The sequence below is a fragment of the Agromyces flavus genome (assembly GCF_900104685.1).
GTDB lineage: Bacteria > Actinomycetota > Actinomycetes > Actinomycetales > Microbacteriaceae > Agromyces > Agromyces flavus.
In genome coordinates this window covers 3,516,568-3,692,308 of record NZ_LT629755.1, presented here as the reverse complement: position 1 = coordinate 3,692,308, position 175,741 = coordinate 3,516,568, and the positions used below count along the sequence as shown (strand labels likewise).

The following is a 175,741-nucleotide window of genomic DNA, read 5'->3' as shown; positions in this document are numbered from 1 at the left end:
CGCAGGCGGCAGGCGGGCTGTCGTGCTTCTTCGTGCCGCGCGTGCTGCCCGACGGCTCGCGCAACGTGTTCCGGATCCAACGGCTCAAGGACAAGCTCGGCAACCGGTCCAATGCGTCGAGCGAGGTCGAGTTCGACGGCACCGACGGATGGCTCGTCGGCGACGAGGGGCGCGGCGTTGCCACGATCGTCCAGATGGTGACGCGCACGCGGCTCGACTGCGTGCTCGGCACGGCGGCCGGCATGCGCCAGGCCGTGGCCGAGGCGGCATGGCACGTGCGGCACCGCCGCGCGTTCGGGTCGCTGCTCGTCGACCAGCCCGCGATGACGGCGGTCGTGGCCGACCTCGCGCTCGAGTCGGAGGCGGCGACGATCACCGCGATGCGCCTCGCGCGGGCCTACGACGACGACGCGTCCGACGTCGAGCGCGCGTCCGGCGCCTGGCGACCGCGGTCGCGAAGTACTGGTGTGCAAGCGCGGCCCGAGCACGCGTACGAGGCGCTCGAGTGCCTCGGCGGCAACGGCTACACCGAGGGCTTCCCGCTCGCGCGCCGCTATCGCGAGCAACCGCTGCTGGCGATCTGGAGGGGTCGGCAACGTGATCGCCCTCGACGTGCTGCGCGTGCTCGAGCGAGAGCCCGATGCCTTCGAGCGTTCTTCTCGGGCCGGCGAGGCCGAGGCGAGCACCGGCGCTCGACCTCGAGCTCGCCGAAGCGCGGTCGGTCGTGGCCGAGATCGGGCGAGCGGATGCCGCGACCGCGGCCCTGCGCGCCCGCGAGCTCGCCGAGCGACTCGCGCTCGTGCTGCAGGCGTCGCTGCTCGTGCAGCATGCTCCGCCCGCGGTGGCCGACGCCTTCGTGCGCTCGCGGATCGAAGGTCGCGCGGGTCGCTCTACGGCTCCTTCCGTCGGCGTCGACCTCGCGGCGATCCTCGCCCGCGCCTGACGCGCCGCGCCGGGGTGGGCCGACGACGCGGCGACCGCCCGCGGACGGCAGAATGGCGGGTGAGGGATCGCGCGAACTGGCTCGTGGTGGCGCAGTTCGTGCTGCTCGCGTGCTGGTGGTCCTCCCGTTCGCCGTGCCCGGGCGCCGCTCTGGCCGGACAGCAGTCGACCGTGCTGGCCGTGTTGCCATCATCACCGGGCTCGTGCTCGCGGGCGCGGGGCCGTTGCGCTCGGCGCGACCTCGTGGTGCAGGTGGCGCCGCGCGAGGGGCCGCGCTGCGCACCACAGGCGCGTACCGGTTGACGCGCAACCCGATCTACGTCGGCCTGCTGATCGCCGCGTCGGGCTGGGTCGTCTGGTTCGCGCGCGTCGACCTCATCGTCGTCTGGGTGCTGCTGGCCGTCGTGCTCGTCGCCAAGGCGCGTGTCGAAGAGCGTCGCCTGGTCACGCGGTTCGGCGACGATTACCGCGAGTACGCCGCGCACACGCCGCTCATGCTCTGGCGTCGCGGCATCCGCTAGCCATCGCGGCCTCGGCTCGAAACGCAACCCTCCCGCCCGCGACACCGCAGCCGTAGCGTCGAATCGGAAGGAGGGCATCATGAGCAGCTTCACTGATCCGGTCGATGAGCCGATGCGGCAGGAGCGCGGATTCCCCATCGACACCGACGACGTCTCCGCCAACGAGGAGCCCCGCTCGACCAGGAGGCGAACGAGGACGCCATCGACTCGGCCGAGGCCGACCGACGCGCCGCGGAAGAGGGCACGATCGGCGACGACCGAGTCTGACCCTGAGCCTTCCCGGCTACGGCGCCGACGCCTGCAATGGTCCTGCGGCCACAGCTGCGTGATCGCGCGAAGCGGGATCGGCGCCCAGTCGGACGGTTGCGCGTCTCGTAGATCGCCTCGTACACCGCCTTGTCGAGCTCGAACGCGGCGAGCAGGTCACGGTACTTGCTGAGATCGGTGCCGGATGCCGCGATATAACCGTCGATGAACGCCTGGCGGGCCGAGGCGGCCCACGTCCGAGCCTCGGCGCGCGCTCGGGGTGCACGATCTCGGTCGCGCCCGCGACGTAGTCGAACGAGCGCAGCATGCCCGCCACGTCGCGCACCGGCAGGTCGGGACGGCGAACGCTCGGCCATGGGCCGCATCGGCTCGCCCTCGAAGTCGAGCAGGAGCCATCCGCGCTCGGGGGAGAGGATCACCTGGCCGAGGTGCAGGTCGCCGTGGATGCGCTGCAGCTGCGGCCACGCTCCCTGCGTCGCGCGTGCGTAGTACTCCGCGATCGCGGCGCGGTGCGGCTCGAGCGCCGGTACCTCGGCGACGCCGATGGTCAGGCGCCGCTGCCACGCCTCGTCGATCGCCGCGATGAGCTCCGCCGACGCGCGCTCGCGCGGGAACGCGCCACCGAGCGAGCGGTGCACCTCAGCGACGGCGACCCGAGGGCGCGTGCGTCGTCGCGAAGTCGCGGCCGCCGGCGGCGGCGAGGAGTGCCACCCGCCAGGCGTCCTCGACGCCCGCAGGAACTCCTGCGCGAACGCCAGGTGGCCGCGCGCGCGTCCGTCGGGGCGGCCGACGTCGTCCCACTCGCCGACCACGTCGCCCACGCTCGGCGGCACATGCGGCGAACCGGATGCCGCGAGCGCCGTCTGCAGCGTCACGTCGGGGTTGTCGCCGTGGTGGAGCTGGCGGAACACCTTGCAGATGAGGGGCGCCGCGCCATCCGGCCGGTAGATGATCGACGTGTTGGACTGCTCGCCGCCGAGCACGCTCGCGGGCACGTGCGGACCCGGCCGCGCGGCATCCGGAGCACCCGAGTAGTGGCCGACGGCCGTGGCGCCGTGCGCGACCGCGCGCCGCTCGTGCACGATGAGGTCGAGCAGCACGTCGGTGAAGGCCGCGTCGTGCGGGCCGTCGTAGAGGTGCGTGCCGTCTCGAGGGCCGCGATGAGGTGAGCGGATGCCTCCGCGCGGCCGCCGCGCGTTCCACGACGGGAACCTGGTAGAGCACGGGCGGTTCCGTCGCGTCATCCATGAGCAGCATCGACCACACGCGGACCCGGACTCGGCTGACGGCAGCTCCCACTCGCCGATGCGGCGCAGCCGCGGGGCGTGGCCCTTGCCGCCGTACCAGCGTTGCGCCGGCATCCACTCGGCGATCGCGGCCACGGCGCTGTCCATGGTCTGAACAGTAGGGCCGCGCATCAGCGAAGTCGAGGAACGACGCGGGTCATGACGCCTCGTGGCGTGGCGCGCGGCCCGGCGGCGAGCGCGCGGCTCGTCGAGCCCATGACGACGCGCGTGCGCTTGCGCTCGACCACGATGAAGAGGGTGCCGATCAGCCACAGCGGGACCTGGGTGAGGAACGCGATGCGGAACGCGTCGAGCGTGTACGTCGCGGCGTGCCGGCGCCCTGCGCGTCCATCGCGATGCCGATGAGGAGGATGGCGAGGAGCGCCGCGAGGAATCCGCCGACGTTCGTGATGCCCGTCGCCGTGCTCAGCCGGTGGCTCGGGTTGAAGGTGCGTGCGTGATCGAACCCGATCATCGACCCGGGGCCGCCGGTGCTCATCGCGAAGGCGAGCACGACAGCAGCCAGAGCGGGGCCGGGCCCGGCCAGGCGATGACGACGAGCCATGCCGCGACCTGGATCCGATCACGGGCAGCACGAGCAGTCGCGAGCGCGATACGGGTGCCGGGTCGAGAGCGCCCCGATGACCGGTCCGACCAGGATGCCGAACACCACGTAGACGTGAACAGCAACGACGCCATCGCGGTCGTCAGCCCCTCGCCCACGGTCAGGAAGGGAAGCCCCACAGCAGTACGAACGCCGTGCCGAGAACGGGGTCGTGAAATGCGACCAGAACGCGAGGCGCGTGCCCGGGTGGGCCCACGACTCGCGGAACCCCTGGCGCAGGTCGCCGACGAGCGCACGGCATGGATGGCGCCGGTCGTCGTGTCGACGGAGACGTCCGCGGTTCGGCCGGCGGTCGGTTGCCGGATGACCGCGAACGTGAGGATCGTGAACAGCGCCCGAGCCCCGCCAGTGAGCCGAATGCGACCGACCAGCTCGTCGCGTGCAGCAGCGCCGCGAGTGGGAGCACCGCGAGGATCTGCCCCGACTGGCCGATGAGTCCGTCAACTGCACCAGCAGGGGCGCCTGTCGTCGGGGAACCAGACCGCCACCACGCGCAGCACGCTCGGGAACACGGCGCGTCGCCCGCGCCGAGTAGCATGCGGCGGCGATCGCCCATGCGACATCGGGGGCGAACGCCAGCGTGAACTGGCCGATCGCCATGAGCGCCATGCCGATGGGATGATCGGGCGGGCGCCGAACCGGTCGAGCAGCAGGCCGACCGGGATCTGCATTCCGCCGTACACGGCGAGGCTGGATGGAGCGACATCGACAGCGCGAGGCATCCGCTCGAACGCACCGCCGCGTCGACCCGCCGGCGAGCGCGACGCGTTCGTGACGACGATTCGCCGCGAGCCCGACGCCCACCCAGCCACAGTCGCCACGCGGCGTGCTGGAGGGGCGGATGGTCAGTCACTCGAGGCTCCGTCGGCCGTGCGCGGCTGACCCGTTGACGGGATGCGGGCGAGATCCGGGGCGTTCATGGCGTTGACGACGATCGCCCCGTCCGCCGACCTGCGAGGGGGACGGCGATCGGGGCGATCGGAGTGCGCGAACCGCCCGATCAGGCCAGCGGCGCGTCGGTCGCTGCCGGCTCGCTCGCGACGACCTCGCGCGGGGAACGGCCCTCGACGGCCGCGGGGTCGCCCTCGGCGCCGAACTCGGCGTCGAGGTCGTAGGCGGCCTGCTCGAACTGCGAGTTGTACAGCGGTAGTAGCGCCCTTGGCACTGATCAGCTCTGCGAATCGACGAGATCAGTGCCGAACAACTCGCAGTTCGAGCAGGCGCCTACGACCTCGACGCCGAGTTCGGCGCCGAGGGCGACCCCGCGGCCGTCGAGGGCCGTTCCCCGCGCGAGGTCGTCGCGAGCGAGCCGGCAGCGACCGACGCGCCGCTGGCCTGATCGGGCGGTTCGCGCACTCCGATCGCCCCGATCGCCGTCCCCCTCGCAGGTCGGCGGACGGGGCGATCGTCGTCAACGCCATGAACGCCCCGTGTCTCGCCCCGCCTCCCGTCAACGGGTCAGCCGCGCACGAGCCAGACGGTAGCCTCGAAGTGACGTGACCATCCCTGCCCCATCTCCAGCACGCCCGCGTGGCGACTGTGGCTGTGTGGGGCGTCGGGTCGCGGCGTACATCGTCTCGATCACGAACCGCTCGTCGCTCTCGGCCGTCGGCGTCGACGCGGCGGTGCGGTTCGACGCGGATGCCTCGACGCTGTCGATGTTCGCTGTCATCCAGCTCGCCGTGTACGGCGGAATGCAGATCCCGGTCGGCCTGCTGCTCGACCGGTTCGGCGCCCGCCCGATCATCACCATCGGCATGGCGCTCATGGCGATCGGCCAGTTCACGCTGGCGTTCGCCCCCGATGTCGCATGGGCGATCGCCGCCCGCATGCTACTCGGCGCGGGCGACGCCGCCGTGTTCCCGAGCGTGCTGCGCGTGGTGGCGGTCTGGTTCCCCGAACGACAGGCGCCCCTGCTGGTGCAGTTGACGGGACTCATCGGCCAGTCGGGGCAGATCCTCGCGGTGCTCCCACTCGCGGCGCTGCTGCACGCGACGAGCTGGTCGGTCGCATTCGGCTCACTGGCGGGGCTCGGGGCGCTGTTCACGATCCTCACGTTCGCGGTCATCCGCAACCGACCGCCGGGCCGAACCGCGGACGTCTCCGTCGACACGACGACCGGCGCCATCCATGCCGTGCGCTCGTCGGCCGACCTGCGCCAGGGGTTCCGCGAGTCGTGGGCCCACCCGGGCACGCGCCTCGCGTTCTGGTCGCATTTCACGACCCCGTTCTCGGGCACGGCGTTCGTACTGCTGTGGGGCTTCCCCTTCCTGACCGTGGGCGAGGGGCTGACGACCGCGATGGCGTCGTTGCTGTTCACGGTCTACGTGGTGTTCGGCATCCTGGTCGGACCGGTCATCGGGGCGCTCTCGACCCGGCACCCGTATCGCCGCTCGCGACTGCTCGTGCTGCCCGTGATCGGGATCCAGGTCGCGGCATGGCTCGTCGTCATCGCCTGGCCGGGCCCGGCCCCGCTCTGGCTGCTGTTCGTGCTCGCCTTCGCGATGAGCACCGGCGGCCCCGGGTCGATGATCGGGTTCGATCACGCACGCACCTTCAACCCGAGCCACCGGCTGAGCACGGCGACGGCATCACGAACGTCGGCGGATTCCTCGCGGCGCTCCTCGCCATCCTCCTCATCGGCATCGCGATGGACGCGCAGGGCGCCGGCACGCCCGCGACGTACACGCTCGACGCGTTCCGCATCGCGTTCCTCACCCAGGTCCGCTGTGGCTGATCGGCACCCTCTTCATCGTGGTCGAGCGCAAGCGCACGCGCGTCGTCATGGGGCTCGACGAGCCGCGCGCTCGCCGCCGGGCCGCGCGCCCACGCCACGAGGCGTCATGACCCGCGTCGTTCCTCGACTTCGCTGATGCGCGGCCCTACTGTTCAGACCATGGACAGCGCCGTGGCCGCGATCGCCGAGTGGATGCCGGCGCAACGCTGGTACGGCGGCAAGGGCCACGCCCCGCGGCTGCGCCGCATCGGCGAGTGGGAGCTGCCGTCAGCCGAGTCCGGGTCCGCGTGTGGTCGATGCTGCTCATGGATGACGCGACGGAACCGCCCGTGCTCTACCAGGTTCCCGTCGTGGAACGCGCGGCGGCCGCGCCGGAGGCATCCGCTCACCTCATCGCGGCCCTCGACGACGGCACGCACCTCTACGACGGCCCGCACGACGCGGCCTTCACCGACGTGCTGCTCGACCTCATCGTGCACGAGCGGCGCGCGGTCGCGCACGGCGCCACGGCCGTCGGCCACTACTCGGGTGCTCCGGATGCCGCGCGGCCGGGTCCGCACGTGCCCGCGAGCGTGCTCGGCGGCGAGCAGTCCAACACGTCGATCATCTACCGGCCGGATGGCGCGGCGCCCCTCATCTGCAAGGTGTTCCGCCAGCTCCACCACGGCGACAACCCCGACGTGACGCTGCAGACGGCGCTCGCGGCATCCGGTTCGCCGCATGTGCCGCCGAGCGTGGGCGACGTGGTCGGCGAGTGGGACGACGTCGGCCGCCCCGACGGACGCGCGCGCGGCCACCTGGCGTTCGCGCAGGAGTTCCTGCCGGGCGTCGAGGACGCCTGGCGGGTGGCACTCCTCGCCGCCGCCGGCGGCCGCGACTTCGCCGACGACGCACGCGCCCTCGGGGTCGCCGTCGCTGAGGTGCACCGCTCGCTCGGTGGCGCGTTCCCGCGCGAGCGCGCGTCGGCGGAGCTCATCGCGGCGATCGACGAGGCGTGGCAGCGGCGCCTGACCATCGGCGTCGCCGAGGTACCGGCGCTCGAGCCGCACCGCGCCGCGATCGCGGAGTACTACGCACGCGCGACGCAGGGAGCGTGGCCGCAGCTGCAGCGCATCCACGGCGACCTGCACCTCGGCCAGGTGATCCTCTCCCCGAGCGCGGATGGCTCCTGCTCGACTTCGAGGGCGAGCCGATGCGGCCCATGGCCGAGCGTCGCCGTCCCGACCTGCCGGTGCGCGACGTGGCGGGCATGCTGCGCTCGTTCGACTACGTCGCGGGCGCGACCGAGATCGTGCACCCGAGCGCGCCGCCGAGGCTCGGACGTGGGCCGCCTCGGCCCGCCAGGCGTTCATCGACGGTTATATCGCGGCATCCGGCACCGATCTCAGCAAGTACCGTGACCTGCTCGCCGCGTTCGAGCTCGACAAGGCGGTGTACGAGGCGATCTACGAGACGCGCAACCGTCCCGACTGGGCGCCGATCCCGCTTCGCGCGATCACGCAGCTGTTGGCCGCAGGACCATTGCAGGCGTCGGCGCCGTAGCCGGAAGGCTCAGGGTCAGACTCGGTCGTCGCCGATCGTGCCTCTTCCGCGGCGCGTCGGTCGGCCTCGGCCGAGTCGATGGCGTCCTCGTTCGCCTCCTGGTCGAGCGGGCGTCCTCGTTGGCGGAGACGTCGTCGGTGTCGATGGGGAATCCGCGCTCCTGCCGCATCGGCTCATCGACCGGATCAGTGAAGCTGCTCATGATGCCTCCTTCCGATTCGACGCTACGGCTGCGGTGTCGCGGCGGGAGGGGTTGCGTTTCGAGCCGAGGCCGCGATGGCTAGCGGATGCCGCGACGCCAGAGCATGAGCGGCGTGTGCGCGGCGTACTCGCGGTAATCGTCGCCGAACCGCGTGACCAGGCGACGCTCTTCGACACGCGCCTTGGCGACGAGCACGACGGCCAGCAGCACCCAGACGACGATGAGGTCGACGCGCGCGAACCAGACGACCCAGCCCGACGCGGCGATCAGCAGGCCGACGTAGATCGGGTTGCGCGTCAACCGGTACGCGCCTGTGGTGCGCAGCGCGGCCCCTCGCGCGGCGCCACCTGCACCACGAGGTCGCGCCCGAGCGCAACGGCCCCCGCGCCCGCGAGCACGAGCCCGGTGATGATGAGCAACACGGCCAGCACGGTCGACTGCTGTCCGGCCCAGAGCGGCGCCACGGGCACGGCGAACGGGAGGACCACCAGCACCGCGAGCAGCACGAACTGCGCCACCACGAGCCAGTTCGCGCGATCCCTCACCGCCCATTCTGCCGTCCGCGGGCGGTCGCCGCGTCGTCGGCCCACCCCGGCGCGGCGCGTCAGGCGCGGGCGAGGATCGCCGCGAGGTCGACGCCCGACGGAAGGAGCCGTAGAGCGACCCCGCGCGACCTTCGATCCGCGAGCGCACGAAGGCGTCGCCACCGCGGGCGGAGCATGCTGCACGAGCAGCGACGCCTGCAGCACGAGCGCGAGTCGCTCGGCGAGCTCGCGGGCGCGCAGGGCCGCGGTCGCGGCATCCGCTCGCCCGATCTCGGCCACGACCGACCGCGCTTCGGCGAGCTCGAGGTCGAGCGCCGGGTGCTCGCCCTCGGCCTCGCCGGCCACGAGAAGAACGCCTCGAAGGCATCGGGCTCTCGCTCGAGCACGCGCAGCACGTCGAGGGCGATCACGTTGCCCGACCCCTCCCAGATCGCCAGCAGCGGTTGCTCGCGATAGCGGCGCGCGAGCGGGAAGCCCTCGGTGTAGCCGTTGCCGCCGAGGCACTCGAGCGCCTCGTACGCGTGCTCGGGCCCGCGCTTGCACACCCAGTACTTCGCGACCGCGGTCGCCAGGCGCCGGAACGCGCGCTCGACGTCGGACGCGTCGTCGTCGTAGGCCCGCGCGAGGCGCATCGCGGTGATCGTCGCCGCCTCCGACTCGAGCGCGAGGTCGGCCACGACCGCCGTCATCGCGGGCTGGTCGACGAGCAGCGACCCGAACGCGCGGCGGTGCCGCACGTGCCATGCCGCCTCGGCCACGGCCTGGCGCATGCCGGCCGCCGTGCCGAGCACGCAGTCGAGCCGCGTGCGCGTCACCATCTGGACGATCGTGGCAACGCCGCGCCCCTCGTCGCCGACGAGCCATCCGTCGGTGCCGTCGAACTCGACCTCGCTCGACGCATTGGACCGGTTGCCGAGCTTGTCCTTGAGCCGTTGGATCCGGAACACGTTGCGCGAGCCGTCGGGCAGCACGCGCGGCACGAAGAAGCACGACAGCCCGCCTGCCGCCTGCGCGAGCACGAGGAATGCGTCGCTCATGGCGCGCTGCAGAACCACTTGTGGCCGGTCAGGCGGTACCGCCGTCCCCACGACTCGTCGTCGCCGGTCGGCTCGGCGCGGGTCGTGTTGGCCCGCACGTCGGATCCGCCTGCTTCTCGGTCATCGCCATGCCGACGAGCGCCGACGGCTTGGCCGGGCCGCCGATGAGCCGCGGGTCGTACTCGCGGCTCAGCAGTCGCGGCATCCAGACGTCGACGAGGCCGGGCGCGGCCTGCTGCACCACGGGCACCGCGGCGTGCGTCATCGACACCGGGCAGGCGTGCCCCGGCTCGACCTGTGCGAAGAGCAGGAACGCGGCGGCCCGATCGACGTTCGCGCCGGGGCCAGGCTCGGCCCACGCGCCGGTGTGCGCGCCGCGCCCGACGGCCGAGCGGATGACGCGGTGGTAGGCGTCGTCGTAGTCGACCTCGTCCACGCGGTGGCCCCACCGGTCGTGCGTCCGCAGTTCGGGCGTGCGCGTGTTCGCGCGCTCGGCGTCGCGCTGGAAGCCCGCCGAGCCGGCGAGCTCGCCGATCTCGTGCAGCCCCTGCGCCGAGGCATCCGCGCCCGGCCCCATCGGGCGACCGCCTCGACCAGCGCGACGTTCTCGGCGTACTCGTCGACGCCGACCCGCGCGGCGCCTGGTTTCTCGACCTCGTGCGTGATCATCGTCGACCTCCGCGTCCATTCCACACCCGCGCGGCTGCGGATGCACGGCCGCCCCAGGCTGGGACTCGCTAGTCGTCGTCGGCGATGCGCTGGAAGAGCACGTGGTCCTGCCACTGCCCGCGATCTGCAGATAGCGGGGCGCGTAGCCGATGCGCTCGAACCCGTTCTTGGCGAGCACCCGCTGCGAGGCGGCGTTGTGCGGCAGCGTCGCCGCCTGCACGCGGTGCAGGCCGAGCTCGCCGAACGCGAGCGCGAGCGTCGCCCGCGCGGCCGAGGTCGCGTAGCCGCGCCCGTTCGCCGACGACGCCACCCAGTAGCCGAGGTTCGCCGAGAGGAAGGGTCCGCGGATGATGCCGCTGAGCACCATCGAGCCGATGATCGCGCCGTCGTCGTCGAGGATGACGAGCGGGAACGACTGACCTGCCTCGTGCAGCCGCAAGGACGCGGCGATGATGTCGGCCTGGCCTGCGACCGTCGTGAAGCCGTCGGGGCGCACCGGCTCCCACGGCGCGAGGAACTCCTGCTCGCGCGTGCGCACGGCCGAGAGCTCTTCGGCGTCTTCGGGCTGCATCAGCCTGACGCGCGGGCGTTCGGGATTCACCGTCCGAGAGTATCGGCGCGGCGGCGGACCACGCGAGGCTCGGGAACGCGACCGCGTCACCCCTCGAGCAGCTCGCGCAGGTCGTCGGCGTCGAGCTGCGCACTGCCGAGGCCGTCGTCGAGCACGGATGCCGCGAGTGCGCCTTCCGCGCCTTGAGCGCCATGACCTTCTCCTCGATGGTGCCCGCCGCGACGAGTCGGTACACCATGACGTGCTGCTTCTGCCGATGCGATGCGCACGGTCGACCGCCTGCGCCTCGCTCGCCGGTTCCACCAGGGTCGAGCAGGAACACGTAGTCGGCCTCGGTGAGTTTCAGTCCGAACCCGCCGGCCTTGAGGCTGATGCAGAACACGGATGCCGCGCCCGATCGGAAGCGCGCGATCTCGTCGTCGCGGCGGCGAGCCGTCGTCGAGCCGTCGAGGTACGCGTACGGCACGCCCGCGGCATCCAGCCTGCCGCGACCCGGCCGAGGAACGACGTGAACTGGCTGAACACGAGTGCGCGGTGCCCCTCGGCGAGCACGTCGTCGAGCTGCTCGAACAGCGCGTCGAGCTTGGCCGACGGGATGCCGGCGTGCCGCTCGGCGTCGATGAGGGTCGCGTCGAGCGCGAGCATGCGCAGCAGCGTGATCGAGCGGTACACGATGAACCGTTGCCGTCGAGGTCGTCGACGAGACCCAGGAGCTTCTGCCGCTCGCGCTGCAGCACCACGTCGTAGAGGCGTCGGTGCTCGGGTGCGAGCTCGACCTCGAGCACCTGCTCCTGCTTGGGCGGCAGCTCGGGCGCGACGGCTTCCTTCGTTCGTCGCAGTACCAGCGGGCGGATGCGACGACGCAGCCGATCGAGTCGCTCGGCGTTGCGGTCGTCCTCGACGGGTCGTCGATACCGCTCGTCGAACCCACGACGCGACGGGAAGAGTCCGGGCGCGACGATGCGCAGGATCGCCCACAGATCGCCGAGGTGGTTCTCGAGCGGCGTGCCCGTGACCGCGAGCCGGAAGGGAGCCCGAATGGCGCGTGCCGCGTCGTGCACCTTCGTCGCCGCGTTCTTCACGAACTGCGCCTCGTCGAGGATGAGCCCGCCCCAGTCGAGCTCGGCGAAGGCGTCGGCCTCGAGGCGGAGCACAGCGTAGGTCGTGACCACGACGTCGGCTCGGGCCGCCACGTCGGCGAGGCGTCGGCGCTGCGTCGCCTGGGTGCCGCTGACCGATGCGACGCGGAGCCCGGGCGTGAATCGCGCGGCCTCGTGGATCCAGTTCGACGCGACCGAGGTCGGCGCGACGACGAGGAAGGGCGCGCCGTCGACCCCGTCAGCCGAGGTCCGCGCGGCGGTGGCGTGCTGGATGAGCGCGAGGCACTGCACGGTCTTGCCGAGCCCCATGTCGTCGGCGAGGACGCCGCCGAGGCGGTTCGCCCAGAGGTAGGCGAGCCAGCGGAACCCCGCGAGCTGGTACGGCCGCAGTGGCAGCGCGAGCTCCTCGGGAGGCGCGAGTTCCTCGACCCGTCCGCCCTCGAGTGCCGCGACCGTCGCCCGCCACGTGACCGCAGGCTCGGCGACATCCGCGAGGTCTTCGAAATCGGCCCACAGGCTGGTGCGGCTGCGGTAGATCGGCAGGCGCCCGGTCTCCCACTCCGCGAGGTCGCCCGCCTCCTCGATGAGTTCGCGCAGCTCGGCGAAGATCGGCTGCGTGAGCGAGAGGTAGGACTTGTCGACGAGGAGCATGCGCTTCTGCCCCTTCGCGAGCGCTCGGAACAGCCGCATGAAGGGCACCGGCCGTCCGTTCACGGTGATCACCACGCCGAGGTCGAACCAATCGGGCTGGTCGGTCTCGACCGTGGTGACCCGCACCTCAGGACGCTCGGTGGCCTCGCGGTAGTCGGGGCGCTCGCCGCGCACGTCGATGCGGAATGAGGCGCCGGCGGCGCGCGCCGCGAGCGCCTCGAGTCGCGGCATCCGCTCGGCCGTGAACTGCGCGGCATCGACACCGCGGAGCACGATCGCGTCGAGCGGCACCCAGCCGAGCTCGTCGCCGACCCGCGCGAGCAGGTCGTCGTCGAGCTGGGGGTCGTCGACGGCGGCGGATGGGTCGACCTCGGTCGTGCGCCCGTCAGCGTGCTCCCACCGCCACGCGAGCCGCAGCACGTCGCCGGACTCGAACCGCGCGTCGAGCACGAGGGTCGCGGGTGGGCGGGGCGGCGGCGCGAAGCTGCCGTCGCGGCTCGTCACCGCGATCGAACCGGCGAGCGCGTGGAAGTGCGACGTCGCGAAGTCGGCCACCTCGGCGGCGGGCACCCGGATCGGCTCGGGCGCGGACAGCACGGCCGCCTCGGCCGGCCCGAGCAGCCCACCCGCGTAGGGCGCCAGTTCGATGAGCCCGGCGTCGAAGTCGAAGCGGTACACGCCGTGCCCGGCGACCGGCCGAGCGTGCTCGAGCGCGTGGTCGTCGGCGTCGAGCGTCAGGATCGGCGTGAGCGTGAGCGCCCCGTCGGCTCCGGCCGCGGCGTCGAGCCCGATGACGGCACCGCCGCGAAGCGCGACCTCTGGCGTGGCATCCGACCCGACGAGTGCGATGCCGAGTCGGCCCGCCTCGTCGAGGAGGGCCCAGAGCAGCGGGCTCTCGAAGTCGTCGACCGTGATCCACTCGGAGCCGTACACCTGCAGGGATGGGCCCGACCCCTTGAGCATCGCGAACTGGGCGAACCAGCGGGACTGCGCCGGGTCGACGCCGGCCGCGGACGCCTGGAAGCCGATGTTCTGCCAGGTCAGTCCGCCCTTGATCCAGGCGCCCCGCGAGCCCTGCGTGACCGGACGCACCGCGAGCCGGTCGACGGCGACCGCGCGCCGAGCGGGCTCGTCGCGCGGGCCGCGCCACTCGCCGTTGCGCCGCTGCACCCGGCGCCGCAGTTCGAACTGCAGACCGAGTCGACGCGTCGTCGTGCGCTCGTCGGCGGGCGCGCCATCCGCTCGCCTCACCGGCGACGCGTCTGCCGGCGAGCCCATTGCGGCAAGCGCGCTGCGCCAGTCGCGCGCCGCCCCGGCGGGCGGCAGCGGATCGGCGGGCATGCGGACCATGCTCGCATGCGCCGCCGACAGGCCGAGCCGAACCCTCAGCCGGCGGGCTTCAGCGGGCAGAACACGACGGTCTTCACCTGCTCGTCGGGCATGCCCGGCGGGCTCCAGTACTCCTCCCACATGGTCGACTCGTCGATCTCGCGCCCGTGCAGCGCCATCGCGGCGGCGATCGCGTCGTAGGCCTCGGAAATCGTCGCGTAGGGGCCGAGGTGGACGGTGCTGGCGACCTCGCCCTCGGGCAGTTCGTCGGGCACGACCTCGCCCTCGGGCTCGATCGGCGACGTGATGATGAATCCGGCGACGCTCAACGAGCCCGACGCCGGGTCCATCTCGGTGTAGCGGCCGATCGCGGGGCCGTCGCCCAGGAGGCCGCGCGGCCCGAGGACCGACGCGACGCGCTCGAACGCGGAACGCATGAACTCCGGGATCTCGTCGAACGTCGTCCGCGTCCGCACGACTGCCGCGTCCTTCCGCGGCACCAGGGTCACCTGCACGTCGTAGGCCATCGCGATCCCCTCATCTCGTGCCGGTCAGCTGCGCGCGATTCGCGAGGTACTTGCGCCGGCCAATCAGCCGCCAGACCCCGCGTACGGGCGGCGGCAGGTGGAAGCGGAGCCACTCGTCCCCGCCATCGGGCTGCGCCGCGAGGATCGCGCCCAGCTGCTGCCACGTCTTGCCCTTCGGCGTGGCCTTCCGGCCGTGCACGGATGCCGCGTCGACCTCCTTCTGGGTGAGGACCGTCTCCATCACGGGCACGATGTTGGCCTCCTCGTCGGGCAGGTGCACGGCGAGCGCCGCGTTGATGCCGTCGAGCGCAGCCAGCACCCTCGCGGCATCCGCCTGCCGACCGCTCGCCCGCCACGCAGGCAGCGCGGCGTCGAGCTCGCGCAGGTGCACGAGCATCACGGCGTGCTGCTCCTTCATGCGCTCGACATGGCCGGCGCACGCGGGCGCGCGGTCGTCGAGCGTGTCCCAGAGGTTTTCGTCCTCGAACTCGTGGTGCGCGTGCAGGCTCGTGGAGATCATCGCGAGGTGGTCGCCGACCACGTCGGCGTGCGCGTCATCCGCCTCGGCCACGCCGCGCACGAGCGTCGGCCCCTCGCCGAACGACGCGCGGTACATGCGGTGGATCTCGACCATGCCGCGCGCGTCGCAGGTCTTCGGGGCGCCGGCGGCGGGGCCGGTGCCGCTCGAGCCCCGGCCACCCGATCCGGGCGGGTCTCCGCTGGGCGGCAAGGCGGTGGCGGCCATGGGTGCTCCGATCGTCGGCGACGGATGGTGCTGCGCGCGACGTTACGACCGCGTCGGCGTGCTGGCAAGGCTCGCCGCACCCCGCGTGCGGGGGCGCCCTTCCTGCGAGGGCCGAAGGCCCGCGCCTCAGGCGCCGATCTCGACCTCCCACGTCGTGCCCGACACGACGAGGTCGGCGCGGGCGACCGTGGGCGCGATGACGAGCGCGTTCGTGCCGTCGACCTCGTGCGCCCACGCGAGCGCCGCCTCGGGCGTGCGCCCGAACGCGGTGTGGCGCTCGACGAGCCGGCGCACGCGTTCCTCCTCGGACGCCTCGATGAACCACGCCTCGTCGACCAGGTCGCCGACCCGCTCCCACGGCCCATCGTCGACGAGCAGGTAGTTGCCCTCGACGACCACGATGCGCGCCGACGGCTCGATCGCGATCTCGGCGGCGACCGGCTCGTCGACCGACCGCTCGAAGCCGGGCGCGTAGACGGTGTGCTCGGTCTCGGCGAGGACGCGTTCGAGCAGTCCGGCGAAGCCCCAACCGTCGAACGTCTCGATCGCGCCCTTGCGATCGCGAAGCCCCAGACGGTCGAGGGTCGCGTTGGCCAGGTGGAAGCCGTCCATGGGCAGGTGCACGGCGAGCCCCGCGCCATCCGTTCGGTTCACGGCCTCGACGAGCGCCGTCGCGAGCGTCGACTTGCCCGCGCCTGGGCAGCCCGTGATGCCCAGCAGCACGCGATGACCGGATGCCGCGGCGAGCTCGTCGCGCGCGAGGTCGACGAGTGCCGTCAATGCCGCGGCCGTGCGCGGTGCCGCGGGGTCGGGCCGGTCCATGACCTCAGGATGGCGCATCGAGCAGGAATCGAGAAGCGCGCGCCGCATCATCCGCGTACCGTGACGAACAGAGCCGATCAGGGGCTCACCGACCTGGAGGAGGAGATCATGGCCGAGAAGACCGAGGGCCTGTCGGAGTTCGAGCGCGAGGCCGTCAAGGACCGCGCGAAGGAGTTGCGCGCCGAAGCGAAGGCGGGCAAGAACCGCGCCGCGGGCGAGAAGGCGATCCGTGCCGCGATCGACGAGATGACTGGGAACGACCGCGAGATCGCCGAGGGGTTCTACAAGGTCGTCGGCAGCGTCGCGCCGCAGCTCATGCCGAAGACCTACTACGGCATGCCGGCGTTCGCGAACGACGACGGCAAGGTCGTCGCCTTCATGCAGCCCGCCGTCAAGTTCAAGGCCCGGTATGCGACGCTCGGCTTCGACGACAAGGCGAACCTCGACGACGGCGACATGTGGCCCACGTCGTTCGCGGTCGTCAAGTGGACGCCGGCGGTCGAGCAGCGATACTCCGAGCTGGTGGCGTCAGCGGTCAGCTGAGGCCGACGAGCCGGGCATCGGGTCGGTCGGCGGTCAGGCCGGCCGGCCCGTGATCGTGCCGGCGTGCTCGGCGACCCAGTCGACGAGCGGCAGCATGCGCTCCATGAGCTCGCGCCCGAGGTCGGTGAGGGCGTACTCGACGCGCGGCGGAACCTCGGGGTAGGACGTGCGCACGACGAGCCCGTCGGCTTCGAGCGTGCGCAGCGTCGAGGCGAGCATCTTCTCGCTGATGCCCTCGACCTCGCGGCGGAGCTCGCCCCACCGCAGCGTGCCGTCGGTCAGGGCGAGCAGTACGAGGACGCCCCACTTGCTCATGATGTGGTCGAGCACGACCCGGGTCGGGCATCCCTCGAGGAAGACCTCGCCGGACCGCTCGCGGATCTGCGCGAGACTTACCGTCATGTGGGTACCTTACCGAAAAGTGGGTACCAGCGCGCGGGAAGGTAGACCGCGGTCGGCGGGTTGGCTTCGGTGAACCGACCGAAGGGATACCCCATGACCATCCTCGTCACCGCCGCCTCCGGCCACCTCGGCCGACGCGTCCTCGACGCGCTGCTCGACCGCGGCGCCGCACCCGCCGAGATCGTCGCCGGCGCCCGCGACACGTCGAAGCTGGCGGATGTCGCGAGCCGCGGCATCCGCGTCGTCGAGCTCGACTACGCCCGCCCCGAGACCATCGCGCCCGCCCTCGGCGGCGTCGACTCGGTGCTGCTCATCTCCGGCACCGAGTTCGGCAGCCGTGTCGCCCAGCACCGCAACGTGATCGAGGCCGCGAAGGCGGCGGGCGTGGCGAAGCTCGCCTACACGAGCGGGCCCAAGGCCATGACGAGCGAACTCGTCCTCATGCCCGAGCACCGCGGCACCGAGGAGGTCATCGCCGAGGTCGGCGTCCCGGCGGTGATCCTTCGAAACAACTGGTACACCGAGAACTACGCGCAGGATGTCGCGACCGCTGCCGCCACGGGCACGATCGCCGCCGCGACGGGCGCCGGTCGGGTCGCCTCGGCACCGCGCCGCGACTTCGCCGAGGCCGCCGCCGTCGTGCTGCTCGAGGACGGCCACGTCGGCAACGTGTACGAACTCGGCGGCGACGCGCCGTGGACGTTCGCCGAGCTCGCCGCGGCAGCCGCCGAGGTACTCGGTCGCGACGTCGCCTTCGTCGCGCAGACCCCGGCCGAGCGCATCGCGTCGCTCACCGCCGTCGGCCTCGACGAGGGCACGGCCGGATTCGTCGCCGCCATCGACGAGGGCATCGCGCGCGGCGACCTCGCCGAGTCGGATGGCACGCTCTCGCGCCTCATCGGCCGTCCGACGACCCCACTCGTCGAGGCGCTGCGCGAGCTCGTGGAGACCGAGCGCGCCGCCGCCTGACGCCGCGTCCGACGCGGTCGAGGCCCGGACGACGTGCGACGTCGTCCGGGCCTCTTCCCTGCGCGGCTCAGGTCAAGGGCGTCGGGCCGCCCTTCACGGCGCCGTGGTTCACCGGCGCGACCTGGACGGCACGTTCGATCTCCTGCGAGAACGTATTGCCCGCGGCATCCGTCGCGGTCACGCGCAGGTCGAGCCACGCGCCCGCGTCGGGCACCGGCAGCGACGCCTCGTAGCCGCTCACCCAGGCTCGACCCTCGGCGAAGATCCCGCCGGGCGCCTCGCCCGGGCCGGAGTCGTCGGCCGACAGCAGCTCGAGCGGCACGGGCTTCCAGTCCGTGCCCGAGACGCGCACCTCGAGCGTGGCCTCTGTCATGGCGCCCGAGCCGACCGCGCCGGCGACGTGCCCGAGCTCGAGCGAGAGCGGCACCGCCTCACCCTTCTTGCGTCCCACGCCGGCCATGCCCGCGGCATCCGTCTCGATGTCGTACACCGTCTGAATCATGGGCTGGAACTGGAACGACCAGTCGTCGCGCGACCCGCTCGTCGTGAAGGTCCACTCCGACAGGGTCTTCGTCGACGACGCGAGCGCCGAGCCATCGTGCGTCGCCGTGTTGACGACCCGCACCTCGGCATCGCCGTCGGGCAGGTCCCAGACGTTGACGCCCTGGAACGGCCCCGACTTCAGCAGCTCGCCGTCGAGGTAGAAGTCGGTGTTCTGCGAGACACCCGGGTGGCCGGCGAACACGTCGAACGCTCCGGTGTGCCGGGCATCGCCGCCATCGGCCCACGACGGCAGGTTGACCTGCATCCAGTCGGCCGAACGGTACGGCGCGAAGTAGCCCTCGCCGACGTAGGGACGCACGATCGGACCGAAGTAGCTCGTCTCGACGTGCTCGCCGGGCTCGTACGACCGGGGCACGTCACGGACCTGCCAGCCCACATCGAGCACCGTCGCGTCCTGGTACCAGTCGACGTCGGTATTGACCCACTCCGTCCGCTCGATGCCGCGCACCGCGTTCATCGGGAAGCCGAAGCCGTACGCGCCGTTCGGCGCGAGGTCCCAGCGGAACTCGGCGAGCCGGTCGCCGGCCTCGCCGCGGTACCAGGTGTCGATGCGGGCGAGGTCGGATGGCGCGTAGTGCAGGTCCGCCGGGATGGCGTCGGCGTCGTAGCGCGCGATGTCCCAGATCTCGTGGGCGTCGGCGACGCCCGTACCGGAGATCGTCATGCCGCCCTTCGCGGAACCGAGGGCGTCGAAGACCCGGCGTCCCTGCACGCCGCTCATCGTGGCGACCGGGATGGCGACGTCGGAGCCGTCGTCGGCGCCGACCCACTCACTGAGCTCGCCGTCGGCGTCGTTGGCCACGAGCAGCATGGTGGCGCCGGCGGCGAGCGCGTTGACCGCGCGCTCGGACGGCGAGACGGCGTCGGAGCGCGTGACCACGGCGACCTTGCCGGCCGCGTCGATCGCGGCGAACTCGGCGGCGCTGCCAGTGCCGGCGGCGACCGCCCGCACCTTGAGGTCGCCGTCGAACCGCATCGACCCGGCCTGCGGGATGACGTCGAGCTGCTCCTTCCCGGCCTTCAGATCCAGGCGCGGCTCCTGCAGGCGCCAGCGCGTCACGAAGTCGAACGCCTCGACGTGGGGAGCGGTCATGGGCTCCGCCCAGAGCTCGTCGGTCCACACCGGGGCGAGCACTCCGGTTTCGAAGCCGTCGGCGGTGACGTCCATCCGGCGGACGGTCGCCTCGAGGCCGTCCTCGCCGACGTCGACGGTAACCGGCTCGGCCTCGCGTGCGTCGAAGGCGACCGACGCGTCGCCATCGAGCACGAGGTCGGGGTCGCCCACGAGCACGTCGGCCACGGTGTCGGCCTCGCGGTCGAGCTCGAGCACGGTCATGACCGAGTAGCGCCCGGCGGGCAGCCGCAGGGTGGTCTCCCCCGCGACGCCGATGAGGTCGTACGCCTGGGTGTCGTGGTTGTAGAGCACGCCGTACGTCTCGACGGGCTCGCCGTCGAAGTCGGTGGCGGTGATCGTGAGGTCGTACCGCTCGCCCTCGGCGATGACGCCGAGCGCGGTGCGGGCGACCGGCTCACCGTCGATCGAGGCCACCAGCGCGCCTGAGAGCTGACGCCCGGCGGGAACCTTCGCGGGATCGGCGGTGAGCGTCACCGCGCGGGTCTCGCCCGCGGGGATGGTGAGCGTGTCGTCGCCGAGCGCGAACGCCTCGCCGGCCGCATCGTCCGACAGCGGATCCTCGACGCCGGGCGTGGTGTCGGCCAGCGCCGCCTCGAACTCGATCGTGACCTCGCTGTCGGTGCGGTTGGCGTACTCGATCGTGCGCTCGACGGGCGTCGGCTCCTCGCCCCAGGCGAGCATGCCGAAGTCACCCGAGCTGGATGCCACGACCGCCGCGTCGACGGCGTCCGCGACATCCAGCACCCCGGCGCCGACCTGGTACGGCGTGAGCCCCACGTCGGTGGCCGAGCTGAGCAGCGCGGCCCGCAGCTGCGCCGCGGTGTACTCCGGGTGCTGCTGCTTGACGATCGCCGCAGCGCCCGCGACGTGCGGCGTCGCCATCGAGGTGCCGCTCATCGCGAGGTATGCACCGTCGCCCGCGCGGTCGGCCGAGCGAGCGGCGGTGACGTCGTTGCCCGGCCCGGCGAGATCGGGCTTCAGGGTGCCCGTCCGCACGAGCGGACCCTGGCTCGAGAACCACGACAGCGAGCCGTCGGGGTCGTCGACCGATCCGACGGTGAGCGCGTGCTCGGCGGAGCCTGGCGACCCGATCGTCTCCGGCGCGCCCGAGTTGCCGGCCGCGACGACGAAGAGCGTGCCGGTCTGCTCGGCCAAGTCGTCGAGCGCCTGCGCCATGAGGTCCTCGCCGTCGGAGGCCTGCATCGAGCCGAGGCTCATCGACACGATCGGCGCGCGGTTCGCCGCCCACTCCATCGCGTCGATGATCCACGAGTCCTGCCCGTATCCCGACTGGTCGAGCACCTTGCCCACGAGCAGGTTCGCACCGTCGGCCACGCCGCGGTGCGCGCCGCCGCTCGCCGCGCCGGTGCCGGCGATCGTCGAGGCGACGTGCGTGCCGTGCCCGTTCGGGTCCCAGGCGACCTCCTCGTCGGGCACGAAGCTCGCCGACTCCGGCAGCACCCGTCCCGCGAGGTCGGGGTGCGTGTCGTCGTAGCCGGTGTCGAGCACCGCGACGGTCACGCCGGCGCCCGTGAACCCGTCGGCCCAGGCCTCGGGCGCGCCGATCCACGGCACGCTCGAGTCGAGCGTCGCCTGCACCTTTCCGTCGAGGTGGATGGCCGCGATGCCCCCGCCGAGCTTCACGGCGGCCGGGTCGGGGCCGGGGCCGAACGTGCGCGGGCCGGCGGCATCGTCGGGCGCTGCGCCGGTGAGCGCGGACCAGGTCGCCGCGGCATCCGAGTGCGACGCGGACGCGGCGGCCGCGCCGATGCTCTCGAGCGGCGTGCCGACGGCGACGCCGGGAAGCTCGGGCAGGGCCGGCGCGGGCGCGGGTTCGGCTCGACGCGACGTCGGCGCCGCCTCCAGCTCGAGGATCACGGGTGTCGCGTCGACCGAGGCGTCGTCGTAGCCGTACTCGATGAGCCGCGTGATGTTGAACAGGTCGGGGTCGACGACGCCCGCGGCCAGGTACGCCTCCGCTGCGGCGGGGATGATGCTGACCTCGTCGCCGGCGGTGACGGTGCGGAAGCCCGCGCCGGGCGCCGCCGGTTCGACCGCGACGGCGTGCATGCCGTCCGCCAGGTCGGTCACGGTGACGCGATCGCCGGTGATGAGGGTCACGCGATGCTGGCCGGTCGGCGCGGCGGGGGCGGCGACGGATGGCGCTGCAGGGGCGCCGCCGTCGCCGCCGGCCGGGTCGGCGGCTGCGGGGAGGGCGGCGCCGACGCCGGCGATGCCGATCGCCAGGCCGCCGAGGGCGGCGACGATCGGACGTCTGCGTCGTGGATCGGGAGTGGTGGTGCGTCGTGGCATGGATGCGCCTCTCGCGGTGGAACGGGGGTCGAAAGCAAGGTCGCACAGCAACGCCGCTACAGTGTTGGCGGAGTTACGCCATGGCCGTCATCCGCCAACGAAGGGGACCCGGTGCTCGACGCGATCGGACTGGACCAGCAGCACACCGCGGTCTACCGCCTCCTGCTCGGGATGCCGTCGGCCGACGCCGAGCTGGTCGCGCGGCACGCCTCGCTCGGGGTCCGCGATGCCCGCGGCATCCTCGACGACCTCGAAGCCCTCGGGCTCATCGCCCGCCAGGCCTCGGCACCCGATCGCGTCGTGGCATCGCCGCCGTCGGTCGCCCTGCGGCCGATGTTGCTCGAGCGCGAGCGGCGGCTGACCGAGGCGCACGAGGCACTCGTCCACCTCAGCGACCTGTACCGCGAGGGCGCGGCGCAGCGCACGGCCGCTGACGTCGTCGACGTCGTGCTCGGTCCCGAGGCGGTCGTGCAGCGGATCGGGCAGCTGCAGGCGTCGGCCGAGCGCCAGGTGAGCGCGTTCGTGCTCGAGGATGTCGCGCTGCTGAGCGGCGCCGACAACACCGAGGAGGATCTCGCGCTCGCACGCGGCGTCCGCTACCGCGTGGTCGTCGAGACCGCGGTCCTCCAGCGTCCCGGGTTCGTCGACGTGGTGCGCGACCTCGAGCCGCTCGGCGAGGAGGTGCGCGTGCGGCCGACACTGCCCACGCGGCTGTTCATCGCCGACGAGTCGCTCGCGCTGCTGCCGATGTACTCGCACGGTGAGCGCCGGGTGTCGGGCGCACTGCTCGTGCACCCGAGCGGGCTGCTCGACCTCGTCCTGGCGATGTTCGAAGAGGCGTGGCGCGACGCGCCCCGACTGCTCGCCGCCTACGGCGAGGTGCGCGAGCCCGAGGAGGGCGCGATCGATCGCAAACTGCTGTCGCTGCTGCTCCTCGGGCTGACGGATGCCGCGGCCGGCGCGCAACTCGGCCTGTCGGTTCGCACGGTCCAGCGTCGGGTCTCCGAGCTCATGGAGCGTGCGGGCGTCACCACCCGGATCCAGCTCGGCGCCGAGGCGGTGCGCCGAGCCTGGGTCTGAGGATCCCTCGCAGTTCCTTCGAGGATCTCTCGGCTCTGCGCAGCTTCGTCGAACGAGTTGCGCCGAATCCGGAGAAACGTGACCGTGACGAGATTCTCGGGGGATTCCCATGGCCCTCGAAGGGGTGTAGCTTTTTCCGCACTGTGCCCGGCAACCCCGGGCCTCAGCCCTGTTAGGAGAACCAGTGAACCGACGCACGCGCGGGATGCTCGCAATGGCTGCAGCGAGCGCGACGATGATCGCGGGGGCCGCATTCGGCCAGGCCGCCATCGCCGCACCCGTGAACGACCCGAACACCGGCTCGGCCTCAGCCGCCGCAGCCCGCCCCGACAACCGCCCCGGCCCCCTGACCGAGCGGCAGAACGAGCGCCGCAAGGCGGCGCAGGAACTCATCCTGTCCGGCCAGGCGTCTCCGAGCGAAGACGGCGTCGTCCAGCTCGCCGAGGACAAGTACTACGAGGCTGCGGTCTCGGGCACGGGGCGCCTCTTCACGATCCTGTCCGAGTTCGGCGACCAGGGCAGCGGAAAGCTCGGCACCGTGCCCGGGCCGCTGCACAACGAGATCCCTGAGCCCGACCGCGCGGTCAACAACAGCACGCACTGGATCCCCGAGTTCGAGACCCCGTACTACGAGGACCTGTTCTTCGGCGACGGCGACTCGTTCGCCGACTTCTACACGAAGCAGTCGTCGGGCAACTACACCGTCGACGGTGAGGTCAGCGACTGGGTGCAGGTGCCCGGCAACGCCTCGACCTATGGCGACAACAGCGTCGAGGACTACGGCGGGGCCTGGCAGTTCATCGAGGACTCCGGCAACGCGTGGTACGACGCGCAGAAGACCGCCGGCAAGACCGACGCCGAGATCAAGGCCGAGCTCGCGACCTTCGACGTGTGGGACCGCTACGACTTCGACGAGGACGGCGACTTCGACGAGCCCGACGGCTACCTCGACCACTTCCAGGCCGTGCACGCCGGTGAGGGCGAGGACGCCGGCGGCGGCGCGCAGGGCGAGGACGCCATCTGGTCGCACCGCTGGTACGTGAACTCGACCGACTACGGCACCACCGGTCCGACGGTCGACGGCACCCAGGTGAAGTTCGGCGGCGCCCAGATCGGCAACACGGGCTACTGGATCGGCGACTACACCGTCGAGGCCGAGAACGGCGGACTCGGCGTGTTCGCGCACGAGTACGCGCACGACCTCGGACTCCCCGACTTCTACGACACCGCGGGCGGCGAGAACTCCACGGGGTTCTGGACGCTCATGTCCAGCGGTTCATGGCTCAGCAGCGGCACGTCCGAGGACATCGGAACGAAGCCCAACTACATGGGCCCCTGGGAGAAGCTCCAGCTCGGCTGGCTCGACTACGCCGTCGTCTCGCCCGGCGAGAGCGGCGACTTCACGCTGAGCCCCGCCGCCCGGCAGGTCGCCGACCAGGAGCAGGCGCTCGTCGTCGACGTGCCGGACCAGCAGATCGAGACCACCTACACGACGCCCGCATCGGGTTCGAACGCCTGGTGGACCGGCAGCGCCGACGACCTCAACACGACGCTCACGCGCACCCTCGACCTGACTGGCATCCGCTCGGCCACCGTCACGGCGAAGGCCTGGTATGACATCGAGGCCGGCTACGACTACCTCTACGCCGAGTACCGTCCGGTCGGCACGACCGACTGGAAGCAGATCGGTACGCCGATCGACGGCTCGACGAGCGGCAAGTGGTCGACCGTCCGGTTCAGCGTGCCTGGCGGTGCGCCGACCGAGTTCCGGTTCCGCTACCAGACCGACGGCGGCGTGCACTACGCCGGCGCGTTCCTCGACGACATCTCGATCAAGAACGGCGGCACCACGCTGTTCAGCGACGACGTCGAGAGCGGTGAGAAGGGCTGGACCGCTGCGGGCGGCTTCAAGATCAGCACCGGCACCGAGACGAGCGAGGGCGACCGCTACTACCTCGTCGAGAACCGCACCTACGTCGACTACGACGCGACCCTCGAGTCGGGTCCGTACCAGTTCGACAAGGCGTACACGGCGCCCGACCACGTCGAGCACTTCAAGTTCCAGGACGGCATGCTCGTCTGGGCGATCGACGAGGCCTACAGCGACAACAACACGATCGAGCACGAGGGCCATGGCCTCGCGCTTCCCGTGGACGCTGACCCGGTGAAGTTCACCTACTCCGATGGCACTGCGCCGAGCAACCGTCGCCAGCCGTTCGACGCGACGTTCGGTCTGCAGCCGATCGACGAGACCCTTCTGCACAAGGAGGTCCTGAGCGGTTCGGGCAAGAGCCAGACCGTGAAGACGCTCGAGGCGGTCGGCTCCGACGGCAACGAGCTGCAGACCGCGACCTTCTCGGACAAGGTCAAGGACGCGTACTTCAGCTCGACCAACCCGCTCGGCGGCGTCATGGTCGCCGGCCACGGCGTGACGGTGACCGTGAACTCGCAGACGACCGGCGGCAGCATGACCGTCAGCGTCAACAACCCGCAGTGATCCGCAGCCTCGGCTGACGCATCGCGACACGCGGCGGGCCCGTCCCCTCGGGGGCGGGCCCGCTTCGCGTGTTCGGCGCGTGTCAGTGCGCGTGCCGGTGGAAGCGCATCTGGTTCACCGCCAGGGCGTTGACGAGGCGGGACCACACCGGGTGCGGGCGCGGTTCGACGACTTCGCGAACGGGGCGCGCTGCTGGACGCTGCTCGTCGGCGATCCGTCGGTACTCGTTGACGCGCTCCGCGTGACGCACGTCGTCGGCGTGGGTCGACTGAGCGAGATGGTGGAATGCGAGATCCATGGGTTCGTCCCTCCGAGTGTGGTTCGTTTCGGCGGGATAGGGCCTGCCTGGGTGCGTCCACCATCGCGCGACGGTCGTGACGCGACATCCGGAGCGCCCCCGGTTGCACGGCAGGCCTGTACTGAACGGGTCTCCGGGCCGCCTCGGGGGACGGCGGATGGTGGGTGCCGCCGCTTCGCGAGAGGATCGCGTCATGACCGCGAAGCGCGGCGACCGCGAGCGCGTCGCCGAGGCGATCGAGCGGATGCCGCTCGTCGACCACCACGTGCACGGCATGCTCGCCGATCCGCTCGTCGAGGCCGAGCTGCTCGACGCGATGTTGCAGGCCGACCAGGCCGACCGCACGGCCGTGTTCGACAGCCAGTTCGGCTTCGCGGTGCGCCGCTGGTGTGCACCGGCGCTCGGGCTCGAGCCGTTCGCGGACGCCGCCGAATACCTGGTCACTCGCAGCGAGCTCGGGTTTGACGAAGCGACGAGCCGAATCCTCCGGGCGTCGGGCATCACGACGTACCTCATCGACGACGGCCATGCGCCCGAGCGCCTGCTGCCCGACGAGCGAATGATGCGCCTCGCCGGCGCGCGGTCGTATCCGATCGTGCGGCTCGAGACCCTGGCCGAGACTGCAATGGCCGGTGCGTCATCCGGCGACGAGTTCCTCGAGCGCCTGGAGGCGGCGCTCGCGACGCGGGCGGCGCGGGCGGTCGGGTACAAGACGATCGCGGCGTACCGCGTCGGCCTCGCGCTGGATCCGGCTCGGCCGACCGCGGCCGAGGTCGCCGCGGCCGCCGACGCGTGGTTCGCCGCAGGCGCCGCATCCGCGCAGCGTCCGCGCCTCGCGGATGCCACGATCATCCGCCACCTCGCCTGGTGGGCGCTCGAGCAGGGCTCGGTCCTCCAGGTGCACGTCGGCTTCGGCGACGGCGACCTGCGCTTCGACCGGGCCGACCCGTTCCTCCTCCAGCCCTTCCTCGCCGCGACGCAGCACACGGGCGGACGCGTCGTGCTCCTGCACTGCTACCCGTTCGTCCGCGAGGCGGGCATGCTCGCGCACCTGTACCCGCACGTGCACCTCGACGCCGGCCTCGCCCTGGGGCAGGTCGGCGCGAACGCCGACGTCGTCCTCCGCGAGTCACTCGACCTCGCGCCGTTCTCGAAGGTCCTGTTCTCAACCGATGCCTGGGGCGCGCCCGAGCGCGTCCTCGTCGGCGCCGCCGCCTGGCGGGATGCCGCGACCGGCGTGCTCGCGGACTACGTCGACCGCCACGACTGGCTGGCCGACGACGCCATCCGCGTCGCCGAGCTCATGGCCTGGCGCAACGCCGAGGCGCTCTACGGCCGGCGGTTCGTCATGCCCTGAGCGCGACTCAGTTGCCTCCGCCGCCGTCGAAACCTCCGCCGCCGTCGAAGCTCCCGCCGTCGTAGGCGGTGCCGCCGAAGCCCCCTCCGTCGTAACCCATGACTCCGCCGGTACCGGCGCCGAAGTCGCCGGTGTGGCCGAGTCCGCCGTGCACCGCACCGGCTCCGTTGGCGTCGAAGTACGCGCCGCCCCATCCCCTGTGGTCGGCGACCATGGGCACGCCGAAGCGGCTCTCAGGCGTCACCACCGGCCTGGGGCCGAGCCGGATCGGTTGCGACAGCTGCGCGCTCACGAGCGCGATGCAGGAGACGAGTCGGCCCGACGAGAACGGCGCGCTCGATCGGTACCAGTCGGGCGGCGTGCGGAAGCGCTCCGCCGCTTCGGCTGCGCGTTCGATCGCACCGGACTCACCGAAGAGGACGGCCCAAGGCAGCACGCTTCCGTGGAGCGTCGCCGCCGTCCTCGTATTCGGGAGAGCCAGTTGTTCGCGCACGCGCATCGCGCGCTCGCGCAGTTCGAGTCCCGCCGCGTTCAGCGGCACCCACGAGCTGAGCACCACGCGCAGCCCGATCGCCAGCGCGCCCACGACGACGGCGATCCACGCGATCGAATCGTCCTCGGGGCCCGGCAGCGAGAGCAATCCGAGCCCGACGCCGATGACGCCGCCGATCGTGGCCGCCCGGAACCGGGAGACGGGACGGCGTTCGCGATACCAGCCGGCCGCGTCGAGGAGCCGATCGCGGGTGAGCCAGGCGAGCGGGCGGTTGCGGATGAGGACCTGGTCGACCTCGATACTCGCCCCGCGTGACACCAGATCGGAGCCGCCGGCCTGCGTCGGAGCGAAGACCGACGCGACGACCTGGGTCGAGGGATCTCCGGCATCGGCCGAAGCGCCCACCATCAACGAGTCCGCATCGAAGACGAGATGGATGTCGCGCGCTCGACCCTCGTCGCCGTCGCGAAGTCCGCGCCGGTCGTCGATCGCGATGACGCCGGCCTCCGCGAGCTCCAGCACCGTCGCGACGAGCCACCGTCGAGTCGCCTCCCCGGAGACGAAGCCGACCGCCAGCATCCCCGCGGTCCGCGGATCCGTGATCGCGGCGGTCTGGTCGGGCCCGGGCTTGCGCAGCCACGCGACCACGAGCGATCCGACCGAGACGGCCGCGACGAGCGAGGCCGCGAGCGCGATGAGCGGCAGCAGCGCCGATCCGAGGCTCGTCTCCATGAGCGGAGGCTACTCCCCGCCGAGCGCCCCCGGATACAGCCGATCGAGCAGCCCGAGCGCCATCCGCTCGAGCAGTTCTTCGAGCTCGCGCTGCACGGCGTCCTCCCCGTCGGCGCGGCGGGACCAGATCGCGGCGAGGCGCTCCTGGTTCTCGACGACCGACTCCACGACGAGTTCGCGCCAGAAGGGCGCGTACTCGCCCTGCGTCCACCGGCCGCGGCCCCGTCCCCAGTGCGCGATGGCGAGGTAGCGCAACAGCGCCGAGGTCACGAGCCCGTCGAGGAACGCCTCCTCCCAGCGCAGGGTCGAGTCGTTGCGGCCGCGCACGAGGTTGACGCCGCGGGCGACGCCCGCGCCGCCGAGCGCGCCGATGATGGCGCCCGCGACCATGCCCGCACCGAACGTCAATCCGCCCGCGGCGAGGTCGGCGCCGAGCCCGGTGAGCGCGCCGGACACCACGCCCGAGACGGCCGCGGTGCGGCCCTCGTCGAGCGGTGCGTCGACGTGCACGTCGTCGGCGACGCGCTCGAGCACCTCCTCGGCGGCGCGGCCCTCGAGTTCGTGGATGGCGATGAGCCGGTCCAGGCTGCGTCGCAGGTCGTCCTGCAGCCGTGCCGCCATCTGCCCCGTGGCATCCGCTCGCGCCTGTGTTCGCGTCGGACGAGGCAGCCCGAGCGAGCCGCCGATCCGCGCGGGCAGCGGTTCGGGCGGCAGCACCTCGCGGTCGCACGCGGCGTGCGCGATCGGCTCGGCGAGCGCGTCCATGGCGAGGTCGAACTGGTCCATGCGGCGCTCGCGCCACTCGTCGGTGAGGCGCGCGAACGCGGCTCGGTCGTCGTCGGCGACGAGGGGGCGGATGGCGCGGAAGAGCGTGAACTCCTGCACCCAGCAGCGCGCGAACGCGTCGAGGGTGAGCACGCCGCGCACGTGCGGCGCGTCCGCGAGCGCGGCGCGCCAGCGTGCCTCGTCGGCCTCCTCGGCGGCGCGATCGCGCGGCGGCCCGGTCTGGTTGAGCAGCACCAGCACGGGCTTGCCGATCCACTCGAGCACCTCGAGCTCGGGTGCGAGGTAGCCGGCGTCGGCGGGTGCCTCGGCCGCGTTCACGAGGTAGAGCACGACGTCGGCCTGCTCGGCGACGTTGCGCACCGCGAGCTGGCTGAGCCAGAGCGCGCGGTCCTGGTAGCGGTCCCACACCTGCGAGAGGAACCAGCCGATCGGGTTGCGGTCCTGCCGCAGCCGCCGCGCGAGGCGCACGCTGTCGCCGAATCCTGGCGTGTCCCACAGGGTGAGGAGATCGCCGTTCGCGGTCTGCACGAGCGGATAGGGCGTCGCCTCGGCGGTGACGTGCGGCGCGTCGCGCACCTCGCCGACGTCGCGCCCGAGCAGCGTGCGCGCGAGCGTGGTCTTTCCCGCGTTCGTGTGCGAGATGAGCGAGAGCGACACCGCGCCCGCGTCGAGGCCCGGGACGTGCGCGGGTCGAGTCGCGGCCGTGCCGAGACCCTCGCCCGCGGTCATCCGCGCCTCCCGCCGGCTCGGTCGGCATCAGCGGATGTCGCGTCCGCGAGTTGCTCCGCGGCATCCGCTGCCTCGGGCGCACCGAGGTCGGCGAACACGACCGCGCCGCCGTGCGCGGCAACAAGCTCGCGCCAGGCCGCGCGCCGGTCCTCGAGCCGCCGGTCGTCGCCCGACCACCGGGCGAGGAACGCGGACTCGTCCACGAGGGCCACCGGCGCGCCGCCGCCCTTGCGCAGCGCATCGAGGAACGCGCCGTGCGCGTCCTCCTCGGGTGTCGCCGCGAGGCTGAACAGCGCCAGTGCGACCTCGGCGGTCGCCGCGGCATCCGTCACCATGGCGAGCGCCTCGTCGTCGCCCCACGCGACGGGCGCATCGACGGTCGGCGCCGCGTTGCCGAACGCCCGCGCCAGTACGGCGTCGAGCCCGGCGCGTGCGTCGTCGGCCGGCGTGTAGCTATACGGGATGACGCGCACGCGGGTCGGCTCGCCGACCCATCCGCCCACCAGGCGACGGAAATACGGGTCGTCGAGCGGCAGGCGGACGCGACGGGCGCGCCGCCGCTCGGCCAGTCCCGCGACGATTGCGAGCACGAGCCGCGGAATGACGACGACCACCGCGACCGTGCCGGCCATGAGATGCAGCCAGTTCGCGGCGTTCTCGCTCTCGGGCGCGCGGATCGCCTCGATCGCGGCGACGTCCGGCACCGGGATGCCCGTCAGCCACGATCCCGGCGCGAGTGCGACCGCGAGCAGCGCGTGCACCTGCTCGGCGCCGAGGAACGTGCTCTCCCACGAGGCGCGGTACTCGAACGCGAGCCCGCGCGTGTACAGGCCGGCGATCACGCCGAGCGCCGTGGCGGCCGCCGCGAGGTGCAGCACGCGCGCGGCGCGCGCGCCGTACAGCGGTGCGGCGACGCGTGCCCACTGGGCGGGCAGCGCGGCGAGCACCGTCCGACGCGCGGCGGTCGCGCCATCCGTCTGCCCCTCGCCCACCCGGCCGCGCACTGCCGCGAGCCGGATGAGCAGGCCGCGCACCGGGCCGACGCGGCTCCCGCGCAGCACCAGCGGCTGAACCAGCAGCCACACGTAGACGACGAGGTTCCACGCGACGAGCGCGAACACCGGCGGTGCGAGCAGGTTGATGCTCGACCCGCCGCCGATGCGGTCGACGAGCACGCCCAGCACGAACGCGCCGACCACCACCATCACGCCGACCCAGGGTCGCCACCGGATGGCGCGCACCGCCCGCCGCACCGACGGCTGGCGCGTGCCGATCCGCTCGAGCACCAGCTGAGCCCGCCGCGCGAGGAACTCCTCGCGGCTCGCGCGCTCCCCCACCACCGTCGCGGCGGCGCGGCTCGCCCACTGGCGATCGGCGTCGGTCCAGAGGAGTCGGTCGCGGTCCCCGGTCTCGACGGCGCGCGCCGCGGTCACCTCGAGGGCGGCCGACTCGTCCATGCCCGCCATGCTATTGCGGCGCGTCGCCGCGCCGGCGGGGATTGCGGTGCGCGCCGCGGCGTGCCCGCGGCTGCACGGTTTCGCGCCACCCAGATGACGCGATCTGCTCGATCACGCCCGCCGGCCGACCGTTCGCGTCACCTCGGCGCCGCTTCGGGGTCGTGCCCGCGCGTCCACGGTTCGCGCCGCCCCCGAGATGACGCGAACTGCTCGATCACGCCCGCCCGCCCGACGGTTTGCGTCACCTCGGCGGAAGCTTGCTGGCTGCGGCCGTCGAGTTCGCAGGATGAGACGCCTCGGACATGGCATCCGGCACCCGTGAGTCGCGTCATCCTGCATATTCGAACGGGCGCCAGGTCGTACGCGTCCTCGGCAATCACGAACGCAGGAGAATCCGGGTCAGGGTCCCCCGAGCGAGGTCATGACCAGATTCTCATGCGTTCGCGTTGCGGTGAGCGAGCGGATGGTGCGCCGCGCCGCCTATTCTCGCGGCGTTCGATATCCGCCGCCGGTGTCCAGGTCGTCGCCCGCCTCGAGGTCGGGGCCGTCGCTCTCGGTGATGTTCGCGCCCTCGAAGAACGGATCGACGCCGAGCTCGCGGTCGTGCTCGGCCTTCAGGCGGGCCTGCTCGTTCGCGCTGTCGGCGAAGTCGCGATCGTCCCGCTGACCGTCGGCGCCGCGTCCCGTGGAACCGCTCATGTCGTCTCTCCTCGTCCTCGCCTTGCCGCTCACGCTACGTCGGTCCGCCCACCCGCGCACGGGGGTTGCCGATCGGTGACTCCGGAGCATCGAGATGCCGCAAATCGCTGGAAACTCGCCCAGGTGGAGCAGTTCGCGGCATCTCGATGGGCGCGGGATGGCGCGGCGTGACGACCGGGCCGCGACGGATGCCTCTTGGCTCGCCCCGCGCCATCCGTCAACCCCCGCGCGGCCAGCGCGACGCCTCGGTAACCTGCCACGACCGGGCCGGAACCCCGGCTCGACCCATCGATCCGAGAACACGAATCAAGGAGAGAAGGACGATACCCATGGCTGTGGCACGCGACCTGATGACCCCCGACCCCACGTGCGTGAAGGAGGGCCAGACGCTGGTCGAGGCGGCGCGCATGATGCGCGATCTCGACGTGGGTGCCCTCCCGATCTGCGGCGACGACGACCGCCTCAAGGGCATGCTGACCGACCGCGACATCGTCGTGAAGTGCCTCGCCGAGGGCGGCGACCCCAACACGGCGACGGCGGGCAGCCTCGCGCAGGGCAAGCCCGTCACCATCGGCGCCGACGACTCGCTCGACGAGGCGCTCCGCGTGATGCAGGAGCACCAGGTGCGCCGCCTCCCGGTGATCGACGGGCACGACCTCGTCGGCATCATCAGCCAGGCGGATGTCGCGCGCGAGATGTCCGCGTCGGAGACCGGGCGCACGGTCGCCGAGATCTCCGAGGAGTAGGCGCGGGCGGCGTCATCCGTTCTGACTCACCGAACGCGAGCGAAGGAGCGACCATGAGCGATCCGAACCAGTCCGACGACATCCTGTCGTCCGCGGACGCCGGCAGCGGCGGCGCCGACGAGCGCACCGAGCAGGCCGGCAAGACCGGCCCCGACGCCCCGGGCGCGCCGTCGAGCGACGAGCCCATGACCGACTCGACCGACGGCGGCCTCGAGGGAGGCGACCCGGGCGTCGAGGAGTAGTCCTCCTCGACGGCTCGCCGAGAGCTGCGGGGCGGATGGCGCAGCCCACGTTTCATGCGCTGTCCGTCCCGCTCTTGCGTGCGGGCGCGTCCGGGCTTCGCCCGCCATCCGCCGCGCGGAAACGCGCGCGGTCAACCGCATTTCGCACAAGTCCCGTTTCTGCGCTGGAGGTCACCCTCAAACCGACCTCCAGCGCAGAAACCGCACTCCGGCGGGGCGACTCCGAGCGGCGGGGGCGGCGGGTGGATGTCGCGACCCGCCAGTATGGAGCGATGAGTGATCGCATCGAGCCCCGTGCCTGGCTGCCCGACGGCTTCGCGCACCCCGAGCGCGTCGAGCTGACGAGCGGGTACCACCTGCGCCCCATCCGCGAGAGCGACGTCGACATCGACTACCCCGCCGTGATGGGCTCGCGTGATCGACTGTGGAATCTGTACGGCGACGCGTGGGGCTGGCCGCCCGCGACGATGTCGTACGACGCCGACCGTGAGGACCTCGCCCGCCACGAGCGCGAGATCGCGGCGCACGAGACGTTCAACTACGCCGTTCTCAATGCCGACGAGACCCGTCTCGTGGGCTGCGTCTACATCGACCCGCACGACGAGCACGACGCCGAGGCATCCTGGTGGGTCGTCGACGACCTCGTGGGCTCGACCCTCGAATTCGAGCTCGACTCGTTCGTGCCCCCGTGGCTGCGCACGACGTGGGGCTTTGCGAGCGTGCACTACACGCTCGACCCCGCGGTGTAGGCCGGCCTTCGGCCCGGCCGAGTTGCCAGTTTCGCCGGGTGCTCCGGCGCGCGACCCCGCACAAGTGGCAACTCGGCCGCGGGGAAGGCCCCGAGAAGCCGCTCGAGATGACGCGAATCGCTGCAGTTCGTCCGCGCAGCGACGATTCGCGTCACCTCGATGGCCAGCGGATGTCACAGATCGGCCCCGCGCGGTGTCTCCATGTGTGAGGACATGTGAGGAGCACACCATGCGCACCGCACCACCCGACGCACGAACCCCAGGCACGCCGGCGGCCGCGCCGCCGCCGCCGGCACCCGGGCCAGGCGGCCCGCGTCGCCGCTCCGCCACGGACCGGCTCGCCGCCCGCGTCGACACGGCAACCATCTTCGGCCGGCGACTTCGCGACATCCGGGCCGAGCTGCACCGCCGCACCGCACCGACGCACTGGACGAACCTCTTCGGCGTCGTGACCCTCGCATGCCTGGTCGTGCTCACCGTCACGGGCCTCTGGCTGATGTTCCTTTACACGCCCTCGAGCGACGCGACGACCTACGAGGGCGCATACGCCCCGCTTCTCGGCGCCGAGGTCTCGAAGGCCTTCGCCTCGACGATGCGCATCACCTTCGAGCTGCCGGGCGGCCTGCTCGTGCGGCAGGCGCATCACTGGGCGGCGCTGCTGCTGCCGGCCTCGATCATCATGCAACTGCTGACCACGTTCTTCACGGGCGGGTTCCGGCGGCCGCGGCGCGGCATGTGGGTGCTGCTGTTCGGCATCTTCGTCGCTGCGCTGGCGGGCGGATGGAGCGGCTACGCGCTGCCCGACGACATGCTGTCGGGCACGGGGCTGCGCATCACCGAAGGCATCGCGCTCGGCATCCCGGTGGTCGGCACGTGGATCGCGTCGCTGCTGTTCGGCGGGTCGTTCCCCGGCGAGATCATCGAGCATCTGTATCCGCTGCACGTCGCGATCGTGCCGGCCGTGCTCGTCGTGCTGCTCGTGCTGCGCGCAGCGGCCGCCTGGCGGGCCGGCCCGGCGCGGTTCCCGGGCGCAGGCGTCGGCGTGCCGCTCGTGCCGACGGCCGCGACCCGCGCCGGCGGCCTGTTCGCCCTCGTGACCGGCGTGCTGCTCCTCGTCTCCGCGACCGTCACCATCAACCCCATCCAGCTCTACGGCCCAGCCGACTCGGGCAACGCCGGCGCGGGCAGCCAGCCCGACTGGTACACGGGGTTCCTCGACGGGGCGCTGCGCCTCGTGCCATCCGGTTGGGAGTTCGTCGCGTTCGACCGCACCTGGACGCTCGCCGTGCTCGTGCCCCTCGCCGTCGTCACCGCGTTCCTGGTCGCCGTCGCCGCGTACCCGTTCTTCGAGGAGTGGGCGACGGGCGACCGCAGCGACCACCACCTGCTCGAGCGCCCGCGCCTCGCGCCGACGCGCACCGGCATCGGCGTCGCGGGCATCGTCTTCTACGGCGTGCTGTGGGCGGCGGGCAGCGCCGACCTCATCGCGACGCAGTTCAGCGTGACCTTCGAGGGCGTGATCGCGGTGCTGCAGGCGCTGCTGGTCGTCGGCCCGGCGATCGCGTTCGTGGTGACGCGCCGCGTGTGCCTCGGCCTGCAACGACGCGACCGCGACATCCTGCACCACGGATACGAGACCGGCCGCATCGTGCGCCTGCCCGGCGGCGAGTACATCGAGGTGCACCGGCCCATCGGCGAGGTCGAGCGGGTGCGGATGGCCCGGCCCGAGCCTCGCGTCGTGATCGTGCGGCGTCCCGACGAGCGCGGCCGGCTCACGCTCGCCCGGCGGGCGCAGGCGCGGCTCTCGCGCTGGTACCTCGCCGACAGCATCGACTCGGAGACCGGGGCGCGGATGGTGCCGATCTCGGCCGGTTCCGCCGAGGCGAATGACGGGCACTCGAGCGGGCATCTCGTCACGGGCCGGCGCTGAACCGCGGGACCGTCCTCACCTCACTCCGCCGATGCCGTCTCCAGCACCCCGTCGACGCGCCGCGGAATCCCCCGGTACTCGTCGCGCAGCTCCGTGGGCAGGAGCGCCGTCGGCGCGTTCTGCCATGCGAGCGGACGGAGGAAGCGGCGGATCGCCGTGATGCCGACCGAGGTGTGGAACGAGTTCGTCGCCGGCCAGGGACCACCGTGGTGTTGCGCCCACGACACCCTCACGCCGGTCGGATACCCGTTGAAGACGATGCGGCCGGCTGCGGCGGCGAGCTGCGGAAGGATGCCCGCGACCGCCGACTGATCGGCGTCCTCGAGGTGCAGTGTCGCAGTGAGGGAATCCGGAACCGTTCGCAGCGCGGCCAGCAGCTGGTCGGTGTCGTCGTACTCGACGACCAGCACGAGCGGTCCGAACGCCTCGACGGTGTGCTCGGGAGAGAGATCAGCCGCATGCACCCGCAGCACTCGCGCGTCCACGGCGAACCCCTCGGCGGTCTCGGCGCCGTCGCCACCCGTGCCGAGCAGGGACTCGACCGAACCGGCCTGCTCGAGTTCGCGCTCAGCGGCCCGGAACGATCGGACCACGCGATCGTTGAGCAGCACGCCCGGCGTGGCCGCGCCGACCGCTGAGACGAGCTGCGTCGCGAATCGAGCGGCGCGCTCGCCCGCGGGCACGAAGGCAACACCGGGCTTGGTGCACAGCTGCCCGGCCGAACCGGTGATGGATCCCGCCAGGCCGGTGGCGATCGCCTCGCTGCGAACGCGAAGCGCCTCCTCGGTGATGATGAGCGGGTTGACGCTCTGCAACTCGCCGTAGAACGGGATCGGTCGCGGGCGACGCTCGATGATGGCGCGAAGATGCTCGGCAGCGCCCAACGAGCCCGTGAAGCCGACGGCGGCGACGCCCTCGTGCGCGACGAGTCGTGACCCCGCCGCCTGCCCGAACACGATGCCGATGGTCCCGGCCGGTCCGCCGGCGCGGGCGACCCCGTCGCGCATGGCCTCGAAGCACGCCCTCGACGTCAGGGGGTGCGCACTGTGCGCCTTGGCGATGACAGGATTCCCCGCCGCGAGCGCGGACGCGGTGTCACCACCCGGTACCGAGAAGGCGAACGGGAAGTTGCTCGAGCCGAAGACCGCGACCGGACCGATCGGCACCAGCATCCGGCGCACGTCGGGCTGCGGCCCCATCGGCGTCTCGCCGGCGTGGTCGATCGCGGCCTCGAGGTACCCGCCCTCGCGCACGGCCTGGCCGAAGAGCCGGAACTGGAACACGGTGCGGGTGAGTTCGCCGTTCAGCCGCACCGGGGTCAGCCCCGTCTCGGCTTCGGCGGTGGCGACGAGCTCGGCGCGTCGTTCCTCGAGCGCATCGGCCAGCGCGTCGAGCAGGTCGGCACGCCACGCCCGGTCGTGCTGCCCGAGCTGCTCGGCGGCGCCGAGCGCCTGCTCGACGATCGCGTCGACCGCCTCGTCACTCGTGGCTTCGATGCCGGTGTCGGAGCGGACGCCGGTCCGCGGGTCGGTGGTGGAGAGTGTGCTCGACATGGGTCCTCGCAGTTCTGGTGGAGTCGGTGGCGGCGGTGAGGCCGCGCGGTGGGAGGGGCGCGCCGGTGGAGCTCCGGTGGCGGCGTCGCGCGATCAGGCGCTCTCGCGCACCATCAACGTGAACCCGAGGTCGATCGAGACGGACTCTGCGTGCGGATCCGCGATGCGCTCGAGGATGAGCTCGCCGGCTCGCCGGCCGATGCTCTCGTTGGGGGTCTGGATGGTCGTGAGCGGCGGCGGCAGGTGCCTGCTCATCTCGAAGTCGCCGAAGCCGGTGACGGCGATCTCCGTCGGGACGTGGATCCCTCGGCGGTGAGCGGCCAGCAGCGCCCCGGTTGCGAAGATGTCGCTCGCGCACACCAGGACGTCGGTCTCCGGGTGCCGCTCCCGGGCCTGCTCGAGCAGCCAGCCGCCGGCGTCGACGCTGATCCCGCGGGCTCCCGTGTCGAGGATCCGGACGGGTTCGTCGGGAAGCAGCCGCGAGATCGTGTCGCGGAAGCCGTCGCGACGAGCATGGGCGCGCGAGTCCGCACCCGTCAGCCATCCGGCGAAGGTGGGATGCCGGTACCCGGCATCGACGACGTACTGCGTCATGGCGGAGAAGGCGTCCCGGTTGGAGAAGCCGACGAGCGAATCGATGGGGTCGTCGGTCCAGTCCCACGTCTCCACGATCGGGATCTGCGAACGCTGCAGCAGCTCGCGGGTGCCGTCGGTGTGCGAGGCGCCGACCAGCACGATGCCGTCGGGTCGGCGGCCGAGGAACGCGCGGAGCACCTCCTCTTCGCGGGCTTCGTCGTACCCGGTGGTGCCGAGGAACAGCTGGATGCCGGCCGCGGAGAGCACCGCCTCGAGCCCGTGCACGGTGTCGGCGAAGACCGAGTACGACATCGCCGGCATGACGGCGGCGACGGTGCCGCTGCGGTTCGAGGCCAGGTTGCTCGCCGCACGGTTCGGCACGTAGTTGGTGGCCCGGACCGCTCGCATGACCGCCTCGTACGCGGCCACGGAAACCTGATCGGGACTGCGGATCGCTCGGGACACGGTCGACGGCGACACCCCGGCGAGTGCGGCGACCTCGTCGAGTGTCACGGTACCGGTGGCGCGGCGCGTGACCTTCTGAGGCTGCTGCACCTCGACGTCGATCACACCAGGTTCCTCACCGCGAGGTTCCTCATGAGCGCGGTGACTCCGAACGTCCACGGGTCGCACTCCTCGCTGTGACGGACGACGTTGACCAGGGCGCCGAGCCGCGCCGAACGGATCACGACGACGTCATCAACCTTATGCGTGAACCCCATGCCGGGCTCGTCGCGATCGTCGATCGGGGCGAACAGGGTGCCGAGCATGAGCACGGCCCCATCCGGGTACTGGTGGTGGCGTCCGATGAGCTGCCGAGCGAGGTCGAGGGGGTCGCGGCTGATCTGGCGCATGTCCGATTCGGCATGCATCGCGAACCCATCGGCCCCGTGGACGTCGACGCTGACGGCCATCGTCCGCACGTCGTCGATGCCGAACCCCTCGTCGAACAGGCGGATGAACGGGCCGGTCGCGCACGACGCGTTGTTGTCCTTGGCCTTGGGCAGCAGCAGTGCGCTGCGCCCCTCGATATCGCGGAGGTTGACATCGTTCGCGAGCGTGGCACCGACGACGGTTCCCGCGGAGGACAGCACGAGGGCGACCTCCGGTTCGGGGTTGTTCCACGTGGACGTCGAGAGCACGCCGATCTGCTCCCCCGTTCCGAGCGCCGAGAGCGGCATCGCCTTGGTGAAGATCTCCGCGTCCGGCCCGATCCCGACCTCGAGGTACTGCGACCACAGGCCTTCGTCGATGAAGAACTGCTTGAGCTCGGCGGCCCGTTCCGAGCCCGGGATGACACCGCGCAGGTCGCCGCCGATCTTCGCGGCGATCAGGTCGCGAAGGTCGGATGCCGCGTTGAGGTCGCCGCGTGCACGCTCCTCGATGACCCGCTCGATCATCGACACGGCGAAGGTGACGCCAGCGGCCTTGACCGCCTGCAGGTCGTGGGGCGCGAGCAGCCACGGCCGACGCACGTCGCGCTCGTCGAAGGCCGTGTTCGCGTACACGTCCTCGAGCGTGCCGACGACCTCGCCGGCGACGGCACGAGCCGCGGCAGCGGGGTCGGCCTCCTCCAGGAGCTCGCTCACGGTGGCGTAGCCCCCGGTGAGCGATCGCAGGACGTCGCCGTCCACGAGGACCGGGGTCGGGCCGCCGGCCCTCGGCTGCCACACGCGACCGATCAGCAACGCGTCGGACGCGTCGACGGGAAGGCTGTCCCGAAGCGGGGGGAACCAGGACATCGTGGAGTTCATCGAAGACCCTCTCGTTGCTCAGCGGCCGGTGAATCGGCCGGTCCGCTTCTCGGCGAACGCGGCGCGACCCTCGGCCGCATCGTCGGTCGCGAAGCAGATGGTCTGCAGGTCGCGTTCGTAGCGCATGGCGTCGTCGAACGGCATGGTGAATGCGGCACGCAGGTTGGCCTTGGCGGTCTGCGCCGCGATCGGCGGGCGGGACGCGATGACCGCGGCGAGCTGCCGGGCGCGATCGAGCAGGTCCGCCCGTGGATGCACCTCGGAGACGAGACCCCACGCCTTGGCCGTCGCTGCGTCGATCGGGTCGCCGGTCAGCAGCATCATCGCGGCGTTGCTCGGTCCGGCGGAGTGCGCGAGGAAGGCACTCATCCCGCCGCCCCCGATCCACCCGAGCTTGATCTCGGATGCCGCCAGCTGCGCCGTGTCCGAGGCGAGACGGATATCGCAGATCATGGCCGTCTCGACGCCGCCGCCGAACGCGTAGCCGTTGATCGCCGCGATGATCGGCTTGCGCAGTTCGCGGAGCGCGTCACAGTAGTCGACGCGGTTGCGGAACTCCCACGGCGTCGCATAGTCGTCGAGCGTGCGGATGTCGGATCCGGCGCAGAAGGCCCGCTCGCCCGCGCCGGTGATCACGACGGCGCGGACGGCGTCGTCGTCGTTGCAGGCGTGGGCGAGCCTCGTGAGCTCCTTCGACATGGCGGGCGTGACCGCGTTGAGCTTCTCCGGACGGTTGAGCGTGATCACGGCGACGTGGCCGTCGACCTCGACCGCCACCTCGTCGAGCTGACCGGTGATCATGAGGGGATCTCCTCTCGTGCCGCGGCGTCGGCGGCCGCGTTCTGCAGGCGTGTGAGCGTGGCGATGACGTCCGCGGCCGCTCGATGTTCGCGAAGCCCGTCGCGGATGACGCGCGACATCGCCGACTGCGCGGAGGTGAACCCTGCGAAGCGAGGTCGCGTCCACGCCGCCTCGATCGTCGATCGGGTGCGACGGTAGAAGTCGCCCACGGGCGCGTTGACGGTGTCGCTCTCCCAGGCGGCGCGCATCGCGGGCTGTCCCGCATGCCGCGGGATGAAGGTCGCCTGCACCTCATCGGAGAGCAGCCAGGCCAGGTGGCCGCGCAGGGCGTCGGTGACGTCGGCGCGCCGGGTCACCGCGATCCCGGTACCGCCGAGCGTCGAACCGAGGATCCCGGTCGGGCCGACGGGACTCGCTCCGAAGCTCACCGGCCGCTGGAGTCTCCGGTCGGCATACCCCACGTAGCCGTAGACCAGGGGGATGTAGGCGATGTCATCACCGGAGGTCATGCGCTCGAGGAGCGCGATCGGATTCTGCCCGTCGGTCGCGTTCGGTGCGCGGCCCGCGAGTTCGGAGAGCAGGTCGAGCGCCCGCTCCGCGGTCACGTGGTCGACCAGTTCCGCCGCGACGCCGTCGGAGAGGGGAGCCCCGAGGCTCCGGCACACCGAGGCGAAGGTCAGGTAGGCATGGGGGCCAGACAACGAAAGGGCGACCGGCACTCGACGCGAGAGCTCCACGACGTCGTCCCAGGTGCGGGGATCGACGTCCACGAGGTCGGCGCGGCGCGCGCTGACCTGCGTCGCGGCATCCAACGGCAGAGCCCACGTGCTCCCGCCGAGCCGGTAGGCGTCCAGCGATGGTCCGACCGCCCGCACCGCGAGATCGGCGAGGTACGCATCGCCCATGACGGACTCCATGGGCTGGAGGCATCCGCTCGCGAGCGCATCGCCGAGATGCGGATGGTCCAGCACGATGAGGTCGTAGCGCTCGGCGAGCTGCTCCAGAGGAGCCGACTCGAAGCCCTCGAGCGAGTGCACCTCCCATCGGAGGTCGGCCCCGCCCTCCGCCGCGAACGGGATGGCGGCCTCGAGCGCCGCCCGTCCGCGGGGGTGGTCCCAGGTGAGACCCACGTACTGCGCCACGCCGCTCACGCCCGCTCGCTCGCGACGACACCGTCGGCCAGCAGGCGGTCGATGTCGTCGCCCGTCATGCCGAGGTCGGTGAGGATCTCCCGGGTGTGCTCGCCGGCGAGCGGCGCGCCTCGGTCGATGCGCGCCGGCGTCCGTGAGAACCGGTAGGGGAATCCGGGCGTCTTCACGCGACCCTCCGTGGGGTGGTCGTATTCGACGAACGTGCCGTTGTGGGCGATCTGCGCATCCTCGACGACGTCGGCGTAGGAGTTGACGGGTGCCACCCAGACGCCGGCCGCGGAGAGGAGGTCGAACCACTCCTGCGTCGTGCGGGTCCGCAGCCGGTTCGCGACCTTCTCGTAGATCTCGTCACGGCGCGTCCATCCGTCGACCTCGCCGTCGTAGTCGGCGAACGACGGCTCGTCGATCAACTCCCCGAGCGTCGGCAGGTGCGGCATGGCGAGGGCGAGGTATCCATCGGCTGTTGCGAACGCGCCGTACGGCGATCGGATGTAGACGTGCGCGTGCGGCTGCGAGCTCCGCTCCTGCGGCACGCCGCCCATCGTGAACACCGAGATCTCCTGCATCTGGAGGGTCGTGATGACGTCGAGCATGTTGACGCTGACCTGCTGGCCCTCGCCGGTGCGCTCGCGGTGCAGGAGCGCCGCCAGCACCGCCTCGAACGCCGTCGATGCGGTGACCGCGTCGACGAGGTACTGGCCCGCGGGCTGGGGCGGCGAACCGGCGGCACCGGCCGAGAGCATGGCGCCGCTCAGCGCCTGCAGCAGCAGGTCCTGGCCGGGCCGGTCGCGGTACGGGCCGTCCTCGCCGTAGCCCGAGATCGACACGTACACGAGCGACGGGTTGATCTCCTGAAGCGTCGCGTAGTCGACCCCGAGGCGGGCCGCGACGCCGGGACGGTAGTTCTGCAGGAAGACATCTGACTCGGCGACGAGGCGATACAGCAGGTCGCGGCCCTCGGGCGCCTTGAGGTCGACGGCGAGGGATCGCTTGTTCCGGTTCAGGGAGAGGAACGAGACGTTGATCCGGTTGCCCTTCGCCCCGCCGGCGGCGGCATGGCGCTGCCATTCGCCCGTGGTCGGCTCGACCTTGATGACGTCGGCACCGAGATCGCCGAGGCGCTGGCCGGCGAACGGCCCGGCCATCGCGATGGAGCAGTCCAGGACGCGATAGCCGCTGAGGATGCCGGGGGCGTCGGGTCGGGTGTCAGTCATCTCAAGCCTTCTCGTGCGGGGTCGCGGTGTGGGTGGTCAGGAGCCGGTGGGCTGGTCGCCGAGGGCGCGGATGGCGGTGAGCGAGTCGCGCACTTCGTCGTCGCCGTCGAGGATCCGGATCGTCAGGTCGTACTCGCGCCGCTCGCCGTGGGCCAGCCAGGTGAGCGTGCCGTCGTCCCGCGCCGCCGCTTCTCCCGTGACGTGATTGCTCGACGGCTCCAGCCCGATGCCGTACTGGCCCGATCGGAGGTTCTGCCATTCGAAGAAGAACGGCTGGGTCGCGGCATCCCACGTCACCTCGACCCCACGGGCGCCGTCGGCGGCGTGCAAGGCGACGCGATGGCGCCCGTCGGGCCCGGCGACGAGCGCGTGCTCCCACACCTGCTCGACGAACCCGTCGATCGGGGCGGAAAGCACGTCGTAGGCGACGCCCTGCTGCGAGGTGGAATCCGACGCCCATTCGTGACGGGTGATCGCCGCGACGAACTGCGTCCCCTCGTCGACGTATGGATGGCCGATGTTGAGGTGGTACAGGAACATGTGCGGCGTCGGCTCGAATCCGAGGTTGTCGACCACGTCGTGGACGCGGACGGACGTGCCGAACAGGTCCAGCTCGATCGTTCGGGTGAGGCGGAGGTGCTCGCCGAACGAGGTCGCCTGGATGACTTCGCCGACGACCCGCAGGCTGCCCCCCTCCTCCTGCCAGTCCTCCTCCACGCGGAGCAGGCGAGCCGGGATCGCGGTCAGCCGGCCGTGCAGCCCATGGCGCACGGTCTGCTTGGGCGGGTACGCGTAGTGGGTGGCGTCGTACTCGCCGCCGAACAGCGCGTGGTCGAGGCCGCCCGTGACCAGCAGGCCGTCGAGCGCCCGCAGCCAGGACAGCCCGTCCTCGGCGTCGGCTTCATGAAGCCCCGGATGGCGGAACCCGTTGCCGCTGCGCCAGCCGAACGGCGTGCCGCGGAATCGGGCCGACCCGAGGTCGAACGCGCGGTCGATGAGGACCTCGAGTTCGAGCCCGACGGCGTTGCGCATCAGGAGTGCGCGGACCCCCTCTTCGCGGCCGTTCTTGAGGACGACCTCCTGGATGCCGGCGAATGCCGCGAGATCGCCGGTACGACGGCGCAGTTCGGCGGTGGGCGGCGTGTTCTTCGTGGCCATCTGGTTCACTCCATGATCCATCCGCCGTCGACGTTGATCGTCTGCCCGGTGAGGAACGCGGAGTCCGGACCGACGAGGAACGAGACGACGGCGGCGAGCTCGGCGTCGGTGCCCCGACGCTTGATCGACTGGCGGTCGATCACGAATCGGTTGTACTCCGCGGGGTTCTCGTGGATCTCTTCGGCCTTCGTCGGGAACGCGCCGGGCGAGACGCCGTTGACGCGGATGCCCGAAGGCCCGAGTTCGCGCGCGAGCGCTCGCGTCAGTCCGACCGACGCGCCCTTGGTCGAGACGTAGCTCGCCAGGTTGGCCCAGCCACCGTGGAAGGTGATGGAGCCGATGTTGACGATCGCGCCGGCCCCGCGGTCCACCATGCGGCGGGCCGCGCCCTGGGCGGTGAGGAAGTAGGCGGTCTGGTTGACCCGCACGACGTCCTCGTACTCGTCCTGCGTGATGTCGAGGAACGGGGTCGCCGGGTAGATGGCCGCGTTGTTCACGACGGCCGCGAGCGGCGCCAGCTCGGATTCGACCTCGGTCAGCGCCGAATCGATCGACGTGCCATCCCTGAGGTCGACCGGCAGGACGCGATGCGGAATGGACTGCGCCTGCAGCAGGCTCGCGGTCTCACGGAGGAAATCGCTCTCACGACCGAGCACGCCGATGGCGAACCCGTCGGCCCCCAGGCGCAGGGCGATCGCTCGACCGAGCGCACCCCCCGCCCCCGTGACGAGGGCGGCGCCGCGGGGTGCCGACGGGTTCGTCGTCATCGTCAGACACCCACCTTCGTCAGGACCTCGTCGACGAACCGCTTGGCCCGAGGCACGTCGCTCTCGTCGAGGTGCTCGATGATGAGCGGCACGTTGGGGCTCTTCTCGGCGAGTCGCTGGACGTAGAACTCGTAGTCGAGCTCGCCGAGTCCCGCGGCGGGCAGCTCGATCTCGCCGACGCCGCGGAAGGTGTGCGACTCGAGGGCGTTCTCATCGCCGATGTCGGCGTGCTTCTCGGTCTTGTCGTCGCCCGAGCGCTTGACGTCCTTGGCGTGGGCGATGCGCACCCGGTGCCCGAGCTCGTCGAAGACGTCGCCGAGCACTTCGCGCTGGTTGTCGATGTTGTGCGTCTCGAAGTAGTTCGTCGGGTCCATGAGCAGTTCGATGCCCGGGCGGTCGATCTCGTCGAAGACGCGCTGCGTCTCCTCGAGGGAGCCGATGACGTTGTTGACGTAGGTCTCGAGGAGGAACGTCGCGCCGTGGTCGTGGGCGGTCTGGGCGAGGTCCTGCAGCACCTCGAGGGCGGTGTCGAACCCCTCGGCCGTCTTGTTCTTGTCGTCGTGCACCCAGTCGCTCTCGCTGTTGAAGGTGCCCGACTCCGAGATGACGTAGGGCGTGCCGAACTTGCGGGCGTTGCGGATGATCTCCTTGAGGTAGTCGACGCGCCGCTTCCGCTCGTCCAGGTCGGGGTGGACGATGTTGGTGTAGCCCGAGATGGCGCAGATCGGCAGGTCGTTCGCGCGGAAGGTGTCGCGCACGCGCTTGGCCTTCTCGTCGGTGATCTGCCCGGCGCTCAGGTCGATGTCGGTGAAGTGCAGGTCGAGCTGCACGGTGTTGAACCCGAGCTGGCGGATCTTGCGCGCCGTGGTCTCGAGGTCGTACGGGAAGTATCCCGAGAAGATGCCGACTTGAATCATGATGGGTGCTCCTTTGCAGTGGGTGTCGGTTCGTGGTCGGTCAGGCCGGGATCTCGTCGATCCGCACGGGGCGGTTCTCGAGAATCGACCGGTATCCGGCTTCGATCAGGGCGATCGTGCGGACGTTGTCGGCGACGGTGAGTTTGGGTTCGGTGCCCGTCGCGAGCGCGTACTGCAGCTGCTCCATCACGCCGATGAAGGCGTGGGGGAACCAGTGCGTGTCCCATTCCGGGCTCACCCAGCGGCCGCCCGTCGTCAGGGTCGATGAGTAGGTGAGGGTCGACGGTTCGCCGGTCGGCCAGCCGATCGTGCCCTTCGCGACGCCCTTCGTCCCCTCGACGCGCCAGGTGATCGACGCGTCGGAGTCGTAGCCCTCCTCGCGGGGACCCGACCACACGTCCTCGATCGACACGGCGAGCACTCCCGAGGGGAATCGCAGGGTGGAGACGACGATGCCGTCCTCGTGCTCGAACTGCGTGCGCGGATCCGTTCGCGTTGCCGTGAAGATCTCCTCCGGGTCGCCGAAGAGGAACCGCAGCACATCGAGGTGGTGCACGCTCATGTTGGCGAGGGTCAGTCGGTCGTACTCCTCGAGGAAGCCCTGCCAGTGCGGGATCGCGTGCATGGTGATGGACGCGAACACGACCTCGCCGAGCTCGCCGCCGTCCAGGATCTGCTTGAGCACGCGAATGGACTGGTCGAAGCGCATGTTCTGGTTGACCGAGAGCACCTTGCCGGCGGCCGCGGCCTCGTCGCGAAGCGCCACTGCCTCGTCGAGCGTCAGCGCGAGCGGCTTCTGGGCGAGGATGCCCTTGACGTGCTTCTGGGCGAGGGCAGCACGGATGAGGGCGGGCTGCTGGTCGGGCGGGAAGGCGATGTCGACGATGTCGACGTTCGGATCCGCGATGAGCCCGAGCGGCGTCGAATGCACCGTGGGGATGCCGTAGCGCTCGGCGAGCGCGCCCGCCTTGGACTCGGTGCGCGAAGCGATCGCGACCACCTCGAAGCCGGCTTGACGGTAGGCCTCGAGGTGCACGTCGGCCATGATCATGCCCGCGCCGATGGCGCCGATCCGCAGCCCTGTTTCGCGCACTTCGACGTCGGGGGCGAACGTCTGCGCTTCCAGTGAAGCCATGGTGATGGGGTTTCCTCTCCTCGCGTCATTGCGATTCGCCGGTCGTCCCGGCGGGGGTCGTCCCGGCAGCGCGACGCGTTCGGCGACGCCTCGTTCGGGATTCTGATAGCGCTACTGGCAGCGCTGTCAAAGTTACGGTAATGTCCCCCGCAGCATTCGTCAACACAGCGTGCGGCGAGTGTCCCGGAGCCGCCGACATCGGCGGTGACACGGCCCGAGGGGCCGCCCCCATGCATGTTCAAAGGAGAAGCAATGCAGTCCTCACGCACCCAGAAGCGCGCCATCGTCACCGCCGCGGCGGCCACCGCCGTCGCCCTCACCACCGTCCTCGCCGGCTGCACTTCGGCCCCGGCCGAGGGCGCCGCCCCCGCCGCCGAGGGCTCCGAGAAGTTCGTCATCGGTTTCCAGCAGCCGCTCGGCGGCCAGGCATGGCGCGAGATGGGACTCGCGTCGCTGCAGGCCCTCGCCGCGCGTCCCGAGTACGAGGACCGCGTCGAAGTCAAGATCGTGCGAACGAACGACAATGACGCGGCACAGCAGAACGCGGCAATCCAGAACCTCATCGCCGAAGGCGTCGATGCGATCCTGTTCGACCCGGCTTCGGCGACCGGCGCCGACGCGGCCATCGCGCAGGCCGAGACGGCCGGCATCCCGGTGTTCGCCAACGGCGGCCCGTACGACAACGACTACGTCTACACGGTGTCGACCGACTGGGCGAGCGCCGGGACCGTGGGCGCCGAGTGGCTCGTCGACCAGCTCGGTGACAACACGGATGTCGCGGTGCTCGAGGGCCTCGCGGGCGTCCCGCTCAACGACGGATCGATGCCCGGTGTGGAGGACGTGCTCACCGAGGGCGGGGCGACGATCGTCGCTCGAGGCACGAACGGATGGAACGAGGCCGACGCGCAGAAGGCGATGGCGCAGATCCTCCAGTCGAACCCCGACGTCGGCGGCGTCTACTCCTTCCTCACCGGCGGCCAGGGAGTGCCGACGGCCTTCGCCGATGCGGGGATCGACTTCGTGCCCGTCGTGGGCGGCTCGGGTTACAACGGCGAGGCGTGCACGCTCGTCGAGCACGCCGACGAGGGCCTGGTCGGCAACATGGTGTTCGGCCAGCCGGCGATCTACGCGAAGGGCCTCGAGCAGGCCGTCGCGCTGCTCGACGGCGAGGAGATCGAGAAGGAGCAGTTCTTCCCGCCGCTCGAGATCACGAACGAGAACGCCGAGGACTTCTGCCTTCCCGACCAGCCCGACAACTTCCAGCTCGGCTACGACTTCCCGGGCCTGGATCTGACCGTCGACGAAGTGCTCGCGTTCTACCAGAAGTAGTCGCGGCCCGACGATCGAGGAGACGTTGTGGACAACCTGACCCTCCGGAGCACCGCGCCCGACGCGGTGCTCCGGACGGAGCCACTGCTCGTGGCATCCGATCTCACCAAGCGATACGGCGCCGTCCGCGCCCTCGACGGAGCGAGCTTCAGCTGCATGCCGGGCGAGGTGCTCGCCCTCGTCGGCGAGAACGGCGCGGGCAAGAGCACCGTGTCCCGCATCCTCGCCGGAGCGACCGAGGCGACGTCGGGCGGGATCACGCTCGACGGCGAGCCGTTCGACGTGACATCTATCGCCGAGGCCCGCGAACGCGGCGTCGCGTGCGCGTTCCAGGAACTCGCGCTAGTGCCCGACTGGACCGTCGCCGAGAACCTGATGCTGCCCGAACGACGCGGGCGCGGCATGTTCTCACAGCGGAAGGCGCGCGAGCAGGCCGAGGAACTCCTCGCCCGTCTCGACGTCACCCACCTGGATCCGTCGTCCGTCGTCGGCGACCTGCGCCTGGCCGACCGTCAGGTGATCGAGATCGTCCGCGCGATCGCGGCCGATCCCAAGCTGCTGATCCTCGACGAGGCGTCGTCGGCTCTGAGCCCCACCGGCGTGAGCTGGCTGTTCGCCCGGATCCGCGAACTCACAGTGCAAGGGGTGGGCGTCATCTACGTGTCCCACCGCCTCGGCGAGATCTCCGAGATCGCCGATCGCGGAACCGTCCTCCGCGACGGCGCCTCGGTGGGCGAGTTCACCAGAGGGTCGTGGTCGGAGGACGACCTCGTCTCGCAGATGGCGGGGCGTACCGCGCGCCGCCACTTCCCCGACCGGCCCGACGCGCCCGCGGCCGATGCACCGCTCGCCCTCGAGGTGCGCGGCCTCCGCTCCGAGGCCCTGACCGGCGTCGACCTCACCGCGCACCGCGGCGAGATCGTCGGGATCGGCGGTCTCCAGGGCCAAGGGCAGACCGAGCTGCTGCGCTGCCTGTTCGGTGCTACACCGGCACTGGCCGAGGAGTGGACCATCGGCGGCCGACCGGCCCGGCACCTCACGCCCACGCGCGCCGTGCGTCGCGGCGTCGGCTTCGTGCCCGAGGACCGGAAGACCGAGGGGCTCGCGCTGACGCTGAGCGTCGGCGAGAACCTGCTCGCCCCGTGGCTGCGACCGATCGCACCCGGCGGACCCGTGCAGCTCCGCCGCGAGCGGAGCTGGGTCGACCGCGTACTCGGCAGCCTGAGCGTGCGCACCCGGGGGCCGAACGAGGCGGTCGGCGCATTGTCGGGCGGCAACCAGCAGAAGGTGGTCTTCGGTCGCTGGATCGACCGGAACCGCTCGGTGCTGCTGCTGCACGATCCCACCCGCGGCATCGACGTGCGAGCGAAGCAGGAGCTGTACGCGGCGATGCTCGAGCTCGCGAAGTCGGGGGTCGCGATCATCTGGTTCTCGACCGAAGTGGAGGAGCTCGTGCACCTGTGCCACCGCGTCGCCGTGCTGTATCGCGGGCGCGTCGCCCGCGTGCTCGAAGGCGACCAGATCACGCCGGATGCGATCGTCGGAGCGGCGGTGGGCACCGCATGAGCCCCACGACCACGACCATCGCCACCGCGGCGCCGGCACCCGGCCGGGTCGGCACCGGAGTACGCCGGCTCCGTTACGACGGCGCTCTCGCGCCGGTGCTCGCCTTCGTTGTGTTCTTCGGCGTCTACGTCGTCATCAACCCGGGCCTGCTCACGCGCTTCCAGCTGCAGTCCGCGGCCAACCTCATCGCCCCGCTCGCGCTCATCGCTCTCGGCCAGCTGCTCATCGTGCTGATCGGCGGCATCGACATCTCGATCGGCGCCATCACGAGCCTGTGCAACGTCGTCTTCGCAACGCAGATCGCCGGCCTGTCGGCGCCCGGCGCGCTGGCGCTGTGCATCCTGACCGGCATCCTCTGCGGAGCGATCAACGGGGTGCTCGTCGCCTACGCGAACCTGCCGGCGATCGCCGTCACCCTCGCGACGGCGTTCATCTACGCGGCCCTCGCGAGGCAGATCCTCGATCGTCCGGGCGGCGCGCTGAGCGCCGACATCTACCTCGCCACGAGCGGCGAGCTCATGCCGTTCGTTCCGATCGCCCTCGTCTGGCTCGCACTCGTGGCCGTCGGCCTCTGGTTCTTCCTGCAGCGCACGGCGTTCGGGCGCCAGGTGTACGGCGTCGGATCGGGCCGGGCGGCCGTGCAGTCGGCCGGGCTCAAGCCGCGGCTGACGATCCTCGTCACGTTCATGGTGTCGGGCGCCGTCGTGTCGCTCGGCGCAGTGCTGCTCTCGGGCTCGACGATGACGGGCGATCCCCGCAGCGGCGACCCGTACCTGCTCAATTCCATCGCGGTCGTCGCGCTCTCGGGCGCCGCCTTCGCCGGCGGACGCGGCAGCATCCTGGGGACGATCATCGCCGCCGCGGTGCTCGGCATGGTGGGCAACCTGCTGTTCTTCGCAGGGATCAACTCGTACTGGCAGTACGTCATCAGCGCGCTGATCATCCTCGCGGTCGTCGTGATCCCCCGCATCATCCAGTTCTTCATCCGGCAATCCGCACTGCGAAGGGGCCACCATGAGTGACACGCAGACCGTCGTCAATGAGCAGACGGATGTCTCCGACGCCCCGGGCACGAGGCAGGGCGCGTACTCGCGCGTCCTGTCGCGGATGCCGCGGGCCGGATGGGGCATCCTGATCTTCCTCGCCCTCTTCGTGATCGGCGGGCTCCTCCGGCCGTCGCTCTTCAGCATGCCGGGGCTGATCAGCACGGCGACCTTCGCGGCGATCCTCGCCGTGGCGTCGTACGGGCAGACCATCGCCGTCATCCAGGGCGGGATCGACCTCTCGGTGCCGAACACGATCGCCTTCGCGGCCCTCGGGTTCCTCACTTGGAACTCGTCCTTCGGCCCCGTCGTCGCGCTCGCCCTCGCGCTGGCGAGCGGGCTCGTCATCGGGATCCTGAACGGCGTGATCGTCGCGAAGGTCGGCCTGACCCCGATCGTGACGACGATCGCCATGAACGGCCTGCTCTTCGGCCTGCTGCTGCTGAACTTCCCCCTGTCGGAGCTCACGGTCGTGCCCGACCTGGTGAAGTCGATCACCTCGAACCAGATCGAGTTCCTCGGGCTGTCGATCGCCGCGGTGCTGCCGCTGGCGCTCGTGCTGATGCTCGTGCTGCAGGCGATCCTGAGCTACACCGGGTGGGGTCGATCGCTCTTCCTCGTCGGTTCGCGCGAGGACGCCGCCAGGCTCGCGGGCCAGCCCGTCGCCCGCATCCGCATCTCGGGGTACGCCGTCTCCGGCCTGCTCGCCGCGTTCGCCGGCATCGTCATCGTCGGCTACTACTCGCAGGCCGAGACCACGATGGGCAACCCGTACCTCCTCGGCTCGGTCGCCGCCGTGATCGTCGGCGGCGCCTCGATGTTCGGCGGTCGCGGTTCGATGGTCGGCACCTTCGTCGGCGCGCTGGTGCTGGGACAGGTCGCGACCCTCGTGGCGGTGTTCAACCTCGGCGCGACGATGCAGAACCTCATCTACGGGGTCATCATCCTCGCGGTGCTCGCCGCGTATGGGAGGGACCGGACCTGACGGACCGTACGCTGGCCCCATGGCGATGGGGCGGGTGAAGCGTGCCTGGCTTCGGGTCCTGCAGCGCACCCTCAACCCGCTGACGCTCCGGATGGCGCGCCGCGGCGCCGGCCCGTTCGCGCTCGTGCGGCACACAGGCCGCAAGTCGGGCCGCACGTTCGAGACGCCGCTGATCCTGGCGCGCGTGCCGGGCGGGTTCGTCGCCGAGCTCACATACGGGCCCGAGGTGAACTGGTACCGCAACCTCGTCGCCGCCGGCGGCGGCACGGTCGTCTGGAAGGGCCGGCCGTTCGAGATCGGCGCGATCGAGCCGATGCCGACGGATGCCGGTCGGCGGGCGTTCGGCCCGCCGGCGTCGTGGTTGCTCACGCTGTTGCGCCGCCACGAGTTCCGGTTGCTGCGGGAGGCGGGTGCGTGACGGATCGAGTCACTCCGCACCAGCTCGCCGTCGTTCCGCGCCCGAGGCCGCGAGCGTTCGCTGCGTGCTCGAGTTCGGAGGATGGGACGCATCAGGGGTGACGTACGAGCGGCCTGACTCGCGTCATCCTTCATACTCGCGTGGCGCGCGGCGCGCGGGCGGGGGCGACGGTGCAACGCTGCGAAACGCAGGAGACTCCGGAACAAGGGCGCCTCAGGCTTGGCATGTCCGGGATTCTCATGCATCCGTGCCGGTCGGCGGCGGCGACGGCGCGCTGAGCGGATGACGCGCCTAGAACAGTCGCCGCTGGGCGACGACCTCGGCGCCCTCGAGCTCGAGCAACTGCCGCTTACGGTCGAGTCCGCCGGCATAACCGGTGAGGGACCCGTCGGCACCGACGACGCGATGGCACGGCACGAGGATGCTGATCGGGTTGCGCCCGACCGCGCCGCCGACGCGCCGGGCGAGGTTCCGGTCGCCGAGCCGCTCGGCCAGTTGGCCGTACGTGACGGTCTCGCCGAAGGGGATGTCGCGCAGCATCGCCCACACCGCGTGTTGGAACTCGTCGCCCACCGGCGCGAGCGGCAGGTCGAAGCGGATGCGGCGTCCCGCGAAGTACTCGTCGAGCTCGACACCGAGCCGGCTGAAGAGGGCGTCACCTCGGGCGTCGACGTCGATCCCGAGCGAGCCCGCGGCGGGCGGATGCCAGTGGCTCGGAAAGTAGATGCCGGTGAGCCCGCCGTCGTCGGCGACGACCAGCAGGTCGCCCATCGACGTGCCGAGCCTGGCGTGGCGGCGGAGCATGCCTTGATTCTCGCGCGTCGACGTGCCCGGTGGGCCGGTACCGATGGCGGGAATCGGACCTGACAATCGGACCAGGCGGTGGAACGGCGGGCGGATCGCAGAATCCCGGGCCATCAGCCGGCCCGGCATCCGACCCACGCCCGCCTAAGTGCCGTTTCTGCGCCCGAGGTCGGGAATGGAAGGTCACTCCTCCGCAGAAACGGCACTTCAGCGAATGCCGGTGCCACGAGCCACTCCCGCGAATGCCGCTGCCGGGGCAGTGGTCGGGTCAGTGGGCGGCGAGCGCCGACGCCGAGTGGTGGCTGCGGTGCAGCACGAGTCCGGCGATGCGGTGACGGAGCGTGGGGTGCTCGGTACCCTCGGCCGCCATCCGGCGCTGCTCGTTCACTCGACCGGCGAGGTGCTCGTCGTGGGCTCGGAGCGTCTGGGCGATGTAGCCGGCTGCGAGGTTCATGATCGATCCCTTCAGATCTTCGGGCCCGTTCGGGCGCCTGCAGTCAGATTCCTCGCTGAGGGGGCCCCGCTGTATCGGGCGAGTGCCGTATCTTCTGGGGCTGCTCCTACCTCAGTCGGACGGCGCGCCACCTCAGGTCCCGGCCCGGTACCTCAGACGACCTTCCGCAGCGGCGTCGGCGCTCGGCGCGCAGGACGCATCGCGACACCAGGTCGGACCGTCGGCGCGAAGGAGTGGGATGGGATGGCGTTCGCGATCGTCGTGGAACACTGAGCGACGAGCCGGGTCACTGCTCGAACACGAGCGAGTCGACGATCGGCTGCACCAGCGAGCGGAACTCCTCAGCGTTGTGCTGCTCGCGCGTGTTCGTGATCTCGAGGGCGATGTTGCCGCCGTCGCCCCACTCGAGCAGGACGAGCCGGATGTCCATCTCGTCGAGGATCACGTGGTGGAGGCTCGACACGCCGTCGCCCATGATCAGCGGGATGCCGTCGTTCCCGTCGAAGGTGCACGTGTCGTCGCCTTCCTCGAGTTCCAGGTCGACCTGGAGGCCCTCGAGTCCGCCGACGGTCACCTCGACGGGCTCCGCCACGATCAGGCCCGGCAGTGACTGGTACCAGGCGACGAGCTCGGCAGGCGTCGTCCCGACACCCTCCTGCCAGGCCTCTCGGCAGTCGATCGCCGGGGCGTGGACGTTGCTGAAGATGCCCAGGAAGCTGCCGCCGCGAGGCGTGAGCTGGCCGTCCGCATCCTCCTGCCGGAACAGGGCGAAATTGCCGATGAGGTCTTCGAAGTTCGTCCAGCCCTCGGGAACGGTGTAGGTGATCCGCGGCGTGAAGGTTGTCGTGCGATATTCGCCGGCGTCCACGGGCCCGAGGCAGCTCCCGCCGTACGGATTCGGACAGCCCGTCTGGCTGGGCGAGGGCGACGGCGGCGCAGACGACTCCGCCGCAGGCTGCCGCTCTTCGGCGGTCGGCGAGCCGGGAGAGGAGCACCCGGTGAGCAGCACGGTGAGGGCCATGAGCGCGACCGAGGCGGATGCCGCGCGGCCGGCGAAGCGGGTGGACATGTCATCGTCCTTCCTGACCAGTCGGGTTCGGTATCGACGTTCCTCGCAGTGGTATCCGTTTGGTCTCGGCGTCGTCGGTGCTCAGCTCGCAGGGGCGGATGACCGTCGTGCGAGCATCCCCGTGCGGTCCGATGGAGACCGACGGCCGTGACGGTCTTCGTCGGTACCGCCTGGCCGAGCGTCTCCTCCGCGTTCGACCCCGACGGAGCACACTTCCGACGCCCTGAGCCACGTGACATCCGGCCCTCGCCGCACTGGTCGCAGGTCGCTACCCTGTCGGTGGAACCAGACCGGGGAGGGTGGCGAGTTCCATGGATGCCACGACGCAGTGGAATATCACCGTCGACATCGACGAGGAAGAGAACAACACGGTCGCGAACGTGAGCGTGCGGACGCCGGGAGGCGTGGAGGTGACCGGCGTCGGCCGGTCCAATCGCAACCCGAACGACCCGAGCGTGCCCGAGATCGGCGACGAGCTCGCCGTCGGCCGGGCGCTGGGCAACCTGTCGGAGCGCCTGCTGCACCGCGCCGAGCGGGACATCACGAGCGTGACGGGGCAGCCGTCGCACGTGCACCGGTAAGGCGGAGTCAGCCCGCCGGCGCTACGCCGACGCGCGCCGAACGAGCTCCGTCGGCAGCGTCATCCGTGCTGCGGGGCGCCCATCGACGAGGTCGAGCAGCATGCGCACCATCTCATGCGCGATGCGCTCGAGCGGCTGCCGCATCGTCGTGAGCTGCGGCTCGACGCGCGTCGCGATGGGCGCGTCGTCGAAGCCCGCGACCGCGACATCCTCGGGCACCCGACGGCCGGCGGCGCGCAGCACGTCGACCGCTCCGGCCGCCATCATGTCATTCGCCACGAAGACGGCGTCGAGGTCGGGCTGCCGTTCGAGCAGTTCCTCCATCGCCCGCACCCCCGAGGCACGGGAGTAGTCGCCGGCGACCACCAGCCGCTCGTCGAACGCGTCGCCGAGCTCGGCGCGGTACCCCTCGAGCCGGCCGAGGCCGCCCGAGGTGTCCTGCGGACCGGTGATCGTCGCGATGCGCGAGCGTCCGGCGACGTCGCGAAGGTAGGCGACCATATCGCGCGCACCGTCGAGGTCGTCGGCCGCGACGTAGCCGATGCGCCGCTCGTACCCGAGGGGGATGCCGCACGAGACGACGGGCACCTCGGCGTCGACGAGCGTCTTCAGGAAGCCCTCGCGACCTCGATGCGAGGAGACGAGCAGGGCTCCGTCGACGTGCCCGGCCATGATGAAGTCGGTCGCGCGACGCTGCTCGTCGTCGGAGCCTGCCATGAGCAACACCAGGGGAATGTCGCGTTCCGCCAGCGCGTCGGCGGCGCCGCGCATGAGCGTCGAGAAGTTCGGGTCCTCGAAGAGCCGGTCCTGCGACTCGGTGAGCAGGAAGGCGATCGAGTTCGCCCGCGCGGTCGCGAGGTTCCGGGCGTGGGGATTGATGCGATAGCCGGTCTTCTTGATCGCGCGCTCCACGGCCACCCGGGCCTCGTCGCTCACCCAGTGTCCCCCGTTGAGCACGCGCGACACCGTGCCCCGGGACACGCCCGACTCGCGGGCGACATCCTCGATGGTGGGCCGCTTGCGGTGGACATGCTCGTTCACGTGGCCAGTGTAGGTGCGGGCGGTGCGGCCGTGTCGTGCGCCGCGACCGGTGTCGCGCGGCGCCGGCCGCGCCGCATGACCCGTGGCATCCGCTTCGCTCACGCCTTCACGGCACCGGCCGCGAGGTCGACCCGCCAGTACCGCTGGAGCACGAGGAACAGGGCGATGAGTGGCACGACCGACAGCAGCGCCCCCGTGATCACGAGCGTGTACATCGCCGGGAGCGATGCACCCTGGTTGAGCAGGCCGTGCAGGCCCACGGTGATCGGGAAGAGCTCGTCGTTGCCGAGCATGATGTACGGCAGCATGAAGTTGTTCCAGACCGCGACGAACTGGAACAGGAAGATCGTGACGAGGCCGGGTCCCATCATCGGCAGGGCGATGCGGTGGAAGATGTACAGCTCCCGGGCACCCTCGGTGCGGGCCGACTCGACGACATCGGTCGGAACGGCCGCCGCCGCATAGATGCGCGCGAGGTAGATGCCGTACGGGCTGATCAGCTGCGGCAGGAGCACCGACCAGTACGTGTTCGTGAGCCCGACCTGCGCGAGCAGGAGGTACTGCGGGATGGCGAGGATGACCGCCGGTACGAGCACACCCATGAGCAGGACCTTGAACACGACGCCCTTGCCCGCGAACGAGTACTTGGCGAGAGCGTAGCCCGAGATCGCGGACACGTAGGTCGACACGACGGCGCCGACACCCGCGTACAGCGCGGTGTTCAGCATCCACCGCCAGTAGAGGCCGTCCCGGTAGGCCGTGAGCTCGACGATGTTGTCCCACAGGTGCGTCGATGGCGCGAATGTGAACGTCGAGAACAGCTCGGCGGCGTCCTTCGTCGACGCGACGAGCACCCATGCGACGGGCAGGAGGCAGTAGAGCGCCCCGAGCAGGAGGACGGCCGTCGAGCCGAGGGCGAGCGGCATCCGCTGCTCCCCGCTCGAGGCGGGGGCGCGGCGCAGGTCGCGGTCGCGACGGGCACGGTCGCGGCGGCCGCCGCGACCGGAGGGTGCGACTTCGGGCAGCACGGCCGCGCGGGTCTCGGTTCCGACGGGCTGGGTGGCGGTCATGGGTCAGTCCTCCTGACCGAAGGCGCGCCGCTGCACGACGCGGAGGAACAGGAACGAGAGCGCGAACGTCGCGGCCGCGATGATGACGGAGGTCGCGGCGGCGCTGTAGATGTCGTCGCGCGTGAACGCGTCGCGGTAGACGAGCATGAGCGGCGACCACGTCGTCGAAAGGCTGTTCGTGAGCGGCCGCAGGGTGGTGGGCTCGGCGAACACCTGCAGCGTCGCGATCATCGAGAACAGCGCGGTCATGATGAGCGCCGGCATGATGATCGGCACCTTGATGCGCCAGGCGATCTGCGCCTCGGACGCACCGTCGATGCGGGCGGCCTCGTAGATCTCCTGCGGCACGGCCTTCAATGACGTGTAGATCACGATCATGTTGAAGCCGACGCCGCCCCAGAGGCCGATGTTGGCGATCGCGAAGATCACGAGACCCGGCGACAGCAGGGATGGCACGTCCCATCCGAGCTGCTCGAACACCCAGTAGAACGGGCTCACGGCGGGCAGGTAGAGGAAGCCCCACAGCAGCGACGAGATGACCGCCGGCACCGCGTACGGCAGGAAGATCGAGACGCGTGAGAATCCCTTGGCGCCGGTGCGCCGCGCGTCGAGCAGCAGCGCGAAGAGGAGCGCGAGGCCGAGCATGGTCGGGACGAGGATGAGCCCGTACACGAGCACGCGCCCGACACTCGCGAGGAACTCAGGGCTGGTCAGCGACGCGACGTAGTTCTCGAGCCCGGCGAACTGTCGGCTGCGCGCGCCCGAGCCGAGACCCAGCCCGTTCACGACCTCCTTCTGGAAGGAGAGGATCACCGTGTAGACGATCGGCGCGGCCATGAACAGCGTGAACAGCACGATGGCCGGAGCGAGCATCCCCCACGGCGTGAGGGTGCGGCGGCGCCCCCGGCGAGCGGATGTCGCGGGGCGCGTGGAGGCGGTGGCGGCGGTGGTCATGCATGACTCCTTCAGGCGTGCCGGTGCGGGTCGAGGAGCCGGTGCTGCGGCGCCTCGAAACCGAGGAGGGTTTCGAGACGCCGCTTCGCGGCTCCTCGACCCGCGTGGGCGACCTATTCGGCGACCGTGAAGCCGCTCGACTCCAGGTCGTCGACCGTGATCTGCTGCATCGCCCCGACGGCTTCGAGGAACGCGGCCTTCGACTTCGCCTCGGCGGCCTTGGCGAACTCGTCGTTGTACGCGCTGAACGCGACGTTCACGTTCGGGCCGTACTGGAACGGCGCGACCGCGGCGGCGGCCTCGGCGGCGACCTCGTAGAAGTCGGGCTGGTTGCTGAAGAACTCGGGCGCCTCGGTGAGGGCGGATGCCGCGGCATCCGTCGCCGCCGGGTAGATACCCGATGTGTCGACGAGCGCCTGCACCGCCTCGGGGTCGGTGTTCAGCCAGGTCGCGAACTCGGTCGCAGCCTCGACGTGCTTCGACTGCGTGGTGACCGCCGTCGACGAGCCGCCCCAGTTGCCGTTCGAATCCTCGCCGTCCCACGTGGGCAGCGGCGCGGCCTTCCAGAGGCCGGCGGTGTCGGCGGCGTTGCCGCTCAGCACGCCCGGGCCCCAGACAGCGCCGAGCCATCCGGCCTGCGTGCCGTCATTGAGGCCGGCGTTCCACTCGGGGGTGTACATGGGCTTGTTGTCGATGACGCCCTCCTCGACGAGGCCGCCCCAGTACTCGGCGACCCGCTGCGTGGGCTCCTCGTCGATGCCGACGCCCCAGGCTTCGCCGTCGATCGACCACCACTCGGCCTCCGCCTGCTGCGACAGGCCGGCGAACCATCCGGCGTCATTGGCCGAGAACGTGCCGAGGAACTTCGACGGGTCGGCGGCGTGGAGGGCGCGAGCGGTCTCGGCGTACTCCTGCCAGGTGGTGGGCACGGTGAGGCCGAGGTCCGAGAAGATGTCCTCGCGGTAGTAGAACATCATGGGGCCGGTGTCTTGCGGGATCGCGTAGACGGCGTCGCCGCCGAGCGTGACCGACTGCCAGACGCCCTCCGGGAACTGGCCGGCGAGGTCGCCGTCGATCGTGCCGCCGAGGTCGGCGAGCGCGTCCGACGCGACGAGCGTCGGGATCTTCTGGTACTCGGCCTGGATCAGGTCGGGCGCACCGCTGCCGGCCTTGATGGCCGTGAGCAGCTTGGTGATCGCGGGGTCGCCGCCGTCCTGCTTGTTGACGGTGACCTGGATCTCGGGGTGCTCCTCGTTCCAGATGTCGACCACCTTGTCGAGATTGGGCGCCCAGGCCCAGTAGGTGAGCTCGATCGGGTCGTCGGCGCTGCCCTGGGTCTCGCCGCTGCCGGCTGCGCAGCCGGTCAGGATGAGCGCCGCCGCGGCCACCGAGGCGAGCGCCCCGGTGCGGAATGCTGCACGCATTCGTCCTCCTTGTCGAAAGCTGTGGAAGCTGTGATCGCGGGATGCTCTGGGCTCGCCGCTCGACCGGGTGGACGACGGTGTGCCTGTGAGCGCTCCTAGTAATGCACACGGCCGGTCCGACTGTCAACTCGGGAATTGGGCCTCATCTCGCGATGTTGCGGGACGCGCATGGTGTGCTAGAACTGTGAGCGCACACAGTCATCAAGGGAGATCGCTCCATGCCCTCGCACCCCGCGCCGACCAATCACGAGGTCGCCTCCGCACCCTCGGCCGATCCCGCCGCGGCGCCCGCCGCTGAGCCGCGAAGCGGCTGGATTCCCGGCACCTCGGCCATCCGCTTCGGCGGCGACTACAACCCCGAGCAGTGGGACCGCGAGACGTGGCTCGAGGACATCGAGCTCATGCGGCAGGCGGGGGTGAACCTCGTGAGCGTGGGCATCTTCTCGTGGGCGCTGCTCGAGCCACGAGAGGGCGAGTACGACTTCTCGTTCCTCGACGAGGTGCTCGACCTGCTCGCCGGCGCCGGCATCGACGTCGACCTCGGCACGCCGACGACCGTGCCGCCCGCCTGGTTCTGGAACGCGTATCCGCACGCCCGGCCGGTCACACGCGACGGCGTGCCGCTCGGGTTCGGCTCGCGCGGCATCGTCTCGCCGAGCTCGCCCGAGTACCGACGTGCGGCGTCGGCGATCGCCGAGAAGCTCGCGGAGCGCTACGCGCACCACCCGGCGGTCGTCATGTGGCACGTCCACAACGAGTACGGCGCACCGGTCAGCGACAGCTACGACGAGGCATCCGTCCTGAATTTCCGCGGATGGCTCGAGCGCAGGTACGGCTCGATCGACGCGCTCAACCGGGCCTGGGGCACCTCGTTCTGGGGCCAGCTGTACGGCTCGTTCGACGAAGTGGACGCCCCGCGCACCTCGGCGAGCGTGTCGAACCCGGCGCACCGCCTCGACTTCGCCCGCTTCTCGTCCGACGCGTTGCTGGAGTGCTTCATCCTCGAGCGCGACGCGATCCGACGCCATGCCTCGCAGCCGATCACGACGAACTTCATGGCCACGAGCTGCCCGTCGGTCGACTACTGGAAGTGGGCGCCCGAGGTCGACATCGTCTCGAACGACCATTACCTCACCGCATCACGGCTCGACGCGCATGTGATGCTCGCGATGGACGCCGACTTCACGCGCTCCCTCGCGGGCGGCAAGCCCTGGGTGCTCATGGAGCACTCCACGTCGGCCGTGAACTGGCAGCCCCGGAACGTCGCGAAGCGCCCGGGCGAGCTCGCGCGCAACTCGCTCTCCCACCTCGCGCGCGGGGCCGATGGCATCCTCTTCTTCCAGTTCCGCGCGAGCCGCTTCGGCGCCGAGAAGTTCCACTCGGCGATGCTCCCCCACGCCGGGCGCACGTCGCGCGTGTGGCGCGAGGTCGTCGGCCTCGGCGAGCTGTTGGGCACCGCGTCCGAGCTGCGCGGCAGCCGGGTCGAGGCATCCGTCGCCATCGTCTGGAGCACCGAATCGTTCTGGGCGCAGGATCTCGAGTGGCGTCCGTCGGTCGACCTCTCGCACCGCGAGCGCGTCGAGGCGTTCTATGCCGAGCTCTGGAAGCTCGGCGTGACGGTCGACTTCGTGCACCCGTCGCACGACCTCTCGAAGTACCGGGCGGTATTCGCCCCGTCGCTGTACCTGCTCGACGACGCGTCGGCCGCCAACTTGCGCGCGTACGTCGAGGGCGGCGGCACGCTCGCGGTGTCGTACTTCTCGGGCATCGTCGACGAGCACGACACGGTTCCGCGCGGGCCGTTCCCCGGGATGCTGCGGGATGTGCTGGGCCTTGCGATCGAGGAGTTCCAGCCGCTCCGCGAGGGCGGCCATGTCGCGGTGACCGGCAGCACGACCGGCACCGTGTGGACCGACGAGATCACGCTCGAGGGCGCCGACGCGGTCGAGCACTACATCGACGGCCCCGCCGCGGGGATGCCCGCCATCACGCGCAACGCGATCGGCGACGGTGCTGCCTGGTACGTCTCGACCCGGCTCGACGGGGCCGACCTCGGTGCGTTCATCGACGACGTGCTCAGCGACGCCGGACTCGATGTCGTTCCGCCTCCGTCCGGCCTCGAGAAGGTCGTGCGCGTCGCCGACGACGGCACGCGCTACGTCGTGGCGATCAACCACGCGGCTGCCGATGTCGCGATCGACGCGCGCGGCACGGATGTCGCGACGGGCGAGACGACGGATGGCGCGGCGCGCGTCCCGGCGGGCGCGAGCCGCATCATCCGCCTCGCCTGAGCCGTCACGCCAAGACCGCACCACCCACCAGCACCAGCCACCAGCACCACCCACCCGCAGCGACGCGGATCCGCACCCCTGGGGCGGCGGCCGCCCGGCTGCCGAATCGAGAGGACCGGATCATGGCGATCCGACGCAGGACAGGAAGGGCGGGCTCCGTCGCACTCGCGGCGGCGCTCGCGACAGCGGTCGCGGTGCCCACGGGCGCCGGGGCGGCGATGGCCGTCGAGCCCGGCGACGGCCCGGTCGAGGCCGGCATCTTCGTCAACAAGGTCGAGGGGCTCTCGCCCGACTTCATCAGCGGCGTGGATGTCTCGACCGTGCTGTCGCTCGAGGAGAGCGGCGTGGTGTTCCGCGACGCGTCGGGCGCGCCATCCGACCTGTTCGCCGTGCTCGCCGACCACGGCGTGAACTCGGTGCGCGTCCGCGTCTGGAACGACCCGTTCGACGAGACGGGTCGCGGGTACGGCGGCGGCAACGTCGGCGTCGACCGGGCCGTCGAGATCGGCGAGCGGGCCACGGCCGCGGGCCTGGGCGTGCTCGTGGACTTCCACTACAGCGACTTCTGGGCCGACCCCGCCCGGCAGCTCGCGCCGAAGGCCTGGGCAGGCCTCTCCGCCGCCGACACCGCGACCGCGTTGCACGACTACACCGTCGATGCGCTGCAGCGGTTCGAGGACGCGGGCGTCGACGTCGACACGGTGCAGGTCGGCAACGAGACGAACAACGGCATCGCGGGCTATGCGCGACCCGGCCGCGAGATCGACGCGCCCTTCGCTGCGCTCCTGCAGGCCGGCACGTCGGCCGTGCGCGAGGTGCTGCCCGACGCGAAGGTGGCCGTGCACTTCACGAACCCCGAGACATCCGGTCGCTACGCCACCTATGCCGCGGGGCTCGCCCAGTTCGGCGTCGACTACGACGTGTTCGCGAGCTCGTACTACCCGTACTGGCACGGCATGACCGGGAACCTCACCGCGGTGCTGTCGCAGATCGCGACCACGTACGGCAAGGAGGTCATGGTCGCCGAGACGTCGTGGGCGCACACGCTCGACGACGGCGACGGCTACTCGAACGTGATCGGCTCGGGCACGATCGGCGACGCCTATCCCGCGAGCGTGCAGGGACAGGCGACCGAGCTGCGAGACGTGATCGCGGCGGTCACGGCGGTCGGCGATGCCGGCATCGGCGTCTACTACTGGGAGCCCGCGTGGCTGCCCGTCGGCCCGCCCTCGGAGTTGGAGCAGAACCGCGGGCTGTGGGAGCAGTTCGGGTCGGGATGGGCCACCTCGGCCGCGTCGGACTACGACCCGGTGCACGTCGGCGAGTGGTACGGCGGCTCGGCCTGGGACAACCAGTCGCTCTTCGCGTGGGATGGCACGCCCCTCGAGTCGCTGCGGACCTTCGAGTACGTGCACACCGGCGCGGTCGCGCCGCTCGAAGTGGTCTCGGTCGAGCAGCCATCGCTGTCGGTGACGGATGGCGCGCCCGTGACGCTTCCCGCGACCATCGACGTGACCTGGAACGACGGCACCGTCGAGCCGCAATCGGTGACCTGGTCGGGTGCGGTGGACTGGATCCGCGGCCCGGGGTCGTACTCGATCCCCGGCCGCACGTCTGAGGGGCTCGAGGTCGTCGCGACGGTGACCGTGCTCGCCGAGAACCTGGCGCGCAACGGATCGTTCGAGTCGGCCGACCTGAGCGCGTGGGCACTCACCGGACCGGCCGCTCGGACGCAGACCGGTGACGCGGCGGACGGCTCGTACGCCGTCACCTTCTGGAGCGGCACCGCGTACACGGCCTCGGCGACGCAGACGCTCACGGGCGTGCCCGCCGGAACGTACCAGCTGCAGGCGACGACGCAGGGCACGGGCTCGCCCGCCGGCGACTCTCGGATGCTCACCGCGACCACGTCGGCAGGGTCGGCGAGCGCGCCGCTGTCGTTCACGGCGTGGAACGAGTTCCACACGGCGACCGTGCCCGTGACGGTGGGAGCCGACGGGGTCGTCGAGATCTCAGCCGAGTTCGCCCTGTCGGCCGGCGCGTGGGGCGTCTTCGACGACGTGCGTCTCGTGGCCGTGACGGGTGCCGAGCCGGTCGACACGTCGCGCCTCGCGAACGCGCTCGACGTCGCGGCATCCGTCGACCGCTCGCTCTACACCGACGCTTCGGTGGCGGCGCTCGACGAGGCGGTCGCCGTGGGCGAGGTCGTGCTCGCGGGCTCGCGGGCGACCGCAGCCGACGTGAAGGAGGCGACCAAGCTCGTCGAGAAGGCGGTGGGCAAGCTCAAGCGGCTGAAGTAGCCCGCCCGCCGTTGCACGTTTGCAGGAGAATCCGGGTCATGCGTCCGCTGGAGCGGTCATGACCCGGATTCTCCTGCGTGACGGACGGGGCGGCGTGGGTGGTGGCGCGGTGGGCGGCGCTTCGGGCGATCCCGCCGCCGAGCGCGTTCGGGTCCTGAGGTCAGCCGGCCGGTCCCTCGCGGTCCGGTCGATCGGATGTCGCGGTGCCGCGGCCTTCGCCCGCGCCGGTGCGCGTGTGATCCGGCGACCGCAACCACGCGTCGAAGTCGATCGTGCCCCGATCCGCGTCGGCGTCGCCGCGGAGCTGGCCCGACCGCATGGCCCGCCCGAACTTGCCCGGCAGCGGGAACTCGATCACGCTTCGGCGGACACCATCGAACGCGACCATGCGGCGCACCAGGTCGGCCAGCCGCTCCTCGCGCGGGCCGGTGAGGTCGCCCGCGCGTCCGGCCGGGCCCGCCTCGGCGAGCTCGACGAGCCGCGCACCCACCTCGCGCGCCGCCACGGGCCGCACCAGTCCCTTCGGGACGAGGGTGAACCGCCCGGCCGAGGTGTTGTGGACAACCTGCTCCGCGAACTCGTGCAGCTGCGTCGCTCGCAACAGCGTGAACGGCACGGTGCCCTGCTCGACGAGCCGCTCCTGCGCGAGCTTGCCCGCGTAGTACGCCGCGTCGACGCCGTCGATGCCGACGATCGAAAGCGTGACATGGTGCCGGGCACCGGCGTCGCGCTCGGCCGCCAGCAGGTGCGTCGTCACCGCCGTGAAGAACTCGCGCGAGCGCCGCGTCGACGTGGACACCACGTTCGCCACGTCGATCACCGCGTCGACGCCGTCGAGCGCGCCCGCGAGTCCGGTCCCTTTCTCGAGGTCGTATCCGGCGCGGCGCGTGAGGCTCAGGATGTCGTGCCCGCGCGCCGTCGCGGACTCGATGACGTGGCGTCCGACGTTGCCGGTTGCTCCTGCGACGGCGATCCTCATCGGGTCTCCCCCTTCGTGGTGGTGCGGTCGGATGTCGCGGAGCCGACGCCGCCCGCGCGCGACGTGGTGCCCGTGGCATCCGTCGGGTCCGCGACATCCGCTCTGCTCGGAATCAGCAGCACGACGCCGAGCGCCAGGCTGATCGAAAGCGACACGACGGTGCCGACGGCGGCGTCGGCCTGCAGGTGGTCGAGGTGCGTGACGTGATACCAGAGGTGCAGCACGCCGAACATCGTCCACGCGAGGCCGAGGATGCGGAACACGACCGGGCTGCGCCACACAAGCCCCGCAACGCTCGCGACGCCGAGCGCGAGGTAGAACGCCCCGACGTCGCGGACGAGGTGCTCGTTGAACGGCCCGTCGGTCGCGACCCACCGCCCGAGCACGCCCGGGAACGAGTCGAAGAACGAGCGCGGCGCGAAGAACGCCCACCCGCCCACGAAGAACGCGATGGCCGCCGACAGGGCGAGCGCGGCGGTGTGGAGTCTGCGCATGGATCTCTTCATACTCCTGTGGCGGAACGGGCGTCGCGCGGCGCGGGCGGTCGGAGCCGCACGCCGCCGGGGGCCTTGCAGTTATGTACAGAAATATGTACGTATTTGCTAGAATCGCCGAATGGATGCCGACACGTCCCATCCCCTCGGCACCGCGCCGGTGGTGCCGGTTGCCGAGGCGCGCGCGGGTCTCTCGCGCATCCTCCGCGGCTTCCGGGCGCGAGGAAAGGATGCCGAGACCGTCATCATCGGATCGCATCGCCGGCCCGAGGCTGTGCTCGTCCCCTTCGAGCAGTTCGCGTCGCTCTCTTCCAGCGGCCCCAGCTCGCGTTCGCCGGCGCTCGAGCTCCTCCGGCGGCGCAAGCCGCTCATCGAGAGGTTGGCACGCGCGAACCGCATTCGGTCGGTCCGCGTGTTCGGCTCCGTGGCGCGGGGAGACGAGACGGCCGAGAGCGACGTCGACCTGCTCGTCGACCCTGAAGCGGATGCCTCGTTGTTCGACCTGGCCCAGTTCGAGCTCGACTTGGAGTCGCTGCTCGACCGCCCCGTCGATGTGGTCTCGCGCCGATCTCTCGATCCCGAACGCGACCGAGCCGTGCTCGACGAAGCCGTCGAACTGTGAAGCCCTCCGACCGCGTCGACCGATGGCTCGATGACCTCACGGCGACGCTCGACACCGCCGCGGCCGTCGCTGCTCGCGGACGCGATGCGTTCGACGACGATCCGGCGATCCCCCTCGCGTTCGAGGCGCTGTCGAACCGCGTCGGCGACCTGGCCAAGCGCCTCGTTGCCGCCGACCCCACGCGCTTCGCCGACCCGATCTGGTCGCAGGCCGCGCGCAATCGGGACTTCGTCGTCCACCACTACGACCGCGTCGACGCCGACGCACTCTGGGTGACCGTCACCCGCAGCTTCCCCGAGCTCCGAGCGGTGCTCGACCGCATTCGCGGCTGATCAACCTGTCACGGGGACGGCGTATGCGGACGGCGTGCCTACCTCGTTCGTGCGTGCCGCGAGTCAGTTCAACGCGAGCGCGGGGGCGGCGTATTGCCACCAGACGTAGATGTCGTCGACGGACATTTCCACATTCTCATCCCAGGCCACGACGAGAACGTCGCTCGCGTAATTGGTCCAGGCGGCGACGGTCGCGCCGTCCTCGCTGTAATAGCAGCCGAGGACACCACCGATGTCGCCATTGCCGTCGGTCCAGAGATTCCAACCCTGGTCAACGCACGAACTTTCGGAGAGGCCTACGGTCGCGGTCGCACCTGCAGAGAGCACGCTGTTGTGCGAGTCGTATGCGTAGAGCTGAATGACGTCGACGCCAGGGTCGGCGGGACCGTCGCACTCTATGGCCGCGAGCAACCCGTCGGAAAGCTCCGGCGCAGGCGGGGTGAGATCGGTGCAGGTTTCACCGACAGTCGCCGGCACAGTGGCGGCGAGTACTTGAGCCGCAGTGGGCTCAGGCGCGACAGGCTCAGGATCCTCCGGCACGGCCGGCGTTTCCGGGACGGCCGTCTCGATGGGTACTGGATCACCGTCCGCCTGAGAGCCGCCGACGACCGCTCGGAGAGGCACGAACAGGAGCATCGCGCTCAGTACGATGACGCCAACAGTGACCAGCGCGACGCCTGCATTCCGCCGCCCGGCGCGGGACATCCGCTCGAGCGCTTCATCGAGCTTGCCGTTGATCTCGGGCGACAATGTTGCGCGGAACGCGAGAACGGACTCGGGATCGACCTGTTGGGCGAATCGCACCAGATTCAGGAAGCGGTTCGTCGCATGCGGCTCGGGCCTCAGCATCTCCGCGACACGCAGGACCCAGGACTTGGACACTCGGTCGGCCTGAAGGATGAGACCGGCGGCGGCGAGCTGGGGACTCAACTCGCGCCCGACCAGCACACGGTGGACAGCTGAGATGCTCGCCCCGAAATCACCGCTGCACGCATACGCGATCTGGTCTCCGGTGTATACGGTCGTGCGCAACCACGGTGCCACGAACGGCGCAAGGAGCCTGCGAATCCCGGCACTGTCGAGAGTCAGTTCGACCACCGCTGAGCGATCGTGCTTCGCCTTGAATGCTCCGAAGTACGTGCCGAGAAGGAAGAGCAATTGCGACCGACTGGCCGGAGTGGTCATATCGGCGATTGCCCCGCCCTCGATCAACAGTGCGCGAATTCCGAAATAGCTCTTGAGTTGGATTCGCGGCGAGAGGTTCGGGATGACGAAGATGTCGACTCGACGGTCGTACTGGAGCGCCGCGCGTACTTCGTCAACCGCGTTCTGAACTTCTGGGAACGTTTCCGCGCTGACGAGGATCGCGTCGCCGAGCAGGTGCACGCGCCCGAACTGCCATGCCACCCAGATGAAGAAGCCTCCAACCACCAGAGCGATTCCGCCGGCGAAAAGGAGGGACAGGTCGCTGACCGCGAGCCACGCAACGAACACCACCAGCGCACTCGCCACACTCACTACGGCCATCGCCAGTCGTGAGGGTTCGGCCGGATATCGCAGGCGTGCCATCTCGAGGGGCGCCCTCGAGGGATGCCTGTTCACCGTTTCGATTGTCTGGACCATGGTGGCCCCCTTTGCGTCGGCCGCGACGCCATCTCGGCGTGCAACCCGAGCGAATGGAACGCCTCAATGTCGCCAGCCATCGTCGCGGGCCGCATCAGGGCCGACACTGATTCGGCGAGAGAAGCCGACTGCCCGCCGCTAGGTGTATTGGGTCACCTGGTTAGTGACAAACGGATAGGGAGAAGGCCTCCATTCAAAGGAGTGTCGAACGTCACCGAAGAGGAACACTCGGCCGGACATCACGGCCGCGTCACCATATGCTCATCCCGTGAGCACCGCGGACGAATCCGATCAGGCATGGTCCCCGCATTTCTCGCTGCTCCTCGACACGCCGGACACGCGACGGTACCTCGAGCTCATGCACTTCGCCGGCGGTGACCTGTCTCCCGCTGCCAGTGCGCTCGAGTTGGCCGAGCGTTGCCGCGACGCGGACGAGATCGACATGGCGGGCTTCCTGGTCGACGCGGCCGTCGTGGCCTACTGCCGTGCCTTCGTGCCATCCAAAGTGCGTTCGACGCTCGATCGCCACATCGAGATCCCGAGCGCATTCGTCGACATTCACGAACGGATCAGGGCCTACCGGAATACGACCGTCGCGCATTCGCAGAGTGAATTGTCGACGACTTGGCCGTTGGTCGTGACGACCTCGGAAGAACCCGGCCGTCGCTGCATCTGGACTCCGACGATCAGCCAATGGCTGCCACCCGACGTGACGGATGAGTTCGTGCGGCTCGTCCACGCGGTACTGGAGAAGGTCGAGGTCCTCGCCGAAGCCCTACGCATTCGGTTGGAGGACGAGATCCAAGACGTCGAGCTCGCCGCGCCGAAGCCGCTCGACTTCGAACTGGAGCGGAACTTCTCCGCCCGAACGACCCGGCGAGGATTCCCGACCCGTCAGAGGGTATTCGTGACGAGGCACATCACGGCGGCCTCGGACGATCGCGACCTGCCGGAGTCGATTGCGGCCATCGACTGACCGCGTTCTTCACCGCCGATCGACGACCAGAGGAGCTACGTCTTCGAGTACCGCCGACAGGCAGCCACGACGGTCGGCGACAAGGAGCTCGACGAGCTGACCGACGAGCCGGGGCTGGCGCTCGTGCTGGGCACGGATGTCACGCCCTCGACGGAGATCCCGAAGCGGCCGCCGATCCTGCTGCTGCCGGTCGACGGCGACGGTGAGGGCCCGGTGCTGGATGTCGCCGGCGAGGACTTCGAGGACAACGACGTGACCGATCCGATGCGCATGTGGGACTTCCGCGTCTCGCTCGACTCGATCGACGCGGCCGACCCGAACCGCGCGCGTGTGACAGTGCACTTCGTGAGTGCGCACCGCCCGCAGTTGCAGTTGCGTCCCGCCCCCGGCGGCACGAACTTCAAGAGCCCCGACATCACGCTGCGCAACCCTTCGGCGAGGAGTTCGTCGTCAAGGGCTCGCCCCACTCCATCCGGCTCACCATCCACAACAAGGGAACGCTCGCCGCGACCGACGTGGCCACCCACGTGCAATGGCTGCCGTTCACGACCGCGCCGGGCGCGTGGAACCCGCTGCCCGACCCGCCGAGGATCCCCGTCATCGCGGCGAAGAGCCAGGTGACGATCGACGTGCCGTGGACGCCCCCGGCCTCGCTGCAGCTGAACGACGTCGAGGTCGAGCACTTCTGCGTGAACGCCCGCGTCGATCGCTTCCGCAATCCGCTGAATCCGGGCGAAGACGAGCTCGTCGTGGTCGACAACTGGGCCCAGTCGAACTTCACCACCGAGTCGGTCGCGAACGGCTCCCCGTCCGACCGCATCCGCACGGTGATGGGCTTCGACAACACGCTCGAGCGCGACACGACGCACTTCTTCGGCGTCCGCCAGACCCGCAACCTGTTCCGCATCTACGTCGGCCACGCCTGGCTCGCCCTCCCGCCGGGCGGCTCGGCCGCCATCCCGCTCGCCTACGAGTCGGTCGCAGGCGACCCCGAACTCGGGTCGCTCATCGAACGGCCCGAGGTCCCGCTCATCGAGATCCCGGCCCAGGTGGCGCTCACCTCGTGGCTGGAGCCGCCCGCCGAGAGCGAGTGCCCCACCCCGCACGAGCGCTTCGGCGCAGGGTTGTCGTTCACGGCCGGGCGTCGGGTGTGGTTCGAGGATGTCGCGTGGGAGGGCGAGATCGTGACGGCCCGGGTGTACACGTCGATCGACGGGGCGGTCGACGCGCTGAGCAGCGGAGTCGGCGCGCTCGCCGTCTGGGCGCCGGATTGGCCGGATCGGCCGGCGCTGCGGTTCCCGGCTTCGATCGACGGGGCGGGTGAGCTGCGCGCGATGCTGGATGGCGCGTTCTTCGGCCTGATCGGCGAGGCGAACGTCGTCGGGCGGCTGCTCGTGCACACGGGGATCCGGAACGCGCGGGCGGTCTCCGGGGAGTTCGCATTCAACTAGTCCGGAGCAGCGGCACGTCGCCCGGCGACATCGCGTCCGCTGCATAGGTGATGACCGCCGCAGTGCTTAAGCTCGTCGAGCTGCGGTACTGCGGCACAACCCGAGCGGATGCCCAGGGCGCGTTGCCCCTGACACGGGGACATCCTCACGGAACTCACGGGGTCGGGCTCGGGCACGAACACATCCTTCCAGCCTGCCCACCAGGGCAGGCGATCTCGGATGTCAAGACCCATGCAGCAGCCCCGAACACCTCACGCGGGGTGAATCTTGCAGGCTTTGTTCGGCAGACTCTCTTTCGTTTAGGTCCTAAGCGTCGGAGTTTCGTTCACGCCAGCACCGATCCACCATTACGCACTGACAATCTGGAGCAGCGCGTCATAGCTGTCAACGACGTCATACCTGACGTCGTCGTTCCCGGCCTTGTTGTTGAGCGAGGCGAAGAACTTGCGGGCGCACGCGATCTTGGCTTCCTCAACGCCCTTGAGCTGCAGCGTCGACATGGAGCCCTTGGTCTCGGCGACAAAATAGACGTGCTTGACTTTGTCGTCGCGGAACGCAATAGCCCAATCCGGGTTGTAGTCGCCAACCGGGGTGGGGATGAAGAACCCGCGCGGCAGCTTCGAATAGACGACAACCTCTTCACTCACGTCGAGCTTCTCGACGAACGACCGCTCGACATTCGAGTCAGTGACGACGTAGTCATAGACACTCTTGGTGAGCTTGTCGCCGGCCTTCGATAGGTCTTGGGCGGTCTGGTTTTCGGTGAAGATCGACGAGTCGTGGCGACCTTCAAGCGGATCGTATGTGAGGTGCTCGATGATCACGGACGCCTTCTGCTCGTTGATGAGCCGGGCGGCCTCTGTGATGAACTGCTCGGGGTTCTGCTTGAACTTCGCGAATGTGTCCGGATTGATGCCGGTGAGAATCGCCGCACAGGTCCGGCGGGTGAGCTGCGTCTTCTCGGCGATCTCCCCGAGCAGGTCGTACTTGACGGTCGAGCCCGCAGACACTGCGGAGTGCTCCACTTTCGTCTCCGCGAGCTTGAAACCGGCCCGGGCCTCGAGCTGTTCGACTTCGAGGCCGACGACCTGCGTGCCGCTCTCCACGAGGTACTGCATAACGGTGACTTTGAGCGACGTGTCCAGCACACGGATGCAGTTGGCGATCAGCTCGGCGGAGTCGAACGCGACCTGATAGACGGCTCTGTGATTGATCCGACCCCACAGCTCCTGGAACTCACGCTTCATGAAGTTGACCTCGTTGAACGGGATCTTCTTCGGCTTGCGCCCGTCGGTCGGGGCCGGCACGTCGAGGGCAAGCGAGTCGATGAGTTCTGCGACCTGGTAGTGGTACTGCTCGAGCCCGGCAGGCATAGGTGGGATATCGATTTCGGCGCGACCGTGCCACTTCTCGGTGAGGTGCTGCTCGTAGTCGATGAATCCATTGACAGTGAGCCAGTGCTGCAACTGCTTGGCCTGGTCGACTGTGATAGCGACCTTCTCGCCCGTCTCGGGGTGCTCGACCGCGCGCCCAACGAAGAACTCCGTCGTCGCCTTCCGAGGCCGCGCCGACAGCGACTCTACGATCTCCTTCTGGAGCGCGGTGACGAACTCCGTGTAGGACTCATCGGTGACGACGGTCAGCTCGTTGATATCGTGCACGGTGACGGGGTTGTCCATCCGCTCGCCGTGTTGGTCCACCGACAGTCGCAGGCCGCGGCCAATCTCCTGGCGCCGCGTGGTCGTGTTGTCGCTCTTCTTGAGCATCCCCATCACGAACACGTTTGGATTGTCCCAGCCCTCACGCAGCGCGGAATGGGACCAGATGAACCGCACTGGCTCGTCCAACGAAAGCAGCCGCTCCTTGTCCTTCAGGATCAGGTCGTACGCGTCGACGTCGTCAGACTGGCCGGCGGTCTCCCCGGTTTTCTTCACTGAGCCATCGACCGAGCGGCCGGTCCTCTTGTCGATCGAGAAGTAGCCCGCGTGGGTCCGTCGCACCTCGATCGCCTCGACGTACTCACGGTACCGCTCGGCGGCCTCGTCGGAGTCCAGCTGAGCGAGGTGCTCGGCCAGTAGGGCCTCGTACTCTTCCTCGAACATGCGCGCGTACTCGCCGAGCGTATCCTCACGGTCGTAATCTCGGTACCTGGCAACCTCGTCAATGAAGAACAATGAGAGGGTCTTGATCCCCTGCGCGAACAGCTCCCGCTCCTTGGTGAGGTGCGCGCGGATGACCTCACGAATCTGGATGCGCCGCTTCGCGCCGTCCGTCACGTCCTGGGTGACCTCACCGGCGCTTATGACGTCGCCGTTGCTCAGCTCGATGATGTCGCGGTTTGCGTCGACGTCCCGGATAAACAGCCCCTTGTACGCCTCGATACCACCTGAGATGTCGTGCAGATTCATGCCCTGCGACAGCCGCTTCACCTGCCGCTTGATCCCCTGAGCGGTCTGCACCTCGATTTCGACGCGCGCCTTCGGGAAATCCGGGCCCTTGCCGATTTCGAGCCCATCCACAAAGAGGTACGCGGTGCTCCCGGCCAGATGCTTGACGGCGATGCCGCGCACGGCAATCTTCTTGACCAGCTTCTGGTTGTACGCATCGACCGCGTCGAGGCGATGTACCCTGGTTCGCTCGATCTTGTGCGTCGCAGAGTAGCGCAACGCGACCAACGAATTGAAATCTCCAAGCGCCTGCAGCGACTTCGAAGGCTTCTTTGCGTCGCCCTCGATCTTCTGCGGCTCGTCGATGATCAAGATGGGCCGATTGGCGGCGATGATGTCAATCGGTCGGCGTGAGCCAAAGTCGTCCAGGCCCTCCATCACGGTCTTGCCAGTCGGGAGTGTGCGTTCCATGCCGTAGATCCGCCGAGCATCGCTACCCCTGGCGTTAAACGCCTGGGTGTTGATGATCATCACTTGCACACCCGCGTCGGACGAGAACCGCTCCAGCTCATGCAGCCGTGACGAGTTGTATACGAACGTGCGAGGCTTGGTGCCGTAGAGCCGCTGGAAGTGCTCGGCCGTAATGTCAAGCGACTTCTTCACGCCCTCGCGGATCGCGATCGACGGAACGACCACGATGTACTTGGACCACCCGTACCGCTTGTGCAGCTCCATAATGGTCTTCGTGTACACGTAGGTCTTGCCAGTGCCCGTCTCCATCTCGATATCGAGATTCAGCGGTGCCGCCGAGACCTTAGATGGATCCTTCAAATCGGTTGACAGCGCCAGACCCCGGGCCCGCTGTATGCCGTGCACATTCGCCAAGAGCTGCGGCGGCGTTAGCGCGATTTCAGTATTGCGGAATCCCGCATCCTCCACCAGCGTAGGCGCAGCGTCCTTACCGGGGTCAATTCGGTACCTCACCCCGTCGGCGTACGGTTGCCCGGCGAACACGTCGACCACTGCATTCACGGCGTCGGTCTGGTACTGCTGAACCTTGAACTGGATCTTCATTGAGTCAGATTGCCCTTACCTCAGTCTCGGGAGATATCTCACGGAATACTTGCGCAGCGTTGATCCGCGCAGCGTCACCCGAGAAACCGGAATCCTTGAATACCGCGCGGAGTGGGTGCCGCTCAGCGATCAGTTTGACAACGTCCTCCGTCACGTCGCCCGTAAAGCAGGCAATAAGCGCGTCATCAGCTACGGCCAACACCGTGCGGCCGGCGACCTTCTGGACGACGATCGGCTCTGTGAGGTCTAGCCCCCAATCGAGGAGAACCTGGAAGACTAGGTCTTCATCCGTGCGATCGGCCTTGATGCTGTCTTCGACAAGACTCAGCGTTTGCTGGTCTGTCCCATCGGGGGTGCGCAGCACATCGGCCATGTTTGTGGTGTCGACTACTAGAGAGCGAAAACCCGTGTCAAGCTGCGCACCAAAGAGATCTGACTTGATCTTCTCACCAACCACGCGTATGCGCGCGCGCGCCAAGTCTCCAATCGTGCGATATCCAGCCTGATGGGCGGCGGAATCCTGCGCGACTTCTTCAGGCAACTGCACCATGACGAAGCGACGCCGCCCCCCGTCGTTAGCGTTCAACTGCATTACCGCGTGCGCCGTCGAGGCTGTCCCAGCGAAGAAGTCCATGACAATGTCATCGTCGCTTGTGGTTGCCTCGAGGATCCGCTGAATCATGCGAATGGACTTCTGACCCTTGAAATCCTCGCCAACACCGATTAGCTTTGAGACCTTTTCGCCGGAGAACGAGACAATTGCGATGCTATTCAGGTCGTCATACTCGTTGCTGTTCCACGTGTCTTCGATCGGATAGCGGTCTGGCCGGTTGCCGTGGTTGATGAATTTCAGGAGGTCCGCCTGTGCCGCCCCAGACAACCCAAGCTGATCAAGCTTTTCCGTCAGATTCTTGTCGGGCTTAAGTAGAGGCTTGAAATTCGCGTTCTCTATGTACTTCTTCCTGAATTCCATGGAATCCGCGTTCCGCGAATAGAAAAGGATTGTGTCATGATTCCGAATGAAATTGTTGGCGAGCGTCTTGTATCCGGAAAGCCAGCCGATTCGCCAGATAATCTCACGCTGGAAGTTCTTCTCTCCGAAGACCTCGTCCATAAGTCGCTTCAAGTTGTGGGCTTCATTGAAGTCGATGTTTACGAAGATCGCACCATCCTCACTTAGGAGACTCCGGGCCAACTTCAGACGTGAATACATCATGCTCAGCCAGTCGGAATGGAATCGGCCGTTCGACTCTGAATTGGATACGAAGCGAGAGCCATCGATGCCTGTTTGACCGGAGCGCTGAAGGTACTCAGAAGTGGTCTCGGCGAAGTCGTCCTCATAGATAAAGTCACTACCGGTGTTATACGGCGGGTCGATGTAGATGAGCTTGACTTTGCCAAGATACGACTCCTGGAGCAGCTTAAGGGCGTCAAGGTTGTCGCCCTCAATAAAGAGATTCTTCGTCGTGTCGAAGTCGACGGAATCCTCACGCACAGGGCGTAGCGTCTTGGCGATCGGTGTGTTGGCTGCGAAGGCTGCGGCACGTTTGCCCGGCCAGTCCAACTGATAGCGCTCCTGGGCGCCCTCCACTACAACGACCCTATCGGCGAGCTCCTGCCGAAGGGCGTCAAAGTCGATGGCGCGCACGGGGTTGCCCACGCCGTCGAGAGTCTCGGTGACGACTGTGGGGAACAGTTCGGCGATCGCGTCGATGTTGCGCTTCGTCAGGTCCGGCGAGTGCATCTTGAGTTTGTCCACGGTCATTCCTTGTTGCTCGGGGCGGAGTCAGTCAGCGCGGTGAGCGCTTCGGTGTGTTCCTTGATCTGCCTGAGGAGTCTGATCTTCCGGTTGAGCTGCGGTTCGGTGCGCAGCTTCCTCTCCAGCGCGGCGATCTCGCGCTGGACCTTTCGGGCCTTGCCCAGCCTGTCAGTCGCCTCCGACACGGTCTCCCCGGCGCGCGTCTCGACCGGCAGCAACGCCGCGAGAATCGCCTCGTAGAGGCCAGCGAGATCGAGCGTAGTAGGCAGCGGGCGGCGCAATGCGTCGGTGGGCTGCCAGTCGGTGGTGAAATATGCACCGATGGTCGGGATCTTGCTGACGACCGACTTCTGTGCCGCGACAGTTCGCACGCGGCCACGACTCTCGATCTCGAAAATGATCGGGAAGTGCACTGCCCTGTCCATGGCGGCGAGGACGTCATTGGAAACGTTCTGACCTTTAGCTTCGACGGTGAAGACCTGAATCTCGGGGACCGCCGGCGTGCCACGCAGGCGGAGAGTTTCGTCAGCGAGCTTGTACGCCCAGGTGATGCGCTGGACCTCTTCGACGAACTTCTCGCGAAGCGCGGCGCGCATGGTTCCGTACTCATAGAACTTCGTCTTCGACACGGTGCGGCCGAGCGCGGCGTTCGCGGGCCAGCGGAACAGGACGGGTTCAGTCATCGACGGGCTCCTCGACAATGGCGAGGAAGGCGATCAGCTCGAAGTCGTCGAGCCCGGCGATGGTCTGCACGAGCGCGGTCGTATGGCCGTGGCTAAAGAGGCTCTCGACGTCGCGTTCCTCGATAACGTCGATCATGGAGCGGATCGCCTCGGTGAGCAGGTGGCTGTATTGGCCCATGTCGGCGCCGTCGCGGGTGGCGGCGTTGAAGATCCGGCACACCTCCCAGGCGGGTTCGTCGCGGTTGCGGCATCCAGCCCGGATCAGGTCGAGCAGGTGCTTGACCTCGGTGTGGTCGGCGATCACCTCGCCCCGGTCGTCGAGGTAGACAAGGTAGTGCGGATGCAGTCGGTTGCCGCGGTTGAGGTGATCGTCGGCATTGATGTTGCGCAGCACGAACAGCGCACCGGGCTTCAATCCCTTGTCGGGCTGCGCGGGCACGACAGCGTGCAGGCCCTTCGGCGCGCCGGCAAGGTTGCCGTACTCCTTGATGTAGCCGAGCAGGTCCATGCGGAAGTCGTTCAGGCCCAGGTCGGTGATCGACACCCCGGTGCGGACGTCTTCGAGTTCGATGACCTCATCCTGGAGCTTGCGGAGCTGCTCCTTACGGAATGCGGCGTCGCTGGCCTCCTGGGTGAGCACGTTGTCGTCGGCGGTCGCAGCGAGGTCGGCGATGACCATGCGGTTCTCGACCCGCTCCTTGAGGTTGATGTACTCGTCGAGGGAGATGTCGGGCCAGAAGTTCACCAGCTGGATGCGCCCGTTGGTCGAGCCGATGCGGTCGATGCGGCCGAAGCGCTGGATGATCCGCACAGGGTTCCAGTGGATGTCGTAGTTGACCAGGAAGTCGCAGTCCTGGAGGTTCTGACCCTCGCTGATGCAGTCGGTGCCGATCAGCACGTCGATCTCGCCAGTCTCGCGCGGCATCACGAGGTGGCGCTGCTTCGACCGCGGCGAGAATAGCGTGAGGGTTTGCTGGAAGCCGTAGCCCTTGCCGACGGTAGTGGACGGGTTGCCCTGCCCGGTGACGAGGGCGCTGTCGTAGCCGTGCTGTTTGAGTGCTGGGGCGAGGTTCTTATAGAGGTACTCGGCGGTGTCGGCGAACGCGGAAAAGATCAGCACCTTGCGGTTGTCGGGGTTCAACGGCTGCTGGAACTTGCCCGCGATCACGGCGCGCAGTTCGCCGAGCTTCGAGTCGTGCTCGGGGGTGATGCTGCTAATCGAGGCGAGGAGCTGCTGGATGACCTTGCCGTCATTGACGAGGTCGCGATTCCAGGACTCGACATCCATGTCGGACAAGTCGATCCGGACCTTCTTGCCAACCGTGCCGCTGGTCGGGAACTCGAAGTCGTCGTCCTCGGCGTCGACATCCGCGAACGACGCAACGACGTCCGCGATGCTCGCGGCATGGTTGTCGATGGCCTCGATTGCCTCGGCGACCGTGAACTCCAGTCGGTTCAGGGTGAGCCGGAACGCCTCGACACTGCTCTCAAGACGCTTGAGCAGGTTCACCGTCATGAGCTTCCGGATGCCCTGTTCACGGCTGGCGGCTCCCAGGTTCGCCGTCTGCCCGCCCATGACGTTCTGGCCCGCGCCGGCGCCATAGAGCTGCTCGTACTTTTCCCGTCGACTTGGGAACACGTACGCCAGTGGCGCATAGACGGCGAGGGTGAGGAGTTGAAGCTGCTCGAAGATCTCGTTGAACGTCGGAACGCCGGCCAAATCGGTCAGCGGTGGACGGAGCGACGCGGGCTTCAGCCGCTCAGGGAACGCTCCAACTTCCGTGGTGTCGTAGAAGGCCTGGATGTGCTTGCGCGAGCGGGCAATGGTGACTGCGTCGAGCACCTCAAAGAAGTCGAAGTCAAGCCGGTTAAGGATCGCGTCGGTCGTGCGAGCTTCCGGGGCCAGGTCGGACCACTCATTGAAGACCCGCTGCGCCTGGCGGAACACTTCCTCGATGGAAGTCTGAATGTTCAGCTTCGCGGCGAGCTGCTTAGAGTCACCCTCGTAGGCAAGCGCAAGCTGGTTGCGCAGGTCGTTGAAGCGGTTGTTCACTGGCGTCGCCGACAGCATCAGCACCTTGGTCTTCACGCCTTCTCGGATAACCTTGCGCATCAGCCTCTGGTAACGAGTCTCTCGCTCCTGGACGTAGTCGGCGTTGCGGAAGCTGTGCGACTCGTCGATCACGACTAGGTCGTAATTGCCCCAGTTGATCAAGTCGAGCCGCTTGCCGAGCGATTCGCCGCGATCGCGCGACAGGTCGGTGTGGGCGAGCACGTCGTAGTTGAATCGATCCTTCGCGAAGATGTTCGTCGTGTAGTTCGAGTTGTAATTCGTCCAGTTGTCGGCGAGTTTCTTCGGGGCAAGCACGAGCACGGTCTTGTTCCGCAGTTCGTAGTACTTGATCACCGCCAAGGCGGTGAATGTCTTCCCGAGGCCCACGCTGTCGGCGAGGATGCAACCGTTGTAGGTCTCCAGCTTGTTGATCACGCCAGTCGCGGCGTCCTTCTGGAAGTTGTACAGCGCCTTCCAGACCTCGGTGTCCTGGTACCCGGTCAGGTCGTTCGGCAGCACATCGTCGCTGATGTCGTCGAGGAACTCGCTGAAGAGGTTGTAGAGGATGAGGAAGTACACCCGCTGCGGCGAGTTCTCCGCGTAGACGCTCGCGATATGGTCGCGAACCGCCTCGGTCACGTCCTCGACATGGTTGGGATTGTGCCAGATCTGATCGAAGAGCTGGATGTACTGCTGTGTGAACGGGACATCGTCGATCTTATGCACCATGTTCGACAGCGCCGGGCCACGCTCATAGCCGAGATCCGCGGTGGTGAAGCCCTGCAAGGGCGCATAGGCCAAGGTGTCGTCGACCACGGCGAACGATTGCATCGGCGCGCCCGTGTGGTTCGAGCGAAACGTCACCTTCTGGCGCACCCACTCGGCGCACTCACGCGCGATGGCGCGTTGGGTGAGCTTGTTCCGGAGCCGGATCTCGAACTCGGAGCCATACAGGGTCGCATCCCGGCGAGGGTCATTCGGGATGAAGAACTGGCGGCGTTCCGCGGCCGGCTTGTCGGTCGCCGTCGCCGCGGTGAATGACGGGGCGGTGAACACGAACTCGAGCTCATCGATCTGCGACAGCTCCACCTTGAGCGCCTCGTACGCGAAGATCGAGAACGTTGAGGCTGCAATCCGCAGCTTCGAACCTGGCTTGATCTCGCTTTTAATGTCGTCGCCGAGCAGCTCGTTGAGGTTGTCGATAATGCGCATCAGCGAGTAACTCCGCTGTGCCGCATTGCCATTTCGGAACTCCAGATCGATCGCGAGGTGAGGGCCCGGACGTATGCAGCCTAATAGGCAGGCGTAGAGCGCCGGGGAGCCGGCCGTCCCCCATTTAGGGGGCCTTGCCTGCGCTGGCGCAAGGGGTGCCGGCGGTCGGCGGCGTCAGCGCCCAATCCGCCGCAACCGTGCTGATGCTTGGATTCGTGCTCGTGCTCGCCGGCTGTCCCGATCGTACGCAGGATGATCCATCTGCCATCGTCCGTGCGACGGAGTGCAAGTAGATTCAGAGCGTGACTAAGCAGCTCGAAGTAGTGGCGGCGGCGATTCGTGATGGGGACCTGACGTTCGCATGCCGACGCGCTCCTGGCAAGGCTGCGGAAGGTCGGTGGGAGTTTCCAGGCGGCAAAGTCGAAGCCGGAGAGGATCCGCGGGCAGCGCTCAAGCGAGAGCTGCGGGAAGAGCTCGGCATCGACGTTGAAGTTGGCGAGCTCATCGACAGGACAGAGACACGGGTGGGCGACCTGACGATTGATCTCGCCACGTACGATGCGCGGCTGCTCGGCCCTCAGCCCTTCCAGAGCACTGACCACGATTTGCTCGAGTGGCTCCAGCCCCACCAACTGGGACAAGTGGACTGGGCGGACCCCGACGTACCGGCCGCCGCCGTCCTGGCTGCTCGGCACACCAATCAGGCGAGCTGAGGGCCACGATCCGAGGACGGCACGCTCTGACGCAGGCCATGTCGCGTGGCATCGAGCCCGCTAGGTTGTGAATGTGACCAGCTCTCCGCCATTTCGCTTTACACCCGGCGACTTTGTCACTCGGCGCGACCTCGCGATCGAGTACGGCGGAAGTACGCAAGGTGGCATCGTCGCGAGTCGACAGTCGAATATGGTCTTCCTGTTTACTGACCCGGCCCACGGATCTCAGTTCGGCTATGTGTACGACGGCTTCGCCGATGATGGGTCCGCGTATTACTACACCGGTGCGGGACAGAGCGGTGACCAGGTCCTGACTCATTCGAATGCTCCGATCGCGAAGGCCTCTCAACGCGGCAGTGCAATTCAGCTCTTCGCCGCCGACGGCTTCATTGCGGGCACCGGAACCAAGCGGCAGCGCTACATCGGTGAGTTCGTGCTTGATCCAAGCGAACCAGTCCAACGCATGCCAGCCCACAGCGCGGACGGTAAGGAAGCACGCACCGTTCTCGTCTTTCGGTTGCTGCCGGTGACTGAGCTGCCCCCTCAGCTCGTCGATGTGGCCGGTCGCTCCCAACTCCCGAGCGAACCGTTTGCCATCGAAGTTCCTACGGAGATCAACTCGGCAGAGTTCTTCGAAACTGCAGGCACCCCCGGTCAGATTGCCGTGAGGCGCGAGTCCGATCTCGTGACATCCTTTCTTTCAAGCCAACCCGATCGGGAGTTCAGTCGGTGGGCAATCAACTTGCCGGCGGAGCGTACACGGCTGCTCACCGATGTCTACGACGAGCGTGATCGCATCTTGTACGAGGCAAAGGCCATCGCGGGGCGGTCAGACTTACGCATGGCGGTCGGCCAGCTGTACGACTATCGGCGTCACATCGAGGTAGCAGACCTCCGTTGCTCGGTCCTCCTGCCAGCACGACCGAGCGCCGACCTTCGCGACCTCCTCCTCGACGCCGGCCTAGGTTTGGTCTTCAAGGAGCACAGTGCGTTCACCTTCGAGTTCGCGGGCACTCCACGGGCCCCTTGCCACGGCAGCCGGCTAACGCCGGGTCGTGCTACACCGATTCGGCCGTCGCCTGATCTGCCGAGGGTGCGGTGATGTGCCTCAATCTGCGTTAACAGGCGTCCGTCACTCTTGGTCGGATCATCCTGATGTAGGGCGCGCTCGACTTCGTGGGACGAAGGGTCGACGGATGCACCGGCTTCAGGGTGGAGATATATCAGGTGTTCGCGGACATCGTGGCTCAAAGCCTTCGCAAGACTCTCGCCTGACCCTGGCGCGACCTCGACCAACTCGACGCGCAGCGCCGCAGCGTGACGGCGATGCCGATTACGGGCACGACGTCGATCGAAATGCCTCATCGTGGCCAAGGCGACCGAAAGCTGAGAAACTTACTGCTCGAATGTGATCGAGTAACCGGAAAGCCCGTCGATGTCTACCTCAAACTGGACGGCATCGAGCGTCGACATGCTCCACCCGCTCTTCAGCTCGACGGACTGACCTGGTGCAAGATCCTCGAACTGTACGACACTGTCGATCTCTTCGTCGGATACGCTCAGAACGTCGTACTCGCCTTCATCGACATTCGTCGCGCGCGTGAACACGAAATTGTCGTCTCGCGTCAGTTCTGGCGAGACATTCTTGATTGTGACTGGAAAGTAGACGTTCATCATCTTCGCCTCCTGCTGGTTGGCGAAATTATCGAAAACCATGGCGTCGCCGCTGAGCGTGAACTCCACAGGATGCAGGACCGTAATCTCCAGCCGCATTTCGCCGTCGCGTGTGCTGGCGGAATAGATCGCTGTCTGGCCGAAGGCGCAAGTCGCATCCCAAGCTGCCGTTGCACACGTCGCGCCGGATGAAGGTGTAGAGGCCGGGGCAGGGGTCCCGGCGTCATCGACCTCGCGTTGATTACTGATACCCCCACAACCGCCGAGCGTCACCGCGACCATCACCGCAACGCTGGCCGAGCAGACCCACTTGATCATCCGAGCACCCCTCTGAGTCCAGCCCACAGACGCACGTTCCGTCCTGCGGACGGATGGCTGGACGGGCGCCGGGAACGGACAGTCTGACAGTAATGCGTCCCTCCCCCTGCTGTCCGCCGCTGTGCACCGCGGCTGTGGCCAGCCACGATCGCGGGCCGAGGAAAGTAGCACACGGTGGAACTGCCGAACACGCCGCAGGGCCTGACCCCGCGTTCGGGGACTCCCCTTCATCAACCCGCCACTGGCAGGATCGAGCGAGCCTACCGCCCGAACGAGGACCCACCCGTGAGCGCTGCGCACGCCTCTGCCGATTCCCTCCGCCACCGCCGCCCCGCGACATCGGTCATCGCCGAGTGCCTGCGCGTGCAAGCGACCGTTCCACACAGCAACGCCGCGCAGCGCTTCTTCGGCGTCTCGCCGCTCGGGCGCGAGGCCGAGCCCTGGTACCTCGGCGCGCTCGACGAGCTCGAGGTCGGGCGGCGGCTCGCCGGGCTCGGGCCGGGGTGGGTCGTGCTGCACTCGGTACCAGTCGGTACCGGGTCGAGCGATCTCGACCACGTCGTGATCGGGCCGGGCGGGGTGTTCGCGATCAACACCAAGCACCACCGCGGGCAGAACGTGTGGGTGGGCGCGAAGCGCATCCTCGTGAACGGGCAGCGCACCGACCACCTGCGCATCGCGAAGTACGAGGCGACGCGCACGTCGAAGCTGCTCTCGGTCGCCGCGCGCATGCTCGTCGACGTCACGCCGATCGTCGCGATCGTCGGAGCCAAGCGGATGACGCTGTGCGAGCGCCCGACGGATGTGGTCGTGCTGCGCGAGCACGAGTTGGTGCGCTGGCTGCAGCGACATCCGGTCACCCTCACGCCCGAGCAGGTGCAGCACCTCACCGCCGTCGCGGCGCAGCCGGCGGCGTGGAGACGGATGCCGGAGCCCGATGCGGTCGACCACGAGGCCTTCGACCGGCTGCAGACAGCCGTCGGCCGGGCCCGTCGACGCCGCGGCGCCTGGATCTTCGCCATCGTCGCCTCCATCCCGGTGGTCGCGATCGCGCTCGGATCGGCGATACCCGACATGCTCAGCGCGATACTGGCGCGATAGCCCGCGACAGTCGGCGCACGAGAGCGGCTGCCTGCGGCTGCGAGACCCGCGATCGGGCGGCGGCCTACCCGTCGAAGAACCCGTCCAAGATGCTGCCGATCACGAGGCCGCCGAGGATGCCGCCCATGACGTCGCCGCTGCCGCTGCCGCGCCGTCCGCCGCCCCAGCCCGGCCCACCCCAGCCGGGCCCACCGCCCCACTGGTCGTAGCCCTGCGGCCGCGACGCGTCGATGTCGCGGCGCGCCAGCTGCAGCGCCTCACCCGCGAGGTAGGCGGCGCGTCGCGCCATCCCCATCGCCTGCTCGCGATGGTCCTCGGCGATCGTCGGAACCGTCGACGCCGGCATGCCCAGGAACTGGTCGAGGTCGAGGCGGATGCGCTCGGACTCGGCCAGCCGCGTGCGCGCGTCGGCGCCGATCCATCCGCGGTGGCCGGCGATCACGTCGCGGGCGACGGCGAGTTGGCGGTCGGCATCGTCGATCGCGTGGCGCACGTGCTCGAGCGGTGGGATGGGTCGTGCCGCACGTTCGCGCGCGGCTGCGATCGCGGCATCCAGCCCCGCGTTGGCCTCGCGCAGCCGGTCGAGGTGCGTGAACGGATCGGTGTTGACGCCGGCTGCCGGAAGGGCGGCGAGGGCGCCCTGCAGTGAGTCGATCGCGGCCGCGACCGTCGGCGAGTGCGGCTCCTTGAGCGCCACGGCGATGTCGCCGCGGGAGTCCTCGACGATCGCCGCGAGCGTGGACTCCGCTCGCAGCGCCTCGACCTCGAAGGTCTCCACCGCGTCGAGCAGGGTCGCCGCACGACGCACCGCCTCGGTCGCGGCCTCGAGCGCGAGGTTGGCCTGCTCGCGCTGGCCGGCCTCGCGGCGCCGCTCGGCCACGCCGGCACCGTGCTCGGCGAACCCGAGCAACTGCTCGGCCTGCGCCGGGTTGGCCTCGACCTGGGCGAGCGCCTCGGGGGCGTAGCGGGCCGCGAGCCGGTCGACGGTCTGACGCGCGTTCGGCAGGCGCTCGCGAAGCAGGACGATGTCGCCGCGGATGCCGGCGATGATCTCGGGCGCACGCCGCGCCCGCGCGATCCGGTCGGCGAGCGCCGCCGTCTGCTGGTCGATCACGTCCTCGGCCCACTCGCACAGCTGCACGATGCGCGCGTTGCGCGTCCGCAACTCCTCGGCGGTGTCGGGGATGTGGTCGTAATTGAGCTGGTTCAGCCGGAACGCCTCGCCGAGGTGCTCGCGCACCGTCGTGAGGGCCGTGCTCAGCGGCCGGGTCGCGTCGGCCCCGAGCTCCGCCTCGGCGAAGCCGAGCTCGTCGGTGGTCACGCGGATGCGCTCGTCGGCGGCGACCAGTGCTGCGCCGGCGCGCTTCGCCAAATCGGCGTCCTGCGCAGCCAGCTGCTCCTGCTCTTCACGCTTGCGCTTGCCCCAGAACCCGGCCATGCCTCCGATCCTAGGGTTGGCGCTGGCGTGCAGGCTGTGGATGGCTCAGGCTCGGCGATCGGGCATCGCGGATGTCGCGACGCGCCAGGCGCAGGGCCTCGGCCGCGAGCTCGGCGAGCCGACCGGCCATCGCGACGACCCGGGCACGATGCTCGCCGTCCCGGCTGGCGATCGTCGTCTCCGCGTTGCCGAGGAAGAGGGCGAGGTCGACGCGAATGCGCTCGGCCTCGGCGAGCCGCTTCAGCGCCTCGGGGCCGATCCATCCCGAGTGGCCGGCGATCACCTCGCGGGCGACGTCGAGCTGCCGATCCGCGTCGTCGATCGCCCGCTGCACCTGCACGAGCGACGGGATGGGACGACCCGCGCGCTCGCGAACCGCGGCGGTCGCGGCATCCAGCGCCGCCGTCGCATCGCGCAGCCGCGTCACGTGCGCGATCGGATCGGTGTTCACGCCGGCCGCGGGCAGGTCAGCGAGGGCCGCCTGGAGCTCGCCGATCGCGCTCGCGAGCGCCCGCGACCGCGGCCGCATCTCGAGCCCGCCGGCGAGGTCGCGACGGGCGTCCTCGACGAGCGCGGCGAGCCCGGCCTCGGCCCGGAGCGCCTCGAGCTCGAACGTCTCGACCGCGTCGAGCAGGTTCGCCGCCTGCCGCACCGCCTCGGCGGACGCCTCGAGCGCCACGTGCGCCTGCTCGCGCTGCCCGGCGGCGCGACGTCGCTCGGCCACGCCCGCGCTGTGCTCGGCGAAGGCGACGAGCTGCTCGGCCTCGCCGGGGTTGCCCTGGATCGGGGTGAGCGCGTCGTGGGCGTACCGGGCGGCGAGTCGCTCGAGCGTCTGGCGGGCTTGCGGGATGTGCGTGCGAAGGATCTCGATGTCACCGAGGACCCCCGCCAGGACCTGCGGGGCACGGCGAGCGCGCGCGACGCGCTCGGCGAGCGCACCCGTGTGCTCATCGAGCAGCTCGTCCACCGACTCGCACAGTTCCAGGATGCGAAGGTGGCGTGTCCGCACGTCGGCGGCGGTCGCGGGTGCCGCGGCCGGAGTGGGCCGGTTCAGCCGGAACGCCTCGCCCAGGTTGGCGCGTGCCGCGACGAGTGCCTCGCTCAGCTCCTTCGTCGAGCCCCGACCGAGCTCGGCTTCGGCGAAGTCGAGTTCCTCGGCCGCGACGCGGATGCGCTCATCGGCCGCGAACAGCGCCGCTCCGGCCCGCCTCGCCACGTCGGCATCGGGGACCTCGAGCTCATGCGCGCTCCGCCGGCGCCTGACCCGGAACCCGGTCATGTCCCGATCCTAAGCGCGCCCGCACCCCGGCGCGCCGCGCCATCCCCCTACGCTGACGGCATGACCGAATCGAGCGTGCCGTCGCCCCTCCGCATCCGCTGGGGTTGGTTCGTCGGATGCATCGTGCTCGGCCTCGCCGCAATCCTGCTCGGGCTCGTCGCCGCACCCGCCGCCGACCGCGCGGCCTACCTCGCCGGAGTGCTCGGCGGGGTCGGCGCCACGCTGCTGCTCGTCGGGATCGTGGTGCTGCTCGAGCGCCGCATCGTCGACACCGCCGTGCGGGTCGTGCGAGACGCCACGGAAGCGGCGCGCCTCCGCACCGATGCGGCGATGCGAGCGCAGGTCCGCGATCTCGAGGACCGCATCGCCGACCTCTGGGCCACGACGACCGAGACGCCCGAGGACGCGGCCGCGAAGAGCGAGCAGACCCGGCGCATGGCCGACGAGTTCACGAAGCGCGTCGTCGACGAGTACACCGACGAGGATGGCACGCCGTAGGCGGCGCGCGTCGCGCGGCTCGGCTCACCGCGCGAGCTCGCCATCCAGGCGCGCCACTGCATCGGTCGGGGTCAGCTCCTGCTCGTCAGCGATCAACGCCGCGAGCGACCGCGCCTCCTCGAGGCACGCGCCGCACCCGTTCAGGTGCACGCGCAGGGGCTCGGCCAGCGGCGCGCTCGAGCCGAGGAGGCCCTCGACCGCGGCATCGACCTGCTCGAAGCAGTCGTCGCACGAGAGCCAGGGCTCGGTATCCGCTGTCAGCCGTTCGATTGCGTCGGGGGTCAGCGACGTGGGTTCGGTCATGGGTTCACCTCCTTCGGGCTTCCGGATGGCGCGGCGCCGCGCTCCGACGATGCCGGGCCGCCACTCCGTTCCGCCAGGAGCCCGCGCTCGGCGAGGTACGCGCGCAACCGCTGGCGACCATCGTGCAGCGTCTTGTAGAGCGCCCCGCGGTTCGTGCCCAGCCGCTCGGCGAGCACGTCGATCGGGACGCCGTCGACGAGCACCGCGAGCATGATCCGTCGCTGGTGCGGCGTCACCGCTTCGGCGAGGCCGTCGCGGACGGCCCGGCCCAGTTCACTCAGCTCGGCGTGCGCCTCGGGCGACGACATGGCGGCGTCGCCGCGCTCGGCCAGCTCGGGCAGCTCGATCTCGCGGTCGTGCCACGAGGCGCGGCGCACCTCGACACCGGCGTGCAGGATGGCGAACTTGTACGCCCAGGTCGTGAACCTGCTGCGCCCCTCGAACGCGGTCAATCGCGACAGCACCGACACGGTCGCCTCATCGGCGGCCGAGTTCACGACCTCGTCTCGGCGGACCGCGCCGAGCCCGACGGCCTCGGGCATCCGCCCGACCTGGTGCCGCGCCGCACGCAGCATCAACTCATGCAGGTCGCCGACGGCCGCGTCGCGCACATGCCCGGTGGCCGACAGGCGGGTGACCCAGTCGGTGTCGCGAGGCGCGACATCCGCTCGCCGACGTTCGGTGCGCTGGGACGCGACATCCCTATGCCCGTAGGCTACCGCGGCGTGGTCGACGTCGCCCACCTCACTCACCTCGAGACCGCCCGTCCCCGCCGCGCCCGGCTTCGGCAGCGCGGGAGCGCTCGCGCGACACGATGATCGCGTGGACGTCGACCGCGGCGTCCTTGGCGAGGCGATGGGCCGTGAACTCGTCGAGCCCGGCCGCGATGAGCTGCTCGCGTCGCCACCGCAGGGAGCGCCCGCGCGGCTGCGAGCGCTCGGGCACCGGGATGCCGCGGATCGCGTCGGAACTGGTCATACGAGGTGAGTGTCGGAAACGCGCCACATCTTACCGAGCAGTGCGCAGTTCCATCCGGCCGGTAAGACCCCGCGATGCGGCGGCACCAACAGGGAGAGAAACCGTTGCCGTCGAGCTCGCGGAGCGCGATGCATCCGCCGGTCGGCACGGGGCCGACCAGGAAGGAACCATCATGTCCACCCGATCCACGGCGTCGTTCCGCGCCGCCGCCGTCCCGTTGATCGCCGCCTTCGCACTGACCGGCGGCCTGCTGACCGCCTGCAGTTCGAGCGCGGTCGCCGACCCGGTCGCGCTGTCGACGCGGTCGCAGGCGCATTCGCACGCCGGCCAAGGGTCCGACCTTCCGGCGGCCTCAGCCGAGGCGAGCCTCTACTCAGCCATGCGCACGCTGTGGGACCAGCACATGGCATGGACCTGGTCGACCGTCGTCGCGTTCGCCGAGGACTCGCCCGCGCTCGACCCCACGATCGCGCGCCTTCTCGCCAACCAGGCCGACATAGGCGACGCCATCGCGCCGTTCTACGGCGAGGACGCGGCGGCCCAGCTCACCGAGCTGCTGCAGACCCACATCACCCTGGCGGTCCCCGTGCTCACCGCAGCCGAGGCCGGCGACACGGATGCGCTCGACGCGGCGCTCGACGACTGGTACGCCAACGCGCGCGACATCGCCGACTTCCTCGCCGCCGCGAACCACGCGTGGGCCAAGCGCGACCTGCGCGACATGATGGAGACCCACATCACGCAGACCACCGCCTACGCGGCCGCCGTGCTCGCCGGCGACTACGAGTCCGCGATCGCGACATTCGACGAGGCGCAGGCGCACATGGCCGAGATGGCCGACATGCTGAGCGCGGGGCTGATCGCGCAGTTCCTGGAGCGGTTCTGAGTCCACGATCGCAGGCGCTCCCGTGGCCTCTCGACTGGTACCAGATGGTACTCTGGTACCAGGAGGACCTCATGGCCACGTTCACGCCGATCAAGATCGATCCGGCGACCGATCGCCTGGTCGCCGACGCTGCGCACATCCTCGGACGAACCAAGAAGGACATCGTCTCCGCGGCCGTTCGCGAGTTCATTGACGCACACCACGCCGAGCTCGAGGTCGGGGTGGCGGCGACCGCACGACGTCTGGCAACGGCCCCCGGAGCCGGCGTTCGACCGCTCCGCTCTCGGCTCAATGCGAATCGCGAGGAGCTGCTCACAGAGCTGGGCCGGCTCGGGGCCTCGAACGTCCGCGTATTCGGCAGCGTCGCGCGCGGCGACGAATCGGCGACGAGTGATATCGATCTGCTCGTCGACCTGACTGAGGACGTCGGCATGTTCGGGCTGGGCAGCATGCGAAGCGCAGCCGAGCGCATCCTCGACGCACCAGTCGACATCGTGCCGGCATCGAGCTTGAAGCCCGACGTCGCAGACGCAGCGCTGCGTGAGGCGAGGCCCGTGTGAGCCGGTCCCCACGCGCTCGCCTCGAAGACGTCAAGGCGGCATGCATCGTGATCGCGGAGTATGCGTCACGGGCGGGCGACGACGGCATCGTGTTCGATGCGATCCGTGTACGGCTCATCGAGATCGGCGAGGCGGTGAAAGACCTGGACCCCTCGCTCATCGCGTCGGAACCTGATATCCCGTGGGCTGAGATAGCGAGGATGCGCGATCAACTCGCGCACCGGTACTTCGACACGTCGCACGCGATCGTGAGCGCCACCGCACGCGACGACATCCCGCGGCTCGCGGCCGCGGTCGAACGGCTTCTCGAGCGGATGTAGCTGAGCCCTGCCAAGGGTCACCCGATGACGGTCACGACCGCAGCCGTCACCAGACGACGGTGCCCGCCGCCCCCGTCGTGCCGCGGTCGACCGCCGCCGCCTGCTGCGCTCGGGCGACCTCGTCGGCGGTCGGCAGGTCGGCGCCGACGCGGCTGACAGTGACGCCGGCGGCCGTAGCGGCGAAGCGACCCAGCCGAAGGAGGTCGGCCTCGCCGAGCTCGGCCAGGGCCGCGCGACCGTCGAGCTGCAGCACGCCCGCGATCAGCGCGGCCATGAACGTGTCGCCCGCGCCGACCGTGTCACGGACCTGGACTGGCAGGGATTCCACCTCGACCCGAGCCGCACGCGTCGCGAGTATCGCGCCGTCGCCGCCGCGCGTCGCCGCGGCGAGCGCGACGCCGAGGTCGAGCAGGCGATCGAGCACGTCGCCGAGCGGCTCACCGGGATAGAGCCACTCCGCGTCCTCGTCGCTGAGCTTCACGAGGTCGGCCGTGGCCGCGAGCGACTCGAACGTGGCGCGCACCTCGGAGCGCTCGCCGAGGAGGGCCGGCCGGATGTTCGGGTCGAGGGACACCAGCACGTCGGCGGGTCGCGACGCGAGCGCATCGGCGACCACGGAAGCCCCGGGCTCGAGGAACAGCGCGATCGAACCCGAGTGCACCACGGCCGCCGAGTCGGCGGCCACGGGCGAGGGCAGCCGCCACTCGATGTCGAAGTCGTACATGGCCGCACCCGACGCATCGAGCACCGCCAGCGCAGTGGACGTGCGCTCCAGGCTCAGCGACTCGGGATCGACACCGACACCGGAACCTTCCAGCCGTTCGAGGATCGCCCGGCCGTCGTCATCCGGCCCGAGCGCCGTGCGAAGCCGAGTTTCGACGCCGAGACGGGCCAACCCAAGCGCGACGTTGGCGGGCGAGCCGCCGGGCGACCGGGTGATCGACGTGCCGTCGTCGACGAGGTCCATGAGCGCCTCGCCGATGACGAGCGCGCCCGAGCGCTCAGGCATCGGCCGTCACCCCCGCCGGGCTCGCACCGGCAACCGGCGTAACGAAACGCCCCGCGACATCCGCCGCCACCGTCAACCGCCCGTCGACCCACGCGACCGGCATCGGATCGGTGATCTCCCCGACCCACGACCCATCCGGCGTGGTGTTGCGGAACGCCATCATCTGCCACCTCCCAGCGCGGTCGCGCACGAGCCGCCCGACGTAGAGCTGCTCGTCAGCAACACGGTACGCGCTCGCGATGTCGAACGGCGCGGCCGGGTCATCGACGTTCACGGCCCAGATTCCGCCGCGCTCTCCCGCGGCTTGGCGATCGGCGGAAAGCTCGGAGCCGAGGCACGAGAACAGGAGCACCCACCGCCCGTCGACCTGCTCGAGCTGCAGCACCTCGAGCTGCCCGAACCCCGAGCCGACCGTCGACCGCGGCGGCTCGACGCGCCACTCGACGAGATCGGCCGACCACGCGGTACCGACCACGCCGCGCGACGACGGCTCGCCGACCTTCGCACGCGCGGTCAGCAGCATCCGCCACCCCTCGCCCGACGGGTCGCGGAACACCCACGGGTCGCGCCACGCCTCGTCGGGCCAGCCGCCGTCGGCGAGCTGCTCGTACCAGCGGGCGTCGGGCTCGACGAGAGCCCTGCCGGTGGTCGACCAGGTCATGAGGTCGTCGGATGTCGCGACGCCGATGCGCTGGACGAGTCCACTGCCGGCGCGGTCGACGCCGGTGTAGAACATGCGCCAGGTGCCGTCGTCGGCGCGCACCACGGAACCGGTCCAGGTCGCGAGGTCGTCGAACGCGGGCGCATCCGACGGCACGATCGCGTCAGCCACCTCGGTCCACTCGACGAGGTCGGTCGACACGGCGTGCCCGATCGTCGCCCGCCAGTGACGACGGTCGGGGTCGTGCAGCGCCCGGGACGCCTTCAGGAAGAAGAGATGGAACCGGTCGCCGTCGTCGGCGAACCAGAAGTCCCACACCCAGGATGCGGCGAGTCGGAGCATGTGCGGAGGAGCCTTTCGTAGGGGCCGGATGCGGGACGCGCCGTCGCGCCGTCGCATCGGCGGGAAGAACAGGTCAGCGAGCGGGCGGGGCGATGGACCCGCGCTCGACAATCGGACAGGGCAGCAGGGTCGCGACAGCGGACGCGGCATCCGGCTCGCCACTCCCCTCGATCAGACCGGCGAGCGTCCTCACCGCCCACGCGCCCATCTCGTAGTGCGGCAGCGCGACGGTGGACAGCGCCGGGTACAGGCTCGCGGGGATCGGCGCCTGGTCGTCGAAGCCGACGATCGAGACATCCGCCGGGATCGACAGGCCCAGCTCGGCGGCCGCGCGGTAGGCGCCCATCGCCATGCGGTCGTTGTAGCAGAACACCGCGGTGGGCCGGTCCTCCGGCGAGCGCCCGTGGTCGAGCAGCGCCATGGTCGCCTCGTAGCCGCCGGCCGCCTCGGACTCCGCCTCGACGACGTTCGCGTCGGGGTCGAGCCCGGCGGCGAGCATGCCGTCGCGGTAGCCCAGCAGGCGGCCGCGCGTGGCGGGCACGTCGACCGAGGTCGCGGCGAAGGCGATGCGCCGGTGGCCGGTCCGCACGAGCAGGTCGACGACGGATGCCGCGCCGGCGCGCTCGTCGGGCATGATCGACGGCACCTCGCCATCGCGATCGCGCGCACCGATGAGCACCGACGGCACGGCGTGCATGTGCTCGGGCAGCACGACCTCGTCGTGGTAGACGGTGGCGTAGATGATGCCGTCGGCCTGCCGGTCGAGGAACGCCTGCACCTCGGTCGGCTCGACATCGGGCTCGGACCGCAGCCGCGAGTTGATGATCGCGAGGGTGAGGTTGTGGCGGCTCGCCTCCTCCTGCGCACCGAGGATGATGCGACCCGCGTGCGGGGTCGTGGCGATCTCCTCGGTGAGCAGGCCGACCATACCCGAGGCCTGGGTGCGCAGGCCGCGGGCGAGCCGGTTCGGCTGGTAGCCGAGCCGAGTCGCGGCCTCACGGACGCGCGACTTCGTCTCGTCGCTCGTGCGGGTGTGCGGCGTGTCGTTGAGCACGTGCGAGACCGTCGTCACCGATACACCGGCCGCGGCCGCGACATCGCGGATCCCGACGTGCTTGCGAGGCATCCCTCTCCCCGTCCTCATCTCACCGCCTCCCTTCGTACCATCTCGAACCGGCCCGCACCGGCGGCAGCGCCGCCGCCACGCCGCCGGCCGGCCCCGCTCGTCATCGGCTGCCCTCCCGGAGTGCCTGCACGAGTGGCGCGGAGCCCGCGCGCGCGTGGTCTCCCACGGAGGGGATCGGGCGGAAGGCGTTGACCGCGGTGTCCACGATGACCTGGTCGGCCCGGCCGGAATCGAGGATCGTGTTGCGAGTCGACGCAGGGTCCACCAGGACGGTCGTCACCTCGAGCGGCTGCGACCCTTCGGTCGCCAGGAGGGCGTCGACCTGTGCCTCGAAGCACGAGTCACTCGCCGTGGCGGTGACATCCGTGGCCACGACGTGATTGGTGGAGATGAAGTTGTCGCTTCCCGATGCCAGTCGGATGATCACCGGCCTCGCACCGGCCGGCCGGATACGGCGCGATTCCACGACCTCGGAGACGTGGTTGCCGATCACCGAGTTCCCGCTGCCGCTGATGCTGACCAGCCCGGCGAGGTCGTCGAGGCCGTTGTCGACTCCCACGAAGGGCGTCCACGGCTCGTGGTCGCGGAGGAGGTGATTCGAGGCCACGAGGTTCTCGGAGCTGTCCTCGAGCACGACCATGCACGGATAGAACGAGTGCAGGCGATTGCCGGTCACGCTCGAACGCTGCACCCCGTGGAGATGGATGCTGCTCGCGCCGCGGGGGAAGACGTTGTTCGCCGTGATCAGCAGGCCGCCGTGGTGCTCGGCGTAGATGGAGGAGCCGTGCGGACCGGCGCCGATCAGGTTGTCGGTGATCTTCGACGCCTGCCCCCAGCCGCGCAGCTCGATGCACGACCCGCATTCCGCGATGAAGTTGTCGTGGATGGAGAGCGCGTCCGCGTAGTGGATCGTGAGCGCGTGCTCGAGGTAGACGAAGCCCATGCCGGTGATGCGCACCGAGTCGTTGGCGGTCTCGACCAAGATGCCGGTCTTGCCGTTCGCGTAGGAGTTCTCGGGGTTGCCGCCGGGGCTGGTCTCCGGATGGTCCGTGGTGAAGTGCAGCCCGTCGATGCTGAAGTCGACGAACTCCACCGAGCTGATGCGGGGGCTGCCGCTGCGCGCGACGCGGAAGGCCGCGCCATCCGCCTCGCTCTCGATCTGGTCGGCGGGGAGGTCGACCATGACTCGGCTGCCGCCCGGCCAGAGTTCGTGCAGCCCCGGCCACTCCCCTTTAGGGACATTGAACCGGATGCTCGACGACGCGAAGCCGTGCCCCGAGCCCTGTATCCGCAGGAAGCTGACGTCGATGAGCACCTGCGTGCGCAGGCGGTAGTCGCCGGGCGGGATGTGGATGACCGCGCCAGGCTTGCCCCGGCCGTCGGCGTGCGACTCGGCCTGGCGCGGCTTCACGTCGGCGATGATGCTGTTGATCACCTCGCCGAGGTCGTCGTAGGGGTCGCCGTGCGGCCATTCCGTCACGTCGTAGGTGTTTCTGCTGAGCATCGGTGCTCCGTTCGGGTCTCGGTCTCCTCAGCCCTTGACCGCGCCGAGCGTGAGCCCGGCGACGATGTGGCGCTGGAGGAGCAGGGTGAGCAGGATGACGGGAACGGAGTAGACCGCGGCGAGCGCCGTCATCCCGCCCCAGTCGAGGCCGAACTGCGTCTGGAAGTTCGCGATCACGATGGGCGTCGTCTGCGCGCGCACGCTCGTGAGGAGCAGCGCGAACAGGAATTCGTTCCACGACGCGAGGAACGCGAAGATCGCGGTCACGGCCAGACCGCCCGTGACGACGGGAATCACGACGCGCCAGAGCGCCTGCAGCCGTGAGCAGCCGTCGACCTTGGCGGCCTCGTCGAGCTCGTCGGGCACCGCCTCGAAGAAGCTCGCCATGAGCCAGATCGACAGCGGCAGCGAGATCGTCGTATGCGCGAGGGCCAGGCCGAAGGACGTGTCGGTGAGGCCGAGGTTACGCATGACCTCGACGAGCGGCGCGCCCACGGCGATCGTCGGCACCATCCGGGTCACGAGGGCCGCGACGATGAACACGCGGCCGCTCGGGGTGCGGAAGCGGGTGATCGCGTACGCCGCCGGCACCGCGAGCACGAGCGACAGCACGGTCGAGATCACGGCGGTGATGACGCTGTTGACGAGCGCCGCGGGAACGCCCTGCCGGCTGAGCGCCGACACGTAGTTCTCGAGCGTCCACACCTCAGGCATGACCGTCGGCGGCACGGCGATCGCGTCGAGCGGAGTCTTGAACGAGGTGAGCAGCAGGTACGCGAACGGGAAGCCGTAGAGCACGATCGCGAAGGCGAGCAGGGCCCAGAGGATGACGCGGCTCACGCGTCCGCGGGTCTCGAGCGGGTTCATCGTGCGTTCCCTCCCGGGCGCCAGATCAGGGCGATCGCGGCGATCGAGACCGCCAGCATCGCGATGAGGTAGACCGTGCCCATCGCGCTCGCGAGACCGGGGTCGCCGAAGCGCGTGAGCGTGCGGTAGATGAGCAGGCTGAGCGTGGTCGTCGAGCCCTGGGGCCCGCCATCCGTCTGGATGAGGATGATGTCGAAGGCGCGCGCGGCGTCGATGCCGCGGACGATGAGCGCGACGGCGATGACGGGTCGCAGCAGCGGGATGATGACGCTCACGAGCAGTCGCCAGTAGTTCGCACCGTCGATGCGCGCGGCCTCGACCACGTCGCCGGGGATGTTCTGCAGGCCCGCGAACAGCACGAGCGTGATGAACGAGGTCGTCAGCCAGATGTCGGGCAGCGCGACCGAGAACAGCGCGATGTCGGGGTCGCTCAGCCACTGGATCTGGTCGGGGCTCTGGATGATGCCCAATTCGAAGAGGAGCTGGTTGACGATGCCGAAGTTGTCGATCAGCAGGAACCGCCACAGCAGGCCCGCGACGACCGGCGCGATCATGAGCGGGTACATGAACAGCGTGCGGAAGGCGTTCGACCGGCGCCCGAGCGAGGTGAAGAGCAGTGCCACCGCGAGGCCGAGCACGAACTCCGCCGTGACGACGATGACCGTGTAGACGACCGTGCGCCACGCGGCCTCCTGGAAGGCCTCGGACCCGAACGCCGTGGCGTAGTTCTCGAACCCGACGAACTCCCGGGGCCCGCCGGCGATCGGCGAGATCTCGAAGAAGCTGTCGGTGACGAACTTCACGAGCGGCCAGCCCACGAACACCGCGAGGAAGATCGCGGCCGGGAGCATGAGCAGGAGTGCGAAGCGGCGGTCGCTGAGGCCGGTCGGGCGGCGGCGGGGTCGGAGGGCGGCGATGCGCGGCATCCGCCCGCCCCGACCGCCGATGTCGGTCTGGGGGTCGCCGGGGGCCACGGATGTCACGACCTCCGTGGCTGGCGAACCGGACCCCGTGGCCGGGGCGGCGAGTTCCGCCCCGGCCGGCGTGGTGCTGATCGTGGTGCGCATGTCGTTACTCGACGATCGCCTCGATCTGGGCCTTCGCCTCGGCGAGGAGCGCGGCGTTGTCGGCGCCCGGCTCCACCGCCTTCTGCAGCAGCGGCGTGAGCACGGTGTCGACGATCTCCTGCCACTGCGGCGTCGCCGGGCGGGCCAGGGTCTGCGGCGCGTTCAGCGTCTCGAGCAGGGCGGCGTAGTGCTCCTTGCCCTCCTCGCCCTGCTTCGACTCGAAGGCCGAGATGCGCGCGGCGAGGCCGAGCCACGAGTCCATCGAGAGCTCGTTGTGCTCGTAGGCGTAGGCGATGAAGTCCTTCGCCTCCTCCTGCTTGTCGGTCGCCGTCGGCACCGACAGGTACCAGGCGCCCGGAACGCCCGCGATGCCGCCGGGACCCGCGATCATCGGGGCCGCGCCGATGCTGTCCTTGACCACCGAGTCCTCGGGCGTGCCCGTGTACGCGTGGCCCCAGAACCGCATCATCGCGAGCTGGCCCTGGTAGAAGAGGTTCTGCGCGCCGGCCCAGTCGAGCTGTGCGGCGCCCGAGGGTGCGAAGGGCAGCAGGCTCGTGTAGTAGTCGAGCGCCTCGAGGTGCTCGGCGTCGTCGATCGTGACCTCGCCGCTCTCGGCGTCGAGCACCATGTGCTCCTCGCCGGCCTGCGAGACCGTCGCGAGCCACTCCGTCTCGACGGCACCCTTCACGTCGGTGCCGTAGAGGTCGACCTGTCCGTCGCCGTCGGTGTCGCGCGTGAAGAACTCGGCGACGTCGCGGTACTGCTCCCAGTCGGTCGGGGGCGCGAGCTCGTAGCCGTACTTCTCCTGGAACGCCGCCTGCTCGGCCGGATCCTCGAAGAGGTCGGTGCGGTAGAAGAGGATCTCGGAGTTGGTCCACACGGGCATGCCGACGAACGCGTCGTTCACCTGCGCCTCGCTCACGAGGCCGGGGAAGAGGTCGGACTTCACATCGTCGGTGAAGAGGTCGTCGAGCGGCGTGACGCCGTCGGCGAAGGCGCTGAGCCAGATCGCGTCGAGCGCCGCGACGTCGAACGACACCTGGCCCGAGGACAGCTCGGACGAGATGCGGTCGTAGAGGCCGTCGTACGGCAGCTCGACGAGCGTCACCTTGGTGCCGGTCTCCTCCTTGTAGGCGTCGGCGATCGGCTGCAGCTCGGCGAGTCCGCCGCCTTCGACGACGACCGTGAGCTCGTCGGTGCCCGACGCGTTCTCGCCCCCGCCGACGCCGCAGCCGGAGAGCGCGAGGGCGGCGGCGCTCACGGCGGCGAGCGAGAGGGTGAGACGGCGCGTGGCGGGCGCAATGGTGCGGGTGCGAAGCTTCATCACTTCGACTCCATTCGTGTCTGTGATTGGTGGGCGGGAAATGTTGGGGGCGGTGCCTAAACGTTTTGCCAAAACGTTTGATCAGACAGTAGACGCGGTCGGGATGATCCGTCAACTGTTGGCGGCCGCCAAAATCTCGCGACGCTCGTTTGGCGCTCCGAGGCGCCCGACACCCGGTCATCGCGGACGCATGGGGCCGCACCGTCCGATACCGATTCGACCCCGACTTGTGACTTCTGCTCGCCTTCCGACATTCCTAGAGTGAAGGGGGGTGTGCACGTGAACGAGGGCACTGGCACCGACGCCGAGCTCCTGCAGCGCGTGGCGAGCGGCGATCAACGGGCGTTGGCCGCCGTGTTCGATCGACACGCCCCGGCCGTGATGCGGTACGCGTGGGCGCTGGCGCCGGGCCGGATGGATGTCGAGGAGATCGTGCAGGACACGTTCCTGACGCTGTGGCGCAAGGCAGCCGACATCATTCTCGTCGAGACGTCGCTGCTGCCGTGGCTCCTCGTCACGTGCCGCAACTTCGGATTGAACGCCGTCAGGAAGGCGGCCCGCAATCGGGCGGAGCAGTTCGACGACACGGCACGCCGCTCCGACGTCGTCCGCGAGTATCACGATGCGGAAGCGGCGCGGGACGACCTGCGCTGGGTCCTCGACGAGATCGAACGACTCGAACCGATCGACCGGCAGGTGTGCGAGCTCTGCCTGGTCGAAGGCGTGTCCTACGCCGAGGCGGCGAAGCGGCTGGACCTCAGCGTCGGCGCAATCAAGCAACGCGTGTCCCGAAGCCGGGCCCGATTGAAGAAGGCGGTGACCCTCGAATGAAGACTCGACCTCCCACTGGGGACGACCTGACGCGCCTCCTCGTATCGATGAAGCGCAACGTGCTCGAGCGGGCCGCCCTCGAACCGGTGCCCGCGAAGCAGACGTCGATCCGCCGCCTCCTCGGGTTCGGTCTCGGCGTGGTCGCGCTTTTCGGCGTCGGCGCTGGAGCCGCAGTGGCGCTCATGGTGTCCGCGCCGCAGGATGACGCGGCGAGCCCGGTCGCCGACACGCCGGCGAGCACGCCGACCAGCCCGCCGACGACCGAGTACTCGGTGACACCCTCGAGCGCGCCGCCGCCACCGCCGGCACCCGCTCCCCCGATCACGGCGCAGCCGGCCTCCCGCTACGGCCTGGACTGCGGGAGCCTGGTCGATCCTGCCCTCGTGTCGGGCGTCTTCACGACGGACGTCGCCGCGATCGATCCGATCCTGTCGGAGTCCGGCGTCGGGATCGCGATCCCGAGGCGCGCGGCGATCCTCGCGGTCGGCGGCAGCGTGTGCGAGTGGTCGAACGGCGTGCCGATGAACGACCAGTACGGCACGGAGCCGGCTTACGTGGGCGTGACCGTCTCGGTCGTCCCGAGAGCCGCCGCGGGATGGAGCCAGTACGCGAACCAGCACGGGATGCCGGCCGATGAGCGTCAGTGCGATGCGACCTCGTGCTGGGCCAGCTCGGCCGTCGGTGACGCCTGGGTCACGGTCTCGGCCTTCGCCGGCGGCGGGTTCGCCGCGGATGCGTCGGGGTGGTCACCGCTCGTCGATGCCGTCGTCGCCACGGTGGGTGCAGCCGGACCGGCCGCCCCGGCGACGACGCCCGAGCGGATGTCGTGGCCGGTTGCCGAGGACTGCGAAGCACTCATCCCGCTCGACCAGGCGCGATCGATCACGGCCACGCCCGGCGCGCAGGTCATGATCGGGGCCGGCGGGTGGAGCGAGTGGGCCGAGGCCCGGCTGTACGCCGACGCGTGGGGCTGCGGCTGGGGCGTCGACGACATGAATCAGGTGGCGCGGGTGGACCGCCTCCACGACGGACGCTGGGCGTACGAGCGGATGCTCCAAGCCGGAACGTCCACTCCGATCGAGCTCGACGGCCTCGCCTCAGGCGAGGTGGCATCCATCCGCTGCGACGAACGGTACGGCACGACCTGCGCGGTGGACCTCGCGGTCGGCCAGGACTGGATCAACGTGTCGGCAAACGACGAGGCTACGGCGATCGCGCTCGCCGAGGTGCTGTTGGGTCGAGTCTCGGGCTGACCTGCGTTGCCCTCGGCTGCCGGAGCGGGCGATGTCGGCGGGGCCGGCGACGGCGACTCGACGGCCGCTACTGCCTCGGCCACCCCTCCTCCACAGGAGCGCGGAGCTCGCACTCCTCCACAGGGTAATTCGGCTGATCAGAGGTCCTTTCACGGCCGCTGGAGTGTCAGTGGGTCCATGCAGGATGGAGACATGGATCAGCCGTTGGATGCACTCGCACGCGACGTCGCCGAGTTGCGTGCGGCGTGGAGCGGCGCTCTGCCGGCCTTCGGAATGATGGACGGCCCGGCTCAGGTCGAGGTGGCGCAGATGAGCGACGCCGGGCTCGTGCGCGTGACCGACGCGCTCGCCCGAGTACGTCGAGACGCTGAAGCCCTGCTCGCGCGCGTCGCCGCCGAGGTGTCCACGCGCTCGAGCGCCGAGCGGCCCGAAGGCAACCTGGCGAGGGCGCAGGGGTTCCACAACCCGGTGCGGCTGATCGCCGCCTCGACCGGAGCGTCACGGGGCGAAGCGGCGAAGCTCATCGCGGTCGGCACCGCCACTGCTGAACGACAGACGTTCGACGGTGCTCGGCTGCCGTCGCGGCATCCGCACGTCGCCGCGGCGCTCGCGTCCGCCCTGATCGGCATCGATGCGGCTTCCACGATCACATCGATGCTCGAACGCGTGCGGGTGCGTGCCGATCCCGGGCTGGCCGACGCCGCCGAGGCCGCGCTGGTCGACCTCGCCGCACGGGTGCCGCTCGACCTGCTCACGCGCGGCGTGCGTGAGGCGGAGGCCAGGCTCGACCGCGACGGCGTCGAACCGCGTGAGGAGCAGCTCCGCGATGAGCGTTCCCTCACGATGCGCGAGGACTCCTCGGGCATGGTCCACCTGCACGCCCGACTCGACCCCGAGACCGCGGCACCGATCAAGGCCGCGATCGAGGCCATCGTGAGCGACGCACTGCGACGTCGCGAGCCGGCGTCGGGCCCGGGTCCGGTCGTCGAGGACCATCGCTCGATCCCCCAGGTCCAAGCCGACGCACTGGCCGCGATCGCACGCCACGCGCTGGGGTGCGAACAAACGCTCGCTCCGCTCGCGAAGGCCACCGTCGTGGTGCGCCTCGACTACGACACCCTCGTCGAAGGTCTCGGGCACGCGCGCATCGACGGCATCGATCAACCGATCTCCGCAACCACAGCCCGGCGGCTGTCGGCCGACGCCGAACTCATCCCGACGGTCATGGGCGGTGACGGCGTTCCGCTCGACCTGGGCCGCTCGGCCCGGCTCTTCACCCGCGCCCAGCGAATCGCACTCGCCGAGCGCGACGGCGGATGCGCGTCATGCGGCCAGAACATCGCCTACGTCGACGCGCACCACATCAGGTGGTGGGAACGCGACATCGGCCCGACCGACTTGAGCAACGGCGTCATGCTCTGTTCTTTCTGCCACCAACGGATCCACCGCGATGGATGGGAGGTTTGCGCCACCCGATCCGAAGTATGGTTCACCCCGCCGCCCCACGTCGACCCAGCGCAGACACCGCGACTCGGCGGCCGAGCGCGCTTCGCGCTGCCCGCGTTCCAGCCGGCCGCGTAGGCCTTGCGTGGGCCAGCGCGTGCAGGAGTCACGCCGCCGCCCTTCGCGACGTGCCCCACCCGACGAATCGTACGACTCGGGCCGGTATGTCGTCTCTGCGACGTCGCCGCTCGGGCAGCATCCACCGCGGAAACCACGACGGGCGAGCCTGAGGGCGAGCGGCAGGGTCGACGACCGTCACGATTCCTCCTCGACAACGCGTCGAGTCCGTCCATCGCGCACAGCTCGCCCAAGACGGAGAATTCGAGACCTCCGCGCGACGACCATGTCCCCATGTCATGGCGAACGAGCGCCCCACGCGCACATATCACGCTCCGCATCGACCTCGACGGTGTCGACCGGCCCACCTGGCGCTCCCTGATCCTCGATTCCGGGCTCGGCCTCTCCGCCCTGGCGGAGGCGATCGTGCTCGCGTTCGGCTGGACCGGCACCGGAACATGGCGCTTCGGGACGGCGCACACCCCGTGGTGGGGGCGTGAAGCAGACGCGTGGGGGTGTCGCGCCCTCACCCCGGCACGCCCCACGCACCACCGAATGCATCCCGACTACGACCAATGGTGGGAGCCTGAACCCGAACCCGCCTGCCGTCGCGAGTGGACCATCGGCGAAATCGCCGACCGCTTCGGCGACGGCCTCGAATTCGAGTACCGGCAACTCGAACTCGATGGCGTGCTGGGCGAGCCCGGCCCCACATGGCGCCATCGCATCGCGGTCACCGAACCGGACGCCGCGTCGTCGCGTTCGTCCGTGGCTCGCGTGGCGGTACTCGGCGGCGCCGGCACCGTGCCGCGCGTCGGCACCGAGAGCGCGTACGGTGAGCTGGCCGACCCGACGTCGCGTCAGGCGATGGACCACCTGTTCGAATCCGCCTTCCCCGCGCTGGCGGACAGCCTGCGCGACCCCACCGGCGACAGATGGGAAGCACTCGACGCCGCCACCGAAGGTGCGAGCGACGCGGCTCGACGCGCCCTTCGCATCGATCTCATCGAACTCGGGGTGCTCGAACCTGCGAAGGTCGATGACGCCCAGATGGCCGCTACGACCGCGCCGGTCCGCGATCTCCTGCGCTCCGCCGCATCGCCCGAGGGGATCGACCTGGCCGCCTCTGGGGCACTGGGCGAAGACCTCAGGGTGCTTCGCTTCGCTCGCGTTCAGAAGGGGCGATTGCTCACCCTCGCTGCGGTCCGCGAACGCCTGCTCGACGATCCCGCGGCGCTCTGGGGCACATTGGCCGAGCGGCTCATCAGGCCTGGGTCTTCCGCCTCCTACCTCGGGCGGTCTGAGGTCGCCGAACTCGCGATCGAGCTCGTGCTGAGCGACCAGCGCGATCACGGCCTCTGCGGGCGCGACGTGCGACGGTTCGCCTTCGACGAGGCGAAGCGCCGGGGTGGACGACGCGAACTCGGTGACGCCGAACTGAATCGAGCCAAGCGTCTGCTCGCCGCCATGGGTCTCACCGATGACGATGGTCGCGCCATCCATCCGGCCGCTCGACCGTTCGGCATCGCGATGCTCCGGAGCTGACCGTTCCACGGGTCGCCTCGTAGGCTTCGCAGCGCGGCGACGGCCCGGTGGGGCGACGCCGTCCAGAAGGCGCTCGCCCATCACGGTCGCGCCGGTCGCGGCCATCGATCTCGACCTGCGCCACCGATCATCCTGCACGCCGGCGCGCAGCGGATGTCGCGACACCCGGCTCCCGGGCCACCGGTCAGACCGTGCCGGCCGGCGGCCACACCCCGATGATGATGCCCATCACGACGAACGTGACCAGTTCGTGCGCGATGTTGATGATCGTGAGCGTCGAGGGACGCCCCTCGAACGCGTCGTGGGTGATGAACCGCGCGGCGGTGAAGCCGGCCCACAGGATGAGCGCAGTGAACAGCGCCGACATGAGGTAGCTGCCGCCGTAGAAGTGCCACGCGATGGTCGAGGCGCCCGCGAGCACCCACGCCGACACGAAGCTCACGATGAGGGTCACGATGAGCGGCATCACCGCGCTTCCGCCGCGATCCATGTCGACCCGGGCAAGGTTCGCCCATCGGTTGCCGAACACCGGGCGCGCGTACCAGATCGCGCCGACCGCCATGCTCGACAGCGTCGCCAGCACGACCGCCCAGTAGTTGATCTCGGGGACCATCTCCGCCTCCTCGTCGCGGCCATCGCCGCCGATCGCCTCGCGACCGGTCGCCTCCGGCGCCGTCGCTGGCCGAGAGCGTACTCCCGTCGAGGCGGCGGGATGTCGCAGCGCGCCGAACGCGCGGCCCGCCGATCGCGCTCACGACGCGTCGAGCTTGTCGAGCAGGGCCGTGCACGTCCGCCAGGTCCGCATCGTCATCTGCCGGCAGATCGGCATCGCCATGACCAGTTGGATGCGCGTCTTCGTCGCGCGCGCCGCCACGCGCGAGAAGTAGATCGCGCCCGGACCGGGCGTCACCGAATCCACGCCGTCGCGCAGGTCGGGGAACTCGGCGAGGGCGTCCGCAGCGGTGAGCGGGCGCTTGAGGAAGATCACCTCGCTGCGGAGCTTCGACGATCCGTGATCCGGCGGCGCGGCGTCGATCGTCGCGGCGAGTTCGTCCCGCGACCGCACCACGACGAGCAGCGGGATCCCGAACCGTTGCTCGAGCATCGCCTCGAGCTCGGTCTCGAGTGCCGCGCCCGTTCGGCGACGGGCGGTGAACAGCACGTTGCCGCTCTGCAGGTACGTGCTCACGTCGTCGTACCCGGCGTCGCGGAAGCTCGCGGCGAGATCGGCCATGCTGATCGCGTTCCGGCCCCCGACATTGACACCGCGCAACAGCGCGACGAACCGCGAACCGCTGCGCGCGCCATCCTGCGGTGTACCCCGAGCGGCGGTCATGAGCACATGGCTACCAGAGCGGGGCGGATGCCGCGACCCGGCCGACATCGACGTGCGCGAAGCGTCAGGCCGAAGCGGATGCCGCGCGCCGGCGCCAGAACCGCCAGGCGACGACGAACACGACCGCCGCGACCAGGCGCACCACGAGGTTGCCCACGAGCACCGCACTCGGCGCCGCGGAGAACAGGAAGACCAACTCGAGCAGCGCGGTCGCGAGGTGGAACACCACGAACGTCGCGACGATGAGACCCACGGCGGTCGGATCGGTCAGCCGCGCCGCGCCGAGCGAGAGCACGCCGATCGCCAACTCGGCCGCGGCCAGGAAGTACGACAGCAGGTAGCCGTCGGGGCCGAGCTCGATCCCGACCGTCGCCGGGATCGCGGCCGGCAGCATTGCGAGCACCACGGCCGCAGCGAGCGTGATCACGCCATGCGCGATGAACACGATGCCGAGCAGGCTTCGCCATGGGGCTCGAGCCGACCGCGCGGCGGGCATGGCGGTCATCGTCGGGCGCCCCCAGGCGGCGCGACCGACGCCCGCGACACGAGCGTCGTCTCGAGCGTGTGGCGCGACCGGGTCGTCGGCTCGCCGTCGATGAGCGCGAGCAGGGTCGCCGCGGCCGTCTCGCCGAGCTCGTGCATCGGCTGCGCGATCATCGTCAGCGGCGGGTCCATCACGGCGGCCCACGAGCTGTCGTCGAACCCGATCAGCGACACGTCGCCCGGGTAGGCGAGGCCGGCAGCGCGGATGGCGCGGAGCGACCCGGTCATGGCGTCGGTCTCGGTGCAGAACACAGCGGTCGGCCGGTCGGGCAGGGCGAGCATGCGGGCGACCTCGTCGATCGCGCGCTCCTCGGTCTTCACTCCCACCATGACGAGGTCGGGGTCGAACGGGATGCCCGCATCGTCGAGCGCGTCGAGGTAGCCGCGAAGGCGCTCGGCGTCGGTCCAGAGGTTCTTCGCCGCGGCCGCGAGCAGCTCACGGCGGGTAGCCGGGCGCGTGTCGGTCGTCGGGCCCCAAACGAAGCCGATGCGGGTGTGTCCGGCCCGGATCAGCGAATCCACCGCCTCGCGCGCGGCCTCCCGGTTGTCGATCACGACGGCGTCGAGGTCGAGGTGGGAGACCTCACGGTCGACGAGCACCACGGGGATGCCGTGCTCGATGGCGGCCGTGAGGTGCGCGACATCCGCTCGCTCGACGGCCGCCGACGCGACGATGACGCCGTCGACGCGCTTGTCGATGAGGACGTTCATCGCGGCGATCTCTTCGTCGAGCGACTCGTGCGTGCTCAGGACGATCGTGTCGAAGCCGCGCTCGCGCGACGTGTCGGAGATGCCGCGCACCACGCCCGCGAAGAACGGATTGCCGATGTCGGCGACGATGACGCCGAGCGTGTGGGTGATGCCCGTCGACATGCTGCGGGCCAGGGCATTCGCCCGGTAGCCGAGCTCCTCGGCGGCCGCGAGGACTCGCTCGCGGAGTTCGGGACTGACGTAGCCGTACCCGCCGAGTGTGCGGGCGGCCGAAGCGCGGCCGACACCGGCAGCCGCGGCGACCTCGGAGATCGTCGGGGGGCTGGAGGGCCGCTCGCGTTCCGCCATACCCCTGTGCCGACCCTTCACCCGTGCGCCTGGACAGACGCCATGCTAGCGGCGGCGGACTCCTCGGAGAGGGCGACGGGCTCCCCCGACGGGCGGGCGCGAGCGAATGCGCCCTCGACGAAGCACTGGTCGTACGCGGCGTCGGCGCCGGCTCGGAGCGCCACCGCGAACTGCTCGTTCGAGGGCGGCGCGTCACGGCGCCAGCCGGTCCCGAGCAGGGACACCACGAACCCGGCGAGGAACGCGTCGCCGCAGCCCATCGTGTCGACGATCGTGGAGGGATCGGCCACGAGTCGGGCCGGCGCAGACACCGTCACGGCGCCGTCGGTCACGATCGCGCCGTCGGTGCCGCGGGTCGCGAGGGCGACGGATGCCCCGCGGGACACGGCCTCGGCCAGCAGCGCCCGCGTCTGGTCGACGTCGAGGTGCGAGCACGACAGCAGCACGAGATCGGCGTGCGGCGCCACGCGATCGAGGTACTCGGGCGTGCGGAACTCGTCCTCGCTCGAGAGGTCGAACGACACGAGCTCCCGGGATGCCGCGAGCTTCGGAAGTTCCGCCTCGCTGCGCGAGTACACGCTCGAGTGCACGAGGTCGAACCCGGCGGCGTACTCGAGCAGGGCGTCATCCAGTACGAGCGGCGACCGCACCGTCACGCCGCCGCCGTTCCAGCCGAGGAACGTGCGCTCGCCGTCGTCTACTCGAAGTGCGGAGACCCCACTCTCCCCCGCCCGCACGACGCTCCGCGAGAGGTCGACGCCCTCGGCTGCGATCGCCTCCTGCAGCAGCGTTCCGGCCGCGTCATCCCCGAAGACCCCGAGGTAGCCCGCCTCGGCGCCGAGCCGGTGCGCGAAGACCGCGACGTTCACGCAGTTGCCACCGGGATAGTCGAGGCCGCGATCGAGGAAGCGATCCACGATGTTGTCGCCGAAGCCGAGTACGCGCATTGCCGCCTCCTGATGACGGGAAGTGTAGGGAAGGAAGGGTCGACGGATGCCCCGTCCCGCGCGCGGCGGGCACGGGGCCATCCGTTCACTCGACGCCTGGGTCGATCAGTACTCGACGACGCGGTAGTAGCGACGCAGGTCGAGCGAGTGGTCGCGCACGCGCTCGAGGTGCTTCGACACGCGGCCCATCACCGTGTCGAGCACGAGCGGGGCGAGCAGCCCGCGGAACTCGGGGCTGATGCCCTCGAGCTCGTAGTCCTTCGTGTCGAACACCGTGACGTCGTTCGAGACGCGCTTCACGAACCGCTCGACGCGGTCGGTGAGGGCGCGGGTCTCGTCCTCGCCCTGGAAGACGATGACGCTCGTGTCGGGCTCGAGGAGCTCGAGCGAGCCGTGGAAGAACTCGGCGCTGTGCACCCGAGTGGTGCGCAGCCACTGCATCTCCTCGAGGATGCACATCGAGTAGAGATAGGTGAAGCCCCACAGGTTCCCGCCGCCGACGAGGAAGTGGTAGTCGGCGTCGGCGTGCGCCTCGGCGAAGGCAGATGCCACGGGCTCGGCCTGCTCGGCGACGCGGACGAGGATGTCGGGCAGGCCGGCCAGCTCGTCGGCGAACTTCTCGTACCCCTCGAACTCGCCCCGCTCCGAGAGCAGCTTCGTCATGAAGAGCAGCAGCTGCGTGTCGAACGGCCAGGTCTTCGGCTCCGAGACGAGCGGGATGTCGACGGCCTGCGCGATGGGCGACTCGGGGTATCCGGTGAAGCCGATGGTGGTCACGCCGCGGGCCTTGCAGTACTCGATCGCGCGAAGGCTGTCGTCGGTGGTCCCCGACACCGAGGTGAAGATCGCGACCGAGTCGGAGCCGAGTGTGGCGTCGCCCGACTCGATGAGCTCGGCGGCGATCACGGATCGCACCGGGAGGGTCGAGCCGCGCCGCGCGAGGTGCTCGTACGGCCACATGGCCGCGTAGGTGCCGCCCGCGCCGATCAGGAAGAGGTTCGCGAAGCCCTGCTCCTGGAGGCGATCCACCACCTCCTCGATCTGCGGACGCAGCGCCACGGCGCTCGCGGTCTGGGTGCGGAACGTCGCCTCGTCGAAGCCGAGGATCGTGGTCTCGAGCATGGATGGTCCTTCCAACGGAGAGCTCGGATGATGCGGCATGTGGTACCGGTATCAGGTCGGCATCATGCTGACACACGGTCGTGGAGGCGTCAACACCGCTCGACGTCAGCATCGGTCTGGGATCGCCGTGTTGCTCGGATTTCCGCGCGATTCCCATGCTCCAGAGCGCATCACGACTTGCGCTGAGTGTTTCGAATGCGTCTCCATCCGGAGTCGATCTCGGAAAACTCTGGTACCGGTATCAGTTTCTGTGTAGAGTCGTGCCCCACCAACGCACCAGCGCCACTCCGATCCGACGGCGGATCCCCGGAGCACCCCTCCGGTCCGGTCCGGCATCCATCCCGAGTCGAAGGAAGACCATGCACGCACCGAGAATCACCGCACTCGCCGCGCTCGCCGCGGCATCCGCTCTCACGATGGCCGGCTGCGCCGGCGGCAACGCCGCCCCGGCCGCCGACATCACCGACGAGCCCGAGTACTCCGGCACCCTGAGCATCCTCACGAAGTTCGGCGGCGAGCCGCTCGGCCCGTACTTCGAGGACCTCGCCGCCGAGTACGAGGAGCTGCACCCCGACGTCACGGTCGAGCTCATCCAGGAGACCGACCAGAGCGTCAAGGACAAGACCAAGACGTTGACCGCCTCGGGCGCCCTGCCCGACATCTACTTCACGTGGACCGGCAACTGGGCCCAGAACTTCATCGACGGCGGCCTCGCCGCCGACCTGAGCGAGGTCATCGCCCCCGGCACCGAGTGGGGCGACACGTTCGGCGAGGCCTCACTCAGCGCGTTCGAGGTCGACGGGAAGTACTACGGCGTTCCGCTCTACAACAACGGCAAGTTCATGGGGTACAACACCGCGATCTTCGACGAGGTCGGCATCGACGTGCCGAACACCTTCGAAGAGCTCATCGAGAGCTGCGGTCCCATCCGGGAGGCCGGCTACGAGCCCATCGCGTTCGGCAACAAGGACGGCTGGCCCGCCCTGCACTACCTGCAGCAGCTCTTCGCCTACAACGTGCCGAGCGACATCCTGCAGGCCGACTTCTCGCCCGAGACCGCCGAGCTCGACCACCCCGGGTACCTCGCGTCGCTCGAGCAGTTCAAGACACTGGTCGACGAGTGCACCGACACGGGCACCGGCACGAACGGCGTGCTGTACACCACCGCGCAGGAGGCGCTCGCCGGCGGCCGCGCGGCCATGTACTACCAGGAGATCCTCGAGTTCGACACGGTGACCGCCGAGGGCAACGCGCTCACGCCCGAGCAGTTCGGCATCTTCCAGCTGCCCGTCCCCGAGGGTGCCGAGGGTGAGCCGGGAGCGATCGAGGGTTCGCCCGAGGGCTACCTCATCAACGCGAAGTCGCCGCGGGCAGCTCTCGCCGTCGATTTCATGAAGTTCGCGACGACGCTCGAGAGCGCGACGACGCTCTCGTCGCCGCCGTACGGCCAGCCGAGCACGATCGTCGGCGCCGTGACCCCCGAGACCTCGAGCGTCCCGGTGTTCGACGGCATCACGAAAGTGAACGAGGCATCCGAGATGGTCATCTGGCTCGACACCGTGACCGTCCCCGAGGTCGCGGACGCCTGGCTCGCCGGCGGCGAGGCCCTGATCAGCGGCGGCTCGACGCCCGAAGAGATCCTCGAGAGCGTGCGGAATGCTTCTGACTCAGCTCGATAGGACCGAGACGCGGGCGACGGTGGCACTCACCACCGTCGCCCCGCCCCCTCGGGCACCGCGGCGCCGCGGCATCCGGCGCCTGCTCGGCCTGGCCTGGATCCTCCCGGCCGTCGTCGTGCTCGCGGTGTTCGTCTACCTGCCGCTCGTGCAGAACCTCGGGTTCTCGACGCTCGAGTGGGACATCTACAGCGGCAGCCAGGAGTTCATCGGCGCAGAGAACTACCAGCGACTGGCGGCAGATCCGATCTTCTGGTCGTCGCTGTGGAACAACGTGCTCTACGCCGTCGTCTCGCTCGTCTTCCAGGTGTTCGGGGCGATCGTGCTCGCCGCGGTGATCGAGAGCATCCGCCACGACCGGTGGCGTCGCGGGCTGCGCGCGATCTACTTCGTGCCATCCGCCATCTCGCTCACGGTCGCCGGCCTGCTCTTCTACTTCATCTACGAGCCCAACCTGGGCCTGCTCAACCACGCGCTCGACGCCGTGGGCCTCGGAGCCTGGGCGCAGCCGTGGCTCGGGCAGGAGTCGACGGCGATGATGGCGATCATCGTGATGAGCCAGTGGCAGGGCTTCGGCTACTCGACGCTGCTGTTCGCGGTCGCGATCCAGCGCATCCCGTCCGAGCTCTACGAGGCGGCGGCGATCGACGGCATCGGACCCGTCCGCCGGTTCTTCACCGTCACGCTCCCCCTCGTGCGCGAGATGACCGGACTCATGATCATCGTCACGATCTCGGGTGCCTTCCAGGTCTTCAACGAAGTCATGGTCATGACCTCGGGCGGGCCCAACAACTCGACCCAGGTGCTCGGCACATGGCTCTACCGCAACGGCTTCGTGCGAAACGACTTCGGCTACGCGGCCGCGATCGCGACGGTCATCTTCGTCATCACGCTCGCGATCGCCCTCGTGCAGCTCTGGATCAACCGTCGCAGAAGGGTGGAATGGTGACCCGACTCGCCTTCACCGGGGCCATCGGCCGCGTGTTCATGTGGACGTTCCTGCTCTGCCTCGTGGTGGTGGTCGTCTACCCGCTCACGTGGATGGTGCTCAACGGCTTCAAGTCCAACGCCGAGCTGTTCGGCAACCCGTTCGCCCTGCCGCTGCAGTGGGGCTGGGACAACTACGCCGACGCGTGGAACCGCGGCGTGAGCAACTACCTCACGACGAGCATCCTCGTCACGGTCACGTCGACGATCGCCACGGTGTTCATCAGCGCGTGGGCGGCGTACGGCCTGACGCGCGTCGAGATCCCCTGGTCGCGCACGTGGTCCACCGTCATCCTCGGCGGCCTCATGCTCGCACCGACCGTCGCGCTCGTGCCGCTCGTCAAGATGTTCCAGGCGATGGGCCTCTACAACACCTTCTGGGCGCTGCTCATCCTCTACACCGCGTTCCGCATCCCGTTCACGACGTTCCTCATCCGCGCGTACATGATCGACCTGCCGCGCGAGGTCGACGAGGCGGCCGAGGTCGACGGCGCGAGCCGATGGACGTCGTTCTGGCGCATCATCCTGCCCATGTGCCGGCCGATCATCATCTCGGTCGTCATCCTGCACATCCTCTTCGCGTGGAACGAGTACCTCTTCGCGATGGTGTTCACGAGCGGCACCGACATGCAGACCCTGCCCGTCGGCCTCACGAGCCTGATGAGCAAGCACGGCACCGACTACCCCGTCGTGTTCGCCGGCATGGTCATCGCCGCACTGCCGGTCGTCGTGCTCTTCTTCGCGTGCCAGCGGTACTTCGTGAAGGGCCTCGCCGACGGGATCGGGAAGTGAGCGCCATCCGCCTCGAGCAGTTCACTGGCTCGAACTTCTCGTACCAGCACCTGCCGTTCGAGCGGTTCCTCGACGACATGGTCGACCTCGGCCGCGAGCGGGTGGAGCTCTGGGGCACCGCGCCGCAGCTGCACGTGCCGCAGCTCTCGAACGAGGAGGCGCGCGGCATCCGCCGTCGCATCGATGAGCGCGGGCTCGCCGTGCAGTGCCTCACGCCCGAACAGGTGATCTACCCCGTCAACGTGGCCTCGCCGTCGCCGTGGCTGCGGGCCTCCAGCATCGGCATGTTCCGGCGGGCGGCAGAGCTCTGCGTCGAGCTCGGGGCGCCGCTGCTGTTCCTGACGCCCGGCCGCGGGTTCGAGAACGAGGCGACGGATGCCGCGTGGCGCCGGTCCGTCGATGCGATCGGCGAGATCGCGGCCTACGCGGGCCGACTCGGCGTCTCGTGCGTGCTCGAGCCGCTGCAGCGCGTCGAGTCGAACCTCGTGAACGACGCCGCGACGCTCGCGCATATGCTCGACGAGATCGCGGCGCCGAACCTCGGCGCGGCCCTCGACACCGTCGCGATGGCGGTGGCCGGAGACACCGTCGACGCCTACTTCGACCTGCTCGGCGACCGCATCCGTCACGTGCACCTCATCGACGGCAGGCCCAACGGACACCTCGCCTGGGGCGACGGCGAGCTGCCGCTGGGTTCGTACCTCGAGGCGCTCGGCCGGCGCGGGTATGACGGATGCCTCACGTTCGAGCTCTTCGGCGACGGGACCTACGCGTTCGACCCTCGCCTCGCGCTCGAACGGTGCTTCGCCGCGGTCGAGCGCGAGCTCGTCGCTGCGGCGACCGCCTGAACCATCCCCTCACCTCCCACCAGACCGAAAGGACCACCATGCTCAACTTCGACGAGGAGCGCTTCCTCGACATCCAGGCCGGCGCGGTCGCCCTCGCCGACCGCATCGACGCGTTCATCGGCGAGCGTCTCGCGGCCGGGGCGATCAACCTCTTCTTCGTGGGGTCGGGCGGCGCCGGCATCCTCATGGAGCCCGCTGCCCGCCTGCTCCAGACGCGCTCGACGTTCCCGACCTTCCTCGAGATGCCGGCCGAGCTCGTCGAGGCCGGGTCGGTGCACCTCGGTCCTGGCTCGATCGTCGTCATCCCCTCGTTGTCGGGGACCACGCTCGAGAGCATCCGGGTGCTCGAGTACGCGAAGGAGCGCGGCGCGACCGTGCTCACGCTGACGGGCCACGCCGATACCCCGCTCGCCGAGGCCGCCGACGTGAACCTCACGACGTTCGCCGCGGATGACACGTCGAGCGAGACCTTCTCGATCCAGTCGCTGCTCATCGCCCTGTCGGTCATGCGGGCCCGAGGCGAATTCGACGCCTACGACGACGTGCTCGCCCAGCTCCAGACGCTTCCCGACGCGCTGCTCGGCGTGAAGCGCGGGTTCGAGGAGCGGGCGGCCGAGCTCGCACGCATCATCGCGGCATCCGACTACCACATCATCACCGGCGCGGGCGCGAGCTGGCCGGAGGCGTTCTACTACGGCATGTGCATCCTCGAGGAGATGCAGTGGATCCGCACGCGACCCGTGCACGCGTCCGACTTCTTCCACGGCACGCTCGAGCTGCTCGAGCCGGGAGTGAGCGTCATCGCGCTGAAGGGAGAGGACGCCGGGCGCGCGCTCGTCGAGCGCGTCGAGGCATTCGTGCCGCGCATCACCGACACGCTCGAGGTGATCGACACCGCCGACTTCGAACTGCTCGGCTTCACGCCCGAGGTGCGCGCCCTGCTCGCTCCGGCGCTGCTCGCGACCGCACTCGAGCGGGTGAGCGCGCACCTGGAGGTGCTGCGCGACCACCCGCTCACCACGCGCCGCTACTACCGGCAGCTGCAGTACTGACGGGATCGCGGGTCGGGGGCATGAGGTGAGCGCGGCTGGGGGTTCGGGGTCGGGCGTCGACCGCGCGCCGGTCATCGCCGCCGTCGGCGACAACACGATCGACCGGTACGTGGGCGACGAATCGGTGCACTTCGCGGGCGGCAACGCGTTCAACGTCGCCGCGCAGATCGCGACGCACGGCGGTTCGGCCGCGTACTTCGGTGCGGTCGGCCGCGATGCGCACGCCCGCACCATCACGAGCGCGCTGCGCCGCGCCGGAGTCGACGACGTGGGCCTGGTGACGATGCCGGGGCCCACGGCGATCACGACCATCCGCGTCGACGGCGGAGAGCGGTCGTTCGAGTCCGAGGAGTTCGGCGTGACGGCGGATTACTTCCCGAGCGACTCGCACGTGGCGCTGCTCTCCCGGTCCCGATGGGTGCACGTCGGCATGCTCCCCGACGCCGATGAGCTGCGATATCGACTCGCGCGCCTGCGTGCGGGGCGGGATGGTGCTGGTCCGGTGATCAGCCAGGACTGCGCCGTCTCCACGGGGTTCGCCGACCTCGACGTCGCCTTCGGATCGGTCGGCGAGGACGGCGATGCGCGAGCGTGGTCCGACGAGGCGCTCGCCGGCGGTGCGCGGTTCGCGATCGTGACGCGCGGTGCGGCCGGAGGCCTGGCGACCGACGGGTCGTCGTGGTTCGAATGGGACGCCGTGCCCGCCGACGTCGTCGACACGACGGGCGCGGGCGACGCGTTCATCGCCGGGTACCTCAGCGCGCGATTGGATGGATGCGCGCAACGATCGGCGCTCGGGCGCGGTGCGCTCTGGGCGGCCGAGGCGTGCGGCCATCGGGGCGGATGGCGCGATGCCGGCGGGGACCGTTCGGCGCCCCGTCGGGTGTCGGTCGCCCCGCCTAGTCTCGGAGGATGACGGCTCCGGAGCCCTTCACGATCCACGTACCCGACGAGGTCCTCGACGATCTACGCGATCGGCTCGAGCGCACCCGGCTGCTCGACGACTCGCCGCGCACGCCGCCCTCGGGTATGAATGCCGCGTACCTTCGTTCGCTCATCGACTCCTGGGTGGCCTGGGACTGGCGTGCGCGCGAGGCATGGCTGAACGGGCATCCGCAGTTCCTCGCGCAGATCGACGATGCGAGCGTGCACTTCGTGCACGTGCGGTCCGAGCAACCCGACGCGCCGGCGTTGCTCGTGATGCACGGCTGGCCGCACACGTTCGCCCTGCAGCTCGACTTCGCAGACCGCCTTCCCGACCTGCACGTCGTGGTCGCGAGCCTGCCGGGATTCGCGTTCTCCTCGCCCTACGCCGACGGCCCGATGACCGAGCGGCGCCTCGCCGACACGATGCACCGGCTCATGACCGAGGTGCTCTGCTACGAGCGCTACATCACCTACGGCGAGGATGTCACGGCGAACGTCAGCGACCTCATCGCCGCCAGTCACCCCGACCACGTCGCCGGCATCGTCGCGACGCACTCGCACTTCCCCACCTACGCCGAACGCGAGGCGCTCACCGATCCCGACGAGCATGCCTTCTTCGCGGCGCTCGCCGAGAAGCACGAGACGGATGGCGCCTACGGCCACGTGCAGTCGACCCGGCCCGACACGCTCGCGGTCGCCCTCAACGATTCACCCGCGGGCCTGCTCGCGTGGATCGCCGAGAAGCTCGTCGAGTGGAGTGACACACCCCCGGGCGAGCCGGCCGCCGTCGAACGGCGCATCTCGCGCGACCGCATCCTCACCGAGGCGATGATCTACTGGGTCACCCAGTCGATCCAGTCGTCGTTCCGGCCGTACTACGAGGGCGCCGACACGCCCGATCCGATCCCCCCGACCGACGTGCCCGCCGCGGTGTGGATCCAGCGGCACGAGGGCACGTACCCCGAGTCGCTGGCGCGGCGGCACTATCGCGACCTGCGCTGGTTCGACCGGCTCGACGAGGGCGGGCACTTCGCCATCGCCGAGGTGCCCGACGAGATGGCCGATCGGGTGCGGCGGTTCATGGCGATGATCGGCTGAGGCTGCCGGGCAGTCAGTGCGAGCCGAGCGCGCGGCGGGCCAGGCGGTACTTCTCGATGAGGCGGAGTTGCACGTCGTAGTCGAGACGGCGGAGGCGCCACCTCGCGGTGTTGTCGTCGATGTCGGCGAGCTTCACGCGGCGTGCGGCCGGGTGGGAACGGATGCGGGCGTAGTACTCCTCAGGCGGAACCTCCGAGCTTCGCGTCAGCAGCCGCACGATCTCGATGATCTCGGGGCGCACGCCGGCCTCGAACAGTTCCTCGGGTGTGATCGCCGTGTCTTCGAGCACGTCGTGCAGCCAGGCGGAGGCCGCCTCGATCGGCTCCGTCGCCGGGTCGAAGCGCTCCGAGATGCGACCCGGATGGTCGATGTAGGGCAGGCCGCTGCGGTCGAGTTGACCACGGTGCGCGATGAAGGCGATGCCCTTCGCCAGCGCGACCTGCTCCAGGGCATCGGCCTGCGACATCGGCGAGGGGTGAGTGTCGGGCGCGGGGCGGAGGGTGTGCGCGTGCGTCGGGACCGGCGCGGATTGAGCGATGGGGTCCGAGATCTCGTCGGCGTCCGCCGAAATGGCGCCGGCCTCAGCCACCGGCTCGGCGTCGACGTCGGGCGCGTCGATGTCGGGCTCGACGTCGACGGATGTCTCGTGTGGCGCCTCGCGGAAGGTCGAGCGGCGCGCGGAGGCGACCATCTCCTCGAACTCCTCGGTCATGGGATCGACCGCCGGCGGCTCGATCGGGGTCGCTTCGGTCGCCGGGTCCATCGGGTCGAGCACCGGTTGCACCTCCTCGGGGTGGGGCGGCGGGTCCGCCGAGATCTGGGGCTCGTCGAGCGACGCCGTGTCGAGGAGCACCGCACCTTCGGGCACCGCTTCGTCGGGGAACCTCGTCTGCTCGTGTCCGGCGTCGTCGGCATCCGCTCGGTCGAGCACCGCGTGCGGCGGCTCGACCTCGGAGTGGGGCGTGACTCTGTCGGGCGGCTCGACCGCCACCCCGGCTTGTGCGGCGGCCGGCGACTCGGCCGCGGCCTCATCATCGGCCTCATCGACCTCCGCGACCTCGGCGATCGGGTCGCGCCCGCGCACCGGACGCACGAACCGCAGCTCTGCCTCGAGCTCCCCGAGCTCGCGCTCGTCGAGCTCGAGCAAGGACCGCTCGCCGCCCTCGTTGCGGCGGTCGAACGCCGCGACGTCGATCTCGGTCAGGCGCGCACCGTCGCGCGTCGTGAAGTACCGGCGGCGCGTGCCATCCGTCACCGCCACGATGACCGCGTCGAAGTCGCCGCTCGGCTCGAGGCTGCTGAGGAAGTAGCGGCGCCGGTCGCCGTACGGCAGTCGCGGCACCTCGACCGCCGGAACCTCGACGGGTTGCGCATGCGCTCCGGCCCGAACGCCGTCGTCACCTTCCGACCGCGCTGCCACCCCGATCACCGGTCCGCCGGCACCGCCGGGCGCAGCGCCGCCGGCCGGCACGGGCGCGCCGAACCCGAACACGGGCTCGTTGTCGATGGGGGCGGTCAACCGAACTCCAGGGGGATGCCCGCCCGCCATGTCGGCGGACGGATCGGACGGTCGTCTGATCGGGATTCAGGTTCGAACGCGGCGGGCGGGGGACCCGTGCGTCCTCCGATGGTACGACTGCACCTCCCATGCGCGCGATGGCGTGTCGGCATGGCGCAACTCGGGGCGGAGCGCGCACGCGGCGCCTCAGGCGGGTCGGTCGAAGGTCTCCTTCGCGACGCGGAATGATTCCGACCCACTCGCCGGCTCGATCCGCACGACGAAGTCGGGCAGCGCGGTCGAGGTGGGCCTGCCATCCGGGCCCTTCGAATCCGGCTCCTCATCCCACGCGACGAGCGTCGTCCGGACGGCGTAGCGTCCCGCGACGAGCGGCACGCTGAGCGGCGCCTCGCTCGGATCTCCGACGGATTCGAGTCCGCTCAGGCACGCCGTGGCGCCCGCGATGACGAGGAGGTAGTGGTCGCTCGTCACGATCGCGTACCGCTGCTCCCGCTCGGTCAGCTCATCGGGGGCGACCACGACTCGGACGCCGTAGGCGCCGTCGAATCGGATGTTGACGGGCACCAGCTCGCCCGCCCGGATGGCGTCCGGAAGTCGCTCGTTGACGCGCTCCTCCCACGCGTCGTACCCGTCGACGTCCTCGAACGCCGAGGTGTCCCACAGTGCGAGCATCCCGGCACCCGTGGAGGCGGTCACGACTCCAAGACCCGCGGGTGCGTCCATCCGCTCAGTATGGAGTCGCGCGGCGCCGCGGCGCGACATCCGCTCTAGGCTTCAGCAAGGGGTGCCCGATGAGCAGACGGATGCCGAAGGCGCTGTACGAGGCCGAACTCGAGCGCCTGCAGGCGCAGCTCGTTGACATGCAGGCCTGGGTGCAGCAGTCGGGCGCACGCATCGTCGTGATCTTCGAGGGCCGGGATGCCGCGGGCAAGGGTTCTGCCATCAAGCGCGTGAGCGAGTACATGAACCCGCGCGTCACGCGCATCGTCGCGCTGCCGACGCCGAGCGCACGCGACAAGACGCGGTGGTACTTCCAGCGCTACGTGCCGCACCTGCCGGCCGGCGGCGAGATCGTGCTCATGGACCGGTCCTGGTACAACCGCGCGGGCGTCGAGCGCGTCATGGGGTACTGCACCAACGAGGAGTACCACCGCTTCCTGCATCAGGCGCCGATCTTCGAGCGCATGCTCGTCGAGGACGGCATCATCCTGCTCAAGTACTGGTTCAGCGTGTCCGACGTCGTGCAGGAGGAGCGGTTCCGCTCGCGCGCCGAGGACCCGATGCGGCGGTGGAAGCTCAGCCCCAACGACGTGCTCTCGATCACGAAGTGGGAGGACTACTCGCGCGCGAAGGACAACATGTTCCTCCACACCGACATCGCCGAGGCGCCCTGGTACGAGGTCGAGAGCGACGACAAGCGCCGGTCGCGGATCAACATGATCGCGCACCTACTCTCGAAGGTGCCGTGGGAGCACGTCGAGCCCGAGGTGATCGAGATCCCGCCGCGGCCGCCCGCCGGCGGATACGAGCGGCCGCCCCGGTCGTGGACGAACTCGGTGCCCGACTACGCGGCGGAGCTCATGCGGAAGGCGGAGAAGGACGGGTAGGTCCCGTCCTCCTCCGCCGTGCCGGCTGATCGCTCAGGCGGTCGCGAGTGTCGCGGAGGCGAATTCCGGCTCGCGCTCCGGTTCGGGCGAGCGCTCGGCCCCGGTCGCCGGTTCCGGTTCCGGTTGCGGTTCCGCGAGCGGGTTCGCGAGCTCGTCGCGCGTCATCCGCGCCGCCACGATCGCGACCACTCCGATCACGAGCGGCGCCGCACCCGCGATGAGGAACACGGCCGGCAGCCCGAGCGACTCCCCCGCCGGTCCGGCCAACGCCATCGACAGCGGCATGAACGCGAGCGACACGAAGAAGTCGAGGCTCGACACGCGGCCAAGCATCTCGGCGGGCACCCGCCGCTGCAGCAGCGTGCCCCAGATGACGACGCCGCCGTTGAACGCCGCGCCGACGAGGAACGCCGCGACCACCATGACCCACACCTCGTCGGTCAGTCCGAACGCAATGAGCGGCAGGCAGCCGAGCGCCCAGAGCAGGTTCATCACGGTCAGGTAGCGCCGCGGCATCCGAAGCGACGCGATGACCGCAGACCCGACGGCGCCCCCGATGCCGAACGCCGCGAGCACGAGCGCGTGCTCCTCGGGACCGCCGCGCGCGACATCCTTGATCACGAAGGGCACGAGCACCTCGAACGGTCCCATGATCAGCAGGATCAGCAGCGACGCGAACATCAGTGTGCCCAGCAGCCACGGCGTGTGCACCATGTAGGCGAAGCCGTCGCGCACGTCGACGAGCAGGGCGAGGGCCGGATGGCGCGCTGCGTCGTCTGCGCTCGAGGGCTCGGTGTCACTCGGGTTCGCGTCACCTCGCACGTCGGACCCGGCCCCGGCCGTCGCCGCCTGCACCCCGCGACCCGCGGTCTCCGGCACGCGCAGGATGCACGCCGCCGCGACGACCCCCGACAGCGCGGTCACGGCGAGCGCCGCGCCCGGGGAAGTGACCGCGATGAGCGCGCTCGCGAGCGCGGGTCCACCGGCCTGCATGAGCACGGGACGCGCCATCCCCTCGAACCCGTTCGCGGCGAGCAGCTCGTCCTCGGGCACGACGGTCGGCAGCAGCGCCGAGTACGCCGGGTAGTAGAGGCCGCTCAGCACGCCGCCGACGAACGCGACCGCGGCGAGCTGCCACGTCGCGAGGGCGCCGGCGAGCGACAGGAGCGCGACCATGCCGACGCTCGCCGCTCGGATCACCTCGACGACGAGCAGGATGCGTCGTTGCGACATCCGGTCGGCGAGCGCCCCGCCGAGCAGGGTCGTCAGCAGCATGCCGACGGCCGACGCACCCGCGACGAGCGAGAGCTCGGCCGCGCCGCCGCCGATCGCCACGATCTGCCACACGAGCGCGACGATCCAGACGCCCGTGCCGATCAGCGACGACACGAGCGCGGCGGCGAGCCAGCGGTAGGCGGGGTTGCGGAGCGGTCGAAGTGCTCGGGGCGTGGTCATGATCTCGTCTCCTCGGGTCGCGTTCCTGAGCGGATGTCTCTACTCAGTCGTCGAACGAGGGCGGGCGAGATCGACACGCTCCAGCGCCCGATTCTGGCGCCCCGGTCATCCGGCGGAGTCCTTCCAGCCGGCTCATGTCAGCGCGGCCTCACATGAGGCCCGACCTGCCATCGGCGACGTGCGCGGTGCACGACACCATCCCTCATGTCAGCGCGGCCTCGCATGAGGTCGGATCGACATGAGCGGAATGCGAAGCATCCCGGTGCGACGACGCCGGCGCCTCAGCCCCTGCGGCCGGCCAGCTGCCGGAACGTCACCGACCACCGCTCGTCGGGCACCGCCGGGATGGAGTGCTGCCAGACCCAGCGCGCGGCGCCGGTCATCGCGTACGCCGATCGCGGCGACAGCGGCTGCTCGAAGACGCGCCGCTCCCCGCCCGCGGCCGTGCGCTGGAACCGCATCACGCACCCCGAGCCGAGCGACACCCCGACCACGACGCTGCCGAACACCGGCACGTCCTTGTGCCAGCTGATCGTCGCACCGGGCGGGTACCGGGTGACCAGGGCCTCGACGAATTCGTCGGCAGCGACGCCGGCGAACGCGGCCGCCATCGCGCGGAGCCCGAGCAGCCAATCTGGCAGCGGCGCCACATCACGCGTCGCGCGCGTCTCGAAGTCGTAGCCCACGCCGAACGCACGAGTGAGGCGTCGGGATGGCACGCCGTGCAGCACGAGCGGGCGCAGCTCGAGCTCCGCGAACCGCTCGAGCAGGTCCGCCTCCTCGTCGACCGTGATGAGCGCGTCTCGATAGGACAGCCCAGCCGGATGCTCGACGACTCCCCGCATCGCCATCCGCCCAGTATCCGGCGGTGCCGGTCGGTCCCGCAGGGGGTTGCGCGTGTCAACCGCCTGCCGGGCGCACCGGTGCGCATGGCACGGTTGCCCGGAGGCAGGGCAACACGCCGACGGAAGGGGCGCATCGTGACCGACATCTCGACGGGATTCCAGGACCCGGGCGACAACAAGGACGGCGACCGCGACGACCTGCCCATGACGCAGGTCGACGACGAGGAGGTCGCCCGGCACAGCGAAACCGCTGCCGATGCTCCCGAGGGCGAAGGTGCGGGGATCGGCGGCGAGCCGACACGCCTCCCGACGGACGAGCAGGGCGAGGGCTGACGGTCCGACCCGCAGTCTCGGTCCCCCGACCACGACCGGACGTCGGGCGCGAGGCGCGACATCCGCCCGATCGGGCTCAGTAGCGCCAGCGCACCAGCTCGGCGACCTCCTCGGGCGGGCGCTCACCGTACGCCTCCCACTCGTGGCGCCGGGTCGCGAGGTAGGCGTCGAGCAGCACGTCACCGAACACGCCGCGGAAGAACTGGCTCGCCTCGAGCCGGTCGAGCGCCGAGCCGAGGTCAGCGGGCAGCGAGCGGATGCCGCGGCCACGACGTTGCGCGGCCGTGAGCGTGCTCGGATCCACCGTGACCGGCTTCGGCGGCACCGCTTCGCGCGCGACCCCATCGAACGCCGACGCGAGGATCGCCGCCACGGCGAGGTACGGATTGGCCGCGCCATCCACGGGCTTGACCTCGAGGTTCGCCTGCTCGGCGCCCATGCCGGCTTGGCCCGGCACGTAGCGGATCGCGGCCTCGCGGTTCGCGGGCCCCCAGCACAGGTCGGCGCCCGCCCACGAGTGCGGCCGGAGCCGCGTGAACGAGAGCACGCTCCCGCCGAGCAGCGCGACGCCCTCCTCGAGCCGGTCGAGGATGCCGGCGATGATGCGGCCGCCCTCCTCCGAGACGCCGTGCGTCGCGGCCGGCTCGGCGAACACGTTGCGACGGCCCTCGCGCGCCGCGGACAGGTGCACGTGGCATCCGTTCGACGCGCCGCCGATGATCGGCACGGGCGCGAACGAGATCAGCAGGCCGTGCGCTCGGGCGACCCGGGTCAGCACGACCCGGGCGAGCACGAGCTCGTCGACCGCGCGAAGCGGGTCTTGCGGGGCGAACGCGAACTCGAGCTGGCCGGTGCCGAACTCCGGATGGAACTGCTGCACGGTCACGCCGGCGAACTCGAGCGCGTCCACGGCCGCCAGCGCGAACGACTCGACCTCGAGCAGCGACCGGGTCGAGTAGGCGGGCCCGGTCGTGGCCGGAGTCGGAGCGCCGGAGGTGGTCATGGGTTCGTCTCGGAAGACCGTGCACTCGAGCTCGAAGCCGACCGTGAACCCCAGGCGCGAGTCATCCGCGTCGTCGATCACCCGGCGCAGCGCCGAGCGCGTGCACGTCGGATGGGGCGAGCCGTCGAGGGCATACAGGTCGGCGGGCGCCCAGGCGAGCCCCGAATCGGCGTCGAGCATCGCCACGGCCGACAGGTCGGCGATCCCGCGCAGGTCGCCCACGATCGGGTCGAGCGCCGGCGTCGCGTTGAGGTGGTCGTCGACCGAGAACAGGAACCCCACGCTGTTCGAGTTCGTCACGCCGTAGGTGCTCGCCGAGAGCAGCCGACCGTGCGGCAGCGCCTTCACGCGCGAGATGCCCGCATTGTCGACGTGCGAGACGAGGAGCGCCCGGACCTGGTCGAAGCCGACGAACCGATTCATCCGATCTCCTGCCTCCGCCGGGCGACGGGGCTCGGGGTGCGGTCGCGGCGGTCGGGATCAGTATGCACCCGCCGGATTTCGGGCGGTTTTCGGGGTTCGCGTGCCGTTCCGCAGCCGTTTCGCATGAGAATCCGTGGTTCGGGGCGCCAGGCGGGCCGATCGACCGGATTCTCATGCGAAAGAAGGATGAGAACAGGGGCCGCCGCTACGCCGCGGCCTCGCCGGTTCGCACGGCCTTCGCGAGGTTCGCCACAAGCTCGTCGCGCGTCTGCGGCACGACGTACGCCGGCTGATCGCGCTCCACGCGCCAGCTCTCGGCGAGCGGGCCCACGTTCACGGTGTCGAACCCGAACTCGTCGTACAGCTTCGTCACGAACTCCGCGGCGTCGTCGAAGTCGCTCGACGTCGCGAGCGCGCGTCGCCCGGCCGTGCCGGCCGGACGGCCGTCGGTCGTGATGTCCTTGGCCATGATGTGGTTGAAACCCTTCGCGACGCGGCTGTCGGGCAGGTGCCACTGCAGCAGGCCGGAGACCGTGGCCCGTCCCTCGTCGAGCTCGGCCACGTGGCCGTCGCGCTCCCAGTAGTAGTTGTTCGTGTCGATCACGATCTTGCCCGCGAGCGGCTCGACGGGGATCGCGTCGTACGCCCTGAACGGCACGGTCACCACGACCACGTCACCAGCCGCCGCGGCCTCGTCGGCCGTCGCGGCGCGCGCCTTCGGGCCGAGTTCGTCGACCAGCCCGGCGAGGGTCTCGGGTCCGCGCGAGTTCGCGATGACCACGTCGTACCCGTTCGCGATCGCCGCACGCGCGACCTGGCTGCCGATGTTGCCTGCTCCGATGATTCCGAGAGTCGTCATGGGGAGGGCCAACGTGACGCGGCGCCGTTCTCTTCCCGAGGTCTTCCGGCGTCACAATGGGCGTGTGGATGACCCTCGAGCGACCCGCGGTGCGGAGTCGCGGCCCGAACCGGAGCAGGATGGAGTGACCGGCGACGTGTGCTGGCTCGCGGCGACGTGCACCGAGTGCGGGGCGCTCGTCGAGGGCGGCACGTGCTGGAACTGCGGGGCGCGACGCACGGAGTGATGCGTGCGTCGGCCGCGCGCGGCATCCGCCCGCACTGCGACCGATCGAGGAGGCACCCATGACCGATGCGACGACGCGGCTGACCGAGCTGCTGGGCATCCGGCATCCGATCGTGCTCGGTCCGTTCGGCGGGCTGTCGTCAGTCGAGCTGACCGCGACCGTGAGCGAGCTCGGCGGCCTCGGGTCGTACGGGCTCTACGGCTACGACGCCGAGCGCATCCTCGCGACGGGCGCCGCCATCCGCGCCGCGACGAGCGCGCCGTTCAACGTGAACCTCTGGCTGCCGCTGGCGACGGATGCCGCGCCCGCCCCGGACGCGTTCGGGCGCGCCGTCGCGGCGGTGCGGCCGATCTTCGACGAGCTCGGCGTGCGCGTGCCCGAGGCGCCGCCCGAGCGGTTCCTCCCGCCGTTCGAGGAGCAGTGGGACGCCGTGCTCGAGTTGCGACCGGCCGTCGCGAGCTTCGTGTTCGGCGTGCCACCGGCCGAGGTCGTCGAGGGGGCGCGCGAGCGCGGCATCAGCCTCATCGGCACGGCGACGACGGTCGACGAGGCCGTCGCGCTCGCGGACGGCGGCGTCGATGCGATCGTCGCGACCGGGCTCGAGGCGGGCGGGCATCGCGTGGCGTTCCGGCGGCGAGCGGAACAGGTGCTCGTCGGTTCGATCTCGCTCATCCCGCAGGTCGTGGATGCGGTGGACCTGCCGGTGATCGCGGCGGGAGGCATCGCCGATCGGCGCGGGGTCGCGGCCGCGATCGCGCTCGGCGCCGGGGGCGTGCAGGTCGGCACCGCGTTCCTGCGCACCCGGCAGTCGGCGACGACCGACGGACACCGTCGGGCGATCGAGCAGGCCGCCGCCGAGGACACCGTGCTCACGCGCGCGATGAGCGGGCGTTTGGCGCGGGGCGCGGCGAACCGCGCCGTGCGCGAGATCGAGGAGGCCGGCGCGATCGCGCCGTTCCCGATGCAGAACTGGCTGACCGGGCGCTTCCGGGCCGAGGCGGAGAAGGCCGGGCGCAGCGACCTGCAGTCGCTGTGGATGGGCCAGTCCGCACGGCTCGCGACGCACGACGACGCGCGCGACGTGTTCGCGGAGCTGCTCGCCGGAGTGCCGGCCGCGGCAGGATCGGTCGGCGCCGCGTGAGCCACGTCGTCATCCGCCCGAAGGTGCTCTACGTCGGCACCCCGGTCTTCCTGGTCGCGACCGTCAACGCCGACGGCACGGCGAACCTCGCGCCCGCGTCGTCGTACTGGGCGCTCGAGCAGATGCTCGTGCTCGGCCTCGAGACCGACGGCCAGAGTGCGCGGAACCTCCTCGAGCGGCCCGAGCTCACGGTCGGCTTCCCGCATCCCGAGCTCTGGCCCGCGGTCGAGAAGCTGGCCGATGTCACGGGCCGCCACCCGGTTCCCGAGACGAAGGCCGCCCGGTACCGGTTCGAGCCCGACAAGCTCGCGGTGTCGGGCCTGAGCTTCGAGCCGTCCGACCTGGTCGCGCCGCCGCGCGTCGCGGAGTGCCGCCTGCAGTTCGAGGCACGCGTGCGCCGGGCCACGCCCGGACTCGGCGACTACCTCATGGTCGAGGCCGAGGTCGTGCGCGTGCACGCCGACCCCGCGATCGTGGTTCCCGGCACCGACCACGTCGACCCGCGGGCCTGGCATCCGACGATCTACAGCTTCCGCCACTACTTCGACATCGGCGACGAGGTCGGCTGGCGGGCGACGAGCGAGACGGCCGACTGAGCCGAGGCCGGGCGGATGTCGCGCACCGCGGCCCGCCCGTTGGAGTCGGGTCGCGGCGCGCCATCCGCTCGACGCCGCGCGTCAGTGCTCGACGTCGAACACGTTCTTGACGACGCCGTTGGAGTACGCCTCGTGCTCGACGAGCTTGAGCGTGCCTTGCTCGCGCCCGTTGAACAGCCGCTTGCCGTCGCCGAGCACGACGGGGAAGACCAGCAGGTGGTAGCGGTCGACGAGTCCGGCCTCGGCGAGGCCCTGCGCGAGCGTCGGGCTGCCGTGCACGAGGATGGTGCCCTCGCCGTCGGCCTGCTTGAGCTCGGCGACCTCGTCGAGCGACCGCAGCACGGTCGTGTTGTTCCACTCGGGGTCGGTGAGGGTCGACGACACGACGTACTTCGGCATCGCGTTGTACTCGGCGAACTCCTCCATCTTCGGCCAGACCGGCGCGAACTCGTCGTAGCTGACGCGGCCGATGAGCATCGCGCCGGCCTCGGTCTGCTCGCGGCCCTTGATCTCGTACGCCTCCTCGACGAACGGGACCTCCTTGAAGGTCCAGCCGGCGCGAGGGTGGTCGCCGCCGCCGGGCGAGTCGACGACGCCGTCGAGGGTGATGAACTCGGTGACGATGAGGGTGCGCATGGGGTTCTCCTCGGTCTGGTGGGGCGGGCCATCCGCCTTCATTCTGGACGTCGAACGGGCCTCGTCGGAATCGACACCGAACCTGTGAGAGCGCACATGTCGGCGGCCTAGGCTCCGGAGATGAGCAGAGATCACCCTTCGGAGGCCGAGCCTTCCGACACAGGCTCCGACGCGTCCAGCGACCGCGCGCTGGCCGCCGAGGACGACCGGCGCGCCGACGCGTTCTGGTCGGCCTTCGATTCCGCCGCGCCCGAGGGCGATCGCTGGATGGACAGTGCGACGGCAGCGTGGCGCCCGCACGAGACGCCCACGGAGTCCACGGACTCTACCGACTCCACTGACGAACCTCCCGGATCGGCCGATCGATGAGCGTCACCTCCTTCCCGCAGCGCGGCCGCTTCCAGCCGTTCGCCGTCGACCGCATCCTCGTCGACCAGCTGCCCTCCTCGCTCGGCACGGTCGAGGCCCCGGAGCGGTACACCGTCACCGCGGTCTTCACGCGGCGACCACTCCCGCAGGAGATCGCACTCCTCCAGGCCCCCGCCGTCGCGCAGCAGTTGATCGACGCCGGCTACTCGCGCGTCACCCTCAGTACGACCGATCGGCGACTCATGATCGGCAACACCAACCTTCACGAGTTGAAGGTCGGACTCGCCCGCCTGATCGGCCGCATCCTCGAGGACATCGGCAACCGCGTCGAGGTCACGGGGTCGGCACAGGCGAGGGATGCCGCAGAGATCGCGACCCGGGCAGCCGAGCGCACCGAGCAGGTGCTGATGGAGGCATCGGAGATCGACTTCTCGCCGCGCGTGTCGCACTACACGTAGGCGGTCCGCTCCGCCCGACCGCGACCGAGCGCGATGATGGCGACCGGGCTCAGGTGACCGGGGTACGGCTGCCGAGCGCAGGCGGCTCGGCCGTGATGCACGCGCGCTGCTGCACCAGGGGGCAGTCGAACGGGTCGCGCTCACCGAGCCCGACCCGGTTGATGTGCCGTACGACGATGGCGTAGCTCTCCCACAACCCGGTCTGGGTGTACGGGACGCCGCGGTCCGCGCAGTACGCGGCGATGATCCGCGCCGCTCGACGCAGGTGCGGTCTCGGCATGGAGGGGAACAGGTGGTGCTCGATCTGGTAGTTGAGGCCGCCCATGATCGTGTCGAGCAGCCGATTGCCCCGGATGTTGCGACTCATCAGCACCTGACGGCGCAGGAAGTCGAGTCGAGCGCCCTTGGGCACGAGCGGCATGCCCTTGTGGTTCGGCGCGAACGAGGCGCCCATGTAGAACCCGAAGAGTCCCAGCTGGATGGCGAGGAACACCGCGGCCTTGTCGGGCGACAGCACGAGGAACACGAGCGCGAGGTAGCCCAGGAACCGGATGGTGAGGAACGCGATCTCGATCGGACGCCTCGCGACGTGCTCGCGCACCAGCACGCGACGAACGCTCGACGCATGCAGCGAGAGGCCCTCGAGCAGCAGGATCGGGAAGAAGAACGCGCCCTGGTGGGCCATGGTCCATCGCACGACGGCCGCTCGAGGCCGCTGCGCCCGTGCCGGCGTCACGGCGATGACCGGGAGGTCGATGTCTGGGTCGGTGCCGATCTGGTTGGGGTTGGCGTGGTGCCGGGTGTGCTTGTGCTGCCACCACCCGTAGCTCATGCCGATGATCAGGTCGCCGAGCACGAGGCTGATCCAGTCGTTCCAGCGGCCCGACCGGAAGATCTGGCGGTGCGCGGCGTCATGGCCGAGGAACGCGATCTGCGTGAAGATCACCGCGAACGCCACGGCGGTGAACATCTGCCACCAGGTGTCGCCGATCCAGACGAACAGCGCGATCGCGCCCGCGAGGAGCATCGGGAGCGCGACGAGCTTGGTCCAGTAGTAGCCGTAGCGCCGGCGCATGAGGCCGGCTGCCTTGACCATGCGGGCGAGATCGGTGAAGTCGCTGTTCGGTGCCGCCGAGCGGGGTCGGGTGGCGAGTGCTCGGTCGGTCATGGTGGTCCCCTCTGCCGCGGGCGCATGGCGCGTCTTCGGAGGGCCGAGGGGGCGGCGGGGACGGTCCCGACTCGGTCCGTCCCCGCCATTCAGGCTACGTCGGAGGGCATGGCGCGAACGGATTCCACGAGAAATTCTCAGCTTTCGCGGACGCCAGAGGGCTGCTGCTCGGGGCTCAGCGTCTGCTCGGCGCACGCCTCCTCGACGCCTTCGGCGGCGACCTGCTCCTGCCGTTTGCGCGTGACCAGGTACGAGCCGGCCAGGACGAGGCCGAACCCGACGATGGTCCAGACCGTCACGCGCTCACCCAGCACCAGCACGCCCGCAAGGATCGCGACCGCGGGGTTGACGTAGGTGATCGCGGTCGCCTTGACCGGCCCGATCTCGCCGATGAGCGCCACCATGAGCAGGAACGCGAGCGCGCTGCAGACCACCGCGAGCACGATGATCGACACGACGACCGCGGTGGACGGCCACGCCGTCGGCCAGGCACCGGTGAGGAAGACGAAGGGAATGTAGACGACCGCGGTCGCGGCCAGCGACACGGCGACGACGCCGACCCCGGGGAGGTCGGACATCCAGCGCGCGAGGATCGCCGGGCCGAGCGCGTAGCCGATCACGACGACCGCCATCTCGGCGACGGCGATGAGGTCGGACCCGGCGATGTCGAGCCCGACGAGCGCCGCGACGCCGAGCATGCCGAGCGCGATGCCGAGCCAGTTCAGTCGCGTGAGCCGCTCCGGCCGACCCATGATGAACGCGATGGCGACGCCCGCGAGCGGCACCGTCGCCAAGAGCAGGCCGGCCGTCGAACTCGGAAGTCGCTGCTCGGCCGAGCTGAGGAAGTACCACGGCAGGATGATCTCGACGACGGTGTAGGCGAGCATCGGCTTCCACCGACGCACCACCTGCCACACCTCGCGCCGGAAGAACGCGAGCGGCATGAGCAGCAGGGCGGCCAGCGCCGACCGGCCCAGCACGACCATCGCGGGTTCGAGCTCGCTCACCGCCACCTTGATGAACAGGTAGGGGATGCCCCACGCGATGCCGAGCGCAGCGAACAGGAACAGCCCACGACGAGTCACCCGCTCAGTCTGATGGGTGCCTCCGACACGGCGCGACCCGTCGGGCTGCCGAATCGGAGCACGGAACCGCCATCCGACGACGCTGCGCGCTCAGCGCGCCCTCAGCGCCCCGCGACCAGGTCGGCGACGCGCGCCGCCGGCGAGGTCGTTGCCCGCCCCCGGAACTCGGCGCGGTCGGCTGCGTGGTAGGCACCGTAGATGGCCTGCACCGCGAGCCAGCGCAGCGGTTCGGGCTCCCACTTGCGCACGCGGTGCCCGACCCACGGCAGCCGCGTGAGCTCGGTGTCGTTCCCGAGCACGAGGTCGGCGAGCGTCCGGCCCGCGAGGTTCGTCGCGGTGACGCCGGTGCCGACGTACCCGCCGGCCCAGCCCAGCCCGGTCGCTCGGTCGAGCCCGACCGTCGCGGCCCAGTCGCGCGGCACCCCCAGCACGCCCGACCACGCGTGCTCGATCGCGGCGCCGGACGCGGCGGGGAAGAAGCGGTGCAGCAGCGCGGTGAGGCTCTCGATCGTGCGCGCCTGCGTCACGCCGTCGTCGTCGACGCGCGAGCCGTAGCGGTACGGCACGCCGCGTCCACCGAACGCGATGCGGTCGTCGGCCGTGCGCTGCGCGTACATGTAGACGTGCGCGAAGTCGCCGAGCGTCTCGCGTCCATCCCAGCCGAGCTCCTCCCAAACGGATGCCGCGAGCGGCTCGGTCACGATCATCGACGAGTTCATGGGCAGCCACGTTCGGTGCTCGCCGCGCAGGTCGGGCGTGAACCCCTCGGTCGCGCGGATCACGAACTCGGCGCGCACGGTGCCGTGATCGGTGAGCGCATGGCGCGGGCGGATCTCGGTGACGGTCGTGCCTTCGTAGAGGTCGACGCCGAGGCGCTCGACGGCGTCGGCCAGGCCGCGCGCGAGCTTCGCCGGCTGCAACCGGGCGCAGTGCGGATGCCACACCCCGCCGACCACGCCGGCCACGTTGATGCGGTCGGCCGTCTCGCGCGCGTCGAGCTCGACGACATCCGTCTTGGGCCATGACCGCTCGGAGGCGGCGAACGCCCGGAGCCGCGCGAGCTGCGAAGGCGTGTACGCGACCTCGAGCTCGCCGCCCTTGTGGAGGTCGGCGTCGATGCCCTCGCGCGCGGCGACGGCGATCACCTCGTCGACGGTCTCGTTGAGCGCGCGCTGCTGTGCGATCGCCGCGTCGCGGCCGTGCGTCTTCGCGTACTGCTCGCGGCCGCCCGTGACCGAGTTGGTGAGCCATCCGCCGTTGCGACCCGAAGCGCCGAAGCCGGCGAACCGCTGTTCGAGCACGGCGACGCGCAGGTCGGGCTGGGCGCGCTTGAGGGCGTAGGCGGTCCACAGCCCGGTGTATCCGCCGCCGACGATGGCGACGTCGACGTCGCGATCGCCCGGGAGCGCCGGGCGCGGCGTCGGCACGCCCAGCTGCTGCCACCAGAACGAGATCCCGCCGTTGGTGGTCATGATCCTCCATGAGAAAGCAGCGTTTTACAACAGTGTTTGAGAACGTACTCACCCCGTGGCAGGCTGTCAACATGCCGATCGAGGTCGACCAGGGCGAACGCCTCGCCGACATCGCGCGCGCCACGATCGAGGTCGCGCAGCAGCGCGGCACGCAGGCGGTCACGCTGCGGGCGGTGGCCGAGCGGCTCGGCCGGTCGACGGCCTACATCACGAACTTCGTGCCGTCGCGCGCGCACCTGATGGCGAACGCGCTCGAGCACGCCCGCGCCCGATGGGACGACGAGCGCGCCGCGCACCTCGGCGACCTCGTCGGCGTCGACCGTCTCGCCGAGCTCGCCCGCTGGATGTGCTCGACGTCGCCCGAGGAGCAGGTCCTGCGCAGCCTCTGGGTCGAGGTGATCGCCGACGTGCACGATGCGAACCGTCGCGCGTACGAGGTCGTGCGATCGGTGACGGATGCCACGTACGAGAAGTTCCTCACCGGCGCCGGCGAGGTCGACCGCGCCGAGGCGGCGCGCATCGCCGACATCCTGTACCTCTACTGCCGCGGTTCGGAGGTGAAGTCGATCGAGGACCCGGCCGCCTGGACCGACGACCGGATGCAGCGCTCGCTCGAACTGCTGCTCGAGACGCTCGTCTTCCGCCGCTAGCCTGACCGCATGTCCGCGACCGCTGCCGACCTCCTCGCCGAGCTTCGCGCGGCGGCGCGACCCGAGCAGTACCCGCAGAAGCACTACCGCGGTGGCGCCGCCGTGCTCGGCGTTCGCATGGGCAAGTTGTTCGACATCACGAAGCGGTACGCGGCGATGCCCGTCGACGAGCTCGACCGGCTGCTCGACGAGCCCGAGTACGAGCCGCGCCTGGCAGCGTTCTGCGTCATGGACTTCGCGGTGCGCGGTGCGCCCGACGACGTGCGCCGTGACCGGTACGAGCTCTACCTGCGGCGGCACGACGCGATCGACACGTGGGACATGGTCGACCGGGCCGCACCCCGCGTGATCGGCGAGTACCTGCTGGAGCGCCCTCGCGACCCGCTCTTCGAGCTCGCCGCATCGCCCGACCCGTTGCGCCGCCGCACGGCGATGACCGCCCCGCTCGGCTTCCTCCGCCGCGGCGACGCGGCCGCCCGCGACGACCTGCTCCGGCTCGCATCGCTGCTCATGGACGACCCCGACCCCGTCGTCGCCAAGCCCGTCGGCATCGCGTTACGGCACCTCGGCGGCGTCGACCCCGAGCGCCTCATCGCCTTCCTCGACGCCGAAGCCGAGCGGATGCCGCGCCCCACGCTGCGCGCCGCCGTCGACAAGCTCCCGCCGGGCACCCGGTACACGCGGCCCGCCGCCGGCCGTGCCGACTGAGGACAACCCATCCGTCTCCCGAGGGAGGCGGAACGCCCGACCTCTCCCGCATGATCTGACGTATGAGCGAAACCATCTTCACGCCGGGAGCCGAGGTCCTCACGCCGCGCGGACGCGGCGCCGTCGTCGATGTCCGGGCGACTTCGTCGGGCAAGTTCCTCTTCGGCGTCGAGGATGCCGACGGGGAGGTGAACTACTTCACCGAGAAAGCCCTGCGACTCGCGCAGGGCTAGGACGTTGCTCACGGCGGGATTGAGCCGGCAACACCCTCGAGGAGCTGCGCCCGGACGCGCGACATGGTGTCCTCTCGCGAATCGGGTGGAAAGGTATCCGCCGGATACCTTTCCACCCGATTCGGAAGAGAGATGCCCGTTCCGGTCGGGCTGGGCGAGGACTCGTGTGAAGGCCGCCTCATGTGAGGCTTCGCTCGTGTGAGCCATCCGGAACCCATCACGCACGGAACCATCACACGCCGACTCAGGAGGCACGCCGGCGAGCGGGATGACGCACCGATTGCGGGCGCAATCCAAGCAGAGGAACATGAAGCGCATGGAGGCACGCACTCGGTGCGCCGCCTCGGTCGCGGTCGTGATCGCACTTCTCGGGGCAGGATGCTCCGCGGGAAGCGATGCGTCACGGACGACCGAACCATCGGACGCGTCCGGCGCGTGGGAAGCCCCGAGCGAGCCCACCACCTACTCCGAGCAGGTCGACATCGGGGGCCGATCGCTCCACATGGAATGCTGGGGCGACGCGGTCGCCGGCGAGCCCACCGTCCTGCTCATCGCCGGTCAGGGGCCGCCGTTGTCGTACTGGGCGCCGATGGCCCGTCAGTTCGCCGCCGAGAGTCACCACCTGTGCGCCTACGACCGGGCGGGCGTGGGGAGCAGCGACCCGCCGCCCGAGTCCAGCCGCACCACGGCGGACCAGGTGGCAGACCTCATCGCACTGCTCGATGGTGCGCGATTGGAGGAGCCGGTCGTCGTGGTCGCGCATTCGCGCGGATCGCTTCCCGCCGTCGGGCTGGTGGCCCAGGCGGCGGAACGGGTCGCAGGAATCGTGCTCGTCGACCCGCACACGCCGCGTCTCAGTACCGCCCAACGGGCCGCATTGCCCGCGGAGTCACCCGACGAATCACCGGAGGTGGCGGAGGAGCGCCGATACCTCGACGAGGTCATGTTCGACCCCGCCCAGGACGCCGAGCATCTCCTCCTCGCGGAGTGCGACGAGGAAATCGCGGCGCTGCTGGACGAGCCCGGCCCGATCTTCGGCGAGCTCCCGGTCATCGTGCTCGAGTCGCCGCCGCTGCCATACCTGGCGGGCCTGCCGCCGGAGTACCACGAGGTCACCCTGGCGGCCATCAGCGATGGTCATCGGGAGTTCGCCGCCGAATCGACGCGCGGCATCGTCGTCGCGGTCGACGACACCGGCCACGACATCCACGTGGATCGGCCCGATGTCGTCATCGACGCCATCCGCGAGGTCATTGCCGGATAGCGACATCGCATCGACGACCTCGTGGAAACACGATCGCGCCGGCGGGGGCTCCACTCCCCCGCCGGCGCGACGTCTTGGCCGGTCGGTCCGGGAACCGGCTTCCCGGACCGACCGGAGTCGGTGGCTCGCGTCAGGCCGCGAGCAGCTGCAGCGAGTCGATCACGCGGTTCGAGAAGCCCCACTCGTTGTCGTACCAGGCGACGACCTTGACGTGCTTGCCGTCGACGCGCGTGAGCTCGGCGTCGAAGATCGACGAGTGCGGGTTGCCGACGATGTCGCTCGAGACGAGCGCCTCCTCGGAGTACTCGAGCACGCCCTCGAGCGGGCCCTCGGCCGCCGCGCGGTAGGCCGCGAGGATCTCGTCGCGCGTGACCGCCTTCGACACGGTCGCGTTGAGCTCGACGATCGAGCCGACCGGTACCGGAACGCGCATCGCGTCGCCGTTGAGCTTGCCGTCGAGGTTGGGGAGCACGAGGCCGATCGCCTTCGCGGCACCGGTCGACGCCGGGACGATGTTCTCGGCGGCGGCGCGGGCGCGGCGCGGGTCGGAGTGCGGTCCGTCTTGGAGGCTCTGGTCCTGCGTGTACGCGTGCACGGTCGTCATGAAGCCGTGCTCGATGCCGGCGAGGTCGTCGAGGACCTTCGCGAGCGGCGCGAGAGCGTTCGTGGTGCACGAGGCGTTCGAGACGATCACGTGCTCGTCGGCGTCGTAGGCGTCGGTGTTCACGCCGTAGGCCAGCGTCACGTCGGCGCCCTTGGCCGGCGCGCTCACGAGGACCTTCTTCGCGCCGGCGGCGAGGTGGGCGCGTGCCGCCTCCGCATCGGTGAAGCGGCCGGTGGACTCGAGCACGACGTCGACGCCGAGCTCGCCCCAGGGCAGCTTCGCGGGGTCGCGCTCGGCGAGCACCTTCACGCGGCGGCCGTCGATGACGAGGGTGTCGCCGTCGACCTCGACGGTGCGACCGAAGCGTCCGCCGACGGTGTCGTACTTGAGCAGCCGCGCGAGAGCGGCGGGGTCGGTGAGGTCGTTGACGGCGACGAGCTCGAGCTCGGCGTCGCGCTCGACGAGGGCGCGGACGACGTTGCGGCCGATGCGGCCGAATCCGTTGACGGCGATGCGAGTCATGCGGGTGGTTCCTTTCTTCCGACGTCAACCTTGGCGATCGAGCGGATGGCGCGGAAGTGGCCTGAGCGACAGCATGCGAAAGGATCTCGCCACGACGCGGGCGACGCGCCATCCGCTCGACCGCACAGCACCGACATGGGAAGCACAAAGGAGGCTCGGAGGCACGGCTCAGGCGGAATCGACATGATGGAACGCATGCGTCCCTCCCGAGCCGCCGCCGTACTGCTCTTCCTGTACGCCGCCGTCGTGCTCTGGGCGACCCTCGGGCCGGTGCCGTGGGCGGGCTCGGGCTACCAGTCGCCGAACGGCGTGCTCGACTGGGAGCTCTGGCTCGAACGGGCGACGTGGACCACCGGGCTCGAGTCCGAGCTGATGCTCAACGTGCTCATGTTCGTGCCGTTCGGCGCACTGCTCGCGTTCGCGTTGCGCGGCGTCTCGTTCGTCGTCCCCGCGATCATGGCGGCGGGCTTCAGCCTGCTCATCGAGCTCGTGCAGATCCCCATGGCCGACCGCATCTCCGACCCGCGCGACCTCGTCGCGAACGCCGGCGGCGCGCTCATCGGCGTGATCGCCGCGCGCATGGTCGACGCGGCCGTGCGCCTGCTCACCGGCTCGTCGCACGAGGTGCAACCCCAGCCCGCGTCGGCTGCGCGCGACATCCGCAGCACGCAACGGACCGGCGAGCTCACGGGGAGCCGCGCCGGCCGCTGAGCGGCGCACCTGGCCGCACCGGCCCGGCCCTTCACGCCGCGAATGTGTGCCGGTACTCGCTCGGCGACGTGCCGAGGATCCGCTGGAAGTGCAGCCGCAGGTTCGCGCCGGTGCCGAGTCCGACCCGGTCGGCGACCTGCTCGACGCCGAGGTCCGTGCGCTCGAGCAGTTCGCGCGCCAGGTCGATGCGCGCCCGCAGGATCCACTGCATCGGCGTGTAGCCCGTGTCGTCCACGAACCGCCGCGAGAACGTGCGGGCCGACACGTTGGCATTGCGCGCGAGGTCGCCCAGCGTGAGCGGCTCCTGCAGGTGCTCGAGCGCCCACTGCCGGGTCGCCGCGAACACGTCGCCGAGCGGCTCGGGCAGCGCTCGTGGCACGTACTGCGCCTGTCCACCGCTGCGGTAGGGCGCGGCGACGAGCCGCCTGGCCGCGTGATTCGAAGCCGCGACGCCGTGGTCGCGCCGCACGAGGTGCAGGCAGAGGTCGATGCCGGATGCCGCGCCCGCCGAGGTCAGCACCTGCCCCTCGTCGACGAACAGCACGTTCTCGTCGACCCTGACGAGCGGATGCCGCGCCTGCAACGCGCGCGTGTAGTGCCAGTGCGTCGTGGCCCGCCGGCCGTCCAGCAGCCCGGTCGCGGCGAGCGCGAACGCGCCCGTCGAGATCGCGGCGAGCCGGGCACCGCGGTCGTGCGCCGCCCGCAGCGCGTCGACGACCGCGGCCGGCGGGTCCTCGCGATCGGGATGGCGGTACCCGGGGATGAAGATCGTCTCCGCCCACTCGAACGCCTCGAGTCCGTCGGCAACGTGGTACGACAGCCCGTCCCCGCCCGTGACGAGCCCGGGGTGCGCACCGCACACACGCACCTCGTACGGCATGCTCGCGCGCGTCGTGAAGGTCTGGGCCGGGATGCCGACATCGAGCGGCTTGGCGCCGTCGAGCACGAGCACCGCCACGCGGTGGTTGCCCTTGGTCATCTGGCAAGGATGCCACCGGCCGCAAGCTTCGCGCACCGCGTCGCCGCCGGCGCCTCGCGCATGTGCGTCAGCGGCGTCGGGGCCACCAGGCCGGCATGAGCGCCGCGATCCGTGCAGCGGATGCCGCGGCATCCGTCTCATCGCCCATGGCCCACGCCTCGATCGCGCCGACCAGCCCGCCCGCGATGAACGCCGCCGCCTGGTCGACGGCCGTGTCGGCGACGGGCGCGCCGGGAACGCGCTTGGCGCGCCACACCTCGAGCGCGACGCGCGCACGTCGCCGCATCCGCTCGTCGAGGGCCGCCCGGAAGACGCCGCGGCTCGTCGAGCCGAACAGCGCCCGGTAGCCGACGCGCTCGTCGGCGACGTGGTCGAGCACGCGCGTGAGGGAGTCGAAGTAGCGCTCGGCGAGGTGCTCGGGCGTCTCGGTGGGCTCGGCCGCGACCGCGGTGAGCTGGTCGAGGTCCTGCGTGAACACGGTCAGCGCGAAGGCATGCACGCTGGGCGCGTGCCCGTAGAAGGTCGTGCGGTGCACGCCCGCCTCGCGGCACAGGGCGGCGACGGTGATCTCGTCGAGCGGCATGCGCTCGAGAAGTCGCAGGAGGGCGTCGGTCAGCGCGGCGCGCGTCCGGAGCAGGCGCGGGTCGTCTGGCGCGGTTGCGGCGACCTCGGCCCCGGCGGGGCCGCCGTTCGGCGCGTCGGCCGATCCACCCGCCGGGGCGATCGGCGGCAGCGCATCCGCTCGGCTCATGCCGTCACCCTACCCACGGCGTCGCCCCTCGACCCGCGATTGCGGCGGAGTAGAGTCCCGACCGGGAGGCGCCCATGAGCGACGAACTCATCCTGGTCACCGGCGGAACCGGCTTCATCGGCGTGAACTGCATCATCCGGCTCCTGGCCGACGGCGCTCGAGTCCGCACGACCGTGCGCGACCTCCGACGGACCGACGACCTGCGCGCGCTCGTGCGGCTCGGCGGCGCCGACCCCTCGGACGTCGATGTGGTCGGGGCCGACCTGCTCGACGACGCCGGCTGGCCCGACGCGGTACGCGACGTGACGCACGTGCTGCACGTCGCCTCCCCGTTCCCGACCCGGCAGCCGAGGGACGAGGACGAGCTCATCCGTCCCGCTCGCGAGGGCACGCTCCGGGTCCTGCATGCCGCGCGCGACGCGGGCGTGCGGCGGGTCGTGCAGACCTCGTCGTTCGCCGCGGTCGGCTACGGACCGCACCCCGGCCACCGGTTCACCGAGGCGGACTGGACGGATCCCGACCGGGCCGGTGTCGGCGCGTACGCGCGCTCCAAGACGCTCGCCGAGCGCGCGGCGTGGGACTTCATCGCGCGCGAGGGCGGCGGGCTCGAGCTCGCGGTCGTGAACCCGGGCGGCGTGTTCGGCCCGGCGATCGGTCCAGACCTGTCGAGCTCGCTCGCGCTGCTGCTCATGCTGCTCGACGGCCGGGTGCCCGCGTTGCCGCGCGCGTCGTTCAACGCGGTCGACGTGCGCGACGTCGCCGACCTGCACCTGCGCGCGATGCGCCATCCGGATGCCGCGGGCGAACGGTTCATCGCCGTGTCGGGCGACGCGTTGACCTACCCCGAGCTGGCCGCCGTGCTGCGCGACGAGCTCGGCGAGGCCGCCCGCCGCGTGACGAAGCGGACGCTGCCCGACTGGGTCGTGCGCGTCGGTGCGCCGTTCAACGCAGACCTGCGATCGCTCGCGCCCGAGCTCGGCCGACGCAAGGATGCCTCGCACGAGAAGGCGACCCGGGTGCTCGGCTGGACGCCGCGCCCTCGCGAGGAGGCGGTGCTCGCCTCGGCGCGCAGCCTCATCGAGCTCGGTCTCGTCAGGCCCTGAACGAGCGCGGGCGGATGGCGCGACGCGAGGTCGCGACATCCGCCCGTCGATCGTCATGCCGACCTGCGCAGGCTCAGCTCTCGTAGTGCGCGAGGCCCGCCGTCTCGCCACCGTCGGCGACGAACTCGGCACCGGTCGAGAAGCTCGACTCGTCGCTCGCGAGGAACAGGACGAGGTTGGACAGCTCGATCGGCTCGCCGACCCGGTGCAGCGCGACGTGGTTCTGCGGCGTGTCGAGGTCCTCGGTCATGGGCGTGCGGATGACGCCCGGGTGCACCGAGTTGACCCGGATGTTGTAGCGGCCGAGGTCGAGCGCCGCGTTCTTGGTCAGCCCGCGCACGCCGTACTTCGCGGCGTTGTAGCCGGGCAGGGCCTCGTAGCCCTGGAGGCCCGCGGTCGAGGAGATGTTGATGATCGAGCCCTTGCCCGACTCCTTGAGCACGGGGATGGCGGCCTTGATGCCGTAGAACACGCCCGTGAGGTTGATGTCGATGATCTTCTGCCAGGCGTCGATCGTGTAGTCCTCGATCGGCCCGAAGTTCGCGATGCCGGCGTTGTTCACGACGATGTCGAGCCGGCCGAACGCCTCGGTGGCCGCGGCGACGGCGGCCTCCCATTCGGCGTAGTCGGTGACGTCGAGGTGCACGTAGCGGGCGTTGTCCTCGCCGAGCTCGGCGGCGAGCGCCGTGCCGTCCTCGTCGAGCAGGTCGCCGATCACGACCTTCGCGCCCTCCTGGACGAGCAGGCGGGCGTGCGACGCCCCCATGCCCCGGGCTCCTCCGCTGATGAGTGCGACCTTTCCGCTGACGCGTGCCATGTCGATGGCTCCTTTCACTTCGTCGTTCCCGCAATTCTACACCTGTCGAATAGCGGTCGGCTGTGTGTGCGCTGGGTATGGTGACCCCGTGACTTCCGCCACTCCCGCCCCATCCGCGTTCGGCCTCACCGTCGCCACCCCGTGGTATCCGACGAACCACCATCGGATGGCGGGCTCCTTCGTCGCCGAGCAGGCGCGACTGGCCGCGGAGCTGGACGGGATCCGGAGCGCCGGAGGACTGCAGGTGGTGCACGGCGAGGAGTGGGGAGCCGGGGCCGCGGCGGATGCCGCTCGGTTGCGTCCGGCGTTCGACGCGACGCTCGATGCGCTCCGCCGCACGGCGGGCACCCGGGTGAGCGGCGGAAGCGGACCCGTGCACCGTGTCCCCGTGCTCACCGTCGGCGGTGACGATTGGGGGCGCCGGGGCGAGGCGCTCGTCCGCGACGTCCGTCGCGCCCTCGGCGAGTTCGCGTCGCCCGCCGTGCACGGGCACGTGGGGTACTTCGGCGGACTGCTCGCCGCACGCCTCGCGCAGCCGGGCGCCCGCGTGGTCGCCACCGAGCACTCCACGACGCTGCGCGACGTGCTCGCCCAGCCGCAGGCGCGCGACCACTACGCGGAACTGATCGACCGCGCGGACGCGGTGTTCTGCGTCAGCGAACTGGTGCGCGCCCAGGTGCTCGACCGTGTCGACGATCCGCACGGTCGCGTCCAGGTGCTCGCGAACCCCGTCGACTTCGCGGGCGCACCGCGACGCACCTCCCCGCCCACCGCGCTGCACCGATGGGTCTTCATCGGCGGGCTCATCGAGCGCAAGGGCGTCCTCCGGCTCGCTCGTGCGTTCGCGATCGCCGCTCGCGAGAACCCCGAGGTGACCCTCTCGATGTACGGGACCGGCCCGCTGCGCGACCAGGTCGACGCCATCGCGCGAGAGGCCGGGGTCGCCGACCGGCTGCACCTGCACGGGGTCCTCGGCCATCGCGAGCTCCTCGCCGAACTCCCGAGCCACGACGTGCTGTTCGCGCCGAGCACCTACGAGACGTTCCACCTCGCGGTTCCCGAGGCGGTGGCGGCCGGGCTGCCCGTCATCGTCACCCGCAGCGGCGGTCCCGAGGAGGCCCTCGCCGGAGTCGAGGACCGCGTCGGCCGCTTCGTCGACGTCGAGGAGTCGCCCGACCAGCTCGTCGACGCGTGGCGCGACCTCTCGGCCGGGCTCGGCGCGCTCGACCTCGACGGGGCGCGGGCCGAGCTCGACCGACGGTACGGGCTCGACGCCGTCCGGCAGCGACTCGCACGTGCGTACGGCGTGGACGGCGCGGTCTCGCCCGTGGCGGACCCCTCGCTCACCCCCGGACTGGACGCCACTCGGACGCCGCCCGAGCGCATCGTCGTCGCTGCGGTGTCGAGCTGGCGCCGATTCCACGTCGAGGCGGAGCTGGACGCCGCCCGTCGGCTCGGCGCGCCGACCCAGCTGCTCACCGCCGACCCGGGCATCGCCGCCCTCGCCGCTGAGCCCCGGGGAACGCAGGGGACGAACGTGACGGTCGTGCGACCGGCCGCGGTCGACGCGGCGAGCGGCGACGGGCTGGTCGGACGGGCACGTCGGGTCGCCGCGTCGGTCGTGGGCGCCGCGCGGTCGGGAGGCGTCCGAGCCGGGCTCGGCGCAGCCCGACGCGCGCTGCCGGACCTCGGCCGCCCACGCCAGGTGGCCCTGCTCGAGGACGCCACGCTCATCTTGGCCGATTGCCAGTCGATGCCGCTCGCCGCCGCGCTCCTGGAACGGCATCCAGGCCTGCGCCCGGTGGTCGAACTCGACCGCGTCGGCCCGCTCGCACCCCCGCCCGACGCAACGGACTGACCGACCCCGGCCGCCATCGTCGGCATCTCGCCTCGCGGCCCCTGCCTCGTGATCGCGACCTCCTCGTGACCTGCTCGTGACCTCGTCGTGACCGTCGTGACCGGATCGCAATCGTCGTGATCGGATCGCAACCGTCCGCGCCCCGGATTCGCCGGATCCGCGGGTCGAGCGGCGGGAGGATTGAGGCGAGACGCGATCACGGGTGCCGGAAGGGGGAAGCGATGACGGCCGTCGCACGCGGTCCTGCCGCCTCGCCGGGCACGCCCGCCGACCCGCCGGCGGTGCGCGGCGTGCTGCGCGTGCTCGGCATCGCGTCGCTCGTGCTCGGCCTCGCGACGGCTGCCGCCTCCTTCGTCACCCCCACCCGGCCGGCAGCCGCGACCGGCTGGCTCGCCGCCGTGGCCGTGATCGCCGTCGTGGTCGGCGCACTCGTGCAGGATGGCGCCCGCCGCAGCGGGCACCGCACCAGCGGCCCGGCGACCGCGGGACTCATGCTCGGCGTCGCGGCGCTCGGCATCCTCGCCGTCTCGTTCATCCCCGCTGCGCTGCAACTCGGGATGGCGGGCTGAGCCATGGTGGCCGCCTGAGCCCGATCGCGGCCGGTCAGTCGAGCGGCGAGTTGCCGCGCCATCCGTGTTCGGGCTCGAAGCCGAGCTCGGCCCGCGCCCGCTCGATGGAGAACAGCGACTCGTGCTCGCCGAAGTCCTTCCGCAGCTCGACGCCGGGGAAGAACTCCTCGACCAGTCGGCTCGTCGACCGCGACATGACCGTGTCGGGGTTCGCGATGACGTACGCGCGTGCGCCCGTGACGTCGGCCTCGAGGGCGCGCCGGACCGACTGGGCGGCATCGCGCACGTCGATGTAGCCGAACGCGTTGAAGCGTCGCGACTCGGGCCGCTCCTCGAAGCCCGGGAACTCGTCGTAGCGCGCAGGGTCGATCACGTTCGAGAACCGCAGCGCCACGAACGGGATGCCCGACCACGCGGAGACGTGCTCGGCCATGGTCTCGCCCAGCACCTTCGACAGCGAGTACGTCGTGGTCGGCCTCGGGTAATGGTCCTCGTCGAGGGGCAGGTACCACGGCAGGTTGTCGGGGCCGAAGTCGAGCCCGAGCGTCGTCTCGCTCGATGCCCAGACGACGCGCTCGAGACCGAGCTGCGCCGCGGCGAGGAAGACGTTCGAGTTCATCGCGTCGTTCACGTTGAGCGTTCGCGCCGGCGTGAACAGCCCCGGCGCCGGGATCGCCGCGAGGTGCACGACCGCGTCGACGCCGGTGAGCACCTCGATGGTGTCGCCGAAGTCCGTCAGGTCGGCCCGCGTGTACACGAGGTCGTTTCGCGACTCGCGCGAGGGCAGCAGGTGCGACGGGGCGACCACGTCGGTCGCGAGCACCTCGTAGCCGTGGGCCAGCAGGTCGTGCACGACCGCCCGGCCCGCGAGCCCCGACGCGCCCGTGACGCAGATCCGCTTCGACATCGTGCTCCTCCTCGGTGGGCGGGGTTCGATGACGGATGCTACTCCTCGCGGCTCGTCGGCGACCGGGCGGCGTGGGGCGTCTCCGGCCGGCTGCGCCCTACGATCGACCCATGACCGATCCCGCACCGCGCGACGACGACGGCGACGCCGAGCGGCGCGACATCCCCACGCCCTGGTGGCAGGACCAGTACGACGTCGGCGGACTCGGCATGGCGCGGTTCTTCGCCTGGGCCGGACTGCTGCTCGGCGCGGGCGCCCTCGCCATCGCGCTCTTCGCGCCGCTCGAGGGCCAGGCGCTGCGCACCGTGTGGATCGCGGGATTCGGCGCCGCGGCGATGTGGGTGCCGTGGATGGCGATCCCCCGGTACCGTCGCGAGGGCGTCGCGGTATCGCGTGTCGTACCCGTCGCGATGGGGCTCGGCGCGCTGGCGATCCTCGTTGCGATCTATGCGTTCGTGGTCATCTGGGCGGCCTCGGGCGGCGTGATGCTGCCCGCACCCGACTACTGGCTCGGGCCGCAGGCGCCCGCCGCGCCGGGCGTGCCGACCTGATGCGCGCGGCTCACTACGGCTGGGCCGGCGGGCGGTTGTAGTTCGCGATCGAGTCCTCCGCGACATCCCGCGAGATCGTGCCGAACGACTGCCACTCGGGCTCGCCGACCGTGCCGCCCACGATGCACTCGCTGCCGCCGGACTCGACGAGGTCGGCCGGGCGGTTGCCGTCGTCGACCTCGATGTACACGAACCAGTCGCCGTCATCGCGCTGCAGCACGGTCGCGTCGGTGAACGGTGCATACTCCAGCAGCGCGAAGTCGCCGGGATAGAAGGCGTAGGTCTGCGCGCGGCACAGCGCGTAGGCGTCGAGCGCGTCGAGCGCGCGGTCGGCCGTGCCGGTGGGGGTGTCGGATGCCGGAGGCATCTCGCTCTCGGGAGGCGGGGTCGTCTCGACTGGGGTGGTGGCGGGCGGCTCAGATGTGGGCTCGTTCTGCGTGTCGCTCGGCGAGCACGCGGCGAGCGCGGCGGCGACGCCGGCCGCAGTGAGCGCGGTCGCGGCGGCGGGAGCGAGGCGGGGTCGGCGGGCGTGACGGATGGCACGGGGGCTCGAGTCCATACGCGGAGAGTACCGAGGCGGCGCTCGGCCCGGCGTCAGGGCGCGCCCGGACCGGGGCGGCGCCGCGTCGCCTTCGAGTTGCCGGTAGCGCCGGGTTCGCGGCCTGGCGACCCGGCGTCTGCGGCAACTCGATCGCGTATGGGCACCCGTCAAGCCCGTGGACGCGGCGCTGCCACGCTGGCAGCGTGAAGCCCTCGGGAAGGGGAGGACATGAGCGACACCACGAACCCGCCCGCCGGGTCGGGCGACGAGGACGAGCGCGAGCGCGGGCGGGGCACCGACGGCACGATTCCCGACGAGCCGGGCAGCGTCGGAGTCGGCGCCGGCGAGCCGACGACGTTCGAACCCGAGGAGGACCCGGAGGTCGCCGCCCGGCGCGACGACGGCGGCTGACGCCTCCGCGAGGTGACGCGAAACGCGCTTCCGCGTTGGGCGTTGCGACGATTCGCGTCACCTCGGCGCAGGCCTTCGGCCTGACCTGTGGATGATCGCCGAGGCGATCCCACGTTTCCCCTACGGTGGAGCGCATGCCCCGCACTCCCCGCCGTCTCGCGGCGCTGTTGCTCGCCGGCGCGACGCTCGCGTCGCTCGCGGCCTGCGCGCCCGCCGAGCCCGAGCCGACGTCGTCCCTGCCGGTGGAGTCCGCGGCCGACGAACCCATCTTCGCCTCCGACGAGGAGGCCCTCGCGGCGGCCGTCGCCGCCTACGAGGCGTATCTCGATGTCGAGCAATCGATAACCGGATCGGATCAGTCGGAGCTTGATTCCATTCGCGAAGTGACCACCGCACAGTACGCCGAGGAACTGGTCGAGCAGTACAGCTCGATCAGGGAGTCATCCCTTCGCATGGTTGGCCGCGGAAAGATCGATGCTGCGCGACTCGCAGAGCAGCGCACGGATGGGGACGCGACGCACGTCAGCATCTACGCGTGCTCCGACATTAGCGGGGTGCGCATCGTTGATTCTTCCGGGAGCGATGTGACGCCCGAACGGAAGGAGCGAGTTCCCGTCCAGATCAGCTTCGAGCAGCAGGGAGCCTCACCGTTGCTGGTGGCGGGGAGCAGCACGTGGTCCGGCGACGATTTCTGCTGATCGCGATGGTCGCCGCAAGCCTGACGGTGGCCACGCCAGTTGCCGCTGCGGCGCCCGGCCGATGCACGACCGCTCAGGCAGCATTTGGGCAATGCAATGTCCAAGTGACGCCAGAGAACAGCGAACAGGGCACGACACTCGACGGAGTGATCCGGACGATTGAGCGTGGGGACGTGCAGCGGAGCCAGCCCCGCCCGGAACCAGTGGGCGAGTTCGACAGCGACGAAGCGGAGCCCGACGCACCCGCACGCCCGACCGCCCCGCCGAGCGACCTCTGCAGCCCGCTCGACCTCGCCGACTGCGTGTTCGTCGGTGCCGAACCGGAGCCGGCTCCCGCGGGCGAACCCGCGGTGACCATGCGCGACATCGCGTCGTTCCGTCCGGGCGCGCCCGGGAACGCGATGGAGCCGTCGGGCTGGGCGGTCGTCGGACTCCCCGCGAACTTCATGGCCGAGGCGTCCGTGCAGACACGGTCGGGCACCTTGCTCGGGCGGTCGGCCGAGGTGCGCTTCCACCCCGTCGGCTACCGGTGGACGCACTCCGACGGCGCGGCCGTGCAGGCCTCCGCGCCCGGCGCGACGTGGGAGCAGCTCGGCCAGGCCGAGTTCACGGCGACGGCGACCAGTCATGCGTACGCGGCATCCGGCGAGTACACCGTCGACCTGACGGTCGTGTACGTCGCCGAGTACCGGTTCGACGGATCGGTGTGGCGGTGGATCGACGGGACGCTGAGCGTCCCGGGTGCGCCGCAGAGCGTGCTCGTCGGCGAGTTCGACACGGTGCTCGTGACCGGCGACTGCCACGCCGCGCCGGACGGCCCGGGCTGCTGAGCGACGACGCCCCGAGTCCAGCCGCTACGCCGCCCCCGTGCGATCGAGCGCGGCGAGCACGCGGGGCACCGAGCCGCCGAGGTTCCATTCCTCGGCGAGCGCCTCGATCGTCGCGCGTGCGTCGCCGTCGACGGGCGCGAGCCGCGCGCCGAGCTCCTCGGCGCCGGGCACGTCGAGCGTGCGCACGACGTTCACGACCGTGGGCGCCACCGCGAGGTAGTCGCGCGCGGCGCCGAGCTTCGCGCGCATCGTCGCTGACATCCGCGGCGGGACCTCGACGCCCGCTTCGCCGGAGGCCACCGCGAGCATCGCGTCGAGCGTGCCGAACTCGCGGAGCAGGCCCGCCGCGGTCTTCTCGCCGATGCCCGCCACTCCGGGCAGCCCGTCGGACGTGTCGCCGCGCAGCGTCGCGAAGTCGGCGTACTGCGACGGTGCGATGTCGTACTTCGCCAGCACCCAGGCGTCGGTGACGATCTCGAGCTTGCTCATGCCCCGCGCCGTGTAGATCACGCGCACGCCCGCCGCGTCGTCGACGAGCTGGAACAGGTCGCGGTCGCCGGTCACGACGTCGACGGGCATGCCGGCGTCGGTGGCGAGCGTGCCGATCACGTCGTCGGCCTCGTGCGCCGCGACGCCCACGACGGGGATGCCGAGCAGTCCGAGCGTCTCGCGGATCATCGGCACCTGCGCCTCGAGCGGGTCCGGCACCTCCTCGACATCGGGGCCGCCGGGCACGACCTCCTCGACGCGGTGCGCCTTGTAGCTCGGGATGAGCTCCACACGCCAGTGCGGGCGCCAGTCGTCGTCCCAGCAGGCGACGAGGTGCGTCGGCTCGAAGTCGGTCACGAGTCGCGCGATCATGTCGAGCAGTCCCCGCACGGCGTTCACGGGCGTGCCATCGGCTCGCTTCAACGAATCGGGCACCCCGTAGAAGGCCCGGAAGTAGAGCGAGGCGGTGTCGAGCAGCATCAGACGATCGGCCATGGGCTGATCCTTTCACCACCGCCCGACGCAGTCACAGCGAACCCACAGCGAGCGGGCGCATCCTGCGGAACACATACCGCCCTTCAGCGGTTCTTCCATATGGATCCCAACGTAACCGGCTCAGCCGGTGTCGCGGGTTCCGAAGGCGGCCCAGCCGGAGCCGCCAGGAGAAGGAGCAACCGTGTCACACGACTACCGCAAGACTCCCGAGGCGATCGACCGCCTCTCCCCGCTGCAGCGCAAGGTCACGCAGGAGGACGCGACCGAGCCGGCGTTCCGCAACCAGTACTGGAACAACCACGATCCCGGCCTCTACGTCGACGTGGTCTCGGGGCAGCCGCTCTTCGCGAGCGTGCACAAGTACGACAGCCGCTCGGGCTGGCCGAGCTTCACCCGGCCGATCGACGACGCGGCGGTGACCGAGCACGTCGATCGCTCGCTGTGGATGAAGCGCGTCGAGGTCCGCTCCTCGGGGGCCGACAGCCACCTCGGGCACGTCTTCGACGACGGCCCCGTCGAGGAGGGCGGCCTGCGTTACTGCATCAACTCCGCCTCGATGCGCTTCGTGCCCCTCGACGACCTCGAGGCCGAGGGCTACGGCGAGTACCGACACCTGTTCACCACCACCGAGAGCGAGCACCGCGCATGACCACCCCCGGCACCATCACCACCCGCCCCGGAGCCGAGACGGCCGTCCTGGCCGGCGGCTGCTTCTGGGGCATGGAGGACCTGATCCGCAAGCTGCCGGGCGTGCTCGACACGCGCGTCGGCTACTCGGGAGGCGACGTCCCGAACGCGACCTACCGCAACCACGGCACGCACGCCGAGGCGCTCGAGGTCGTGTTCGACCCCGCGAAGCTGAGCTACCGCGAGCTGCTCGAGTTCTTCTTCCAGGTGCACGACCCCACCACGAAGAATCGTCAGGGCAACGACATCGGCACGAGCTACCGCTCCGCGATCTTCCCGACCAGCGACGCCCAGTACGATACGGCGATCGAGACGATCGCGGATGTCGACGCCTCGGGCATCTGGCCCGGCCCGGTCGTGACCGAGGTCGCGCCGGCGGGCGCGTTCTGGGAGGCCGAGCCCGAGCACCAGGACTACCTGCAGCGCATCCCGTGGGGCTACACCTGCCACTTCGTCCGGCCCGGATGGCGCCTGCCGAAGCGGAGCGCGGCCGAGGCGAGCTGACCGGCGGAGGCGCCCGCTAGCGTGAGAGCCATGCGGTTCTCCGAACGGTTCCGCGCGACCAAGCGGGCGCCCCTGCTCCAAGTGCTGAAGTCGGCGGTCGCCACGGTGGCGGCCTGGCTCCTCGCGGGCTGGCTGATCCCCGGGCCACTGCCGGTCTTCGCCGCGATCGCGGCGCTGCTCGTCGTGCAGCCGAGCGTGAACCAGTCGCTCGGCAAGGCGATCGAGCGCAGCGTCGGCGTGATCGCGGGCGTCGTGATCGCGTCGCTGCTCGGCCTCGTCTTCGGGTCGAGCAGCTGGGTGATCCTCGTCGCCATCCTCGTCTCGATGCTCGCCGCCTGGGCCGCGCGGATGACGACGGGCACGTCCAACCAGGTGGCGATCAGCGCGATGCTCGTGCTCGCGCTCGGTGGCACCGCGCCCGAGTACGCGTTCGACCGCATCATCGAGACGCTCATCGGCGCGGCCATCGGCATCATCGTCAACGCGCTCATCGTGCCGCCGGTGCTCGCCGGTCCGTCGCGCGACCAGCTCGCGGCGCTCGGCGGCGAGCTCGCGGCATCCGTCGACCGACTCGCACGTGCGCTCGAGCGCCCGCAACGACCTGGCGACCTCGACGGCCTGATGATCGAGGCGCGCCTGCTCAGGCCGATGCGCGATGCGGCGGATGGCGCGATCGCCGATGCCGAGGACTCCCTCACCTTGAACCCGCGCCGCTCGGCCCATCGGGGCGACATCCTCGAGCAGCGCCGCCTGCTCGACCGCCTCGGCCCGATGGTCACGCAGGTCATCGGGATGACTCGGGCGTTCGTCGACCACTACGACGCCGGCCTCGGCGGCGAGCCGACGGTCGGCGCGATCGCCGAGCAGCTGCGCCGCGTCGCGCACGACATCCGACTCGCGGTGCATCTCGCGGACGTGGAACCGCAGCCGCCGACCTCGGCGATCCCGGCGCTCACCGCCCCGCTCGAGGTCGCCGCGCCCAAGTCCGAGCACTGGATCCTGGTCGGCTCGCTGCTCGAGGACCTGCGGCGCATGCGCGACGAACTCCAGGCCGAGGACCCGTCCCTCCCGCAGGGCTGACGACGCCGGCCCTGCGGTTGTCAAGGGGTTCTCGTCAGGCGCCGAAGCTCCGTATGGTCGCCGGAATGGTCCAACCCGACACCCGTCCCAGCGGGCACCCGGAACGACGCGGCACGCCCGCGCTCCTCTACGCCGCGGTCGCAGCGCCCGTCATGGTGGCGATCTTGGCCGCAGCGACGCAGCCCTGGCTACGGCCCAGCGACCTCACGCGCGACAGCCAGGCCGTCGCCGTGGCGCACGACGCGACCAGCCCGGCGTACGGCGTCCTGTCGAATGTGGGCATCGTCCTGATGGCGGTCGCGTGCGGCATGGCGCTGCTCGGATGGCTCGTCTCGCGCCAGACGGGCGACCCCGTCGCCGCACTCCTGGCGTGGAGCTCGGCCCTCGGTCTGGCGTTCGTGCTCGACGACCTGCTGCTGCTGCACGAGTCGGCCGCCTTCGGGCCGTGGGCCGGGATCGCGGCCGCGGCGACGTACGCTGCCGGCTTCGTCGCGTACCTGGCGCGATTCCACGAGTTGATCCGGGCGCGGCTGGACGGCGGCCTGCTCATCCTCGCGCTGGCGGCCTTCGCCGGCTCGGCAGTGGTCGACGTCCTGGCGGCGCCGACCCAGGCGTCGGTGCTGGTCGAGGACGGCGCGAAGCTGCTCGGCATCGTGGCGTGGTCGGTGTTCGTCGGACGAGCGGCCATCACGGCACTCGCGTCGAACCCGCCCGCAAGTACGTCGGCGGAGCGCGTCGAGCCGAGCGTCGCAACGCCACCGTCGCCGGGTGCACGCGCAGGGGCAGGCGCGCAGGCCCGGACCCGCTGAGGCTCACGCGAGCAGGTCGCGCACCGCCTCGCCCCACTCGAAGCCGCAGTCGCGGCAGTCGAAGATCGGCGCCTCGGCGTGGAGGCCGGCGGCCGTGACGTCGGCCTCGACCTCGAGGTCGAGCGGGCCGTACACGATGACCCGCACGGCGGCGGAGCCGCAGCGCAGGCAGGGCTCGTCGAGCACGTCGGGCTCGATCGTCGAGTGCGTCGGGTTCGTCATGGCGATCACGGTAGGCGAGGCCGCCGACATCCGGCGCAGCCCGACCGCGCGTCGCGCCCATGGAGGACGATCGGCCCGGATGTCAAGACCCTCGTCGCCACCATGACGACCCGCCTACCGTCGCAAGGGACAGCTCATGGAAGAGGTGCCGATATGGACGTCCTGCTCACCACCCTCAGCGCGCTCGGTCTCAGCGCGCTCGCCGCGGCGATGCTGTTCGCGCTCGCCGCGGTGAACGGAACCCCGCTCATCCACCGCCGGCGCGCGGCAGGCGGCACCGAGTCACTGCCCGTGGACGACGCCGAGCGTCGGCCGCCTCGCCACCGCGCCTGAGGCACGCCCGAGCGGCGAACACGGGCGACCGCGCTCGACGTGGCGGCGCTCCCGGCCCGCCGCACCACCGGTCTATCGTCGAGTCAATGCCGCCGACCGCCGGCGGCCGAGGAGACGACCATGACACGCCGCCCCGCCGGATTCGACTTCTTCGCGGCGGGCGAGCTTCCCGCCCCGGCCCTTCCCGTCGACGAGGTCGCAGGCATCGTGCGCGAGCGGTGGGGGCTCGACGTCGTGCTCGACGCCCTCGGCAGCCAGCAGGACCAGAACTTCCTCGCGCGCGATTCGGCCGGCGCTCCGGTGGGCGTGGTCAAGATCACCAACCCCGCGTTCACCTCGATCGAGGTCGACGCGCAGGACCACGCGGCATCCCGCATCGCCGCCGCCGCACCCGACCTGCGGATCGCGACGACGACCCGCGACGGCGAGGGCACCCCGCGCGCCGTCGTCGCCGACACGAGCGAGGGGCCGCTCGCCATGCGGCTGCTCGAATACCTGCCCGGCGGCACGCTGACCGGCAGTGCGCACCTCTCCCCGGCCGCGATCGCGCGCATGGGCGAGCTCACGGGGCACGCGAGCCTCGCCCTCGCCGGGTTCGACCATCCCGGTCTCGACCGCGTGCTGCAGTGGGACCTCCGCCACGCCGATCGCGTCGTCGAGCTCCTCGCGCGGCACCATCCCGACCCGTCGAAGCGAGCCCTGGTGACGGATGCCGCGGCGCGCGCGTGGGCCGACGTGCAGGCCGTCGCGGCGGACCTGCCGATCCAGGCCGTTCACCTCGACCTCACCGACGACAACGTGGTGTGCACGACCGAGCACGGCATCCGCCGGCCCGACGGGATGATCGACTTCGGCGACGTCACCTCGAGTTGGGCGGTGTCCGAACTCGCGATCACCATCTCATCCGTGCTGCATCACGCGGGCGCCGAGCCGGCGTCGGTGCTGCCCGCCGTCCGCGCGTTCCACGCGCTGCGCCCGCTGTCGCCGGCCGAGGTGCACGCGCTGTGGCCGCTCGTCGTGCTGCGGGGTGCCGTGCTCGTCGTGAGCGGCGAGCACCAGGTGCAGATCGACGCCGGGGCGAACGCCTACGCCGCCGCAGGCGTCGAGCGCGAGTGGCGCATCTTCGAGCGGGCGGTCTCGGTGCCGTCGGCGGTGATGACCGCCGTCATCGCCGACGCGCTCGCCGTCGATCTCGACGCGCCGATCGGCGCAGCCGCGGCGTCGCGGCTCACCGTCACGCCCGGCATCGCGTCGGCGGACGCCGTGCGCCTCGACGTCTCGATCACGTCCGACGACGTCGATGCCGGCGCCTGGCTCGACCCCGGCCTCGAGGAGCGCCTGGCGCTCGCCGCGCTCGACGCAGGGGCGCCCGCCGCCTGGCTCGAGCGCGGCACGCCCCGGCTCAGCGCCAGCCGACTCCACTCCGCCGCGTCCGCCGTCACCGTGCCGACGGGCATCGACGTGTGGTTCGCACAGGCGCAGCAGGTCGCGACCGTCGGCGGCGAGGCGCGACTCGTCGTCGAGGGAGCCGACGGCGCCCTGATCCTCGACGGCGCCGTGCCCGCCCGGACGCGCGCGCGGCTGCGGCTCGAGGACGACGACGGCCCGCGCATTCCGCACCTCGTGCGACCCGAGTACGCCGCCGGTTGGCTGCGCCTCACCGCCGACCCGGCGGTCGCGCTCGGGCTCGGCGACGCCGGCCCGGCGTCCGCCCTCGCCAACACCGGCGGGAACGCCGCGGCCGACGCCGCGCGGCTCGTCGCCCGCCGCGACCGCGCATTCGCCGAGGTGCAGGAGCACTACTACGACGCACCGCCGCGCATCGAACGCGGCTGGCGCGAGCACCTCGTCGGCACCGACGGGCGCGTCTACCTCGACATGGTCAACAACGTGACGCCGTTGGGACACGGCCACCCCGGCCTCGCCGCCGCGGTCGCCAAGCAGCTGCGCACGCTCAACACGAACTCGCGCTTCAACTACGGCGCGGTCGTCGAGTTCTCCGAGCGCCTCGCGGCGCTCGCGCCCGACCCGCTCGACACGGTGTTCCTCGTGAACTCGGGCTCGGAGGCGACCGACCTCGCGATCCGCATCGCGATGGCCGCGACCGGCCGACGCGACGTCGTCTCGCTCCTCGAGGCGTACCACGGCTGGACGTACGCGTCCGACGCGGTGAGCACCTCGACCGCCGACAACCCGAACGCGCTCGCGACGCGCCCCGACTGGGTGCACGCGCTCGACGCACCCAACCCGTTCCGCGGCATCCACCGTGGCGACGAGGCCGCGCGGTACGCGCCCGAGGCGGCCGCGCGCATCCGCGAGCTCGCGGCATCCGACCGACCGCCGGCGGCGTTCATCGCCGAGACCTTCTATGGCAACGCCGGCGGCATCCCGTTGCCCGCGGGATACCTCGCCGAGGTGTACGCGGCCGTGCGCGAGGCCGGGGGGCTCGCGATCGCCGACGAGGTGCAGGCCGGGTACGGACGGCTCGGGCGGTGGTTCTGGGGCTTCGAGCAGCAGGGTGTCGTGCCCGACGTCATTGCGGTCGCGAAGGCCGCGGGCAACGGGTACCCGCTCGGGGCCGTCATCACGACCCGCGAGATCGCCGCGCGCTACCGCACGCAGGGGTACTTCTTCTCGTCGACGGGCGGCAGCCCGGCCTCGAGCGTCGCCGGACTCGCGGTGCTCGACGCGTTCCGCGACGAGCGGCTCCAGCGGAACGCGGCCGACACGGGCGCGTACCTGAAGGGCCGGCTCGAGGCGCTGGCGCAGCGCCATCCGCTCATCGGGGCCGTGCACGGCCTCGGGCTCTACCTGGGCGTCGAGTTCGTGCGCGATCGCGCGACGCTCGAGCCCGCGACTGAGGAGACCGCCGCGATCTGCGACCGCCTGCTGACGCTCGGGGTGATCATGCAGCCGACCGGCGACCACCAGAACGTGCTGAAGGTCAAGCCGCCGCTCGTGGTCACTCGCGAGAGCGCCGACTTCTTCGTCGACATGCTCGACCGGGTGCTCGACGAGGGCTGGTAGGTCCCGGCGAACGCCGCCGCCATCGTCTACGCTCGGGCGCGTGGACGGATCGGCCGACCGGTACACGCGCGACGACGTGGTCGAGCGCGCGGGCGTCGACGCCGCGTTCGTGGACCGGCTGATCGAGCTCGGCGTGCTGGCACCCGGGGCCGATGGAGCGTTCAGCCGCGGTGACGTCCAGCGGGTGCGGCTCATCGACGCCTGCGACCGGGCGGGCATGAGCGCCGAGGCGATCGCGGACGCCGTCGCCGGCGGGCGGCTGCACCTCGACTTCCTCGACGGCCCGCAGTACCGATGGTCGGAGCTGCGCACCGAGACGTACGGCGAGCTCGCCGCCCGCCTGGGCATGCCGTTCGAGCTGATCCGGCAGACCGGCACGACGTTGGCCAATCGGGTGCTCACGCCAGACGACCGCACGAGAGAAGACGACGAGGCGATCTTCTCGGTCATGGAGGTGGTCGCGGGCATGGTGGACGCCGACGCGCTCACCCGGCTCGGACGGGTGTACGTCGACGGCATGCGGCGCGTCGCGGAGGCCGAGAACGAGCTCTTCCAGACGTACCTCATCGGAGGCCTGATGCAGTCGGGGCTCACGTACGGAGAGGCGCTCGAGCGGGCCGCCGCGATCGGCGAGCGCCTCACGCCCCGCGTCGACCGCATGGTGTTCGCGCTGTACCGCCGCCAGCAGGAACGCGGCTGGACTGCGGGGATGGTCGAGGGGATCGAACGCGCCCTCGAGGCCGCGGGGTCGCACGCCGGTCCGGCACGGCCGCCGAGCTTCGTCTTCATCGACCTCGCGGGGTACACCGACCTGACCGATGCGCAGGGCGACGCCGCAGGCGCGCGGCTCGCGGGCCGGATGAGCTCGATGGTGGAGCGCGTCGTGGCCGACCATGCCGGAACGCCCGTGAAGTGGCTCGGGGACGGGGTCATGGTGCACTTCGGCCAGGCGGGGCAGGCGGTGCGCGCGACACTCGAGATGGTCGAGGCGGCGCCCGTGATCGGCCTGCCCGCCCACGCGGGGATCGCGGTCGGTCCGGTCGTGATGCAGGACGGCGACTACTTCGGCCGGGCGGTCAACCTGGCCTCGCGGATCTCCGGCGCCGCGGCGGCCGGGCAGACCCTCGTCACGGGCTCGGTCGCCGAGCTGGCCGCCGAGCCGGGCATCGCGTTCCGCGAGGTCGGCCCGCTCGACCTGAAGGGCTTCGCCGATCGAGTCACGGTCTTCGAGGCGACGGCGGCCGGCAGCGACTCCTCCGCGTCGCGCGGGGAAAGCCCTTGACAGGGCGGCGTTCCCGGCGCAGTCTGCCAGCAGCAGCCGTGCGGCGCCGCTGGGGGCGGTCGGGCGTGCACGGCCGCGAGAGGAGCGGCGATGACGACGTTCGGTATCGAGGAGGAGTTCTTCTTCCTCGACCCTTCGACGATGCTGCCCGCGGACGTCGCCCTCGACGTGTTCCGGCGGCTCTCGAGCGATCCCGAGTGGAGCGGCGTCACGCATCAGGAGTTCCTCGCGTCGCAGGTGGAGCACGCCTCGCCCGTGTTCACCGACCTCGCGGAGGCCGGCGCCGCGCTCGTGGCCTTCCGGCGTGAGATCGACCGCGACGCCGCGCGTCACGCGGTCTCGGTCGCGAGCATCGGGACGACGCCCGACGCGCACGCGTTCCCCTCCATCACCGACACCGACCGCTACCACCGCATCGTGCGGGACATGGCCGGTGTCATCGCCGACCACCAGATGGCGGGGTTGCACGTGCACGTCGGCATCCCGAGCCGCGAGCACGGGGTCGCGGTCCAGAACGCGGTGCGGCCATGGCTGCCCTTGCTCACGGCGATCTCCGGCAACTCGCCCTTCTGGCGGGGCAACATGACGGGGTACGACAGCTGGCGCACCATCCAGCTACGCCGGTGGCCCACGTCGGGATGCCCGCCCCGGTTCGCCGACGCCGCCGACTACGACCGTCGCATCCGGCAGCTCCTCGGCCACGCCGGCACCAACGACCTGGCGCTCATCTCGTGGAACGTGCGCCTTTCGGAGCACCTGCCGACCATCGAGTTCCGGATGGCGGACGCGCAGCTCACCGCGGATGACACCCTGCTCGTCACCGCGCTCTGCCGCGCGCTCGTGCAGCGCGCCCTCGACGAGTTCGATCGTGCCGGCCACGACCACGGGACGATGCTCCGGCGGGTGCGCTCCGCCGACGACCCCGATCCCGACCTGCCGCCCGAGCTGCTGAGTGCCGGCATCGTGCACGCCGCGCACGCCGGCATCTCGCGGGACGCGTTCGATCCGGCGACCGGCGGCCTGCTCCCCGCGCCCGAGCTCCTGCGTCGACTCGAGCGGTACACGGCCGAGGCGCTCGAGCGTTCGGGCGACCGCGCCGCCGTGCACGAACTGATCCAGCGGCTGCTGCGCGACGGCACCGGCGCCGCCCGTCAGTCGGAGGCGTTCCGGCGCAACGGTCACGCCGGGCTGCGTCGGCTCTACGCCGCGACCATCGCGGCGCCGGCGTCGGTCCGGCCGCCCCTCGGACGGTCGCCGCACGAGGATGACGAGCCCCGCGTGGCCAACGGACCGGCCTGACGCGGCACCGAGGGAAGGCGGCGACGGGGTGGCGACCACGGGGAACGAGGGTTCGGCGGACGGGTCGGTCGCGACCGCCGCGAGACCCGCCGGAGCGGCGGACACGCTGCGCCAGGTCGTGGTGCTGCTCACCTCGCTGCTCGCGATCGCGGGGGCGTTCCTCGGCTCGGGCGCCTTCATCGGCACCCCGATCCAGGATGCCGCGGGCGGATGGCTCGACGCCGACTCGACGCTGCTCGCTCCGGCCCGTCCGGCCTTCGCGATCTGGAGCGTCATCTACGCCGGCCTGTTCGCGTACGCGCTCTGGCAGCTGCTCCCGGCGCAGCGCGCGGCGCCGCGACATCGGCGCGTGGGATACGGCGTGGCACTCTCGCTGGTCCTCAACGCGCTGTGGATCGGCGTAGTGCAGTTGGGGCTGCTCGGCGCGAGCCTCGCGGTCATCGCCGTGCTCGCGGCGCTGCTCGGCTGGATCTTCCTCCAGCTCCGACGCATGCCCGCGCGCAGTGCGCTCGACGGCATCATCACCGACGGCTCGATCGGCCTCTACCTCGGCTGGGTCGTCGTCGCGACGGCCGCGAACGCCACGGCCGTGCTCGCGGCGGCGGGCTTCGACGGCGGTCCGTTCGAGCCGATCGTCTGGGCGGTGATCGTGATCGCAGTCGCCGGTGGCATCGGCGTGGCGATCGGGCTGGCCGGCCGTGGGCGCCTCGCTCCGATGGTGTCGCTGTGCTGGGGTCTCGCCTGGATCGGCGTCGCGCGGCTCACCGACGAACCCGCCTCGCGGATCACCGGCATCGCCGCGCTCATCGCGGCGGGCGTGGTCGCGGTCGTGACGATCGGCGCCCGCATCGGCACGATCGTGATGGAACGCGCCGACCGGCAGGACCGACTCCGGCAGGAGGCGGCGGCGACCGCGTGAGGGGGCACGATGGACGCATGAGCGTCGACGAGCACCCTCTCGAGATCGAGGTCGGGGACGGCACCGGCGCAGTGCCGGCCGTGCTCGCCCGCCCCGACGGTGCGCGGGCCACGGTCGTGGTGGCGCATGGTGCGGGCGCGGGCAAGGACCATCCGTTCATGTCGGGGTTCTGCCGGGCGCTCGCCGCGCTCGGCATCGCGACGCTGCGCTTCGACTTCCCGTACGTGGCCGCCGGTCGGCGGTTCCCGGATCGTCCGCCGGTGGCGATCGCCACATGGCGGGCCGCGGCGGATGCCGCGCGGTCGCACGCGCGCGAGGGCGAGCGCGTGTGGGCGAGCGGCAAGTCCTTCGGCGGTCGCATGGCGTCGATGGCGGTGGCCGACGGCATGGATGTCGCGGGGCTCGTCTTCCTCGGTTACCCGCTGCATCCGCCGGGCAAGCCCGAGAAGGCGCGCGACGAGCACTTCGCGACGCTGTCGGGCATGCCGATGCTGTTCCTGCAGGGGCGGAACGATCCGTTCGCCACCCCGAACGAGCAGCTCGACGGCCTCGTGCGGCGGATCGGCCCGAGCGCCGTGCTCGACTGGGTCGACGACGCGAACCATTCGTTCGAGGTGAAGGGTGCGGAGCGGCCCGCCGCCGAGATCGGCGCCTCGCTCGCGCCGCGTACGGCCGAGTTCGTCGACGCGCACCCCGGGAACTGAGGGACCTTCGGCCCCGGAGCGGGCGCGGCATCCCTCGCAGACTCGAAGCAGCACTCGACGCACGCACGCCCGTCACCGAGGAGAGCGACCATGAGCGCGTACCCGCCCGCCGCACCCGACCCCGCCGCACCCAATCCGCACGTCGCCCGCGCATCGCAGGCCGCGATCTCGAGCCGCTCGTTCATCGCGACGTGGCTGTTCGCGTGGCTGCTCGGCTTCATCGGCGTCGACCGCTTCTACCTCGGCAAGGTGGGGACCGGCATCCTCAAGCTGCTGACGTTCGGCGGGTTCGGCATCTGGTGGCTCGTCGACCTCGTCTTGACGCTCACCAACTCGCAGAAGGACAAGGAGGGCCGCCGGGTCGTCGGCACGCGCCAGGAGCAGACCATCGGCCTCATCGTGACGGCCGTCGGCGTCCTGCTCGGATGGGTCATGGGCGCGGTCACGCAGGCGTTCTCGGTCCTCGTCGAGCAGATCCTGCCCGCGCTGCCCTGGTGGCCCGGGACCTGACGCGGGCGGCGGCGCTCGCGCGCCGGGCTCACACGGCAGTGTAGCCGCCGTCCACGAGGTGGTAGCTGCCCGTGATGAAGCTCGCGGCGTCGCTCGCGAGGAACACCACGAGCGCGGCGACCTCGTCGGGCGTGCCGAGGCGGCCGACGGGGTGCTTCATCGCGAGGAACTCCTGGGTGGCCTCGTCGAGGGCGGCGTCGACCATCGGGGTCTTGATGAAGCCCGGTCCGACCGCGTTCACGCGAACGCCCTCGGTCGCGTACTCGATCGCGGCGTTCTTGGTGAGCCCGACGAGTCCGTGCTTCGCGGTCACGTACGCCGACGACTGCGCGAACCCGACGGTGCCGAGGATCGACGCGACGTTCACGATGGAGCCCCCGCCGTTGGCGACGATGGCCGGCAGCTGGGCGCGCATGCCGAGGAAGACCGAGTTGAGGTTGACGGAGATCACCTTGTCCCAGCCGTCCACGGGGTACTCGCCGACGACCGCCGACGGACCGCCGATGCCGGCGTTGTTCACGGCGATGCGCAGCGGGGCGAGCGCGTTCGCGGCGGCGACGGACGCCTCGATCCACTCGGGGTCGGTCACGTCGCCGACGGATGCCTCGGCGACCCCGCCGGCCTTCCGGATCTCGTCGACGACGCCGTCGGCGTGCTCGCCGTTCATGTCGTTCACCACGACCGACGCGCCGTTCTCCGCCAGGAGCAGCGCGATGGCCCGTCCGATGCCGCTGCCTGCTCCGGTCACGATCGCCGATCGGTCCGCCACGTCGTACTGGGCCATGAGCCGTCTCCTCCGGGTGTGGGTCTGCGTCGGGTGCGGTCGAGCGGATGCCGCGGCATCCGCACCGCACCCTCACCGTCGCATGTTCATCCCGGAGCCGACAGGGTCTTGCGTCCCTCCGCGCATTCGCCGAATCCCGTGCGCCGCCCTTCTCCTCCGGCGCGGTGGGCCACCTGTCCTCCCCAGCGTCCGCCCTGCGGAATCTCCCGCTCGAGGTGCGACCACGGGCGCCGGGGCGCACCCGCCCGTCGGAACATGTTCCTGTCGCACGATCCCCGGTACTTCGGTACTTCGGTACTCGGGTGTCTCAGCCACAGGCTTTGCCCCCTCGGGACGGGGTGATCAGCCACAGGCTCGCGCTCCTCGGTACTTCGGTACTTCGGTACTTCGGTACTTCGGTACTTCGGTACCGGGTCCGGAAGATGGATTGCGTCTGGATCGGCCGCGACGCACGCCATATCGAGCGTCCGCGTCCCCGCGGACGCGACGCCCGAGGGAGCTGGGATGCGGGAGAAGCCCATCAAGGTGGATGCGGAGACCGATCGAACGGTCTCCGAGCTGGCGTTCTTCCTGCGCACCACCAAGAAGGCGGTCGTGCGGACTGCCGTCGCCGAGTACGCAGAGAAGAGGACGGCCTACCTCGGAGACCGGCCACCGTCGGAGAGCGACCGCACGCTGCTCGCACTCCCACCGCTCGAACGGCTCGGGCTACGACGTACCGAGCTGATCCGAGAGTTCGCGCGACGGCGCGCCACAGCGATTCGGCTGCTCGATGAATCGGTCAACGATCGACACGACGTCGCGGTCATCCTCCTCGCTCAGACCGACCCCGCCGACGGAAGCGCCGCGCATCTGCCGCTGCAGCAGATCGCGAGCGCGCTCCTTGCAACCCCTGTCGAGGTCATCTCGACCACGATGCTCGAGCTGTTCGACCCACCGGCTCACCGACGGGCGCTCGAACTCTCGCGACCGCTGTGAACCTCCTCAGGGCAGGGGCGGCGTGCGCGGCGGCGCGACCCGGCGCGGAGCGAGCGACTCGAAGGCTGCCGCGAGGCGCAGCAGGGCCGTGTCGTCGTAGGCACGACCCGCGAACGTGAGGCCCACCGGCATCCGGATGTCGCGCAGCAGGCCCATGGGCACCGTGACCGTGGGGATGCCGAGGTGCCGCGGCACGAGGTTGCCGTTCGCGACCCAGACGCCGTTGCGCCACCCGAGGTCCGCGGACGCCGGATTCACGTCCATGTCGGCCGGGGCGACGTCGGCCACGGCGGGGAACACGACCGCGTCGAGCCCGAGGTCGTCCATCCACTGGTCGAGATCGAGACGGCGCGTCTCCTCGAGACCGCGCAGGCCCACCTCGAGTTCGGGCATGTCGTCCCAGGTCGCATCCGGGTGGGCGCGCACCCAGTCGGGGTACTCGGCGATGTCGTCGTCGAGGCCCGTGTACCGATCGGGCAGGGCCCCGTCCGGCTGCGGGAAGATATGCGCACCGTCGACGTCGGCGAGCGTCCGCAGCGCCGGGTCGCCGTTCGCCGCGAGGAAGTCCTCCCACGCCCACGCCGACAGGTCGACGATCTCGCGCTTCAGGCACTCGGGACTCACGAGCCCGCGCGTCGCGATGGTCGGTGCGCCCGGTCGGTCGCCCTCGTAGTTCGACACCACCGGGAAGTCGACCAGCACCACCTCGGCGCCGGCCGCCTCGAGGTCGCGGCGCGCCGACTCCCACAGCTCGATCACCGTCGCACGCGTCTCGATCCGCTGCCCGGTGGGCCCGCCGATGCCGACAGGACCGCCGCCGGGCTCGGTGGTGCCCGCCTCCGGGTCGGCGTTCACGTACATGCGCGGCACGCCGATGCGCACGCCCGCGAGCGCCGTGCGTCCGCCGTCGGCCGAGCCGGGAAGCAGGTCGCCGTAGGAGCTGGGGCGAACGGCGGATGCCGCGGGCAGCTCGATCCACGGCTGGGCGCGCCAGAAGTCGCCACGGGTCTCGGCGTCGTCGGCGACGATCACGTCGAGCACCTCGAGGAGGTCGGCCATCGTGCGCGCGTGCGGCACGACGACATCCATCGTGGGCACGAGCGGCCAGTTGCCGCGCACCGAGATGACGCCGCGGCTCGGGGTGTAGGCGCACAGCGCATTGTTCGACGCGGGCGCGCGGCCCGACGACCAGGTCTCCTCGCCGAGGCCGAACGCGGCGAATGAGGCGGCCGTCGCCGTGCCCGACCCGTTCGACGAGCCCGACCCGAACGCGGCCGTCAGGAACTCGGCGTTGTAGGGGCTCTCGGCCCGGCCGTACACGCCGCGCTGCATCCCGCCGTTCGCCATGGGCGGCATGTTCGTGAGGCCCAGGCAGATCGCCCCGCCGGCGCGCAGGCGCTCGATCGTGAACGCGTCGCGCTGGGCGACGAGGTGCTCGAACGCGGGACTTCCGGCCGCCGCGGTCAGGCCCTGCACGAGGTACGAGTCCTTGGCGGTGTACGGGATGCCGTCGAGTGGGCCGAGCACCTCGCCGCGCGCGCGACGCTCGTCGGACGCGCGCGCCTCGTCGAGCGCCGCGGGATTGCGCACGACGACCGCGTTCAGCGCGGTCTCGGTGCCCGGCGCGTCGTACGCGTCGATTCGCGCGAGGTACGCCTCGACGAGCTCGACCGAGGTCGTCCGTCCCGCCTCGAGCGCGGCGCGCAGGTCGGCGATCGACGCCTCGACGACGTCGAGCGGCTGGTCTGCAGGAGATCCGGGCATGTGCAGAACTTCCTCCTCGATCCGGTCCTGTGAATCGCCGTCGCTCCTGCCAACCGCGAGCGGGCGGTCGGAGACGGCGGGCGGCTGCGTGTTCATCGTGCACCTCCCGCGGCCGCCGCGGCGAGCGCGGGCTGCTGCTGCGTGATGCAGTGGATGCCGCCGCCGCGCGCGAAGATCGGGCGCGCGTCGACGGTCACGACCCGCCGACCGGGATACGCGTCGGCCAGGATCGCCGCCGCGCGCGCGTCGGCCTCGGGCTCGCCGAAGCCGCACGCGACGACGCCGTCGTTCACGACGAGGTGGTTCACGTAGCTCCAGTCGACGAAGCCCTCGTCGTCGCGCAGGGTCGTCGGGGCGGGCAGGTCGATGATCTCGAAGCGACGGCCCGCGGCATCCGCCTGCCCCTCGAGCAGCGAGCGGAGCTCGCGCGTGACCACGAAGTCGGGATGCGCGGCATCGGCTTGGTGGTGCAGCAGCAGACGGCCGGGCGACGGGATGGTCGCGACGATGTCGACGTGTCCGTTCGTGCCGAAGTCGTCGTAGTCGCGGGTGAGCCCGCGCGGCAGCCAGATCGCGTGCGGCGCGCCGATCGTGCGCGCGAGCTCGGCCTCGACGCGCGCGCGGTCGGCGTACGGGTTGCGGCGCGGGTCGAGCTGCACCGTCTCGGTCAGGAGCACCGTGCCCTCGCCGTCGACGTGGATGCCGCCGCCCTCGTTCACGAGCACCGAGCTCACGAGCTCGGCGCCCACGTGCGCTGCGGCGAATCGCGCGATCTCGGCCGAGACCGTCCACTCGGCCCACTCGGGCGCACCCCAGCCGTTGAAGATCCAGTCGACCGCACCGAGCACGCCGGGCCGCTCGTCGTCGACCACGAAGGTCGGGCCGAAGTCGCGCATCCAGAACTCGTCGAGCGGCGCCGCGACGATCTCGATCCCGGAGTCGGAACCGAGCATGCGGCGAGCGCGCGCCGTCTCGGTCGGGTCGACGACCATCGTGACCGGCTCGAACTCGGCGACCGCGTGGGCGACCGCGGTCCACGCCGCGTAGCCCTCCTCGCGCTCGGACGCCTCCGAGCCGAGCGTGATCCCCTCGCGCGGGAACGCCATCCAGGTGCGCTCGTGCGGTGCGGTCTCGGCGGGCATGCGCCAGCTCATACGGGTTCCTCCTGGGTGCGGGCGGATGCCGCGGCATCCGTGTCGATGATGGCAGCGGGTGCGGCCGGGGCGGTCGCGGCGGTCGGGGCGGTCGGGGCGATGGATGCCGCAGCGGGCCGCTTCCTCCGGTCGCGGTACGGGTTCGTCGTCAACCACAGCACCGCGTACAGCGCGCCGGCGAGCACGGGTCCGACGATCGCCGAGAGGTCGGCACCGCCGAGCGCCGCGGCGACGGGGCCGACGTAGAGCGTGGTGTTGGCCATGAGCACGGAGACCGTGGTGGCGGCGACCATCGCGATCGTGCCGGGCACGAACCATCCGCGCGTGTACCAGAACGGCGCCCCGGGTCGCAGGTCGGCGAGCGAGCGCGCGTCGTAGCGGTTGCGTCGCAGCGCGATGTCGACCGCGTAGATCGCGACGAGCGGCCCGAGCACCGTGACGCTGAGCTCGAGCGACGCGTTGAGCGTGTCGAGGAAGCTCGGCGCGACGTACACGAACCAGCCCGCGGCCAAAGTCGCGAGGATGCCCGTGATGACGACGGTGCCCGCGCGCGAGATCCGCACGCCGAGGCCCTGCGCGTAGAAGCCGGTCGAGTAGGCGACGAGCACGTTGTTGGTGACGCTGCCGAGCACGACGATCGCGAGGAAGATCGGCGTGAACCACGCGGGCACGATCTCGCCGATCGTCAGCTGGGGGTCGGTCATGTCGATCGCGGTCGCGGCGATCACGCCGAGCGAGCCGATGAGCACGGCCGGGAGGAAGCCGCCGAGCGCGGTCCACCACGCGACGCGCGCCTTCGAGACATCCGCCGGCAGGTACCGGGCGTAGTCGGCCCCGGTGCCCCACGACAGCGGGCCGGACGCGATGATCGCGTAGCCGAGCAGCAGCATGGCCCACCGCTCCCCGTCGGGCAGCGGCGCCGCCTGATACGAGAAGTCGGCGGCGCCGAGCACGGAGAACGCGAGCACGACGAACGCGATCGCGAGCGCGGCCGAGAAGTACGGGGAGAGCGCGAGGATCGTCGCGTGCCCGTACACGCCGAAGACGAAGCTGACCGCGGCGATCACGACGAGCACGATCCATCCGCCGGCGGGGCCGAGGTCGACGCCGAGCAGCGCGAGCATGGCGTTCGCCGCGAGCGTCGCCACGGCGATGTTGATGATCTCGTAGAACAGGCCGATGGCGACGCCGAGGCCGGCGCCGAACACGGTGTTGCCGCGCACGCCGAACATCGCGCGCATGATCGTGACGCTCGGTGCGCCGGCGGCGGGACCGCTGATCGCGAGCCATCCGACGACCGCCCACCAGAGGTTGCCGATCACGGTGACGGCGAGCGCCTCCCAGATCGAGAGGCCGAGCAGCACGAGCCCGCCGCCGAGCACGAAATAGAGGTAGACGACGTTCGCCGACGTCCACACCCAGAACAGGCTGGACGGGCGGCCGTGGCGGTCGGCATGGGGGACGGTCTCGATGCCGTGCGTCTCGATGTGGCCGACGCGATCGGACGGGACGACTCGCGCGCTCGCGGATGCGCCGTGCGGTCGCGGCTCGGCGGCCGCGTCAGGAACGTGGGTGGTGGTCATGGTCGGAAACCTCGTCATTCGCCGAAGAACTGTTATTGATCATGCGATCAATAGTGCACGAGGCTACATAGAATGGCCGCACCATGTCAACACCCACCCGCACGCGGGCGTCGCGCAAGAGCCCCGCCGAACGCTCGGCCGAGATCGCGGATGCCGCGCGGCTGATCGCGCTCGAGCACGGCCTCGCCGCCGTGACGTTGCGTGCCGTCGCGACGCGCGTCGGCGTCGCGCCCGCCCTCGTCGCCCACTACCAGCCGAACATGGACGTCCTGGTGGGGAGCACCTTCGCCACCGTCGTGGGAACCGAGCTCGCCGAGGTGCGCGAGCACGTCGCCGCCCTGCCGAGCCCGCGCGAACGCCTCGCGCACCTGCTCGAGACGCTGCTCGACGGCACGCGCGACGACGTGACCGTCGTCTGGGTCGAGGCGTGGGCGCTCGGCCGGCGCAACGAGCCGCTCGCCGAGGCCGTCCGCACCGAGATGGACGACTGGCGCGGCTTCGTGCAGGGCATCATCGAGTCGGGCGTCGCGTCCGGCGAGTTCGAGACGGATGACGCGGCATCCGTCGCCTGGCAGCTGCTCGGCATGATCGACGGCCTGAACGCGCACGCACTCGTGCGCTGGGAGGACGCCGCAGACCGCGGCTCGCGCATCGGGCACGCGGTCGAGGGCATGCTCGGGATGCCGCGCGGCGCGCTCGCGTCCGCGCCTGGCTGAGCCGCGGCATCCGTAGTCTCAGTCGCCCTGCTGCGCGTACCACTGGTCGGCGAGCCGCTTCGGGGCGACCGCGAGCCAGGCGTCGGCGACCACCTCCTCGAGGCGGCGACGCGAGACGGTGTCGAGCCGCACGAGGATCGCCGGGAACCCGTCGAAGTGCGGCGTCGTGAAGAAGACGGACGGATCCATCTCGGCGAGCGCGAGCTTCACGGCCTCGTCCTCGACGCGCGCGCCGAGCACGGGCCACGGCTGGTCGTCGAGGCCCAGGAACGCGAGGTCGGTCTTCCGCAGGGGCCGCTCCCACACGAATCCGCGGTCGCGCACGCGCCAGTGCGGCAGCCCCCGGCTCACCGCCTCGGTCGCCTCGGGCATGGCCAGCGCGAGCTCGCGCACCTCATCCCACTCGACCATGCGCGTCACGCTACGCCGCCCGATGCGCCGGAACAACGCGTGTCGTGAGACGGTTGGGGACACCATGACGAGGCTCCCGAACACCATGCACGCGGTCGCCGCGACCGGATCCGTCTCCCTCGACGACGAACGCGCCTTCGCCGACGTCGAGCTGCCGCTGCCCGAGCTGCGACCGCGCGACGTGCTCGTCGAGGTCGCCGCGGTATCGGTGAACCCGGTCGACCTCAAGACGCGCGGACGGCGAGCGGCCGACGCGCCGCCGGTGGTGCTCGGCTACGACGCGGCCGGCACGGTCGTCGCCGTCGGGCCCGAGGTCACGCTCTTCGCGCCGGGCGACGAGGTCTTCCACGCCGGCGTGATCAACCGGCCGGGCACGAACGCGGAGTACCACGCGGTCGACGAGCGCCTCGTCGGCCGCAAGCCGGCGAACCTCTCGATGGCGGATGCCGCGGCGATGCCGCTCACGACCATCACCGCGTGGGAGTCGCTGTTCGACCGGCTCCGGCTCACGGCCGAGAGCGAGGGCACGCTGCTCGCCGTCGCGGCGGCCGGCGGCGTCGGGTCGATCCTGATCCAGCTCGCGACGACGCTGACCGGCGTGACCGTGATCGGCACGGCGTCGCGGCCCGAGTCGCAGGAGTGGGTCCGCGACATGGGGGCGCAGCACGTCGTCGACCACCACGGCGACCTCGCCGCGGCCGTCCGGGCGATCGCGCCCGACGGCATCGACCACGTGTTCACCCCGTCGACCGTGGGCCGGCTGCCGGTGTACGCCGACCTGCTGCGGCCGTTCGGGCAGGTCGTCGCGATCGACGAGGACCCCGACATGGACCCGGTCGTGCTGAAGTCGAAGAGCATCGCGCTGCTCTGGGAGTCGATGTTCACGCGGGGCGTGTTCGAGACGCCCGACATGATCCGCCAGCACGAACTGCTCGACGAGGCCGCAGCCCTGTTCGAGTCCGGGCGACTGCGCACGACGCTGACGCGCGAGACCGCGGGGATCGACGCGGCGGGCCTTCGCGAGGCGCACGCCCTCGTGGCATCCGGGCGCAGCATCGGCAAGGTCGTGCTGACGCGCTGAGCCGGCGATGTCGGATGGCGCGGCTACCGTGGTCTCGATGACGGCGGAGGGAGCCCGATGTACCTGGTAGGCGGTTCCGTCGTCACGAGCGCGAGCGACCTCAAGAAGGCGTCCGACTGCGAGTTCGCGTTCCTGCGCGAGCTCGATGTCAAGCTCGGCCGCGACACGCTGTTCGAGCCGGTCTCCGACGCGATGCTCGAGCGCGCAGGGCGGCTGGGCGACGAGCACGAGCGGCGCGTGCTCGCGCGCTACCGCGACCAGTTCGGCGCCGGCGTCGTCGAGATCCCCCAGCCCAACGTGCGCGACACCGAGGCGGTCGCCGCCGCAGTCGAGGCGACCCGTGCCGCGCTCGAGGCGGGCGTTCCCGTCGTGTACCAGGCGACGTTCGCCGACGAGGGGTTCATCGGCTTCGCCGACTTCATCGTCCGCCGGCCCGACGGGCGCTACCGGGTTCAAGACTCGAAGCTCGCGCGGCACGCCCGTGTGACCGCGCTGCTCCAGCTCGCCGCCTATGCCTCGCAGCTCGACCGCATCGGCATCGCGAGCGACGACGTGGTCGAGCTGCTGCTCGGCGACGGCACGAGCAGCGAGCACCGCCGCGATGACATCACACCCGTCTACGTGCAGCGCGTCGCACGGCTGCGACAGCTCGTCGACGAGCGCGTCGCCGCCGACGGGCCGGTCGCCTGGGGCGACCCCCGCTACACGCACGACGGCCGGTGCCCCACGTGCGAGCTCGAGGTGCAGGCCAATCGCGACGTGCTGCTCGTCGGCAGCCTCCGCGTGACGCAGCGCGAGCCGCTCGCCGAGGCCGGCATCACCACGATCGACGAGCTCGCGGCCTCGAGCGGTCCCGTCCCGCACCTCATCGACTCGACCGTCGACAACCTCCGCGCGCAGGCGCGCCTGCAGCTCATCGCCGAGGCCGCCGCGCGGGCCGCCGAAGCGTCCGGCGAGCGCCGGGCCGACGACCCGCCGCTCGCGCCGCCGGTCGAGGTGCGCGAGGCGGCCGCCCTCGCCGCGATCCCCGAGCCGAGCCGCGGCGACCTGTTCTTCGACTTCGAGGGCGATCCGCTCTACACCGAGGGCGACGCCACGTCGTGGAACCTCGATTACCTGTGGGGCATGGTCGACGAGCACGAGCAGTACACGGCGCTCTGGGCGCACTCGTTCGCCGAGGAGCGCGAGGCGCTCCTGCAGTTCCTCGAGCTCGTGAAGCTGCGACGCCAGGTGCATCCCGACCTGCACATCTACCACTACGCGTCGTACGAGCGCACGCACCTCACGACGATCGCCGCGCGCCACGGCGTCGGCGAGGCCGAGGTCGACCAGCTCCTCCACGACGGGGTGCTCGTCGATCTGTATCCCATCGTGAAGCGGTCGGTGCGCGTCGGCAGCCGCTCCTACTCGATCAAGAAGCTCGAGCCGCTCTACATGGGCGACGAGCTGCGCGAGGCCGACGTGAAGAGCGGCGCCGACTCGATCACCGAGTACGTCCGGGCGCGCCAGCTGGCCGATTCGGGCGGGGCCGCCGAATCCGTCGAAGCTCAGCGCATCCTCGACGACCTCGCCGACTACAACCGCTACGACTGCGTGTCCACCCGGCGCCTGCGCGACTGGCTGCTCGCGATCGCGCGACGCGAGGGCGTCCAGCCGGTACCGCCCGCCTACCTCGCCGAGGGCGCGGCGAAGGTCTACGAGCCGACACCCCTCGCGATGCAGCTTCGCGAACTGGTCGGCCCGGCGGCCCCCGGAGACGGGCGCACGCCCGACGAGCTCGCACTCGCGCTGTCGGCCGCGGCCATCGACTACCACGACCGCGAGGCGAAGAGCTTCTGGTGGTCCCACTACCTCCGCGTCGACCAGCCCGTCGACTCATGGGAGGACCACCGCGACGTACTCGTCGTCGACCCCGGGGTCTCGCGTGTCGAGCAGCGGTGGTACGAGGAGGGCACGCGGCAGCACCCTCGTCGCGAGGTACGGCTGGGCGGGCGCATCGCCCCCGGCTCCCGCTTCGGCGTCGGTGCGAACGTCTTCCTGCTGTACGACTGGCCCGCCCCGTTCCCGTCGAGCACCCTGCGCCCCGGGCAGCGGGCCTGGTCGAACGGCACGATCCTCGAGGTCACCGACACCGGCGTGCTCGTCGAGGAGGTCGGCGTCGCCGACGCCACCTGGACGGCGCTGCCCATGGCGATGACGCCCGGGTGGCCGCCCGACTCGCGTGCCCTCAAGGCGGCGATCGCCGAGTGGGCGGCCCCCATCCCCGCGACCGTGCCGGCGCTCCCCTCGAACCCCGCCATGGACGTGCTGCGGCGCCTGCCGCCGCGTGCCGCCGGCGGGCTCGCGCCCGTGCTCGGCGTCGACTACGTCGATGCCGTCGTCGAGTCGGTGCGCCGGCTCGAGCACTCGTACCTCGCCGTGCAGGGTCCGCCCGGCACCGGCAAGACCTACGTGGCATCGCACGTCATCGCGCGGCTCGTCGCCGACCACGGGTGGCGCATCGGCGTCGTCGCGCAGTCCCACTCGGTCGTCGAGCACGTGCTCGAGGCGGTCGTGGGCGCGGGTCTCGATGCCGCGCTCGTCGGCAAGGCCATCAAGGATCCGGCCGACGTCGACTCACGCGTGTTCACCGCATTCGCCAAGAAGGACGACCTCTCGAAGTTCACGGCCGAGCGCCCGTCGGGCTACGTCATCGGGGGCACCGCGTGGGACTTCTGCAACGTGAAGCGCGTCCCTCGCGGCTCGCTCGACCTCCTCGTCATCGACGAGGCGGGGCAGTTCTCGCTCGCGTCGACGATCGCCGTCTCGGTGGCCGCGCGCAACCTGCTGCTGCTCGGCGACCCGCAGCAGCTGCCGCAGGTGAGCCAGGCCCTGCACCCCGAGCCGGTCGACGCGTCCGCGCTCGGCTGGGTGGCCGACGGCCACGAGGTCCTTCCGCCCGAGTACGGCTACTTCCTGGCCGAGAGTCGTCGGATGCATCCGGCGGTGGCTGCGCCCGTGTCGCGGCTCGCCTACCAGGGCGAGCTCCGCTCTCACCCCGTCGCGTCCGCGCGGCACCTCGAGGGCATCGAACCCGGCGTCCGCCCGATCCCGGTCGATCACGAGGGCAACACCACCTGGTCGCCTGAAGAGGCCGAGATCGTCGTCGAGCTCGTCGCGTCGCTGCTCGGGCGCGAGTGGTCCGATGCCCGTGACACCCCGGGCCGACCCGTCCGCGCGGCCGGCCGGCCCCTCGGGCAGGGCGACCTCATCGTCGTGACACCGTACAACGCGCAGCTCACCACGGTGCGCGAAGCGCTCGACCGCGCCGGATTCACCGAGGTGCCCGTCGGAACGGTCGACAAGTTCCAGGGTCAGGAGGCCGCGGTCGCGATCGTGTCGCTCGCCGCATCGTCGGCGAGCGCAGCACCGCGCGGAATCGAGTTCCTGCTGCTGAAGAACCGGCTCAACGTCGCGATCTCCCGTGCGAAGTGGGCGGCCTACCTGCTCTACTCGCCCGGTCTGCTCGACGCACTGCCACGCCGCCCCGACGGCGTCGCCCAGCTCAGCGCGTTCATCCGCCTCGTCGGGGCCGACCTCCCCGAGGCGGTTCCCGTCTCCGGGTGACGGCCGGCGGGCTCACCGCCGAGCGCGCGCGAACCGCGCTCAGCCCGTGATCGCCTCGACCGCCTTCGCGATGCGACGCTGACGCGTCTCGGCAGCCTTGGCGCCGTCGATCGCCGTGACGTGCGCCTTCTGGTGGCTCGGCGAGAGCCGGTCCCAGGCCTCGCGCGCGCCCGCCTCGTCGATGGCCGCGGCGAAGTCGTCGGGAAGCTCGACCGTGCGCGGCGCCGTGTCGAGTTCGAGGTCGACGACGATGGCATCGCCGCCGTCGATCCCGGTCGCGGCGCGCTTGTCCGAGCTGAACGGGATGAGGAACCGTCCGCCCATCGGCGCGATCGTGCTGCGGTACTCGAACCCGTTGACGGTCACGACGACCGGCGCCCGCTTGCCGGCGCCGAGCTCCTCGACCAGTTCGGCAGGCACCTCGATGCCCGTGTTCCGCTCGCCCGTCCGCAGGAGTTCCGTCTCGAACCGCATGCCGCGAGTCTGCCATCGGCCACGCGCGCACGGAAGGCTGGGAATACCGCCCAGCCGCGGCACGTAGGTTGTGGACGTGACCTCCCCCACCGAATCCAGCCCTGCCCGAATCACGATGTACGGCGCCGCCTGGTGCGGCGACTGCCGCCGCTCGAAGGCCCTGCTCGACCGCCGCGGCGTCGACTACGACTACGTCGACCTCGAGGTCGTCATCGAGGGCGCCGAGCGCGCCAAGGCGATCTCGGGCCGCACGAACATCCCCGTCGTGGTCTTCCCCGACGGCACCCACTTCACCGAGCCGACCGACGCCGAGCTCGGCGCCAAGCTCGACGCTCTGGAGCCCGCCGCCTGAGCCGAACCTCGGGCCGAGATGACGCGAACGGCGCTTCCCGAGCGAGGGAAGCGCCGTTCGCGTCATCTCGCGCCGGCTCAGCGCAGCGCGGGCAGGACCTCGCGCTCGTAGAGGTCGAGCACCGAATCGTCGAACGCGAGCTCGGGCATGTAGTGGATCGCGTACCCCAGTCCGCGCGCCTTCATGTCGAGCAGGCGCTCGACGACCTGGTCGACCGTGCCCACCGCGATCGCCGACTCGGAGCGGTAGTCGCCGATGAAGCGCCGGGTCGCACCGGCGCCGAGGTACGGCGAGACCCGCGCTTCGAGGCGCTCGAGGCGCCGCGCGACATCCGCCTCATCGGTGCCGATGACCGTGTTGAAGTTGGCGCTGCGCACGATCGAATCGAAGTCGCGGCCCAGCTTGTCGGTGTGCCCCCGGAGCACCTCGCTCTTGTGGCTGAACTCCTCGGGGCTGCCGTAGAAGTTCGTGTACGACGCGTACTCGGCGGCGATCTTCAGCGTGACCTTCTCGCCGCCCCCGGCGACCCACATCGGAACGCCGCCGTCCTGCAGCGGCTGGGGCTGCACGATCGCGCCGTCGACCGTGTAGAACTCGCCGTCGAGGGTCGCGCGGCCCGTCGTCCACGCCTGGTGCATGATCTCGACGCCCTCGCGCAGCATCCGCAGGCGAGTGGGTGCGTCGGGGAAGCCGTAGCCGTACGCGCGCCACTCGTGCTCGTACCATCCGGCCCCGATGCCCATCTCGAGCCGGCCACCCGAGATCACGTCGACCGTCGCCGCGACCTTGGCGAGGTAGGCGGGATTGCGGTACGCCATGCACGTGCACATCTGGCCGAGGCGAACGCGAGAGGTCGACGCCGCGAAGGCCGACATCAGCGACCACGCCTCGTGCGTGGCCTCCGTCTCGCTGTGGACGGGCACGGTGTGGAAGTGGTCGTACACCCACACCGACTCCCAGGGCGAGCCCTCGCGGTCGGCGCGGGCCGCGAGGCCGTGCATCGTGGCCCAGTGGTCGGCCGGGTCGATGCCGACGAGGTCGTGGCGCCATCCCTGGGGGATGAAGTATCCGAATCGCATCCGGTCAGCCTATGACCGCGCAGTCAGCGCCAGCCCTGATGACCCCGCCCCTTGACTTCCGTAGCGTCGGCAGCATGAACCACCAGCCCGACCACGCGCACGTGCATGCCGACGACCTCATGGCCGTCGCGATCACGACCGGCGGCGTCCGAGTCATCCACGTCTCGGGTGTCGCGGTCTGCCCGAGCGAGCTGTGGCGGGTGGAGTTCGTGCCCGCGGGGCCGGTGCTCCCGGGCAGCGCACGTCCGGGTCGGATCACGCTCGGCGTGCGCGGCACGGCGCCGCGACGCCGCGGACGCACGCGGTCGGCGAAGGTGAGCTTCGAGGCGATCATCGAGGACTCCCGCACGCGCGAGGTCGAGGTCCGGCTCGAGTGCCAGCCGCCCGTCGTGGTGCCCGTGCTCGAGGCGAACGGCTCGTTCGGGTCGAGCGCACGCGCGACGCGCTCCGACGTGCGCGACGAGCGCGATGCGCGCACCCGCTGGCCCGAGCGAGTCCGGGCGATGACGGATGTCGCGTCCGCCGCGGTGCGCAGCGCACTGCACGAACTCGCGCAGGTCGTGGGCGCTCCGCGCGCCGCCGTCGCGCTCTGACCCACGACCGCACGAGGGCGCGAAGGCGACGGCCGCGTCGGCCGACTACGTCAGCGCGAAGCGGAGCTCGGCGATCGCCGGGCCGTCCCACACGTCGTCGGCGAGGTCCTCGCTGCGGACCGTGACCACCTTGCCGCCCTTCGAGAGCACGAGCATCGCGAGCTGCGGCAGCAGGTCGCCGGCGTGGCGCCCGTCGGACAGCGAGTCGCCCTCGCCGTTCCCGGTCGCGAACTCGACGGCGCCCGACTCGGCGTCGAGCGTGCCGTTCACCGACGTGGTGAAGTCGAACCAGAGCGTCTCGACGGCCCCGTCGATGGCGAGGCGGCCGATCGCCGCGATGTCGCGTTCGACCCGGCCCTTGCTGCCGTCGGCGAGCTGGTGGAGCGCGGTGCGCGCCTCGTCGACGTTGAGCTGCGCCAGCCGGCGCCGGAGCTCCTCGTCGATCTCGGCAGCCCCACGGCGGTCGGCACCGCCCTGCACCGCGATGACCCGACGCCCGTTCTTCGCCCGCTCGAGGAACGAGCTGAGCAGGGGCTCCGCGGCGAACACGAACAGGGGCACGCGCTCGTCGGGGTCGTGCGACTGCAGCACCCCGCGGACCGCGTCGGCGACCCGCTTGGCGTAGATGTCGTGGATCTCGGGGCGGCGGTCGCCCTCGTGCGTTCCGCGGTCGCCGTGCCCGCCCGTGCGGCGCTGCCCGGCGTCGCCGCGCTCGCGGTTCGCCGCGTCCTCGAGGTTGCGCGGCAGATCGGGGTCGAGGGGCATCTCCTCGGCGCGGGCGGTCGGCTGCGCGTGCCAGAGCGTCCACTCGTTCGAGGACAGGCAGACCGCGAATGCCTCCTGGTCCTGGCTCGGCGCGCGCAGCAGCTGTCCGAGCGTGAAGTGGGAGCCGACGTGCAGGGCGTCGTCGAGCCGGTTCGGCAGGACGTAGACCTCGTTGAAGCCCGGGGCGGCGAAGACCGCGAGCGAGCGCGAGAGCGAACTCCATACCGCCTTGTCGGCCAGGACGCGATCGCGTTCGGCCTTCAGCGCATCGAGTTCGGCACCGTCGGCGCCATCGGCGCGGAGGCGGTCGAGCGCCTCGTCGAACGCACTCTTGACCGCGATCTCGGCGCGTTCGCGTTCGCTCACGACGGGTGAGGTCGACACGTAGATCGTGACGGCCGGGTGATGTTCACCGGCCAGCGCTGCGAAGTCGGTCGTGGTGGGCAGTTCGTAATGGGTCGTCATTCGTCCCTCCCGCGAATCCGGCGACGACGTCGTCGCGTCCCTCCAGCCTAGGAAGCTGGGCGCCCGACCGACACCCCTGATTCGGATCTGCGCGGCCGGCCGGGCGCGTCGCGTCGAGACGTCCGCCAGCCGCTTTCGCCCGGGACATCCGCCCGGACACGCCGAGAGACCCGGCACGTGCCGGGCCTCTCGAGTGGTGAACGGGAACGCTGCGGTCAGCGACGCACCGGGTGGTTCGAGCGGATGACGCCCGTCGGGTCGACGGCGTTCTTCAGCGCCCGCAGCCGTGCGAGCCGGCCGTCGTCGCCGAACACCTGCTCGCCCGTCGTGGGGCGCTCGACGAAGTTGAGGTACTCCGTCGTGGCGCGCCACGGCTCGATGCGCGAGAGCAGCCGGCCGAGCGAGGCCACGACCGCCTCGGCGGTCTCCGGCACGGCGATGCCGACCGCGTAGACGAGGTAGCGGCCCTCGAACCCCGCGATCGCGCCGGGCTCCGGCAGCCCCGACTCGGCTGCGAGGTCGACGGCGGCGGCCGGCTCGAACGCGCCGCCGAGGTGGCGGATCTCGACGGAGAGCAGCGCCGTGTCGGCGTCGGGCCCGACCGCGTCGACGAGGGCGCGCACCCCCTCGGCCGGGAGGTCGGCGAGCATCATGCCGCCGCCGAGACCCGGCGTGGGGCCGGGCGGGTCCATGTGGAGCTGGAGCAGCTCGGCCGGCGCCTGCGGGTGCACGGTGTCGATCTCGGGGTGCAGCGCACGCAGGGGCGCGAGGAGCGCATCCGCTCGCTCGGGCGACTCGAGCACGACGGCCTCGACGACGACGAACGACCGGCCCGAGAGGAACGGCGGCAGCTCGGGCATCGGCGGCACCCGCAGCACCCGGCCGACCGACGTGACGCTGTCGGGCACCGAGCGCGTCCACTCGGACCACGCCTGGAGCACCTCGTCGCTGCGCTCGATCGGGAAGAAGAGCGTGCCGGCCACGACCTGCTCGATCTCGAACAGGCGGAACTCGATGGCGGTGACGACGCCGAAGTCCCCACCTCCGCCGCGGACGGCCCAGAACAACTCGGCGTCGTGCTCGGCGTCGACTCGGCGGAACTCGCCGTCGGCGGTCACGAGCTCGACCGCGACGACGTGGTTCGCGGCGAGTCCGTGCTGGCGGCCGAGGAACGAGACACCGCCGCCGAGCGTGTACCCGACGACGCCGACATCGTGCGACGAGCCGGCGAGCGCGGCGAGGCCGTGCGGTGCGGCCGCGGCGACGACGTCGCCCCACAGGGCGCCGGCCTCGACGCGTGCGAGGCGCTGCGTCGGGCGCACCTCGACGGCGCGCAGCTCGTGGGTCTTCAGCAGGATGGCGTCCGAGAGGCCGTCGCCCTCGACGAGAGGTGCTGCGTTGTGCCCGGTGCCCTGCGGTGCGACGGCGAGGCCCAGCTCGCGGGCCGCGCGGACCGTGCGGGCGATGTCGGCGGCCGTCGCCGCGACGACGACGGCGGCCGGGCGCTGGTCGACGGAGAGGTTCCACGCCGCGCGGGCCGCGTCCCAGTCGGGGTCGCCGGGCAGGACGAGCCGGCCGTCGAGGCGTTCGGCGAGCATCGCGAAGGCTTCGCGAAGCGACAGGGCGGGGGTGTCGAAGGCAAGGGAGTTCACTGGTGGTCCTTTCGGAGGTACGGGGGTCGCGGGCCGGGCGGCGGGTGAAGCTCGTTCCGACGGCCGCCCGGGTGGCCGGGGGCGCTCACGACGGGTTCCATCCAATTCGGAGAGCACCGTCCGGGGATCAGGAGGATCCCGCCGATCGGCTCAGGGTTATCCCCTGTTCCGTCCCGTCCGGAATAGGCTCCCGACCGGTCCGGTTGCGATGAGGGATGCCTCTCTCGCCACGTCTCTCGGTCCTGGATCTCGTGCCCGTGCGCAGCGGTCAATCGTCGGCGGCCGCGGTCGCGGCATCCGTCGCCCTCGCGCAGGCCGCCGACCGACTCGGCTTCACGCGCTACTGGTTCGCCGAGCACCACAACATGCCCGCGGTCGCGTCGACGACGCCGCCCGTCCTCATCGCCGCGACGGCCGCGCGCACCGAGCGCATCCGCGTCGGCTCGGGCGGCGTCATGCTCCCGAATCACGCGCCGCTCGTGGTCGCGGAGCAGTTCGCCGCACTCGAGGCGCTCGCTCCGGGCCGCATCGACCTCGGCATCGGCAGGGCGCCGGGCAGCGACCCCGTCATCACCCAGCTGTTGCGCATCTCGGGCCCGACGGCCGACGTCGACCGCTTCCCCGACCACGTCGCCGACA

Annotated in this window: 165 protein-coding genes and 5 pseudogenes (1 of these 170 cut by a window edge); 81 read left to right on the top strand and 89 right to left on the bottom strand. The window is 70.7% G+C overall.

Annotated elements, in window-relative coordinates:
* Positions 1-194: 194 nt before the first annotated feature.
* The 3 genes and pseudogenes from BLT99_RS18145 to BLT99_RS18190 form a co-directional block, all read left to right on the top strand.
* Positions 195-533: pseudogene (locus BLT99_RS18145) on the top strand (acyl-CoA dehydrogenase family protein); the annotation flags it as partial.
* Positions 534-640: 107 nt separating this feature from the next.
* A complete protein-coding gene (locus BLT99_RS18140; RefSeq protein WP_231945706.1) occupies positions 641-943 on the top strand; it encodes a hypothetical protein in 303 nt (100 codons plus the stop codon).
* Positions 828-1,463, top strand: a complete 636-nt coding sequence (locus BLT99_RS18190; protein ID WP_092676660.1) for a methyltransferase family protein — start codon at positions 828-830, stop codon at positions 1,461-1,463. Before BLT99_RS18140 ends, BLT99_RS18190 begins: the two co-directional genes overlap by 116 nt.
* 89 nt (positions 1,464-1,552) lie before the next feature.
* Here the strand turns inward: BLT99_RS18190 and BLT99_RS17490 are convergent, their stop codons facing one another.
* From BLT99_RS17490 to BLT99_RS17730, 3 genes are all read right to left on the bottom strand, one after another.
* Positions 1,553-3,124 carry a maltokinase N-terminal cap-like domain-containing protein gene (locus BLT99_RS17490; protein WP_172802990.1) on the bottom strand — a complete coding sequence of 524 codons (1,572 nt, stop codon included), beginning with the start codon at positions 3,122-3,124 and terminating at the stop codon, positions 1,553-1,555.
* A gap of 157 nt (positions 3,125-3,281) precedes the next feature.
* A complete protein-coding gene (locus BLT99_RS17485) occupies positions 3,282-3,515 on the bottom strand; it encodes a hypothetical protein (RefSeq protein WP_157675035.1) in 234 nt (77 codons plus the stop codon).
* 1,126 nt (positions 3,516-4,641) lie between these two features.
* Entirely contained in the window at positions 4,642-4,806 is a 165-nt protein-coding gene (locus BLT99_RS17730; RefSeq protein WP_157675034.1) for a hypothetical protein, read from the bottom strand.
* 382 nt (positions 4,807-5,188) lie between these two features.
* Between BLT99_RS17730 and BLT99_RS17480 the strand changes: the two genes are divergently transcribed.
* From BLT99_RS17480 to BLT99_RS17475, 3 genes and pseudogenes are all read left to right on the top strand, one after another.
* Positions 5,189-6,514: an MFS transporter gene (locus tag BLT99_RS17480; protein WP_231945696.1), complete on the top strand. Its 1,326-nt coding sequence runs from the start codon at positions 5,189-5,191 to the stop codon at positions 6,512-6,514.
* Positions 6,514-6,615, top strand: a pseudogene (locus tag BLT99_RS18290) (hypothetical protein); the annotation flags it as partial. The gene BLT99_RS17480 and the pseudogene BLT99_RS18290, both read left to right, overlap by 1 nt.
* Positions 6,616-6,632: 17 nt before the next feature.
* On the top strand, positions 6,633-7,778 hold the full coding sequence (locus BLT99_RS17475; RefSeq protein ID WP_331712585.1) for a maltokinase N-terminal cap-like domain-containing protein: 1,146 nt from the start codon (positions 6,633-6,635) through the stop codon (positions 7,776-7,778).
* A 422-nt stretch (positions 7,779-8,200) separates the two neighbouring features.
* Here the strand turns inward: BLT99_RS17475 and BLT99_RS17725 are convergent, their stop codons facing one another.
* The 9 genes and pseudogenes from BLT99_RS17725 to BLT99_RS17440 form a co-directional block, all read right to left on the bottom strand.
* On the bottom strand, positions 8,201-8,422 hold the full coding sequence (locus tag BLT99_RS17725; protein WP_157675033.1) for a methyltransferase family protein: 222 nt from the start codon (positions 8,420-8,422) through the stop codon (positions 8,201-8,203).
* The gene (locus tag BLT99_RS17890) at positions 8,419-8,667 is read right to left on the bottom strand and encodes a hypothetical protein (RefSeq protein WP_157675032.1); all 249 of its coding nucleotides are present in this window, start codon (positions 8,665-8,667) and stop codon (positions 8,419-8,421) included. The genes BLT99_RS17725 and BLT99_RS17890 overlap by 4 nt, the downstream gene beginning before the upstream one ends.
* Before the next feature lie 59 nt (positions 8,668-8,726).
* Complete coding sequence (locus tag BLT99_RS18135; RefSeq protein ID WP_231945695.1) at positions 8,727-9,704, bottom strand: acyl-CoA dehydrogenase family protein; 978 nt, start codon at positions 9,702-9,704, stop codon at positions 8,727-8,729.
* Between the two features lie 28 nt (positions 9,705-9,732).
* Positions 9,733-10,974 (bottom strand): GNAT family N-acetyltransferase, encoded by a 1,242-nt coding sequence (locus tag BLT99_RS18285; RefSeq protein ID WP_331712584.1) that lies wholly within the window; start codon positions 10,972-10,974, stop codon positions 9,733-9,735.
* A 334-nt stretch (positions 10,975-11,308) separates the two neighbouring features.
* Positions 11,309-11,410: pseudogene (locus BLT99_RS18280) on the bottom strand (hypothetical protein); the annotation flags it as partial.
* 262 nt (positions 11,411-11,672) lie between these two features.
* Positions 11,673-12,695: pseudogene (locus BLT99_RS18275) on the bottom strand (SNF2-related protein); the annotation flags it as partial.
* Positions 12,696-14,080: 1,385 nt separating this feature from the next.
* Entirely contained in the window at positions 14,081-14,551 is a 471-nt protein-coding gene (locus tag BLT99_RS17450) for a GyrI-like domain-containing protein (protein WP_092668216.1), read from the bottom strand.
* A 10-nt stretch (positions 14,552-14,561) separates the two neighbouring features.
* Positions 14,562-15,296 (bottom strand): hemerythrin domain-containing protein, encoded by a 735-nt coding sequence (locus BLT99_RS17445; protein WP_092668214.1) that lies wholly within the window; start codon positions 15,294-15,296, stop codon positions 14,562-14,564.
* Positions 15,297-15,422: 126 nt separating this feature from the next.
* Positions 15,423-16,118, bottom strand: coding sequence for a nucleoside/nucleotide kinase family protein (locus BLT99_RS17440; protein WP_092668212.1), 696 nt, complete (start codon positions 16,116-16,118; stop codon positions 15,423-15,425).
* Positions 16,119-16,178: 60 nt separating this feature from the next.
* Here BLT99_RS17440 and BLT99_RS17435 point away from each other — a divergent pair, with 60 nt between their 5' ends.
* Positions 16,179-16,661: a hypothetical protein gene (locus BLT99_RS17435; protein WP_308208998.1), complete on the top strand. Its 483-nt coding sequence runs from the start codon at positions 16,179-16,181 to the stop codon at positions 16,659-16,661.
* Between the two features lie 33 nt (positions 16,662-16,694).
* On the opposite strand, the gene BLT99_RS17430 is transcribed toward BLT99_RS17435, so the two are convergent.
* On the bottom strand, positions 16,695-17,063 hold the full coding sequence (locus tag BLT99_RS17430; RefSeq protein ID WP_092668209.1) for a winged helix-turn-helix transcriptional regulator: 369 nt from the start codon (positions 17,061-17,063) through the stop codon (positions 16,695-16,697).
* A gap of 93 nt (positions 17,064-17,156) precedes the next feature.
* On the opposite strand from BLT99_RS17430, the gene BLT99_RS17425 reads away from it, so the two are divergent.
* On the top strand, positions 17,157-18,032 hold the full coding sequence (locus BLT99_RS17425) for an NAD(P)H-binding protein (RefSeq protein WP_092675313.1): 876 nt from the start codon (positions 17,157-17,159) through the stop codon (positions 18,030-18,032).
* A 67-nt stretch (positions 18,033-18,099) separates the two neighbouring features.
* On the opposite strand, the gene BLT99_RS17420 is transcribed toward BLT99_RS17425, so the two are convergent.
* On the bottom strand, positions 18,100-22,044 hold the full coding sequence (locus BLT99_RS17420) for a S8 family peptidase (protein WP_092675310.1): 3,945 nt from the start codon (positions 22,042-22,044) through the stop codon (positions 18,100-18,102).
* Positions 22,045-22,155: 111 nt separating this feature from the next.
* Here BLT99_RS17420 and BLT99_RS17415 point away from each other — a divergent pair, with 111 nt between their 5' ends.
* A complete protein-coding gene (locus BLT99_RS17415) occupies positions 22,156-23,124 on the top strand; it encodes a transcriptional regulator TrmB (RefSeq protein WP_092675308.1) in 969 nt (322 codons plus the stop codon).
* Between the two features lie 184 nt (positions 23,125-23,308).
* Positions 23,309-25,621: an immune inhibitor A domain-containing protein gene (locus BLT99_RS17410; RefSeq protein ID WP_229724487.1), complete on the top strand. Its 2,313-nt coding sequence runs from the start codon at positions 23,309-23,311 to the stop codon at positions 25,619-25,621.
* An 82-nt stretch (positions 25,622-25,703) separates the two neighbouring features.
* Here BLT99_RS17410 and BLT99_RS17405 read toward each other — a convergent pair whose 3' ends face one another.
* Positions 25,704-25,919 carry a hypothetical protein gene (locus tag BLT99_RS17405; RefSeq protein WP_092675306.1) on the bottom strand — a complete coding sequence of 72 codons (216 nt, stop codon included), beginning with the start codon at positions 25,917-25,919 and terminating at the stop codon, positions 25,704-25,706.
* 193 nt (positions 25,920-26,112) lie between these two features.
* Between BLT99_RS17405 and BLT99_RS17400 the strand changes: the two genes are divergently transcribed.
* Entirely contained in the window at positions 26,113-27,276 is a 1,164-nt protein-coding gene (locus tag BLT99_RS17400; protein WP_092675304.1) for an amidohydrolase family protein, read from the top strand.
* Positions 27,277-27,283: 7 nt separating this feature from the next.
* Here BLT99_RS17400 and BLT99_RS17395 read toward each other — a convergent pair whose 3' ends face one another.
* From BLT99_RS17395 to BLT99_RS17380, 4 genes are all read right to left on the bottom strand, one after another.
* Positions 27,284-28,501: a hypothetical protein gene (locus BLT99_RS17395; RefSeq protein ID WP_092675303.1), complete on the bottom strand. Its 1,218-nt coding sequence runs from the start codon at positions 28,499-28,501 to the stop codon at positions 27,284-27,286.
* Positions 28,502-28,510: 9 nt separating this feature from the next.
* A complete protein-coding gene (locus BLT99_RS17390; protein WP_092675301.1) occupies positions 28,511-30,016 on the bottom strand; it encodes a DUF3482 domain-containing protein in 1,506 nt (501 codons plus the stop codon).
* Entirely contained in the window at positions 30,013-31,473 is a 1,461-nt protein-coding gene (locus BLT99_RS17385; protein ID WP_157675030.1) for a DUF2868 domain-containing protein, read from the bottom strand. Before BLT99_RS17385 ends, BLT99_RS17390 begins: the two co-directional genes overlap by 4 nt.
* A gap of 480 nt (positions 31,474-31,953) precedes the next feature.
* Positions 31,954-32,172, bottom strand: a complete 219-nt coding sequence (locus tag BLT99_RS17380) for a hypothetical protein (protein WP_092675297.1) — start codon at positions 32,170-32,172, stop codon at positions 31,954-31,956.
* 329 nt (positions 32,173-32,501) lie between these two features.
* On the opposite strand from BLT99_RS17380, the gene BLT99_RS17375 reads away from it, so the two are divergent.
* From BLT99_RS17375 to qcrB, 4 genes are all read left to right on the top strand, one after another.
* Positions 32,502-32,918 (top strand): CBS domain-containing protein, encoded by a 417-nt coding sequence (locus tag BLT99_RS17375; RefSeq protein ID WP_092675296.1) that lies wholly within the window; start codon positions 32,502-32,504, stop codon positions 32,916-32,918.
* 53 nt (positions 32,919-32,971) lie between these two features.
* Positions 32,972-33,160, top strand: coding sequence for a hypothetical protein (locus BLT99_RS17370; RefSeq protein WP_092675295.1), 189 nt, complete (start codon positions 32,972-32,974; stop codon positions 33,158-33,160).
* Positions 33,161-33,432: 272 nt separating this feature from the next.
* Positions 33,433-33,909, top strand: coding sequence for a GNAT family N-acetyltransferase (locus BLT99_RS17365; RefSeq protein ID WP_092675293.1), 477 nt, complete (start codon positions 33,433-33,435; stop codon positions 33,907-33,909).
* Positions 33,910-34,138: 229 nt separating this feature from the next.
* Positions 34,139-35,839, top strand: a complete 1,701-nt coding sequence (gene qcrB / locus BLT99_RS17360; protein ID WP_092675290.1) for a cytochrome bc1 complex cytochrome b subunit — start codon at positions 34,139-34,141, stop codon at positions 35,837-35,839.
* A gap of 20 nt (positions 35,840-35,859) precedes the next feature.
* Here qcrB and BLT99_RS17355 read toward each other — a convergent pair whose 3' ends face one another.
* From BLT99_RS17355 to BLT99_RS17310, 10 genes are all read right to left on the bottom strand, one after another.
* Entirely contained in the window at positions 35,860-37,392 is a 1,533-nt protein-coding gene (locus tag BLT99_RS17355; protein ID WP_092675287.1) for an aldehyde dehydrogenase (NADP(+)), read from the bottom strand.
* 93 nt (positions 37,393-37,485) lie between these two features.
* Positions 37,486-38,538 (bottom strand): LacI family DNA-binding transcriptional regulator, encoded by a 1,053-nt coding sequence (locus BLT99_RS17350; RefSeq protein WP_166670895.1) that lies wholly within the window; start codon positions 38,536-38,538, stop codon positions 37,486-37,488.
* Positions 38,535-39,722 carry a fumarylacetoacetate hydrolase family protein gene (locus tag BLT99_RS17345; RefSeq protein WP_229724489.1) on the bottom strand — a complete coding sequence of 396 codons (1,188 nt, stop codon included), beginning with the start codon at positions 39,720-39,722 and terminating at the stop codon, positions 38,535-38,537. Before BLT99_RS17345 ends, BLT99_RS17350 begins: the two co-directional genes overlap by 4 nt.
* Positions 39,723-39,740: 18 nt before the next feature.
* Positions 39,741-40,523 carry an enoyl-CoA hydratase/isomerase family protein gene (locus BLT99_RS17340; RefSeq protein WP_092675284.1) on the bottom strand — a complete coding sequence of 261 codons (783 nt, stop codon included), beginning with the start codon at positions 40,521-40,523 and terminating at the stop codon, positions 39,741-39,743.
* A complete protein-coding gene (locus BLT99_RS17335) occupies positions 40,520-41,674 on the bottom strand; it encodes an extracellular solute-binding protein (protein ID WP_092675282.1) in 1,155 nt (384 codons plus the stop codon). The genes BLT99_RS17340 and BLT99_RS17335 overlap by 4 nt, the downstream gene beginning before the upstream one ends.
* A complete protein-coding gene (locus BLT99_RS17330; protein WP_092675280.1) occupies positions 41,671-42,888 on the bottom strand; it encodes a CaiB/BaiF CoA transferase family protein in 1,218 nt (405 codons plus the stop codon). The genes BLT99_RS17335 and BLT99_RS17330 overlap by 4 nt, the downstream gene beginning before the upstream one ends.
* Positions 42,889-42,924: 36 nt before the next feature.
* Positions 42,925-44,046 (bottom strand): aldose 1-epimerase family protein, encoded by a 1,122-nt coding sequence (locus BLT99_RS17325; protein ID WP_092676652.1) that lies wholly within the window; start codon positions 44,044-44,046, stop codon positions 42,925-42,927.
* 5 nt (positions 44,047-44,051) lie between these two features.
* On the bottom strand, positions 44,052-44,813 hold the full coding sequence (locus tag BLT99_RS17320; protein ID WP_092675278.1) for an SDR family NAD(P)-dependent oxidoreductase: 762 nt from the start codon (positions 44,811-44,813) through the stop codon (positions 44,052-44,054).
* 2 nt (positions 44,814-44,815) lie between these two features.
* Positions 44,816-45,730, bottom strand: a complete 915-nt coding sequence (locus BLT99_RS17315) for a sugar phosphate isomerase/epimerase family protein (RefSeq protein WP_092675276.1) — start codon at positions 45,728-45,730, stop codon at positions 44,816-44,818.
* 40 nt (positions 45,731-45,770) lie between these two features.
* Positions 45,771-46,865, bottom strand: a complete 1,095-nt coding sequence (locus BLT99_RS17310; protein ID WP_092675274.1) for a Gfo/Idh/MocA family protein — start codon at positions 46,863-46,865, stop codon at positions 45,771-45,773.
* A 252-nt stretch (positions 46,866-47,117) separates the two neighbouring features.
* Between BLT99_RS17310 and BLT99_RS17305 the strand changes: the two genes are divergently transcribed.
* From BLT99_RS17305 to BLT99_RS17285, 5 genes are read left to right on the top strand one after another with little or no spacing between them, the layout of a single operon-like run.
* Positions 47,118-48,194, top strand: coding sequence for a substrate-binding domain-containing protein (locus BLT99_RS17305; RefSeq protein WP_157675029.1), 1,077 nt, complete (start codon positions 47,118-47,120; stop codon positions 48,192-48,194).
* Between the two features lie 27 nt (positions 48,195-48,221).
* Positions 48,222-49,760, top strand: a complete 1,539-nt coding sequence (locus BLT99_RS17300) for a sugar ABC transporter ATP-binding protein (protein WP_092675270.1) — start codon at positions 48,222-48,224, stop codon at positions 49,758-49,760.
* Positions 49,757-50,782, top strand: a complete 1,026-nt coding sequence (locus BLT99_RS17295) for an ABC transporter permease (RefSeq protein ID WP_092675268.1) — start codon at positions 49,757-49,759, stop codon at positions 50,780-50,782. The genes BLT99_RS17300 and BLT99_RS17295 overlap by 4 nt, the downstream gene beginning before the upstream one ends.
* The gene (locus tag BLT99_RS17290) at positions 50,775-51,788 is read left to right on the top strand and encodes an ABC transporter permease (protein ID WP_092675265.1); all 1,014 of its coding nucleotides are present in this window, start codon (positions 50,775-50,777) and stop codon (positions 51,786-51,788) included. Before BLT99_RS17295 ends, BLT99_RS17290 begins: the two co-directional genes overlap by 8 nt.
* A gap of 19 nt (positions 51,789-51,807) precedes the next feature.
* On the top strand, positions 51,808-52,206 hold the full coding sequence (locus tag BLT99_RS17285; protein ID WP_092675262.1) for a nitroreductase/quinone reductase family protein: 399 nt from the start codon (positions 51,808-51,810) through the stop codon (positions 52,204-52,206).
* A gap of 291 nt (positions 52,207-52,497) precedes the next feature.
* Here the strand turns inward: BLT99_RS17285 and BLT99_RS17280 are convergent, their stop codons facing one another.
* From BLT99_RS17280 to BLT99_RS17270, 3 genes are all read right to left on the bottom strand, one after another.
* Complete coding sequence (locus BLT99_RS17280; RefSeq protein WP_092675260.1) at positions 52,498-53,010, bottom strand: methylated-DNA--[protein]-cysteine S-methyltransferase; 513 nt, start codon at positions 53,008-53,010, stop codon at positions 52,498-52,500.
* 268 nt (positions 53,011-53,278) lie between these two features.
* Positions 53,279-53,464 (bottom strand): hypothetical protein, encoded by a 186-nt coding sequence (locus tag BLT99_RS17275; RefSeq protein ID WP_092675258.1) that lies wholly within the window; start codon positions 53,462-53,464, stop codon positions 53,279-53,281.
* Positions 53,465-53,750: 286 nt separating this feature from the next.
* On the bottom strand, positions 53,751-54,533 hold the full coding sequence (locus BLT99_RS17270; RefSeq protein ID WP_092675256.1) for a hypothetical protein: 783 nt from the start codon (positions 54,531-54,533) through the stop codon (positions 53,751-53,753).
* Positions 54,534-54,844: 311 nt separating this feature from the next.
* Between BLT99_RS17270 and BLT99_RS17265 the strand changes: the two genes are divergently transcribed.
* On the top strand, positions 54,845-55,114 hold the full coding sequence (locus BLT99_RS17265) for a DUF1876 domain-containing protein (RefSeq protein ID WP_092675253.1): 270 nt from the start codon (positions 54,845-54,847) through the stop codon (positions 55,112-55,114).
* Positions 55,115-55,135: 21 nt separating this feature from the next.
* Here BLT99_RS17265 and BLT99_RS17260 read toward each other — a convergent pair whose 3' ends face one another.
* The 4 genes from BLT99_RS17260 to BLT99_RS17245 all read right to left on the bottom strand — a co-directional run bounded on the left by BLT99_RS17260 (position 55,136) and on the right by BLT99_RS17245 (position 59,603).
* Complete coding sequence (locus tag BLT99_RS17260; RefSeq protein ID WP_092675251.1) at positions 55,136-56,155, bottom strand: LacI family DNA-binding transcriptional regulator; 1,020 nt, start codon at positions 56,153-56,155, stop codon at positions 55,136-55,138.
* 98 nt (positions 56,156-56,253) lie between these two features.
* A complete protein-coding gene (locus BLT99_RS17255) occupies positions 56,254-57,081 on the bottom strand; it encodes a carbohydrate ABC transporter permease (protein ID WP_092676649.1) in 828 nt (275 codons plus the stop codon).
* A gap of 147 nt (positions 57,082-57,228) precedes the next feature.
* Positions 57,229-58,179: a carbohydrate ABC transporter permease gene (locus BLT99_RS17250; RefSeq protein WP_092675249.1), complete on the bottom strand. Its 951-nt coding sequence runs from the start codon at positions 58,177-58,179 to the stop codon at positions 57,229-57,231.
* A 113-nt stretch (positions 58,180-58,292) separates the two neighbouring features.
* A complete protein-coding gene (locus BLT99_RS17245; RefSeq protein ID WP_092675247.1) occupies positions 58,293-59,603 on the bottom strand; it encodes an ABC transporter substrate-binding protein in 1,311 nt (436 codons plus the stop codon).
* Between the two features lie 218 nt (positions 59,604-59,821).
* On the opposite strand from BLT99_RS17245, the gene BLT99_RS17240 reads away from it, so the two are divergent.
* Positions 59,822-61,894, top strand: a complete 2,073-nt coding sequence (locus BLT99_RS17240) for a beta-galactosidase (protein ID WP_092675244.1) — start codon at positions 59,822-59,824, stop codon at positions 61,892-61,894.
* Between the two features lie 122 nt (positions 61,895-62,016).
* Positions 62,017-64,194 carry a glycosyl hydrolase 53 family protein gene (locus BLT99_RS17230; protein WP_166670896.1) on the top strand — a complete coding sequence of 726 codons (2,178 nt, stop codon included), beginning with the start codon at positions 62,017-62,019 and terminating at the stop codon, positions 64,192-64,194.
* A 160-nt stretch (positions 64,195-64,354) separates the two neighbouring features.
* On the opposite strand, the gene BLT99_RS17225 is transcribed toward BLT99_RS17230, so the two are convergent.
* Both BLT99_RS17225 and BLT99_RS17220 read right to left on the bottom strand, forming a co-directional pair.
* The gene (locus tag BLT99_RS17225; protein WP_092675236.1) at positions 64,355-65,173 is read right to left on the bottom strand and encodes an SDR family oxidoreductase; all 819 of its coding nucleotides are present in this window, start codon (positions 65,171-65,173) and stop codon (positions 64,355-64,357) included.
* Positions 65,170-65,667, bottom strand: a complete 498-nt coding sequence (locus BLT99_RS17220) for a hypothetical protein (protein ID WP_188434373.1) — start codon at positions 65,665-65,667, stop codon at positions 65,170-65,172. Before BLT99_RS17220 ends, BLT99_RS17225 begins: the two co-directional genes overlap by 4 nt.
* A gap of 121 nt (positions 65,668-65,788) precedes the next feature.
* Between BLT99_RS17220 and BLT99_RS17215 the strand changes: the two genes are divergently transcribed.
* Together BLT99_RS17215 and BLT99_RS17210 are read left to right on the top strand one after the other, a co-directional pair.
* On the top strand, positions 65,789-66,289 hold the full coding sequence (locus BLT99_RS17215; RefSeq protein WP_133988501.1) for a nucleotidyltransferase domain-containing protein: 501 nt from the start codon (positions 65,789-65,791) through the stop codon (positions 66,287-66,289).
* Positions 66,286-66,621 (top strand): HepT-like ribonuclease domain-containing protein, encoded by a 336-nt coding sequence (locus BLT99_RS17210; protein ID WP_157675028.1) that lies wholly within the window; start codon positions 66,286-66,288, stop codon positions 66,619-66,621. The genes BLT99_RS17215 and BLT99_RS17210 overlap by 4 nt, the downstream gene beginning before the upstream one ends.
* 63 nt (positions 66,622-66,684) lie before the next feature.
* Here BLT99_RS17210 and BLT99_RS17205 read toward each other — a convergent pair whose 3' ends face one another.
* The gene (locus BLT99_RS17205) at positions 66,685-68,244 is read right to left on the bottom strand and encodes a hypothetical protein (protein WP_133988502.1); all 1,560 of its coding nucleotides are present in this window, start codon (positions 68,242-68,244) and stop codon (positions 66,685-66,687) included.
* Positions 68,245-68,512: 268 nt separating this feature from the next.
* Between BLT99_RS17205 and BLT99_RS17200 the strand changes: the two genes are divergently transcribed.
* Together BLT99_RS17200 and BLT99_RS17190 are read left to right on the top strand one after the other, a co-directional pair.
* Positions 68,513-69,220: a hypothetical protein gene (locus BLT99_RS17200; RefSeq protein WP_092675230.1), complete on the top strand. Its 708-nt coding sequence runs from the start codon at positions 68,513-68,515 to the stop codon at positions 69,218-69,220.
* A gap of 515 nt (positions 69,221-69,735) precedes the next feature.
* Complete coding sequence (locus BLT99_RS17190; protein ID WP_092675224.1) at positions 69,736-70,671, top strand: hypothetical protein; 936 nt, start codon at positions 69,736-69,738, stop codon at positions 70,669-70,671.
* 347 nt (positions 70,672-71,018) lie between these two features.
* Here the strand turns inward: BLT99_RS17190 and BLT99_RS17185 are convergent, their stop codons facing one another.
* The 4 genes from BLT99_RS17185 to BLT99_RS17170 are packed head-to-tail and all read right to left on the bottom strand — an operon-like array spanning position 71,019 to position 79,839.
* Complete coding sequence (locus tag BLT99_RS17185) at positions 71,019-74,132, bottom strand: type III restriction-modification system endonuclease (RefSeq protein ID WP_092675221.1); 3,114 nt, start codon at positions 74,130-74,132, stop codon at positions 71,019-71,021.
* Between the two features lie 4 nt (positions 74,133-74,136).
* Positions 74,137-75,891, bottom strand: a complete 1,755-nt coding sequence (locus tag BLT99_RS17180) for a site-specific DNA-methyltransferase (RefSeq protein WP_092675218.1) — start codon at positions 75,889-75,891, stop codon at positions 74,137-74,139.
* A 2-nt stretch (positions 75,892-75,893) separates the two neighbouring features.
* On the bottom strand, positions 75,894-76,574 hold the full coding sequence (locus BLT99_RS17175) for a DUF4391 domain-containing protein (protein ID WP_092675215.1): 681 nt from the start codon (positions 76,572-76,574) through the stop codon (positions 75,894-75,896).
* Positions 76,567-79,839, bottom strand: coding sequence for a helicase-related protein (locus tag BLT99_RS17170; RefSeq protein ID WP_092675211.1), 3,273 nt, complete (start codon positions 79,837-79,839; stop codon positions 76,567-76,569). Before BLT99_RS17170 ends, BLT99_RS17175 begins: the two co-directional genes overlap by 8 nt.
* A 302-nt stretch (positions 79,840-80,141) precedes the next feature.
* Here BLT99_RS17170 and BLT99_RS17165 point away from each other — a divergent pair, with 302 nt between their 5' ends.
* Entirely contained in the window at positions 80,142-80,552 is a 411-nt protein-coding gene (locus BLT99_RS17165; RefSeq protein WP_092675208.1) for a (deoxy)nucleoside triphosphate pyrophosphohydrolase, read from the top strand.
* 73 nt (positions 80,553-80,625) lie between these two features.
* Positions 80,626-81,654, top strand: a complete 1,029-nt coding sequence (locus BLT99_RS17160; RefSeq protein WP_133988503.1) for a hypothetical protein — start codon at positions 80,626-80,628, stop codon at positions 81,652-81,654.
* Positions 81,655-81,947: 293 nt separating this feature from the next.
* Here the strand turns inward: BLT99_RS17160 and BLT99_RS17715 are convergent, their stop codons facing one another.
* Positions 81,948-82,544 (bottom strand): hypothetical protein, encoded by a 597-nt coding sequence (locus BLT99_RS17715; RefSeq protein WP_133988504.1) that lies wholly within the window; start codon positions 82,542-82,544, stop codon positions 81,948-81,950.
* Positions 82,545-82,829: 285 nt separating this feature from the next.
* Between BLT99_RS17715 and BLT99_RS17150 the strand changes: the two genes are divergently transcribed.
* On the top strand, positions 82,830-83,645 hold the full coding sequence (locus BLT99_RS17150; RefSeq protein WP_157675027.1) for a nuclease-related domain-containing protein: 816 nt from the start codon (positions 82,830-82,832) through the stop codon (positions 83,643-83,645).
* Between the two features lie 64 nt (positions 83,646-83,709).
* Here BLT99_RS17150 and BLT99_RS17145 read toward each other — a convergent pair whose 3' ends face one another.
* Entirely contained in the window at positions 83,710-85,083 is a 1,374-nt protein-coding gene (locus BLT99_RS17145) for a hypothetical protein (RefSeq protein WP_092675196.1), read from the bottom strand.
* A gap of 10 nt (positions 85,084-85,093) precedes the next feature.
* Positions 85,094-86,362: a coiled-coil domain-containing protein gene (locus BLT99_RS17140; protein ID WP_092675193.1), complete on the bottom strand. Its 1,269-nt coding sequence runs from the start codon at positions 86,360-86,362 to the stop codon at positions 85,094-85,096.
* 60 nt (positions 86,363-86,422) lie between these two features.
* Here BLT99_RS17140 and BLT99_RS17135 point away from each other — a divergent pair, with 60 nt between their 5' ends.
* Positions 86,423-86,860, top strand: coding sequence for a hypothetical protein (locus BLT99_RS17135; RefSeq protein WP_092675190.1), 438 nt, complete (start codon positions 86,423-86,425; stop codon positions 86,858-86,860).
* A gap of 24 nt (positions 86,861-86,884) precedes the next feature.
* Here BLT99_RS17135 and BLT99_RS17130 read toward each other — a convergent pair whose 3' ends face one another.
* From BLT99_RS17130 to BLT99_RS17120, 3 genes are read right to left on the bottom strand one after another with little or no spacing between them, the layout of a single operon-like run.
* Positions 86,885-87,163, bottom strand: coding sequence for a hypothetical protein (locus BLT99_RS17130; RefSeq protein ID WP_188434375.1), 279 nt, complete (start codon positions 87,161-87,163; stop codon positions 86,885-86,887).
* Positions 87,160-87,906 (bottom strand): RNA polymerase sigma factor, encoded by a 747-nt coding sequence (locus tag BLT99_RS17125; protein WP_092675186.1) that lies wholly within the window; start codon positions 87,904-87,906, stop codon positions 87,160-87,162. Before BLT99_RS17125 ends, BLT99_RS17130 begins: the two co-directional genes overlap by 4 nt.
* Position 87,907: 1 nt before the next feature.
* Positions 87,908-88,141: a hypothetical protein gene (locus tag BLT99_RS17120; protein ID WP_092675184.1), complete on the bottom strand. Its 234-nt coding sequence runs from the start codon at positions 88,139-88,141 to the stop codon at positions 87,908-87,910.
* 172 nt (positions 88,142-88,313) lie between these two features.
* On the opposite strand from BLT99_RS17120, the gene BLT99_RS17115 reads away from it, so the two are divergent.
* From BLT99_RS17115 to BLT99_RS17105, 3 genes are read left to right on the top strand one after another with little or no spacing between them, the layout of a single operon-like run.
* Positions 88,314-89,027 (top strand): hypothetical protein, encoded by a 714-nt coding sequence (locus BLT99_RS17115; protein WP_092675181.1) that lies wholly within the window; start codon positions 88,314-88,316, stop codon positions 89,025-89,027.
* Positions 89,028-89,071: 44 nt separating this feature from the next.
* On the top strand, positions 89,072-89,587 hold the full coding sequence (locus BLT99_RS17885; RefSeq protein WP_197675508.1) for a nucleotidyltransferase family protein: 516 nt from the start codon (positions 89,072-89,074) through the stop codon (positions 89,585-89,587).
* 47 nt (positions 89,588-89,634) lie between these two features.
* Positions 89,635-89,907: a HepT-like ribonuclease domain-containing protein gene (locus BLT99_RS17105; protein WP_229724493.1), complete on the top strand. Its 273-nt coding sequence runs from the start codon at positions 89,635-89,637 to the stop codon at positions 89,905-89,907.
* Between the two features lie 46 nt (positions 89,908-89,953).
* Here BLT99_RS17105 and BLT99_RS17100 read toward each other — a convergent pair whose 3' ends face one another.
* The 7 genes from BLT99_RS17100 to BLT99_RS17070 form a co-directional block, all read right to left on the bottom strand.
* Positions 89,954-90,916 (bottom strand): carbohydrate kinase family protein, encoded by a 963-nt coding sequence (locus BLT99_RS17100; protein WP_092675175.1) that lies wholly within the window; start codon positions 90,914-90,916, stop codon positions 89,954-89,956.
* The gene (locus BLT99_RS17095) at positions 90,909-91,919 is read right to left on the bottom strand and encodes a glycoside hydrolase family protein (protein ID WP_092675173.1); all 1,011 of its coding nucleotides are present in this window, start codon (positions 91,917-91,919) and stop codon (positions 90,909-90,911) included. Before BLT99_RS17095 ends, BLT99_RS17100 begins: the two co-directional genes overlap by 8 nt.
* A 73-nt stretch (positions 91,920-91,992) precedes the next feature.
* Complete coding sequence (locus tag BLT99_RS17090) at positions 91,993-93,045, bottom strand: LacI family DNA-binding transcriptional regulator (RefSeq protein WP_092675170.1); 1,053 nt, start codon at positions 93,043-93,045, stop codon at positions 91,993-91,995.
* A gap of 100 nt (positions 93,046-93,145) precedes the next feature.
* Positions 93,146-94,549, bottom strand: a complete 1,404-nt coding sequence (locus BLT99_RS17085; RefSeq protein ID WP_092675167.1) for a NosD domain-containing protein — start codon at positions 94,547-94,549, stop codon at positions 93,146-93,148.
* A gap of 27 nt (positions 94,550-94,576) precedes the next feature.
* On the bottom strand, positions 94,577-95,416 hold the full coding sequence (locus BLT99_RS17080) for a carbohydrate ABC transporter permease (protein WP_092675164.1): 840 nt from the start codon (positions 95,414-95,416) through the stop codon (positions 94,577-94,579).
* Complete coding sequence (locus BLT99_RS17075; RefSeq protein WP_308209000.1) at positions 95,413-96,267, bottom strand: carbohydrate ABC transporter permease; 855 nt, start codon at positions 96,265-96,267, stop codon at positions 95,413-95,415. Before BLT99_RS17075 ends, BLT99_RS17080 begins: the two co-directional genes overlap by 4 nt.
* Positions 96,268-96,487: 220 nt before the next feature.
* Positions 96,488-97,807, bottom strand: a complete 1,320-nt coding sequence (locus tag BLT99_RS17070) for an ABC transporter substrate-binding protein (RefSeq protein WP_092675161.1) — start codon at positions 97,805-97,807, stop codon at positions 96,488-96,490.
* 273 nt (positions 97,808-98,080) lie between these two features.
* Between BLT99_RS17070 and BLT99_RS17065 the strand changes: the two genes are divergently transcribed.
* The 4 genes from BLT99_RS17065 to BLT99_RS17050 all read left to right on the top strand — a co-directional run bounded on the left by BLT99_RS17065 (position 98,081) and on the right by BLT99_RS17050 (position 102,996).
* Positions 98,081-98,638: an RNA polymerase sigma factor gene (locus tag BLT99_RS17065; protein WP_231945693.1), complete on the top strand. Its 558-nt coding sequence runs from the start codon at positions 98,081-98,083 to the stop codon at positions 98,636-98,638.
* Between the two features lie 47 nt (positions 98,639-98,685).
* The gene (locus BLT99_RS17060; protein WP_092675158.1) at positions 98,686-99,891 is read left to right on the top strand and encodes a hypothetical protein; all 1,206 of its coding nucleotides are present in this window, start codon (positions 98,686-98,688) and stop codon (positions 99,889-99,891) included.
* A 192-nt stretch (positions 99,892-100,083) separates the two neighbouring features.
* Positions 100,084-101,472, top strand: coding sequence for an HNH endonuclease signature motif containing protein (locus BLT99_RS17055; RefSeq protein WP_229724501.1), 1,389 nt, complete (start codon positions 100,084-100,086; stop codon positions 101,470-101,472).
* A 273-nt stretch (positions 101,473-101,745) separates the two neighbouring features.
* Positions 101,746-102,996 (top strand): IS1096 element passenger TnpR family protein, encoded by a 1,251-nt coding sequence (locus BLT99_RS17050; protein WP_092675155.1) that lies wholly within the window; start codon positions 101,746-101,748, stop codon positions 102,994-102,996.
* A gap of 184 nt (positions 102,997-103,180) precedes the next feature.
* Here the strand turns inward: BLT99_RS17050 and BLT99_RS17045 are convergent, their stop codons facing one another.
* The 6 genes from BLT99_RS17045 to BLT99_RS17020 form a co-directional block, all read right to left on the bottom strand.
* Positions 103,181-103,609: a DUF1761 domain-containing protein gene (locus tag BLT99_RS17045; protein WP_092675152.1), complete on the bottom strand. Its 429-nt coding sequence runs from the start codon at positions 103,607-103,609 to the stop codon at positions 103,181-103,183.
* A 138-nt stretch (positions 103,610-103,747) separates the two neighbouring features.
* Positions 103,748-104,332: a DUF1697 domain-containing protein gene (locus BLT99_RS17040; RefSeq protein WP_092675149.1), complete on the bottom strand. Its 585-nt coding sequence runs from the start codon at positions 104,330-104,332 to the stop codon at positions 103,748-103,750.
* Between the two features lie 64 nt (positions 104,333-104,396).
* Positions 104,397-104,828 carry a hypothetical protein gene (locus BLT99_RS17035; protein WP_092675146.1) on the bottom strand — a complete coding sequence of 144 codons (432 nt, stop codon included), beginning with the start codon at positions 104,826-104,828 and terminating at the stop codon, positions 104,397-104,399.
* 5 nt (positions 104,829-104,833) lie between these two features.
* Entirely contained in the window at positions 104,834-105,934 is a 1,101-nt protein-coding gene (locus BLT99_RS17030) for a LacI family DNA-binding transcriptional regulator (RefSeq protein WP_092675143.1), read from the bottom strand.
* 17 nt (positions 105,935-105,951) lie between these two features.
* Complete coding sequence (locus BLT99_RS17025; protein WP_092675140.1) at positions 105,952-106,881, bottom strand: PfkB family carbohydrate kinase; 930 nt, start codon at positions 106,879-106,881, stop codon at positions 105,952-105,954.
* A gap of 105 nt (positions 106,882-106,986) precedes the next feature.
* Entirely contained in the window at positions 106,987-108,003 is a 1,017-nt protein-coding gene (locus BLT99_RS17020; RefSeq protein WP_229724503.1) for an SIS domain-containing protein, read from the bottom strand.
* 359 nt (positions 108,004-108,362) lie between these two features.
* Here BLT99_RS17020 and BLT99_RS17015 point away from each other — a divergent pair, with 359 nt between their 5' ends.
* Genes BLT99_RS17015 through BLT99_RS16985 form a run of 7 tightly spaced genes read left to right on the top strand, consistent with a single transcriptional unit; the run spans position 108,363 to position 115,383 of the window.
* A complete protein-coding gene (locus BLT99_RS17015; protein ID WP_092675137.1) occupies positions 108,363-109,682 on the top strand; it encodes an ABC transporter substrate-binding protein in 1,320 nt (439 codons plus the stop codon).
* Between the two features lie 19 nt (positions 109,683-109,701).
* Entirely contained in the window at positions 109,702-110,628 is a 927-nt protein-coding gene (locus BLT99_RS17010) for a carbohydrate ABC transporter permease (protein ID WP_229724505.1), read from the top strand.
* The gene (locus tag BLT99_RS17005) at positions 110,622-111,458 is read left to right on the top strand and encodes a carbohydrate ABC transporter permease (RefSeq protein WP_092675131.1); all 837 of its coding nucleotides are present in this window, start codon (positions 110,622-110,624) and stop codon (positions 111,456-111,458) included. The genes BLT99_RS17010 and BLT99_RS17005 overlap by 7 nt, the downstream gene beginning before the upstream one ends.
* Positions 111,455-112,306 (top strand): sugar phosphate isomerase/epimerase family protein, encoded by an 852-nt coding sequence (locus tag BLT99_RS17000; RefSeq protein ID WP_229724508.1) that lies wholly within the window; start codon positions 111,455-111,457, stop codon positions 112,304-112,306. Before BLT99_RS17005 ends, BLT99_RS17000 begins: the two co-directional genes overlap by 4 nt.
* A gap of 38 nt (positions 112,307-112,344) precedes the next feature.
* Positions 112,345-113,358: an SIS domain-containing protein gene (locus BLT99_RS16995; RefSeq protein ID WP_092675128.1), complete on the top strand. Its 1,014-nt coding sequence runs from the start codon at positions 112,345-112,347 to the stop codon at positions 113,356-113,358.
* A gap of 25 nt (positions 113,359-113,383) precedes the next feature.
* A complete protein-coding gene (locus tag BLT99_RS16990) occupies positions 113,384-114,274 on the top strand; it encodes a PfkB family carbohydrate kinase (protein WP_092675124.1) in 891 nt (296 codons plus the stop codon).
* On the top strand, positions 114,271-115,383 hold the full coding sequence (locus BLT99_RS16985; RefSeq protein ID WP_092675121.1) for an epoxide hydrolase family protein: 1,113 nt from the start codon (positions 114,271-114,273) through the stop codon (positions 115,381-115,383). The genes BLT99_RS16990 and BLT99_RS16985 overlap by 4 nt, the downstream gene beginning before the upstream one ends.
* 13 nt (positions 115,384-115,396) lie before the next feature.
* Here BLT99_RS16985 and BLT99_RS17880 read toward each other — a convergent pair whose 3' ends face one another.
* A complete protein-coding gene (locus BLT99_RS17880) occupies positions 115,397-116,902 on the bottom strand; it encodes a hypothetical protein (protein WP_197675507.1) in 1,506 nt (501 codons plus the stop codon).
* 186 nt (positions 116,903-117,088) lie between these two features.
* Positions 117,089-117,625 (bottom strand): hypothetical protein, encoded by a 537-nt coding sequence (locus BLT99_RS16975; RefSeq protein ID WP_133988505.1) that lies wholly within the window; start codon positions 117,623-117,625, stop codon positions 117,089-117,091.
* Between the two features lie 68 nt (positions 117,626-117,693).
* On the opposite strand from BLT99_RS16975, the gene ppk2 reads away from it, so the two are divergent.
* Positions 117,694-118,509 (top strand): polyphosphate kinase 2, encoded by an 816-nt coding sequence (ppk2, locus tag BLT99_RS16970; RefSeq protein ID WP_229724510.1) that lies wholly within the window; start codon positions 117,694-117,696, stop codon positions 118,507-118,509.
* A gap of 33 nt (positions 118,510-118,542) precedes the next feature.
* On the opposite strand, the gene BLT99_RS16965 is transcribed toward ppk2, so the two are convergent.
* The gene (locus tag BLT99_RS16965; RefSeq protein WP_166670897.1) at positions 118,543-119,964 is read right to left on the bottom strand and encodes an MFS transporter; all 1,422 of its coding nucleotides are present in this window, start codon (positions 119,962-119,964) and stop codon (positions 118,543-118,545) included.
* Positions 119,965-120,245: 281 nt separating this feature from the next.
* Positions 120,246-120,815: an alpha-ketoglutarate-dependent dioxygenase AlkB gene (locus tag BLT99_RS16960; RefSeq protein WP_092675109.1), complete on the bottom strand. Its 570-nt coding sequence runs from the start codon at positions 120,813-120,815 to the stop codon at positions 120,246-120,248.
* A gap of 129 nt (positions 120,816-120,944) precedes the next feature.
* Between BLT99_RS16960 and BLT99_RS16955 the strand changes: the two genes are divergently transcribed.
* Positions 120,945-121,142: a hypothetical protein gene (locus BLT99_RS16955; protein WP_092675106.1), complete on the top strand. Its 198-nt coding sequence runs from the start codon at positions 120,945-120,947 to the stop codon at positions 121,140-121,142.
* 76 nt (positions 121,143-121,218) lie between these two features.
* On the opposite strand, the gene BLT99_RS16950 is transcribed toward BLT99_RS16955, so the two are convergent.
* Both BLT99_RS16950 and BLT99_RS16945 read right to left on the bottom strand, forming a co-directional pair.
* Positions 121,219-122,568, bottom strand: coding sequence for a glutamine synthetase family protein (locus BLT99_RS16950; RefSeq protein ID WP_092675104.1), 1,350 nt, complete (start codon positions 122,566-122,568; stop codon positions 121,219-121,221).
* Between the two features lie 205 nt (positions 122,569-122,773).
* Positions 122,774-123,445 (bottom strand): annotated as a pseudogene (locus tag BLT99_RS16945) (NADPH-dependent F420 reductase); the annotation flags it as partial.
* Between the two features lie 46 nt (positions 123,446-123,491).
* Between BLT99_RS16945 and BLT99_RS17710 the strand changes: the two are divergent.
* Genes BLT99_RS17710 through BLT99_RS16935 form a run of 3 tightly spaced genes read left to right on the top strand, consistent with a single transcriptional unit; the run spans position 123,492 to position 125,390 of the window.
* Positions 123,492-123,653 (top strand): hypothetical protein, encoded by a 162-nt coding sequence (locus BLT99_RS17710; RefSeq protein WP_157675026.1) that lies wholly within the window; start codon positions 123,492-123,494, stop codon positions 123,651-123,653.
* Between the two features lie 58 nt (positions 123,654-123,711).
* Positions 123,712-124,794: an NAD(P)H-dependent flavin oxidoreductase gene (locus BLT99_RS16940; protein WP_172802989.1), complete on the top strand. Its 1,083-nt coding sequence runs from the start codon at positions 123,712-123,714 to the stop codon at positions 124,792-124,794.
* The gene (locus BLT99_RS16935; RefSeq protein ID WP_092675099.1) at positions 124,791-125,390 is read left to right on the top strand and encodes a flavin reductase family protein; all 600 of its coding nucleotides are present in this window, start codon (positions 124,791-124,793) and stop codon (positions 125,388-125,390) included. Before BLT99_RS16940 ends, BLT99_RS16935 begins: the two co-directional genes overlap by 4 nt.
* An 81-nt stretch (positions 125,391-125,471) precedes the next feature.
* Here BLT99_RS16935 and BLT99_RS16930 read toward each other — a convergent pair whose 3' ends face one another.
* Positions 125,472-126,026: a dihydrofolate reductase family protein gene (locus BLT99_RS16930; protein WP_092675095.1), complete on the bottom strand. Its 555-nt coding sequence runs from the start codon at positions 126,024-126,026 to the stop codon at positions 125,472-125,474.
* Positions 126,027-126,391: 365 nt separating this feature from the next.
* Here BLT99_RS16930 and BLT99_RS16920 point away from each other — a divergent pair, with 365 nt between their 5' ends.
* Positions 126,392-126,853, top strand: coding sequence for a hypothetical protein (locus tag BLT99_RS16920; protein ID WP_092675091.1), 462 nt, complete (start codon positions 126,392-126,394; stop codon positions 126,851-126,853).
* A 49-nt stretch (positions 126,854-126,902) separates the two neighbouring features.
* Here the strand turns inward: BLT99_RS16920 and BLT99_RS16915 are convergent, their stop codons facing one another.
* From BLT99_RS16915 to BLT99_RS16905, 3 genes are all read right to left on the bottom strand, one after another.
* Positions 126,903-128,021, bottom strand: a complete 1,119-nt coding sequence (locus BLT99_RS16915; RefSeq protein ID WP_092675088.1) for a fatty acid desaturase family protein — start codon at positions 128,019-128,021, stop codon at positions 126,903-126,905.
* 137 nt (positions 128,022-128,158) lie between these two features.
* Entirely contained in the window at positions 128,159-129,106 is a 948-nt protein-coding gene (locus BLT99_RS16910; RefSeq protein WP_092675085.1) for a DMT family transporter, read from the bottom strand.
* A gap of 101 nt (positions 129,107-129,207) precedes the next feature.
* Positions 129,208-130,578: an NAD(P)/FAD-dependent oxidoreductase gene (locus BLT99_RS16905; protein WP_092675083.1), complete on the bottom strand. Its 1,371-nt coding sequence runs from the start codon at positions 130,576-130,578 to the stop codon at positions 129,208-129,210.
* A 71-nt stretch (positions 130,579-130,649) separates the two neighbouring features.
* Here BLT99_RS16905 and BLT99_RS16900 point away from each other — a divergent pair, with 71 nt between their 5' ends.
* The 4 genes from BLT99_RS16900 to BLT99_RS16890 all read left to right on the top strand — a co-directional run bounded on the left by BLT99_RS16900 (position 130,650) and on the right by BLT99_RS16890 (position 133,433).
* The gene (locus BLT99_RS16900) at positions 130,650-131,228 is read left to right on the top strand and encodes a TetR family transcriptional regulator (RefSeq protein WP_092675081.1); all 579 of its coding nucleotides are present in this window, start codon (positions 130,650-130,652) and stop codon (positions 131,226-131,228) included.
* A 9-nt stretch (positions 131,229-131,237) separates the two neighbouring features.
* Positions 131,238-131,936 carry a DNA alkylation repair protein gene (locus tag BLT99_RS16895; RefSeq protein WP_092675079.1) on the top strand — a complete coding sequence of 233 codons (699 nt, stop codon included), beginning with the start codon at positions 131,238-131,240 and terminating at the stop codon, positions 131,934-131,936.
* Positions 131,937-131,998: 62 nt separating this feature from the next.
* The gene (locus BLT99_RS17800; RefSeq protein WP_166670898.1) at positions 131,999-132,169 is read left to right on the top strand and encodes a hypothetical protein; all 171 of its coding nucleotides are present in this window, start codon (positions 131,999-132,001) and stop codon (positions 132,167-132,169) included.
* Positions 132,170-132,671: 502 nt separating this feature from the next.
* Entirely contained in the window at positions 132,672-133,433 is a 762-nt protein-coding gene (locus BLT99_RS16890) for an alpha/beta fold hydrolase (protein WP_157675025.1), read from the top strand.
* Between the two features lie 130 nt (positions 133,434-133,563).
* On the opposite strand, the gene gap is transcribed toward BLT99_RS16890, so the two are convergent.
* Positions 133,564-134,559, bottom strand: a complete 996-nt coding sequence (gap, locus tag BLT99_RS16885; protein WP_092675073.1) for a type I glyceraldehyde-3-phosphate dehydrogenase — start codon at positions 134,557-134,559, stop codon at positions 133,564-133,566.
* A gap of 195 nt (positions 134,560-134,754) precedes the next feature.
* Here gap and BLT99_RS16880 point away from each other — a divergent pair, with 195 nt between their 5' ends.
* Positions 134,755-135,270 carry a VanZ family protein gene (locus tag BLT99_RS16880; RefSeq protein WP_157675024.1) on the top strand — a complete coding sequence of 172 codons (516 nt, stop codon included), beginning with the start codon at positions 134,755-134,757 and terminating at the stop codon, positions 135,268-135,270.
* 31 nt (positions 135,271-135,301) lie between these two features.
* Here the strand turns inward: BLT99_RS16880 and BLT99_RS16875 are convergent, their stop codons facing one another.
* A complete protein-coding gene (locus tag BLT99_RS16875; RefSeq protein WP_092675067.1) occupies positions 135,302-136,249 on the bottom strand; it encodes a GlxA family transcriptional regulator in 948 nt (315 codons plus the stop codon).
* Positions 136,250-136,316: 67 nt separating this feature from the next.
* Entirely contained in the window at positions 136,317-137,000 is a 684-nt protein-coding gene (locus BLT99_RS16870; RefSeq protein WP_092675064.1) for a TetR/AcrR family transcriptional regulator, read from the bottom strand.
* 74 nt (positions 137,001-137,074) lie between these two features.
* Here BLT99_RS16870 and BLT99_RS16865 point away from each other — a divergent pair, with 74 nt between their 5' ends.
* Positions 137,075-138,103 (top strand): NAD-dependent epimerase/dehydratase family protein, encoded by a 1,029-nt coding sequence (locus BLT99_RS16865; protein ID WP_092675061.1) that lies wholly within the window; start codon positions 137,075-137,077, stop codon positions 138,101-138,103.
* Positions 138,104-138,176: 73 nt separating this feature from the next.
* Here BLT99_RS16865 and BLT99_RS16860 read toward each other — a convergent pair whose 3' ends face one another.
* The gene (locus tag BLT99_RS16860) at positions 138,177-138,920 is read right to left on the bottom strand and encodes a glucose 1-dehydrogenase (protein WP_092675058.1); all 744 of its coding nucleotides are present in this window, start codon (positions 138,918-138,920) and stop codon (positions 138,177-138,179) included.
* Between the two features lie 88 nt (positions 138,921-139,008).
* Here BLT99_RS16860 and BLT99_RS16855 point away from each other — a divergent pair, with 88 nt between their 5' ends.
* Both BLT99_RS16855 and BLT99_RS16850 read left to right on the top strand, forming a co-directional pair.
* Positions 139,009-140,778, top strand: a complete 1,770-nt coding sequence (locus BLT99_RS16855) for a glycosyltransferase family 4 protein (RefSeq protein WP_133988507.1) — start codon at positions 139,009-139,011, stop codon at positions 140,776-140,778.
* A 221-nt stretch (positions 140,779-140,999) separates the two neighbouring features.
* Positions 141,000-141,347, top strand: a complete 348-nt coding sequence (locus BLT99_RS16850) for a hypothetical protein (RefSeq protein ID WP_092675052.1) — start codon at positions 141,000-141,002, stop codon at positions 141,345-141,347.
* A gap of 34 nt (positions 141,348-141,381) precedes the next feature.
* On the opposite strand, the gene BLT99_RS16845 is transcribed toward BLT99_RS16850, so the two are convergent.
* Complete coding sequence (locus BLT99_RS16845) at positions 141,382-142,254, bottom strand: NAD-dependent epimerase/dehydratase family protein (RefSeq protein WP_092675049.1); 873 nt, start codon at positions 142,252-142,254, stop codon at positions 141,382-141,384.
* Between the two features lie 110 nt (positions 142,255-142,364).
* On the opposite strand from BLT99_RS16845, the gene BLT99_RS16840 reads away from it, so the two are divergent.
* Entirely contained in the window at positions 142,365-142,805 is a 441-nt protein-coding gene (locus BLT99_RS16840; protein ID WP_092675048.1) for a hypothetical protein, read from the top strand.
* Between the two features lie 13 nt (positions 142,806-142,818).
* Here BLT99_RS16840 and BLT99_RS16835 read toward each other — a convergent pair whose 3' ends face one another.
* On the bottom strand, positions 142,819-143,364 hold the full coding sequence (locus BLT99_RS16835; RefSeq protein ID WP_092675045.1) for a hypothetical protein: 546 nt from the start codon (positions 143,362-143,364) through the stop codon (positions 142,819-142,821).
* A 210-nt stretch (positions 143,365-143,574) separates the two neighbouring features.
* Here BLT99_RS16835 and BLT99_RS16830 point away from each other — a divergent pair, with 210 nt between their 5' ends.
* From BLT99_RS16830 to BLT99_RS16820, 3 genes are all read left to right on the top strand, one after another.
* Complete coding sequence (locus BLT99_RS16830; protein WP_092675042.1) at positions 143,575-143,757, top strand: hypothetical protein; 183 nt, start codon at positions 143,575-143,577, stop codon at positions 143,755-143,757.
* A 134-nt stretch (positions 143,758-143,891) separates the two neighbouring features.
* Positions 143,892-144,455: a DUF896 domain-containing protein gene (locus BLT99_RS16825; RefSeq protein ID WP_157675023.1), complete on the top strand. Its 564-nt coding sequence runs from the start codon at positions 143,892-143,894 to the stop codon at positions 144,453-144,455.
* A gap of 173 nt (positions 144,456-144,628) precedes the next feature.
* Positions 144,629-145,285, top strand: coding sequence for a hypothetical protein (locus BLT99_RS16820; protein ID WP_133988510.1), 657 nt, complete (start codon positions 144,629-144,631; stop codon positions 145,283-145,285).
* A gap of 24 nt (positions 145,286-145,309) precedes the next feature.
* Here BLT99_RS16820 and BLT99_RS16815 read toward each other — a convergent pair whose 3' ends face one another.
* Entirely contained in the window at positions 145,310-146,269 is a 960-nt protein-coding gene (locus BLT99_RS16815; protein WP_092675034.1) for a 5'-3' exonuclease, read from the bottom strand.
* Between the two features lie 181 nt (positions 146,270-146,450).
* Here BLT99_RS16815 and msrB point away from each other — a divergent pair, with 181 nt between their 5' ends.
* From msrB to BLT99_RS16795, 4 genes are all read left to right on the top strand, one after another.
* Positions 146,451-146,918 (top strand): peptide-methionine (R)-S-oxide reductase MsrB, encoded by a 468-nt coding sequence (msrB, locus tag BLT99_RS16810; protein WP_092675032.1) that lies wholly within the window; start codon positions 146,451-146,453, stop codon positions 146,916-146,918.
* Positions 146,915-147,460, top strand: a complete 546-nt coding sequence (gene msrA, locus BLT99_RS16805) for a peptide-methionine (S)-S-oxide reductase MsrA (RefSeq protein WP_092675030.1) — start codon at positions 146,915-146,917, stop codon at positions 147,458-147,460. The genes msrB and msrA overlap by 4 nt, the downstream gene beginning before the upstream one ends.
* A 30-nt stretch (positions 147,461-147,490) precedes the next feature.
* Positions 147,491-148,540: an FUSC family protein gene (locus BLT99_RS16800; RefSeq protein ID WP_092675028.1), complete on the top strand. Its 1,050-nt coding sequence runs from the start codon at positions 147,491-147,493 to the stop codon at positions 148,538-148,540.
* A 65-nt stretch (positions 148,541-148,605) separates the two neighbouring features.
* Positions 148,606-149,349: a hypothetical protein gene (locus BLT99_RS16795; RefSeq protein ID WP_133988511.1), complete on the top strand. Its 744-nt coding sequence runs from the start codon at positions 148,606-148,608 to the stop codon at positions 149,347-149,349.
* Between the two features lie 3 nt (positions 149,350-149,352).
* Here BLT99_RS16795 and BLT99_RS16790 read toward each other — a convergent pair whose 3' ends face one another.
* Entirely contained in the window at positions 149,353-149,571 is a 219-nt protein-coding gene (locus BLT99_RS16790; RefSeq protein ID WP_133988512.1) for a hypothetical protein, read from the bottom strand.
* Between the two features lie 153 nt (positions 149,572-149,724).
* Between BLT99_RS16790 and BLT99_RS16785 the strand changes: the two genes are divergently transcribed.
* From BLT99_RS16785 to BLT99_RS16755, 7 genes are all read left to right on the top strand, one after another.
* The gene (locus BLT99_RS16785) at positions 149,725-149,904 is read left to right on the top strand and encodes a hypothetical protein (RefSeq protein WP_092675019.1); all 180 of its coding nucleotides are present in this window, start codon (positions 149,725-149,727) and stop codon (positions 149,902-149,904) included.
* Between the two features lie 120 nt (positions 149,905-150,024).
* Entirely contained in the window at positions 150,025-152,931 is a 2,907-nt protein-coding gene (locus tag BLT99_RS16780) for an aminotransferase (RefSeq protein WP_092675017.1), read from the top strand.
* Positions 152,932-152,971: 40 nt separating this feature from the next.
* A complete protein-coding gene (locus BLT99_RS16775) occupies positions 152,972-154,213 on the top strand; it encodes an adenylate/guanylate cyclase domain-containing protein (protein WP_133988513.1) in 1,242 nt (413 codons plus the stop codon).
* Between the two features lie 90 nt (positions 154,214-154,303).
* The gene (locus tag BLT99_RS16770; protein WP_092675014.1) at positions 154,304-155,512 is read left to right on the top strand and encodes a carboxylate-amine ligase; all 1,209 of its coding nucleotides are present in this window, start codon (positions 154,304-154,306) and stop codon (positions 155,510-155,512) included.
* Between the two features lie 28 nt (positions 155,513-155,540).
* Positions 155,541-156,431 carry a TspO/MBR family protein gene (locus BLT99_RS16765; RefSeq protein ID WP_133988514.1) on the top strand — a complete coding sequence of 297 codons (891 nt, stop codon included), beginning with the start codon at positions 155,541-155,543 and terminating at the stop codon, positions 156,429-156,431.
* 17 nt (positions 156,432-156,448) lie between these two features.
* Positions 156,449-157,135, top strand: coding sequence for an alpha/beta hydrolase family protein (locus BLT99_RS16760; protein WP_092675011.1), 687 nt, complete (start codon positions 156,449-156,451; stop codon positions 157,133-157,135).
* 90 nt (positions 157,136-157,225) lie between these two features.
* The gene (locus tag BLT99_RS16755; RefSeq protein WP_092675008.1) at positions 157,226-157,645 is read left to right on the top strand and encodes a TM2 domain-containing protein; all 420 of its coding nucleotides are present in this window, start codon (positions 157,226-157,228) and stop codon (positions 157,643-157,645) included.
* A 28-nt stretch (positions 157,646-157,673) separates the two neighbouring features.
* On the opposite strand, the gene BLT99_RS16750 is transcribed toward BLT99_RS16755, so the two are convergent.
* Positions 157,674-158,429 carry an SDR family NAD(P)-dependent oxidoreductase gene (locus BLT99_RS16750; RefSeq protein ID WP_092675005.1) on the bottom strand — a complete coding sequence of 252 codons (756 nt, stop codon included), beginning with the start codon at positions 158,427-158,429 and terminating at the stop codon, positions 157,674-157,676.
* A gap of 504 nt (positions 158,430-158,933) precedes the next feature.
* Between BLT99_RS16750 and BLT99_RS16745 the strand changes: the two genes are divergently transcribed.
* Complete coding sequence (locus tag BLT99_RS16745) at positions 158,934-159,407, top strand: hypothetical protein (RefSeq protein WP_092675001.1); 474 nt, start codon at positions 158,934-158,936, stop codon at positions 159,405-159,407.
* 6 nt (positions 159,408-159,413) lie between these two features.
* Here the strand turns inward: BLT99_RS16745 and BLT99_RS16740 are convergent, their stop codons facing one another.
* The 3 genes from BLT99_RS16740 to BLT99_RS16730 all read right to left on the bottom strand — a co-directional run bounded on the left by BLT99_RS16740 (position 159,414) and on the right by BLT99_RS16730 (position 163,908).
* A complete protein-coding gene (locus BLT99_RS16740; protein ID WP_092674998.1) occupies positions 159,414-161,171 on the bottom strand; it encodes an amidase in 1,758 nt (585 codons plus the stop codon).
* Between the two features lie 92 nt (positions 161,172-161,263).
* On the bottom strand, positions 161,264-162,325 hold the full coding sequence (locus tag BLT99_RS16735) for an agmatine deiminase family protein (RefSeq protein WP_092674995.1): 1,062 nt from the start codon (positions 162,323-162,325) through the stop codon (positions 161,264-161,266).
* Positions 162,322-163,908, bottom strand: a complete 1,587-nt coding sequence (locus BLT99_RS16730; RefSeq protein WP_157675022.1) for a purine-cytosine permease family protein — start codon at positions 163,906-163,908, stop codon at positions 162,322-162,324. Before BLT99_RS16730 ends, BLT99_RS16735 begins: the two co-directional genes overlap by 4 nt.
* A gap of 83 nt (positions 163,909-163,991) precedes the next feature.
* Here BLT99_RS16730 and BLT99_RS16725 point away from each other — a divergent pair, with 83 nt between their 5' ends.
* Complete coding sequence (locus BLT99_RS16725; RefSeq protein ID WP_092674989.1) at positions 163,992-164,624, top strand: TetR/AcrR family transcriptional regulator; 633 nt, start codon at positions 163,992-163,994, stop codon at positions 164,622-164,624.
* A gap of 18 nt (positions 164,625-164,642) precedes the next feature.
* Here BLT99_RS16725 and BLT99_RS16720 read toward each other — a convergent pair whose 3' ends face one another.
* On the bottom strand, positions 164,643-165,035 hold the full coding sequence (locus tag BLT99_RS16720) for an MmcQ/YjbR family DNA-binding protein (protein ID WP_092674986.1): 393 nt from the start codon (positions 165,033-165,035) through the stop codon (positions 164,643-164,645).
* A 64-nt stretch (positions 165,036-165,099) separates the two neighbouring features.
* Between BLT99_RS16720 and BLT99_RS16715 the strand changes: the two genes are divergently transcribed.
* Both BLT99_RS16715 and BLT99_RS16710 read left to right on the top strand, forming a co-directional pair.
* Complete coding sequence (locus tag BLT99_RS16715; RefSeq protein WP_166670899.1) at positions 165,100-166,116, top strand: zinc-binding alcohol dehydrogenase family protein; 1,017 nt, start codon at positions 165,100-165,102, stop codon at positions 166,114-166,116.
* Positions 166,117-166,173: 57 nt separating this feature from the next.
* Positions 166,174-169,722: a TM0106 family RecB-like putative nuclease gene (locus BLT99_RS16710; protein ID WP_092674979.1), complete on the top strand. Its 3,549-nt coding sequence runs from the start codon at positions 166,174-166,176 to the stop codon at positions 169,720-169,722.
* A 39-nt stretch (positions 169,723-169,761) separates the two neighbouring features.
* Here the strand turns inward: BLT99_RS16710 and BLT99_RS16705 are convergent, their stop codons facing one another.
* The gene (locus BLT99_RS16705; RefSeq protein ID WP_092674977.1) at positions 169,762-170,196 is read right to left on the bottom strand and encodes a YdeI/OmpD-associated family protein; all 435 of its coding nucleotides are present in this window, start codon (positions 170,194-170,196) and stop codon (positions 169,762-169,764) included.
* Positions 170,197-170,272: 76 nt separating this feature from the next.
* On the opposite strand from BLT99_RS16705, the gene BLT99_RS16700 reads away from it, so the two are divergent.
* Positions 170,273-170,548 (top strand): glutaredoxin family protein, encoded by a 276-nt coding sequence (locus BLT99_RS16700; protein WP_092676614.1) that lies wholly within the window; start codon positions 170,273-170,275, stop codon positions 170,546-170,548.
* A 77-nt stretch (positions 170,549-170,625) separates the two neighbouring features.
* Here the strand turns inward: BLT99_RS16700 and BLT99_RS16695 are convergent, their stop codons facing one another.
* Positions 170,626-171,627 carry an LLM class F420-dependent oxidoreductase gene (locus BLT99_RS16695; RefSeq protein ID WP_092674975.1) on the bottom strand — a complete coding sequence of 334 codons (1,002 nt, stop codon included), beginning with the start codon at positions 171,625-171,627 and terminating at the stop codon, positions 170,626-170,628.
* 74 nt (positions 171,628-171,701) lie between these two features.
* Here BLT99_RS16695 and BLT99_RS16690 point away from each other — a divergent pair, with 74 nt between their 5' ends.
* On the top strand, positions 171,702-172,220 hold the full coding sequence (locus BLT99_RS16690) for a hypothetical protein (RefSeq protein WP_092674972.1): 519 nt from the start codon (positions 171,702-171,704) through the stop codon (positions 172,218-172,220).
* Between the two features lie 45 nt (positions 172,221-172,265).
* On the opposite strand, the gene BLT99_RS16685 is transcribed toward BLT99_RS16690, so the two are convergent.
* Together BLT99_RS16685 and BLT99_RS16680 are read right to left on the bottom strand one after the other, a co-directional pair.
* The gene (locus tag BLT99_RS16685) at positions 172,266-173,450 is read right to left on the bottom strand and encodes a baeRF3 domain-containing protein (protein ID WP_092674971.1); all 1,185 of its coding nucleotides are present in this window, start codon (positions 173,448-173,450) and stop codon (positions 172,266-172,268) included.
* 215 nt (positions 173,451-173,665) lie between these two features.
* Positions 173,666-175,102, bottom strand: a complete 1,437-nt coding sequence (locus BLT99_RS16680) for an FAD-binding oxidoreductase (RefSeq protein ID WP_229724512.1) — start codon at positions 175,100-175,102, stop codon at positions 173,666-173,668.
* A 215-nt stretch (positions 175,103-175,317) separates the two neighbouring features.
* Between BLT99_RS16680 and BLT99_RS16675 the strand changes: the two genes are divergently transcribed.
* Positions 175,318-175,741, top strand: partial view of an LLM class flavin-dependent oxidoreductase gene (locus BLT99_RS16675; protein WP_092674968.1) — the 5' portion only. Its footprint extends 626 nt past the window's final position; the window shows 424 of its 1,050 coding nt (coding positions 1-424); it begins with the start codon at positions 175,318-175,320; its stop codon lies beyond the right edge, outside the window.

What these genes read in the sequence shown, in the direction of transcription:
- BLT99_RS16835 (WP_092675045.1), bottom strand. Translation starts at nt 143,364, where the DNA reads ATGGACTCGAGCCCCCGTGCCATCCGTCACGCCCGCCGACCCCGCCTC.
- BLT99_RS17425 (WP_092675313.1), top strand. Translation starts at nt 17,157, where the DNA reads ATGACCATCCTCGTCACCGCCGCCTCCGGCCACCTCGGCCGACGCGTC.
- BLT99_RS17095 (WP_092675173.1), bottom strand. Translation starts at nt 91,919, where the DNA reads ATGCTCCGACTCGCCGCATCCTGGGTGTGGGACTTCTGGTTCGCCGAC.
- BLT99_RS16845 (WP_092675049.1), bottom strand. Translation starts at nt 142,254, where the DNA reads ATGTCGAAGCGGATCTGCGTCACGGGCGCGTCGGGGCTCGCGGGCCGG.
- BLT99_RS17215 (WP_133988501.1), top strand. Translation starts at nt 65,789, where the DNA reads ATGGATGCCGACACGTCCCATCCCCTCGGCACCGCGCCGGTGGTGCCG.
- BLT99_RS17070 (WP_092675161.1), bottom strand. Translation starts at nt 97,807, where the DNA reads ATGAAGCTTCGCACCCGCACCATTGCGCCCGCCACGCGCCGTCTCACC.
- BLT99_RS17035 (WP_092675146.1), bottom strand. Translation starts at nt 104,828, where the DNA reads ATGCCCGCCGCGCGGTCGGCTCGAGCCCCATGGCGAAGCCTGCTCGGC.
- BLT99_RS17185 (WP_092675221.1), bottom strand. Translation starts at nt 74,132, where the DNA reads ATGAAGATCCAGTTCAAGGTTCAGCAGTACCAGACCGACGCCGTGAAT.
- BLT99_RS17320 (WP_092675278.1), bottom strand. Translation starts at nt 44,813, where the DNA reads ATGACGACGAACCCGTCGGCACCCCGCGGCGCCGCCCTCGTCACGGGG.
- BLT99_RS17315 (WP_092675276.1), bottom strand. Translation starts at nt 45,730, where the DNA reads ATGATTCAAGTCGGCATCTTCTCGGGATACTTCCCGTACGACCTCGAG.
- BLT99_RS17305 (WP_157675029.1), top strand. Translation starts at nt 47,118, where the DNA reads ATGCAGTCCTCACGCACCCAGAAGCGCGCCATCGTCACCGCCGCGGCG.
- BLT99_RS17265 (WP_092675253.1), top strand. Translation starts at nt 54,845, where the DNA reads ATGGATGCCACGACGCAGTGGAATATCACCGTCGACATCGACGAGGAA.
- BLT99_RS17280 (WP_092675260.1), bottom strand. Translation starts at nt 53,010, where the DNA reads ATGCTCCGCCGCCACGCCAGGCTCGGCACGTCGATGGGCGACCTGCTG.
- BLT99_RS17395 (WP_092675303.1), bottom strand. Translation starts at nt 28,501, where the DNA reads ATGGAGACGAGCCTCGGATCGGCGCTGCTGCCGCTCATCGCGCTCGCG.
- BLT99_RS17055 (WP_229724501.1), top strand. Translation starts at nt 100,084, where the DNA reads ATGGATCAGCCGTTGGATGCACTCGCACGCGACGTCGCCGAGTTGCGT.
- BLT99_RS17170 (WP_092675211.1), bottom strand. Translation starts at nt 79,839, where the DNA reads ATGCGCATTATCGACAACCTCAACGAGCTGCTCGGCGACGACATTAAA.
- BLT99_RS16905 (WP_092675083.1), bottom strand. Translation starts at nt 130,578, where the DNA reads ATGACCACCAACGGCGGGATCTCGTTCTGGTGGCAGCAGCTGGGCGTG.
- BLT99_RS17225 (WP_092675236.1), bottom strand. Translation starts at nt 65,173, where the DNA reads ATGAGGATCGCCGTCGCAGGAGCAACCGGCAACGTCGGACGCCACGTC.
- BLT99_RS17090 (WP_092675170.1), bottom strand. Translation starts at nt 93,045, where the DNA reads ATGCCTCGCAAGCACGTCGGGATCCGCGATGTCGCGGCCGCGGCCGGT.
- BLT99_RS17175 (WP_092675215.1), bottom strand. Translation starts at nt 76,574, where the DNA reads ATGACTGAACCCGTCCTGTTCCGCTGGCCCGCGAACGCCGCGCTCGGC.
- BLT99_RS16930 (WP_092675095.1), bottom strand. Translation starts at nt 126,026, where the DNA reads ATGCGCACCCTCATCGTCACCGAGTTCATCACCCTCGACGGCGTCGTC.
- BLT99_RS16870 (WP_092675064.1), bottom strand. Translation starts at nt 137,000, where the DNA reads ATGAGCCGAGCGGATGCGCTGCCGCCGATCGCCCCGGCGGGTGGATCG.
- ppk2 (WP_229724510.1), top strand. Translation starts at nt 117,694, where the DNA reads ATGAGCAGACGGATGCCGAAGGCGCTGTACGAGGCCGAACTCGAGCGC.
- BLT99_RS18135 (WP_231945695.1), bottom strand. Translation starts at nt 9,704, where the DNA reads ATGAGCGACGCATTCCTCGTGCTCGCGCAGGCGGCAGGCGGGCTGTCG.
- BLT99_RS16985 (WP_092675121.1), top strand. Translation starts at nt 114,271, where the DNA reads ATGACGGCTCCGGAGCCCTTCACGATCCACGTACCCGACGAGGTCCTC.
- gap (WP_092675073.1), bottom strand. Translation starts at nt 134,559, where the DNA reads ATGACTCGCATCGCCGTCAACGGATTCGGCCGCATCGGCCGCAACGTC.
- BLT99_RS18140 (WP_231945706.1), top strand. Translation starts at nt 641, where the DNA reads ATGCCTTCGAGCGTTCTTCTCGGGCCGGCGAGGCCGAGGCGAGCACCG.
- BLT99_RS17085 (WP_092675167.1), bottom strand. Translation starts at nt 94,549, where the DNA reads ATGCTCAGCAGAAACACCTACGACGTGACGGAATGGCCGCACGGCGAC.
- BLT99_RS17275 (WP_092675258.1), bottom strand. Translation starts at nt 53,464, where the DNA reads ATGAACCTCGCAGCCGGCTACATCGCCCAGACGCTCCGAGCCCACGAC.
- BLT99_RS16825 (WP_157675023.1), top strand. Translation starts at nt 143,892, where the DNA reads ATGCCCCGCACTCCCCGCCGTCTCGCGGCGCTGTTGCTCGCCGGCGCG.
- BLT99_RS17140 (WP_092675193.1), bottom strand. Translation starts at nt 86,362, where the DNA reads ATGACCGGGTTCCGGGTCAGGCGCCGGCGGAGCGCGCATGAGCTCGAG.
- qcrB (WP_092675290.1), top strand. Translation starts at nt 34,139, where the DNA reads ATGCGCACCGCACCACCCGACGCACGAACCCCAGGCACGCCGGCGGCC.
- BLT99_RS16890 (WP_157675025.1), top strand. Translation starts at nt 132,672, where the DNA reads ATGGAATGCTGGGGCGACGCGGTCGCCGGCGAGCCCACCGTCCTGCTC.
- BLT99_RS16710 (WP_092674979.1), top strand. Translation starts at nt 166,174, where the DNA reads ATGTACCTGGTAGGCGGTTCCGTCGTCACGAGCGCGAGCGACCTCAAG.
- BLT99_RS16880 (WP_157675024.1), top strand. Translation starts at nt 134,755, where the DNA reads ATGCGTCCCTCCCGAGCCGCCGCCGTACTGCTCTTCCTGTACGCCGCC.
- BLT99_RS16705 (WP_092674977.1), bottom strand. Translation starts at nt 170,196, where the DNA reads ATGCGGTTCGAGACGGAACTCCTGCGGACGGGCGAGCGGAACACGGGC.
- BLT99_RS17290 (WP_092675265.1), top strand. Translation starts at nt 50,775, where the DNA reads ATGAGTGACACGCAGACCGTCGTCAATGAGCAGACGGATGTCTCCGAC.
- BLT99_RS17380 (WP_092675297.1), bottom strand. Translation starts at nt 32,172, where the DNA reads ATGAGCGGTTCCACGGGACGCGGCGCCGACGGTCAGCGGGACGATCGC.
- BLT99_RS16875 (WP_092675067.1), bottom strand. Translation starts at nt 136,249, where the DNA reads ATGACCAAGGGCAACCACCGCGTGGCGGTGCTCGTGCTCGACGGCGCC.
- BLT99_RS17445 (WP_092668214.1), bottom strand. Translation starts at nt 15,296, where the DNA reads ATGGCCGCCACCGCCTTGCCGCCCAGCGGAGACCCGCCCGGATCGGGT.
- BLT99_RS17345 (WP_229724489.1), bottom strand. Translation starts at nt 39,722, where the DNA reads ATGAACTCCACGATGTCCTGGTTCCCCCCGCTTCGGGACAGCCTTCCC.
- BLT99_RS16865 (WP_092675061.1), top strand. Translation starts at nt 137,075, where the DNA reads ATGAGCGACGAACTCATCCTGGTCACCGGCGGAACCGGCTTCATCGGC.
- BLT99_RS16920 (WP_092675091.1), top strand. Translation starts at nt 126,392, where the DNA reads ATGAGCGTCACCTCCTTCCCGCAGCGCGGCCGCTTCCAGCCGTTCGCC.
- BLT99_RS17075 (WP_308209000.1), bottom strand. Translation starts at nt 96,267, where the DNA reads ATGCTCCCGGCCGCGATCTTCCTCGCGGTGTTCGTGGGCTGGCCGCTC.
- BLT99_RS16800 (WP_092675028.1), top strand. Translation starts at nt 147,491, where the DNA reads ATGCGGTTCTCCGAACGGTTCCGCGCGACCAAGCGGGCGCCCCTGCTC.
- BLT99_RS17255 (WP_092676649.1), bottom strand. Translation starts at nt 57,081, where the DNA reads ATGCCGCTCGCCCTCGGCTCGACGGCCGTCCTCCTGCTCGGGGCGCTC.
- BLT99_RS17220 (WP_188434373.1), bottom strand. Translation starts at nt 65,667, where the DNA reads ATGCGCAGACTCCACACCGCCGCGCTCGCCCTGTCGGCGGCCATCGCG.
- BLT99_RS17015 (WP_092675137.1), top strand. Translation starts at nt 108,363, where the DNA reads ATGCACGCACCGAGAATCACCGCACTCGCCGCGCTCGCCGCGGCATCC.
- BLT99_RS16840 (WP_092675048.1), top strand. Translation starts at nt 142,365, where the DNA reads ATGACCGATCCCGCACCGCGCGACGACGACGGCGACGCCGAGCGGCGC.
- BLT99_RS16745 (WP_092675001.1), top strand. Translation starts at nt 158,934, where the DNA reads ATGCGGGAGAAGCCCATCAAGGTGGATGCGGAGACCGATCGAACGGTC.
- BLT99_RS17330 (WP_092675280.1), bottom strand. Translation starts at nt 42,888, where the DNA reads ATGACTGACACCCGACCCGACGCCCCCGGCATCCTCAGCGGCTATCGC.
- BLT99_RS17325 (WP_092676652.1), bottom strand. Translation starts at nt 44,046, where the DNA reads ATGGCCACGAAGAACACGCCGCCCACCGCCGAACTGCGCCGTCGTACC.
- BLT99_RS16785 (WP_092675019.1), top strand. Translation starts at nt 149,725, where the DNA reads ATGGACGTCCTGCTCACCACCCTCAGCGCGCTCGGTCTCAGCGCGCTC.
- BLT99_RS16895 (WP_092675079.1), top strand. Translation starts at nt 131,238, where the DNA reads ATGTCCGCGACCGCTGCCGACCTCCTCGCCGAGCTTCGCGCGGCGGCG.
- BLT99_RS17250 (WP_092675249.1), bottom strand. Translation starts at nt 58,179, where the DNA reads ATGACCACCGCCGCCACCGCCTCCACGCGCCCCGCGACATCCGCTCGC.
- BLT99_RS16850 (WP_092675052.1), top strand. Translation starts at nt 141,000, where the DNA reads ATGACGGCCGTCGCACGCGGTCCTGCCGCCTCGCCGGGCACGCCCGCC.
- BLT99_RS17365 (WP_092675293.1), top strand. Translation starts at nt 33,433, where the DNA reads ATGAGTGATCGCATCGAGCCCCGTGCCTGGCTGCCCGACGGCTTCGCG.
- BLT99_RS16815 (WP_092675034.1), bottom strand. Translation starts at nt 146,269, where the DNA reads ATGGCCGATCGTCTGATGCTGCTCGACACCGCCTCGCTCTACTTCCGG.
- BLT99_RS17025 (WP_092675140.1), bottom strand. Translation starts at nt 106,881, where the DNA reads ATGCGCGTACTCGGCTTCGGCGACAACATCGTGGATCGCTTCCTCGAT.
- BLT99_RS16900 (WP_092675081.1), top strand. Translation starts at nt 130,650, where the DNA reads ATGCCGATCGAGGTCGACCAGGGCGAACGCCTCGCCGACATCGCGCGC.
- BLT99_RS16740 (WP_092674998.1), bottom strand. Translation starts at nt 161,171, where the DNA reads ATGCCCGGATCTCCTGCAGACCAGCCGCTCGACGTCGTCGAGGCGTCG.
- BLT99_RS17130 (WP_188434375.1), bottom strand. Translation starts at nt 87,163, where the DNA reads ATGACCGAACCCACGTCGCTGACCCCCGACGCAATCGAACGGCTGACA.
- BLT99_RS17240 (WP_092675244.1), top strand. Translation starts at nt 59,822, where the DNA reads ATGCCCTCGCACCCCGCGCCGACCAATCACGAGGTCGCCTCCGCACCC.
- BLT99_RS16780 (WP_092675017.1), top strand. Translation starts at nt 150,025, where the DNA reads ATGACACGCCGCCCCGCCGGATTCGACTTCTTCGCGGCGGGCGAGCTT.
- BLT99_RS17340 (WP_092675284.1), bottom strand. Translation starts at nt 40,523, where the DNA reads ATGATCACCGGTCAGCTCGACGAGGTGGCGGTCGAGGTCGACGGCCAC.
- BLT99_RS16915 (WP_092675088.1), bottom strand. Translation starts at nt 128,021, where the DNA reads ATGACCGACCGAGCACTCGCCACCCGACCCCGCTCGGCGGCACCGAAC.
- BLT99_RS16795 (WP_133988511.1), top strand. Translation starts at nt 148,606, where the DNA reads ATGGTCCAACCCGACACCCGTCCCAGCGGGCACCCGGAACGACGCGGC.
- BLT99_RS16860 (WP_092675058.1), bottom strand. Translation starts at nt 138,920, where the DNA reads ATGGCACGCGTCAGCGGAAAGGTCGCACTCATCAGCGGAGGAGCCCGG.
- BLT99_RS17115 (WP_092675181.1), top strand. Translation starts at nt 88,314, where the DNA reads ATGTCCACCCGATCCACGGCGTCGTTCCGCGCCGCCGCCGTCCCGTTG.
- BLT99_RS17310 (WP_092675274.1), bottom strand. Translation starts at nt 46,865, where the DNA reads ATGGCTTCACTGGAAGCGCAGACGTTCGCCCCCGACGTCGAAGTGCGC.
- BLT99_RS16995 (WP_092675128.1), top strand. Translation starts at nt 112,345, where the DNA reads ATGCTCAACTTCGACGAGGAGCGCTTCCTCGACATCCAGGCCGGCGCG.
- BLT99_RS17050 (WP_092675155.1), top strand. Translation starts at nt 101,746, where the DNA reads ATGTCATGGCGAACGAGCGCCCCACGCGCACATATCACGCTCCGCATC.
- BLT99_RS17135 (WP_092675190.1), top strand. Translation starts at nt 86,423, where the DNA reads ATGACCGAATCGAGCGTGCCGTCGCCCCTCCGCATCCGCTGGGGTTGG.
- BLT99_RS17440 (WP_092668212.1), bottom strand. Translation starts at nt 16,118, where the DNA reads ATGGACCGGCCCGACCCCGCGGCACCGCGCACGGCCGCGGCATTGACG.
- BLT99_RS17375 (WP_092675296.1), top strand. Translation starts at nt 32,502, where the DNA reads ATGGCTGTGGCACGCGACCTGATGACCCCCGACCCCACGTGCGTGAAG.
- msrA (WP_092675030.1), top strand. Translation starts at nt 146,915, where the DNA reads ATGACCACCCCCGGCACCATCACCACCCGCCCCGGAGCCGAGACGGCC.
- BLT99_RS16960 (WP_092675109.1), bottom strand. Translation starts at nt 120,815, where the DNA reads ATGGCGATGCGGGGAGTCGTCGAGCATCCGGCTGGGCTGTCCTATCGA.
- BLT99_RS17405 (WP_092675306.1), bottom strand. Translation starts at nt 25,919, where the DNA reads ATGGATCTCGCATTCCACCATCTCGCTCAGTCGACCCACGCCGACGAC.
- BLT99_RS16755 (WP_092675008.1), top strand. Translation starts at nt 157,226, where the DNA reads ATGAGCGCGTACCCGCCCGCCGCACCCGACCCCGCCGCACCCAATCCG.
- BLT99_RS17370 (WP_092675295.1), top strand. Translation starts at nt 32,972, where the DNA reads ATGAGCGATCCGAACCAGTCCGACGACATCCTGTCGTCCGCGGACGCC.
- BLT99_RS17450 (WP_092668216.1), bottom strand. Translation starts at nt 14,551, where the DNA reads ATGGCCTACGACGTGCAGGTGACCCTGGTGCCGCGGAAGGACGCGGCA.
- BLT99_RS16750 (WP_092675005.1), bottom strand. Translation starts at nt 158,429, where the DNA reads ATGGCCCAGTACGACGTGGCGGACCGATCGGCGATCGTGACCGGAGCA.
- BLT99_RS17045 (WP_092675152.1), bottom strand. Translation starts at nt 103,609, where the DNA reads ATGGTCCCCGAGATCAACTACTGGGCGGTCGTGCTGGCGACGCTGTCG.
- BLT99_RS17385 (WP_157675030.1), bottom strand. Translation starts at nt 31,473, where the DNA reads ATGGACGAGTCGGCCGCCCTCGAGGTGACCGCGGCGCGCGCCGTCGAG.
- BLT99_RS16950 (WP_092675104.1), bottom strand. Translation starts at nt 122,568, where the DNA reads ATGAATCGGTTCGTCGGCTTCGACCAGGTCCGGGCGCTCCTCGTCTCG.
- BLT99_RS17485 (WP_157675035.1), bottom strand. Translation starts at nt 3,515, where the DNA reads ATGAGCACCGGCGGCCCCGGGTCGATGATCGGGTTCGATCACGCACGC.
- BLT99_RS17205 (WP_133988502.1), bottom strand. Translation starts at nt 68,244, where the DNA reads ATGGTCCAGACAATCGAAACGGTGAACAGGCATCCCTCGAGGGCGCCC.
- BLT99_RS17100 (WP_092675175.1), bottom strand. Translation starts at nt 90,916, where the DNA reads ATGCCTGAGCGCTCGGGCGCGCTCGTCATCGGCGAGGCGCTCATGGAC.
- BLT99_RS17060 (WP_092675158.1), top strand. Translation starts at nt 98,686, where the DNA reads ATGAAGCGCAACGTGCTCGAGCGGGCCGCCCTCGAACCGGTGCCCGCG.
- BLT99_RS18190 (WP_092676660.1), top strand. Translation starts at nt 828, where the DNA reads ATGCTCCGCCCGCGGTGGCCGACGCCTTCGTGCGCTCGCGGATCGAAG.
- BLT99_RS16685 (WP_092674971.1), bottom strand. Translation starts at nt 173,450, where the DNA reads ATGACGACCCATTACGAACTGCCCACCACGACCGACTTCGCAGCGCTG.
- BLT99_RS16730 (WP_157675022.1), bottom strand. Translation starts at nt 163,908, where the DNA reads ATGACCACCACCCACGTTCCTGACGCGGCCGCCGAGCCGCGACCGCAC.
- BLT99_RS17490 (WP_172802990.1), bottom strand. Translation starts at nt 3,124, where the DNA reads ATGGACAGCGCCGTGGCCGCGATCGCCGAGTGGATGCCGGCGCAACGC.
- BLT99_RS17120 (WP_092675184.1), bottom strand. Translation starts at nt 88,141, where the DNA reads ATGACCAGTTCCGACGCGATCCGCGGCATCCCGGTGCCCGAGCGCTCG.
- BLT99_RS17800 (WP_166670898.1), top strand. Translation starts at nt 131,999, where the DNA reads ATGAGCGAAACCATCTTCACGCCGGGAGCCGAGGTCCTCACGCCGCGC.
- BLT99_RS17005 (WP_092675131.1), top strand. Translation starts at nt 110,622, where the DNA reads ATGGTGACCCGACTCGCCTTCACCGGGGCCATCGGCCGCGTGTTCATG.
- BLT99_RS16735 (WP_092674995.1), bottom strand. Translation starts at nt 162,325, where the DNA reads ATGAGCTGGCGCATGCCCGCCGAGACCGCACCGCACGAGCGCACCTGG.
- BLT99_RS17285 (WP_092675262.1), top strand. Translation starts at nt 51,808, where the DNA reads ATGGCGATGGGGCGGGTGAAGCGTGCCTGGCTTCGGGTCCTGCAGCGC.
- BLT99_RS17230 (WP_166670896.1), top strand. Translation starts at nt 62,017, where the DNA reads ATGGCGATCCGACGCAGGACAGGAAGGGCGGGCTCCGTCGCACTCGCG.
- BLT99_RS16715 (WP_166670899.1), top strand. Translation starts at nt 165,100, where the DNA reads ATGACGAGGCTCCCGAACACCATGCACGCGGTCGCCGCGACCGGATCC.
- BLT99_RS16760 (WP_092675011.1), top strand. Translation starts at nt 156,449, where the DNA reads ATGAGCGTCGACGAGCACCCTCTCGAGATCGAGGTCGGGGACGGCACC.
- BLT99_RS17715 (WP_133988504.1), bottom strand. Translation starts at nt 82,544, where the DNA reads ATGATCAAGTGGGTCTGCTCGGCCAGCGTTGCGGTGATGGTCGCGGTG.
- BLT99_RS16830 (WP_092675042.1), top strand. Translation starts at nt 143,575, where the DNA reads ATGAGCGACACCACGAACCCGCCCGCCGGGTCGGGCGACGAGGACGAG.
- BLT99_RS17390 (WP_092675301.1), bottom strand. Translation starts at nt 30,016, where the DNA reads ATGACCGCGGGCGAGGGTCTCGGCACGGCCGCGACTCGACCCGCGCAC.
- BLT99_RS17885 (WP_197675508.1), top strand. Translation starts at nt 89,072, where the DNA reads ATGGTACTCTGGTACCAGGAGGACCTCATGGCCACGTTCACGCCGATC.
- BLT99_RS16690 (WP_092674972.1), top strand. Translation starts at nt 171,702, where the DNA reads ATGAACCACCAGCCCGACCACGCGCACGTGCATGCCGACGACCTCATG.
- BLT99_RS17040 (WP_092675149.1), bottom strand. Translation starts at nt 104,332, where the DNA reads ATGACCGCCGCTCGGGGTACACCGCAGGATGGCGCGCGCAGCGGTTCG.
- BLT99_RS16975 (WP_133988505.1), bottom strand. Translation starts at nt 117,625, where the DNA reads ATGGACGCACCCGCGGGTCTTGGAGTCGTGACCGCCTCCACGGGTGCC.
- BLT99_RS17030 (WP_092675143.1), bottom strand. Translation starts at nt 105,934, where the DNA reads ATGGCGGAACGCGAGCGGCCCTCCAGCCCCCCGACGATCTCCGAGGTC.
- BLT99_RS17080 (WP_092675164.1), bottom strand. Translation starts at nt 95,416, where the DNA reads ATGAACCCGCTCGAGACCCGCGGACGCGTGAGCCGCGTCATCCTCTGG.
- BLT99_RS17145 (WP_092675196.1), bottom strand. Translation starts at nt 85,083, where the DNA reads ATGGCCGGGTTCTGGGGCAAGCGCAAGCGTGAAGAGCAGGAGCAGCTG.
- BLT99_RS16770 (WP_092675014.1), top strand. Translation starts at nt 154,304, where the DNA reads ATGACGACGTTCGGTATCGAGGAGGAGTTCTTCTTCCTCGACCCTTCG.
- BLT99_RS17295 (WP_092675268.1), top strand. Translation starts at nt 49,757, where the DNA reads ATGAGCCCCACGACCACGACCATCGCCACCGCGGCGCCGGCACCCGGC.
- BLT99_RS16790 (WP_133988512.1), bottom strand. Translation starts at nt 149,571, where the DNA reads ATGACGAACCCGACGCACTCGACGATCGAGCCCGACGTGCTCGACGAG.
- BLT99_RS16965 (WP_166670897.1), bottom strand. Translation starts at nt 119,964, where the DNA reads ATGACCACGCCCCGAGCACTTCGACCGCTCCGCAACCCCGCCTACCGC.
- BLT99_RS16940 (WP_172802989.1), top strand. Translation starts at nt 123,712, where the DNA reads ATGACCGATGCGACGACGCGGCTGACCGAGCTGCTGGGCATCCGGCAT.
- BLT99_RS16720 (WP_092674986.1), bottom strand. Translation starts at nt 165,035, where the DNA reads ATGGTCGAGTGGGATGAGGTGCGCGAGCTCGCGCTGGCCATGCCCGAG.
- BLT99_RS17270 (WP_092675256.1), bottom strand. Translation starts at nt 54,533, where the DNA reads ATGTCCACCCGCTTCGCCGGCCGCGCGGCATCCGCCTCGGTCGCGCTC.
- BLT99_RS17430 (WP_092668209.1), bottom strand. Translation starts at nt 17,063, where the DNA reads ATGACGGTAAGTCTCGCGCAGATCCGCGAGCGGTCCGGCGAGGTCTTC.
- BLT99_RS17400 (WP_092675304.1), top strand. Translation starts at nt 26,113, where the DNA reads ATGACCGCGAAGCGCGGCGACCGCGAGCGCGTCGCCGAGGCGATCGAG.
- BLT99_RS17245 (WP_092675247.1), bottom strand. Translation starts at nt 59,603, where the DNA reads ATGCGTGCAGCATTCCGCACCGGGGCGCTCGCCTCGGTGGCCGCGGCG.
- BLT99_RS17420 (WP_092675310.1), bottom strand. Translation starts at nt 22,044, where the DNA reads ATGCCACGACGCACCACCACTCCCGATCCACGACGCAGACGTCCGATC.
- BLT99_RS17020 (WP_229724503.1), bottom strand. Translation starts at nt 108,003, where the DNA reads ATGCTCGAGACCACGATCCTCGGCTTCGACGAGGCGACGTTCCGCACC.
- BLT99_RS16695 (WP_092674975.1), bottom strand. Translation starts at nt 171,627, where the DNA reads ATGCGATTCGGATACTTCATCCCCCAGGGATGGCGCCACGACCTCGTC.
- BLT99_RS17355 (WP_092675287.1), bottom strand. Translation starts at nt 37,392, where the DNA reads ATGTCGAGCACACTCTCCACCACCGACCCGCGGACCGGCGTCCGCTCC.
- BLT99_RS16725 (WP_092674989.1), top strand. Translation starts at nt 163,992, where the DNA reads ATGTCAACACCCACCCGCACGCGGGCGTCGCGCAAGAGCCCCGCCGAA.